General features: G+C 75.2%; 206 protein-coding genes, 1 other RNA gene and 5 pseudogenes (2 of these 212 only partly in view). 105 read left to right on the top strand and 107 right to left on the bottom strand.

All coding sequences use genetic code 11. From position 1 onward, the window contains the following. A protein-coding gene (locus ANAEK_RS15560; protein WP_012527090.1) for a response regulator crosses the window boundary here: on the top strand, positions 1–250 show its 3' portion. Its footprint begins 167 nt before the window's first position; 250 of the gene's 417 nt are visible here — the last part of the coding sequence; the start codon falls outside the window, past its left edge; it ends in the stop codon at positions 248–250. A gap of 44 nt (positions 251–294) precedes the next feature. Here ANAEK_RS15560 and ANAEK_RS15555 read toward each other — a convergent pair whose 3' ends face one another. Continuing rightward, a complete protein-coding gene (locus tag ANAEK_RS15555; RefSeq protein ID WP_012527089.1) occupies positions 295–1,485 on the bottom strand; it encodes an alanine--glyoxylate aminotransferase family protein in 1,191 nt (396 codons plus the stop codon). 326 nt (positions 1,486–1,811) lie between these two features. On the opposite strand from ANAEK_RS15555, the gene ANAEK_RS15550 reads away from it, so the two are divergent. Beyond that, a complete protein-coding gene (locus tag ANAEK_RS15550) occupies positions 1,812–2,867 on the top strand; it encodes a class I SAM-dependent methyltransferase (protein WP_012527088.1) in 1,056 nt (351 codons plus the stop codon). Here the strand turns inward: ANAEK_RS15550 and ANAEK_RS15545 are convergent. After that, positions 2,839–3,597: a 16S rRNA (uracil(1498)-N(3))-methyltransferase gene (locus ANAEK_RS15545; RefSeq protein WP_012527087.1), complete on the bottom strand. Its 759-nt coding sequence runs from the start codon at positions 3,595–3,597 to the stop codon at positions 2,839–2,841. The genes ANAEK_RS15550 and ANAEK_RS15545 overlap by 29 nt on opposite strands. Before the next feature lie 112 nt (positions 3,598–3,709). Beyond that, positions 3,710–5,167 carry a hypothetical protein gene (locus tag ANAEK_RS15540; RefSeq protein WP_012527086.1) on the bottom strand — a complete coding sequence of 486 codons (1,458 nt, stop codon included), beginning with the start codon at positions 5,165–5,167 and terminating at the stop codon, positions 3,710–3,712. A 214-nt stretch (positions 5,168–5,381) separates the two neighbouring features. Between ANAEK_RS15540 and ANAEK_RS15535 the strand changes: the two genes are divergently transcribed. Beyond that, a complete protein-coding gene (locus tag ANAEK_RS15535) occupies positions 5,382–5,726 on the top strand; it encodes a hypothetical protein (RefSeq protein ID WP_012527085.1) in 345 nt (114 codons plus the stop codon). A gap of 155 nt (positions 5,727–5,881) precedes the next feature. After that, a complete protein-coding gene (locus tag ANAEK_RS23635) occupies positions 5,882–7,993 on the top strand; it encodes a GtrA family protein (RefSeq protein ID WP_012527084.1) in 2,112 nt (703 codons plus the stop codon). Positions 7,994–8,064: 71 nt separating this feature from the next. Here the strand turns inward: ANAEK_RS23635 and ANAEK_RS15525 are convergent, their stop codons facing one another. Together ANAEK_RS15525 and ANAEK_RS15520 are read right to left on the bottom strand one after the other, a co-directional pair. Further along, positions 8,065–8,634, bottom strand: coding sequence for a cytochrome c3 family protein (locus ANAEK_RS15525; RefSeq protein WP_012527083.1), 570 nt, complete (start codon positions 8,632–8,634; stop codon positions 8,065–8,067). 86 nt (positions 8,635–8,720) lie between these two features. Beyond that, positions 8,721–9,389, bottom strand: a complete 669-nt coding sequence (locus tag ANAEK_RS15520; RefSeq protein WP_012527082.1) for a trimeric intracellular cation channel family protein — start codon at positions 9,387–9,389, stop codon at positions 8,721–8,723. Positions 9,390–9,440: 51 nt separating this feature from the next. Between ANAEK_RS15520 and ANAEK_RS15515 the strand changes: the two genes are divergently transcribed. After that, the gene (locus ANAEK_RS15515; RefSeq protein WP_012527081.1) at positions 9,441–10,154 is read left to right on the top strand and encodes an RNA methyltransferase; all 714 of its coding nucleotides are present in this window, start codon (positions 9,441–9,443) and stop codon (positions 10,152–10,154) included. Between the two features lie 160 nt (positions 10,155–10,314). On the opposite strand, the gene ANAEK_RS15510 is transcribed toward ANAEK_RS15515, so the two are convergent. Next, positions 10,315–11,373 (bottom strand): trans-acting enoyl reductase family protein, encoded by a 1,059-nt coding sequence (locus tag ANAEK_RS15510; protein ID WP_012527080.1) that lies wholly within the window; start codon positions 11,371–11,373, stop codon positions 10,315–10,317. Between the two features lie 43 nt (positions 11,374–11,416). On the opposite strand from ANAEK_RS15510, the gene ANAEK_RS15505 reads away from it, so the two are divergent. Further along, entirely contained in the window at positions 11,417–11,767 is a 351-nt protein-coding gene (locus ANAEK_RS15505) for a hypothetical protein (RefSeq protein WP_012527079.1), read from the top strand. A 5-nt stretch (positions 11,768–11,772) separates the two neighbouring features. On the opposite strand, the gene ANAEK_RS15500 is transcribed toward ANAEK_RS15505, so the two are convergent. Genes ANAEK_RS15500 through ANAEK_RS15490 form a run of 3 tightly spaced genes read right to left on the bottom strand, consistent with a single transcriptional unit; the run spans position 11,773 to position 14,824 of the window. Further along, positions 11,773–12,627, bottom strand: coding sequence for a PfkB family carbohydrate kinase (locus ANAEK_RS15500; protein ID WP_012527078.1), 855 nt, complete (start codon positions 12,625–12,627; stop codon positions 11,773–11,775). Continuing rightward, positions 12,624–14,111, bottom strand: a complete 1,488-nt coding sequence (locus ANAEK_RS15495; RefSeq protein WP_012527077.1) for a M48 family metallopeptidase — start codon at positions 14,109–14,111, stop codon at positions 12,624–12,626. Before ANAEK_RS15495 ends, ANAEK_RS15500 begins: the two co-directional genes overlap by 4 nt. A 47-nt stretch (positions 14,112–14,158) precedes the next feature. Beyond that, positions 14,159–14,824 carry a methyltransferase gene (locus tag ANAEK_RS15490; RefSeq protein WP_012527076.1) on the bottom strand — a complete coding sequence of 222 codons (666 nt, stop codon included), beginning with the start codon at positions 14,822–14,824 and terminating at the stop codon, positions 14,159–14,161. 108 nt (positions 14,825–14,932) lie between these two features. On the opposite strand from ANAEK_RS15490, the gene ANAEK_RS15485 reads away from it, so the two are divergent. Next, positions 14,933–15,316, top strand: a complete 384-nt coding sequence (locus tag ANAEK_RS15485; protein WP_012527075.1) for a PilZ domain-containing protein — start codon at positions 14,933–14,935, stop codon at positions 15,314–15,316. 80 nt (positions 15,317–15,396) lie between these two features. Here the strand turns inward: ANAEK_RS15485 and ANAEK_RS23040 are convergent, their stop codons facing one another. Further along, the gene (locus ANAEK_RS23040; RefSeq protein WP_157376704.1) at positions 15,397–15,567 is read right to left on the bottom strand and encodes a hypothetical protein; all 171 of its coding nucleotides are present in this window, start codon (positions 15,565–15,567) and stop codon (positions 15,397–15,399) included. A gap of 91 nt (positions 15,568–15,658) precedes the next feature. Here ANAEK_RS23040 and ANAEK_RS23035 point away from each other — a divergent pair, with 91 nt between their 5' ends. The 3 genes from ANAEK_RS23035 to ANAEK_RS22650 are packed head-to-tail and all read left to right on the top strand — an operon-like array spanning position 15,659 to position 17,215. After that, positions 15,659–15,835, top strand: a complete 177-nt coding sequence (locus ANAEK_RS23035) for a hypothetical protein (RefSeq protein WP_157376703.1) — start codon at positions 15,659–15,661, stop codon at positions 15,833–15,835. A gap of 41 nt (positions 15,836–15,876) precedes the next feature. Next, positions 15,877–16,305: a hypothetical protein gene (locus ANAEK_RS15475; protein ID WP_012527074.1), complete on the top strand. Its 429-nt coding sequence runs from the start codon at positions 15,877–15,879 to the stop codon at positions 16,303–16,305. A gap of 10 nt (positions 16,306–16,315) precedes the next feature. Continuing rightward, complete coding sequence (locus ANAEK_RS22650) at positions 16,316–17,215, top strand: RHS repeat domain-containing protein (RefSeq protein ID WP_012527073.1); 900 nt, start codon at positions 16,316–16,318, stop codon at positions 17,213–17,215. 655 nt (positions 17,216–17,870) lie between these two features. On the opposite strand, the gene ANAEK_RS15465 is transcribed toward ANAEK_RS22650, so the two are convergent. From ANAEK_RS15465 to ANAEK_RS23380, 4 genes and pseudogenes are all read right to left on the bottom strand, one after another. Further along, on the bottom strand, positions 17,871–18,743 hold the full coding sequence (locus tag ANAEK_RS15465; RefSeq protein WP_012527072.1) for a hypothetical protein: 873 nt from the start codon (positions 18,741–18,743) through the stop codon (positions 17,871–17,873). Positions 18,744–18,756: 13 nt separating this feature from the next. Then, positions 18,757–19,332: a recombinase family protein gene (locus ANAEK_RS15460; RefSeq protein WP_012527071.1), complete on the bottom strand. Its 576-nt coding sequence runs from the start codon at positions 19,330–19,332 to the stop codon at positions 18,757–18,759. Between the two features lie 76 nt (positions 19,333–19,408). After that, positions 19,409–19,582 carry a hypothetical protein gene (locus ANAEK_RS23385; protein WP_012527070.1) on the bottom strand — a complete coding sequence of 58 codons (174 nt, stop codon included), beginning with the start codon at positions 19,580–19,582 and terminating at the stop codon, positions 19,409–19,411. A gap of 133 nt (positions 19,583–19,715) precedes the next feature. Beyond that, a pseudogene (locus ANAEK_RS23380) lies at positions 19,716–19,957 on the bottom strand (transposase); the annotation flags it as partial. Between the two features lie 62 nt (positions 19,958–20,019). Here ANAEK_RS23380 and ANAEK_RS23690 point away from each other — a divergent pair. The 3 genes and pseudogenes from ANAEK_RS23690 to ANAEK_RS15445 form a co-directional block, all read left to right on the top strand. Then, positions 20,020–20,145, top strand: a pseudogene (locus ANAEK_RS23690) (polymorphic toxin type 37 domain-containing protein); the annotation flags it as partial. A gap of 5 nt (positions 20,146–20,150) precedes the next feature. Then, complete coding sequence (locus tag ANAEK_RS23685; RefSeq protein WP_369734490.1) at positions 20,151–20,387, top strand: Imm32 family immunity protein; 237 nt, start codon at positions 20,151–20,153, stop codon at positions 20,385–20,387. A 4-nt stretch (positions 20,388–20,391) separates the two neighbouring features. Continuing rightward, positions 20,392–20,808, top strand: a complete 417-nt coding sequence (locus tag ANAEK_RS15445; RefSeq protein WP_198137437.1) for a hypothetical protein — start codon at positions 20,392–20,394, stop codon at positions 20,806–20,808. 505 nt (positions 20,809–21,313) lie between these two features. On the opposite strand, the gene ANAEK_RS15440 is transcribed toward ANAEK_RS15445, so the two are convergent. The 3 genes from ANAEK_RS15440 to ANAEK_RS15430 form a co-directional block, all read right to left on the bottom strand. Continuing rightward, positions 21,314–22,342 (bottom strand): ChaN family lipoprotein, encoded by a 1,029-nt coding sequence (locus ANAEK_RS15440; protein ID WP_012527068.1) that lies wholly within the window; start codon positions 22,340–22,342, stop codon positions 21,314–21,316. Positions 22,343–22,465: 123 nt separating this feature from the next. Then, positions 22,466–23,092 (bottom strand): tetratricopeptide repeat protein, encoded by a 627-nt coding sequence (locus tag ANAEK_RS15435; RefSeq protein ID WP_012527067.1) that lies wholly within the window; start codon positions 23,090–23,092, stop codon positions 22,466–22,468. A 63-nt stretch (positions 23,093–23,155) separates the two neighbouring features. Beyond that, positions 23,156–23,845, bottom strand: a complete 690-nt coding sequence (locus tag ANAEK_RS15430; protein WP_012527066.1) for a class I SAM-dependent methyltransferase — start codon at positions 23,843–23,845, stop codon at positions 23,156–23,158. A 122-nt stretch (positions 23,846–23,967) separates the two neighbouring features. Between ANAEK_RS15430 and ANAEK_RS15425 the strand changes: the two genes are divergently transcribed. Continuing rightward, entirely contained in the window at positions 23,968–25,110 is a 1,143-nt protein-coding gene (locus ANAEK_RS15425) for a triacylglycerol lipase (RefSeq protein ID WP_012527065.1), read from the top strand. A 14-nt stretch (positions 25,111–25,124) separates the two neighbouring features. Here the strand turns inward: ANAEK_RS15425 and ANAEK_RS15420 are convergent, their stop codons facing one another. From ANAEK_RS15420 to ANAEK_RS15390, 7 genes are all read right to left on the bottom strand, one after another. Next, the gene (locus ANAEK_RS15420; RefSeq protein ID WP_012527064.1) at positions 25,125–25,715 is read right to left on the bottom strand and encodes an LUD domain-containing protein; all 591 of its coding nucleotides are present in this window, start codon (positions 25,713–25,715) and stop codon (positions 25,125–25,127) included. Continuing rightward, a complete protein-coding gene (locus tag ANAEK_RS15415; protein WP_012527063.1) occupies positions 25,708–27,084 on the bottom strand; it encodes a lactate utilization protein B in 1,377 nt (458 codons plus the stop codon). The genes ANAEK_RS15420 and ANAEK_RS15415 overlap by 8 nt, the downstream gene beginning before the upstream one ends. Continuing rightward, a complete protein-coding gene (locus tag ANAEK_RS15410) occupies positions 27,081–27,842 on the bottom strand; it encodes a (Fe-S)-binding protein (protein WP_232288234.1) in 762 nt (253 codons plus the stop codon). Before ANAEK_RS15410 ends, ANAEK_RS15415 begins: the two co-directional genes overlap by 4 nt. Positions 27,843–27,891: 49 nt before the next feature. After that, complete coding sequence (locus ANAEK_RS15405) at positions 27,892–29,565, bottom strand: L-lactate permease (RefSeq protein ID WP_012527061.1); 1,674 nt, start codon at positions 29,563–29,565, stop codon at positions 27,892–27,894. Then, positions 29,562–32,465, bottom strand: a complete 2,904-nt coding sequence (locus ANAEK_RS15400; protein ID WP_012527060.1) for an FAD-binding and (Fe-S)-binding domain-containing protein — start codon at positions 32,463–32,465, stop codon at positions 29,562–29,564. Before ANAEK_RS15400 ends, ANAEK_RS15405 begins: the two co-directional genes overlap by 4 nt. Before the next feature lie 130 nt (positions 32,466–32,595). Continuing rightward, on the bottom strand, positions 32,596–33,312 hold the full coding sequence (gene btsR, locus ANAEK_RS15395) for a two-component system response regulator BtsR (RefSeq protein WP_232288233.1): 717 nt from the start codon (positions 33,310–33,312) through the stop codon (positions 32,596–32,598). Then, on the bottom strand, positions 33,312–34,994 hold the full coding sequence (locus ANAEK_RS15390; RefSeq protein ID WP_012527058.1) for a sensor histidine kinase: 1,683 nt from the start codon (positions 34,992–34,994) through the stop codon (positions 33,312–33,314). The genes btsR and ANAEK_RS15390 overlap by 1 nt, the downstream gene beginning before the upstream one ends. 278 nt (positions 34,995–35,272) lie before the next feature. Between ANAEK_RS15390 and ANAEK_RS15385 the strand changes: the two genes are divergently transcribed. Genes ANAEK_RS15385 through ANAEK_RS15370 form a run of 4 tightly spaced genes read left to right on the top strand, consistent with a single transcriptional unit; the run spans position 35,273 to position 39,883 of the window. Next, the gene (locus ANAEK_RS15385) at positions 35,273–36,565 is read left to right on the top strand and encodes an efflux RND transporter periplasmic adaptor subunit (RefSeq protein WP_049778398.1); all 1,293 of its coding nucleotides are present in this window, start codon (positions 35,273–35,275) and stop codon (positions 36,563–36,565) included. Positions 36,566–36,576: 11 nt separating this feature from the next. Beyond that, positions 36,577–37,338 carry an ABC transporter ATP-binding protein gene (locus tag ANAEK_RS15380; RefSeq protein WP_012527056.1) on the top strand — a complete coding sequence of 254 codons (762 nt, stop codon included), beginning with the start codon at positions 36,577–36,579 and terminating at the stop codon, positions 37,336–37,338. Then, positions 37,335–38,564 (top strand): ABC transporter permease, encoded by a 1,230-nt coding sequence (locus ANAEK_RS15375; protein WP_012527055.1) that lies wholly within the window; start codon positions 37,335–37,337, stop codon positions 38,562–38,564. Before ANAEK_RS15380 ends, ANAEK_RS15375 begins: the two co-directional genes overlap by 4 nt. Then, entirely contained in the window at positions 38,561–39,883 is a 1,323-nt protein-coding gene (locus ANAEK_RS15370; RefSeq protein ID WP_012527054.1) for a TolC family protein, read from the top strand. The genes ANAEK_RS15375 and ANAEK_RS15370 overlap by 4 nt, the downstream gene beginning before the upstream one ends. Positions 39,884–40,089: 206 nt before the next feature. On the opposite strand, the gene ANAEK_RS15365 is transcribed toward ANAEK_RS15370, so the two are convergent. The 4 genes from ANAEK_RS15365 to ANAEK_RS15350 all read right to left on the bottom strand — a co-directional run bounded on the left by ANAEK_RS15365 (position 40,090) and on the right by ANAEK_RS15350 (position 49,424). Next, positions 40,090–45,369, bottom strand: a complete 5,280-nt coding sequence (locus ANAEK_RS15365) for a carboxyl transferase domain-containing protein (RefSeq protein ID WP_012527053.1) — start codon at positions 45,367–45,369, stop codon at positions 40,090–40,092. A 267-nt stretch (positions 45,370–45,636) separates the two neighbouring features. Next, positions 45,637–46,200 (bottom strand): c-type cytochrome, encoded by a 564-nt coding sequence (locus ANAEK_RS15360; RefSeq protein ID WP_012527052.1) that lies wholly within the window; start codon positions 46,198–46,200, stop codon positions 45,637–45,639. After that, positions 46,197–47,297: a hypothetical protein gene (locus ANAEK_RS15355; protein WP_012527051.1), complete on the bottom strand. Its 1,101-nt coding sequence runs from the start codon at positions 47,295–47,297 to the stop codon at positions 46,197–46,199. Before ANAEK_RS15355 ends, ANAEK_RS15360 begins: the two co-directional genes overlap by 4 nt. Positions 47,298–47,429: 132 nt before the next feature. Beyond that, positions 47,430–49,424, bottom strand: a complete 1,995-nt coding sequence (locus ANAEK_RS15350; RefSeq protein ID WP_012527050.1) for a hypothetical protein — start codon at positions 49,422–49,424, stop codon at positions 47,430–47,432. 432 nt (positions 49,425–49,856) lie between these two features. Here ANAEK_RS15350 and ANAEK_RS15345 point away from each other — a divergent pair, with 432 nt between their 5' ends. Next, positions 49,857–50,813 (top strand): MBL fold metallo-hydrolase, encoded by a 957-nt coding sequence (locus ANAEK_RS15345; RefSeq protein ID WP_012527049.1) that lies wholly within the window; start codon positions 49,857–49,859, stop codon positions 50,811–50,813. A 182-nt stretch (positions 50,814–50,995) separates the two neighbouring features. After that, positions 50,996–52,948, top strand: coding sequence for a cytochrome c3 family protein (locus ANAEK_RS15340; protein ID WP_012527048.1), 1,953 nt, complete (start codon positions 50,996–50,998; stop codon positions 52,946–52,948). A gap of 83 nt (positions 52,949–53,031) precedes the next feature. Here ANAEK_RS15340 and ANAEK_RS15335 read toward each other — a convergent pair whose 3' ends face one another. The 3 genes from ANAEK_RS15335 to ANAEK_RS15325 form a co-directional block, all read right to left on the bottom strand. Beyond that, positions 53,032–55,638, bottom strand: a complete 2,607-nt coding sequence (locus tag ANAEK_RS15335; RefSeq protein ID WP_012527047.1) for a PEP/pyruvate-binding domain-containing protein — start codon at positions 55,636–55,638, stop codon at positions 53,032–53,034. Positions 55,639–55,761: 123 nt separating this feature from the next. Beyond that, complete coding sequence (locus ANAEK_RS15330) at positions 55,762–56,079, bottom strand: hypothetical protein (protein WP_012527046.1); 318 nt, start codon at positions 56,077–56,079, stop codon at positions 55,762–55,764. 174 nt (positions 56,080–56,253) lie between these two features. Beyond that, positions 56,254–57,453 carry a 3-phosphoglycerate dehydrogenase family protein gene (locus ANAEK_RS15325; protein WP_012527045.1) on the bottom strand — a complete coding sequence of 400 codons (1,200 nt, stop codon included), beginning with the start codon at positions 57,451–57,453 and terminating at the stop codon, positions 56,254–56,256. 170 nt (positions 57,454–57,623) lie between these two features. On the opposite strand from ANAEK_RS15325, the gene ANAEK_RS15320 reads away from it, so the two are divergent. Together ANAEK_RS15320 and ANAEK_RS15315 are read left to right on the top strand one after the other, a co-directional pair. Further along, positions 57,624–58,292, top strand: coding sequence for a hypothetical protein (locus tag ANAEK_RS15320; protein WP_012527044.1), 669 nt, complete (start codon positions 57,624–57,626; stop codon positions 58,290–58,292). A gap of 223 nt (positions 58,293–58,515) precedes the next feature. Beyond that, the gene (locus ANAEK_RS15315; protein WP_012527043.1) at positions 58,516–59,781 is read left to right on the top strand and encodes an OFA family MFS transporter; all 1,266 of its coding nucleotides are present in this window, start codon (positions 58,516–58,518) and stop codon (positions 59,779–59,781) included. A gap of 25 nt (positions 59,782–59,806) precedes the next feature. Here the strand turns inward: ANAEK_RS15315 and ANAEK_RS23160 are convergent, their stop codons facing one another. After that, positions 59,807–59,950, bottom strand: coding sequence for a hypothetical protein (locus ANAEK_RS23160; RefSeq protein WP_012527042.1), 144 nt, complete (start codon positions 59,948–59,950; stop codon positions 59,807–59,809). A gap of 149 nt (positions 59,951–60,099) precedes the next feature. Between ANAEK_RS23160 and ANAEK_RS15310 the strand changes: the two genes are divergently transcribed. Continuing rightward, the gene (locus tag ANAEK_RS15310) at positions 60,100–60,576 is read left to right on the top strand and encodes a hypothetical protein (protein ID WP_012527041.1); all 477 of its coding nucleotides are present in this window, start codon (positions 60,100–60,102) and stop codon (positions 60,574–60,576) included. Between the two features lie 209 nt (positions 60,577–60,785). Further along, positions 60,786–63,002 carry an ATP-binding protein gene (locus ANAEK_RS15305; protein WP_012527040.1) on the top strand — a complete coding sequence of 739 codons (2,217 nt, stop codon included), beginning with the start codon at positions 60,786–60,788 and terminating at the stop codon, positions 63,000–63,002. Here ANAEK_RS15305 and ANAEK_RS15300 read toward each other — a convergent pair. From ANAEK_RS15300 to ANAEK_RS15285, 4 genes are all read right to left on the bottom strand, one after another. After that, positions 62,999–64,459 (bottom strand): DEAD/DEAH box helicase, encoded by a 1,461-nt coding sequence (locus tag ANAEK_RS15300; protein WP_083779841.1) that lies wholly within the window; start codon positions 64,457–64,459, stop codon positions 62,999–63,001. The genes ANAEK_RS15305 and ANAEK_RS15300 overlap by 4 nt on opposite strands. 31 nt (positions 64,460–64,490) lie before the next feature. Continuing rightward, positions 64,491–65,585: a 3-deoxy-7-phosphoheptulonate synthase AroG gene (gene aroG, locus ANAEK_RS15295; RefSeq protein ID WP_012527038.1), complete on the bottom strand. Its 1,095-nt coding sequence runs from the start codon at positions 65,583–65,585 to the stop codon at positions 64,491–64,493. A 133-nt stretch (positions 65,586–65,718) separates the two neighbouring features. Continuing rightward, the gene (locus ANAEK_RS15290; protein WP_012527037.1) at positions 65,719–66,360 is read right to left on the bottom strand and encodes a hypothetical protein; all 642 of its coding nucleotides are present in this window, start codon (positions 66,358–66,360) and stop codon (positions 65,719–65,721) included. A gap of 82 nt (positions 66,361–66,442) precedes the next feature. Then, positions 66,443–67,519, bottom strand: a complete 1,077-nt coding sequence (locus ANAEK_RS15285; RefSeq protein ID WP_012527036.1) for a hotdog domain-containing protein — start codon at positions 67,517–67,519, stop codon at positions 66,443–66,445. Between the two features lie 115 nt (positions 67,520–67,634). On the opposite strand from ANAEK_RS15285, the gene ANAEK_RS15280 reads away from it, so the two are divergent. Further along, on the top strand, positions 67,635–68,768 hold the full coding sequence (locus tag ANAEK_RS15280; RefSeq protein ID WP_012527035.1) for a DNA topoisomerase IB: 1,134 nt from the start codon (positions 67,635–67,637) through the stop codon (positions 68,766–68,768). A gap of 15 nt (positions 68,769–68,783) precedes the next feature. Here ANAEK_RS15280 and ANAEK_RS15275 read toward each other — a convergent pair whose 3' ends face one another. Together ANAEK_RS15275 and ANAEK_RS15270 are read right to left on the bottom strand one after the other, a co-directional pair. Further along, the gene (locus ANAEK_RS15275; RefSeq protein WP_012527034.1) at positions 68,784–69,686 is read right to left on the bottom strand and encodes a glycoside hydrolase family 16 protein; all 903 of its coding nucleotides are present in this window, start codon (positions 69,684–69,686) and stop codon (positions 68,784–68,786) included. Further along, positions 69,674–70,450: a hypothetical protein gene (locus tag ANAEK_RS15270; protein ID WP_012527033.1), complete on the bottom strand. Its 777-nt coding sequence runs from the start codon at positions 70,448–70,450 to the stop codon at positions 69,674–69,676. The genes ANAEK_RS15275 and ANAEK_RS15270 overlap by 13 nt, the downstream gene beginning before the upstream one ends. 260 nt (positions 70,451–70,710) lie before the next feature. Here ANAEK_RS15270 and ANAEK_RS15265 point away from each other — a divergent pair, with 260 nt between their 5' ends. After that, positions 70,711–71,337: a hypothetical protein gene (locus ANAEK_RS15265; protein ID WP_012527032.1), complete on the top strand. Its 627-nt coding sequence runs from the start codon at positions 70,711–70,713 to the stop codon at positions 71,335–71,337. Positions 71,338–71,347: 10 nt separating this feature from the next. Here ANAEK_RS15265 and ANAEK_RS15260 read toward each other — a convergent pair whose 3' ends face one another. Then, positions 71,348–71,665, bottom strand: coding sequence for a hypothetical protein (locus ANAEK_RS15260; protein ID WP_012527031.1), 318 nt, complete (start codon positions 71,663–71,665; stop codon positions 71,348–71,350). 353 nt (positions 71,666–72,018) lie between these two features. Between ANAEK_RS15260 and ANAEK_RS15255 the strand changes: the two genes are divergently transcribed. After that, complete coding sequence (locus ANAEK_RS15255; protein WP_012527030.1) at positions 72,019–73,080, top strand: hypothetical protein; 1,062 nt, start codon at positions 72,019–72,021, stop codon at positions 73,078–73,080. 134 nt (positions 73,081–73,214) lie between these two features. Then, positions 73,215–73,763 carry an SRPBCC family protein gene (locus ANAEK_RS15250; protein WP_012527029.1) on the top strand — a complete coding sequence of 183 codons (549 nt, stop codon included), beginning with the start codon at positions 73,215–73,217 and terminating at the stop codon, positions 73,761–73,763. Positions 73,764–73,776: 13 nt separating this feature from the next. Here the strand turns inward: ANAEK_RS15250 and ANAEK_RS23545 are convergent, their stop codons facing one another. Further along, entirely contained in the window at positions 73,777–73,908 is a 132-nt protein-coding gene (locus tag ANAEK_RS23545) for a hypothetical protein (protein ID WP_255344360.1), read from the bottom strand. A gap of 68 nt (positions 73,909–73,976) precedes the next feature. Here ANAEK_RS23545 and ANAEK_RS15245 point away from each other — a divergent pair, with 68 nt between their 5' ends. The 3 genes from ANAEK_RS15245 (at position 73,977) to ANAEK_RS15235 (ending at position 77,450) form a co-directional block, all read left to right on the top strand. Next, complete coding sequence (locus ANAEK_RS15245) at positions 73,977–74,240, top strand: ATP-binding protein (protein ID WP_012527028.1); 264 nt, start codon at positions 73,977–73,979, stop codon at positions 74,238–74,240. A 181-nt stretch (positions 74,241–74,421) separates the two neighbouring features. Further along, positions 74,422–75,915: an ATPase domain-containing protein gene (locus tag ANAEK_RS15240; RefSeq protein ID WP_012527027.1), complete on the top strand. Its 1,494-nt coding sequence runs from the start codon at positions 74,422–74,424 to the stop codon at positions 75,913–75,915. Continuing rightward, a complete protein-coding gene (locus tag ANAEK_RS15235) occupies positions 75,912–77,450 on the top strand; it encodes a hybrid sensor histidine kinase/response regulator (RefSeq protein WP_012527026.1) in 1,539 nt (512 codons plus the stop codon). Before ANAEK_RS15240 ends, ANAEK_RS15235 begins: the two co-directional genes overlap by 4 nt. 181 nt (positions 77,451–77,631) lie before the next feature. Here the strand turns inward: ANAEK_RS15235 and ANAEK_RS15230 are convergent, their stop codons facing one another. The 4 genes from ANAEK_RS15230 to ANAEK_RS15215 all read right to left on the bottom strand — a co-directional run bounded on the left by ANAEK_RS15230 (position 77,632) and on the right by ANAEK_RS15215 (position 83,403). Continuing rightward, positions 77,632–79,740 (bottom strand): ATP-binding protein, encoded by a 2,109-nt coding sequence (locus tag ANAEK_RS15230; RefSeq protein ID WP_012527025.1) that lies wholly within the window; start codon positions 79,738–79,740, stop codon positions 77,632–77,634. Beyond that, entirely contained in the window at positions 79,733–80,593 is an 861-nt protein-coding gene (locus ANAEK_RS15225; protein ID WP_012527024.1) for a protein-glutamate O-methyltransferase CheR, read from the bottom strand. Before ANAEK_RS15225 ends, ANAEK_RS15230 begins: the two co-directional genes overlap by 8 nt. 203 nt (positions 80,594–80,796) lie before the next feature. Beyond that, positions 80,797–82,218 carry a hypothetical protein gene (locus ANAEK_RS15220; RefSeq protein WP_012527023.1) on the bottom strand — a complete coding sequence of 474 codons (1,422 nt, stop codon included), beginning with the start codon at positions 82,216–82,218 and terminating at the stop codon, positions 80,797–80,799. Between the two features lie 150 nt (positions 82,219–82,368). Further along, positions 82,369–83,403, bottom strand: coding sequence for an alpha/beta fold hydrolase (locus ANAEK_RS15215; protein WP_012527022.1), 1,035 nt, complete (start codon positions 83,401–83,403; stop codon positions 82,369–82,371). Positions 83,404–83,587: 184 nt separating this feature from the next. On the opposite strand from ANAEK_RS15215, the gene ANAEK_RS15210 reads away from it, so the two are divergent. Next, positions 83,588–84,268 (top strand): hypothetical protein, encoded by a 681-nt coding sequence (locus ANAEK_RS15210; protein WP_012527021.1) that lies wholly within the window; start codon positions 83,588–83,590, stop codon positions 84,266–84,268. Positions 84,269–84,539: 271 nt separating this feature from the next. Beyond that, positions 84,540–86,666 (top strand): M36 family metallopeptidase, encoded by a 2,127-nt coding sequence (locus ANAEK_RS15205; RefSeq protein WP_232288232.1) that lies wholly within the window; start codon positions 84,540–84,542, stop codon positions 86,664–86,666. A 63-nt stretch (positions 86,667–86,729) separates the two neighbouring features. Here ANAEK_RS15205 and ANAEK_RS15200 read toward each other — a convergent pair whose 3' ends face one another. Continuing rightward, complete coding sequence (locus ANAEK_RS15200; protein ID WP_012527019.1) at positions 86,730–87,041, bottom strand: TIGR04563 family protein; 312 nt, start codon at positions 87,039–87,041, stop codon at positions 86,730–86,732. Between the two features lie 246 nt (positions 87,042–87,287). Here ANAEK_RS15200 and ANAEK_RS15195 point away from each other — a divergent pair, with 246 nt between their 5' ends. The 8 genes from ANAEK_RS15195 to ANAEK_RS15160 all read left to right on the top strand — a co-directional run bounded on the left by ANAEK_RS15195 (position 87,288) and on the right by ANAEK_RS15160 (position 96,282). Continuing rightward, on the top strand, positions 87,288–89,129 hold the full coding sequence (locus ANAEK_RS15195) for a S41 family peptidase (RefSeq protein ID WP_012527018.1): 1,842 nt from the start codon (positions 87,288–87,290) through the stop codon (positions 89,127–89,129). Between the two features lie 214 nt (positions 89,130–89,343). Further along, entirely contained in the window at positions 89,344–90,009 is a 666-nt protein-coding gene (locus tag ANAEK_RS15190) for a succinate dehydrogenase cytochrome b subunit (protein WP_012527017.1), read from the top strand. A 10-nt stretch (positions 90,010–90,019) separates the two neighbouring features. Continuing rightward, positions 90,020–91,936 carry a fumarate reductase/succinate dehydrogenase flavoprotein subunit gene (locus ANAEK_RS15185; protein WP_012527016.1) on the top strand — a complete coding sequence of 639 codons (1,917 nt, stop codon included), beginning with the start codon at positions 90,020–90,022 and terminating at the stop codon, positions 91,934–91,936. Then, the gene (locus ANAEK_RS15180) at positions 91,936–92,745 is read left to right on the top strand and encodes a succinate dehydrogenase/fumarate reductase iron-sulfur subunit (protein WP_012527015.1); all 810 of its coding nucleotides are present in this window, start codon (positions 91,936–91,938) and stop codon (positions 92,743–92,745) included. Before ANAEK_RS15185 ends, ANAEK_RS15180 begins: the two co-directional genes overlap by 1 nt. An 85-nt stretch (positions 92,746–92,830) precedes the next feature. Next, complete coding sequence (locus ANAEK_RS15175; protein WP_012527014.1) at positions 92,831–93,724, top strand: ATP-binding protein; 894 nt, start codon at positions 92,831–92,833, stop codon at positions 93,722–93,724. A 125-nt stretch (positions 93,725–93,849) separates the two neighbouring features. Beyond that, positions 93,850–94,230, top strand: coding sequence for a hypothetical protein (locus ANAEK_RS15170; RefSeq protein ID WP_012527013.1), 381 nt, complete (start codon positions 93,850–93,852; stop codon positions 94,228–94,230). A gap of 34 nt (positions 94,231–94,264) precedes the next feature. After that, a complete protein-coding gene (locus tag ANAEK_RS15165) occupies positions 94,265–94,453 on the top strand; it encodes a hypothetical protein (protein WP_012527012.1) in 189 nt (62 codons plus the stop codon). Positions 94,454–94,476: 23 nt separating this feature from the next. After that, positions 94,477–96,282, top strand: a complete 1,806-nt coding sequence (locus tag ANAEK_RS15160) for a ThiF family adenylyltransferase (protein WP_232288231.1) — start codon at positions 94,477–94,479, stop codon at positions 96,280–96,282. 18 nt (positions 96,283–96,300) lie between these two features. On the opposite strand, the gene ANAEK_RS15155 is transcribed toward ANAEK_RS15160, so the two are convergent. Both ANAEK_RS15155 and ANAEK_RS15150 read right to left on the bottom strand, forming a co-directional pair. Continuing rightward, on the bottom strand, positions 96,301–97,644 hold the full coding sequence (locus tag ANAEK_RS15155; RefSeq protein WP_012527010.1) for a M48 family metalloprotease: 1,344 nt from the start codon (positions 97,642–97,644) through the stop codon (positions 96,301–96,303). A 169-nt stretch (positions 97,645–97,813) separates the two neighbouring features. Next, positions 97,814–99,763, bottom strand: a complete 1,950-nt coding sequence (locus tag ANAEK_RS15150; RefSeq protein ID WP_012527009.1) for a carboxypeptidase-like regulatory domain-containing protein — start codon at positions 99,761–99,763, stop codon at positions 97,814–97,816. Between the two features lie 418 nt (positions 99,764–100,181). On the opposite strand from ANAEK_RS15150, the gene pgaB reads away from it, so the two are divergent. The 3 genes from pgaB (at position 100,182) to pgaD (ending at position 104,100) form a co-directional block, all read left to right on the top strand. Continuing rightward, positions 100,182–102,161 (top strand): poly-beta-1,6-N-acetyl-D-glucosamine N-deacetylase PgaB, encoded by a 1,980-nt coding sequence (gene pgaB / locus ANAEK_RS15145; protein ID WP_012527008.1) that lies wholly within the window; start codon positions 100,182–100,184, stop codon positions 102,159–102,161. A gap of 9 nt (positions 102,162–102,170) precedes the next feature. Continuing rightward, positions 102,171–103,436 (top strand): poly-beta-1,6-N-acetyl-D-glucosamine synthase, encoded by a 1,266-nt coding sequence (gene pgaC / locus ANAEK_RS15140; protein WP_012527007.1) that lies wholly within the window; start codon positions 102,171–102,173, stop codon positions 103,434–103,436. 118 nt (positions 103,437–103,554) lie between these two features. Continuing rightward, positions 103,555–104,100 carry a poly-beta-1,6-N-acetyl-D-glucosamine biosynthesis protein PgaD gene (pgaD, locus tag ANAEK_RS15135; protein ID WP_012527006.1) on the top strand — a complete coding sequence of 182 codons (546 nt, stop codon included), beginning with the start codon at positions 103,555–103,557 and terminating at the stop codon, positions 104,098–104,100. On the opposite strand, the gene ANAEK_RS15130 is transcribed toward pgaD, so the two are convergent. The 11 genes from ANAEK_RS15130 to ANAEK_RS15085 all read right to left on the bottom strand — a co-directional run bounded on the left by ANAEK_RS15130 (position 104,097) and on the right by ANAEK_RS15085 (position 112,486). Then, complete coding sequence (locus ANAEK_RS15130) at positions 104,097–104,744, bottom strand: TetR/AcrR family transcriptional regulator (RefSeq protein ID WP_012527005.1); 648 nt, start codon at positions 104,742–104,744, stop codon at positions 104,097–104,099. The two genes, pgaD and ANAEK_RS15130, sit on opposite strands and share 4 nt — an antisense overlap. After that, on the bottom strand, positions 104,729–106,216 hold the full coding sequence (locus tag ANAEK_RS15125) for an amidase (RefSeq protein ID WP_012527004.1): 1,488 nt from the start codon (positions 106,214–106,216) through the stop codon (positions 104,729–104,731). The genes ANAEK_RS15130 and ANAEK_RS15125 overlap by 16 nt, the downstream gene beginning before the upstream one ends. A 73-nt stretch (positions 106,217–106,289) precedes the next feature. Next, positions 106,290–106,760, bottom strand: coding sequence for a hypothetical protein (locus ANAEK_RS15120; protein WP_157376701.1), 471 nt, complete (start codon positions 106,758–106,760; stop codon positions 106,290–106,292). A gap of 123 nt (positions 106,761–106,883) precedes the next feature. Further along, a complete protein-coding gene (locus tag ANAEK_RS23540) occupies positions 106,884–107,012 on the bottom strand; it encodes a hypothetical protein (protein WP_012527002.1) in 129 nt (42 codons plus the stop codon). After that, on the bottom strand, positions 107,009–108,235 hold the full coding sequence (locus ANAEK_RS15115) for an MFS transporter (RefSeq protein ID WP_012527001.1): 1,227 nt from the start codon (positions 108,233–108,235) through the stop codon (positions 107,009–107,011). Before ANAEK_RS15115 ends, ANAEK_RS23540 begins: the two co-directional genes overlap by 4 nt. Beyond that, complete coding sequence (locus ANAEK_RS15110) at positions 108,232–108,660, bottom strand: MarR family winged helix-turn-helix transcriptional regulator (RefSeq protein WP_012527000.1); 429 nt, start codon at positions 108,658–108,660, stop codon at positions 108,232–108,234. The genes ANAEK_RS15115 and ANAEK_RS15110 overlap by 4 nt, the downstream gene beginning before the upstream one ends. 82 nt (positions 108,661–108,742) lie before the next feature. Beyond that, positions 108,743–109,027: a hypothetical protein gene (locus ANAEK_RS15105; protein ID WP_012526999.1), complete on the bottom strand. Its 285-nt coding sequence runs from the start codon at positions 109,025–109,027 to the stop codon at positions 108,743–108,745. Between the two features lie 279 nt (positions 109,028–109,306). After that, on the bottom strand, positions 109,307–110,596 hold the full coding sequence (locus ANAEK_RS15100) for a HAMP domain-containing sensor histidine kinase (RefSeq protein ID WP_012526998.1): 1,290 nt from the start codon (positions 110,594–110,596) through the stop codon (positions 109,307–109,309). Next, positions 110,593–111,297 carry a response regulator transcription factor gene (locus ANAEK_RS15095; RefSeq protein ID WP_012526997.1) on the bottom strand — a complete coding sequence of 235 codons (705 nt, stop codon included), beginning with the start codon at positions 111,295–111,297 and terminating at the stop codon, positions 110,593–110,595. Before ANAEK_RS15095 ends, ANAEK_RS15100 begins: the two co-directional genes overlap by 4 nt. 57 nt (positions 111,298–111,354) lie before the next feature. Further along, on the bottom strand, positions 111,355–111,807 hold the full coding sequence (locus ANAEK_RS15090) for a Spy/CpxP family protein refolding chaperone (protein WP_012526996.1): 453 nt from the start codon (positions 111,805–111,807) through the stop codon (positions 111,355–111,357). Positions 111,808–111,958: 151 nt separating this feature from the next. Continuing rightward, positions 111,959–112,486: a murein L,D-transpeptidase family protein gene (locus ANAEK_RS15085; protein WP_012526995.1), complete on the bottom strand. Its 528-nt coding sequence runs from the start codon at positions 112,484–112,486 to the stop codon at positions 111,959–111,961. Between the two features lie 146 nt (positions 112,487–112,632). Here ANAEK_RS15085 and ANAEK_RS15080 point away from each other — a divergent pair, with 146 nt between their 5' ends. Beyond that, a complete protein-coding gene (locus ANAEK_RS15080) occupies positions 112,633–113,481 on the top strand; it encodes a L,D-transpeptidase family protein (RefSeq protein ID WP_012526994.1) in 849 nt (282 codons plus the stop codon). A 44-nt stretch (positions 113,482–113,525) separates the two neighbouring features. Here the strand turns inward: ANAEK_RS15080 and ANAEK_RS15075 are convergent, their stop codons facing one another. Beyond that, complete coding sequence (locus tag ANAEK_RS15075; protein ID WP_232288230.1) at positions 113,526–113,837, bottom strand: hypothetical protein; 312 nt, start codon at positions 113,835–113,837, stop codon at positions 113,526–113,528. 321 nt (positions 113,838–114,158) lie between these two features. Here ANAEK_RS15075 and ANAEK_RS15070 point away from each other — a divergent pair, with 321 nt between their 5' ends. From ANAEK_RS15070 to ANAEK_RS15050, 5 genes are all read left to right on the top strand, one after another. Then, positions 114,159–114,341: a hypothetical protein gene (locus tag ANAEK_RS15070; protein WP_012526992.1), complete on the top strand. Its 183-nt coding sequence runs from the start codon at positions 114,159–114,161 to the stop codon at positions 114,339–114,341. A 311-nt stretch (positions 114,342–114,652) separates the two neighbouring features. Further along, the gene (locus ANAEK_RS15065; protein WP_012526991.1) at positions 114,653–114,967 is read left to right on the top strand and encodes a hypothetical protein; all 315 of its coding nucleotides are present in this window, start codon (positions 114,653–114,655) and stop codon (positions 114,965–114,967) included. A gap of 70 nt (positions 114,968–115,037) precedes the next feature. Continuing rightward, positions 115,038–115,424 carry a DUF488 domain-containing protein gene (locus tag ANAEK_RS15060; protein ID WP_012526990.1) on the top strand — a complete coding sequence of 129 codons (387 nt, stop codon included), beginning with the start codon at positions 115,038–115,040 and terminating at the stop codon, positions 115,422–115,424. A gap of 560 nt (positions 115,425–115,984) precedes the next feature. Then, positions 115,985–118,330, top strand: coding sequence for a collagen-like protein (locus tag ANAEK_RS15055; protein WP_012526989.1), 2,346 nt, complete (start codon positions 115,985–115,987; stop codon positions 118,328–118,330). Positions 118,331–118,477: 147 nt separating this feature from the next. After that, the gene (locus tag ANAEK_RS15050; RefSeq protein WP_012526988.1) at positions 118,478–119,917 is read left to right on the top strand and encodes an alpha-amylase family glycosyl hydrolase; all 1,440 of its coding nucleotides are present in this window, start codon (positions 118,478–118,480) and stop codon (positions 119,915–119,917) included. Positions 119,918–119,924: 7 nt separating this feature from the next. Here the strand turns inward: ANAEK_RS15050 and ANAEK_RS15045 are convergent, their stop codons facing one another. Beyond that, positions 119,925–120,683 carry a phosphatase PAP2 family protein gene (locus ANAEK_RS15045; protein WP_232288229.1) on the bottom strand — a complete coding sequence of 253 codons (759 nt, stop codon included), beginning with the start codon at positions 120,681–120,683 and terminating at the stop codon, positions 119,925–119,927. A 90-nt stretch (positions 120,684–120,773) separates the two neighbouring features. Here ANAEK_RS15045 and ANAEK_RS15040 point away from each other — a divergent pair, with 90 nt between their 5' ends. From ANAEK_RS15040 to ANAEK_RS15030, 3 genes are all read left to right on the top strand, one after another. Then, positions 120,774–122,480, top strand: a complete 1,707-nt coding sequence (locus ANAEK_RS15040) for a class I adenylate-forming enzyme family protein (RefSeq protein WP_012526986.1) — start codon at positions 120,774–120,776, stop codon at positions 122,478–122,480. Positions 122,481–122,638: 158 nt separating this feature from the next. Further along, the gene (gene nrfH / locus ANAEK_RS15035; protein ID WP_012526985.1) at positions 122,639–123,094 is read left to right on the top strand and encodes a cytochrome c nitrite reductase small subunit; all 456 of its coding nucleotides are present in this window, start codon (positions 122,639–122,641) and stop codon (positions 123,092–123,094) included. A 40-nt stretch (positions 123,095–123,134) separates the two neighbouring features. Next, positions 123,135–124,808 (top strand): ammonia-forming cytochrome c nitrite reductase subunit c552, encoded by a 1,674-nt coding sequence (locus tag ANAEK_RS15030; protein ID WP_012526984.1) that lies wholly within the window; start codon positions 123,135–123,137, stop codon positions 124,806–124,808. Between the two features lie 77 nt (positions 124,809–124,885). On the opposite strand, the gene ANAEK_RS15025 is transcribed toward ANAEK_RS15030, so the two are convergent. Continuing rightward, positions 124,886–125,422 carry a cupin domain-containing protein gene (locus tag ANAEK_RS15025; protein ID WP_012526983.1) on the bottom strand — a complete coding sequence of 179 codons (537 nt, stop codon included), beginning with the start codon at positions 125,420–125,422 and terminating at the stop codon, positions 124,886–124,888. A 193-nt stretch (positions 125,423–125,615) separates the two neighbouring features. On the opposite strand from ANAEK_RS15025, the gene ANAEK_RS15020 reads away from it, so the two are divergent. Continuing rightward, positions 125,616–127,727: a PD40 domain-containing protein gene (locus ANAEK_RS15020; protein WP_012526982.1), complete on the top strand. Its 2,112-nt coding sequence runs from the start codon at positions 125,616–125,618 to the stop codon at positions 127,725–127,727. Between the two features lie 20 nt (positions 127,728–127,747). On the opposite strand, the gene ANAEK_RS15015 is transcribed toward ANAEK_RS15020, so the two are convergent. Continuing rightward, the gene (locus ANAEK_RS15015; protein WP_012526981.1) at positions 127,748–128,416 is read right to left on the bottom strand and encodes an NAD(P)H-binding protein; all 669 of its coding nucleotides are present in this window, start codon (positions 128,414–128,416) and stop codon (positions 127,748–127,750) included. 241 nt (positions 128,417–128,657) lie between these two features. On the opposite strand from ANAEK_RS15015, the gene ANAEK_RS15010 reads away from it, so the two are divergent. The 8 genes and pseudogenes from ANAEK_RS15010 to ANAEK_RS14980 all read left to right on the top strand — a co-directional run bounded on the left by ANAEK_RS15010 (position 128,658) and on the right by ANAEK_RS14980 (position 137,161). After that, positions 128,658–129,935 (top strand): acetate/propionate family kinase, encoded by a 1,278-nt coding sequence (locus tag ANAEK_RS15010; protein WP_012526980.1) that lies wholly within the window; start codon positions 128,658–128,660, stop codon positions 129,933–129,935. 19 nt (positions 129,936–129,954) lie between these two features. After that, positions 129,955–132,099, top strand: a complete 2,145-nt coding sequence (pta, locus tag ANAEK_RS15005) for a phosphate acetyltransferase (protein ID WP_012526979.1) — start codon at positions 129,955–129,957, stop codon at positions 132,097–132,099. Between the two features lie 139 nt (positions 132,100–132,238). Next, a complete protein-coding gene (locus ANAEK_RS15000; protein WP_012526978.1) occupies positions 132,239–132,718 on the top strand; it encodes a cupin domain-containing protein in 480 nt (159 codons plus the stop codon). Positions 132,719–132,923: 205 nt separating this feature from the next. Beyond that, positions 132,924–133,541 (top strand): histidine phosphatase family protein, encoded by a 618-nt coding sequence (locus ANAEK_RS14995; protein WP_012526977.1) that lies wholly within the window; start codon positions 132,924–132,926, stop codon positions 133,539–133,541. A gap of 241 nt (positions 133,542–133,782) precedes the next feature. Beyond that, positions 133,783–134,706, top strand: a pseudogene (locus ANAEK_RS22815) (TRAP transporter substrate-binding protein); the annotation flags it as partial. A 92-nt stretch (positions 134,707–134,798) separates the two neighbouring features. Next, positions 134,799–134,987 (top strand): annotated as a pseudogene (locus ANAEK_RS23375) (TRAP transporter small permease subunit); the annotation flags it as partial. A gap of 111 nt (positions 134,988–135,098) precedes the next feature. Next, a complete protein-coding gene (locus ANAEK_RS23370; RefSeq protein ID WP_232288472.1) occupies positions 135,099–135,245 on the top strand; it encodes a hypothetical protein in 147 nt (48 codons plus the stop codon). Then, on the top strand, positions 135,242–137,161 hold the full coding sequence (locus ANAEK_RS14980; protein WP_012526975.1) for a TRAP transporter large permease subunit: 1,920 nt from the start codon (positions 135,242–135,244) through the stop codon (positions 137,159–137,161). The genes ANAEK_RS23370 and ANAEK_RS14980 overlap by 4 nt, the downstream gene beginning before the upstream one ends. 51 nt (positions 137,162–137,212) lie before the next feature. On the opposite strand, the gene ANAEK_RS14975 is transcribed toward ANAEK_RS14980, so the two are convergent. Then, positions 137,213–137,800, bottom strand: coding sequence for a zf-HC2 domain-containing protein (locus ANAEK_RS14975; protein ID WP_012526974.1), 588 nt, complete (start codon positions 137,798–137,800; stop codon positions 137,213–137,215). Continuing rightward, on the bottom strand, positions 137,797–138,366 hold the full coding sequence (locus ANAEK_RS14970) for an RNA polymerase sigma factor (RefSeq protein WP_012526973.1): 570 nt from the start codon (positions 138,364–138,366) through the stop codon (positions 137,797–137,799). The genes ANAEK_RS14975 and ANAEK_RS14970 overlap by 4 nt, the downstream gene beginning before the upstream one ends. Positions 138,367–138,504: 138 nt before the next feature. On the opposite strand from ANAEK_RS14970, the gene ANAEK_RS14965 reads away from it, so the two are divergent. Next, the gene (locus tag ANAEK_RS14965) at positions 138,505–139,263 is read left to right on the top strand and encodes an MBL fold metallo-hydrolase (protein ID WP_012526972.1); all 759 of its coding nucleotides are present in this window, start codon (positions 138,505–138,507) and stop codon (positions 139,261–139,263) included. 116 nt (positions 139,264–139,379) lie between these two features. Here the strand turns inward: ANAEK_RS14965 and ANAEK_RS14960 are convergent, their stop codons facing one another. Next, positions 139,380–139,805, bottom strand: a complete 426-nt coding sequence (locus tag ANAEK_RS14960) for a VOC family protein (protein WP_012526971.1) — start codon at positions 139,803–139,805, stop codon at positions 139,380–139,382. A gap of 228 nt (positions 139,806–140,033) precedes the next feature. Between ANAEK_RS14960 and ANAEK_RS14955 the strand changes: the two genes are divergently transcribed. Beyond that, entirely contained in the window at positions 140,034–141,185 is a 1,152-nt protein-coding gene (locus tag ANAEK_RS14955; RefSeq protein ID WP_012526970.1) for an NAD(P)/FAD-dependent oxidoreductase, read from the top strand. Positions 141,186–141,354: 169 nt separating this feature from the next. After that, entirely contained in the window at positions 141,355–142,020 is a 666-nt protein-coding gene (locus tag ANAEK_RS14950; protein ID WP_012526969.1) for a class I SAM-dependent methyltransferase, read from the top strand. Here ANAEK_RS14950 and ANAEK_RS14945 read toward each other — a convergent pair. Beyond that, positions 142,013–143,194, bottom strand: a complete 1,182-nt coding sequence (locus ANAEK_RS14945; protein WP_232288228.1) for an alpha/beta fold hydrolase — start codon at positions 143,192–143,194, stop codon at positions 142,013–142,015. The genes ANAEK_RS14950 and ANAEK_RS14945 overlap by 8 nt on opposite strands. 99 nt (positions 143,195–143,293) lie before the next feature. Further along, positions 143,294–143,704 (bottom strand): RidA family protein, encoded by a 411-nt coding sequence (locus ANAEK_RS14940; protein ID WP_012526967.1) that lies wholly within the window; start codon positions 143,702–143,704, stop codon positions 143,294–143,296. A gap of 117 nt (positions 143,705–143,821) precedes the next feature. Here ANAEK_RS14940 and ANAEK_RS14935 point away from each other — a divergent pair, with 117 nt between their 5' ends. After that, positions 143,822–144,448 (top strand): TetR/AcrR family transcriptional regulator, encoded by a 627-nt coding sequence (locus ANAEK_RS14935; RefSeq protein ID WP_012526966.1) that lies wholly within the window; start codon positions 143,822–143,824, stop codon positions 144,446–144,448. 71 nt (positions 144,449–144,519) lie between these two features. After that, a pseudogene (locus tag ANAEK_RS22810) lies at positions 144,520–144,645 on the top strand (neutral zinc metallopeptidase); the annotation flags it as partial. A 65-nt stretch (positions 144,646–144,710) separates the two neighbouring features. Here ANAEK_RS22810 and infA read toward each other — a convergent pair. The 5 genes from infA to ANAEK_RS14910 form a co-directional block, all read right to left on the bottom strand. Then, the gene (gene infA, locus ANAEK_RS14930; RefSeq protein ID WP_012526965.1) at positions 144,711–144,929 is read right to left on the bottom strand and encodes a translation initiation factor IF-1; all 219 of its coding nucleotides are present in this window, start codon (positions 144,927–144,929) and stop codon (positions 144,711–144,713) included. Between the two features lie 338 nt (positions 144,930–145,267). Next, positions 145,268–145,546, bottom strand: a complete 279-nt coding sequence (locus ANAEK_RS14925) for a hypothetical protein (RefSeq protein ID WP_012526964.1) — start codon at positions 145,544–145,546, stop codon at positions 145,268–145,270. A gap of 115 nt (positions 145,547–145,661) precedes the next feature. Further along, the gene (locus tag ANAEK_RS14920; protein ID WP_012526963.1) at positions 145,662–146,267 is read right to left on the bottom strand and encodes a hypothetical protein; all 606 of its coding nucleotides are present in this window, start codon (positions 146,265–146,267) and stop codon (positions 145,662–145,664) included. A gap of 95 nt (positions 146,268–146,362) precedes the next feature. Next, on the bottom strand, positions 146,363–146,770 hold the full coding sequence (locus ANAEK_RS14915) for a hypothetical protein (RefSeq protein ID WP_012526962.1): 408 nt from the start codon (positions 146,768–146,770) through the stop codon (positions 146,363–146,365). A 171-nt stretch (positions 146,771–146,941) separates the two neighbouring features. Further along, positions 146,942–147,457, bottom strand: a complete 516-nt coding sequence (locus tag ANAEK_RS14910) for a hypothetical protein (protein WP_012526961.1) — start codon at positions 147,455–147,457, stop codon at positions 146,942–146,944. Positions 147,458–147,657: 200 nt separating this feature from the next. Between ANAEK_RS14910 and ANAEK_RS14905 the strand changes: the two genes are divergently transcribed. Together ANAEK_RS14905 and ANAEK_RS14900 are read left to right on the top strand one after the other, a co-directional pair. Further along, complete coding sequence (locus ANAEK_RS14905; RefSeq protein ID WP_012526960.1) at positions 147,658–148,347, top strand: TetR/AcrR family transcriptional regulator; 690 nt, start codon at positions 147,658–147,660, stop codon at positions 148,345–148,347. Beyond that, a complete protein-coding gene (locus ANAEK_RS14900) occupies positions 148,325–148,984 on the top strand; it encodes a YdeI family protein (RefSeq protein ID WP_012526959.1) in 660 nt (219 codons plus the stop codon). The genes ANAEK_RS14905 and ANAEK_RS14900 overlap by 23 nt, the downstream gene beginning before the upstream one ends. Positions 148,985–149,029: 45 nt before the next feature. On the opposite strand, the gene ANAEK_RS14895 is transcribed toward ANAEK_RS14900, so the two are convergent. Beyond that, positions 149,030–149,287, bottom strand: a complete 258-nt coding sequence (locus ANAEK_RS14895) for a hypothetical protein (protein ID WP_157376700.1) — start codon at positions 149,285–149,287, stop codon at positions 149,030–149,032. 342 nt (positions 149,288–149,629) lie between these two features. Between ANAEK_RS14895 and ANAEK_RS14890 the strand changes: the two genes are divergently transcribed. Next, the gene (locus ANAEK_RS14890; protein WP_232288227.1) at positions 149,630–150,904 is read left to right on the top strand and encodes a medium chain dehydrogenase/reductase family protein; all 1,275 of its coding nucleotides are present in this window, start codon (positions 149,630–149,632) and stop codon (positions 150,902–150,904) included. A 181-nt stretch (positions 150,905–151,085) separates the two neighbouring features. Here the strand turns inward: ANAEK_RS14890 and ANAEK_RS14885 are convergent, their stop codons facing one another. Then, positions 151,086–151,688 (bottom strand): TetR/AcrR family transcriptional regulator, encoded by a 603-nt coding sequence (locus ANAEK_RS14885; protein ID WP_012526957.1) that lies wholly within the window; start codon positions 151,686–151,688, stop codon positions 151,086–151,088. An 83-nt stretch (positions 151,689–151,771) separates the two neighbouring features. On the opposite strand from ANAEK_RS14885, the gene ANAEK_RS14880 reads away from it, so the two are divergent. Further along, positions 151,772–152,488, top strand: a complete 717-nt coding sequence (locus ANAEK_RS14880; protein WP_012526956.1) for an SDR family oxidoreductase — start codon at positions 151,772–151,774, stop codon at positions 152,486–152,488. Between the two features lie 88 nt (positions 152,489–152,576). On the opposite strand, the gene ANAEK_RS14875 is transcribed toward ANAEK_RS14880, so the two are convergent. The 4 genes from ANAEK_RS14875 to ANAEK_RS14870 all read right to left on the bottom strand — a co-directional run bounded on the left by ANAEK_RS14875 (position 152,577) and on the right by ANAEK_RS14870 (position 154,683). After that, positions 152,577–153,224 (bottom strand): tetratricopeptide repeat protein, encoded by a 648-nt coding sequence (locus tag ANAEK_RS14875; protein WP_012526955.1) that lies wholly within the window; start codon positions 153,222–153,224, stop codon positions 152,577–152,579. 83 nt (positions 153,225–153,307) lie between these two features. Beyond that, positions 153,308–153,658, bottom strand: a transfer-messenger RNA (tmRNA) gene (gene ssrA, locus ANAEK_RS22805). Between the two features lie 106 nt (positions 153,659–153,764). Further along, complete coding sequence (locus ANAEK_RS23155; RefSeq protein ID WP_012526954.1) at positions 153,765–153,926, bottom strand: hypothetical protein; 162 nt, start codon at positions 153,924–153,926, stop codon at positions 153,765–153,767. Between the two features lie 163 nt (positions 153,927–154,089). Further along, positions 154,090–154,683, bottom strand: a complete 594-nt coding sequence (locus ANAEK_RS14870; protein WP_012634110.1) for a TIGR02265 family protein — start codon at positions 154,681–154,683, stop codon at positions 154,090–154,092. A gap of 207 nt (positions 154,684–154,890) precedes the next feature. On the opposite strand from ANAEK_RS14870, the gene ANAEK_RS14865 reads away from it, so the two are divergent. From ANAEK_RS14865 to ANAEK_RS14850, 4 genes are read left to right on the top strand one after another with little or no spacing between them, the layout of a single operon-like run. Further along, positions 154,891–156,357: an FAD-linked oxidase C-terminal domain-containing protein gene (locus tag ANAEK_RS14865; protein ID WP_012526952.1), complete on the top strand. Its 1,467-nt coding sequence runs from the start codon at positions 154,891–154,893 to the stop codon at positions 156,355–156,357. Beyond that, on the top strand, positions 156,354–157,583 hold the full coding sequence (locus ANAEK_RS14860; protein WP_012526951.1) for an FAD-binding oxidoreductase: 1,230 nt from the start codon (positions 156,354–156,356) through the stop codon (positions 157,581–157,583). The genes ANAEK_RS14865 and ANAEK_RS14860 overlap by 4 nt, the downstream gene beginning before the upstream one ends. Beyond that, entirely contained in the window at positions 157,584–158,900 is a 1,317-nt protein-coding gene (locus ANAEK_RS14855; RefSeq protein WP_012526950.1) for a (Fe-S)-binding protein, read from the top strand. 34 nt (positions 158,901–158,934) lie between these two features. Continuing rightward, complete coding sequence (locus ANAEK_RS14850) at positions 158,935–159,636, top strand: YkgJ family cysteine cluster protein (protein ID WP_012526949.1); 702 nt, start codon at positions 158,935–158,937, stop codon at positions 159,634–159,636. Positions 159,637–159,871: 235 nt separating this feature from the next. Here the strand turns inward: ANAEK_RS14850 and ANAEK_RS14845 are convergent, their stop codons facing one another. From ANAEK_RS14845 to ANAEK_RS14810, 8 genes are all read right to left on the bottom strand, one after another. Further along, positions 159,872–160,312, bottom strand: a complete 441-nt coding sequence (locus ANAEK_RS14845) for a hydrogenase maturation protease (RefSeq protein ID WP_012526948.1) — start codon at positions 160,310–160,312, stop codon at positions 159,872–159,874. Between the two features lie 163 nt (positions 160,313–160,475). Further along, positions 160,476–161,750, bottom strand: coding sequence for a dicarboxylate/amino acid:cation symporter (locus ANAEK_RS14840; protein WP_012526947.1), 1,275 nt, complete (start codon positions 161,748–161,750; stop codon positions 160,476–160,478). A 92-nt stretch (positions 161,751–161,842) separates the two neighbouring features. Beyond that, complete coding sequence (locus tag ANAEK_RS14835) at positions 161,843–163,513, bottom strand: hypothetical protein (RefSeq protein ID WP_012526946.1); 1,671 nt, start codon at positions 163,511–163,513, stop codon at positions 161,843–161,845. Continuing rightward, entirely contained in the window at positions 163,510–164,565 is a 1,056-nt protein-coding gene (locus ANAEK_RS14830) for a hypothetical protein (RefSeq protein WP_012526945.1), read from the bottom strand. Before ANAEK_RS14830 ends, ANAEK_RS14835 begins: the two co-directional genes overlap by 4 nt. Before the next feature lie 7 nt (positions 164,566–164,572). Beyond that, a complete protein-coding gene (locus tag ANAEK_RS14825) occupies positions 164,573–165,118 on the bottom strand; it encodes an archaemetzincin (RefSeq protein ID WP_012526944.1) in 546 nt (181 codons plus the stop codon). Continuing rightward, positions 165,115–166,329, bottom strand: coding sequence for a CarD family transcriptional regulator (locus ANAEK_RS14820; RefSeq protein WP_012526943.1), 1,215 nt, complete (start codon positions 166,327–166,329; stop codon positions 165,115–165,117). The genes ANAEK_RS14825 and ANAEK_RS14820 overlap by 4 nt, the downstream gene beginning before the upstream one ends. Positions 166,330–166,434: 105 nt before the next feature. Further along, the gene (locus ANAEK_RS14815; RefSeq protein WP_232288226.1) at positions 166,435–167,280 is read right to left on the bottom strand and encodes a CDP-alcohol phosphatidyltransferase family protein; all 846 of its coding nucleotides are present in this window, start codon (positions 167,278–167,280) and stop codon (positions 166,435–166,437) included. Positions 167,281–167,382: 102 nt separating this feature from the next. Next, positions 167,383–168,243, bottom strand: coding sequence for a site-specific DNA-methyltransferase (locus ANAEK_RS14810; RefSeq protein ID WP_012526941.1), 861 nt, complete (start codon positions 168,241–168,243; stop codon positions 167,383–167,385). Positions 168,244–168,375: 132 nt separating this feature from the next. Here ANAEK_RS14810 and ANAEK_RS14805 point away from each other — a divergent pair, with 132 nt between their 5' ends. The 4 genes from ANAEK_RS14805 to ANAEK_RS14790 are packed head-to-tail and all read left to right on the top strand — an operon-like array spanning position 168,376 to position 172,225. After that, positions 168,376–169,314 carry a hypothetical protein gene (locus tag ANAEK_RS14805; protein ID WP_012526940.1) on the top strand — a complete coding sequence of 313 codons (939 nt, stop codon included), beginning with the start codon at positions 168,376–168,378 and terminating at the stop codon, positions 169,312–169,314. A 7-nt stretch (positions 169,315–169,321) separates the two neighbouring features. Then, complete coding sequence (gene queG / locus ANAEK_RS14800) at positions 169,322–170,353, top strand: tRNA epoxyqueuosine(34) reductase QueG (protein ID WP_012526939.1); 1,032 nt, start codon at positions 169,322–169,324, stop codon at positions 170,351–170,353. 46 nt (positions 170,354–170,399) lie between these two features. Next, positions 170,400–171,260 (top strand): DMT family transporter, encoded by an 861-nt coding sequence (locus ANAEK_RS14795; protein ID WP_012526938.1) that lies wholly within the window; start codon positions 170,400–170,402, stop codon positions 171,258–171,260. 50 nt (positions 171,261–171,310) lie between these two features. Further along, a complete protein-coding gene (locus ANAEK_RS14790) occupies positions 171,311–172,225 on the top strand; it encodes a folate-binding protein YgfZ (RefSeq protein WP_012526937.1) in 915 nt (304 codons plus the stop codon). A gap of 441 nt (positions 172,226–172,666) precedes the next feature. On the opposite strand, the gene ANAEK_RS14785 is transcribed toward ANAEK_RS14790, so the two are convergent. From ANAEK_RS14785 to ANAEK_RS14770, 4 genes are all read right to left on the bottom strand, one after another. Then, positions 172,667–173,950 carry an IS1182-like element ISAnsp1 family transposase gene (locus tag ANAEK_RS14785; protein WP_012525171.1) on the bottom strand — a complete coding sequence of 428 codons (1,284 nt, stop codon included), beginning with the start codon at positions 173,948–173,950 and terminating at the stop codon, positions 172,667–172,669. A gap of 65 nt (positions 173,951–174,015) precedes the next feature. Next, entirely contained in the window at positions 174,016–174,234 is a 219-nt protein-coding gene (locus ANAEK_RS14780) for a hypothetical protein (RefSeq protein WP_012526936.1), read from the bottom strand. A gap of 2 nt (positions 174,235–174,236) precedes the next feature. Continuing rightward, on the bottom strand, positions 174,237–174,734 hold the full coding sequence (locus ANAEK_RS14775; protein WP_012526935.1) for a peroxiredoxin: 498 nt from the start codon (positions 174,732–174,734) through the stop codon (positions 174,237–174,239). 64 nt (positions 174,735–174,798) lie between these two features. After that, positions 174,799–175,212 (bottom strand): hypothetical protein, encoded by a 414-nt coding sequence (locus tag ANAEK_RS14770; RefSeq protein WP_012526934.1) that lies wholly within the window; start codon positions 175,210–175,212, stop codon positions 174,799–174,801. Between the two features lie 117 nt (positions 175,213–175,329). Between ANAEK_RS14770 and ANAEK_RS14765 the strand changes: the two genes are divergently transcribed. From ANAEK_RS14765 to ANAEK_RS14755, 3 genes are read left to right on the top strand one after another with little or no spacing between them, the layout of a single operon-like run. Beyond that, on the top strand, positions 175,330–175,755 hold the full coding sequence (locus ANAEK_RS14765) for a hypothetical protein (protein ID WP_012526933.1): 426 nt from the start codon (positions 175,330–175,332) through the stop codon (positions 175,753–175,755). Positions 175,756–175,775: 20 nt separating this feature from the next. Further along, entirely contained in the window at positions 175,776–176,804 is a 1,029-nt protein-coding gene (locus ANAEK_RS14760; protein ID WP_012526932.1) for a zinc-binding dehydrogenase, read from the top strand. Positions 176,805–176,818: 14 nt separating this feature from the next. Further along, complete coding sequence (locus ANAEK_RS14755) at positions 176,819–177,235, top strand: hypothetical protein (protein WP_012526931.1); 417 nt, start codon at positions 176,819–176,821, stop codon at positions 177,233–177,235. Between the two features lie 3 nt (positions 177,236–177,238). On the opposite strand, the gene ANAEK_RS14750 is transcribed toward ANAEK_RS14755, so the two are convergent. Next, positions 177,239–178,162 (bottom strand): zinc metalloprotease HtpX, encoded by a 924-nt coding sequence (locus tag ANAEK_RS14750; RefSeq protein ID WP_012526930.1) that lies wholly within the window; start codon positions 178,160–178,162, stop codon positions 177,239–177,241. A gap of 184 nt (positions 178,163–178,346) precedes the next feature. Between ANAEK_RS14750 and ANAEK_RS14745 the strand changes: the two genes are divergently transcribed. The 3 genes from ANAEK_RS14745 (at position 178,347) to ANAEK_RS23535 (ending at position 181,761) form a co-directional block, all read left to right on the top strand. Further along, on the top strand, positions 178,347–180,416 hold the full coding sequence (locus ANAEK_RS14745) for a DNA topoisomerase VI subunit B (RefSeq protein ID WP_012526929.1): 2,070 nt from the start codon (positions 178,347–178,349) through the stop codon (positions 180,414–180,416). A 3-nt stretch (positions 180,417–180,419) separates the two neighbouring features. After that, positions 180,420–181,523, top strand: coding sequence for a DNA topoisomerase IV subunit A (locus ANAEK_RS14740; protein WP_012526928.1), 1,104 nt, complete (start codon positions 180,420–180,422; stop codon positions 181,521–181,523). Positions 181,524–181,629: 106 nt separating this feature from the next. Next, positions 181,630–181,761, top strand: coding sequence for a hypothetical protein (locus ANAEK_RS23535; RefSeq protein WP_012634086.1), 132 nt, complete (start codon positions 181,630–181,632; stop codon positions 181,759–181,761). Positions 181,762–181,845: 84 nt separating this feature from the next. On the opposite strand, the gene ANAEK_RS14730 is transcribed toward ANAEK_RS23535, so the two are convergent. Next, complete coding sequence (locus tag ANAEK_RS14730; RefSeq protein ID WP_012526926.1) at positions 181,846–182,661, bottom strand: 3'-5' exonuclease; 816 nt, start codon at positions 182,659–182,661, stop codon at positions 181,846–181,848. A 201-nt stretch (positions 182,662–182,862) separates the two neighbouring features. On the opposite strand from ANAEK_RS14730, the gene ANAEK_RS14725 reads away from it, so the two are divergent. After that, positions 182,863–183,318: a hypothetical protein gene (locus tag ANAEK_RS14725; protein ID WP_012526925.1), complete on the top strand. Its 456-nt coding sequence runs from the start codon at positions 182,863–182,865 to the stop codon at positions 183,316–183,318. Positions 183,319–183,324: 6 nt separating this feature from the next. Here the strand turns inward: ANAEK_RS14725 and ANAEK_RS14720 are convergent, their stop codons facing one another. Beyond that, positions 183,325–186,426 (bottom strand): hypothetical protein, encoded by a 3,102-nt coding sequence (locus tag ANAEK_RS14720; protein ID WP_012526924.1) that lies wholly within the window; start codon positions 186,424–186,426, stop codon positions 183,325–183,327. Beyond that, on the bottom strand, positions 186,416–187,594 hold the full coding sequence (locus ANAEK_RS14715) for a hypothetical protein (RefSeq protein WP_012526923.1): 1,179 nt from the start codon (positions 187,592–187,594) through the stop codon (positions 186,416–186,418). The genes ANAEK_RS14720 and ANAEK_RS14715 overlap by 11 nt, the downstream gene beginning before the upstream one ends. A gap of 224 nt (positions 187,595–187,818) precedes the next feature. On the opposite strand from ANAEK_RS14715, the gene ANAEK_RS14710 reads away from it, so the two are divergent. Continuing rightward, positions 187,819–188,046 (top strand): DUF6132 family protein, encoded by a 228-nt coding sequence (locus ANAEK_RS14710; protein ID WP_041454079.1) that lies wholly within the window; start codon positions 187,819–187,821, stop codon positions 188,044–188,046. Between the two features lie 36 nt (positions 188,047–188,082). Here ANAEK_RS14710 and ANAEK_RS14705 read toward each other — a convergent pair whose 3' ends face one another. After that, entirely contained in the window at positions 188,083–189,234 is a 1,152-nt protein-coding gene (locus ANAEK_RS14705) for an acyltransferase (RefSeq protein WP_012526921.1), read from the bottom strand. A gap of 96 nt (positions 189,235–189,330) precedes the next feature. Continuing rightward, on the bottom strand, positions 189,331–189,948 hold the full coding sequence (locus ANAEK_RS14700; RefSeq protein WP_012526920.1) for an isoprenylcysteine carboxylmethyltransferase family protein: 618 nt from the start codon (positions 189,946–189,948) through the stop codon (positions 189,331–189,333). 411 nt (positions 189,949–190,359) lie between these two features. On the opposite strand from ANAEK_RS14700, the gene ANAEK_RS14695 reads away from it, so the two are divergent. The 12 genes from ANAEK_RS14695 (at position 190,360) to ANAEK_RS14640 (ending at position 200,526) form a co-directional block, all read left to right on the top strand. Continuing rightward, on the top strand, positions 190,360–190,539 hold the full coding sequence (locus ANAEK_RS14695; protein ID WP_012526919.1) for a Flp family type IVb pilin: 180 nt from the start codon (positions 190,360–190,362) through the stop codon (positions 190,537–190,539). 70 nt (positions 190,540–190,609) lie between these two features. Then, positions 190,610–191,122, top strand: coding sequence for a prepilin peptidase (locus ANAEK_RS14690; RefSeq protein ID WP_012526918.1), 513 nt, complete (start codon positions 190,610–190,612; stop codon positions 191,120–191,122). 1 nt (position 191,123) lies between these two features. Further along, positions 191,124–191,534: a TadE/TadG family type IV pilus assembly protein gene (locus ANAEK_RS14685; protein ID WP_012526917.1), complete on the top strand. Its 411-nt coding sequence runs from the start codon at positions 191,124–191,126 to the stop codon at positions 191,532–191,534. 21 nt (positions 191,535–191,555) lie between these two features. Next, positions 191,556–192,479: a Flp pilus assembly protein CpaB gene (gene cpaB / locus ANAEK_RS14680; RefSeq protein ID WP_012526916.1), complete on the top strand. Its 924-nt coding sequence runs from the start codon at positions 191,556–191,558 to the stop codon at positions 192,477–192,479. Beyond that, a complete protein-coding gene (locus tag ANAEK_RS14675) occupies positions 192,476–193,930 on the top strand; it encodes a type II and III secretion system protein family protein (RefSeq protein ID WP_012526915.1) in 1,455 nt (484 codons plus the stop codon). The genes cpaB and ANAEK_RS14675 overlap by 4 nt, the downstream gene beginning before the upstream one ends. Positions 193,931–193,963: 33 nt before the next feature. Next, positions 193,964–195,097 carry an AAA family ATPase gene (locus ANAEK_RS14670; protein WP_012526914.1) on the top strand — a complete coding sequence of 378 codons (1,134 nt, stop codon included), beginning with the start codon at positions 193,964–193,966 and terminating at the stop codon, positions 195,095–195,097. Between the two features lie 2 nt (positions 195,098–195,099). Beyond that, positions 195,100–196,458 carry a CpaF family protein gene (locus ANAEK_RS14665; RefSeq protein ID WP_012526913.1) on the top strand — a complete coding sequence of 453 codons (1,359 nt, stop codon included), beginning with the start codon at positions 195,100–195,102 and terminating at the stop codon, positions 196,456–196,458. Further along, positions 196,451–197,413, top strand: coding sequence for a type II secretion system F family protein (locus ANAEK_RS14660; protein ID WP_012526912.1), 963 nt, complete (start codon positions 196,451–196,453; stop codon positions 197,411–197,413). The genes ANAEK_RS14665 and ANAEK_RS14660 overlap by 8 nt, the downstream gene beginning before the upstream one ends. Positions 197,414–197,424: 11 nt before the next feature. Next, positions 197,425–198,345 (top strand): type II secretion system F family protein, encoded by a 921-nt coding sequence (locus ANAEK_RS14655; RefSeq protein WP_012526911.1) that lies wholly within the window; start codon positions 197,425–197,427, stop codon positions 198,343–198,345. Then, complete coding sequence (locus ANAEK_RS14650; protein WP_012526910.1) at positions 198,342–199,115, top strand: tetratricopeptide repeat protein; 774 nt, start codon at positions 198,342–198,344, stop codon at positions 199,113–199,115. Before ANAEK_RS14655 ends, ANAEK_RS14650 begins: the two co-directional genes overlap by 4 nt. Position 199,116: 1 nt before the next feature. Then, complete coding sequence (locus ANAEK_RS14645) at positions 199,117–199,431, top strand: hypothetical protein (protein ID WP_012526909.1); 315 nt, start codon at positions 199,117–199,119, stop codon at positions 199,429–199,431. Positions 199,432–199,440: 9 nt separating this feature from the next. Continuing rightward, positions 199,441–200,526, top strand: coding sequence for a pilus assembly protein TadG-related protein (locus ANAEK_RS14640; RefSeq protein WP_012526908.1), 1,086 nt, complete (start codon positions 199,441–199,443; stop codon positions 200,524–200,526). Between the two features lie 22 nt (positions 200,527–200,548). Here ANAEK_RS14640 and ANAEK_RS14635 read toward each other — a convergent pair whose 3' ends face one another. From ANAEK_RS14635 to ANAEK_RS14615, 5 genes are all read right to left on the bottom strand, one after another. After that, the gene (locus ANAEK_RS14635) at positions 200,549–201,970 is read right to left on the bottom strand and encodes a hypothetical protein (protein WP_232288225.1); all 1,422 of its coding nucleotides are present in this window, start codon (positions 201,968–201,970) and stop codon (positions 200,549–200,551) included. 198 nt (positions 201,971–202,168) lie between these two features. After that, positions 202,169–203,056: a glucose 1-dehydrogenase gene (locus ANAEK_RS14630; RefSeq protein WP_012526906.1), complete on the bottom strand. Its 888-nt coding sequence runs from the start codon at positions 203,054–203,056 to the stop codon at positions 202,169–202,171. Positions 203,057–203,116: 60 nt separating this feature from the next. Further along, positions 203,117–203,878: an NYN domain-containing protein gene (locus tag ANAEK_RS14625; protein WP_012526905.1), complete on the bottom strand. Its 762-nt coding sequence runs from the start codon at positions 203,876–203,878 to the stop codon at positions 203,117–203,119. A gap of 148 nt (positions 203,879–204,026) precedes the next feature. Further along, positions 204,027–205,994 carry a CxxxxCH/CxxCH domain-containing protein gene (locus ANAEK_RS14620; protein WP_012526904.1) on the bottom strand — a complete coding sequence of 656 codons (1,968 nt, stop codon included), beginning with the start codon at positions 205,992–205,994 and terminating at the stop codon, positions 204,027–204,029. A gap of 182 nt (positions 205,995–206,176) precedes the next feature. Then, complete coding sequence (locus tag ANAEK_RS14615; RefSeq protein ID WP_012526903.1) at positions 206,177–207,544, bottom strand: CxxxxCH/CxxCH domain-containing protein; 1,368 nt, start codon at positions 207,542–207,544, stop codon at positions 206,177–206,179. Positions 207,545–207,902: 358 nt separating this feature from the next. Between ANAEK_RS14615 and ANAEK_RS14610 the strand changes: the two genes are divergently transcribed. Together ANAEK_RS14610 and ANAEK_RS14605 are read left to right on the top strand one after the other, a co-directional pair. Next, complete coding sequence (locus ANAEK_RS14610; protein WP_012526902.1) at positions 207,903–208,124, top strand: hypothetical protein; 222 nt, start codon at positions 207,903–207,905, stop codon at positions 208,122–208,124. A 259-nt stretch (positions 208,125–208,383) separates the two neighbouring features. Beyond that, positions 208,384–209,598, top strand: a complete 1,215-nt coding sequence (locus tag ANAEK_RS14605; RefSeq protein ID WP_012526901.1) for a DUF1015 domain-containing protein — start codon at positions 208,384–208,386, stop codon at positions 209,596–209,598. Between the two features lie 13 nt (positions 209,599–209,611). On the opposite strand, the gene ANAEK_RS14600 is transcribed toward ANAEK_RS14605, so the two are convergent. The 3 genes from ANAEK_RS14600 to ANAEK_RS14590 form a co-directional block, all read right to left on the bottom strand. Next, positions 209,612–212,821 carry an ATP-binding protein gene (locus ANAEK_RS14600; protein WP_012526900.1) on the bottom strand — a complete coding sequence of 1,070 codons (3,210 nt, stop codon included), beginning with the start codon at positions 212,819–212,821 and terminating at the stop codon, positions 209,612–209,614. Then, positions 212,814–213,059: a hypothetical protein gene (locus tag ANAEK_RS14595; protein ID WP_012526899.1), complete on the bottom strand. Its 246-nt coding sequence runs from the start codon at positions 213,057–213,059 to the stop codon at positions 212,814–212,816. The genes ANAEK_RS14600 and ANAEK_RS14595 overlap by 8 nt, the downstream gene beginning before the upstream one ends. Positions 213,060–213,153: 94 nt before the next feature. Continuing rightward, positions 213,154–213,513, bottom strand: coding sequence for a response regulator (locus tag ANAEK_RS14590; protein ID WP_012526898.1), 360 nt, complete (start codon positions 213,511–213,513; stop codon positions 213,154–213,156). A 121-nt stretch (positions 213,514–213,634) separates the two neighbouring features. Between ANAEK_RS14590 and ANAEK_RS14585 the strand changes: the two genes are divergently transcribed. The 3 genes from ANAEK_RS14585 to ANAEK_RS14575 all read left to right on the top strand — a co-directional run bounded on the left by ANAEK_RS14585 (position 213,635) and on the right by ANAEK_RS14575 (position 217,248). Next, positions 213,635–213,844: a hypothetical protein gene (locus ANAEK_RS14585; RefSeq protein ID WP_012526897.1), complete on the top strand. Its 210-nt coding sequence runs from the start codon at positions 213,635–213,637 to the stop codon at positions 213,842–213,844. A 183-nt stretch (positions 213,845–214,027) separates the two neighbouring features. Then, positions 214,028–215,518 carry an ATP-binding cassette domain-containing protein gene (locus ANAEK_RS14580; protein ID WP_012526896.1) on the top strand — a complete coding sequence of 497 codons (1,491 nt, stop codon included), beginning with the start codon at positions 214,028–214,030 and terminating at the stop codon, positions 215,516–215,518. A gap of 140 nt (positions 215,519–215,658) precedes the next feature. Beyond that, entirely contained in the window at positions 215,659–217,248 is a 1,590-nt protein-coding gene (locus ANAEK_RS14575; protein ID WP_012526895.1) for an aromatic amino acid hydroxylase, read from the top strand. A gap of 7 nt (positions 217,249–217,255) precedes the next feature. On the opposite strand, the gene ANAEK_RS14570 is transcribed toward ANAEK_RS14575, so the two are convergent. Then, positions 217,256–217,783, bottom strand: coding sequence for a hypothetical protein (locus tag ANAEK_RS14570; protein WP_012526894.1), 528 nt, complete (start codon positions 217,781–217,783; stop codon positions 217,256–217,258). Between the two features lie 218 nt (positions 217,784–218,001). Between ANAEK_RS14570 and ANAEK_RS14565 the strand changes: the two genes are divergently transcribed. Beyond that, positions 218,002–218,412, top strand: coding sequence for a VOC family protein (locus ANAEK_RS14565; protein ID WP_012526893.1), 411 nt, complete (start codon positions 218,002–218,004; stop codon positions 218,410–218,412). 16 nt (positions 218,413–218,428) lie between these two features. Here the strand turns inward: ANAEK_RS14565 and ANAEK_RS14560 are convergent, their stop codons facing one another. After that, positions 218,429–219,382, bottom strand: a complete 954-nt coding sequence (locus ANAEK_RS14560; protein WP_012526892.1) for a zinc-dependent alcohol dehydrogenase family protein — start codon at positions 219,380–219,382, stop codon at positions 218,429–218,431. 244 nt (positions 219,383–219,626) lie between these two features. Continuing rightward, positions 219,627–221,509: the 3' portion of a serine/threonine-protein kinase gene (locus ANAEK_RS14555; protein ID WP_012526891.1), read on the bottom strand. Its footprint extends 1,075 nt past the window's final position; only the last 1,883 of its 2,958 coding nucleotides appear in the window; the start codon falls outside the window, past its right edge; it ends in the stop codon at positions 219,627–219,629.

Below are 221,509 nucleotides of genomic sequence, written 5' to 3'. Positions count from 1 at the left end.
GGACGAGGTGATGCCCGGCATGAAGGGCAGCGACCTCGTCCGCGTGCTCCGCGCCTCGCCCGATCCGCGGCTGCGCGGCATGCCCATCGTCGGGCTCTCCGGGGTGGCCGGCGGCGACCGCGCGCTCCTCGAGGCCGGCGCGGACGTCGCCATCCGCAAGCCGTTCGCGGAGGCGCCGCTCCTCGAGCTGGTGCGCAGGTTGCTGGCGCGCGTGCCGGTGCCGGCGCTGACCCTCGTGCAGCCTGCGTAGCGCCGCGGGATGTACCTCCCGGCACACCCCGCGGCGACGTCCGCCTACGACCTCGCGTAGGACTCGAGCGCGGCGGCGAGCGACGCGCCGGCGCGGGCCAGCTTGCCCTGCTTCGCGAGCGCCTGCTCGATCGCGGCGAGCACCGCGAGCACGTTCTCCTGCCGGGCCGACTCGCCCATGAGCCCGATGCGCCACACCTTGCCCGCCAGCGGGCCGAGGCCGCCGCCGATCTCGATGGAGTGATCGGCGAGCAGGCCCTTGCGCGCGGCCGCCTCGTCGACGCCGGCCGGCACCTTGATGCAGTTCAGCGACGGGAGGCGGTGGCCCTCCTGCGCCTGCGGCTCGAACCCGAGCGCGGCGACGCCGGCCATGAGCGCGGCGGAGTGGCGGCGGTGCCGCGCGAAGCGCGCCTCGAGCCCCTCCTCGAGCACCAGGCGGAGCGACTCGCGCAGCGCGTACACCATCGAGATGGGCGCGGTGTGGTGGTACACGCGCTTCCCCTCGGCCCAGTAGTCCGCCACCATGCCGGCGTCGAGGTACCAGCTCTGCACCTTGGTCTTGCGCGCCTTCACCGCCTCGAGCGCGCGCGGCGAGAGCGTCAGCGGGGCCAGCCCGGGCGGGCAGGACAGGCACTTCTGCGTGCCGGAGTAGCACGCGTCCACGCCCCAGGCGTCCACCTCGACCGGCACGCCGCCGAGCGAGGTGACGGTGTCCGCGACGAGCAGCGCGCCGTGCGCGTGGCACAGGGCGCCCAGCCCCTCGAGCGGCTGGTGCGCGCCGGTGGAGGTCTCGGCGTGCACGAGCGCCACCACCTTCACCTTGCCCTCCCGCTTCAGCGCCTCCTCGATGCGGGCCGGATCGCACACCTCGCCCCAGGGCACGTCGATCTTCACCAGCCGGGCGCCGCAGCGGCCCACGATGTCCGCCATGCGCCCGCCGAACACGCCCGCCACCACCACCACGGCGGTGTCGCCCGGCTCGAGCAGGTTGACGAGCGCCGCCTCCATGCCGGCCGAGCCCGTCCCCGACACCGCGATGGTGAACGGGTTCTCGGTGCGGAACACGGCGCGGAGCTGCGCCTGCACCTCGTTCATGATCTCGAGGAACTTCGGATCCAGGTGGCCGAGCAGCGGCGTGGACATCGCGCGCAGCACGCGCGGGTGGACCATGCTGGGACCGGGGCCGAGGAGCAGGCGCAGGGGAGGCGCCAGCTCGGAGACGACGGGGGTGCTCATGGGGACCTCGTGGGCGCCGGCGCGGGGCCGGCCTGGGGAGAGGAGGTCGACGAGCTTACGCGATCGCCGGTGGCCCGCGCGACCCCGGGAGGGGATTCGCGCGGCCGCGCAGCCCCGCGCGGCGACCCTCGTCCGCGCGGGACCGTCGCCGCGCTCACCCGCCCGGCAGCTTCCATGCGCAGGGCGCAAGGGTCGTCTTTCACCCCGCCTTCCCGTGGTCCCCGTGCGGCGCGCCGGTGAGGTTGGCGGGCACCGCCGGCCCGCGTCTCCGCTCCTCGATCGCACTCCGCCGGGCGCGTCGCCCAGGCGGACACGCGGAGGATCCGATGCAGCTGAACGAGGACAAGCTGAACCAGTTCATGGGCAAGGTGCTCGGCGAGATGGGCGCCGCGATGAACGCGGCGCTGGTCATCGTCGGGGAGCAGCTGGGGCTGTACAAGGCGATGGCGTCGTCCGGTCCCATGACGCCGGCGGCGCTCGCGGAGAAGACCCACACCGACGCGCGCTACGTGCGCGAGTGGCTGTGCGCGCAGGCGGCGGGCGGCTTCGTGGAGTACGACGCGGGCGCGGGCACGTTCACGCTCCCCGACGAGCAGGCGTTCGCGCTCGCGATGGAGGACAGCCCGGCGTACATCCCCGGCGCGTTCCAGATCATCAGCTCGGTGGTGAAGGACACGCCCAAGCTGGTGGAGGCGTTCCGCACCGGCGACGGGGTGGGCTGGGACGAGCACGACGCCTCGCTGTTCGAGGGCACCGAGCGCTTCTTCCGGCCGAACTACGCCGCGCACCTGGTGGGCGAGTGGCTGCCGGCGCTGGAAGGGATCGAGGCGAAGCTGCGCGCGGGGGCGCGGGTCGCCGACGTCGGGTGCGGCCACGGCGCCTCCACCGTGCTGATGGCGGAGGCGTTCCCGCGCTCGACGTTCGTGGGGTTCGACTACCACGGCCCGTCGATCGGGACGGCGCGCCGCGCGGCCACCCGGCGCAAGCTCGCGAACGCGAGCTTCCAGGTCGCGACCGCGAAGGACTTCCACGGCGAGCCCTACGACCTGGTGGCCTGCTTCGACTGCCTGCACGACATGGGGGATCCCGCCGGCGCGGCGGCCCACGTGAAGGAGATGCTGAAGCCGGACGGGAGCTGGATGATCGTCGAGCCGTTCGCGAACGACCAGGTCGAGAAGAACCTGAACCCGGTGGGCCGGGTCTTCTACTGCGCGTCGACCATGATCTGCACCCCGGCGTCGCGCGCGCAGGAGGTCGGCGCGTGCCTGGGCGCCCAGGCGGGCGAGGCGCGCACCCGGGCGGTGGTGGCCGAGGCCGGCTTCCGCACCTTCCGGCGCGCCACCGAGACCCCGTTCAACGTGGTGTACGAGGCGCGAGCCTAGCGGACGACCGCAGCCAGAGCTCGGCCTGGCCGACGGCGTACGGCACCGCCGCGTCCACGCGCAGCACGCGCGGGCCCAGCGTGAACGGGGCGAACCCGCGGTCGCGCAGCGCGGCGGCCTCGTACGGCGTCCACCCGCCCTCCGGGCCGATCGCGAGCGCGGCCCGCGCGCCCGCCGGCGCGAGCGCCTCCAGCGGCGCCGCGCCGGCCGGGTGCGCGAGGAGCCGGTCGCGCTCCGGGAAGCGCGCGTCGAGCAGGTCCTCCACGAACGGCTTGAAGAACCGGTGCAGCTCCACCTCGGGCAGGATCGTGTCGCGCCCCTGCTCCAGCCCGAGCAGGAGCTGCTCGCGGATCGCGTCCGGCGCGAGCAGCGGCGACGCGAAGTAGCTCTTCTCCACGCGGTAGCTGCCGAGGAGCACCAGCCGCTTCACGCCCATGGAGGCGGCGGCCTGCAGCACCTTGCGCAGGATCTTCGGGCGGGGCAGGGCGAGCAGGAGCGCCACCGGCGAGGGCGGCGGCGGCTCGCGATCGGGCGAGGCCGCGATCACCACCTCGTCCGGCGTCGCGGTGAGGATCTCCGCCTCGCCCATGCGCCCGCCGATCACCCCGGCCTGGATCCGGTCGCCGGCGCCGGCGCGCAGCACCTCCAGCACGTGCCGCGCGCGCCGCCCGGCCAGCCGGGCGGTGCCGCCGGCGGAGAGCTCTCCGGGCTCGAGCAGCAGGAGGTTCACGCGCGCGGACGGTGGCCGAGCGGAGATCGGATGTCAACCGGACGTGGCCGCGCCCCGGTCCCGCGGGCGCGGCTGCGCCGTGCGGGGAACGGGGCTGCGACCCGCCGCAGCATCAGGACGCCAGCCGGCCGCCCTCGGGCACGGGCACCGCGACCGGCGCCGACGGGGCGGTGTCGGAGCGCGGCGGCTCGGTGCGGCGGACGTCCGCGCCGGCGCGGCGGCGCCGCGGGGCGATGAGGTCGGTGGCGCCGCGGGCGGCGGCCTGGCGCAGGAACTCGTAGCGGTCGAGCTCGAGCGCGCTCACCAGGCTCTGCGCCACGCGCGACAGCTCGGCGCGGCGCCGGCGGAGCGGCTCCGCCGCGAGCCGATCGGCGGCGGCGGCGCGCGCGCCGATGGTCCGCAGGCGGCGCCGGGCGGCCTCGCGCTCGCGCTCGAGGTCGTGCTCCTCGGCCTCCGCCCAGTCCAGCTCCTCGAGGCGGCGCGCGCGATCCGCGAGCGACCGGGCCCGCGTGCGATCCCACTCCAGCGCGTCGGCGAGCTCGAGCCCGCGGCGGGTGGCCAGCGAGCGCGCGGCGCGGAGCGCCAGCGCGGCACCCACCGGCACCGAGGCGAGCAGCAGCGCGGACACGGCCGGCGGCAGCCCGCCGATCCCGCCGGGCAGCGCGGCCACCGCGGCGGCGAGGCCGATGGACAGCAGCGCGGCGCAGGCGGCGCCCGCGGCGGAGTAGCGGCGGCGCGCCAGGTCCTGCTCGCCCGAGGCGAGCACGGAGGCCGCGTCGAAGCCCGCCCAGGCCAGCGCCAGGAGCGCGCCGGCGATGCCCAGCGCGAACGCGAACGCGAACGTGGTCTCCGCGGGGTTGCGCGCCGCGGAGGCGCCCAGCGTGGCCGGGTCCACCCCGGCGGCGCGCAGCAGCGGCAGCGCGATCTGCCAGGTCTCGGCGGCGATGGACGCGGTGGCGAAGGCGCGCAGGCCGGCCTGCGGCGCGGCGCTCGACACCGGCGGCCGCCCGAGCTGCTCGGCGGTGGCCTCCACCTGCGGCGGCGCGCACACGGTGCCCGCCGCCACGTCGGCGGCGAGGCGGCGCGACAGCTCCTCGGCGCGCCGGCGCGCGCCGTCCGCCTCCACCTCGATCGAGGCGAGGCGGATCTCCAGCTCCGCCACCTCCTGGCGCACGGCGGGTCCCTCCACGTGCACCAGCGCGGCGAGCCAGGCGTCGCCGTCCGCCGGCGGCTCCGCCGGGCGGCGCTCCGGGGCGGCCTCGCCGACCAGGATCTCCCCGTCCTCGACCTCCACCGAGAGCGGGAGCTGCGCGCGCGGCACCGGCAGCGCCGCGGAGTAGCGCGCCAGGCGTGAGCGCAGGTAGTCGTCGAGCGGGACGCCGGCGCGGACCGAGACGCGCGCCTGCCAGTAGGCGGCGGCCCAGCTCCGGCGGACGGTGTCGAGGCGGGCCGGCCGCGCCGAGCGGAGGGGCGGTTCCTCGGACAGGCCGAACCAGCCGCGCAGGCGCCGGGGCAGCGCGCCGGGCGTCAGCGGCTCGGCAGCGGTGCGGTGCGGACGATCCTCGATCACGGTCAGGTCCCTCCCTATGCCCGGTGGGTAAGCATGCTGGCGGGCGCTGGCTCCTCCCTGCGTGGGCCTGGCGCCTCCCAGCGCCCCACCTCGGCGCCGGTTTCCACTCCCCCATGCAATACCTCCCGGCGCGCTGCGCGCATCCCGCGTACGTACGTCGCTCGCACATGGCTCGCGCGGGCGCGCGCAGGCCCGCTCGGTTACAATCGTTCGGATGGCCTCCGAGGCGCCCCCGCCGCGCTGGACCCTGATCTCGGTCCTTTTCTCCTCGATCCCGCTCTCGCCCTCGCTCGCCGCGACGCTGCACGAGGGCGCGCTCGATCTCTACCGGCGCGACGCGGCGACCGGCCCCGTCGCGGGCGACCTGGCCACCGGCCGCATCGTGAACCTCAAGAAGACGCTCCAGCTCGGTGCCATCACCGGGCCGGCGTTCGAGGCGAAGCTCGACACCGAGCGCGGGAGCGGGACCGTGCGGTACCTGCTCACGCGGCAAGGCCTGGAGCTCGCCGGCGCCGAGGCGCCGCCCGCGGCCGCGGCGCGCCCGCGCTACCTGAACTGAGCGTCAACGCCCCGCGCGGCGCCCGCGCGCCATGTGCGTCGTGCCCGCGCGAGGCGTACGGCCGCCCGTGCAACCTCCGTTGGGCCGTTCCTCCCGAGGCGGGATGCCCCCGCCGGCACGGCTTCGCAGCGTGAGTGCCGAGAGGGGAACGCCCGATGAGGTTCGGCTCGAGGATCGAGGACGGGAGGGGTGCGCCCGGCGCGGGCCGCCTGGCGCGCTTCGCGGCCGTCGGCGGCAGCGGCGTGGTGGTGAACCTGGCCGTCCTGCACGCGCTGGCGCAGTGGCTCGGGGTGCCCGAGGTGGCCGCGTCCGCGCTCGCCATCGAGGCGAGCGTGCTCTCCAACTTCCTCCTCCACGACGCATTCACCTTCCGCGATCGCCGCGGGCGGCATGGGCGCCTGGCGCGGCTCGGCCGCTACCACGCCGTGAGCCTGGTCGGCGTGGCGATCCAGCTCGGCACGTTCGCGGTGCTGGCGCTCCTCGCCCGCCACGCGCTCGGGTGGCCGTCGCTCGGGTCGCTGCGCCTGCCGGCCCAGGCCGCGGGCATCGCGCTCGCGTTCGCCTGGAGCTGGGCGGGCAGCGCGCGATGGGCCTGGGCCGGCGCGGGCGTGGCGCGCAAGCCCGCCGCCGGCAGCCGCGGGCGGGGCCTGCTCCCGGTGGCCCTGTTCGCCGCGCTCGTCGCGCTGCACGTGCTGCCCATCTGGCTGGTCCGCTACTTCCCCACCCAGGACGGGCCGCTGCACGTCGAGAACGTGCTCGCGCTGCTCGGCCACGGCGCGTCGCCGCTCCTCCGCGGCTACTACGAGGCGAACTGGGGCGCGCAGCCGAACTGGCTCACCCAGGCGTTGCTCGCGCCGCTGCTCGCGATCGCCTCGCCGATCACCGCGGAGAAGCTGGTGCTCAGCGGGTACACCGTGCTGATGCCGATCTCGTTCCGCGCGGTCCTCCCGCGCGGCCCGCGCGGCTGGTGGGCGGCGCTGGCGGTGTTCCCGTTCGTGCACGCCTACCCGTTCCACATGGGCTTCTGGAACTTCTGCTACGGCGTCGCGCTCGCGTTCCTGGCGGCGGGGTTCTGGCTGCGCACCCGCGGTCGGCTCGGGCCTGGGCGCTTCGCGGCGCTGGCGGTCCTCTCGCTGCTGCTCTACCTCGCGCACTCGGTGGCGTTCGCCGCGGCGCTGCTCGTGGCGGGCGCGGTGCTCGGCGTCCGGGCAGCCCGCTCGCTCGCGCGCGCGCGCCGCCACCCCGCCCGCCGCCGCCGGGTGGCGGCGGCGTACGCGCGGCGCGCCGCGGTGGGGCTCGCCGCCGCGGCGCCGGGCCTGCTGCTCCTCGGGGCCTGGCTCCTCGCGCACCGCGACCGCGTCGCCGCGCGCATCCCGCTCGTGGAGCTCGCGGCGAAGCTCGCCGCCGGGTACTCGCTCGTCTCCATCGACCGGCGCGAGCTGCCGCTCGCCATGGCGGTGATGCTGGTGCTGGCGGTCGCCGCGGTGCACGCCGCGCTCGTCCGCGCCGGACGCGGGCCGCGCCTCCGCGCGCACGACGGCTGGCTCGTCGCCGCGGCCGCGTTCGCGTCCCTGTACTTCGCCGTGCCGGACGTGGTGGCCGCCGGCGCGCACGTGTCGGATCGGATGGCGCTGCTCGCGCTGCTCTGCGTCGCGGCCTGGATCGGCGCCGCCCCGGCGGGCCCGGCCGCCCCGGCGCGGCGGGCCGCCGTCGCGCTCGCCGCCATCGCGGTGGTGGCGCTCGGGGTCCGGCTCGACAAGCAGCGCCAGCTCTCGGCCTACCTCGAGGAGTACGCCTCGGCCTCGGCGGCGGTGGAGGAGGGGCGGGTGCTGCTGCCGCTGGCGCTCTCGCCCTACGGGCCGCGCGACGTGCACGGGCGGCGGATGGGCTACCGGATCAAGGCGTTCCTGCACGCGACCGGCTGGATCGTGGCGGCGCGCGGCGGGGTGGACCTCAAGAACAGCCAGGCCAACACCGACCACTGCCCGGTGCGCTTCCCCGCCGGCCGGAACCCGTTCCGCGTCATCGCGGGATCGCTGGGGAGGATGGAGGGCGTCCCCCCCTGCGTCGACCTGCGGGGCGCGCGGCGGCTCGGGCGGATCGACTACGTGCTGGTGTGGGGCGCGACGCGCGCGCTGCTGGAGACGCCCTGCGGCGCCGCGCTCGCGGCCGACCTCGCGGCGCGCTACGAGCCGGTGTGGCTCTCGGCGCCGAGCGGCATGCTCGAGATCTGGCGACCCCGCGCCGCGCTGGCCGCCGCGCGCTGAGCTCCGCCTGCGCCGAAGACGGCACCGCCGCCCGCGGCGCCAGGCCACGGGCGGCGGCGAGCCTCGGTCCGCTACTTCTTCGCGGGCGCCGGGGCGGGCGCGGCGGCGCGCTTCGCGCCGGACTCGTCCATCGAGGTGAAGAGCGCCGCCTGCTTCACGGTGGCGGCGTCGGCCTTGCCCGGGTGGCACACGCCGCAGAACGCGTCCATCTGCTGGCCCTTGGCGGTGTCGACGCGGAGGTACTTGTAGTTCGGGTTGGACGGGTGCGGATCGTGGCAGCCGATGCACTCGAAGCGGCCGTCGCGCAGCAGCTCGCCCGGAACCTTCGCGACCTTCGGGTTCACGCTGGAGACGCCGTACGGGTGGCTCATGTGGCCGGACACCGGCGCGTAGCCCTGGCCGCCGTCCTTCGAGTCGGCGTGGCAGGCGAGGCAGAGCGCGGTCGTGCCGGAGTACGGCTGCTTGGTCTTGGGATCGAGCGCCTTCGTGTTCGGCGTGACCGCGAAGATGATCTTGCCCTTCGCGGTGTGGATGGAGTGGCAGCCGCCGCAGCCCACGCTGTCGTGACCGCCCGCGGCGCGGGCGGTGAACGGGACGGCGAGGGCGAGGGCGGCGACGAGCAGGCTGCGGACGAGCGACATGGGAGCTCCTGTGCGCGGGAAAGATTCCTGGAGGGCGCACCTTAAGGGAACCCCTGCCGGGTCGGCATTGACCCGCGGCAAGTGAACTAGCGCTCGCCTGTCCCGTCCTCGCCCGACAGCGCCTCCGTCCGCCACCCCAGCCACACCGACAGGATCCGGACCGCGAACGCGGCGCCGATCGCGATCAGCGCCGACAGCGTGCCCGGCAGCCCGGCGCCGCGGGTGAGGCCGAGGAACACCAGCTCTCCCGCCATGGCGGCGAGCGCGTAGAACTCGCCCGGCTTGAAGACGAGCGGCACCTCGCGCACCAGCACGTCGCGCAGCATGCCGCCGCCCACCGCGTTCACGGCGCCCACCAGCAGCGCGGTGACCAGCGGCAGCCCGGCGGCGAGGGACTTGTTGGCGCCCACCACCCCGTACGTCCCGAGCGCCACGGCGTCGGCGAGCAGGAACGGGATGCGGAACCGGTGCAGCCGCCGGCCGAAGAAGATGCCGGTGGCCGCCCCGAGCGCCACCGCCACCAGGTAGCGGCCGTCGGTGACGACGGCGGGCGGGCCGAACTGCAGGAACAGTCCGTCGCGGAGCAGCGCGCCGCCGAGGCCGGTGACGAACGCGAGCACCAGCACGCCCACCAGGTCGTACCGCTTGGCGATCGCGGCCAGCGCGCCCGTCACCGCGAACAGGTACGTCGCGGCGAGGTCGAACGTGACGTGGAGCTGGAACGGGTTCTCGAGGAACCGCGCGGCGTGGGGCACGCGCCTCCTTTAGCACGGCCGGGCCGGGCCGGCGCGGTACCATGCGCCCCGATGCGCCTCCCCATCCGCCTGGTGCTGCTGCGCCCCCGCAACCCCGAGAACCTCGGCGCGGTGGCGCGCGCCATGAAGAACTTCGGCGCGGACGACTGGGCCATCGCCGAGCTGGGGACGCACGACTTCGCGGCCATGCGCCGCGTCGCGGTGCACGCCGAGGAGCTGCTCGATCGCCCGCGGCTGGTGCGCACGCTCGACGAGGCGGTGGCCGACTGCGCCTGGGTGGTCGGGACCAGCTCTCGCACGGTGAAGGGCAAGCGCCGGCTCCCGCCGGCGGAGGTGGCCCGGGAGGCGCTGGAGCGCGCCGCCGCCGGCCGGACCGCGATCGTGTTCGGCGACGAGCGCAGCGGGCTCACGAACGACGAGGTGCACCGCTGCCACGACCTGTCCGCCATCCCCGCCGGCGAGGCGCAGCCCTCGCTGAACCTGGCGCAGGCGGCGCTCGTCTACCTCTACGAGCTGCGCAAGGCGGCGCTCGCCGCCGCCGCGCCACCGCCGCGCGCGGCCGAGGCCGGGGCGACCGACGCCGAGCTCACCGCGGTGGAGGACGCGCTCCGCGCGGCGCTGCGGGGCGGGGGCTTCCTGGCCGGGCCGGAGCGCCACGCGGTGCGCGATCTCACCGCCGCGCTGCGCCGGGCGCGGCTGGGCCGGCGCGAGGCGCGCCTGTGGCTCGCGGCGCTGCGGACGCTGGGGCGAGGCCGGGAGGGCTAGGAGCACGTGAACCCATCCCCTCCCGTCGCCGCGGCGGCCGATCCGCGTCGCATCGCGTCGTTGCTCCTCCCTCACATGCCTCGGGGCATGCTCGGTCGTCGCGCCTCGCGCTGCTCGCGTCTCGACCGCCTGGCTCGGTCCGGGGATGGATTCACGCGCTCTAGGGGCTCGCGGGACGCGCGAGGGGCAGGTCCTCGAGCGTCACCCCGGGGAGCGCGGTCACGAGGTCGGGGCCGTAGGCGGACGCCGGGGTGTGCCAGCCCGGCGGTGCGTAGCCGGCGAGCGCGCGCGCGGCGATCTCCACCGCCGCGTGCGCGGTGAACGCGTAGCCCTCGGGCAGCGCCAGGCGCGACGCCGCCCGTGCGCTGGCCGCGTCCACCGCCTCGGCGTACACGCGGCTGCGGCCGCGCGCGCGGGCCTCGGCGTCCGGGCCCGCGGCGCCGCCGGTGAGGAGGCGCACCGCGAGCGCGCGCGCGCCCGGGAGCGCCAGCAGCGGCGCCACGGCCGGGACGGCGCGGAGCAGGAGGCGCCGCGCCTGCGAGGCGCACAGGTACACCGCCACGTCCTCGACGCCGGTCGAGCGCGGTACCGCCACGCGCTCGGGCCACGGCACCTGCACCGCCTCGAGGCGGCCGGACCCGAGGTCGAACCTCCGGGCGGCGGGCTGGTGCGGGTTCAGCTCCCGGGCGTCGGCGTCGCCCGCGTGCGCCATCACGGTGCGCGCCGTGCCGCGGGAGAGGTGGCCGAGCGCGTCGATCGCGATCGCGATGCGGACCGCGCCGGGGAGGCGCCGGGCCACGTGCGCGGCGAGGCAGTCGGTGGGCACCACGTCGAACCCGGCGCCGGAGAGCAGCATCACGCCGGCCCGCTCGGCGTGGAGCCCCATGACGGCGAGCGCGCGGTACACCGCGGCCTCGCCGGCGAGATCGAGGTAGTGCACGCGGAGCTCGAGGCACGCCTCGGCCATGGGCCGCCAGGTGTCCACGTAGGGGCCGGCGCAGTGCAGCACCGCGCCCGCGTCCTGCAGCCCGGCCCGGAGCGCCTCGGGGTCGGTGAGCGGGAACGCGCGCCACGGGCGGCCGAGCGCGCGGCCGAGGCGGGCGAGGCGCTCCGAGTCCCGGCCCGCGAGCACCACCGGCAGGCCGCGGGCGGCCGCCTCGCGCGCGACCAGCTCGCCGGTGTACCCGTAGGCGCCGTAGATGACGAGGGAGGGAGCCATGGCGCGGAGCCTAGCAGCGATCTCCCGGGTAGAATGCGGAATCATGGCGCCTCTCCGGTGGATCCCCCGCGACGGCGGGCTGTGGCTCGATCTCTCCTCCGGCGGCGAGGGGGAGGGGACCTGGCTGGCGGTCCTCCCGCACGCCGAGCCGGGCTACTGGCGGCCGGTGTGCGTCCTCGTGCCGGGCGAGGAGGAGCGCGAGATCGGCGACGGCGTGTCCGGCCGGGAGCTGGCGCAGGACACGGTGGTGAAGTACGCGATCCAGGTGATCGCGGCGCTGCACGGCGTCTCGCCCGCGCACCGCGAGCCGGAGGAGGACGCGCCCTGGCCGCGGCGGACGCTGGGCCGGCTCTGGGCGCTGCTGGAGGCGACGGCGAGGGGCGAGGGCGGGTAGCGCGCTCACGCGCCGTCGAGCACCGGCACCGCCGCGGCGCGCGCGTGGGCCTCGCCCATGCGATGGAGCGCGCCGCCGCCGCGGGCCTCGACCGCGATCGCGCCGGCAGCCGCGCCGAGGCGGGCGGCGTCCACCGGGGCGTCGCCGCGCGCGAGCCCGAACAGGAACCCGGCCGCGAACGCGTCGCCGGCCCCGGTCGGATCCACCTCCCGCGCCGGCGAGACGCCGACCCGCCGCGCCCGCCCGCGCGCGATGACCTCGCACCCCCGCGCGCCGCGCGTCAGCACCACGATCGGCACCGCCCGGGCCAGCCGCGCCACGAGGTCGCCCTGGCCGCGCAGGTCGTCCTCGCCGACGAAGACCGCGTCCACGCCGGCGAGCGCCCCCGGCGCCGGCTCCCAGCGCGGCTGCGCCACCTCGCCGCCGGGGAGCACCGCGCGCACCAGGCCCTGCACGCCCAGCCCGACCACGCGCGCCCGGACCGCGGCGGTGAACGCGGGCACGTCGATCTCACCGAGCACCGGCGCCAGGTGCAGCACGTCGGCGTCGCGCCAGCCGCCGGGGAGCGCGCCCGGGTCGAGCGGCGGCGCCGCGGCCTCCACGCGCTGGGCGCGGACGCCGCCGGGGCCGTAGCGGTTCTCGAAGGCGGTGGTGCGCGGCGCGGGGAGGACCACGGCCTCGAGCCCGGCGAGCGCCGCCGCCGGCAGCTCCGGGCCGGCCGCGGTGAGCACCCGCACGCGCGCGCCCAGGCCGCGCCAGGTGTGGCCGGCGTACCAGGCGGAGCCGCCGGGCACCTGCACTTCGCCGGCCCGGTCGAGCGTGACGTGCCCGCAGGCGAGGACCCGCGGCGCCGCGCTCACGTCGAGTCCTGGGGCGTCTCCACCGCCCGCCGCACCACCTCGGCGAGCCGCGAGCGGTCGGCGAGCGCCTCCTCCGCGACGTGCAGCGGCGCCACCACCGCGCGGCCCACGGCGACCTCCACCGGCCGGCCGATCTCGCTGCGCCAGGCGCCGCCGCGCTCGACCAGCGACAGCGCGACCAGGGCGCCGAGCGCGTGCGAGACGATCCGCTCCACCTGGCGCGTGCGGTCGTCCACCGGGACCGAGGCGAGCGAGGGGTCGAGCACCAGCGCCGCGGCCTCGTCGTGCCGCCGCTCCAGCGTGGGCACCAGCGCGGCCAGCGCCCCCTGGCCGGTCGCCGGCGCGCCGAACTCGGCGGCCACGCGGGCCGCGTAGGTGCGGCCGGCCCGCTCCACGCGCGGGCCGTACACGCGCGCGCCCACCTCGGCCCACGGCACCACCGCGAGCGGCCGCTCCCCGGCGCGCTCCGCCGCCACGCGCGCGCCGAGCTCGCGCTCCAGCCGCTCGGCGTTGAGCAGGAGGCTGCGCGCGGGCCGCGCGTCGCGCGGGCGGCCGGCGTCCGGGAACGCGCGCGCGAACGCGAGGCGCGCGGCGAGCGGAGGGTGCAGGCCCTCCGGCTCGGCGGGCGTGCGGGCCAGCTCGCGATCCAGCGCACCGGCGCGGCCCTGCTCGCTCAGCTCGGCCTCGTACGCGCGGAAGCCGTCGTAGAGGTTCTCCGGCTGGTGCCCCTCGGCCACGAGCGGCTCGACCTCGTCGGCCAGGAACGCGGTGAACAGCACCGCGCCGCGCGCCGCGCGCTCCAGCGCGGCGAGGTGCGCGGCGGGCCCGGCCACCTGGATGGCGGCCCGGTCCGCCTGCAGCTCCTGGGCGCGCGCCAGGTGCAGCGTGGCGCGCAGGTACGCGGCGCACAGCCGGCGGAACGGCGCCCCGAGCGCGCCGCCGCGGCCGGGCGCCGACGCGCGCGTCAGCACCGCGCGCGCCCGGTGCAGCAGGCCGCCGGCGCGCCCGCCCGCGCGCCGGTGCCCGAGCTCGTGGGCCAGCGCCGCCTCCAGCTCCGACACGCCCAGCAGCGCGATCAGCCCCAGCCCGATCCCGAGCACCGGGTGCGCGCCGAGGCCGAGGACGCCGCCCTCCTCGATGGCCATCACCTCCACCCCGGCCACCAGGCACACGCGGCGCGGCGCGGGCGCGCCCACCCGCTGGGCGACGGTCCTCGCCAGGGCGACCAGCGCCGGCTGCTCGGAGGCGCGCACGTCGATGCCGGTGAGGCGCACCGGCGCGACGCGGAGCAGGAGGAGCCAGCGGATGACGAGCGCGGCCGCGGCCGCGGAGACCGCGCCGAGCGCCCAGTGCCCGGCGGGGACGGCGAGGACCGCCCCCGCGGCGAGCCCGCCGGCGAGCAGCAAGGCGACGATCAGCCCCGCGGCGAGCAGGCCCAGCGCCAGGACGGCACGTGCGACGACGAGCGGGGCGCGGGCGGGCAAGCGGGCGGGACCTCCCCAGCGACGGATCGTAACACGCGGCCCGGCGCTCACCCCATGATCTGGAGCACCCGCGCGCCGCGCACCGCCGCGTCCTCGATCTCGACCGTGGTGGGCACCTGGAATTCCGCCACGACCGTGAACCCCTCCCGTGGCGCGTAGGTGCGGCCCGCGTCGCCGGCGAGCACCGTCACGCCCCGCCCGGCGAGCGCGCGGAACCAGGCGAGCGCGCGGGCGGCGAGCGGACCCTCGTAGAACACGTCGCCAGCGAGCAGCACCTCCACGCCCGGCAGCGGCGCGCCGATGGGGTCGCCGGACCGGAACGGGAGCGCGAGCCCGTTCAGCGCCGCGTTCGCGCGCACCGCCGCCTCGCAGAACGGGTCGACGTCCCAGGCCTCCACCTCGGCCGCCCCGGCGCGGACCGCGGCCAGGCCCACCAGCCCGCTGCCGGTGGCGAAGTCCACCACGCGGCGCCCACGCACGCGCTCGGGCCGGTCGAGCAGGTGCCGCGCCAGCGCCTGGCCACCGGCCCACGGGAACGCCCAGAACGGCGAGTCGTCCCACCCCGCCAGGTCGCCGGCGGTGGCGTGCCAGAGCGGGGTGAACTCGCTGGCCTGGTGGAGCACGAGCTCCGGCACGAGCGGCACCGGCGCGGGCGCGGTCCGCGCGCGGACGAACGCGATCAGCTCGTCGAGGGGGCGCGCCGGGGCGGGCATGACCCGGCACGGTCGGTCCCGGCGGCCCCGGGGTCAAGCCCCGCGATGCCTCCGCGCTTGCGCCGGGCGAGCGGGTGGCGGGACAATCCGCGGAAGGGGGGAGTGTCCATGGCCAGCGTGCAAGGGCAGCCCGAGCGCCGCCGGTTCTCGCGCATCGCGTTCCACCGGCCGGGCGAGCTGCGCGCCGGGGCAGCGCGGGTCGGCTGCGGCGTCCAGGACGTCTCGCTGAAGGGCGCGCGGGTGGAGGTCCCGGCCGCGTTCCCCGGCGCGGCCGGCGAGCCTTGCGCGCTCGTGATCCAGCTCGACCAGGGCGACACGCTCATCCGCATGGACGGCGTGATCGCGCACCGCGACGGCGAGGACGTGGGCATCCGGTGCACCGGGATCGACCTCGACAGCATCGCCCACCTGCGGCGGCTGGTGGAGGTGAACCTCGGCGACGAGGCGTTGCTCTACCGCGAGCTGGCCGCGCTGGTGGGCGGGGACGACTGAAGGGCGCGGGCCGGTCGATGCATCGACGGCTCTGCGCGGCCACCCGGTCGCGCGCTCGCTGCACGCGCATCTCATTTTCACTACGGCTTCGCCAGGCCGTGGGCTGACGGTGCCGCCTCGTACCTCGCTTGGGCCTCTTCGAGCTCGACCGCGAGCCCCCGAACGATCTCGACGGCGTCCTTCGCTTGGCCGGCTTCGATCGCCGACATCGCCTCCTGGACCGTCTCGACGAGAGCGTTCGAGGAATCCACTTGCACGAGGATTCCTGGGAACTTCCGCCCAGGCAGGCGAAGGACCGCGTTGTTTCCGTGATCCGTGAGGAGCTCGACTTCGATCGTGGTGATGGCTTCGGTGCTCGAACGTGATGTCGCGCACATGCGTTCAGAGGCGCCGCCCGTGCTCGATCGACGGCACCGCCGACCGGCGCGGCGCACCGGCCCGTTCCTGACTTACCGTGAATCCCCGGCATTCACGCCAGCCTGCGCGCAACCCGCCGGGCCGTCGAACGTGGACAATTGACACACGCACTCCGAGTGTCCCAGACTACTTCACTGAGCGCGATGTCGCTGGTGGTCGAAGCCATCCTTCCCTACTCGGTCACGACGAGCTTGGACGGTTTGGGCCGGGAGATGTCGTCGCTCGATTCGGAGGGCGTGCAAACGAACACCCGGTACGACTCGATGGGTCGCCCCTGGTTCAAGTCCTACCCGTTCGACGTGGCGTCTGGAGAGGTGGGCGAGAGGCAAGAGTTCGACAGCCTCGGCCGGATCTTTCGATCGACAAGGGGCTATCGGCCCGACGTGAACGCCTGCGACGCCCCGGGCGCATGCGTCGTCGACCTGTACTTCACCGGGAACTGCACGCGGGTCGAGGTTCAGCGCGGGCCATCCGATGTCACCGTGAAATGGTCCTGCCATACGTCATTCGGCAATCCCGACGAGCAGCGGCTCACGCAGATAGGTGATGAGTGGGGTAGAGACCCTTCCTGATGGAACGAGGTTGCGCGAGTACTTCTACCTAGGCAACCAGCTCGTGGCAGCGCAGGGGTGCCTGAGCTCCAGCGCACCGCCGTGCAACGAGCGAGAGTGGTATCACACCGATACCCTTGGAAGCGTGCTTGCGCGGACGAACGCTGGGGGCGCCGTCGTCGCGCGGATCGACTACGAGCCATGGGGTGAGGAGCTCTCGCACTCTGGCGCGATGGGCGACCGCCAGTACAACGGCCGGGTCTACGACCCCGGGACCGGGTTCCACGACTACGGCGCGCGGATGTACTGGCCGCAGATCGGGAGATTCGTCTCTCCTGATCCTGCCGGCATTCACCCGGAGAACCCGCAGAGCTGGAACCGCTACGCATACGTGTGGAACAACCCGTACAAGTACGTCGACCCCTCGGTCAAAGAAGTAGACCTGCAATGGCACAGCGTCACAAAGGAGTCATTCCACACGTCCATTCGGATAACTCCCGAGAACCAAGATGCGTACCGCAATGACAGCCGGTTCAAGGAAGTGGATGGGAAGCTGACCATGACTCTCGGAGCCGGGCCTGACCTCGCAATGAGGCTAAAGAATGCGCCCAACCGAGAGAAAGACGCCACACCACATCCGGACACGCATAGCCAAATCGCCGTACCTCCGCAGTACAAGAGCGACGATCAGTTCATCTCGGCTCTGTTGTCTCTCGACTCGGCGTACAAGGGGGATGCTTCCTACTTCTTCTTCCCTGGTCGCGAGTCATACAACAGCAACTCCTATGTGAGCGGTCTCCTCAACGCGGCCGGGGCACAAGTCGCACCGCCCCCGGTCTCTGCTCCTGGATGGGATCGGCCGTTGCCGGCCTCCTACTTCGGCGTTCAGAAGGCGGATGATTCCGCCTGGCGTCCGGCGCCGAGCAAGTAGGACCCACACGGAAGGCGGTGCACTCGTGCTGAGAGCCTGGAGCGGCGACCCACTGGCAGGCGTCATCGGAGTGATCTACCTGGTGTCGGTCATCGGTGTGGCTGTGGCATCGGCGATACTGCGTGATCGAAGCCGGTGGGCACCTCTAGCTGTCCTGTGCGCAACGATTCTCGCACTCACGATCGGAGGTGCAATCGCCGGGTGGAGCGGGTTCTCATGGAACGCTTCTTCGCGAGCCATGAAGCTCGTCGGGCTCGCCTTCGGGCTGGGCCTACCCAGCTTCGGGGCGTTTGTTGGGGTTCTTGCTTCGCGGAGAAGGGGTATCGGAGGTCGGATCGCCGCTGGCGTGATCGTGGGAGGAGTCGCGGCCCTAGTCGCACCCCTTGCATGGACGGCTGCCGTCTGCGTCCTGACGGGTGACTGCCTATAGATCCCGACGCGGACCGGTAGCCCTCACGGACGCGGCCGCTGCGGCGCATGGGGGCTTCGTCGTTCGGTTCGACTCGGGCGCGACGCTCGAGGCGTTCGATACGAGTGACCTTACGAATCGAGGGCAAGGAGCGACGGGTCGTGTAGGCGCGCTCGGACTTCGCAAACCCGCCCAGGCCAAAAGGGTCCGGATTCGGGCAGGCGTCGTGCTCGCCGCACGTAGGCGCTACCCCTTCGGCTTTCCAGCATCCCGAGGGGGAGGGGTTTCGGGCAGGCGTGATTCCGTCGTCTCCTGCGCCTTGGTCCCGGCGACGAAGCGCCGGTGCGCCTCGTCGTTCAGCACGACCCGGAACCGGACCGGCAGCGTGGGATCGCGGTCCTTGACCGAGATCTCGGCGATCGCGAGCTGCGGGAACGTGAACGTGTGCATGACGCCAAGGGCGATGAGCTCCTCCACGAACGTGAGGAGATTCTCGCTGAACACCGTCAACGCACTCCGCACGTCGGTGCCATCGAAGAAGCGAGGCCGAGAGACCTCGCCTCCCTTCGGCGAGACGTCGACGTCGTAGTTCCTGACGAACGGACCCTTGCGAGAGGGGTGCTCCTCCTCGTTGCGAAGGTCGATGATGTGCTTGATCCACTTCTGGTCATCCTCGAGCAGCCGCGTGAGGGGCGCATCAGGACCGAGGTCCGCACGAGCCCACTCGAGGACCTTGTGGTAGTGCGCGGCGTCGAACCGCTTTCCCCAGAACAGCTCGACGAGCTCCATCGCCCGCGCGAGCACCTTCTTCGCGCGCACGATGAAGTCGGAGACCTTGTCGAGCTTGAGCGCGCTCGGCACCTCGATGGCCCCTGACTGCACAGAGATCCCTTCGCGCTGGATCCCGGCCTCGATCTCGTCGAACTCCTGGATGACCTCGTGCGCGAGCCGCTGGGCGGGGACGAGGACCTGCATGACGTCCCAGGCACACGAACAGACCTTGTCGCGGTTCTCCTCGGAGAGCCTCGAGAACTTCACCAGGTCGTGGACGCCGGGGCCGAGGCGGGCGACCGCGGGGGTACCGGCACCGTAGTCCGAGAGCCTCGTGACCTTGAACATGCCGGGGGCCAGCCTACCGGCGGCGGAGGAAGCGCTGCAACGTCGAACGCGCGACCCCCTTCCGGCGCGCTGCTTCTGCGACCGAGACGCCCGCGGCAACGAGGTCGCCCGCCGCGTGGAGCAGAACGGAAGATGCGGGCGGTCGCCCAACGCGCTTGCCTGCTCGTCGGGCGCGTTCGAGCCCCGCCTTGGTGCGCTCGATGAGCCTCGTCCGCTCCTGCTCCGCGACCCAGCCGAAGATGGCGACGAGGAGGGGTCGGACGGGACTGTCGGTGTCGAGCCAGGGCTCGCGGACGGACACGACCCGGACGTTCAGCCGGTCGAGCTCGAGGACGACCTGGATAGCGCCGATCATCGAGCGGTGGAGACGATCCAGCGCCCACACCGCCACGGCGGCGAGCCGGCCGGCGCGGGCGTCGGCCAGGAGGCGATCGAGCACCGGCCTCGCCTTGGCGGCGCTCTCGACCTCCTCGTAGACGATCGGCTCGTAGCCACGGGCGCGGACGAGCCGGTCCAGGTCGGCGCGCTGGTTGTCGACCGTTTGACGGTCCGTGCTGACGCGCAAGTACACGCCCGCGCTCACGTTCATGGTGATCTCCTCGGGTGACGAGCGCGGGGGAGTCCACGCTCATCGCCTTATCCCGAGGAGGCGCGAGGCTTGGCCGTCAGGGATCGTCGGGCCGGATGAGCTCCTCGTCGAACTCGGTCATCGCGGCGGCCAGGTCGAGGCGGGGACCCCACAGGCGCTCCCGGTCCCCGTCGGGGCGCTTCCAGAACGAGTCCTTCCTGGCGTCGGTGAGCTCCGGCCAGAGGGTCGTGTTCTCGACGAGGCGCGCCATGCAGTACCTCGCCAGGAGCTGCGCCTCGGCTGCCCGCCGGTAGCCGCGGATCCGCGCCTACTTCGGGGGGAGCGGCGGGAGAAGCTCGTCCGGCGGGTGGAAGTGCTCGGCGTTGCTCCGCATCATGTACTGCCTTCAGCGCCTGGATGTCCAGCGCCTGGTCCGCGACCATCGTCTTGAGGCGGCGGTTCTCGTCCTCGAGCTGGCGGAGCCGCTTCGCGTCGCTCACCTGCAGACCCGAGAACTTCGCCTTCCACCGGTAGAAGGTGACTTGCTGATGCCGAGCCGCCGGCAAACGTCCTCAACCTTCGCGCCGGCGTCGGCCTCCTGCAGCGCCCCGATGATCTGCTCCTCGGAGTACTTCTTGACCTTCATGCGACCTCCACTGACAGCGTAGAGGTTGCAGCGGGAGTGGCCTAGTTTTCGGGGGTCAGGTCAATCCCAAGACCGGTCGCTCGTATCACATCGACGAGGCAAACAGCTTCGGCGAGCCGCCGCACGTGGATGTGAATCGCCCCAAGGACTACTCAGGACCTTTCGACAAGAAGAAGTTCGACATGTGAGGGGGATGATGTTGCTCACAGTGGAGTTGCGAGATGGAGACAAACCCGGCCGCGCAGGGGTGGCTCTCTGTCTCGACGACGAGGGTCTCGAGGTGCTGGTTCGGAGGCTCGAGCGGCTGCGGGGGCGAAGGGAGCACGAGCACCTGATGACTCCGGCCTGGGCCGGTTCCGAGCTCACCGATAGCAAGCAAGGTGGCCCCGAGTTCGAGTTGGTGAATCACCTCCGCATCGTGAAGTTCTGAGGAGATGCTGGAGCGATTCACTCTCGGAGCTAGAACCTTGGCGATCGTTGCGCCAGAGGCGCTGGCTGAAGTCGGACCGGAGGTATCAGGTCCGTGTGCCGCGATGCTGCCGGCAATTGAGGACGCCGATGCTCTCCGCGCGCCGTCGTTGGCGGGCGAGCTCGTTCGCATGGGGAGCGCAGAGATCTGCTGCGTCGGACCCCATGCTGAGACCGTTCACGACTTGGTCGATGAAGTGGTCGAAGATCTCGACGCGCTGTCCGTCGTGACCACTTGGCACGTGGAGATGAGCGAAGGGTGCGAGTACTTCATCTCCACAGCAGGCGCCCGTCCTGCCTTGCTGGTCGCGATAGTGGCGGAGCGGAACGACTTGGCCAACCTACTCCGGTCGATGGTCCTGGCGAAAATGAGGGAACGTTGAAGGCCCCGACCCAGAGCAATAGGCCGGGCGCGTCACTGCGATCGCGGTCTGGTCACCGCTTCCGGTTTGATGCGAGCTACAGCGCATCCCGGAAGTGGACCAACACCGGGACGAATCGCGCAGTGATGGGCAGGGAACGCTGTGAGTCTGGCATCCGAAGCCGGCCTGGACGCACCGGGCCCGCGGCCAGCCGTCGCAAACGCGCGAGTCCAGAGTCCCGGCGGTGGTCAGGACACCGCATGCTAAGGAGCCGCCGCGCACGCGACGTCGTGCCCGGCGCGCATCCAATACGTTCCCGCCGGGAAGACGGCATCGCGCAAGCCTGCCTTCCAGGCGCGCAAGGCCGTTCGGTACTCGTTCATCCTTCACCTTTTGTGTTCAGTGACAAGCAAGTGTTCGACCCGAACACGGACTTCGACGCGATCCTTCCGAAGGGAATCGTCGGGCGCGCGACGCTCTTCAACGACCTTCGCCGCGAGCGGCGGCGAGCGCGCCCGGGCTTCGGTCACGGCGTGGCGGGCGGCGGAGTCGGCGCGGCCGGCTTCGCGGCAGGCTTCGCCTTCAGGTGGGCGCGGAGCTCGGCGCAGGGATCGGGCCGCTTCTCACCTGGCGTGAATACCACCCAGTCGAAGGGGAGGCGCCCCGCGTAGTCGGCGCCGTAGGCGGCCGGTTCGTCGCGGCCGGGCACCACCTCGCGGAACAGCACGCTCGCGACCTTCGCGCCGGGATCGAGGTACGACGCCACCCCGCGGTCGGTCCGCGCGTGGCCCGAGCCCGTGATGAGCACCGCACCGGCGGCCCCGATCCGCGCCAGCGACTCGGCCATCTGCGCGTCGCGGGCCCGCTGGCCGATCACCAGCGGGTCGAGCATCGACTCGGGCAGCGCGCCGCAGTGCGACTCCGCCATCTCCTTGCGCATCTCGTGCGCGACCGCCTCGGGGAGCGGCCCCTGCCGCTCGATGCGCGCCCGGACCGGCGCCGGGAGGGTCTGGACGCCGCCGCGGGCCGCGGCCTGGATCTTCGCGCGCGGGAGGTTCGCGCCCTCGATGCGCAGGCCGGCGTCGAGCGCCGCCGCGAACACCGGCCGGTACGTCTCGAACGGCGGCCAGCCGCTCTCGTCCCAGCGCACCGCGCGCGACACGTCGTCGGGCGTCGCCCCCGGTCGCGCCAGCGCCGCGTCGATGGCGGGCTGCTGCTCGGTGGCGAGCATCTCGAACGCGATCGCCGGCCGCCTGCCGGCGGCGGTGAGCGCGCGCACGAGGCGCGCCTGGAGCACGTGGTGATCGGGGTTGTCGTGCGTCTCGCCGAGCAGCACGAACGACGCGCCGGCGAGCCCGGCCTCGAGCGTCGCCTCGTCGGCGAAGCGCCCGGCGCGGACGTCCCAGATGCGCCCGACCAGCGGGTGACCGCGATCGACGGCGCTGATCCAGGCGCGCCCGGGCGCGAGCGGCTGGGCGACGAGGGTGGACGCGGACGGCCGCGGGTGGCAACCGGCGGCGAGCAGGGCGGCGACGAGCAGGAGGGCGCGGTGCATGCCCCCGGAGCATAAGCCACCTCGCGGCGCTGCCCAGCCCCGCGCGGCTGGACGCCGCGCTGCCCGCCCCCGCGCGGCCGGACGCCGCGGTCGCGGCGCCCCGGCCGGTGCGGCGGGCTCCCGCTACTTCTTCCTCGGCGGCGGCGGGTTCGCCTTGAGCTGCGTCAGCGCCTGCTGCGCCTGCTGCGCCTGCGGGCTCGTCGGCGCGGCCGAGATCACCTGGTTCCAGGCCTTGGCGGCCTTGTCCGCGTCCTGGAGATCGTGCAGGTAGACCACGCCGAGGTTGAACAGGCTCTGCACGTGCTTCGGATCGACCTCGTTCGCCTTCTTGAAGTTGGCGATCGCCTTGTCGAAGTTGCCGAGGTCCCGGTACATCACGCCCTGGTCGGTGAGGACGTCGGGGGTGTTGGGCTCGAGCTCGAGCGCACGCCCGTAGGCCTCGACCGCCTTCTGCGCCTGGCGCGAGTCGAAGTAGTCGTTGCCGAGCTGGATCCAGGCGCGGACGTTCCTGGGGTCCTTCGCGACGATCTGCTCGGCGGCGGTGATCCGGGCCTGCAGGTCCATGCTGGCGCCGGGCGAGGGCATCGGCGCGGGCAGCCCGCCCATCCCGCCGGGCGGCATCGCCGGCGTGCCGGCGGGCGCGGCGACCACGGGGACGGATGTCACCTGATCCCGCCTCGAGGCCAGCTGGCCGATCAGGAACCCGACCACGAGCCCCACGACGAGGGCGATGACGGTGTTGCGGTTCACGCGGACCTCCTTGGAAAGGGCGCTGATGTAAGCATCACTCACCCCCTCCGCGCCAGCAGAAGATCACCCGTCCGTGACCGGACGCCGGCCGGAGAAGACGGCGAAGTGGTGCCACTTGTACGCGCAGTCCACCTCGGCGAGGCCGAGCCCCCGGAGCCAGCCGAGCTGGAGCCCGAGCGGCGCGAGCACGTCCACCCGCGTCCGCTCCAGCGCCGCCTCGAGGTCCGCCTCGGCCAGCCCGCTCGCGCGGATGGCGCGGATCCAGAGCGCCCGGTCGCGCGCGGCCACCGCCGGGTCCTCGGCGAGCACGTTGTCGGCGTTCACCAGGACGCCGCCCGGGGCGAGCGCCGCGGCGGCGCGCGCGTAGAGCGCCCGCTTGTCGCCGTCGGAGAGGTGGTGGATGGACAGCGCCGACACGATCGCGTCCCAGGGGCCGCCGAGCGGATCGCGCAGGTAGTCGCCGGTGCGGAACGTCACCCGGGCAGACCGGCCGGCGAAGCGCGCGCGGGCGCGGTCCAGCATCTCGTCCGAGAAGTCGAGCAGCGTCACCTCGGCGGCCGGGAAGCGCGCGAGCACCTGCTCCGCCAGCAGCCCGGTCCCGGCGCCCACGTCGAGGACCCCCACCGGCCGGCCCTCCTCGAACGGCAGCAGGTCCACCGCCGCGCCGTAGAACCCGTCGAAGCACGGGATGAGCTGCCGGCGGAGCGCGTCGTAGCGCGCCGCCGCACCGTCGAACACCTGCTTCACGTCCATCGCTCGCCTCCGGGCGCGCATCATACGGCGCGGCAGCCGGGCGCGGACACGGGCGCGCACGCGCTCGGCGCACCCGCGGAAGTCCTGGCCCGCGGGCGGCGGACCGAGCGTAGACTCGGCCCGTGGCCCCGCGTCACCACGTCCTGCTCGTCCCGGGGTTCTTCGGGTTCGCCAACCTGGGCGACTTCACCTACTTCGGCCACGTGCGCGATCTGCTCGCCGAGATCGGCCCGGCGCACGGCCTGGACGGCGAGATCCGGGTGGTGCGCACCGCGCCCACGGCGACGCTGCGGAAGCGCGCCGCCCTGCTGGCCGAGGACGTCGCGCGCGTGCTGGACGGGCCCGGCGGCGAGGTGAGCGTGGTGGGCCACTCGAGCGGCGGGCTGGACGTGCGCCTCCTGCTCAGCCCGGAGGTGTCGCTCCCCACCGACGCCGACGTGGAGCGGTGCGCGCGCGCGGTGCGGTCGGTGGTGACGGTGTCCGCGCCGCACTACGGCACGCCGGTGGCGCACTTCTTCAACAACCTGCTCGGCCAGCAGGTCCTCAAGATCCTCTCCCTCGCCACCATGTACACGCTCCGCGCCGGGCGGCTGCCCGCGGGCGCCGCGCTCCGGCTGGCGGCGTTCCTGCGCCGGCCGGCGGCGCCGCCCAGCGGCGTGGTGGAGCAGCTCTTCTCGGAGCTGCTGGCGGACTTCTCCGGCGAGCGCCGGCGCGAGATCGAGGACTTCTTCTCGAGCCTCGGCGACGACCAGGACCTGGTCACGCAGATCGGCCCGGCCGCCATGGACGTGTTCAACGCCACCACCGAGGACCGGCCCGGGGTGCGCTACGGCTGCGTGATCACGCGGGCGCGGCCGCCCGGCCTGCGCTCGGTGCTGGCGGCGGGCCTGGGCCCGTACGCGCAGGCCACCCACGCCATGTACGTCGGGCTCTACCGCATCGCCTCCGGCACGCCGCTGGACCGCGAGCCGCCGCTCTCGATCGTCCAGGCGCGGCCGCTGCGGCTCGCCTACGGGCGCATCCCCGACGCGCGCGCGAACGACGGCATGGTCCCGACGCGCAGCCAGGTCTGGGGCGACGTGATCCGCGCGGTCTGGGCCGATCACCTCGACGTCATCGGCCACTTCGGCCAGCCGCGCCACGTGCCGCCGCACTTCGACTGGCTGGCCTCCGGGACCGGCTTCACCCGCGGCCAGTTCGAGGAGACCTGGCGCGCGGTGGCGGCGTACCTGGGCGGCGGAGCGCGGCGGGCGCGCGGCCGCTGACCGGGACGCGGCGCTCAGCCGACCAGGAACACCGTGCACGAGCGCGCGCCGTGGGCGCCGATCACGAGCGCCTGCTCGATGTCGGCGGTCTTGGACGGCCCGGCCACGAACAGCCCGAAGCCCGGGCCGTCGAAGCGGATGCGCGCGTAGGCCTCGTGCAGGTCGTTCACGATCTCCGCGGCTGGGACCACCAGCGCGAGGTGCTGGGCGATCACGAACACCGCCCGGTGGCCGAGGTCCTCGCCGGCCACCCACACCGCGCCGTTCTCGGCCACCGCGAACCGGCCCGGGAGCACCGCCAGGTCCATGCCCTCGAGCTGGTGCGGATCGGCGACCTCCGCCAGGCCCGGCGTGCCCGCGCCCGCCTCCGGGACCCGCGACACCACGCGGCGGGCCTCGAGCCGCGCGGCGAGCGCCGCCACGGCCTCGCGCAGCGCGGCCGCGTCCGGCACCCGCTGGAAGGCGCCGCCCACCGCCACCACCGCCTCGCCGAGCTGGCGCGCGAGGTCCGCGTACGGCGTGCCGCGCACCGGCTCGGAGGGGAGCCCGGGGTCGGGCGGCGCGGCGCGGCGGAGCGCGGCCAGGATCTCCTCGCGGCTACCCACGGCCGCCTCCCCGGGTGCGGCGCCAGGCATCGCGGAAGCTCTCGGCGGGCGCCGCCGGCAGCTCGCGCTGCCGCCCCCACGCGTTCCAGCGGCCGTAGAGCCAGGCGCGCGGGAGGCGCCGGAGCGCGAGGCGCGCCAGGCGCCCGGCCAGCTCGTACAGGGCGCGGTGCCCGAGGATCCACCCGCCGAGGCGCATCGCCAGCCGCTTCGCGAGCGGCTGGCCGACGGCGCGCACCACCTCGCGGCGCCGGGCCAGGAGCTGGTCGTGGAGCGGGATCTTCACCGGGCAGACCGCGTCGCAGGAGCCGCACAGGCTGGACGCGAACGGCAGCGAGCCGTGCGCGGCCGGATCGCGCCCGGGGGCGAGCACCGAGCCGATGGGGCCGGGGATGGTCCAGGCGTAGCTGTAGCCGCCGCTGCGGCGGAACACCGGGCAGGTGTTCATGCACGCGCCGCAGCGGATGCAGGCCAGCGCGCCGCGGAACTCCTCCTCGGCGAGCAGGCGCGAGCGGCCGTTGTCCACGATCACGACGTGCAGCTCGCCGCCCGGGCGCGGCGCGTGGAAGTGGGTGGTGTAGGTGGTCACCGGCTGGCCGGTGGCGGAGCGCGCCAGCAGGCGCAGGAAGACCGAGAGGTCCGCGAGCCGCGGGACGATCTTCTCCACGCCCATGCAGGCGACGTGGAGCGGGGGCAGGTGCGTGCCCATGTCCGCGTTCCCCTCGTTCGTGCACACCACGATCCCGCCGGTCTCGGCGATCGCGAAGTTCACGCCGGTGAGGCCGGCCTGCGCGGCCAGGAACTTCTCGCGCAGGTGCGCGCGCGCGGCCTGCGTGAGGTAGGTGGGATCCGAGGCGCCGGGCGCGGTGCCGAGGGTGCGGTGGAACAGCTCGCCGATCTCCTCCTTCTTCTTGTGGATGGCGGGCAGCACGATGTGCGAGGGCGGCTCGCCGGCGAGCTGGACGATCCGCTCGCCCAGGTCGGTGTCCACCACCTCGATGCCGCGCGCCTGCAGGTACGGGTTGAGGTGGCACTCCTCGGTCAGCATCGACTTCGACTTCACCACCCGGGTGACGCCGCGCTCGGAGAGGATCCGGTGCACGACCGCGTTGTGCTCGTCGGCGTCGCGGGCCCAGTGCACCCGGATCCCGCGCCGGGTGGCCTCGCGCTCGAACTGCTCCAGGTAGTCGGCCAGCCGGGCCCGGGCGTGCGCCTTCACGCCGGCGGCGCGCTCGCGCAGCGCCTCCCACTCCGGCACCGCCGCCGCCATGCGGTCGCGCTTCAGGCGCACGAACCAGAGCGCCTGGTCGTGCCAGTGCGCGCGCGGCTCGTCGGCCGCGAAGCGCGCGGCGCGCTCGGCGTGCCCGGTCACGCGGTCGCCTCCGCCAGGATCTCCGCCACGTGCCGGAACCGGAGCGGCAGCCGCGTCCGGCGCGCCAGGCCGTCGAGGTGCATGAGGCAGGAGACGTCGGTCCCGGTCACCACCTCCGCCCCGGCCGCCAGGTGGTCGGCGATCCGGTCGCGCCCCATCAGGCAGGAGACGGCCTCCTCCGCCACCGCGAACGTGCCGCCGAACCCGCAGCACTCGTCCGGACGTGAGAGCGAGACCAGCTCGATGCCCTGCAGCCGCGAGAGGAGCAGCCCGACCTTGCTGAAGCGCGGCTCCATCCGCTCGCTGGGGCTGCCGAGCCCGAGCTCGCGCAGCCCGTGGCAGCTCTGGTGCAGCCCGACCTTGTGCGGGTAGCGGCCCGGGAGCTCGCCCACCTTCAGCACGTCGGTGAGGAACTCGCACAGCTCGAACGTCCCGCGCCGGAGCCGATCGAAGCCCGGGGCGCCGGACAGGAACGCGTCGTAGTGGTTGCGGACCATCGAGACGCAGCTCCCGGAGGGCGCCACCACGTGCTCGTAGCCCCCGAACACCTCCAGGAAGTGGCGCGCGAGCGGCGCGGCGTCGCCGCCGAAGCCGGCGTTCGCCATGGGCTGGCCGCAGCAGGTCTGCTCCTCGGGGAACACGACCTCCACGCCGAGCCGCTCCAGCACCCGCACCGTCGCGTGGGCGACCTGCGGGTGGAGCTGGTCCACGTAGCACGGCACGAACAGCGCGACCTTCACCGGGACCTCCGGAGCCACTGTGCCCGGATCCCGCCCGGCGGTGAAGCGGGATCCAGGAGGGCGTGGGCTAGTGAGGAATGGGGACCATCCCGGTGAACACGTAGGCCTGGAGGAACACCACCACGCCGACCAGGCAGGCGAGCACGAGCGAGTGCCAGAACACGTAGCGGAGGATGATCCCCTCGTGGCCGTGCTGGCCGGTCGCGACCGACGCGACCACGATGCTCTGCGCGTCGATCATCTTGCCCATCACGCCGCCCGAGCTGTTGGAGGCCGCCGCGAGGATCGGGTTCATGCCGATCTGCTGCGCGCTCACCACCTGCAGGTTGCCGAACAGCACGTTCGACGACGTGTCGGACCCGGTGAGCGCCACGCCCAGCCAGCCGAGCAGCGGCGAGAAGAACGGGAACAGGTGGCCGGTGGAGGCGAACGCGAGCCCCATGGTCGAGTCCGACCCCGAGAAGCGGGTGGTGAACCCGAGCGCCAGCATGGCCGCGATGGTGACGAGCGAGAAGCGCACCCGCTTCAGCGTGCCGAGGTAGGTGCGGAGCAAGGCGCCCGGGCCGAGCTTCAGGACGAGGCCGGAGACCACGCCGGACAGCAGCAGGCCGGTGCCGGTGGCGGAGAGCAGGTTCAGGCTGTACTTCGCCGCCTCGGGCGCGAGCGCCTTCGACACCGGGGGCGCCTTGTGCACCAGGTTGTGCAGGAACGGCACCTCCCAGGTCGGGTTGAAGATGCCGTTCATCCAGGCCTTCACCGACGGCAGGCCCCACGCGAACACGAACACCGAGAGGATGATCCAGGGGAGCCACGCCACCAGGCCCTCCGCCGCGGTGGGCGCCCGGTGCGTGGCGGCGGCGCCGACCGACTTCCGGGCCGCCAGGGCCGCGTCGGCGTCGCGCTCGTCGTGGAAGCGCCACACGGTCCGGGGCTGCCAGACCTTCAGCAGCAGGTACATGGCGAGGAGCGACACCGCCGCGGCCACGATGTCCACCAGCGAGGGGCCGTAGAAGTTGGACACCACGAACTGCGGGACCGCGAAGAACAGGCCGGCCACCAGGCAGGCCGGCCAGACCTCGACCATGCCGCGGAAGCCGGACATGGCCCACACCAGCCAGAACGGCACGATCAGCGAGAACAGCGGGAGCTGGCGCCCGGTCATGGCGGACAGCGCGAGCTCGTTCAGGCCGGTCACCTTGGCGAGCGTGATGATGGGGGTGCCGAGGGCGCCGTACGCGACCGGGGCGGTGTTGCCGATGAGCGCCAGGCCGGCCGCCGGGAGCGGCTTGAAGCCGAGGCCGATGAGCATGGCGGCGCTGATGGCGACCGGCGTCCCGAACCCGGCGGCGCCCTCGATGAACGCGCCGAACGAGAACCCGATGAGCAGCACCTGGATGCGCCGGTCGGAGGCGAGGCCGGCGATGGTCTCCTTCACCACCTCGAACTTCCCGGTCCGCACGGTGATGTCGTAGACGAAGATCGCGTTCAGCACGATCCAGCCGATGGGCAGCAGGCCGAACGCGGCGCCGTTCAGCGCGGCCGCGCCGGCCATCGACGCGGGCATGCCGTAGACGCCGATCGCGATGCCGAGCGCCAGCACCAGGCCGATCAGCGCGGCCCAGTGGGCCTTCACGTGGAAGAAGGCGAGCGCGCCGAGCAGCGCGACCACCGGGATGGCGGCGATCAGGGCCGAGACGATCAGGCTCCCGGCCACGGGGGTGTACGTCTGGGTCCAGCTCATCGGGCGATCTCCTTCACGGTGGGTGCGTCCGGTGATGCGTGTGGGTCCTGGCCCCGGGCGGCGCGGGGCGAGGCGCAGCGATCCACCAACCAGGCCAGGGGGCGGTAGGGCACGCCCGCGTGCAGCGACAGGCCGATCTCGCAGGTCCGGCTGGAGGAGAACCCCGCGGCGCAGCCGGCCGGCAGCGCCGCCGCGAGCGGGGCCAGCGCGGAGGCGTTCAGCTCGGGGTGGGTGAACCCGCGATCGCCCGCGAAGCCGCAGCAGCCGACCTCGCGCGGGATCACCACCTGCTCCGCGCAGGCCTCGGCCACCGCGCGGAACGCCGGGGCGAGCCCGAGCTTCACCGCGCTGCAGGGCACGTGCACCGCCACCGGCCCGGGCACGCGGGTGAGCGACACGCGCGGCAGCACGAGGCGCTGGATGAACTCGACTGGATCGTGGATCGCGAGCCGCCCGCCGGCCGCCTTGCGCATCCGATACACGCAGGGGCTGGTGTCGAAGACCACCGGGTGACGGCCGCCCTCGCTCGCCTCGAGGAGCGCCGCCTCCAACTCGCGGCTCTTGCGGTCCGCCTGCGCGGGCCAGCCCTTCGACTCGAAGGGCATCCCGCAGCACAGCCCCTCCAGGCCGGGCGGGAACACCGCGTCGAAGCCGGCCTTGCCGAGCAGCGAGAGCATGGCGGCGTGGACCTCCACGCCCTCCGCGTCGCCGCGGGCCGGGCCCATGGTGCGCGAGACGCAGCTCGGGAAGTACACCACCCGGTCGCCCCCGCGGCGCGTCCCGTCCAGCCGCGGCGCGCGGGCGGCGCGCGGCGTGGCCTCGTTCCAGACCGGCAGCCGGCCGGCGCTGAGCCGGTGCAGGCCGCGGGTGAGGCCGGCGAGCGCGCCGGTGCCGAGCACGGCGTGCGCCGCGGACGCGAGCCGCAGCCCGGCGCGCGCGCCGGCGGCCACCGTCGCGAACCGTCCGGCGGCGAGGTCCGCGGCCGCGCCGCCGTCGGCGTGGGCCTGCGCGCGCAGCCACTTCGTGTGCTCGCCGGTGTCGATGCCCACCGGGCAGGCGGTGGCGCACAGGCCGTCCACCGCGCAGGTCTGCTCGCCCAGGTAGACGTAGTCGTGCTCCAGCCGCTCGAGCGCGGCCGGGTCCTCGCCGGTGACGCGCAGCCGGGCGATCTCGCGCTGGGCGACGATCCGCTGGCGCGGGGTGAGGGTGAGGTCGCGCGACGGGCAGCGCGGCTCGCAGAAGCCGCACTCGATGCAGCGGTCGAGGATCGGGTGCGCGTGCGGGAGCGCCTTCAGGGCGCGCAGGTGCGCGCGCGGGTCGTCGTTCAGCACGACGCCCGGGTTGAGCAGCCCGCCGGGATCCAGCAGCCGCTTCACCCGCCGCATCAGCCCGGTGGCCTTCGCGCCCCACTCCAGCTCCACGAACGGCGCCACGTTGCGGCCGGTGCCGTGCTCGCCCTTCAGCGAGCCGTCGTACCTGCGCGCCACCATGGTGCAGACGTCGTCCATGAACCGCGCGTACCGCTCCACCTCGCCCTCGGCGCCGAAGTCCGGCGTGAAGACGAAGTGCAGGTTCCCGTCGAGCGCGTGGCCGAAGATGATCCCGTCGTAGCCGTGCGCGGCGAGCAGCCCCTGCAGCTCCACCGTGGCGTCGGCGAGGTGGCGGATGGGGAACGCCACGTCCTCGATCACCACGGTGGTGCCGATGGGCCGGGCCGCGCCCACCGCCGGGAACAGCCCGCGGCGCACGTCCCAGAGCCGCTCGTACTCGGCCTTCACCGCGGTGAAGCGGACCGGCGCGAGCGCGGGCACCGGCGCCATGCGCGCGAGCAGGGCCTCGACCTGGGGGCCGAGCTCGGCGGGCGTGGCGGCGCGGGTCTCGATGAGCAGGGCCGCCGCGCCGTCGGGCAGCCCGGCCAGCTCCGGCGGCATGCCGGGCTTCACCTCGACCGAGCGCAGCGAGGCCCGGTCCATCAGCTCGACCGCCGCGACCGGGCCGCCCTGCAGGAGCATGGTGGCCCGCGCGGCGTCCCCCACGCCGCCGAACAGCGCCAGCGCGCTCGCCTTGTGCGGGTGCTCCGGGACGGTGTGGTAGGTGATCTCCGCGATGAAGCCGAGCGTCCCCTCCGACCCGATCATCAGGTGGAGCAGGACGTCGAGCGGGTCCTCGAAGTCCACGAACGCGTTCAGCGCGTAGCCGGTGGTGTTCTTGATCCGGAACTTCTCGACGATCCGGCGGCGCAGCGCGGGGTCCGCCTCGATCTCGGCGCGGAGGGCGCGCAGCCCCTCCACGATCTCCGGGCGCGCCGCGCGGAACGCCTCGCGAGACGCCGGATCGGCGGTGTCGAGCACCGTGCCGTCCGCCAGCACCAGGCGCATCGACGCCACGGTCCGGTAGCTGTTCTGGGCGGTGCCGCAGCACATCCCGGACGCGTTGTTCGCGGCGATCCCGCCCACCATGCAGGCGCCGATGGAGGCCGGGTCGGGGCCGAGCTTGCGCCCGAGCGGCGCCAGCACCGCGTTCGCGTCCGCGCCGACGACGCCGGGCTCGAGCGCGATGCGCGCGCCGCCGTCGAGCACGCGCATCGCGCGCCAGCCTCCGGTGACCCGCACCAGCACCGAGTCGGTGACCGCCTGGCCCGACAGGCTGGTGCCCGCGGCGCGGAACGTCACCGGCGTGCCGAGGCGCGCCGCCTCGGCGAGCACGCGGCGCACCTCGTCCACCGTCCGGACCTCGACCACGAGGCGCGGGGTGAGGCGGTAGAAGCTCGCGTCGGTGCCGAGCGCGAGCCGGCGGAGCGGGTCGGTGACGAGCCGCTCGCCGGGGAGGTGTCGCGCCAGCGCCTCGTGGAGGCGGAGGTAGGGCTCGGGGAGCGCGCGCACGTCGTCTCGGTGGGCCATGGCGGGCGGACGCGCATCGCACCACGTCCGCGCGGGGCGGCGCGGGCGTTCCCGCGACCGGCGTCGGGCGCGCGGCGACCGGTCGCCCGGCGGGGGCGACCGGAGGGGTCCGAGGCCCGGCGGGGGCGGATCAGATCCCGAGGCGCTCGCGCACCTGCGCCAGGTGGCGCCGGCTCACCGGCACGTCGTGCCCGCCGCGGGTGCGGATCACGGCCGCGCCGGGGTCCGACGCGTCGCCGGGGCGGATCTCGTCCACGCGATCCGCGTTCACGAGGTGCTGCTTGTGACAGCGGAGCAGCCCCCCGCGCTCCTCCAGCACCTTCAGGGTGAGCTCGGTGAACAGCTCGCCCTGCGCGGTGACCACGTGCACGCCGGCGGGGCCGGAGCGGACGAGCTCGATCTCCGCGAGCGGGACCAGCTTCACGGCGCGGCCGGCGAGGCAGGGCACGCGCGTGAGCGGCGGCGCGAGCGGCGGGGCGGCGCGCGCGACGCCGGCGCGGGCGCGCAGCCGCTCCAGCGACCGGCGGAGCCGGTCGGGCGCCACCGGCTTCAGCAGGTAGTCGGCGGCGCTCTCCTCGAACGCGCGGAGCGCGAACGCGTCGTGCGCCGTGACGAACACCACCGCCGGCAGGTCGTCGGGGTCGAGCATGCCGAGCAGCTCGAACCCGTCCACCACCGGCATCTGGACGTCGAGGAACAGCACGTCCGGCCGCTCGCGCCGCACGGCCTGCAGCGCCTCGACCGCGTTGCCGCAGTCGGCCGCGACCTCCACCTCGCCGGTGGCCTGGAGCAGCGCGCGCAGCTCGGCCCGCGCGTTGGGCTCGTCGTCCACGATGACGGCGCGCATCACGCGGGACGCTCCTCGAACGGCACCCGCACCGACACGCGCGTGAGCGCGCTCGGCGTGCAGGAGACGGTGACCCCCCACTCCGCGCCCAGCAGGTTCTTGATGCGCCGGTCCACCAGGCTCATGCCCATCCCGTCGGCGCCGGCGCGCGGCGCGTAGGCGCCGGCGTCGTCCTCGATCTCGATCACCGCCGTGGCGCCCTGGCGGTAGGCGCGGATGCGTGCGGTGGCCTGCCCGAGCGTGGCGCCGAGGCCGTGCTTCACCGCGTTCTCGATGAGCGGCTGCAGCGTGAACGTGGGCAGCCGCAGCCGCAGCAGCGCCGGGTCCACCTCGGTGAGGACCGCCAGGCGGTCGCCGAAGCGGGCCTTCTCGATCTCCAGGTAGGCGCCGGCGTGCTCCAGTTCCTCCTCCAGCGTGGAGAGCGGGGCGGAGCGCTTCAGGTTCTTGCGGAACAGCGCGGAGAGGTGGCCGAGCAGCTCGCGGGCGCGCTCGGGGTCGGTGCGGGTGACGGCGTGCACGGTGTTGAGCGCGTTGAACAGGAAGTGCGGGTCCACCTGCGCCTGCAGGAGCTTCAGCTCCGTGAGGACGAGCAGGCTCTTCTGCTCGTGGAAGCGGGCCCGCAGGAGCTGGTCGGAGAGCAGGTCGGCGATGCCCTCGCCCAGCGACCGGTTCAGCCGCCGGAACCGGGTGCGCGCGGTCTCGAGGAGCTGCACCGTCCCGATGGCCGCGCCGTCCACCACCAGCGGGATGACCACCGCCGAGTCGAGCGGGCAGGCCGCCGAGACCGCGCAGCGGTAGTGCTCGTGCTCGCCGTCGGCGAACACCACCTCGTGCCGCTCGATCGCGCCGCGGGTCAGCGGCGAGGCGATGGGCAGGCCGGGCCGGTGGTGGTCGGACCCGCGCCCCACGAACGCGAGCACCGTCTCGGTGTCGGTGATGGCCACGGCGCCCACCCCGGTCTCCTCCTGGATGATGGAGGCCAGCTCGCCGGCGACCGAGCGATCGAAGCCGCGCGCGAGGGGGCCCAGCGTCCGCTCGGCGATCCGGAGCGCCTTCGCGGAGGTGGCGGCGGCCAGGCGATCGTAGCGCTCGTGGCGGTCGCGCAGCAGCGTCATGAACAGCGCCGCGCCCACCGAGTTCGCCAGGATCATGGGCACCCCGATGCCCTCCACCACGCGGACCGACTCGTGGAACGGCCGGGACACGGCGAGCAGCAAGCCCATGTGGAGCGCCTCGCCCGCGGCGGTCACCGCGAAGGCGAGCTTCCAGGAGATGAGCCGGTCCGGCGCGGCCGAGGCGAGCCGCCGGTGCACCAGCCCGCCCATCAGCCCCTCCAGCGTGGTGGCGATGGCGCCGGCGCCGGCGGTGAAGCCGCCCAGGGTGAGGCGGTGCGCGCCCGAGAGCAGGCCCACCGCCACGCCCACCGCCGGGCCGCCCAGCATGCCCCCCAGGACCGCGCCCACGGCGCGGGTGTTGGCGATGGCGCCGCCCGCGAGCGGGAGGCCGAGGTAGGTGCCGAGGATCGCGATGCCGGTGAAGAACAGCAGCAGCGAGAGCTTGGCGCGGGGCCGCAGCCAGTCGGTGCGGGCGGGCCGGAAGGCGGGCGAGCGCGAGTAGAGGTGGAACAGGACGAAGAAGACCGCCATCGCCTCGAAGAGCGTGAGCAGCAGGCGGCCCATCATCGCGTCGCGGTCCTCCGGACCCCCGCGGCGGGCGGCGGGAGCGCGACGATAGCGCCGGCCCGGCGGGGCACGCAAACGACGCCCGGGACGGACCACCGCGAGCGTGGGAGCGTCCCGTTGCCGCGGCGCCCCCGCGTCGCCCCGATGCCGGTTAACCTTCCGGCGCTTCGGGGGTACTCCCCGAGGCGCGCGATGCCGGCCCGCGACGCACGCGGAGGGTCGCGCGCCGGCAACGACGACGCGGCGCGGCCTCCGGCCGCCCGGGAGACACGCACACCATGACGCGCCGGAGACTGATGTACGCCGGGGCGGCGATCGCCGCCCTCGCCGCGCTGCTGGGCCTGTGGCGCTGGCGGGCCGCCAGCAGCGCCGGCGAGGTCCACTACGAGACGGCCAGGGTCGATCGAGGCCGGGTCGTGGCCAAGGTGACGGCCACCGGGACGCTCTCCGCCCTGGTCACCGTCCAGGTCGGCAGCCAGGTGTCCGGGCGGATCTCGGAGCTGCGCGCGGACTTCAACTCTCGGGTGCGCAAGGGCGAGGTGATCGCCCGCATCGACCCGCAGCTGTTCCGGGCCGCGGTGGCCCAGGCGCAGGCGAACACCGTGGCGGCCGAGGGCAACCTGGCCAAGGCGCGCGCGCAGGCGGCGGACGCCGACCGGCAGCTGGGCCGGACCCGGCAGCTCGCCGAGCGCAACCTGGTCGCGGCGGCCGACCTCGACACCGCGCAGGCGAACGCGGACGGCGCGCGCGCCGCGGTGCAGGCGGCGCAGGGCTCGCTGGCCCAGGCCCGGGCCGCGCTCCAGCAGGCGCAGGTGAACCTGGGCTACACCGACATCGTGTCGCCCACCAACGGCGTGGTGATCTCGCGCAACGTGGACGTGGGCCAGACCGTGGCCGCCTCGCTCCAGGCGCCGGTCCTGTTCGTCATCGCGGAGGACCTCGCCAAGATGCAGGTGGACACCAGCGTGGCCGAGGCGGACGTCGGGCGGCTGCGCGCCGGCATGCCCGCCACGTTCACCGTGGACGCCCATCCGAACGAGGTGTTCTCCGGAGCCGTCCGCCAGGTGCGGAACGCCGCCACCACCGTGCAGAACGTGGTGACCTACGACGCGGTGGTGGACGTCGCGAACCCCGAGCTGAAGCTCAAGCCCGGCATGACCGCCACCGTGACGTTCGTGTACGCGCAGCGCGACGACGTGCTGCGCGTGCCCAACGCGGCGCTGCGCTTCCGCCCGCCGCCCGGCCTGAAGCGCCCGGCGCAGGGCGCGCAGGCGCAGGAGGCGGCCGCGCCGGCGGGGCAGGGGGCGCGGGGCTCCGCGCGGCCGGACCGGAGCGGCGGGGACGGCGCGCGCGCGCGGCCGGACGCCGGCCGGACGGTGTGGGTGCTGCGCGGCGAGGCGCGGGAGCCGGTCGCGGTCGCGGTGCAGACCGGGATCACGGACGGGAGCTCCACCGAGCTCGTCTCCGGCGACCTGCGGGAGGGCGACGCGGTCGTCACCGACGCGACCGGCGGCGCCGCGAGCGCGCGGCAGGGCGGCGGCGGCGGGGCCATGCGCCGCGGGCCGTTCTAGGGGGCGCGAACGTGGCCGAGACCCCGCTCATCCAGCTCGAGGACGTCTGGAAGACGTACGCCATGGGCGACGTCGAGCTGCACGCGCTGAAGGGCGTGTCGCTCGCCGTCGAGCGCGGCGAGTTCACCGCGATCATGGGCGCCTCCGGCTCGGGCAAGTCCACCCTCATGAACCTGCTCGGCTGCCTGGACCGGCCCACCCGCGGCCGCTACCTGCTGGAGGGGCACGACGTCTCCGGCCTGTCCGCCGACGCGCTGGCGGCCCTGCGCAACCGGACGCTCGGGTTCGTGTTCCAGAGCTTCAACCTCCTCTCCCGCACCAGCGCGCTCGAGAACGTGGAGCTGCCCATGATGTACTCGGGCACGCCGAGCGCCGAGCGCCACCGCCGCGCGCTCGAGGCACTCGCGCAGGTGGGCCTCTCCGGGCGCGCCGACCACCACCCCAGCCAGCTCTCCGGCGGCCAGCAGCAGCGCGTCGCCATCGCCCGGGCGCTGGTGAACCGCCCGCGGGTGCTGCTCGCCGACGAGCCCACCGGCAACCTCGACTCGCGCACCAGCGTGGAGGTGATGGCGATCCTCCAGGCGCTGGGCGCGACCGGGATCACCGTGGTGCTGGTGACGCACGAGAACGACATCGCCGCGTACGCCTCGCGCGTGCTGGTGATGCGCGACGGCAAGCTCCGCTCCGACACGCGGCAGGCGCCGGTGGCGGCGGTGCCGCCGCCCGCCGACGAGGCCGGCGGCGCGGACGGCCGGGAAGGAGGCGCGGCGTGAACCTGCTCCAGACCCTGCGCGTGGCGCTGCGCGCGCTGCGCCGCTCCAAGATGCGCTCGTTCCTCACCGCGCTCGGCATCGTCATCGGCGTGGCCGCGGTGATCGCCATGGTGGCGCTGGGCGACGGGGCCCGCGCGCAGGTGGCGAAGACGTTCGAGTCGATGGGCTCGAACCTCCTCATGGTGCTGCCCGGCAGCACCACCGCCGGCGGCGCCCGCGGCGGGTTCGGGAGCCTGCCCACGCTGACCTGGGACGACCTGCGCGCCATCCAGAACGAGGTCCCCTCGGTGCGCTACGCCGCGCCGCAGCTCCGCACCACCGCCTCGATCCAGTCGGAGGACCTGAACTGGACCACCTCGGTGACCGGCACCGGCGCCGAGTTCTTCGCCATCCGGAACTGGCCGGTGGCGCAGGGCGCGCTGTTCGGGCCCTCGGACGTGGACTCCGGCACCAAGGTGATCGTGCTCGGGAAGACGGTCGCCGACGAGCTGTTCGGCGCGGGCGCGAGCCCGGTCGGCCAGCAGGTCCGCGTGAAGAACGTGCCGTTCCAGGTGGTGGGCGTGCTCGCCGCCAAGGGCCAGTCGCCCATGGGCCAGGACCTCGACGACGCGGTGTTCGTGCCCTACTCGACGTACCTCGCGAAGGTCCAGGGCGGCCTGAAGAACCTCATCCCCGGGGTCATCGCGGTGAGCGCGGTGGACTCCGCCTCGACCGCGCGCGCCGAGCAGCAGGTGCGCGCGCTGCTGCGGGACCGCCACCGGCTGGCCGACGGCGCGGACGACGACTTCTCGATCCGCAACCTGGCCGAGTTCGCGAGCGCGCAGAAGGAGGGCACCGCCACGCTCACCACGCTGCTGCTCGCCATCGCGGCGGTGTCGCTCGGCGTGGGCGGCATCGGGATCATGAACATCATGCTGGTGTCGGTGACCGAGCGCACCCGCGAGATCGGCGTCCGCATGGCGGTGGGCGCCCGCGCGCGCGACGTCCTCCTGCAGTTCCTCGCCGAGGCGCTGGTGCTCTCGCTCGCCGGCGGCGTGGTGGGGGTGGCGCTCGGCCTCGGGATCTCCTTCTGGATGGCCCGGGCCTTCGGCTGGCCGGTCATGTTCCGCGCCGACGTGGTGGTGATCGCGGTCGGCTTCAGCGGGCTGGTGGGCGTGGCGTTCGGGCTCTACCCGGCCCGCCGCGCCTCCCGGCTCGATCCCATCCAGGCGCTGAGGTTCGAATGACGACCGTCCCGCGGCTCGCCGCCCTCCTCCTGCTCGCCCCGGCGCTGGCGCTCGGGCAGGCCGCCCCGCCGCCTCCGGATGCGCCGGCCACCGACCGGCCCGGGGCCCGGCGCGTCCTCTCGCTCGAGGAGGCGGTGCGCACCGCCCGGGCGCACCAGCCGCAGCTCCGCTCGGCGCGCGCCGCCACCGACGCGGCCCTCGCCCGCGCTGACCAGGCCCGGGCGCCGCTCCTGCCCCAGCTCACCGGCAGCGCCGGGCTGGGCCGCACCACCGACAACTTCGCCGGGAAGCCGGGCGGCGCGAGCTGGGGCACGAGCGGCACGTTCGACGCGCGCGCGGTGCTGAGCCAGACGCTCGTCGATCTCGGGCAGGTCGCCCGCTGGCGCGCGGCCGGCGCGAGCGCCGACGCGCAGCGCGCCACCGAGCGCGCCACCGAGCTGGACGTGGTGGCCGGCGCGCAGTCCGCGTTCTTCGTGGCGCGCGCCGCGCACGCGCTGGTGCGGGTGGCCCGCGAGACGCTCGACAACCAGGAGGCGCACCTGCGCCAGGTGGAGGCGTTCGTGCAGGTCGGCACGCGCCCCGCCATCGACCTCGCCCAGGCGCGCGCCGATCGCGCGACCGCGCAGGTCCAGCTGGTGCGCGTGGAGAACAGCTACGAGAACGCGCGGGCGCTCCTCGCCCAGGCCATCGGCCTGGACTGGCCCGCCGACATCGAGCCGTCCGACGAGGCCATCGCGCCGGTGCCCGGCGAGGACGGGCCGCTCGCGCCGCTGGTCGCGGAGGCGTCCGCGGCACGGCCGGAGCTGGCCTCGCTCGAGGCGCAGCGCCGCGCCGGGGCGCGCTCGCTCGACGCCGCGCGGGCCGAGTGGCTGCCCACGCTCTCGGCGCAGACCGCGGTCACCGACGCCGGCACGCGCCCGGACGCCGACGGCCTCAACTGGTCGGCCACGCTGAACCTGGGCTGGAACCTGCTCGAGGGCGGCGGCTCGCTGGCGCGGGCGCGCGAGGCGCGCGCCAACCTGGCGGGCGTGGACGCGCAGGAGGCGGCGCTCCGCATCCAGATCACCGTGGACGTGGACGCCGCGCGCCAGGGCGTGCAGACCGCGCGCGCCGCCGCCGGGGCGGCCGACGAGGCGCTGGTCAACGCGCGCGAGCGCCTGCGGCTGGCCGAGGGCCGCTACCAGGCCGGCGCCGGCAGCATCATCGAGCTGGGCGACGCGCAGGTGGCGGCCACCTCCGCCGGGGCGCAGGTGGTGCAGGCGGAGTACGATCTCGCCTCGGCGCGCGCGAGGCTGCTGCGCGCGCTGGGCCGCGGCTGAGAGCACGTGAACCCATCCCCTCCCGTCGCCGCGGCGGCCGATCCGCGTCGCATCGCGTCGTTGCTCCTCCCTCACATGCCTCGGGGCATGCTCGGTCGTCGCGCCTCGCGCTGCTCGCGTCTCGACCGCCTGGCTCGGTCCGGGGATGGATTCACGCGCTCTGAGCGCGGCCGCGGCGCCGCACCCGCCGTGCCGCGACGCCGCGGTCAGCCCGAGTGCCGCGCGATCCCTCGCGCCACCGCGTCCACCAGGTACGGCCGCAGGTCGGCGGGCGTGATGATCCGGTCGAGCGAGCCGACGCGCAGGGCGCGGTCCACGGTGTGGACCCCGTCGAACGCGTCCGCCACCTCGCCCACCTTCTCCGAGCGCACCGCCGCGACGATCTCGGCCAGCCGCCCCCGCGCGGCGCCGCCCGCGGCGGCGGCCTTCTCGGCCTCCATCACCCGCGGGTCCTTCCGGGTGCGGGTCTCCACGTCGCGGGAGAACACCACCGCCGCGGCGGGGGCGCCGCCGATCACCGAGGCGCGCGCGCCCTCCACCGCCACCACCTCGATGTCCTCGCGGAGCGCCTTCGAGAACACCACGAACGCGCCGCCGTGGTAGCGCGACACCACGCAGAACACGAACGGGCCGCGGAAGTTCACCACCGCGCGGCCGATCTCGGCCCCGTACTCGAGCTGCAGCCGCCGCATCGACTCCGGCGAGCCGTCGAAGCCGGACAGGTTCGCGAGCACCACCACCGGCCGGTTGCCGCTCGCGCCGTTGATGGCGCGCGCCAGCTTCTTCGAGGACTGCGGGAAGAGCGTCCCGGCGGACCAGAGCTCGGGTCCGTCGGCGGGCACGAACTCGAGGCGGGGCAGCGGGCGGGACTCGATCCCGAGCAGGCACACCGGCCAGCCGCCCAGGTGCGCGTCCCACACCACCGCGGTCTCGCCGCCGCGCAGGTCGCGCCACCGCTCCAGGGGCGGGTGGTCCTGATCCACCGCGGCCGCCATCACCCGCCGGATGTCGAACGGCTTCTTGCGATCCGGGTTGGTGGCGGGGTCGAACACGTCGCCGACCGTGTCGAACCCGGCGCCGCCGGCGGGGCCGTGCGGGAACGTCCGCACGTCGCGCGCGGCCGGGTCGGAGGTCGTGGCGCGCCGCGGGAAGCGCTCGCCGGGGGCCACGTAGGTGTGCTCGTAGTGACGCAGCAGGATCTGGATCGCCTCGCCCACGCTGGCGGCCTGGTACTGCGCCTGGCCGTTCGGGCCCATGATCCGGTCGTACCCGCCGATGCCCTGGTTGTCCTCGGCCGAGACGCTGCCGGAGTAGTCGAGCGCCTCCTTCCCGGTGAGGACCATGGCCGAGCCCGGCGTCATCACCAGGACCCCGCGGGTGTGCATGAGCATGGTGGCCTCGGCGTTCCAGTACGGCTGCGCGCCGACGTTGATGCCGCAGACCACCACGTTGATCTCGCCGCCACCCTGCGTGAACGTCACGATCCGGCGGAGGACGCGCGAGATCCAGTCCATGTTCTCGGTGCCGCTCTCCATGGAGATCTTCGCGCCCGCCGAGACGGCGAACCACTCCAGCGGCACGCGCAGCCGCTCCGCCAGGTCGAGCGCGGCCTCGATGCGCCGGCACTCGGGCTCGGCCAGCGCGCCCATGGAGCGGCTGGGATCCCCGAGCAGCACCACCCGCGCCATGCCCTCCGGGTGGCGCGGCGTGAACGTCCGGACCACGCCCACCACCACGTTGGCGCCGTTCTGGCCGGGCGGGCGCGACACCGGGGCGAGCGCCCCGGCCGCGTCCAGATCGTGCTCGACGAACTCGCCCGGCGGCACGCCGGCCTGCGAGTCGCGCGTCGGCGCGAGCATGCGCACCAGCTCGAACGGGTGGACGAGCCCGCGGCGCCGGAGCTGCACCACGCGCAGGTGGTACTCGGAGAGCGGCTCCAGCGGCCGGTCGGTGGGCGCGTCCCAGCGCACCGCCACGCTGCGCCCGTCGGTGGTGACGCGCACGAGCGCGTCCCTGAGCTCGCCGGTGTCCGGGTGGGGGACGCGGGCCGCGAGCAGGACCATCTCCAGCCCGAGCCCCTGGGTGGCCGGGCCGATCCGCTCGGCCACCCCGCGCACCTCGTCGCGCGAGAGCAGCAGCGGCGGCTCCACCGTGAGCAGCACCCGGTTCCACTCCAGCCGCTGGTGGGGCGCGCGCCGCGCCTGGAACCGGCGCATGCCGGCGAGCGCCTCGTGCAGCATGCGCTCGAGGTGCGGGAGCTGGACCACGCGGCCGCGGGCGTCGTGCAGCGGGGTGAGGTCGCGCACCTCGGCCACCGCGAACAGCCGCTCGTCGCGCGGGTTGTCGCGCGCGACGCCGCGGTACAGGTAGACGTCCTCGGGCGAGGGCAGCCGGGTCAGCTCGAACTTGGAGAGCCGCGCGAGCTGCATGCGCCGGAAGATCATGGGGTGCACGCCGCGGTAGCGCGGCTCCTCCACGAACTCGGCCGGCCCGCCGCGGAACGTGAAGTGGAGCTGGCTGGCCTGCCGCCCCAGCCCGCGGGCCGGGTACGCCACCAGGACCGAGGCGCGGCGCAGCGGCCGGCGGAAGCCGGCCTGCGAGAGCGCGGCGCGCAGCTCGGCCGCGATCGCGTCGGGATCGCCGCCCGCCCCGTCGCGCCAGAGGTACAGGTCCACCGAGGTCTGGGCGCCCTCCGGCGTGCGCTCGGCGAGCCTGGCCGCGGCGGCGGCCGCGCGGGCCAGCTCGGCGGCCGGCGCGAACGCCGCCACGAGCTGGATGCGCCGCGACTCCGCCGCGTACTCGGTCAGCGTGCAGGCGACCCCGTCCACCTCCTCGACGGTCGCCGGCGCGGTGGCGCGGTGGCGGTAGTAGCGGCGCGTGAGCGTCTGGGCCAGCAGCCGGCGGAACTCGGGCTTCGCCCGCGCCATCCTCGCCAGCATGAGCGTGCTGAGCGGCTGGGGGCAGGCGATGAGCCGCGACACCAGCGTCTCGCGCGCGGTCCCCTCGGCGCGCGCCAGCTCGGCCAGGTCGGCCTCGGCCTGCGCGTACACCGCCGCCCGGACCTGGTCCAGCTCCGGCTTCTCGAAGCGGCGGTAGCGCAGCTCGCGGGCGAGGTCGCCCAGCGCGGGGAAGCGCTCCTGGCCCACCGCGGCCAGCCGGTCGAGCAGCTCGCGCGCGCCCGCGTCCTCCAGGCCGGGCGGCACGCCGTCGCCGGCCAGGCGCCGCTCCAGGATGCCCAGCACCGCGGCGAGCGGCGCCTCGGCGCGGTCGTGCGCCTTCTGGATCCGCAGCAGCGCCAGCTCGAGCTCGCGCCCGGGGGCGTCGAGCGAGACGGCGTAGTGCGCGAGCGCGCGGCGGAGCTGCGCCAGGAAGCCGGGGGTGAGCCCCTCGCCGCGAGCCTCCGGCTCGTGGAGGTAGCGCCAGAGCTCCTCCAGCGGCGGCGGCGCGTCGGCGGCGGCGGCCGGGGCGCGGCCGCGCGAGAACAGCGCCTGCACGTCGCCGAACGCGGCGAGCGCGCGCTCCTCCTCTCGCAGCGCGCCCGGGTCCTCCGGGGCGACGCCGGCGGCGCGGTCGCGCCAGCCGGTGGCGAGCGCCCGCGCGTCGGCGTCGGAGAGGTCGAACCCGAGCAGCAGGCGGTTCAGCTCGCGGAGGCCGGCCAGGTACCGCTCGTGCGCGGTGGACGGCTCCGGCGGCGGCTCGCCGCCCAGCGCGAGCGGTGCGCCGAACGCCGCGGGCGGGCCCTCGCCCTCGGGATCGAGGCGCAGCAGCGGCGCGCCCGCGTCCACCTGGCCGTTCGGCACCGCCAGCACCTCGCGCACCACGCCGGCCGCCGGCGCGGGCACCGCCAGCTCGACCTTCATCGACTCGACGCGGGCGACCGGCTCGCCCGCGGCGACGCGCTGGCCGGGCACCACCGGCAGCGCCACCACCATGCCGGGCAGGGGGGAGGTGATCACGCCGCCCGGATCCCGGGTGACGAGGTGCGGCACCCCGTCCACGTCCACCAGGTGACGGGTGCCGTCCACCGCCGAGAGCACGCGCGCGCGCCGGCCGCCCCAGGCCAGGCGGCGCTCGCCGCGGGCCAGGCGATCGACCTTCACGTCCACCGGCGCGCCGCCCGCGGGCGAGACGCGGTAGGCGTCCGGACCGGTCTGGCGCACCACCAGGCGGTGTCGCTCGCCCGCGTGGAGCAGCTCCACCGCGCGGCCGGACGAGGGACCGACCCGCGGCCGCCCGCGGCGCGCCTCCGCCAGGAACCGCGCGCGCTCCAGGTCCAGCTCCAGCTCGTAGGACTCCAGCGCCGCGGCGAGCAGCGCCACCTCGGGGCTGGGCGCGACCAGCCGCTCGCGGGCGGCGGCGAGGCGAGGGAGGAAGCCCACCCCGGCGGTCCCGGCGCGCACCTCGGTGCGGGCCAGGAGCGCCAGCAGCCAGGCCTTGCTGGAGCCGCTCCCGCGGGCCAGCGCGTCGGTGTCGGAGAGCGCCTGGGCGAGGCGCCCCAGGGCGCGGCCGCGGTCGGTGCCGAGCGCGACGATGGTGGCCATGGGCTCGGCGCCGCCGCGCGCCTCGTCCCCCTCCTCGACGGCCGCCTCGGCGTGCACGTCCGGGTCCGACGGCAGCCGCAGCCGCTCCAGGCGTCCGGGCGCGGTCGCCGGCTGCGGAGCCTCCGGGTCCCGCGCCAGCAGCCGGGCCGCGACCGCGAAGCCGCGCGCCGCCGGCAGCGGGCGCAGCGCCGCGCCCGCCGCGAGCCGGACCGCCTGCCGCACCAGGTCCACGCCGGCGGCGGCCTCGATCGCGGCGGCCGAGCGCGGGAAGGCGTCCACCCCGGCGAGCACCAGCCGGCGGGTGGCCGGGTCGAACAGCAGCTCCACGCTCGCGATGCCCACCCAGCGGGCCGCCGCCGCGATCGCCAGCCCGAGCATGCGGGCGCGCGCGTCCTCCTGCGCGCCGAGCGCCGGCGAGGGCGACTCGGCCAGCACCGCCACGTCCGCGAGCCGCAGCGAGGCGTCGCCGACCCCGACCGCCTGCGCCTCGCCGGACCGGTCGCGCGCCACCACCACCTCGAGCAGCCGCGCGGCGGGATCGGCCGCGCCGGCGGCGGCCAGCGGCACGCCCACCTCGGCCGCGATCGCGGCGAGCCCCTCCGGCGCGCGCACGCGCTCGAGCACCGACGAGGACGGGCCGAGGAACAGCACGCCGAGCTGCTCGCAGGCCTCCGCGAACGCGGCCCGCTCCGCCAGCGGGGCGGGGCCGAGCCAGGCCGCCTCCGCGCCGGCCACGTGCAGGGCCAGCTCCGGCGAGCCCTCCACCTCGACCGAGGCGTCGGCCTCGCGGACGAACGGCAGGCGCCGGTCGCGCGGCGCGTGGACCGCCACGGCCAGCGCCGACTTCCCCTCGCGCGCCAGCTCGCGGACCGCGCGCACCGCGCGCCGGCCCGCCTCGCTCCGATCCAGCACCGCCACCCGACCCAGCGACACCGCCTCCGGCATGCTCCGCTCCTCGCGCCGCCCGGTGGGCCGGGCGCGGCAACGGGCGGGACGCGACGGCGCGGCCCGCCCCGGACCTCCGCCGCGGGAAGGATCGCCGATTCCGGCCCTCCGGAGGGGAAGAAGCGTGCGCGGCCGCCGGACCGGGTGGGACGCCGGGCGGCCCCCCGCGGGCGTGCGGTCGTGCGCACGCCCCGGCCGCCGCCGCGGCGAGCGCGGGGGACGACCGGGGTCGATGCGGCGGGGCGGCCTGGTGTCGCGCGCCGCCGCCTACCTGGCGGCGGCCTGCGCGGGCGGGATGGGCGCCGGGACGCGGTTCTTGATGGGCGGGATCGACCGGAGGAACGCGAACATGGCGGACAGGTCGGCGTCGGTGAGGTGGGTCGCGTTCGGCCACGGCATGGGCGGGAGGATCTGGCGGCCGCGACCGCGGTGGCGCCCGGTGCGGAGCGTGTCCTTGAACTCCTGCTCGGTCCACTCACCGATGCCGGTCTCCCGGTCCGGCGTCAGGTTCGCCGAGAACGTCGTGCCCCACGGGCCGGACGCGGCGGTCATGGTCAGCGAGAACACCGCGCCCCAGGGCCCCTCCGGCAGCGCGGGGGCGGGCGGCATCCGGAGCTGCTCCGGGTGGCCGGAGAGCATCCGGCTCATGTCCGGCTCGGCGCCGTTCGGCCCCATCTTGAACGGCGTGTGGCAGTCGTTGCAGCCGGCGATGGTGACGAGGTACTTGCCGCGCGCGATCGCGGCGTCCTTGCCGGCGGCCTGCGGGGCGGTGGCGGCCGCGAGCAGCCCGAGGGCGGCGGCGGCGAGTGCTGCGGTGGCGATGCGCTTCATCGGTTCTTCTCCTGGTGAACGGGTGCTGCCGGGTGGGTCGTCGCCGGTCCGAGGTCATCCCGGACGAAGGCGGCGACGAGGTCGAGGGCCTGCGCGTCGGCGAGCTTCGTGCCGAACGGCGGCATCTGCAGGAGCGGGTCGCGGGAGCCCATGCGCCGGACGAGCACGCTCGCCCCCGGATCGCCGGCCGCGATGCGCAGCGGGGCGTCGCCCATGCCGGGCGGGCGCGCGCGGCTGGGCTGGCCGACGGCGGTGGCGAGCGGCGCGCGCGCGTCGCCGCCGCGCACGCGCTGGGCGAGGTCGAGCCCGAGCGAGGCGAGCGCGCCGCGGGCGTCGTGGCAGCTCGCGCAGTTCGCGTGCAGGTAGCCGAGCGCGGCGCGGGCGCGCGGAGACGGCGCCGCGATCCGCGGCGGCCGCGCGAGCAGGTCCGCCGGGAGCCCGCGCAGCCGGCCGGTCCGCGCCAGCGCGGGCAGGTCCACGTCGCCCGGGGCGGGCGGCTCGGCGTGCGGCGCCAGCGGGTCGCGATCCGGGGAGAGCTGGAGCGCGGAGAAGCCCAGCACCGGCGTCGGGCCGCCCTCGTGGCAGGCGCGGCAGTCGCCTGCGGCGGGCAGGTCGTGGCGCACGCCCGGCGCCACCTCCGCCACGCCGCGCAGCCCGCGCTCCGGCGCGCGCTCGGCGTCGCTCCCGTCGGGCAGCCAGCGGTAGGTCGCGTACGTCCAGGCGCCGTCGCGCCCGAGGACCATGTAGCGCGTCTCGACGCGGCGGCCGCCGAACGAGAACTCCTTCCAGAGCCGGGTGCCGGGCGGGAACCGCCAGGCGTCCGGGTCCGACGCGTCGATCGCCTTGCCGGCCGGGAGCCGGATCCAGCGCGCCTTGGCGGCGCCGTCGCTCCAGAGCGGGTACTGCGGCGTGTAGCGGAGGACGCCCGGCGCGACGACGCCGTGCGCGGCGTCGGTGAACAGGCCGGTGCCGGAGAGCCGCTCCGGCGCGGCGCCCGCCGCCTGCGCGCCCCCCGGCGCCACCCACAGGGCGGCCGCGGCGGCGCCCGCGAGCGCCGCCGCGACCTTCCCCATCCGCTGCCACTTCCCCCCCGCCATGATGCCCCTCGGTCCGTCTCGAAGACGGGCGGAGGATGCCCGAGGGCGCGGGGCGGGGTTCCTAAAACATCGCTCGGCCGTTCCTAAGAACTGCCTAAGCCCCGCGGTGCCCGCCTGGGGCGCCGGCGCGGCTCACGGGGTCGCGTACAGGAACGTCGTGTCCGGGAAGCGCCGCCAGCGCTCGGTGATCACGCGGCGGAGCTCGGCGTTCTTCCCGCTGGCCGCGTCCACGTGCGCCTGCACCAGCGCCTCCGCCGCGGGCCGGTCCCCGCGCGCCTTGATGCCGAGCGCGAGCGCCTCGAGCCGCTCCACCGACGCGCCCAGCCGCGGCCGGTCCAGCTCGAGGCAGCCCTCGTCCTCGCCGTTCGCGGCCTTCGCCTCCGGGCGCCACACCAGCGCGCCGTCGTCGGCGAGCGCCGCGAGCTGGATCGCGGCGAGCGCCGAGTACGGCCGCAGCCGGCCGTCCGAGGTGCGGACGCCGACGCTCACCTGGCCGAACGCCCAGACCACGTTCTCGAGGAGCGCGCGGTCCGCCTGCGCGGGCGAGATCACGCCGCGCTCCGCCAGCCAGCCGGCGAGGTACAGCGCGCTCTGCTGCGCCTTCAGCTCCTCCAGCATGGCGGCGAGGTTCCCGCCGAAGATCTGCGTCGCGGTCCGGCCCTCCACCGCGTACTCGTGCGACGGGCCGAGGTTGTGCGCGGCCTCGTGCAGCACGAAGCCCATCCGCTCGGCGTCGGGATCCGGCGTGCGCCGCGCCATGGTGTCGGCGCAGAGGACCGAGGCCGCGCGCCGGCGCCGGATCTCCAGGCTCTCCGGGTCGGTGTAGAAGTTCGTCATCGCCACGGTCCGTCCGCGCCCCTCGTTCGCCACCTTCCCCCAGTTCGGCAGCGACTGGCCCACCGTGGCGCCGCGCGGCGCGCGCGCGTCCCCGGCGTTCAGCGCGATGGCGATGAAGTCGGGCAGGTGGAACGCCACCGGGCGCGCCGCGTAGGGCGGCCCGGCGAGCCGGGCCAGCGCCGCCTCCATGTCCTGCTTCACCGGCTCGAGCCGCCGCTGCCAGGCGAGCGAGCCCGGATCGATGCGCGCGAGCGCGAGCTCGAAGCCGGCCTTCAGCGCGCACGGATCCGAGTACGTCTCGTCGGGCGCCACCCGCAGGAACCAGCGGGAGTTCTCGGCGTTCATGCTGGCCCAGGCCTCGTCGGCCCGCTCCCAGCCGCCGTCGCGGAACGCGCGCGCCGCCGCCAGCAGGTAGGCGTGGAGCGCCCGCTCGTCGGTGCCGCGGATGGCGGCGGCGGCCCGCTCCAGCGCGCGGGCGACCGCCTCCATGTCCTCCGGCCAGGCCTTCGGGTACGGCACCGCCGCGAGGCCGCCGCGCGCGTCGCGCACCACCGCGGTGAACGGGCTGGTGAGCGCGGCCGCGTCCGGCCCGCGCGCCAGCCCGGCGCAGAAGCCCGGGTCGGCCTGCAGGTCGGCCGGGTACAGGCCGGAGCGGCGCGGCGGCACCGGCGAGAGCGCGCCGCAGCTCGGATCGCCCTCGGTGGCGGGCGCGGTGCACCACGGCCCCTTGTTCACCAGGAACGCGAGCCGCGAGGCGCCGTCGCCCGGCGGGATGCGCTCCGCCATGCCCAGGATCCCGAGCTGGCGCGCGTTCAGGCGCTCGATGATCCGGGCCGCGTCCACCAGGTGGCGGAGCATCTCGCGCTCGGGCGGGCGCAGGCCGGAGCGGTCCGTCTCCACCACCGCGAACAGCCGCTGCGAGAGCTCCCGCGCCAGGGCGGCGCGGCGTGCGGCGTCGGCCCCGGCCGGCGCCGGCTGCGGCGCGGACGCCCGCGACTCGACGCTCGCCCAGGCGGCCCGGAACGCCGGGGTGAACCGGCCGCGGCGGATCCAGTGGTCTCGCGGCTGCTCGTCGAGGCCGAACACGAGCGCGAGCTCCGGCGGGTCGATGGCGCCGTTCGCGTTCGCGTCGGCGCGCCAGTGCAGCGGGAGGCCGAGCTCGAGCGCGGCGCGGTTGAGCCGCGCCCGGGCGTCGCCGCCCGGGGCGCCGGCCGGCGAGGCGGCGCGCGCCGGCTGCGGGGCGACGGCGAGGAGGGCGAGCGCCGCGGCGAGGCGGGCGAAGGTCTTCATGGCGGGAAGCTCCGGAGCTGGGCGGGCAGAGAGGCCCGCCAAGGGAGGCGCCGGGCGGCCGGCCGTGACCCGCACGCGCGGGCGCAGCGCGAGGGGAATCCCGGAAAGCCGAAGGGGCCCACTGTCCCGGGCCCCTTCGATCCACCTTGCTGGTAGCTCGTCATCGCGAGCGTGCGGCCGGCTCACCCGGCCTCGACTGCATTCGATGTGTCCTGCAGTTGCTCCGCTGCTATGCGACCTCCTTGGAAGGTGCTGCGTGCTTCACCTCGCATCGTGGCGATCCCGCGGGCCGGGCTCAACGCCCATTCGGGGGCTGGAGACCTTTCGTGAAATCGCAGGTCTGCGCCTGGTGTGGGCGCCGGGTGCGCGCCGCCGCGCAGCGGCATCCCGATGCGCTACGCTGGACGGCCAACCTCCCCGGAGCCCGCATCCATGACCCTCGAGCCCGCCCGCGAGATCGCCCCCGGCGTCCACCTCATCGACACCGGCTACGTCCGGCCGCGCCTCGCGGCCGCGTACCTGGTGCGCGGCCGTGACGCGGCCGCGGTGGTGGAGACCGGGACCGCCGGCTCCGTCCCGCGCGTCCTCGACGCCGTCGCCGCGGCCGGCCTGCGGCCGGACGACGTCTCGCACGTGGTGGTGACGCACGTGCACCTCGATCACGCCGCCGGCGCCGGCGCGCTCCTGCGCGCGCTGCCGCGCGCACGCCTCGTCGTCCACCCGCGCGGCGCGCGCCACATGATCGATCCGTCGAAGCTGATGGCCGGCGCCTCCGAGGTGTACGGCGCGGAGCGCGTGCGCGCGCTCTACGGAGAGGTCGTGCCCGCGCCCGCGGAGCGCGTGATCGAGGCGCCGGACGGCTTCACGCTCGACCTGGGCGACCGGCCGCTGCGCGCGCTGGACGCGCCCGGGCACGCGAAGCACCACCTGGTGCTGCACGATCCCCGCTCGCGCGGCTTCTTCACCGGCGACGCGTTCGGCATCTCCTACCGCGAGACCGACTCCGCCGGCGGTCCGTTCCTGTTCCCCACCACCACGCCGGTGCAGCTCGACCCGCCCGCGCTGAAGGCGACGCTCGCGCGCATGCTGGCCGAGGCGCCCGAGCGCGTCTACCTCACCCACTACGGCATGCTCGAGGGCGACATCGCCCGACACGCGGCGGCGCTCGGTCACGGCCTCGACGAGCACGTGCGCCTGGCGCGCGCGGCGCCCCCCGGGCCGGGCCGCCACGCCGCGCTGCGCGAGGCGCTCGCGGGGCAGCTCCTCGCCGGGCTGGCGGCGCACGGCGCGCCGCTCGATCCGGCCGCCGCGCTGGAGCTGTTCGGGGTGGACCTCGACCTGAACGCGCAGGGGCTCGAGGTGTGGCTGGACGCGCAGGCCGCCGCGTAGCGGCGAGCCGCCGCGGACCGCGGCCCGGCGTAGACGGTAGGTGAACACGGCCCGCCGCGCGCGGCCGCGCCGCATCCACCGGCGGGTCGAGACGATTTGCCCACGCCTCTCGCGCGTGTCCCGAAGCTAGGGTCGCGCCGGTTCGGATCGTTTGAATTCCACCGAACGAGAGGGAGCTGGGCATGCGATCCACGTGGATGTCGAGGGCGGGCGTCGCGGCGGCGGCGCTCGCGTTGGCGGCGCCGGCGTCCGCGGCGGAGAAGGAGGCGGCGCCGGCCGCCCCCGGCTCGCCGCGCACGCTCCAGGGCTACGTCGAGCAGGAGAAGGCGTTCTACGACCACCTGAAGAAGAACCACCCCATCTTCAAGTACGAGAAGGACGGACGGCTGGTCGGCAAGTACACCATCAGCGACCGCGAGGAGGAGTTCGTCGAGTTCGGCGGCGGCAAGGCCTACGCCGAGAAGACCGGCGACCACGCCTCGATCACCTATCGACTCGGGCAGGAGTCGATCCTCGACCTGCCCAACAAGTTCGTCGGGTCGAAGAAGTGCGGCGAGTGCCACCCGGCGCAGTACGAGAAGTGGAAGCGCTCCCGCCACAACCTGGTGGTCCGGTTCCCCGACGAGATGGTCGAGACGAAGGACCTGACCAAGCCGCAGTTCGGCGAGGCGCCCATCCTGCCCCCGGGCATCACGCCGGACGCGGTCTACGCGATCATCGGCACGCCGCGCACCAAGTACGGCTTCCTGGACGCGTGGCTGGTCCGCGGCACCTACCACGTCGAGGGCGGGCTGCTCCGCGACGGCACCGGCACGCTGGTGGCCGGCGGCAACCAGCACTCCCGGACCTGGGCCGAGTCGCTCACGCCCGAGGTGGCGAAGCAGATCGCGACCTGGGTCCCGGGCTTCCCGACCAAGCTCGAGGAGTTCGGCGACAACGGCAGCAAGACCTGGGGCCTCACCTCCTACGGCTCGAAGAACCGCAAGAGCATGATGTTCCAGCCGGCCACCGCGTACTGCGAGGTGTGCCACTCGTTCAAGTTCGACTTCAAGAGCCAGGAGGAGCTGATCCAGGCGCTGGGCAAGCCGGAGGAGCTGCGCAAGCACACGATCAACAAGGGCATCAGCTGCGAGGAGTGCCACGGCGCCGGCGCGCACCTCATGGGCGCGCGCGCCTCGGCGTCCTCCAACTGCGAGCGCTGCCACCAGCGGTTCGTCTGGAACGCGGACGAGGCGGCCAAGGATCCGCGCCAGGCGTTCAACGCCTACTTCAAGAGCCGCTGCCCCTCGTGCGGCACCGAGGGCTCGCAGGCCTACTACACCGCGCACTGGGAGTCGGGCATGACCTGCTCCACGTGCCACGATCCGCACGAGGTGACCGCGAACGACTGGCGCGAGCGGGTCACGGTGCCCGGCCTGAAGAAGGAGTGCCAGGACTGCCACCAGGCGCAGGCCTCCATGTTCGTCCACAACGACGTCCACGGCGCGAACAAGTGCTCGAGCTGCCACATGCCGAGCATGATGAGCTGCGAGAACTTCGGGACGATCCAGTACACGGACGTCGCCGGCTTCGACACGCAGCGCACCTCGCACATCTTCAAGATCCTCGTGGACCCGAAGGCGAAGACGCTCGACCCGCCGCCGGGGAAGGATCGCAGCTGGAAGGAGGGCGCGTGGCGGCTCGCGAAGAAGGACGGCAAGCCGTTCGTGGACCTGATGTGGGCCTGCGGCCGGACGAGCTGGGGCGACGACGACCTGGAGAGCGCCGGCGGCTGCCACAGCGGCGTCCGGTCGCAGCTCTCGAAGGACCTCCACTTCACCAGCCAGCAGCAGGTCTACGACCGGCTGATGGGGTGGCAGAACCCGGTGAAGCAGGGCGTCGCCGAGGCGAAGCGGCTGCTCGAGGCGGCGCGCCCGGCCATCGCCAGGGCGAAGCTGCCGCCGGCGAAGCTCGGCCAGGCCACGCTCATGGCGAACCAGGCGCAGAGCATCCTCGACACGGTCGCGGCCGACGGGTCGTCGGGCGTGCACGCGCCGAGGTACACGATCGAGAAGGTGAAGGAGGCGCAGACGCTGGCGCAGGGCGCGCTCGACGTGGTGGGCGCGAAGGCGCCGAGGAAGGTGTCGATGCGGTAGCGGACCGCGGCGGTCGGTCGTGATCGCCCGCGCGCCGGACGTGGGGCCCCCGGGGGCTCCCGTCCGGCGCGTCCCGTTCGTCCCTACGCCGGGCGGGGCGGCGGGGGAGGGCCGGTGACGGCGGGCTCGTCGGCGAGGTAGCCCAGCACCTCCTGCGTGACGCAGCTCGCGTAGAGCCAGAGCCGCGGTCCGCCGGGCGCCGCCGGGAAGTCGAGCACCCGCACCACGCCGGCCAGCCGCGCGTCGTCCGGGAGCAGCTCGGGCAGCCGGTTCGGCTGCGCGCGCAGCCGCTCCGCCTCGAGCGCGTGGCCGGGGTAGCCCGGATAGAGCGCGAGGTAGAGCATGTCCGCCTCGACCAGCTCGTTGAAGAAGTGCGAGCCGAGCGACACGTCGGGGATGACGTTGCCCATCCCGATGATCTCGCCCAGCGCCGCGACCCGGTGGATCTCGGCGAAGCTGACCGGCACGCCCAGGGCCGGCGTGGTGGTGCCCCAGCGCCCGGGGCCGAGCAGCAGGATCCGCCCGCCCTCGGCCGGCGTCGGGAGCCGCGCGGCGCGGCCGACCACGCGGGCCACCTCGTACCGATCCTGGGTGGACAGCGTCGAGTAGACGTCCGGGTCCACGAGCACCAGCCGGTCCACGGGCGCGTGGGTGCCCTGGCCCACCACCGGCCCGCGGCTCGCGAGCAGCACCGCGTCGGTCCGCACCTGCGGCGGGGGCGGCAGCATCCCGCCCTCCTTCACCTGCAGCGGCCGGCACTGCACCAGGTTGACGCGCAGCTCCCCGTCGGCGAGCTGGTTCGCGGTGAACTCGACGTCCACCGGGTAGCGATAGGCGTCGCGGAGGATCGCGAGCATGGCCCGCATCTCGGCCACGAACGAGGTCGCCCACAGCAGCTTCTCGAACGTGAGCACCCAGCCGCCGCCCTCGCGCCGCTGCACGGCGAACAGGTCCACCGGCAGGTCCGGGCTGCCCCGCACCACCGCGTCGATGCGCTCGGCGGCGAAGCGGTTCGCCTCCAGGTCGATGACGTCCACGCGGCGCTGCGCGTACTCGGTGACCTCGTCGAGGCTCGTCTCGGGGCGGAGCTTCGGCGCGTTGAGCGCGACGACGCGGGTGTAGTCGTCGTCGGAGCGGTCCACCGCCCGCGTCCCCATGCCGAACACCAGCCGCAGCACGCCGGCCTGCGGGTCGATGAGGTGGCTCCAGACGTACGGGTTGTAGGAGAGCGCCACCCCCGCGCACTGCGGGTAGAAGTACTTGCCGTGGACGCCGCCGGAGACGCGCTGCACCAGGATCGCCATCTGCTCGTCGCGATCGAGCAGGCCCCGGCGCTCCCGGTAGTGCAGCGCCTCCTCGCTCATGGCGCTCGCGTACACCGTCTTCACCGCGGCGAGCAGCGCCTCGAGCCGCTCCTCCGGCGAGCCCTGGTTCGGGCAGAACACGCTCTCGTACTTGCCGGTGAACGCGTTGCCGAAGCCGTCCTCCAGCAGGCTGCTGGAGCGGACGATGATGGGCGATTGCCCGTACGACTCCAGCATGAGCACGAACTGCCGGAGCGCGAAGTCCGGGAAGGTGCCCGCCAGGATCCGCGCCTGCGCCTCGGCCGCGCCCTCCAGGAACGCGCCGCGGGAGCGCTGGCCGCGCCGCGCCCGCCACAGGCCGTTCCGCACCAGGTACGTGTAGAAGACGTCGGAGCCGACGAACCAGGAGTCGTGCGGCTCCAGGCGCCGCCTCCAGCCGGGCTCGGTGCGCTCCAGCACCGCCCGCGCCACCAGCATGCCCGCGGCCTTCCCGCCCACCAGCCCGGTGCCGACCATGCGCCGCCGGATCGCGAACAGGTCGTCGAGGTCGAGGTAGCGCGCCGCCAGCTCGGTGAAGCGCTCGTCGCGCGTCAGCATCATCCGCAGCAGCGTCCGGAACGCCTCCTGCCCGTCCTCCCAGGGCCGGCGGCCGGCCACCACGTCGTCCGCCACCGCGCGCGCCTGCAGGAAGCGCCGCTCCCACACGTCGATGCGCGAGAACGGGTCGTGCCGGCGCTCGGTCGCGTCGGCGAGCGCCTCGGCGACCACCGCGCTCTCGGTGAGCGGCCGGAGCGCGTCGCCCTCCCAGCGGTGCGGCAGGTACATGGTGGGCGAGTGGCGCCCCTGCACCTTGAGCGGGTGGACGTGCAGCGCCGCCTGGTGCCGGAACACGTCCACCAGGAGCTGCGTCGTGCTGCGGATCGCGTCCACCGCGTCGTGCGAGTGCCCGTCGCGCAGCAGCGCGAAGTAGGTCACGGTCTCCAGCTCGTAGAGGTACGGGCAGGTGACCATGAAGAAGTTGCCGAGCATGAGGTCGCTGTACCAGTCGGCGGCCAGCCCGGAGAGGCAGTCGAAGACGTAGTAGGCGCCCTTGCCCTGGGCCTCGATCACGCGGTGGATGCTGGCGGTGAAGCTCTCGAACCCGAGCGCGGGGCTGAGCCGGTGGACCTGCGCGCCGGACGCGTCCGGCACGAGCTGGGCGTGGCGGGCGAACCGGAAGTAGACGAGCTTGCGCCCCTCGGCCAGCGCGCGGGCCACGAACGGCGCGACCAGCGGCGCGTAGTCCTCCACCGACTCCACCTGCCAGACCACGTTGTCGCCGGGGCGGAGCCCCTGGACCACGGCGTCGAGGGCGGCGAGGCCGGTGCTGGCGGGCGGGGAGGGCATGGTCGGGGCCGGCGCCCCGACTCTCGCATCAAGGCGCCGGGGTGTCGACCCGGACCTGCCGCGGGCACGGCGCGGCCCGCGCGGCCGGCGGGCCGCGAGCAGCCGGCGCGTCCGTCCTCGCGCTCAGCCCGCGCGCGAGCCGACCAGGTCGGCGCGGCCCGGGATCACCGCCAGCGCGAACACCAGCGCCGCCACCAGCCCGTTGTTGAGGCGGGCCAGGCCGGACAGGTCCGGCATGAGCAGCGCGGCGCCCCCGAGCACCAGGGCCACCACCGCCAGGGCGAGCCGCAGCCTGGGCAGGCCGCGCGAGGCGAACGCGAGCACCGCGATGGCGAGCGCCGCGACGCAGGTCAGGAAGATGGACGGGCCGCTGTGGGAGAGCGCGAAGGCGGTGACGAGCAGCCAGGCGGCGAAGAACAGGTTCCAGCCGATGAAGCGCATGAGGCCTCCTCCCGGCCGGCGCGACGCCGCGGACGCGGACCCGCTCCCGGGCGCGCCGGGACCCGGCCAGCGTCCCGGACGTGCGCGCGCGCGTCAACCCGCCGCCGCGGGGACCCCGCCGTGGGGGGAGGCGCCGGACGTCCCGCCGGACCGCCCGGCGCCCCGCCGGCCGGATCAGAGGTCGAAGCAGCCGACGAACAGGATCTCGTCGACGCGGGCGCGGATGCGCTCCACGACGGCCTCCGGCGGCCGCTCGTCGAGGTCGATGGCGCAGCTCGCCGCCACCGCCTCGTCGAACACGGTGTTCCGGATCTCCTGGGCGTTGATGCCCGCCTCGCGGATGAGCGCCATCACGTTCGCGATCACGCCGACGCGGTCCACGTGCCGCACCACCAGCCGCGCGCGCGCCGGGGTCTTGCGGGCCACGTTCACGCAGTTCGGCACCTGGCCGCTGCGCACGAACGCCTCGACGATCCGCACCGTCTCGCGCGCGATGGCGTCCTGCGCCTGGGCGGTGGAGGCGCCGATGTGGTGCGTGCCGTACACGCCGGGCAGCTTCGCGAGCGGGCTGTCGAACTCGGCCTGCCCCTTCTCCGGCTCGCCCGCGAACACGTCGGCGCCGACCCGGAGGCGGCCCGCGGTCGCGAGCTCGAGCAGCGCGTCCTGATCGACCAGCTCGGCGCGCGCGGTGTTCACCAGCAGCGCGCCGGGGCGGAGCGCCTCCAGCACGTCCCGCGAGATCACGCCGCGCGTCTCGCGCGCGAGCGGCAGGTGCAGCGAGAGCGCGTCGCTGGCCCGCGCAAGCGCGAGGAGGTCCGGCGCGCGCTCCACCCCGAGCGCCCGCGCCCGCGCGTCGTCGAGCGAGCGCGACCACGCCACCACCCGCATCCCGAGCGCGCGGGCCCGGGTCGCCACCTCGCGCCCGATGGCGCCCACGCCCGCGATCCCGAGCGTGCGGCCGAAGAGCCCCTCCGCCTCGGAGAAGCGCTTCTTGTCCCAGCGGCCGGCGCGCAGCGCGGCCACGTTGTCCGGGATGCGCCGGTCCAGCGCGACGAGCAGCCCGATGGCGAGCTCGGCCACGGCGATGGAGTTCTGGCCGGGGCAGTTCGTGACGTACACGCCGCGCCGGGAGGCGGCCGCGACGTCGATCGTGTTCACCCCCGCGCCGGCGCGGACCACGAGCGACAGCCCCGGCGCGCGCTCGAACACCTCCGCGCTCACCTGCTTCGACCGCACCACGAGGATGGACGCGCCGGCGACGGCGGCGGGCAGGTCCTTCGCCGGCACGTCGGCGCGCAGCTCCACCTCGAGCCCGAGCGCGGCGAGGTCCTTCAGCCGGTCGGCGGGGAAGGCATCGGCGACGAGGATCTTCACGGGTGGCCTCCGGTTCCGGGCGCGGGCGCGCGCCCTGCGTGGGCGCCTCATTACCGCGGCGGCGCCCCGGCGCGTGCGCGCCTGCCGGGGCGTGCCCCGGAAGCCGCCGGGCGCCCGGCCGCCCGCCGGCGGCCCGTTGTGCCCCGCCCGGCCCCCGGCTACCCTGCCGCATGCTCCGCGCCGCCCCCGCCGTCGCCCTGATCCTCGCGCTGTCCGGAACGCTGAGCCCCGGGGTCGCGCGCGCAGAGGGCACCGGCGGCTGCCACTGCTTCCGGGACCGCACGTTCGAGCCGGACCGGCCCGCCGCCGCCGACCCGTACATCCTCGCCACCGCCCGGAGCTCCCTCCTGTCGGCCGCGTACGGGCCGCCGAAGCGCGAGCTGGTCGCGGCGGTGATGGGCGGGCGCCCGGCCGAGGACCTGTGGATCGCGCACGGCGCCGCCGCGCGCACCGGGGCCGACGCCGCCGACCTGCTCGACCTCCGCGATCGGCAGGGCGGCTGGAAGGTGGCGCTGGCCGGCAAGCCGGGGCTGGGCAAGGATCTCGAGGCGGCGCTCGCGCGCGGGGCGTCGGACGCCGACCTGGCCGCGGTGATCGTGGACGCGACGCTGGTGAAGCGGCTGCGCGCCGATCCGGCGCGCCTCCGCGAGGCGAGGGCCGCGGGCGCCCGGAGCGAGGAGCTGATCGTCCTCACGCTGCTCTCGGCGCGGACCGGCCGGTCCGAGCTGACGCGGCTGGTGCAGGTGCAGGCCGGGAAGGCCACCTGGGGCGCCGTGCTGCACGAGGCCGGCATCGCCCCCGGCGACCTCGACGCGCTGGTGCGGCAGTCCGTCCGCTGATCGCCGGGCGTTCGGGGGAGCGCGCTGGATCCGCGTCAGGCCGCGCCGCGGCATGCGGTCGCAGGCGCGCCCGCGCGCGCCCGCGCGCGTGACATCGCGATCGAGATGATGCTCAGATCGCGGCCAATCGACGATCAATCTCGCGGTCAATCGGGGTCAGCGGGCCGCCCCGGCCGCGCCGTCCACCACGCCGGCGCGGCCATGGCCCGCCGGAGGCCGGACCATGCACCGACGCGGCTGGGTGGTCACGCTGGCTGGCATGGGGCTGAACCTCGCCCTGGGCATCCTGTACGCCTGGAGCGTGTTCTCGAAGCAGCTGGTCGAGCCGGTCGCGCGCGGCGGCTACGGCTGGACGAAGACCCAGGCCACGCTCCCGTATACCCTCGCCATCGCGTGCTTCGCGCTGATGATGGTGCCGGCCGGCCGGCTGCAGGATCGCCTCGGGCCGCGGATGGTGGCGAGCGCCGGCGGCATCCTCACCGGCCTCGGCCTCATCGTGGCGAGCTTCGCGTCGCCGGGCGCGCTCGCCCCGGCGCTGATCGGCTTCGGCCTGCTCGCAGGCACCGGCTTCGGGCTCGGCTACGCGGCCGCCACCCCGGCCGCGGTGAAGTGGTTCCCGCCGGAGAAGAAGGGGCTCATCACCGGCCTGGTGGTGGCGGGCTTCGGCATCGCGCCGGTGTACATCGCGCCGCTCTCGAAGCACCTGCTCGCCACCTACGGCGTCAGCAACGCGTTCCGGATCCTCGGCGTCGCCTTCCTCGTGACGGCGACCGCGTTCTCGCAGCTCATCCGCAACCCGCCCCCGGGCCACGTGAAGCCGAGGGCGGCCGCGGCCGGGCCGGCGCCGGCGGCGCACGCGGACGTGGGCTGGCGCGACGCGGTCCGCACGCCGATGTTCTGGACCCTGTACGCACAGTACGCCTGCGCCGCCACCGCCGGCCTCATGATCATCGGGCACATGGCCAAGATCGTGGCGGTCCAGTCCGGGAACGCCATCCAGGCCGGCTCGGTGTTCGTGGCGCTGCTCGCCAGCTTCAACGCGGGCGGCCGCGTGGTGGCGGGCGTGATCTCCGACTACATCGGCCGCGCGGTCACCATCGCGCTCGTCTGCGTGCTCCAGGCGCTCGCCATGTTCTTCTTCGCCGACCTCGGCACCACCGGCGGGTTCGTGGTTGGCTCGGCCGTGGTGGGCTTCAGCTACGGCGCCTGCCTGGCGCTGTTCCCCGCCACCGCGGCCGACTGCTGGGGCACGAAGAACATGGGCGTGAACTACGGCCTGCTGTTCACGGCCTGGGGCGTGGGCGGGGTGATCGGGCCGACGCTGGCCGGCCGCATCGCCGACTCGACCGGCTCCTACGCGGGCGCGTACCACGTCGCGGGCCTGCTGCTGACGTTCGCGTTCGTGCTCGCGATGTTCAGCTACATCCAGGTGTCGGTGAACCTGCCCGGCCGCGAGCTGACGATCCGCCTGGGCAAGCGCGCCGCCTGAGCGGGGGAGGCGCGGCCGGCGGGCCTCAGCGCTCCCGCTCGCCGCGCTCGTCCTTCCGGCGCAGCCACCCCCAGCCCCACTTCTCGCTCCACAGCCCGGGGCCGGTGGCGAGCACGCCCAGCGCGGCCAGCAGGAGCGCGCCGACGATGGCCTTGGGGTCGATCTCCATCACGCCTCCGGGTGGGAAGTTCGGGTGCCAACGATAACGGGGCGGCCGCCGCGCCGCACGGGGGACCCGCCGGTCGTCGAATTCGGGTTTCGCGAAGGGCGGCGCGGGAGTAGATTCCGCCCCCGCACCCGAAGGAGAACGCTCGCACGATGTCCAGCTCGCTCGTACGCACCCCCACCGTCCTCGCCGTCCTCTTCACGCTCGCCGCCTGCGCCCGCGGATCCGCCGGCGGCTCCCTCGAAGCCAAGCTGCCGGTCTCCCCCGGCGCCCCGTGGGACGACGCCCGCGGCCAGCTCGAGAAGCTCGATCCCAACGCCCGCCTGATGGAGGGCCTGGGCGGCCGCACCGCGGTCGCCCACACCCAGCTCGAGATCGCCGGCTACCGCTTCGAGGAGCTGTCGATCGCGGGCGCGGTGGCGCGTCCCAGCGTCCGCACGGTCACCCTGACCGCCCCGTCGCCCGCGGCCGGCTGCGACCGCGCCCGGGACGACCTGCTGAAGGCGCTCGGGTCCGACTGGACCGCGGGCGACCTGCGGCTCGGCGCGGTCACCGCGACCAAGGGCACCACGCGCTCCGCCCGGATCGTCTGCACCGGGGCCGAGCTGTCCGTGTCCATCGTCGGCTGAGCCCGCCGGCCCGGCGCACGCCACCCGGACGCTCCGCTCGCCCCCGCGGCGAGGGTGGGGCGTGCGCGCGCCGGAGTTGACGATCGGTGAAGCCCCGCCTGAGCGTGGGAGGCGGGGGCCCGGCGCCCTATCGGTCACGGGTGCGGTCTCTTCGCCCCAGGGCGCTCCGGCGCCGCCCTGCCCGGGTCATCCGCTTCAGGTGGCGCCTCGTGGGTCTCACCGCCGGCGCGCTGCTGCCGGTGGCGCTGTTCTCCGCCGCGATGCTGAGCCGGCTCGCGGCGGGCGAGCGCGAGGCCAACCGGCAGCGCCTGGTCGCCGACGCGCGCACGCTGGCCGAGGGCGTGGACCGCGAGACCACCGCCACCTTCCGGGCGCTGCAGGCGCTCGGCGGGTCCGAACGCCTGGAGCGCGGCGACCTGGACGGCTTCCGCGAGGACGCGGTGCGCGTGCTCCGGACGCAGCCCACCTGGCACGCGGTGGTCCTGGCGAGGCCGGACGGGCTGCGGCTGCTCGACACGCGGAGGACCTCGGTCCCGGCCACGTCGCCGCCGCGCGACCCTCGCAGCCTGGCGGAGGCGGTCGGGACCGGCGAGCCGGTGCTGGGGGACGTCTTCACCGGCCCCGACGGCGCGCTCCTGGTCGCCGCGCGGCTCCCGCTGATGCACCGGGGACGGGTGCGGCACGTGCTGAGCGCGCTCATCCCGGCGGAGGCGCTGCGCGATCTGGTGCGGGTGCCCGGGACCGGCGAGAACCCCTGGATCCGCACGCTGGTGGACCGGTCCGGCACGGTGGTGGCGCGGAGCCGGTCGCCGGAGCGCTTCGTGGGACAGCCCGCGTCGCCGCGCTTCCTGGAGGCCGCCCGCGCGGGCGGCGAGGGCGTGTACCGCGACACCGACCTCGACGGCGGACGCTCGTACGTCGCGTTCGGCCACTCGGCCCGCGCCGGCTGGACCGCGGCGGTGGTGGCGCCGGTGGACATGCTGGACGGCGCCACCCGGCGCTCGGTGCTCACCATCGCGGCGCTGGGCGCGGCGGTGCTGCTCGTGAGCGCGGGCGGCGCGTTCCTGGCGGCGGGCCGGTTCAACCGCGCCATCGCCTCCGCGGCCGCGTCCGCCGAGGCGCTCGCCCGCGGCGCCCGCCCGCAGGTCGAGGCGGAGGGCATCGCGGAGGTGGCGCGGCTGGGCGAGGCGCTCGAGCGCTCCGCAGACCTGCTCGCCGCGCGCGAGCGGGAGCGCGACCAGCACCTCGCGGTCGCCGAGGCCGCCCGCGCCGAGGCCGAGGCGGCCAGCCGGACCAAGGACGAGTTCCTGGCCATGCTCGGCCACGAGCTGCGCAACCCGCTGTCACCGATCGTGACCGCGCTGGAGCTGCAGGAGCTCGGCGGGAGCGGCGGCACGCGCGAGCACGCGGTCATCCGCCGGCAGGTGGATCACCTGGTGCGGCTGGTGGACGACCTGCTCGACGTCTCGCGGATCACCCGCGGCAAGGTCGAGCTGCAGCCGGAGCGCATCGAGGTCCGGTCGTTCGTCGCGCGCGCGGTGGAGATGGCGACCCCCCTCGTCGAGGAGCGCTCGCACCGGCTCACGGTGGACGTGCCGGAGGGCCTCGCCGTGGTCGGCGACCCGCACCGGCTCGCGCAGGTGGTCGCGAACCTGCTCACCAACGCGGCCCGGTACACGCCGCCCCGCGGCCACATCGAGGTCCGGGCGGCGCTGCGGGGCGCCGAGGTGGAGCTGGCGGTCCGGGACGACGGCCGCGGGCTCGCGCCCGAGCTCCGCTCCCGCATCTTCGAGCCGTTCGTGCAGGCGCCGCAGGGCCAGGACCGCCCGCAGGGCGGGCTCGGCATCGGCCTCGCGCTGGTGCGGAGCCTGGTGGAGCTGCACGGCGGCCGGGTGGAGGCGTGCAGCGACGGCCCGGGCAAGGGGAGCACGTTCGTGGTGGAGCTGCCCGCCGCCCCGCGGGCCCCGGCGGCCTCGCCCCCGGCGCCCCGCCCCGCCGCCGCGGCCGCCGCCGCCGCCGCCGCCGCGCCCCTGCGCATCCTGGTGGTGGACGACAACGAGGACGCGGCGGAGCTGCTCGCCGACGTGCTGGCGCACGCCGGGCACGAGGTGCGGGTGGCGGGCGACGGCGGGCGCGGGCTCGAGCTGGCCGCGCGCTTCCGGCCCGACGTCGCCATCCTCGACATCGGGCTTCCGGTGCTCGACGGCTACGAGCTGGCGATCCAGCTCCGGCGGCGCCTGGGTGAGGCGGCCCCGGTGGTGATCGGCGTCAGCGGCTACGGTCAGCCGAACGACCGCGCGCGCAGCGCCGCCGCCGGGTTCCGGCACCACTTCGTCAAGCCGGCCGACCTGGAGGCGCTGCTCGCCGCGGTGGCGGCGGCGGGGCGGGAGCGCGGGCGCGCGCCGGCGATGGAGGAGCGCGCCTAGCGGCGCTTCTTCGGGCCCCACGAGCCGACGCGGCGCGGCTTCGAGCCCGCGCCGGCGGCGGCGGGCGCGCTCCGCCGCGGGGCGGACGCCGCGGGCTGCGCGCGCGGTGCCCGCTCGCCCGCGGTGGCGGCGCCCTCCGCGCCCTTGCCGCCCGCCAGCCGGTCGCGGTGCGCGGCGGCGCGGCGGCGGTTGCGGTTCATGCCGGCCGGCCGCGCGCCCGGGCCCGGGTTCGCCTGCGCCGCATCGGCGCGCTGGAGCTCCGCCTGGAACGTGGCGTGCTCGCGCGGCACCTCGGCGCGCGGGATGGGGGCGCGGGTGAGGCGCTCGATGTCGCGGAGGAGGTCCAGCTCCTCCGGCGAGGCGAACGCGGAGGCGCGGCCGCTCGCGGCCATGCGCGCGGTCCGCCCGACCCGGTGCACGTAGTCCTCCGGGACGTGCGGCAGGTCGAAGTTCACGACGTGGCCGATCTCCGCCACGTCGATGCCGCGCGCCGCGATGTCGGTGGCGACGAGCACGCGGTACTGGCCGTCGCGGAAGCCTTCCAGCGCCATCCGGCGCTGCGCCTGCGAGCGGTCCGCGTGGATGCGCGCCACCTTGTGCCCGGCCCGCTGCAGCGCCTTCGCCACCTTGTCGGCGCGCCGCTTGGTGCGGGTGAACACCAGCGTGGACAGGTCGTCCTCCTCCAGCAGCGCCAGCAGGAGCGGCAGCTTCTCCCGCTGCTCGGGCAGGAACACCCGCTGCTCGGCGCGCTCGGCGAGCGTGCCGCTCCGCGCCACCTCGACCCGCACCGGATCGCGCAGGTGCGCGCGCGCGAAGTCGGCCACCTCGCCGGCCATGGTCGCCGAGAACAGCAGCGTCTGGCGGACCTTGGGGACGCGGGCGAGGATCCGCTTCAGCTGGGGCGCGAAGCCCATGTCCAGCATCCGGTCGGCCTCGTCGAGCACCAGGACCTCCAGGCCGTCCAGGCGCGCGGTGCCCTGCTGCAGGTGGTCCACCAGGCGCCCCGGCGTGGCCACGATCACCTCGTGGTCGCGGAGCGCGGCGCTCTGCGCGCCCATGCCCACGCCGCCGATCACCAGCGCGCCGCGGACGTGGCGCCCGCGGCCGAACCGCTCCAGCTCGCCGGCGATCTGGACCGCCAGCTCGCGCGTCGGCGCGAGCACCAGCGCGCGCGGTCCGGGCTTGCCGTGCGCGGCCGCCGGGCGATCCTTCGGCGCCCCCCCGGCCAGCCGCTCGATGATGGGGAGCAGGAACGCGGCGGTCTTGCCGGTGCCGGTCGCGGCGGCGCCGATCACGTCGCGGCCGCCCAGCGCGGGCGGGATGGCCTGCGCCTGGATGGGCGTGGGGTGCTCGAAGCCGGCGCGCTCCAGCGCCTGGAGCGTCTTCTCGGAGAGGTTCAGGTCTGCAAAGGTCGGGCTCAAGCGCGGCACCATAGCCTTTCGGCCGGCGCCGCGCATGGAGGATCGCGCGCCTCCGCCGCGCGGGGGATCAGGCGGGCGCGACCTCGGCGCCGCCGTTGAAGCCCGCCTCCTTCACCCGGCGCTCGCGCACCGCGGCCGCGAGGCCGTCCAGCACGCCCACCGTGTCCTCCCAGCCCAGGCAGCCGTCGGTGACGCTCTGCCCGTACGTGAGCGGCTTGCCGACCTTCAGGTCCTGCCGCCCCGCCACGAGGTGGCTCTCGATCATGACGCCCACCACGCGGACCTCCCCGCCGGCCACCTGCGCCGCCACGTTCGCGCAGACCGGGACCTGGTTCTCCGGCTTCTTCTGGCTGTTCGCGTGGCTCGCGTCGATCATGAGCCGCTGCGCCAGGCCGGCCTTGCCGATCTCCCGGCAGGCGGCGTCCACGCTGGCGGCGTCGTAGTTCGGGGTGCGGCCGCCGCGCAGGATGATGTGGCAGTCCTCGTTCCCGTTCGTGGAGACGATGGCCGAGTGGCCGCCCTTCGTCACCGACAGGAAGTGGTGCGGCTGCTGCGCCGCCTTGATGGCGTCGATCGCGATGGCGACGTTGCCGTCGGTGCCGTTCTTGAAGCCGACCGGGCAGGAGAGGCCGGAGGCGAGCTCGCGGTGCACCTGGCTCTCGGTGGTGCGCGCGCCGATCGCGCCCCAGGACACCAGGTCGGCGATGTACTGCGGGGTGATCATGTCGAGGTACTCGCAGCCGGCCGGCACGCCGATCTCGGCCACGTCCAGCAGGAGCTCGCGCGCGACGCGCAGGCCGAGGTTGATGTCGTAGGTCTTGTCGAGGCCGGGGTCGTTGATGAGCCCCTTCCACCCCACGGTGGTGCGCGGCTTCTCGAAGTAGACGCGCATCACGACCTCGAGGTCCTCCGCGTGGCGCACGCGCTCGTCCAGGAGCCGCGCGGCGTACTCCTTCGCCGCCTTCGTGTCGTGGATCGAGCAGGGGCCCACCACCACGACCAGGCGATCGTCCATCCCGTGGAGGATCCGGTGGATGGCCTGGCGCGCGCCGTGGACGACGGCCGACGCCTTCTCGGTGCAGGGGAACTCGCGGATCAGGTGCGACGGCGGGGCGAGCTCCTTGATCCCGCGGATGCGGAGGTCGTCCGTTCTGTAGGGCATGCGTTCCTCGGTGGCCGGAACGCACATCCTAGCGCAGCCCGGGCGGGTGTGCCGCCCGGGCTGCGCCCGCCCGTCCGCGCGGCGTCAGCCACGCCCGCGGGCACCTCCGCGCCCATGGGCGCGGAGCGCTCCGTCAGAAGTCGATCCCGACGCGACCGGTCGCGCCGAACGTCACGCCGCCGAGCTCGTACTCGGCGCTCGTGTCCGGGCCGCCCTCGGACGGGCGGACGGTCACCGGGACGTTCTTGCTCGTCACGTCCCACCGCGCGAAGCCCCAGACGCCGATGAGGAACCCGAGGCCGCCGCCCAGCTCGGCGCGGTACGCGATGCCCGGGCGCACGCCCACGTAGGCGAGCCACTCGGCGTTGGACCCGCGGGTGATCACCGCCGGATCCTTCAGGAAGTCGCCGTACCGCCGGCCGCCGGCCTCGCCGAGCGCCTCCAGGCGGATCGCGCCGACGTCGAAGCCGAGGCCGGCCAGCCCGCCGACCGCGGTGATGCTGGGCCCGTCCTTCTTCCAGGTCCGGTCCGCCACCGCGCCCAGCTCGAGGACGCCGAGCTTGAGCGTGGCGAGCCCGCCCACGATCTGGGCGGAGTTCTTGAGGCGCGCCGTGTCGGACAGCGCGGCGTCGAGGCCGTGCTTCAGGCTGGTGGCGTCGGCGCGCTCGACGCCGTAGTGGAGCTCGAGCGAGAAGAACGCCCGGGCGGGCGCCGGGGCGGCGAGCAGGGCGGCGGCTGCCGCGAAGGGTGCGAACGCTGCGAGGGTGCGGTGCATGTAAGTTCCTCCCGGACGACGGTGCGCCCCGGCCGGCGCGCGCGCCAGCCCCCGTCCTGCCCGGGGACGGCGGCGCGCCCGCTCAGTCCCGCTGCGCGCCGGCCAGGTAGGAGAGCAGCCAGCCCTTCGCGCTGCGCTCCTCCAGGCCGCGCAGGTCGCGCCGCGCAGCCAGGTAGCGTGCGTCCTCGGCGTAGTCGGACGGGTGCAGCGTGGGCACCGGGACCGGCCGCAGGTCGCGGTCGATGTTCACGAACGTGAAGCGGCAGGAGTTGGAGAGCGCGCGGGCGCTGCGGTCGCGGCTGATCCGCTCGATGCCGGTCTCGATGCAGACCATGGCGCCGTCGGTGTAGACCACGCGGCTGGTGAGGTGGAGCTTGTCGCCGATCTGGACCGGGTGGAAGAAGTTCACCCGGTTCACGGCCGCCATCACCGGGCGGTCGAGCGCCACGCGCTCGGCGCAGATCGACGCCAGCTCGTACGCGCGGCGCATGATGTAGCCGCCGAAGATCACCGCCGAGAGGTTCTCCTGCTCGGGGTAGGTGCGCTCCCAGGTCTCGGTGACCACGTCGCGTGCCCGGACGCCGGCGAAGCCGGGCTCCTCCTGCTCGCGGTGCAGCGCGGACAGCAGCAGGAACTCGTCGCGCGAGGGCGGCTCCACCAGGCTGTCCTGCTCGCGGCGGTACGCGGCCCGGCGTGCGGCGGCGCGGGCGGCGCGCACCCGCTCGACGTCGTCGCCGAGCTCGAGCGGCGGGACCGCGACGCTGCGGGCGCCCGGGCCGTCGCCGTCGCGCGCCACCATGGTGAAGTAGCACGAGGCGAGGTGGGCCCGGTCCGGCGCGGACTCCACCCGGATCCCGACCTCCATGGAGGACCGGCCCACGTGGTTGATGCGGGCCAGGCAGCGCACGTCGCGCGTCACGTCCGCCACGCGCCGGACCACGATCTCGTCCAGCGCGGCGGTCACCACCCTCGCGCCGGGCTGGAAGCGCTGGGCGTACGCCATGGCGGTGTCGGCGGCCAGCCGGTCGAGCACCTCCAGCAGCACGCCGAAGCGGAAGTTCCCGGGGATGGGATCCTTCAGCACCATGAAGCGGCGCCGCAGCGCGGGGTCGCTGGAGAGGGGGAGGACGTGCTCGCAGGTGGTGTCGGTGGGGCGCATGGGGCTCCGGGCCCGGGCGCAGCGTCCGGGCTCCTCGATCCGGATACCCCAGGGCGCCGGGAGCGTCCAGCGCCGGGCGTGCCGCGTGGGCCTGAGGTGCGCATCAGTGGAGGGGATGCGCGCCATCGAGAGGCTCCAGGAGATCGGGCTGCGCCGCGCCGGCACGCCGCGCACCGGGTTCCGCTGGGTCCGCCCGGACGGCCGCCCGGCGGCCGCGGAGGACGCCGAGCGCGCGCGGCGGCTCGCGCTGCCGCCGGCGTGGACGGACGTGCGCGTCAGCCCGGTGGCCGGCGCCAAGCTGCAGGCCATCGGCCGGGATCGCGCCGGGCGCTGGCAGTACCGCTATCACCCGGAGTTCATGCGCCGCCGCTCCGGGGCGAAGTACCGGCGGCTGCTCCGCTTCGCCGCCGCGCTCCCGCGGATCCGCGCGCGCGTGACCCGCGACCTGCGCCGCCGCGGCCTGGGGCGGGAGCGGGTGCTCGCGGCCATGGTGCGGATCCTCGCCACCTGCCCGATGCGGCCGGGCAGCGAGGCGTACGCGCGCGAGCACGGGAGCTACGGGCTCACCACGGTCCGGCCCCGGCACGTGCGCGTGCAGGGCGACCGGCTCGTGTTCGACTACCGGGGCAAGTCCGGCAAGCGGCAGGTGCGCGAGCTGGAGGACGCGCCGGTGGCGCGGCTGGTGCGCACGCTGCTGCGAGTGCCGGGGCGCGACGTGTTCAAGTTCGAGGAGGAGGGCGAGGTGGTGGACGTGCGGCGCCGCCACCTGAACGCGTACCTGCGCGAGGCGGCGGGGGCGCCGTTCACCGCGAAGGACTTCCGGACCTGGGCCGGCACGGTGCTCTGCGCGAGCGAGCTGGCGCGGCGGGAGCGGGAGATCGTCCCGGGCCGGACCAGCCGCCGGCAGCTCGAGGTCGCCGCGGTGAAGGCGGTCGCGGGCAGGCTCGGCAACACGCCGTCGGTGGCGCGCGCCTCGTACGTGAGCCCGGCCGTGCTGCAGGCGTTCGGGCAGGGCAGGGTGATCGGCTGCTGCTACACGCCCGACGAGGTCGGCGTGGCCGTGACGCGCGGGTTGCACCGCGTCGAGGCGGCGCTGGTCCGCCTCCTGCGCGAGGCGGCGCCGGCCCCGAGGGCCGGGGCGGCGCCGGCGTCCCGCGGCGGGGGCGCGCCCGTCGCCCGCCCGGCCGGGAGGCACGGCTTCGGCGCGCGGGATCGGATCCGCGCGGCGGCGCGGGCGCCGGCCCCGTGAGCCGAGGGCGCGCGGTCAGGGCGCGGGCTGCCACGCGCGCACCCAGTCCACCTCCATGAAGTCGTCGCTCGTCGCCGCGGGCCCGTAGCCGCCCGCCGGGATCGTCCCGGCCCAGCTCCGCTGCTTCACCTCGCAGGTGAGGTAGATGGGCTGCGACCGGTGCGACACCGCCGCCGAGGTGCTCCAGAGCGGCTGCTGGTCCACGTAGAACGTGTAGCCCGCGGGCGTCCACAGGACCGAGAACGTGCGCCACGCGCCCCACACCGGCCCGCCGTCGGGCGGCGGCTGGGTCCGGTGCACCTTCTTCCAGTCGGCGCCGAAGCCGTCCCAGTTGATGCCCGACATCACCAGGTCGCGCACGTTCCAGCCGCCGCCGTCCACCACCCGGTGCTCCACGACGTCGATCTCCACGCCGGCGGTGCCGGGGTCGCCGATGGGCTGGCCGTAGGTCTGCGGGTAGAGCCAGAACGCGCACCAGGTGCCGGGCACCTCGTGGAAGCGGATGCGCGCCTCCAGGTAGCCGTAGGTCAGCTCGAACAGGCCGACGGTCTCGAGGTATCCGGTGTGGTGGACGCCGGCCTCGTCGGTGAAGGTCGTGATCCGAAGCAGGCCATCCTGCACGGTGACCGCCGCCGGGTCGTTGAGCGCGTCGCGCCAGTGGCGGGCCTCCACGTTCCAGCGCGCCGGGTCCACCGCCGTCCCGTCGAACTCGTCGTGCCACGCGAGCGCGTAGCCGGGGAGCGGCGCCTCCGGCGCCACGCCGGCGGGCGGCGGCGGCGCCGGGATGGGGGCGTCCGGCGGCGTCCACCCGGGCACCGGCGCGGTGGGGGCGGCGGGCGGCTCGCCCGGCGAGAGCAGGCCGCACCCGCACAGCACGGCGAGCGCGGCGGCGATCGCGGGCCGGATCAGCGGGTCCACACCGCCCCCGCCATGAGCGCCCCGCGCCCCTGCCGATCCTTCACGCCGGGCGTGCGCAACCGGTCGAGCGCGAGCTCGTCACGGTACGTGACGAACAGCGCGCCCGCCCGGCCGCTCCACCGGCCCAGCGACCAGCCGAGCCGCCACGCCGGCGCCGGCGCCGCGTCCCGGGCGCGGTCGAGCACCCCGGGCACCGTCCGGCCGAAGGCGCCCATCACGTACCAGCTCCCCCACAGCGTGAGCGCCGCGCGGGCGCCGGCGTACGGACCGCCGTCGAACGGCACGGTGGCGTAGACGGCGGGGGCGACGCAGAGCGGGCCCAGGCACCCCGCCGGAAGCTTGTACCCGGCGCTGGCCTCGGCGTGACGGAGCGTGAACCGTTCGCCGGGCCGCACCGGGCCCCAGTCGTGCACGTGCACGAACGCGGTCCCGGGCCGGGCGGACTCGAGCCCGGCGCCCCACAGCAGGCGCACGCCGCCGTCCTGGGACCACGGGGTGAGCTCTCCCCCGGCCCGGAGGAACACCGCGCGCCAGGGCGCGACCGTGAGCACCGCCCCCGTGGACTGGCCGTCGCGCCCGCGGTAGCCCATGAACGCGGCGCCCGCCAGGCGCGCGCCGTCCGCGGGGAGCGGCGCCACCACCGGCCCGCCGAACGCGCCGGTGACGGCGCCGGCCGCCCCGCCGTCGGCCGCCCCCGCGCGCGGCGTCACGCCCGCGAGCGCGGCGGCCGCCGCGAGGCCGAGCGCCATCCGCCCTGCGTGCACCCCTGGCCTCCCCTCCGGGCGCGCCTCCTCGCGCGCCCGCCCTCCGAAGCTTCGTGCCTGCGCGTGCCGCCGGCACCTCCCCCGCACAGCGAGCGGATCCGCATGGCAGGCGGCGGGCGCCCGCTCCGCAGCCGGACGGGCGGGCGCCGGCGGGGGACGAGGGCGGGCGATCGCGCGGGCAGGTGGCGCGTCGCCGGCGCCGGCCCCAACGTCCAGGCAGGCGCGGCACACGCGGAGGCCGTGCCCCGGAGCGCACCGCCATGATGGCCGCAGCCCTCGTCGCCCTGCTGCTCGCCGCCGAGCCCGCGCCCGCGGTGCCCGCGCCGCCTCCGCAGGTGGAGCGGGCGGCGCCGGAGCGCGTCGCGCCGGCGGGCCTGATCGTCGAGCTGCACAGCGACTTCGGCCTGCGCCGGTTCATCGCGCTCGAGTACACGAGCGGCCGGCGCTTCGGCCTGGCGCTCCAGGACGGGATCTCCGCCGCGGTCGGCGCGAGCGTGCTCCGCCTCGCCGGCGGCCGGCTCTCCACGCGCGTGACCGCCGGGTTCAAGCTCCAGCTCGTCCGGGCGTCGAACGGCTCCGCCACGTTCACGGCCTTCCCGGTGGAGCTGGCCGAGAGCCTGGAGCTCGGCCCGCTGCGGCTCGGCGCGGGCGCCTCGGTGCTGCTCGCGCCGACGCTGCGCGGCCGCGGCTTCCTGGAGGGCGCCCGGATCGACTTCGATCCCGCGCCCGGCGCGGTGCTCGACGCCGAGTGGCTGGTGTCGCGACGCTCGCGGACCGGCATCGGCCTGCGCGCGAGCTGGCACCACTACCAGGGCGGCGGCGTGCGCCGGGGCGCGCCGGCCATCGGGCTGGTGGTGCGGTCCGAGCTGGGGACGGGAGGCCGCTGAGCGCGCGCGATCAGCCGGCGCGCTGCACGGTCTTCCAGGGCGCGGCGTGGCCGTTCTCGTCCACGCGCACGCGCTCGTGTCCGGGCCCGCGCCAGACGCTGCCCGCGATCACGCGCGCCGGGACCCAGGGGTAGCGCTGGCGGCTCTCGGCGGAGACGAACACCACCGGCGAGACCGGCGGCGCATCCGGGATGGCCGCGGGCGTGCCCTCGTCGGTGAGGGGGATGTGCGGGTGCGGGGAGCGGGGGCCGTGCGCCATCCGGCGGCCGCCGCCGCCCTTGCGGCGGCGCCGGCCGTTGGCGCGGTTGTCGTGGCGGGAGGTGTCCAACGGTGCTCCTGTCTCGGATTCGCCGGCGCCGTCGTGGGCGCGGCTGCTCGGAAGATGCGTCCGGTGCTGGCCGGCGCTCGCGCCGGGGGTCGCGGCTGCCGCGCCGCGGATCGGGTCCAGGATCGCTTGCAGGCGATCGGCCGCTCCGCGGACCTCGCGCGCGGCCTCGGGCCCGGGGCGCCCGCGCGAGGCGGTCTACCCTGGGCGGAGGCATTACTAGCGGCCGCGCGCGGCCCGGTCAAGCCGCGGCGCGCCCCGCGTGCGTCGCGCCGGCGGGGGCTGTGGTCGCCCGACGCACGCCGGATCCGCAACGTTCCTGGCGGCCCGCCGGTGGGCGGGAGGGGGAGGGGGCGATGAGGAACGTGATCCTGGTGCTGGGGGCGCTCGCGTCCGCGTGCACGACCACGCGGGTGCTGCAGCGCGACGGGTGCTTCGTCCGGCGCACCGAGCGCGCGGGCAGCGCGAGGGAGGAGATCGGGCCGTGCGCGCGCCCGCCGCCGCAGTGGTCGTCGGACCGCGCCACGCGCCTCGCGCAGGAGTGCATGGCGTCGGAGGAGAGCCGCTGGATGAGCCGCGCGGTGGTCGCGTGGGGACGCGGGGAGCCGCTGCCGGCCCGGGCCACCGAGGCCGAGCTGATGCGCTCGTGCGTGCTCGAGCCGGCGCGGCTGGCCGACCAGAGCGAGGCCGCGAAGGCGCGCGCCGAGGCCGAGCGCGACCGGGCCAGGCTGGAGCGGGAGGCGGCCGAGGCGGCGCTGCGCGGCGAGTCGGCCGCGCTGAAGGCGCGCCTCGACACGCAGGGCGAGGCGATGCGGGAGCGGCTCGCCGAGCTCGCCGCCGACCGCGACGCGCTCCGCGCGCGCGCCGACGACGACCGCAAGCACATCAACGGCTCCGCCGACCGGCTCGCGACGTTCCTGGGCGACACGGCCACGCGCTCGGCCGAGTCGCTGGGCCAGGCGGCGCGGAGCGCGTCGGAGTCGCTCGGCGAGGCCGCGCGCAAGCCGGCCGCCCCGGCGCTGGCGTTCGCCGCCTCGACGAGCGACAGCGACGGCCGCGCCGGGAGCGAGCACCGGTCGAGCCGCGACGAGGCCGCCCCGCAGCCGCTCGCCCCGGCCGCGCTCCTCGGCCTGGGCGCGCCCGCCTGCACCGCCCCGCTCGCCGCCTGCGCCGCCCCGGCCGCCCCGGCCACATCGGCGGCCCCACCCCGGCGGGCGCCCGCAGCGCGGACGCCGGCGCGCCTCCCGCGCAAGCCGGTGCGCTCGTCGGCCAGCGCGTGCGAGACCTGCGCGCCCCCCGCCGACGCGGCCCACCCGCACCCGGGCTCCGGGGCCAGCGGCACCGTGGAGGCCGAGGCCGCCGCGGCGCCGGTCGCGGCGCCTGCGCCCGAGGGTCCCCGCCCGGCCGTCGCGCGCTGACCGGGCCCGCCCCGCGCCGCTGCGCGGTTCGGCCGCGCACCGGCGGGCGCGCGGGCGCGCCCGCCTCGGCTATCCTCCGGTACGGGGCCGGGTGCGGCCGGGTCGTCGCCGCCCGCCCCGCCGCGGAGGAGCCGATGGCGCTCCGGATCGACGAGCGGTACGAGGTCGGGGCGCCGGTCGCGGCCGCGTGGGACCTCCTCGTGGACCCGCGCCGGGTGGTGGCCTGCGTGCCCGGCGGCGCGCTCGACGCGGTGGTGGACGCGCGCACCTACGACGGCCACGTGCGGGTGCGCCTCGCCGGGATCACGTTCGCCTACCGCGGCCGCGTGCGGCTCGCGGAGGTGGACGTGCCGGGGCGGCGCGTGCGCATCGTGGGCGAGGCGCGCGCGCGCCTCGGCGACGGCACGGCGCGCCTGTCGCTGGAGAGCTGGCTGGTGCCGCGCCCCGGCGGGCGCACGGAGGTGGTGGCGGAGGCCTCGGTGAACGTGGGCGGCGCGCTGGTGGCGCTGGGGCGCGGCTTCCTCGAGGCGCTCGGGCACGAGGTGTTCCGCCTGTTCGCGGCGCGGGTGCGCGCGGCGCTGGAGGGCGAGGTCCCGCCGGCGGACGAGCCGCTGCGCGCGCTCCCGCTGCTGGCCGGCGCGGCGCGCGCGTGGCTCTCCGGCGACGGCGGGACGCGGCGCTGAGCGGCCCCGCGGGTCAGGGCGCTCCCGGAGCGGCGCCCATCGCCTCCGGGAACGCCGCTGCCAGCGCCAGCAGCGCCCGCCGCGAGGCGCAGCGCAGCCGGGCGCGCGCGCTCGCGAGGTGGAGGGAGACGGTGGCGCGGGTCACCGCGCGCAGCGCGCCGACCTGCGGCGTCCCGAGCTCGCCGAGCCGCGGGCGCGCCGGCCCGTGCGCGCATGCGAACCCTCGCGCCGACCGGGGTGCCGCCGCTCCGCCGGGCGCGGCTGGACCCCGCGGGCGTGGTGCGGCAGTCGGTGGAGCGCCTCGGGCACCGGCACCCGGGTCGCGTCGTCCGGCTCGAGCTCGGCCCCGACCTGCCCGAGGTCGAGGCGGACGCGGTGCTGCTGCGCCGCGCGCTCGACAACCTGCTCGATAACGCGCGCAAGTACTCGGCGCCGGCTTCGCCGATCCTCACGCTGACCATCCCGGGCGTTCGCTAGGGCGGCCGCGCCGTCGCGGCTCCGCAGAGCGCGTCCGGGCGCCACACAGCCCGGATGGGACGGCACGGATCGACGCCGCGGCGGGGCGGGCCGGCGCTCGCTGCCCGATCGGGCACCGTGCGTCGGGTAGACTCCGGGAGCAGCGTACCGGACGCGAGAGGCCCACCCACCGGGAGGACGCATGCCGACGGCCGACGGACCCCTCACCCCACGCGCCGCCACCGGCATCCCCGGCCTGGACGACGTGCTCGGCGGCGGCTTCCCGCGGCGCCGCGTCCACCTGCTCCAGGGAACGCCGGGCGCCGGCAAGACCACGCTCTCGCTCCAGTTCCTGATGGAGGGCGTGCGCGAGGGCGAGTCCTGCCTCTACATCGCCATGTCGGAGTCGCGCGAGGAGGTGGAGAGCGTGGCCGCCTCGCACGGCTGGGATCTGGCCGGCGTCACGGTGTTCGAGGCGTCGGAGCTGGAGCCGGAGGAGGAGAACACCATCCTCGAGCCCGCCGAGGTGGAGCTGGGCGAGCGGATGGCCGCCATCCTCGCGGAGGTGGAGCGCGTCCAGCCGAACCGGGTGGTGCTCGACTCGTGCACCGAGCTGCGCCTGCTCGCGCAGACGCCCATCCGCTACCGCCGCCAGCTGCTCGCGCTGAAGCGACAGCTCGTCGAGAAGGATCGGACGGTGCTGCTGCTCGACAACCCGTCGCCCGAGTCGCCCGACGTCCTGGTCCAGAGCCTGGCACACGGGGTGCTCGTGCTCGAGCAGCTGAACCCGGAGTACGGCGCCGAGCGGCGGCGGCTGCGCGTGCTGAAGATGCGCGCCGCCGCCTACCGCGGCGGCCACCACGACTTCGCGATCCGCACCGGGGGGGTCACGGTGTTCCCGCGGCTGGTCGCGGCCGAGCACCGCGCCGTCCCCGCCCTGCCGGAGCGCTGCCCGAGCGGCCTCGAGGCGCTCGATCGCATGCTGGGCGGCGGGCTCGACCGCGGCACCAGCACGCTCGTGGTCGGCCCCGCCGGCGCAGGCAAGTCCACGCTCGCCACCCAGCTCGTCCATGCAGCCGCGCGGCGGGAGGAGCGCGCGGCGGTGTTCGCGTTCGACGAGCCGCGCGCCACCCTGTTCGCGCGGGCGCGTTCGACGGGGCTGGACCTGCTGCCGTTCGTGCAATCGGGGACGGTGCAGGTCACGCAGGTGGATCCGGCCGAGATCTCCGCCGGCGAGCTGGTCCACCTGGTCCGCAGCGCGGTCGAGGGCGGCGCGCAGATGGTGCTGATCGACAGCTTGAACGGGCTGCTCCAGGCGATGCCGAGCGAGGGCTCGATGGTGCTGCAGGTGCACGAGATGCTCAGCTTCCTCGCCGAGAAGCACGTCACCACCGTGCTGACGATGGCGCAGCACGGGATCCTCGGCGAGATGCTCGCCCCCGCGGACGTGACGTACCTCGCCGACACGGTCGTGCTCCTGCGCTACTTCGAGGCCGGCGGCGGCGTGCGGAAGGCGATCTCCGTCGTGAAGAAGCGCCTCGGGGCCCACGAGACCACCATCCGCGAGTACCTGCCCACGGCCACCGGCCTGCAGCTCGGCGGTCCGCTGGCGGACTTCCGCGGCGTCCTCACCGGCGTGCCCGACTTCGATCCGGGCGCCACCGGGGCGCAGCTGCTGCCCGTCCCGTTCCCATGAGCCGCCTGCACCGGTCCGAGCGCGTCCTGGTGCTCGCGCCCATCGGGCGCGACGCGGAGATCGCCTCGGCCGTGCTGCGGGCCGCGGGGCTGTCCGCGGTGGTGTGCCGCGACGTCGCGGCGGCGCTCGAGGAGCTGCGCGCCGGCGCGGCGGTGCTGGTGATCGCGCAGGAGGCGCTGGGCGACGGCGCGCGCGACGGGATCGGGGAGTGGATCGCGCACCAGCCGCCCTGGTCCGACCTGCCGGTGTTCGTCGTCACCGGCGGCGCGCCCCGCGTCGATCACGCGCGCGCGCTGCACCAGTTCTCCTGGCTCGGGAACGTGCTGCTGCTGGATCGGCCGCTGCGCCGCGCCACCCTCGTCAGCGTGGTGCGCTCCGCCATCCGCGCGCGGCAGCGCCAGTACGCTGCCCGCGAGGTGCTCGCCGCGCGGGAGGCGGACGTGACCGCCCGCGACCAGTTCCTGGCGATGCTGGGTCACGAGCTCCGCAACCCGCTCGGCGCCATCATCCTCGCGCTGGACGTGATCGACCGGCGCGGCGCGGCCGAGCCGCGGCAGCTCGACGTGGTCCGCCGGCAGTCGCGGCAGCTCTCGCGCCTGGTGGACGATCTGCTCGACGTCTCGCGCGTCACCTCGGGGAAGATCGCGCTCCACAACCACCGGGTGGAGCTGGCCGGCCTGGTGAGCCGCGCGGTGGAGGCCATGCAGCCGTCGGCCGCGGCCGCGGGGATCTCGCTGCGCGCGGAGGTCGCGCCCGGCGAGGTGCCGCTGGCCGGCGATCCGGTCCGGCTGGAGCAGGTGGTCGCGAACCTGGTGGGCAACGCCGTCAAGTACAACCGGCCCGGCGGCCACGTGGTGGTCGCGCTGGAGACGTCGGGCGACGAGGCGGTGCTCCGCGTGCACGACGACGGGATCGGCCTCGCCGAGCCCGACCTGGAGCGCGTGTTCGACACGTTCGTGCAGGTGGACACCGGGCTGGACCGCGCCCGCGGCGGTCTCGGGCTCGGGCTGACGCTGGTGAAGACGCTGGTGACCATGCACGGGGGCCAGGTGCGCGCGGACAGCGCCGGCCCGGGCAAGGGCAGCACGTTCACGATCCGGCTGCCGCTCGCGGCGCCGTCCGACCGGTCCGCCGGCGCGGATCGCGACGGCGCGGTCTCCGGGGCGCGATCGCGGCGCGTGCTGGTCATCGACGACAGCCCCGACATCCGCGAGGTGGCCCAGTCCGCGCTCGAGATGCTCGGGCACGTGGTGAGCGTGGCGGGGGACGGGCCGAGCGGGATCGAGCAGGCGATCCGCGGCGATCCCGACGTGGTGGTGATCGACATCGGCCTGCCGGGGCTGGACGGCTACGAGGTGGCGCGCCGGCTGCGGGCCGCGCGCGGCCGGGGCATGACCCTCATCGCGCTGACCGGCTACGGCCAGCCGGACGACCGGCGGCGCGCGCTGGAGGCCGGGTTCGACGTGCACCTCACCAAGCCGGTGGAGATCGAGGCGCTCCGCCGGGCCGTCGAGCGGCCCGCGCCGGACGCGTGAGCGGCCCTGCGGCGCCGCACAGAGCGCGTGAATCCATCCCCGGACCGAGCCAGGCGGTCGAGACGCGAGCAGCGCGAGGCGCGACGACCGAGCATGCCCGTCGGCATGTGAGGGAGGAGCAACGACGCGATGCGACGCGGATCGCCGCCGCGGCGACGGGAGGGGATTGTTTCACGTGCTCTCAGCCGCGCTGCCGGCGCGCCCCGGCCAGCAGCGCCTCGATGGCCTCGAAGCGGGCGGGCTTGGCGAGGTGCGCGTCGAAGCCGGCCTGCGCCGAGCGGGCCAGGTCGTCGGGCAGGGCGTAGCCGGAGAGGGCGACGAGCAGCACGGACGACAGCTCCGGATCGGCGCGCAGCGTGCGCGCCAGCTCGTAGCCGTCCATGTCCGGCAGCCCCAGGTCGCACACGATGGCGTCCGGGCGCGCCGTGCGGCAGCGCTCCAGCGCCTGCCGCCCGTCGAGCGCGATGTCGGCGTGGTGGCCCGCCAGCTCGAGCAGGTCGCGCAGCGTCTCGGCGGAGTCCGGGTTGTCCTCGACCACGAGCACCCGGCGCGGCGCGGCGGGGCGCGGCGCCGCCGTGTCCGCGGCGCGGACCGGCACGCCGTCGAGCGGCAGCTCCACCGTGAAGGTCGCCCCGCGTCCTGCGCCGGCGCTCGCGGCGTCCACCGTGCCGCCGTGCAGCTCGACCAGCCCCTTCACCAGCGCGAGCCCCAGCCCCAGGCCGCCGCGCGTCCGCGCCAGGGTCCCCTCCGCCTGCACGAACGGCTGGAACAGCCGCTGCAGCACGTCCGGCGGCATCCCGATGCCGTCGTCGCGCACCCGGACCCGGGCTCGCCCCGCCGGCGTGGCGTCCACCGCGACCGTCACGGTCCCGCCGCCGTCGGTGAACTTGGCCGCGTTCTGCACCAGGTTGCCCACGACCTGCGCGATGCGCGCCGCGTCGGCGTGGACCCACAGCTCGCGCTCGGGCACGTCCAGCGCCAGGCGGAGGCCGCGCGCCTCGAGCAGCGAGCCGAGGTCCTCGGCGGCCTGCCGCACGGCCGTGCCCAGCTCCAGGTGCGTCCGGCGCAGCTGGATCTTCCCCTGCGTGATGCGGGCGACGTCGAGCAGATCGTCCACCAGCCGCGCCAGGTGCGCCACCTGGCGCGCGATGACCTGGCGCGCGTGACGGCCCTGCGCGCCCGAGGGATCGCCGCGCTCGAGGACGGTGAGCGCGTTCAGCACCGGCGCCAGCGGGTTCCGCAGCTCGTGCGACAGCACCGCCAGGAACTCGTTCTTGCGGCGGTCGGCCTGCGACAGCGCCTCCACCAGGTGCGAGAGGCGCGCGTCGCTGGCCCGGAGCGCCTCGCCCTGCGACTGGAGCTCCTCGTTCTGGGCCTGCAGCTCCTCGTGCTGCACCTGGAGCTCCTCGTTCTGACCGTGGAGCTCCTCCTCCTTCGACTGGAGCTCCTCGTTCTGGGCCTGCAGCTCCTCGTTCTGCGCCGCGAGCCGCTCCTCGCGATCGCGCAGCTCCGCCGCCATCGCCGCGAACGCCCGCGCCAGCTCGGTCAGCTCGCCGCGCGGCCCGCCGTCCGCGGCCTGCGCCTCCAGCCCGGCCGCGGCCGAGTAGTCCCCGGCGGCGAGCCGGCGGGCCGCGTCCACCAGCCGCTTCGCCGGGCGGCGCACCTCGGTGACGACCACCCAGGCGGTCGCCGCCAGGAGCAGGGCCACGGCGGCGAACGCGAGCACCAGCGTGCGGACGGTGTCGCGCTGGTACGCGAGGATGGTGTGGCTCGCGCCCGCGTCGTGCCGCTGCTGGATCGCGGAGAAGCCCCGGAGCAGCTCCAGCAGCTCCTCGCGCATCGGCGGCAGGGTCGCCTCGCGCGCGCGGATCGCGGCGTCGTCGCCGCCGGTCGCCACGACCGTGCCGAGCGCCACCGCCGCCTTCTCGAAGGGCGGGACCGCCGCGAGGATCCGGTCGGCCAGGGCGGCCCCCTCGCCCTGCTTCGGCACCGCCCCGAAGCGCGCCGCGGCCCCCTCCAGCCGGCGCAGCGCCCCCTGCAGCGCGTCCATCCGCGCGGGCTCGGGCATGAGCGCGTACGCCCGCGCGGTCAGGCTCAGGTGCAGCACCGCGCTCTCGAGCGACGCCGCCGCGGCGGCGCGCGGGCCGATGACGTCGAGCTGCGCGTCGGCGCTGGCCGCGATCCGCCCCTGGAGCGTGACCGCCAGCGCCACGAGGCCGGCCAGGAGCGCGCCGGCGAGCGCGAACCCGAGCGACACCCACGTCCCGATGGAGAGGTCCGGCCTACGCATCGGCGCTCCCACGGATCGCGCGGAACAGGCGGGCGCGGCGGTCGAGGATCTCCAGCCGCCCGCCGCCCAGCGCCGCGGGCCACTCCGCCGGGCCCAGCCAGAGGAGCCCGCCCGGCGCGAGCGCATCGAGCAGCAGCTCCAGCGCGCGCCGCTGCAGCGCGGGCTGGAAGTAGATGAGCGTGTTGCGGCACGCGACCAGGTCGAACCGGCGCGGGTCGGGGGGAGCGCGCGCCGCGGAGAGATCGTGGCGGAGCGCCCGCACCCGCGCCCGGATGGCCGGGTGGACGCGGAACGCGGCGCCGGCTGTCCCGAGCGCCGGCGTCAGGTAGCGATCCCGGTAGGTCGGGGGCAGCTCGCCGAGCGCCGTGGCGGGGTAGGTCGCCGCCTCCGCCGCGGCGAGCGCGTCCGGCGCCACGTCGGTCGCGACCACGTGCGGCCCGGCGGGCGCGCCCAGGTCGTCGAGGAGCATGGCGAGCGAGTACGGCTCCTCGCCGCGGGCGCAGCCGGCGCTCCAGACGGCCAGCGGTCCCGGCGCGGCCGCCAGGCGCGCGGCCAGCGCCTCGCGCACGCGCTCCACGGCCGCCGCGTCCCGGTAGAAGCGGCTCACCTTCACGGTCAGGCGCGCGAGCAGGTCGCCGGCCAGCCGCCGATCCGCCCGGAGGCGGTCCAGGTACGCCGCGCTCGAGCTCGCACCGGCGGCGATCATGGCGGTGCGCACGCGGCGCTCGACGGTGCCGCGCCGGTAGCCGGTCAGGTCGAGGCCGTAGCGCGTGCGGACGACGGCGAGGATCTCCGCCAGGTGGACGTTCGGGAGCCGATCCGCCGGTGCGCTGGAGCGCGCGAGATTCGTCATGTCTCCTCGGGAAACCGCGGCGTGCCGCCGGAGCGTGCGGCGGCGCGGCCGGGAGGGCGAGCATACCCGAGCCATCGGGCCGCGCGACCGCCCGGCTCGTTCCCTCGTCGGGGCCGTCCGCCGGGGCTGAACGCGCCGCCCTGGCGCGGCGCCCGCACGGACCGCTGGGGCCCGCAGAGGGCCCACCCGGCCGCCCGGTGGCGTCAGAGCGCCCGCAGGAACGCGACCAGGTCGCCCTTCTCGCCCTCGGTGAGGCGCAGGCCGAAGCGCGCGTCGTAGAAGCCGACGACGCTCGCCAGGTCGGGGGCCGACCCATTGTGGAAGTACGGTGCGCGCCCGGCCAGCCCGCGCAGCGTCGGGCCCTTGAAGCGCCCGATGTCCTTCCACCGGCCCGTGACGAGCGCGCGGCCTGGGTCGGTCGTCCGCGTCAGCTCGCCCGTCGCCCGGTCGCGCAGCGTGTACACGGGCAGGCCGGACGCGTCCAGCCCGCCCGGCGGCTCCGGCAGGTCGGTGCCCACGCGCAGCGGCGCCGGGACGGAGTGGCTGCCCGCGTGCGGGGTGTCGTGGCAGGTCGTGCAGGTGCCCTGGACGACGGGCAGGCCCAGCTCGTCGTTCAGCCCGGAGACGCCGGTGATCGCGATCGGCAGGTGGTCGAACAGCTCCTGGCCGCGCGCGATCGCCGCCCGCGCCTCGCGCCGCGACCCCTGCCAGGCGGTGAACTCGTCGAACACCGCCGGGTCGAACGGGCCGCCGTCGAACGGGTCGTTCACCCCGAACGTGAACGGCTGCGCCGAGAGCACGCGCGGCCCGCCGCTGGCGCCGCCCGACGTGAGCCGGCCGGCGCCGTCGTCGCTCGCCTGCGCCGTGTACAGCTGCAGCTCGAACGCCACGATGGCCTGCCGCTGGGCGTCGCCGAGCGGCGCGGCCGCCTGCGCGTGCCCGAGCGTGGCGACGTTCGCCTGATCCGCGAGCTCCAGCGCGAGCGGCGCGTACCCACCCGGCTGGCTCGCGTCGGGGAAGGTCTCGCGCCCGTCCCACATCACGGTCGAGAGGAACCGGAGGTTGGTGGCGGGCAGCGGGCGCCGGAACAGCGAGAGCTCGGCGGCGCTCGCGTGGCCGTACGGATCCTGCACGTCGACGAGCTCGAACTCCGCGTCCGGCGGGACCCCGAGGCCGATGCGGATCAGCCCCCGCGACAGGAGCAGCGCATACGCGCTCCGGCGCGCCTCCACCGTGGACACGTCCGCGTCCGGCGAGGTCGCCCCGTCCACCGGGCGGAAGATCGGATCGGTTCCGCCGGTCGCGTCGAAGCGGTCCCGGAGCCTCGCCGGGGTGATCGTCATGTTGTCGCGCACGTCGTGGCAGGTCGCGCAGGCGCGGCCGTTCGTGCCGAGCGCCTGGAAGAACGGGTTGCCGGGGTCGATCACCCGCCCGCCGGAGGCGTTGATCGTCTGCGCCGCCCCTGCCGCGTTCGGCGCCGTGAAGACGCTGCCGGCGCGGTCGGCCGCCAGCGCCTCGCGCGCGGCCGCGTCCACCGGCGCTCCCGCGTCCGCGGCGGGCTGCCCCTGGCAGGCGAGCGCGCACAGCGCGAGGGACGCGGTGAACGACGCGATCGATGCCCGCATGTGCAGCTCCCGAGCCCGCGCCGCCACGCGGCGAGCGTTCCCCGCAGGATGCGCACGCGGGGCCAGTGCGCGCACGTCAACGGGCGCTTCACCTCGGCCGTGGTGGGGACGCTCGTGGGAGGGGGCGCGCCGGGAGCCGGCCGCGGCCCGCTACCGCAGGAACTCGAGGAGCGCCTTCTCGAACGCCGGGAATGCCTCGACCTGGGGGACGTGGCCGATGCCGGGGAGCTCCACCAGGTCGGCGCCGGGGATCCGCCGCTGCGCCGCCTTCCCGAGGCGCGTGTAGTCGCCCATGGTCTCGCGCACGGCGGCGGGCGCCAGCGGCCGGCCGATGGCGGTCCGATCCCGGAGGCCGATCACCAGGCGCGTGGGCACCGCCAGGCGCTCCAGCTCGTGCACCACCGGCTGCGTGACGATCATGTCGTAGGTGAGCGCGCTGTCCCATGCGACCCGCGGCCAGCCGGGGTGCAGCGTCCACCCTGCGAGCAGCCGGGTGTGGGCCTCGTACTCCGGCTTCCAGGCGCCGTCGTAGTACGCCTTGCGCTGGTACTCGCGGACCGAGGCCGGCGTCTGCTTCAGCTCCTGCGCGTACCACTGGTCCACCGTGCGCGGCGGCAGGAACGCGGCGTAGTCCTCGAGGCCGATCGGGTTCACGAGCAGGAGGCGCTCGGTGGCCTCCGGGTACTCGAGCGCGTAGCGCACCGCGAGCATCCCGCCCATCGAGTGCCCCACCACGGCGGTGCGCGCGACGCCGAGCGATGCGAGCAGCGCCCGGGTGTTGGCGGCGAGCTGCACGAACGAGAACTGGTAGCGCTCGGGCTTGCTGGACTTGCCGAAGCCGAGCTGGTCGGGCGCGATCACGCGGAAGCCGGCGCGGTTCAGCGCGGCGATGGTGTCGGCCCAGGTGCCGGCGTGGAAGTTCTTGCCGTGGAGGAGCAGCACGGTCCGGCCGTTCGGCGCGGCGGCAGGCGCGTCGATGTAGGCCATGCGCAGCCGCTGGCGCTGGCTGTCGAGCTCGAAGAAGGAGACCGGGAGCGGGTACTCGAACCCCGTCGCCTCCGGGTCGATGGCGCCCGCCGGGACCTGCGCGGCGGGCGCGCGAGCCGCCGCCCCGGCGCAGGCGAGCGCGAGCGCGGCGAGCGGCGCCAGCAGGGAGGGGAGGGCGGTGCGGCGTGGCGAGGGCATGGGGGCGGGCTCCGGGGTGGGGCGCCGCGGCCCGCGGCGCGGGCAGGGGTGTAAGGGCGCGGCCGCGGTCGCGCACGGGGACCGCCCGCGGACGCGGGACTTGCCCTCGCCGCGCGGCCGGGCACAATCACCCTCCGTGAGTGCCCGCCGCGCGATCCGCCGGCGCGCCCCGGAGACCGACTCAATGACCACGCCATGCCGCCGCACGCTCCGCCTCGCGCCCCTGCTCGCCCTCGCGCCGCTGCTGCTGGGCGGCTGCGCCACCCTCTTCACCGGCACGCACGACACGCTCACGTTCGACGCGAACGCGCCCGGCGTGCGGCTCACCATCGACGGCCAGTACCGCGGCGAGCTGCCGCTCACGATCGACATGTCGCGCAACTTCATGGGCGGCCGCCAGTTCGTGGCCCGGTTCGAGGCCCCCGGCTACGCGACCCAGGAGTTCGCGCTGGAGCGCGCGTTCAACCCGGTCGCGATCCTGGACGTGAGCAGCACCCTGGTGTCGGGCGGCGTGGACGTGCTCACCGGGTCGCTCATGAAGTTCTCGCCGCGCGAGTACCACGTGCAGATGGTCCCGGAGGGCCAGGCGGCCGACGCGCCCGCGGCGCGGCGCAGCGCCGAGCTGCACCGGTTCGCGCTGAACGGGTTCCGCGACCTGCAGAAGGACCTCGCGCGCGGGGGCGGCGAGTCGCTCTCTACGTTCGCGGCCATGGTCGGCGGGGACGACGCGACCGCCCGGCGCGTCGTGGAGGCGTCGGTGCGCGGCGCCCCCGGGCTCCTGGCCGCGCCCACCGCGCCCGTGTTCGTGCACCGCTTCGACGCGCTGCTGGCCGCGAGCCCGGAGCTCGCGGGCTGCCGCCTCTAGCGACGCCGGCGTCGACGCGCTGCGCCAGCGGGGCATCCGGCCACGCCGCACCCCACCGCGGCACGAGCGGCGTCACCTCTCCGGGCCCGGACCAGCCCGGGACCATTCCCCCGCCGCCCTCGCACGGCTATTGGCAGGGTTCCGGGTCGCGGCGCGCCCGCGGAGGACGCGGCCGCCCCGGGCTCGATCCAGCGGGGGTTTCGCCATGCGTGATGCAGTCGGTCCAGGTCGTCGGGTCCGCGCCGCCGTCGGTTGCGCGCTGCTCCTCCTCGTGGCCGCGCCGGTCGGCGCCGCCGCCGCGCCCGGCGCGCGCGTGTACCGCGGCGGGCCCGGCGGGGCGCTCACCCCGCCCTCGCGGGCGCCGGCGACGGACGTGGTGGCGGGGTTCCTGCGGTCCCACGGGGCGACCCGCGCCGCGGTGGACGGCCTCGCCGTCGCGGCGGAGTCGCGGGGCCGGGGCGGGATCACCCACCTCCGGCTCGAGCAGCGCGCCGGCGGGCTGCGGGTGGCGGGCGCCTACGCGCGCGCCGCGGTGGACGCCTCTGGGCGGCTGATCCACCTCGTGGACGTTCTCGCGCCCGTGGCCGGGGGCGGCGTCGCGCCGGCGCGCGTCACGGCGGCGCAGGCGCTCGAGGCCGCGCTGCGGCGGCTGGGGTACCTGCCCGCCACCGCGCCCGCGGCGACCGGGCGCGACGGCGAGCTCACGGTCTTCGCGCGCGACGCGGCGCGGTTCCACGCCGCGCCCACGGTGGAGCGCGTGGCCATCCCCGAGGCGGGCGGCGCGCTGCGCGCCGGCTTCCTGGTCGAGACCTGGAGCGAGCGGGGCAACCTCCTGCACCACACGCTCGTCGCGGGCGACGGGGCGATCCGCTCGGTCGAGCTGCGCACCGCGAACGACAGCTACGCCGTGTTCGTGGAGGATCCCTCCAAGACGCCGCAGGCGGTCGTCTCCGGGCCGGCGCCCGGCGGCGCGGAGTCGCCCGTCGGGTGGCTCTACCCCGGCACCCAGTCCACCATCGACATCGCCGGCAACAACGTGAACGCCTACCTCGACGCGGACGCGAACAACCGGCCCGACCGCGGCGGCACGGCGGTCACCGACGGGAACTTCCTCACCGCGGCCGACCTGACCGCGCAGCCCTCCACGTCGGGGAACCGCGCGGTGGCGGTCCAGAACCTGTTCTACCTGAACAACGTGATCCACGACGTCCTGTACGTCCACGGCTTCGACGAGGCGGCCGGGAACTTCCAGGACTCCAACTTCGGGCGCGGCGGGAAGGAGCGGGACTCGGTGAACGCGGAGGCCCAGGACGGCGGCGGCACCGACAACGCGAACTTCGCGACGCCCACCGACGGGCGCTCCCCGCGCATGCAGATGTACCTGTGGAACGGCCCGGTCCCGCCGCTCGAGGTGGTGGTGAACGCGCCCGCCGGGATCGCCGGGAGCTACGACGCGGCCGGCGCCGAGTTCGGCCCGTCGCTCACCACCGCCGGCGTCACCGGGGACGTGCTGCTGGTGGACGACGGCACCGGCACGGCCACCGACGGCTGCGAGGCCGTCCAGAACGCGGTCTCCGGGCGCATCGCGCTGGTGGATCGCGGCGGCTGCAACTTCACCGTGAAGGTGCTGAACGCGCAGGCGGCGGGCGCGGTGGCGGTGATCGTGGCGAACAACCAGGGCGGCGACGCGATCTTCACCATGGGCGGGACCGAGCGGAAGATCCGGATCCCGGCGGTGATGATCTCGCAGAACGACGGCGCGACGCTGAAGGGCGCGACCGGCGTGAACGCCACCGCGCGGCGGAAGGACCCGGCGCCGCTGATGGTGGACGGCGATCTCGACTCCGACGTCGTCTTCCACGAGTACGGGCACGGCCTCACCTGGCGCATGATCGGCGGCATGAGCGGCCCGCTGGCCGGCGCGGTCGGCGAGGGCATGAGCGACGTGCTCGCGGTGGTGATGAACGAGGACGACCGGGTCGGCGAGTACGCGGCGAGCAACCCGCTCGGCATCCGGACCGCGCCGTACACCGGCTACCCGCGCACCTACGGCGACGTGGCCGGCACCGAGGTCCACCTCGACGGCGAGGTGTACGGGGCCATCGGCTGGCGCCTGTTCCAGTCGTTCCAGACTGCCGGGCTGGGCAAGTCGCTGCTGCTCGACTACCTGGTGGACGGGATGAACTACACGCCGTCCACGCCCGCGTTCGAGGACATGCGCGACGGCATCCTCCAGGCGGTGTCCGCGGCGGCGAGCCCGGACGCGGCGGCGCACGCGTGCCTGGTGTGGGACGCGTTCGCCGCGTATGGCGTCGGCGTCGGCGCGCTCGGCACCGTGGACGCCTCGGGGGCGGTGACCGTGACGGAGTCGTTCGCGAAGCCGGCCGGGTGCCCGTAGCCGGTTCGTGCGGGGCGGGGGCCGCGCGCGAACCGCGCGCGCCCGCCCGCGCGTCGCGCACGTTCAGCCCGCGAGCTCGCGGTCGAACTTGCCCTTCAGGAACTCCCGCACCTGCTCGGAGGGCTCGCGCCGCTCCATCGTCGCCGGGAGCGGCGCGCTGCGCTCGCGAGGGGCGTGCGCCGGGGCCGGGCCGCGCGCGATCTCACCGCTCGCGTTCACCGACGGGAAGCGCTTCAGCTCGTTCCGGGCGAGGCGCCATGCCTGCTGCACCGTCCACGAGAGCGAACGATCGAGGCGCACCGCCTCGCTCATGATCTCGCGGAGGGTCTCCTCCGGGAAGTAGAGCGACTGCTTCTGCTTGTCCGTTGCGGCCATTCCTGCGTCCTCCCACAGTGGGCCCCATGGTACGCACGCCGGCAGTTTCCGCAAATTTGGCGCGACCTTGACATCCGCGTGCCCATCTGCCGGGGCGAGGGAGCGCGCGGAGACGAGGTGCGGAGGACGCGCACATCGCGCGACACCGCGCGCGTTGGAGGTGCGTCCAGCGGAATGTCTCGCGCCTGGTGAGGCGTTCGAGGGGAGCGCGCGGGGCCCTCGCCCCGGCGCGCCCCTCCCGCACCGATGCGTCCCGTCCTGCTCCTCCCGCTCGCCGCGCTCCTCGCGCTGGCCTCCCCGCTGCCCGCGGCGAACGCCTCGGCCGCGGCGCCCGCGCCCGGATCGGCCGCCTGCGAGGCCGCGCCGGCGCCCGCGCCCGCGGCCTGCGACGGCGAGGGTCCGCTCTGCCCCGCGGCCGAGCGCGCCCGGATCGCCTGCGAGCTCCGGCAGGCCATCGAGGCGCGGTACGTCTTCCTCACCACCAAGCCGTACACGCTCGCCGCCGCCGGCCGCCCGGCGTTCGATCCACGCGCCCACCTCGAGGCGTGCGTCGAGGGCGAGCGAGCCGTCGCGGTCGAGCGCGATCCGCTCCGGTTCTACGACCGGATGCGCCGCTGCGTGGCCGGGTTCGAGGACGGGCACCTGCTGCTGCGGGTGCCCTCCGGCGCGCCCCAGGTCGCGCTCGGCGTCGGCCTGCGCCTCGCCTCCGACGGCCGGGTCTACGTGGCGAGCCGCTCGCCGGCGCTGGGCCAGGCGCTGGCGAGCGCCGGGTTCGACGACCCGGGTGCGCTGCTCGCGCCCGGCACCCGCGTCGTCGCGATCGACGGCCGCCCGGTGCGCGAGGCGATCGACGTGCTCGCCGCGCACCTGCCGGGCAGCTCGGCCGCGGCCCGCGACGAGCGCGCCGTGGACGCGCTCACCCGCCGCGACTTCCTGCACCCCGACCGCGCCACCGCCGCGCTGACCGTGATCGCCCGCGGCGCCCGCCGGACGGTGCGCCTGCCGTGGTGGGCCTCGCCGGGCGCGGAGCGCGGCGCGCTGGGCCGTGCGCTCCTGGCCCGCACCGGGATCCGGACGGCCGGCCTGGGCGAGGCCGCGGCCGCGCTGGTGGACGGCGGCGACCCGGCCGGCGGAGCGCGCCGGACCGACTCGATCTTCGCGCCGGAGGAGGCGGCCGCGCTCCGGACGTACACCGGCGACGGCGGCGGGCCGGCGGCGCGCCTCGGCGAGGTGCCGGGGCCGGCGGGGCAGCCGGTGTGCTACGCGCAGCTCCTCTCGCTCCACACCGAGGCGCTCTCCGCGGACGGCGAGCGCCGCCCGTTCACCGAGGTGCTGGGCGAGTTCCTGCGCGCCTGCGACGCCCGGGGCGCCGATCTGGTGCTCGACCTGCGCCAGAACGGCGGCGGGTACCTGTCGCACTCGACCGCACTGGCGCGGATGCTCCTGCCCGCCGGCGCGTCCTCGCCGGGCGGCGCGCTGGTGCTGCGCGCCACCGAGTTCAACGAGGGCGTGTACCGCGAGCGCGCGCCGATGCTGGGCGGCGCGCCCGCGGTGGGGTTCCGGTCGCGCTCCGAGCCGGAGCGGGTGCTCGAGTCGATCCGCGGCGCGCGGAAGGCGGGCGACGACTTCACCCCGGCGCTGCTGGAGCCGCCGCTCCGGCCGGACCCGGCCGAGGGCGGGTTCGGCGGCCGCGTGGTGGCGCTCACCTCGCCCTCGTGCATGAGCGCGTGCGAGCGGCTCGCCGGGCTCCTCCGCGGCGGCGGGCGCGCGGTGCTGGTGGGCGGCCCGACCGAGGGCGCCGGCGGGAGCCAGCAGGAGGCGAAGGGGCTCGCCGCGCGCTGGACCGACTCGCGCGGGCGGCTCTCGGTGTCCATCCCGAACGCGGCCATGGGCGTCCAGCCGCCCGGCGGCGCCGGCGAGCAGGCCTCCGCCGACGACTTCTTCGCGGCGCTGGCGCTGGAGAACCGCCCGGTGGAGCCGGATCGACGGTACGCGACCACGCGCGCCGATCTGGTGGAGCACGGCCGCGGGTGGCGCGAGCAGGCCTGGGCGGCGCTGGAGCACGAACGTCCGCTCGGGCGCCCCTGACGGGCGCCTGCTCGATCCGATCGCTGGCGCTGTAGCACCCTGCCGGGATCGCAGGCAGGGGATCGCCCAACCTTGCGACAAAACCGACTTCTCCCGTCCTTGACGTGCCCCAAGGGGTCGCAGCTATGGTGCCATTCCGCGCACTCCTGTTCAGGGCGCGAGGCGACACCGTCTCGGCGGCGGAAGCTCATCCACGAAGAAGGGATACGGCTCAATGCGACTGTTCTCGGACTCGATTGGCAGGAAGATCGTGATGGCCGTGACCGGCCTCATCATGGTCCTGTTCGTCGTCGGTCACCTGCTCGGAAACCTCTCGATCTTCAACGGGCCGGACGGCATCAACGCCTACGCGGAGAAGCTCCACCAGCTGGCGCCGCTGGTGTGGGGCACGCGGGTGGTCGTGGGGCTCTCGGTGGTGCTGCACGCGGTCCTCGCGGTGCAGATCACGCTGGAGAACAGCGCCGCCAACCCGACGCGCTACGCGGTCCAGCGCAGCCTGAAGGCCACGTTCTCGGGCAAGACGATGATCTGGACTGGCCTCATCCTGGGCGCGTTCATCGTCTACCACCTGCTCCAGTTCACGCTGCGCGTGACCCCGGGCCTCGTGCTCGGCCAGGACGGGCTCGGCCGCTTCGACGTGTTCGGCATGGTGGTCCAGCAGTTCCGGCTCGTGCCCATCGCCGCGATCTACGTGGTCGGGATGATCGCGCTGTTCCTCCACCTGAAGCACGGCATCCAGAGCACCTTCCAGACCCTCGGCCTGAGCAACAACACGCTGCTGCCGCGGTGGGGCGTGCTCGGCAAGACGCTGGCCGGGATCCTGCTGGTCGGCTTCGGCGCCATTCCGCTGCTCATCCTCGCCGGCATCGCCGGGAACTAAGGGAGACACCGTGATCCTCGACGGAAAGGCACCTACCGGCCGCATCGAAGAGTCGTGGGACAAGTACCGCTTCGACCTGAAGCTGGTGAACCCCGCGAACAAGCGGAAGTTCAAGATCCTGGTGGTCGGCACCGGCCTGGCCGGCGCCTCGGCGGCCGCCACGCTCGGTGAGCTCGGCTACAACGTGGAGACGTTCTGCTACCAGGACTCTCCGCGGCGCGCGCACTCCATCGCGGCGCAGGGCGGCATCAACGCCGCGAAGAACTACCCGAACGACGGCGACAGCATCTACCGGCTGTTCTACGACACCATCAAGGGCGGCGACTTCCGCGCCCGCGAGGCCGACGTGTGGCGCCTCGCGCAGGTCAGCAACAACATCATCGACCAGTGCGTCGCGCAGGGCGTGCCGTTCGCGCGCGACTACGCCGGCTACCTGGACAACCGCTCCTTCGGCGGCGCGCAGGTGTCCCGCACCTTCTACGCGCGCGGCCAGACCGGCCAGCAGCTCCTGCTCGGCGCGTACTCGGCGCTGTCCCGGCAGATCAAGGCCGGGACGGTGAAGCTGTTCCCCCGCACCGAGATGCTGGACCTGGTGGTGGTGGACGGCGAGGCGAAGGGCATCACGGTCCGCGACCTGGTCACCGGGGAGATCCGCACGCACGTCGGCGACGCGGTGGTGCTCGCCACCGGCGGCTACGTGAACGTGTTCTACCTGTCCACGAACGCGATGGGCTGCAGCGTCACCGCGATCTGGAAGGCGCACAAGAAGGGGGCGTACCTCGCGAACCCCTGCTTCACGCAGATCCACCCCACGTGCATCCCGCAGGCCGGTGACTACCAGTCGAAGCTGACGCTCATGTCCGAGTCGCTCCGCAACGACGGCCGGATCTGGGTGCCGAAGAAGAAGGAGGACTGCAACAAGCCGCCGAACGAGATCCCCGAGGAGGATCGCGACTACTACCTCGAGCGGAAGTACCCGACGTTCGGCAACCTCGCCCCGCGCGACATCGCGTCCCGCGCCGCCAAGGAGCAGTGCGACGAGGGCCGCGGCGTCGGCCCCGGCGGCCGCGGCGTCTACCTCGACTTCGCCGCCTCCATCAAGCGGCTGGGCGAGAACGTGGTCCGCGAGCGCTACGGCAACCTGTTCGAGATGTACGAGCGGATCACCGACGAGAACGCGTACAAGCAGCCGATGCGCATCTACCCGGCCCCGCACTACTCGATGGGCGGCCTCTGGGTGGACTACAACCTGATGAGCAACGTCCCCGGCCTGTTCGTGCTCGGCGAGGCGAACTTCTCGGTCCACGGCGCGAACCGCCTGGGCGCGAGCGCGCTGATGCAGGGCCTGGCGGACGGCTACTTCGTCATCCCGAACACCATCGCCGGCTACCTCGCGACGACCAAGCCCGGGAAGGTGAAGGCCGACCACCCCGAGTTCAAGAAGTCGGTGGAGGAGGTGCAGGGCGCCTCGAAGAAGCTGCTCGGCATCAACGGCAAGAAGACCGTCACCGAGTTCATCCGAGAGCTCGGCACGACGATGTGGGAGGACGTCGGCATGGCCCGCAGCAAGGAGTCGCTCACCAAGGCGCTCCAGAAGATCCCGGCCATCCGCAAGGAGTTCTGGGAGAACGTGAAGGTCTCGGGCAAGGGTGAAGAGCTCAACCAGCAGCTCGAGAACGCCGGCCGCACCGCCGACTTCCTCGAGTTCGCCGAGCTGCTCGCGCGCGACGCCCTGAACCGCGAGGAGTCCTGCGGCGGTCACTTCCGCGTCGAGCACCAGTACCCGGACGGCGAGGCGAAGCGCGACGACGCGAACTTCTGCTACACGGCCGCCTGGGAGTTCAAGGGAATCGGCAAGGAGCCGGAGCTCCACAAGGAGCCGCTCAAGTTCGAGAACGTCCACCTCGCGGTGAGGAGCTACAAGTAATGAGCGCGCACGCTTCCGAGCACGGGACGATGAACCTGAAGCTCATCGTCTGGCGGCAGGCCGGTCCCAACGAGCCTGGACGCTTCGAGACCTACGACGCGAAGGGCATCACGCCGCATCACTCCTTCCTGGAGATGCTGGACGTGGTGAACGAGGACCTGATCAAGCAGGGCAAGGACCCGATCGTCTTCGACCACGACTGCCGCGAGGGCATCTGCGGCGCCTGCTCGGCCGTGGTCAACGGCGTCCCGCACGGCGGCTACAAGCGCACCACGCTCTGCCAGCTGCACATGCGGAAGTTCAAGGATGGCGACGCGATCTACCTCGAGCCCTGGCGCGCCCGCGCGTTCCCCATCATCAAGGACCTGATGGTGGACCGCGGCGCCCTCGACCGCCTCATCCAGGCGGCCGGCTGGACGTCGGCCCACACCGGCGGCGTCCCCGACGGCAACTCGACGCCCATCCCGAAGCGCGCCGCCGACTACGCCATGGACGCGGCCGAGTGCATCGGCTGCGGCGCCTGCGTGGCGGCCTGCCCGAACGGCGCGGCGATGCTGTTCGCCGGCGCCAAGGTGTCCCAGCTCGCCGAGCTGCCGCAGGGCCAGGTGGAGGCGCCGGAGCGCGTCGCCGCCATGATCCAGGCGATGGCCGACAACGGGTTCGGCAACTGCTCGAACCACTACGAGTGCGAGGCCGCCTGCCCGAAGGGCATCGACGTGAAGTTCATCGCCCGCCTGAACCGCGAGTTCCGCAAGGCGCTGGTGATGGACAAGGTCGGCGCGCTGAAGAAGTCCGAGAAGGCGGAGTAGCCGACGCGGACCGCTTGACGGCATGAGGCGGGGCAGGGGCGCGCGCGTCCCTGCCCCGCTGCGTTTCTGGCGCACGGAGGGCGGAATGAGCCTCGACCCCGAGCTGATCGAGCGGCTGAAGCGGGTGCTGGCGGCGGTGGAGCCGCTGCTCCCGCGGCCCGCGGTGCCCGTCGACTGGGCCGCCTGCCACGCCGCCAACTGGCACCGCAGCACCTTCGCCGGGACCCTGGAGCCGGTCCCCAGCATCGAGGGCATCCGCCTCGAGGACCTGCTCGGCATCGAGCCGCAGAAGAAGGCGCTGGAGGACAACACCCGTCAGTTCCTGGCCGGCCTGCCGGCCAACAACGCGCTGCTCTGGGGCGTGCGCGGCACCGGCAAGTCGTCGCTGGTGCGGGCGCTCCTGCACGCCTACGCGGACCGCGGCCTGCGCATCATCCAGGTGGACAAGGACGACCTGGTGAGCCTGCCCGCCATCGTGGACGCGGTGAAGGGCCAGCCGTACCGGTTCGTGCTGTTCTCCGACGACCTGTCCTTCGGGCCCGGCGACGCGAGCTACAAGGTGCTGAAGAGCGCGCTCGACGGCTCGGTGTACGCGCTGCCCGACAACGTCCTCATCTACGTCACCTCGAACCGCCGGCACCTCGTGCCGGAGTACGAGAGCGACAACCGCGGCGCCATGATGGTGGAGGGCGAGATCCACCACGGCGAGGCGGTGGAGGAGAAGATCTCGCTGTCCGGGCGCTTCGGCCTGTGGGTCGGCTTCCACACCTTCAGCCAGGACCTCTACGTGGACGTGGCGCGGCGCTGGGCGGGGAAGCTGTGCGAGCGCACCGGCGTGAACGTCCCCTGGACGCGCGAGGCGGAGACCGCGGCGGTGCTCTGGTCGCAGCGCAAGGGCGACCGCAGCGGCCGCATCGCCTACCAGTTCGCCTGCGACTGGGTGGGCCGCAGCGTCATGGAGCAGCAGCGGGGATCCTGAGGCCGGCGCGCTCGCGCCACCTCCCGCGCCCGGCGAGCCGCGCGCGCCCCGCGCCGCCCGCCCGCAGGGCCGCCTCTCCCCCCGGGGCGGTGCCCGCCGGGCCCGGCGAGGCGAACTCTTGGACGATGGGCCTCGCCTGCTTCGTCGACGGCTTCGGCCGGGTGCTCCGCGATCGGGCGCGGGCGGAGGGGAGCCTCCCGTCGAGCACCCGCTACCTCGCGGTGGAGGGGGTGAGCGGCTGGCTGTTCCCGATCGTCAGCGAGCTGGGCGATCCGTACCAGCTGTTCCTCTGGTTCGACGGGGCCGGCTACCAGGTGAAGCTGGTCGAGCCGCAGGTCCTGGGGCGCTTCGATCCGCACGCCTGCCACGTCTTCCCCGACGGGCGGCTGTGCCTCTCGAGCGAGGTTGGCGGCGGGATGGGGTCGCTGGAGGACGCGTACGCGCGCAGCGTCCTGTGGTGCAACGGCTTCAGCGTGTTCGCGCGCGAGGGGCGGTTCCCGTTCTAGCCCCCGCGCACGCGGGGCTCCGGAGGAGGCAGGCATGTCGCAGACGGTTCTCGAACGACTTCGCGAGGCGATGCGGGACGAGCGGCGCGACCCGGCCCCCCGGGCGCCGGAGGCGCGCGGCCGCGTGTGGGTGACGCCGGACGGCCGGGTGGTGATCGGCGTGGAGCAGGGCGACGCCGAGCAGCGCATGCTGTCGAGGGTGCACCCGGCGGTGTTCGCGTAACGGCAGGGCGGCGCGTGTGGTGCGTGGCCGACTGGGTCCTCCGCGCCCTCGACGCGGAGCTCGGCGGCCATCCGCCGGAGCGCGGCGGCGCGCTGCTCGGTCCGCCGGGGCGGCCGCTCCTCACGCGGTTCGAGCCGGATCCGGCGGCGCACGCCAGCGCCAGCCGGTGGGCACCGTCGGCGGGGCTGGGGGAGCGGGTCACCGCGCTCGAGCGCGGCGAGGGGCTGGAGCTGAAGGGGCTGGTGCACTCGCACCCCGGCTCCCTCGACCAGCCCTCGGCCCAGGACGCGCGCGAGCTCGCCGCCGGGCTCGCGCTCAACCCGCACCTCGCCTGCTACCTGGGCCCGATCGTCTCGCTCGAGCCGCCCGCCGGCCTGGGCGCGCACGAGGTGGCGCTGGCGCGCGGGAAGCTCTCGCTGTTCGCCGCGCGCCGGAGCCGGGGCGGCGGCGCCGAGGTCGCCCCGGAGCCGCTCCGCGCCATCCCGCTGCTCCGCGACCTGGAGCGCGCCGCGAAGGCGCTCGGCGGCGGGCGCGCCGAGGCGTTCGTCACCGACGCCGGCGAGGGGCCGCTGCTCGCCGGTCGCCTGCGCCTCGACGGCGGCGGCGAGCTGCTGGTGCTCGCCGGCGAGCACTACCCGGCGCTGCCGCCGGTGGCGCTCGCCGCCGGCGAGGGCGAGGGCAGCGGCCAGCTCGCGCTCCCGTGGCCGCTCGCGCTCGCCGAGGACGAGCGGCTCGCCGCCGCGCTCGCGGCGGTGCTGGAGGGGCACGGCCCGCGCCGGCGCGCGTACGGGCCGCCCGGCGGCCCGGCGCTGACGCGCGACCCGGGACGAGCACGGCTGGCGGGCTGGACCGCGCGGCTCGCGGACGGCGGGCCGGAGGCGCGCGAGGCGGCGCGGCGCGGCGGGCTGCGCGCGCGGAGCGCGGCGCGGCTGCCCGAGGCGCTGCGCGAGCGCGCCGTGCTGGTGGCCGGGTGCGGGTCGGTGGGCTCGTACCTGGCCGAGCTGCTGGCGCGGGCCGGCGTGGGGCGGCTCGCGCTCCTCGACCCGGAGGTGGTGGAGCCCGCGAACCTCTCGCGCACCGTGTACGCCGCCGAGGACGTGGGCCGGTCGAAGCCGGAGGCGCTGGCCCGGCGGCTGCTCGCGGTGGAGCCGTCGATCGCGCTGGCGCTCGAGCCGCGCGCGGTGGACGGGCTCCCGCCGGCGGCGCTGGACGCGCGGGTGCGCGAGGCGGACCTCGTGCTCGCCGCCACCGACGATCCCGCGGCGCAGCGCGCCCTCGACCGCTTCGCCTACGCGCGCGGGCGCCCGGCGCTGTTCGTGGGCCTGTACGCGGGCGCGCAGGGCGGCGAGGTGATCCTCACGGTCCCGGGCCGGACCGCGTGCTACCTGTGCGCGACCCGGAGCCGCCACGGGCTGGAGCGCGCCGGCGGCCGGGTGGCGCGCGAGCTGGACTACGGCACCGGGCGGCTGCGGGGCGAGGTCGCGCTCGCCGCCGACGTGCAGCACGTGGCGAGCGCCGCGGCGAAGCTGGCGCTGGCGCTGCTGGCGCCGGAGGGCGACGCCGGGCCGGGGCCGTTCGCGGAGCAGGTGATCGCGTCCGGCGCCACCTACCTCACGCTCTCGACCGTGCCCGGCTACTGGTTCTACCCGCAGGTGTTCGGCGACACGCCGGGGCAGGGCGCGTACCAGTCGGTGTGGCTCACGCCGGCGCGCGCCCCGGACTGCCCCGTGTGCGGGCCGCCCGAGGCGCGCTGCGATCCGCTCGAGGTGCCGCGCCGGACGCCCGACGCCGCGGCCATCGCCCGCGCGCTGCGCGACGCCGGCGCCTGAGGCCCCGGGCGCCGCCGGCTAGAACACGTCCTCCGGCGACACGCGCACCGGGACGCCCGCCGCGTCTCCCTCGCCGAAGACCGGCTGGCGCGCCAGCTTCGGCTGGAAGCGGCACGGCGAGCCGGGCGCGATGAGGTTGCCCTCGCCGTCCTCCAGCGGCTCCCACACCATCCAGGCGGCGTAGACCCCGTCGCCGTCGGCGTCGCTCTCGGCGCACGCCGCGAACGCCTGGCGGCCGTCCTGCGTCCGGCCCACGCCCACCGTGTACACGTGGTGCCCGCCCGCCGGGGGCTGCCACCCGAGCTCGCGCGCGGCGGCCAGCTCCGCGTCCGCGAACGCGGCCGGCGTGCGGGTGGCGGCCTCGCCGAGCTGCAGCTCGCGGAAGCTGCCGTCCTTCTCGTGCGCGGCCACCTCGGCGCGGTACAGGGCCTCGAGGGCGGCCTGCGCCCCGGCGTCCTTCGCCTTGAGCTGGTAGCGCACGAAGTTCGGGATGGCGATGGCGGCCAGCGTGCCCACGATCGCCACCACCATCACCGGCGCCGCGCCCGCGCCGCCGCCGAGCGCGCCCAGCGCCGGCGCGAAGATCCAGCCCGCCACGCTGCGGCGCACCGGGCGCGCGGACCCGGGGGCGCTCAGCTCGTGCAGCGCGGCCACGCGCTTCGAGAGGAACGGGTGGTAGGAGGTGAGCTCGAGCACGGTGGGCCAGAACGCGCCCGCGTCGTCGCGCTGCGAGGCGAACGCCGCCAGGTCCACCCGCGCCGCGATCCGTCCGCCGGCCGACAGCACCACCAGGCCGCGCATCGACTGCTCGAGGTCGCCCGCCGCGGCGAGGCCGCAGCGATCGCAGGTGTACTCGCGGGCCCGGGCGTAGGCGGCGCCCAGCCAGGGCACGAGCGCGTAGGGGAGCAGGAACGCGTTCCACTTCAGGTGCCCGGCCGCGAAGTGGCCGAGCTCGTGGCCCACCACGAAGTCCACCTGGCGCGGATCCTCGCAGTGGTCCACCAGGTCCGAGAGCAGGATCACGTAGCGCCGCGAGAGCAGCTTGGTGGCGAACGCGTTGAGCAGGCCGCCGCCGTTCATCACGTAGACCGCCGGGACGTCCTCCAGGCCGAGGCGGGCCGCGGCGGCCTTCACGCGCGCGTGGAGGTCGGGGAGCTGCCGCTCGTCCACGCGCACGGCGTTCGTGCGCACGTGGGCGAGGAACAGCGCGTGCGCGCCGAGGACGAACAGGGCGCCGAGCAGCGCGTACAGGAGGCCGACGACGGAGACGACGGCGACCAGCCAGACGAGGCCGGAGAAGATCGCGCCGGCGACGAAGAGCGGCTTCTCCTTGGGGGAAACGAGACGCGGGTCGAGGGCCATGTGCACTCCAGGTGTTGGAGCGCGCACGATAGCAGACGGACCGTGAAGCGCGAGCGTCGCCGGTGTGCGGCGCGCGCGGCGGGTGGGCGCGGATGTGCGAGCCGGCGCCGCCCCCGGCGCCGCAGGCAGCGGCACCGGGGACGGCCGGTCCTTCACGCGGCCCGCGACGTCACGGACCGTTGTGGCAGTGGAAGCAGCCCACCGGCGTGCCGGCGGTCAGCGTCCGGCCCATCAGCGTGCGCGTCGCGAACATGCGCGAGAGCACGGTGCCGCGGTAGTCGGTCCCGTGGCACGCCTGGCACGCGGTCAGGTCGGCCTCCGCCACCGCGCTGTGGGCCCGCACCCAGGCGTCGCCCACCGGGTGCATGCCGTGCGGGCCGCCCAGGCCCATGGTCGGCGGCGACAGGTGGCAGGTGCTGCACTCGCCCACCGTGCCGGAGTGGCCCTGGAGCTGGGTGGCGGCCACGTCGTCGTTCGCGTTGCCGGACCAGATCGCGTGCGTGCTGCCGTGGCACGCCTCGCAGGCGAGCCCGCCGTGGCCCTTGCTGTGCCGGTACAGCTTGCCCGGCTCCTCGGCGAAGCGCCGGTTCGAGGCCAGGATGGGCGACGCGGAGGGATCGCCCGCCCGGAACGCCTCGTTGAAGCGCAGCCCGTCGTCTGCGAGCGGCGGCGCGCTCGCCAGCGTGGTCTTCGAGACCGCGTCGTTCGCGTGGCAGCTCTGGCAGCGCGGCTCGTCCCTCCACGGGCGGCGCGGCGCGCCGTCCCCGGTCCCGTCGACGCTGCCGCCCGCGAGGAGCGGGACCGCGCCGCCCACGGCCGCCATGTCGCCGTGGCAGTTCTGGCAGGCGAGCTTCGAGCTCATGGCGCCGCGCAGGCACTGCGTCTGCGCGCCGGGGTGGCACTGGTAGCAGGCCTGCTGCGCCGCGGGCGGGATGGTGCCGCCCACCGGGACCGGCGCGTCCCACAGCCCGGCCACCTTGTCGGCGTGGAAGCCGTGCATCACGCTCGACATGGTCGGGTGCAGCGCCTGCTGCGGCGAGGGCCCGGTGCCGGCGAGGTCGAGCGCCGGCGAGTAGTGGCACGAGGCGCAGAGCACCGGCGCCTGCTGCCGGAGCGCGGTGCCGTGCTCCGCGTCGTGGAGCGCGAGCACGTTCTGGCGCGCCTGCGCCTCCAGGTCGGGGTCCGCGGACCAGGCGATCCCCGGCTCCGCCGCGGCCACCTTGCCGGTCGCGTGGCAGTTCTGGCACGAGGTCTCGTCGGAGACCGGCAGCACCACGTCGGTGGCGGCGAGCGCGGTGCCGGCCTTGTCGTACGCGGAGAAGCGCAGGAGCGGGTAGGGGTTGGTCCGCCCGGCGTCGTCGATCGGCAGGATGGGGATGCCCGGCGCGTGGAACAGGCCCAGGCCGGCGTCCCAGGACAGCGTGGTGCCGCTCGCGTCCGGCGCGTCGGCCGGCATCCACAGGCCCATCAGGCCGGCGCCCTCCGGCAGGGCGGCGCCGTACAGCGTGGCCGCGTACGTCCAGAAGTCGGTCTTGCCCTTGCTGGTCGAGTTGATGGAGCCGGTCGCGTCCGCGATCGCCGCGTAGCGCAGGTCCACCTGCGAGGCGTCGAGGAGCACCGGCTTGCCGCTCGCCTGGAGCGCGACCACCTGTGCGTTCACCACGTTGTACGGGGGCAGGATCGAGAACACCGCGAAGCTCCGGTCCACGCAGTGCATCCCGAGATCGTTGTTCGCGAACACGCGGTACGCGCCGCCCGACGGCGGCGGCGGCGCGGTGGGCGCGAGCGCCCAGTCCAACTGCACGGCGCCGCGCTTCGGGACGCCGACCGTCTGCGTCGCGCTGGCGTAGCCCGCCCTGGAGGCGGTCAGCGTGACGGTGCCCGCGCGCTCGGCGAGCGCGTAGGCGCCGTCGGTTCCGCTCGTGGCGGAGCGCTGGCCGTCGCTCACCACGGCGCCGGCGATCGGCGCGCCGGCGGTGTCGCGGACCGTCCCGGTGACGCCGGTGGCCGCGCTCCTGGCTGCGTCGGCGGCGCGGGCCGCATCCGACCCCGAGCCACCGCCGCAGGCGGACGCGAACGCGCCCGCCGCGACCGCGGCCAAGATGATGCCTCGTCTCATGGAACCTCGCCCTTCACCCCTCGTGTGGATGCCGGGCGCCCCGCCGGCAGAGGAGATGGTGCGCGGTTCCCGCGAACCGGTTCGTACGTTCGTCGTATGTTCGCGGGACAAAGATGGGGCCGCGATATCGGGCGATGGGTGGAGCCCGCACATTCGCCGCCGCGCACCCACCTCGCCCGCGGCCCGCGTGGGCGCGCGCCGGAGCGCCGGACGCGCCGTTGAATGGCCCGGCGGGCTCCTGCGTCAGGTGGCCAGCGCGCACCGAGCGGGCCAGCGGCTGCCCGGCCGTCCGGGCGCGTCCTTGACGCCTTCCGACCAACCTGCTGATCATGCCGGCCCGCGGGTGGCCTCCTCCCGCCAAGGGGCGAGCGCCGTACGCCGCCCGGAATTCCTCGTCCCCGCCGACGTTCCCGACCCGATGACCCTGCGACCCGTGTCACTCCCCGCCGCGGCGCTGCTGCTCGCCGCCGCCGCGCTGCCCGCCTCGCGGACCCTCGCGGCGACCGAGGAGGAGCTGACCATCCTCAGCTACCACGAGGTGGCGGATCGCGCGGAGGCGCTGGTCCCGCAGTACGCCGTCTCGCCGACCGCCTTCCTGCGGCAGATGGACTGGCTCCGCAACCACGGCTACCGCTTCGTCTCGGTGGACGACCTGCTGGCGGCGCGCGAGGGGCGCCGGCCGCTGCCGCCGAAGGCGGTGCTCGTCACCTTCGACGACGCGTACCAGTCGGTCTACCGGAACGCCTGGCCGGTCCTGAAGATGTTCCGCATCCCGGCGGTCATCAACGTGGTGGCCGGGTGGCTCGAGGAGAAGGGGACCGTCGACTTCGACGGCAAGAAGCTGCCGCGGGAGCGGCTCCTCTCCTGGAGCGAGCTGCGCGAGCTCGCCGCCAGCGGCCTGGTCGAGGTGGGCAGCCACAGCTTCGACCTGCACAAGGGCATCCTGGGCAATCCGCAGGGCAACCTGGAGCCGGCCGGCACCACGCGACGCTACGACGCGGGCGCGCGGCGCTACGAGGACGAGGCCACCTATCGCCGGCGCGTCCAGGCGGACCTGGAGCGCAGCGTGGCGCTCATCCGGCGCAACACCGGCCGGGCGCCGCGCGTCGTCGCCTGGCCCTACGGGCGCTACAACGCGACCACGCGGGAGACCGCCGAGCGGCTCGGGATGCGCGTCGGCCTGACGCTGGACGACGGCGCGAACACCCGCGACACGCCGCTGTGGGGCCTGCGCCGCATCCTGGTCGAGGGCGGGATGGCGCTCTGGGACGTCGAGCGCGAGATCGCCATCCGCAACGCGGACCTCTCGGACAACGACCGCCCGCAGAAGGTCATGCACGTGGACCTGGACTACGTGTACGACCCGGATCCGGCGCAGCAGGAGCGCAACCTCGGTCACCTGCTCGACCGCATCGCCGCCATGGGCGTGAACGCGGTCTACCTGCAGGCGTTCTCGGATCCGGACGGCAACGGCTCGGCGGACGCGGTGTACTTCCCGTCCCGCCGCATGCCGATGCGCGCCGACCTGTTCAACCGGGTGGCCTGGCAGATCCGGACGCGCACGCCGGTGAAGCGGCTGTACGCGTGGATGCCGCTGCTGGCATGGGAGCTGCCGAAGGGCGACCCGGCCGCGCAGGACCAGGTGGTGACGCTGGCCGGCGACCGCACCGACCGCGTGAACATGGGCTACCACCGGCTCTCGCCGTTCTCGGCGCGGGCGCGCGAGGCGATCCGCGAGCTGTACCAGGACCTGGCGCGCTCGGCCCCGTTCGACGGACTGCTCTTCCACGACGACGCCACGCTCTCCGACTACGAGGACGCCAGCCCCGCGGCGCTGGCGCAGTACCGGGCCTGGAGCCTGCCCGGGAGCATCGAGGAGATCCGCCGGAGCGACGACCTGCTGGGCCGGTGGACCATCCTCAAGATCAACGCCATCGACGACCTCGCCATGGACGCCGCCGCGGCGGTGCGCGCGCAGCAGCCCGCGCTGGTGGTGGCGCGCAACCTCTACGCGCGGGTGGCGCTCAACCCCAGGGCGGAGGTCTGGTACTCGCAGGCGCTCGACAACTCCATCGCCCGCTACGACTTCACCGCCATCATGGCCATGCCCTACATGGAGAAGGCCGCCGACCACGCCGCCTTCTTCCACGAGCTGGTGCGGGCGGTCGAGTACCGCGACGCGATGAAGAAGGTGGTGTTCGAGCTGCAGGCGGTGGACTGGCGCGACGGCAACAAGCCCATCCCCAGCCGCGAGCTCGCCGAGACCATCCGCTCGCTCTACGCGATGGGCGTCATGCACGTCGGCTACTACCCCGACGCGCTGTTCGCCGGGCAGCCCGATCCGCGGGTCCTGAAGCCGGTGCTCGACTCGAAGCCGAACGCTCCCGCGGTTCGCTGAGGCCGCCGCGTGACCGCCACCCTCGACAGCGCGTGGCAGGGCCTGCTGGCCTTCGTGTTCTATTACCCGCTGTTCATGTCCTTCCTCTGGATGACCGGCGCGGCGCTGTTCTACTGGCGCTTCGAGCGGGCGGAGCGCACCCTCGACCGGCCCCCGCCGCTCCCGCACTGGCCGCCGGTGACCGTCCTCATCCCCTCGTACAACGAGGGGGAGAACGCCGAGGAGACGGTGAGCCACGCGCTCGCGCTCGACTACCCGGAGTTCGAGGTGGTCGCGATCAACGACGGCAGCAGCGACGACACCGGGGCGGTGCTGGAGCGGCTGGCGGCGCGCGACCCGCGCCTGCGGGTGGTGCACCTGGCGGAGAACCAGGGCAAGGCGATGGGGCTGCAGGCCGGCGCGCTGCTGGCGCGGCACGAGATCCTCGTCTGCATCGACGGCGACGCCCTGCTCGACCCGAAGGCGGCGCACTGGCTGGTCCGCCACTTCGTCGAGTCCCCCGACGTCGCGGCGGTGACCGGCAACCCGCGGATCCGCAACCGCTCCACGCTGCTCGGGCGCGTGCAGGTCGGCGAGTTCTCGTCCATCGTCGGCATCATCAAGCGGGCGCAGCGGGTGTTCGGCCGGATCTTCACGGTCAGCGGCGTGATCACCGCGTTCCGCAAGTCGGCGGTGCACCAGGTGGGCTACTGGAGCGCCGACATGTTGACCGAGGACATCGACATCACCTGGAAGCTGCAGCGCGCCGGGTGGGACGTCCGGTTCGAGCCGCGGGCGCTCACCTGGATCCTCATGCCCGAGACGCTGCGCGGCCTGTGGAAGCAGCGGCTGCGCTGGGCCATGGGCGGCGCCCAGGTGCTCCTCAAGAACATCGACGCGGCGCTCGAGCCGGCGCAGCGGTCGCTGTGGCCGCTGCTCGTCGAGATGGTGGTCAGCGTGGCCTGGTCGTACGCCATGGTGCTGGTCACGGCGACCTGGCTGGTCGGCCTGGCGCTGCCGGGGGGCGTCCTCCCGGCGGTCGGATCACCCATGGGGTTGCAGGGGAGCGGCGTGATCCTGGGCGCCGCCTGCCTGGCCCAGTTCGCGTTCAGCACCTGGCTCGACAGCCGGTACGACCGCGGGCTGTTCCGCAACCTCTTCTGGATGATCTGGTATCCCTTCGTATTCTGGGTGATAAATTGCGCGGCCACGGTGGTCGCCTACCCGAAGGTCGTGGCGCGGCGCCGCGGCTCGCGGGCGCGCTGGGTCAGCCCGGACCGAGGGTTCCGCCCTTGAATAGACCGGGGTGCCGCCACGTCCCCTTGCGGCCCCCGGGCCGGCGCAGCGGCCGGCCCGGCGGATGGAGACGGCAGGCGGAGCAGGTGGCGCGCCGCAGCGAAGGCGAAGGATGGACATGAGCGGATCACTCATCATCAACGCGCGTCACCGGCTGGCCTGGTACCAGCGGCTGCTCTCCGACGCCTCCACCGCCGTCATGTGGGGCGCCTGGCTCTGGCTGTGGGTCCCCATCCTTCGCGCCGTCGCCGAGCTCGGGATGCGCTCCTCGCCGGTGCTGGTGAAGCTGGTGGCGAACGGGACGGCCGCGGACCTCCCCGGCTCCGTGATGGCGCTGGTGGGGACCTCCGGCACGCTGCTGGTGTGGAAGGGCCTGCCGGCTCGCAAGGCCCTGGCCGACGACGAGGCGCTCTCGCTCCGCGACTACGCGCGCCACTTCGCGCTGCCCGAGTCCTCGCTCCAGGCCGGCCGCCGCGCCGCCGTGTGCGTCGTCCACCACGACGACGAGGGCCGGATCGTCCGCCTCGAGTGCCGCGGGCCGGTGGCGACTCCCGCCCCCGCCGAGCGCCGCAGCCCGCCCGTGGTCGAGCCGCTCGAGCCCGCCGGCTGCGGCGCGGCCCTCGCCTGCGAGCCGGTCGCCCGCGGCCAGGCGGTCGCGGCCTAGCGTCGCGCGCGCCCGCCGGCGCCGCGCACCGGGCGCGGTGGCGCGAGCAGCGCCTGCAGCCCGGCGAGCTGATACCGCCAGAACGCGCCGAACGCCGCCGAGATCTCCTCCGGCGTCTCGTGCGCGGCCAGCACGTCCACGATCATCCCCAGCGTGCCCTCGAAGATCCGCTCCAGCACGAAGCGGACCTCGCGCGGCACCGGCCGCTCCGAGTGGTCGCGCAGGTAGCGCGCCGCGGCGCGCGTCAGCTCGCCGGCGACCAGCGGGCGGACGTGGGCGACCGGCGAGCCCTCCGCCCGCCCCAGCAGCACCACCACCTCGCGCCGGTGCGCGATCCAGAACGCGAGCAGGGCGGCCGCGCGGTCCGAGCCGGCCGCGTCGCCCAGGCGCCAGTCGCCCATGGCCCCGAGGGCGCGCACCCGGGCCCGGAGCAGCCGCACCAGCTCGGTGCCGAGCTCCGGCGGCACCGCGGCCCGGAGCAGCGCCTCCTTGTCCGGGAAGTACCGGTACACGTTCCCGATGGACGCGCCCGCCGCGACGGCGATGTCCACCAGCCGCGCCCCGCGCCAGCCCCGCCGGACGAACTCGGACAGCGCCGCGTCCACCAGGCGCGCGCGCACGTCCTCCTTCAGGCGCTGCGCCACGGGCCCTCCCCGGCGGCGACCGCCACGGCGGAGCGCGGCGGCCACCGATCCTTCCAGGGCGCCGCCGCCTCCAGCCCATAGGCGAGCTGCAGCAGCAGGGCCTCGTCCCCGGGGCGCGCCGCGAGCTGCATCCCCACCGGCAGGCCGCCCGCGGTCCAGTGCAGGGGGACGGACATCGCGGGCGCGCCGGTGATCGAGTGGATGGCCGTGTAGCCGGCGAGGTCCTCGGTGAAGGCGAGGTTCCGATCGGCGGGGTGGCGCGGCGAGAGCGTGCCGAGCGGGAACGGGAGCACGGCGGTGGTGGGGCTGAGCGCGGCGTCGAGCCCGTCGAGGAAGGCCAGGCCCTCGCGCGCGGCGACGTCGAGCGCGCCCCGCGCCGCCGCGAGCGCCGCCGGCCCGGCGGCCTCGGCGCGCTCCACCAGCTCGAGCGTGAACGGCTCGAGCAGGCCGGGGAGCGCGGCCTCCCCCGCGGCGCCCCGGACCTGCGCCACCAGCGGGCCGAGCGCGGCGCCGAACAGGAGGAAGATCGCGTCGCGGGTGGCGGCCGCGTCGAAGCGTGGCCCGGCGATCTCGACCGTCTCGTGGCCGAGCCCCTCGCACAGCCGGCGCGCCGCCTCCAGCCCGGCGCGGATCTCGGGGTCGGGCGCGCGGTCGAAGGCGGTCCGCGCGTACACGCCGATCCGGAGCCGCCGCGGGCGCGCCGAGGGAGAGAGCGCCTCGGGGCCGAGCGGGGGCCACGGCGCGGTGGCGTCGCGCCGCTGCGTCAGCCCGAGCAGCGCCGCGCTGTCCCGGACGGAGCGGCTCACGCAGTGATCCACGACGAGCGCGGCGAGCGGCGTGTCGAGCGGCATGCCGACGTCGCGCTGCCGCCCGCGGCTGGGCTTCAGCCCCACCACGCCGCACACCGAGGCCGGGATGCGGATCGAGCCGCCGCCGTCGGACGCGTGCGCCACCGGGACGATGCCCGCCGCCACCGCGGCGGCCGAGCCGCCGGACGACCCCGCCGGCGAGCGCGCCGGATCCCAGGGGTTGAGGGTGGCGCCGCACGCCAGCGTCTCGGTGGTGCCGAGCAGGCCGAGCTCGGAGGTGGTGCTCTTGCCCAGCACGACCAGCCCCGCCTCGTCGAACGCGCGCGCCAGGTCCGGCGCCGGCGGCGACGCCTGGCCGGCCAGCAGGCGCGAGCCGCAGCCGAGCGGCAGGCCGGGGTAGGGGAGCAGGTCCTTCAGCAGGAACGGCACGCCGGCGAGCGGCGCGCCGCGGCGGACCTCGCGGGCGGCCCGCCGGGCGCGCTCCGGATCGACCGAGGCGGCGACGTTGAGGTCGCCGAGGCGGTCGAGGCGGGCGAGCGCCGCGTCCACCAGCTCCTGCGGCGTGGCGTCGCCCTCGCGCACCAGCGCGGCCTGGGCGGTGGCGTCGAGCGCGGCGAAGGGATCGGTCGTCGCGGGGGGAGGGGAGGTCGGATCGCCGGCCAAGGACGGGCTCCTGGGGCAGGGTGGTGAAACGCGAATACCGTATTCGCGTTTCAGCCGCCGCGCAACCGCCGGCTCAGCGCCGCTCGGGCACGCCCAGCGCCGCCAGCCGCGCCCGGACCCGCGCGGCGAGGGCCGGGACGCGGCCCGCCGCGCGCAGCACGACCGCGAGCGAGACCTCGCAGCGGCCGGGCGCCCGCCGGGCCGGGTACTCCGCCGGGAGGAACTCGCCCACCACCGTGTGCACCGGGGGATCGACGCCGGGGCCGATCGCCGCCGCGATGCGCCGGAGGTCGCGCGCGACCGCCTCCATCGCCGCGGCCTCCGGCCGACCGCATCGGTGCGGCGGGAGCAGGCACCAGAGGCGAAGGGCAACCGTGGTCGGCTCGTCGCTGCCGGGCCTCGCGAGCGCCTGCGCGACCAGCTCCGCCGAGGCGCCTCGATCGGCGGCGACGGCCTCGATCGGCGCCTCGTCCCCTGGTCGTCCCGCTCCGTTCGGCATGCGCTTCACCCGGCGCGCGTGGGCGCGCACCGGGGAGGGGAGCATCGGCCGTGCCACCGGGGCGCGCCGCCGGGAGGACGCGGAATCGCGCCAGATCCGGCGCGCCGCCCCGCGCGGTGTCGGGATCGTGGCCAGCGGCCGCGATCCCGCGCAGACAGCGCCCCGGCGTCAGTTGCAGCGGAGCAGCGCGGCCATCCGCTCCCCGGAGAACGCCGGCTGCAGGTACGAGACGAAGGCCCACAGCGCGATCAGCGCCGCGAGCGAGACGAGCGCGGCCCGGAGCACGGTGCGCGTCACGCGGCCGGCTCCGGCGCCGCCGCCGCGCGCGCCACCGGCGCCTCGCGGACCGGCACGTTCACCAGCGCCGCCAGCAGCGCGAGCGCGATCGAGATCCACCACACCAGCTCGTAGCTGCCCGTCGCGACGTAGAGCCGCCCGCCCAGCCAGCCGCCCAGGAACGCGCCGACCTGGTGGAAGAAGAAGGCCACTCCCCCCAGCATGGCCAGGTGCCGGGTCCCGAAGAGCGTCGCGATGGTGCCGTTGGTGAGCGGCACCGTCGAGAGCCACAGGAACCCCATGGCCGCGCCGAACGCATAGGCCGAGCCCTCGGTCACCGGCGCGAGGACGAACGCCGCGATGACCGCGGCGCGGAGCAGGTAGAGGCCCACCAGCAGCCCGGGCTTGCTCGTGCGCCCGCCGAGCAGCCCGGCGCAGTAGGAGCCGCCGATGTTGAACAGGCCCACCAGCGCGAGCACCGCGGCGCCCGCCCGCGGCCCGAGCCCCCGGTCCGCGAGGAACGCGGGCAGGTGGGTGGCGATGAAGACCACGTGGAACCCGCACACGAAGAAGCCGAAGGAGAGCAGCCAGAACCCGGGGTGGCGGAGCGCCTCCGCCAGCGCCTCGCGCGCGCCGCCGCCCGTGGCCACGCCGGCCGTCGAGGGGCGCTCGCGCAGGGCCGCCGAGAGCGGGGCCATGGTGGCGCCGAGCGCGGCCAGCGCCACCAGCGCCCCCGCCCAGCCGATCGCGTCGATGGCCGCGAGCGCGCCGGGCAGCATCGCGAACTGGCCGAGCGAGCCCACCGCCATGGCGATGCCGGTGGCGAGGCTGCGCCGCTCCGGCGCGGTGCACCGCGAGATGGCGCCGAAGACGATGGGGTAGGAGGTGCCCGACAGGCCCAGGCCCACCAGCACGCCGGCCGAGAGCGCCAGGGCGGACGCGCCGTGCGCGGTCGCCATCAGCAGCAGGCCCGCGACGTACAGGACGCTGCCGCCCAGCACCGCCCGCGCCGCGCCGCGGCGATCCGCGAGCCGGCCGGCGAAGGGCTGGGCGGCGCCCCACACCAGGTTCTGCAGCGCGATGGCGAACGCGAACACCTCGCGCGTCCAGCCGTTGTCCCGGCTCATGGGCTCGAGGAACAGCCCGAACGCGTGGCGGATCCCGAGCGACACGGTCAGCGTGAGCGCGCCGGCGGCCAGCACCACGGCCGGCCCGCGCCAGCCCTGGGGCCCGGCGCGGCTCACGCCGCCTCCGAGTCGCCCGGGAGCGCGGCGAGGCGGCGGGCGAGCTCGGTGAGCTGCTCGGCGTTCGCCCCGAGCACGCGCTCCACCGCCCGCTGCGCCGCGGCCCAGGCCGGCGCTGCCGCCCGGAGCCGCGCGCGGCCCTCCTCGGTGAGGGCGGCGACGCGATCCCGCTGGTCCTCGCCGGGCCCGAGCGCGACGAGCCCCATGCCCTCCAGCACCCGCAGGTTGCGCCCGAGCGTGCTGCGGTCGAGCCCGGTCGCAGCGGCCAGCGCGGTGAGGTTCGGCCGCCCGTGCCGCTTCACCGCGTGAAGGAGCGAGTACTGCGTGACCTTGAGTCCGTGCGGCGCGAGCGCCGCGTCGTAGAGCGAGGTCAGCGCGAGCGCGGCGCGCCGGACGTTCGCGGCGTAGCATGGGACCGGGTCCATTGCGGGCATCTACCCGCGTCGTCCCGGCGGCGCAACGCGACCTCCGCGCTCGGAAGGGGCGGGCGCCGTGACGTGCCCCGCCTCAGCGCTCCCGCGGCTCCTGCCAGACGAACTGGTGCCAGTAGACCGGGAACACCGCCCAGTTCCCGGTGAGGAGCACCAGCGCCCAGCCGCGGCGCAGGCCGCGGGTGAGCTGGTCGTTCCCGGCGAGGTGGCGCAGGTAGATCCCCAGCAGCACGGCGACCACCGCGACCTGCGCGGCCACCGCCCAGGCAGGCAGGTCGCCGTGGCGGTAGACCGCCACGGCCATGAAGCCGATGGGCCCCAGGTTCACGATTCCGAGCAGCAGCTTGCCGATCCGGCCCATGCTCCGCGTCCTCCAGCGGACTCCGAGCCCCCGTGTCTGGAACGCCCGGCGCGCGCGACGTGACCGCGGGCGGCGCGCCGGCGAGGTGAGCGCTACAGGCCGCCGCGACCGGAGCACGGGCCGATGGGATCGTCCGGAACGAAGGGCGCGCGCCGCGCGGGCGCCGGAGGTCGCGCATGGGCACATCCAAGGGGTGGCGCCGAGGGCGGATCGCCGTGCTGCACCGATCGCGTGCGGCAGGCGCGCGCGGCGGTGCACCGCGCCGCGGAGCGCCCGTGGTCAGGCCGGGGCCGACGGGATCCGCACGCGGAACGTGGAGCCTTGCCCCGGCGCGCTCTCGACCGAGATGGACCCGCCGTGCGCCTCCGCGACCCGCCGTGCCAGCACCAGGCCGAGGCCGGTGCCGCCGGTGCCGCGCTCGCGGCTCCGGTCGGTGCGGAAGAACGGCGTGAACAGGCGCGGCAGGTCCTCCGCGGCGATGCCGATCCCGCGGTCGGACACCTCCAGGATCGCCGCGCCGGGCTCGGCCCGGACCGAGAGCCGGACCGGCGACGGAGCCTCCGAGTACTTCGCTGCGTTGTCGAGCAGGTTGTCGAGCATGCGCCGGAGGAGCGCCGCGTCGCCGTGGACCCGGGCCGGCCCGGGCCCCACCTCCAGCTCGAGGGCGCGCCCCTCGTGCCCGCCGCGGAAGCGCGAGGCCGCCGCGCGCGCCACGTCCGCGAGCTCCAGCGGCCCGGCGTCGAGCCGGAGCGCCGCCGCGCCCCGGGCCTCCAGGCGCGCGGCGTCGAGCACGTCCTGCACCAGCGCGTCCAGCTCCGCGAGGTCCTGCCCGATCTCGCCGAGGTAGCGGCGGGCGCGCGCGGCGTCGCCCTCGGCGGCCAGCTCCAGCGCGACCCGGATCCGCGCCAGCGGCGTGCGCAGCTCGTGCGAGACGTTCGCGAGCAGCTCGCGCTCGCCGCGCACCAGCGCCTCGAGCCGCGCGGCCATCTCGTCGAACGAGCGGCCCAGCTCGCCCAGCTCCCCGTGCGCGCGGACGTTGGCTCGCGCGGCGAGGTCGCCGGCGCCGAGCGCGCGGGCGGTCGCGGTGAGCCGCTCCACCGGCGCGACGATCGCGCGGGTGAGCGGGTAGGAGGCGACCGCGAGCGCCGCCAGGACCGCCCCGATGAACAGCAGCCCGCGCGCCGGATCGTGCGGCCGGGAGTGGACCACCAGCGTCCCGCCGTCCCGGAGCGGCACCGTCCACCCGCGCCGCCGCGCGTCGGGGCGCGCCGCGGCGGCGGGGTCGCGCGCGCTCGTGGCGACGAGCCCGCCGCCGGGCCCGTACACCGACGCCTCGACCCCGAACGCCTCGCGCACGCGCGCGAGCTCCGCGGAGAGGCGCGGCGGATCCCCGACCAGCTCGCCCACGCGCTCCGCGGCGTAGCGGCCGGCCCCGCGCTCCGACCACCAGCCGCTCCCGCGGCGCAGCGCGAAGCCCACAACGCCGACCGCGATCGCCACCACCAGCAGCAGGAGCACGCCGTGCAGGTAGACGCGCCAGAACAGCGGCCCGTGGGCGCGGCGGCTCATCCCGGTTCCCCGGCGAGCAGGTACCCGGCGCCGCGGACCGTCTTGATGAGGCGGGGCCGCCGGGGATCGTCGCCGAGCTTCTGCCGCAGCCGCGAGACGTGCACGTCCACCGAGCGGTCGAACGCCTCCTCCGCGCTGCCGCCGGCCAGCTCCATGAGCTGCTCCCGGGCGAGCACCCGGCCCGCGCGGCGCGCCAGCGCGTGCAGCAGCGCGAACTCGTACCCGGTGAGCGCCACCTCGCGCCCGTCCAGCGTCACCCGGCGCGCCGCCGGGTCCACCACCAGCCCGCCGACGCGCACCACCTCGCGCGGCGGCCCGGCGCGTCCGGTGGCGCGCCGGACCACGGCGCGGATCCGGGCGAGCAGCTCGCGCGGCGAGAACGGCTTCGCCAGGTAGTCGTCGGCGCCGAGCTCGAGGCCCATCACGCGGTCCGCCTCCTCGCCGCGCGCGGTGAGGACGATGACGGGGACGTCGGAGCGCGACCGGAGCTCGCGGCAGACCTCCAGGCCGTCCTTGCCCGGCAGCATGAGGTCGAGCAGCACCACGTCGAAGCGGCCCCCGAGCGCCTCGTCGAGGCCGCGGCGCCCGTCGCTCGCGTGGACCACCGCCACGCCGTGCCCCTCGAGATACTCGCGGGTGAACGCGGCCAGGCGGAGGTCGTCCTCGACGAGCAGCGCCAGGAGCGGGGTGGCGGCGGTCATCTCGGCATCATAGCGTGGGGCTCGCGCCGTCACCGCGGGTCCGCTCCGGGGCACGGGCTAGCGATGCAGGCGCTCGATCTTGCGCGTGAGCTTCTCGCGCTGCGCCGGGGTGAGCGCGTCGTGGACGTCGACGCCCGCGTCCACCGCCTCGTGCGCGACCTTCCGGAACGCCTCCGCGCGGGCGTCCACCAGCGCGTGCAGCCGGGCACGGTCCGGCGCGTCGGCCTTCCACTCCGCGAGCAGCGCCTGGTGGGCCTCGGCCTGCCCGGCGCGCACCTCGCCCGCCGCCGCCAGCATGCGGTCCTTCACCGCGTGGATGCGGGTGCGCTGCTCCGGGGTCGCGTCCACGTCGTCGAGCAGGTCGTCCACCCGATCCGTCACGAACGCCGCCATCCGCGCCGGGTCGTGCCCGTGCCCGCGCCAGCCGCATCCGCCGTGGAACCCGGTGAGCGCCACGAACCCCACCGCCAGCACTCCGAGCGCCGCGATGGCGCCGATGATCCGCTTCATGTCCTCGTCTCCCGTTCGACAAGCTCACCGTGAGCTTCCGGCCCCGCCCACCGCGGGCGGGCACGGTGGGAGGATGCGGGGCGGAGGTGTCCGGAGCCTGTGCGGCTCGTGAAGAAGCGTGAAGCCGCGCCGGGGAGGGCGCCCCGCCCGCTCAGCGGATGACGAGCCGCGGCCGCCGCGCGCGCACGAACGCGGCGATGGCGTCCACGTCCTCGTCGGTGCCGGTCGCGATGCAGCCCTGCGTCCAGTCCACCTCGGTGACCGGGTACCCGGCCCCCTCGGTCCCGCGCGGCGGCCCGTGGATCCCGACCGCCGCGCCGGTGAAGCCGCGGGCGGCCTGCGCCGGGGTCGGGTACGCGATGGGGATGAACGTGCCGTACTGCGTGGACGGGCGCGGGTCGCCGAGCGGATACGTCCCGAGCGGCGTGCGCCCGTCGCCGTGGCGGCGCTTGCCCACGCCGCTGCGCCCGAGCGCCACCGCGAACTGCGCCGCCGGGGTCCCGCCGCGGCACAGCCACAGCTCCCGGCGGTCGGTCACCACCACGACCGCGTCGCGCGAGCGAGGGCACGGGGACGGCTCGAGCGCGCCCGCGCCGGCCGGCGCGAGCGCCGGCAGCAACGCGAGCACGCACGCGGCGAGCCGCCGGCCGTCTCCGCTGGAGCGCGCGCCCCTCCCCATCGAACCGACATCCTATGCGCGCCGGAGCGCAGCGGCCAGCGGGCGGCCGCGCGCACCCTCCCGGCGCAGTCCGCCAGGGCGGTCGCGGCGAGGCGTTGCTCGCGCGATGGTGGGACCGCGGAGTCCGCCCGCACGCGGGTGCCGACATGGGGTCGCCGGTCCTCGTCCTGCTGCTCTCGCTGACGCCCGCCGCCGGGCCGGACGGCGGCGAGGTGGTCGGCGCCATCGGCGCCCACCGCGTCGAGCGGGGCGAGTCGCTCATCGAGATCGCGCGCCGGTACGACCTCGGGTTCGGCGAGATCGCGGCCGCGAACCCGCGCCTGGACGCGTTCGTCCCGCCGCCGGGCGCCGTCGCGATCGTGCCGACCGCCTGGATCCTCCCGGCCGCCGCCGAGGTTGGGACCGTGGTCGTGAACCTGTCGGAGATGCGGCTCTACTACCTGCCGCCGGGGCCGGGGGCGCTGCTCAGCTTCCCGATCGGCGTGGCGGTGGAGGCGGGCGCGACGCCGCTCGGCGTGCTCACCGTGGAGCAGAAGCTGGTCTCGCCGACGTGGTACCCGACGCCCGCGATCCGGCGCGAGGATCCCGAGCTGCCCGCCGCGGTGCCGCCGGGACCCGAGAACCCGCTCGGCAGCCACGCGCTCCGGCTCTCCGTGCCGACCCTCCTCATCCACGGCACCCACCGGCCGTTCGGCGTGGGGCGGCGCGTGTCGCACGGCTGCATCCGGCTCTACCCCGAGGACATCCCGCTGCTCTACCGCGCGGTGCGCGTCGGCACCCCGGTCGCGATCGTGCGGGAGCCGGTCAAGGTGGGCGTCCGGGACGGACGCGTGCTGGTCGAGGTGCACCGCGACGACGCGGCCGCGGCGGGCGCGGCCGAGCTGGCGGAGCGGCTGCTGCGGGAGCGCGGCGTGCTGGAGCGGGTGGATCCGCGGAAGCTCGAGCGAGCGCTCGCGGCGCGGAGCGGGATGCCCGTGGACGTGAGCGCCGAGTGACGGGGCGCGGCGGCCGGCAGCCGCCGCGCCCCCGGCGTGCGCCGCTACATCTTGCCCTTCACCTGCGTCAGCTCGAACGCCTTCGCGGACTTCTGGGCGGCGAGCTCGGCCCGCTGCGCCGCATCCTGCGCCGCCTTGACGGCCTCCTGCGCCCGCGCCGAGGTGGCCGCGGAGTCCGCCACGTCCTTGCGCAGCGCCTGGAGCTCGGCCGTCTGCGCGTCGAGCTTGGCGTTCATCGCCGCCTGCTGCTGCTCCACCGCGGTGATCCGGTCGGCGAGCGGGTCGATCTGCTGCTTCACGGAGCCGTTCGTCGCGCAGCCGGCGGCGAGCAACCCGAGCACCAACAGTCCTGCCATCCGCATCATGGCGCCTCCTCCGAGTCGGGGTTCGGGATCCACTTTTCACGCTCCGGCCGAACTCGCGGAAGGGCGCTTGGGGATGGACCTCGTGGTGCGACCGAGCGTGCCGGCGCTGGGCGGCGGCGGCCGTGCCTCGCGCGGCTTGCCCTTCACCGACGGTGCGCAATCGCGCCCCGCGCGGAGCCGATGCTGCCGACGTCGGGGGGCTCGAGGCAGGGATCGGACCGCAAAATGGGCCCAAAGGGGACGGTGCGGCTCATGGCTGGTCGCGTCATGGACGTTTTGACGCACCGCACGACCACGCCAGGAGAGCCCGCCATGCAATCGCCGACCACCGAATCCTCCTCCAGCCCGCACCCGCTCCACGACGACGTCGACGGCCGCTGCGACTTCTGCGGCTGCGCCGTGAACCGCGAGACCGCCGTCCAGCGCGTCGAGCGGCGCGACGAGGGCCCGGAGGTCGTCGTCCTCTGCGCCGACTGCGCCTTCGGGCACGACTAGCGGACGCGCCGCCCCTCGCCGGCCGGAGGCCACCGGCCGGTCGGCGATGGGGACAAGTCGCGTCATCATTCGCTTACCGCTCGCCCGCGCCGGACGCCGCGCCTGCAACCGCGCGGCGCCATGGCAGCAATCCCGCGCCGCGGCCTCGCCCCTCGCCGGAGTGCGGCGGCGGGGACAACGCGCGAGCGGCGGCGGCGGCGTGCCTGCCGCACCCGGGCGGCCGCCTTGCTCCGGGCGCGCGTCGATCGACCGCGCAGGAGCCCTGCACTCCCAGTGGTAATCCAGGATCGAACCGTCTCCGGGGGGAGACCATGCAGATCGATGCGATCCGGGATGCGCTGGACGTCCGCGTGGGCAGGACGTTCGGCGCGAACGACGTGCGGCGGCTGCAGGAGACGATCGAGGTGCTCGGTCCGTTCGCGCGCCTCAGCGTCGACTTCGGCGCCGTGCGGCAGTGCGACGACGCGGCGCTGGCGCGCTTCGCGAGCCTGCTGGCGTGGGTGCCGGGCGCGCAGATCTCCGTGCGCGGGCTCACGCTCCACCAGTGGCGCCTGCTCACGTACCTGGGGGTCCACCCCGGAGACGCGGAGGGCGCCGCCGCGACCGCCGGCGCCTTCGGGCCCTGAGTCGCCGCGCACCGCGACGCGACCTCTCCGGTCGCTGCACGGCGCCGGCGCGTCCCGGTAGGCTGGCGCCATGGCGATCCGCATCGTCCGGCTCGGCAGCCCCCGCGCGCGCGGGGAGGGGCTTCGCATCGGCACGGTGCGCCGCCCGCCCCGGGGCGTCCCCGCGTCGCGCTTCGCCGCCGACGACTGGTACGACGTCTGGTTCCCGAACCTGGCGCCGACCGTCCCGACCATGAAGCTCGCGCAGGCGGCGCGGAGCGAGCGCGAGTGGGCGGCGTTCCGGCGGCGCTTCCGCGCGGAGATGGCGGAGCCGGCGGCGCGACGGACGCTCGACCTGCTCGCGGCGCTCTCGCACGGCGCGGACTTCGCCGTCGGCTGCTACTGCGAGGACGAGGCGCGCTGCCACCGGTCGGTGCTGCGCGAGCTCCTCGCCGAGCGCGGGGCGCGGCTGGCCTGAGAGCACGTGAAACCATCCCCTCCCGTCGCCGCGGCGGCCGATCCGCGTCGCATCGCGTCGTTGCTCCTCCCTCACATGCCTCGGGGCATGCTCGGTCGTCGCGCCTCGCGCTGCTCGCGTCTCGACCGCCTGGCTCGGTCCGGGGATTGATTCACGCGCTCTGAGGGCGCGCGCTCCGGTGCACGGTGGGTCCACCGGACGTTCACGGTGGGTCCACCCGGCGTTCACCGTGGGTTCGCCGAACGTTCACGGTGGGTCCACATGCCGCGCGGCGTCCGGCCGCGCGCCGCACGGCCGCGGGCTCGGCGCGGCGGGCGTCCCGGGGCCGGCGCGGCGGCGGCAGGTCCCGTGCGCGGGGCCGTCGAACCTACATCTCGGCACGCGCGCAATGATCCCGGTCAAGCGGAATTGGGCCATATGGCGCAAAGGCCAATAAAAGACCTGGGCATGTTGTCGCACGCGCCCTGCCGCACGGGGAACTCCTGCGACGTTTTGGTAGGGTCCCGCGCCGAGGTCAGCCAAACGGGCCTAGGCCCGACAACGTGGAGAGGTTCAACACAATGCACAAGTGGACGATGCGGACGACCGGCGCGCTGCTCTTCGCCGGCGTGCTCGCGATTGCGGGGTGCTCTGGCGAGGACGGCAAGACCGGCCCTCAGGGTCCCGCCGGTCAGGACGGTCAGCCGGGCGCGCCCGGCCAGCCCGGGCAGGACGGCCAGGATCTGGTGGCGAGCGCCAAGCCGGAGTCGTGCGCCGTGTGCCACGGCAACGCCGGGGCGCAGCACCAGGGCATCTACAACCAGTACACCGACGCGAGCCAGCTGAGCGTCGTCATCAACGGCGTCTCGACGGTCGCCAACGCGGGCGGCACGAACTACACGTCGACGATGACGTTCACGGTCACCAAGAACGGTGCGCCGTACGTGGACGCCGGCCTCGCGGGCCTGGACCAGAAGCGCTTCTACGCGACCACCTACGACAGCGCGACCCGCAAGTTCGTGACCGCGTTCTCCTACGGGAACATCACGAGCCAGGGCAACGGCGTGTACACCGCGTCGTACGCGACGGCCACCTTCCAGCCCGAGCTGTCGAACGCCCAGGCCTATGCGTACGTCGCCGACGGGCCGCTCTCGACCGAGGGCATGCAGCTGTACACCGACGTGTCGAACACGGGCATCGCGTACGGCGACGCGAGCACCTACGCGTCCTCGGCCAACGTCGCGGGCTGCGAGAAGTGCCACGGTTCGCCGTACCTGAAGCACGGCTACCGCGCCGCGGCCGTCGCCGGCCTGCCGGACTTCGCGGCCTGCAAGGCCTGCCACACCGACGAGTCCGCCGGTGGCCACGAGGGCTGGCAGCTCCTCGCCGACGACCCGGCCGCGTACGCGGCGCAGGGCGGCACCCCGACGGCCGACCAGAAGACGAAGTACGCGTACAAGAAGACCGTGATGAACGACGTGCACATGTCGCACGCGATGGAGTTCGCGTACCCGCAGTCGATGGCGAACTGCGTGACCTGCCACGCCGGCAAGCTCGACCGCGTCCTCACCGCCGCGAACTTCACGCTCGCGACCTGCAAGAGCTGCCACCCGGTGACCGGCGTGAACGGCGACCCGAAGCGCGCCCCCGCGCTGAAGGACGTCGTCCCGGCGGCGCCGTACCACCCGACCGACCTCTACACGACCACCGTCGCCTGCAACGGCTGCCACAAGCCGCAGGCCGAGGGCGGCATCGCGCCGGAGTTCGCCGCGGTGCACGGCGGCTTCAACCAGCAGATCTACGCGAACGCGACCACCAAGTACTCGAGCACCTTCACCTCGAAGGTGGACTCGGCGACGTTCGACAGCACCACCAACACGCTGACCGTCAAGTTCAGCGTGGTGGGCGCGGCCGCCGGCGCCATCGTGAAGCCCACCGTCGTGGTCGGCCTGTACGGCTACGGCACGAAGGACATGCTGGTCAGCGGCCACAACTCGCAGGCGGACGGCACCGCCAACCTCGAGTACACCGAGGGCGCCACCCAGCGCAGTGATCCGACCAAGTCGTCGAACAGCGATCGCCTGAAGCTCGCGCCCGCCGCGGCGGCCGCCGGCGTCACGCAGTGGACCGCCACCGCCGACCTCACGCTCTGGTCCGACCTGATCGCCCAGGGCGCGGTGAAGCAGGCCGAGGTCGCGTTCCTGCCCACGGTCGGCGCCAACCAGGCGGCGGCGGTGAGCGCCACCAACCCGGCCATCGCGGTCGCCGGCACCACGGCCACTGTGGACCTCGTCAACGGCACGCAGGTCGCCGACGCGGACGTGTACGGCAAGAAGCTCGTCAGCGCCGACAAGTGCAACAAGTGCCACGAGGCGCTCGGGACCACGTTCCACAACCCGAACTACGGCAGCGCCGGCGTCGTCGCCTGCCGCATCTGCCACACGCCCCGTGACGGCGGCTACCACCTCGAGATGCAGTCGCGGTCGATCGACTCCTACGTCCACGCGATCCACTCGATGCAGCCGTTCGACCTGTTCAACATCGACTTCTCGAACCCGGTGGCCAAGCTGCGCTACGGCCACCACGTCGAGTCGACCTACCCGAACTTCACCATCCTGAACTGCGAGTCCTGCCACGAGGCGGGCACGTACGAGGTTCCGGATCAGTCGAAGTCGCTGCCGGGCGTCCTCTCGGCCGCCGCGACGCCCAAGAACCGGGATCGCAACATCGGCAGCGTCCCGTCCGTGGTCACCGGCGCGGGCGCCCGCGCCTGCGGCTCCTGCCACCGTGCGGAGCTGATCAACGAGGACGACGCCGGCCGCCTGGCCGCGTTCGACCAGCACACCGCGACGTTCGGCTTCGAGGTGCAGAACGCCTCGGGCGTGTTCGACGCGGCCGTCGCGAAGATCATGGCGCTGTTCAAGTAGTCGTGGCGGGCGGGGCGGGCTCCGGCCCGTTCCGCCTGCCATGAGGCAACCGGGCGAGGCGAGCGCATCCTGCTCGCCTCGCCCTTCTCGTCTCCGCCTCCCGCGCTCCCCTGGAACACCGCCGCGCCGCGCGGCGTTGCTCAGGCGATGCGCGCCCGCCCGCTCCACCCTCCCTCCCGCGGTTCCAAGGGCTCGAAGCGAGCGCCCGCCGGGAGGGCGCGCGCCGCCCTGGCCGCCCTGCTGGCGCTCCTCTGCGCAGGGCCGCTGCGCGCCGGCGGCGACGTCCGGCCGGATCCGGAGTGGTACCGCGGCGCGGTGGTCTACGGCGTCGTCCCGCCGCGGTTCGGCCCCGAGCCCCTGAAGGCGGTGACCGCGCGGCTCGACGCCTTCCGCGACCTCGGCGTGGACGCGCTCTGGCTCGCGCCGCTCAACCCCACCGACGATCCCGGCGACGTCAGCTACGCCATCACCGACTACTTCGGCCTGCGCGCCGACTTCGGCACGCCCGAGGACCTCCGCACCCTGGTCCGCGAGGCGCACGCCCGCGGCCTGCGCGTGCTCCTCGACTTCGTCCCGAACCACACCTCGGTCGGCCACCCGCACCACCTCGACGCCGCGGCGCGAGGCCGGGCCTCGCCGTGGTGGGGCTGGTACGATCGCGATCCGGCCGGCCGCGAGACGCACTACTTCGACTGGAAGCACCTGCCGAACCTCGACTACGGCAACCCGCTCGTCCGGCAGATGATGCTGGACGCGTTCGCGTACTGGGTCCGCGAGTACGACGTGGACGGGTTCCGGGTGGACGCGGCCTGGGGGATCCGGCGGCGCGCCCCGGCGTTCTGGGGCGCGCTGCGGCGGCGGCTCGACGCGGTGAAGCCGGGGGTGTTCCTGCTCGCCGAGGCGAGCGCGCGCGATCCGTTCTACGTGCGGAACGGCTTCGACGCGGCGTACGACTGGACCGGCGAGCTGGGCCACTGGGCCTGGGAGAAGGTCTTCGACGATCCGTCGCGCGTCGGGCCGGCGCTCGACGCCGCGCTCGCCTCCCGCGCGACGCCGATGCACCGGGTGGCGCGCTTCCTCAACAACAACGACACCGGCGAGCGGTTCGTCACCCGCCACGGCCTCGCCATGACGCGCGTCGCGGCCGTGCTCCTCCACGCGCTGCCCGGCATCGCGGTGGTCTACACCGGCGACGAGGTCGGCGCCGAGTTCCAGCCGTACGAGGAGGGGCCGCCGGTGTCCTGGGTGGACGTCCACGGCCTCCGACCGCTGTACCGGCGCCTCGCGGCGCTCCGCGAGGACCTGCCGGCGCTCCGCCGCGGCGCGTACCGGAGGGTCGCGGTCCCCGGGCACCCGGCGGCGTTCGCGTTCCTGCGCGACGCGGGGCCGGCGGGCCGCGCGCTGGTGGTGCTCAACTTCGGGGGCCCGGCGCGGCTCCGCCTGCAGGGCCCGGCGGGCCCGCTGCCGGACTGGGACGCGATCTCGGAGCGGCCGGTCGCGGTGCGGCGCGCGGGCGCCGGCACCCTGGAGCTCGAGCTGGGCGCGCAGGAGGCCGTGATCCTGGTGGACCGCGCCGGCCGGCGCTGACCGCGGCCTACGCCTGCTCCGACCCCGGGCCGCTCCCCTCGGGCGGCGTGCCGCGCGCGCGGCGCCGGTCGAGGAGGTCCGCCGCCAGCCAGCAGGCGACGGCCCAGCTCCCGCCGACGGCCCACCCGGCGATCACGTCGGTGGGCCAGTGCACCCCCAGGTACACGCGGCTCGCGCCGGTGAGCGCGGTGGCCCCGAGCGCGCAGGCCATGACGAGGAGCTTCATGCGGCGGCGCGGCAGCACGCGCGCGAGGAGCGCGCCCAGCGTCAGGTAGACCACCGCCGACATCATCGAGTGGCCGCTCGGGAAGCTCGCGGTGTACACGTACGATCCGTGCGGCACGAGGTCCGGCCGCGGCCGCGCGTAGCCGTGCTTCAGGAGCAGGCTCAGCACCTGTCCCCCGGCGATCGCGACCGCCAGGAGCAGCATCGAGCGCGGGCGGCGCGCCATCCACAGGAACAGCGCGGCCGCGAGCGAGACCAGCGTGAGCACGGCGGTCCCGCCCAGCGCGGTGAGGTCGCGCCCCATCTCCTCCACCCAGCGCGGGCCGAGCGGCTCGGACGGATCGGCGGGATCCCGCAGCGCGAGGAGCACCGCCCGGTCGAGCGAGCGGACCTCGTCGTGGCGGATCGCCTCCGCCAGCTCGAGGAAGAGCCAGAGCCCGCCCGCCGCCACCGCCACCAGCGCCACGGTGACGAGCTCTCGGGCGCGGAGCAGGCGCCGGAGCGGCGATCCGGGTGGCCCGTCCGGGCGCGCGCCTCGCATGCGCGGCATCTTCGCCCCGGTCCGCCGCGAAGTCGATCTCGCGCCCGCCGCGCTCGCCCGGCCGGGCGGTTTGCGCTAGAACGCCCCGCCATGAAGACCGCCGCCCAGGACCAGGCCTGCCGCGATCGCGCGGCGCGGCTCCCCGAGAACATCGCCGATCGCGTCGCAGAGCACGCGCGCCGCGCCCCCGGGGCCATCGCGCTGCTCGAGCACAACACCGGCGAGACCGTCACCTGGAAGCAGCTCGACACCGCCGCCGACGCGTTCGCGGCGCGGCTGATCGCCGCGGGCTACCGCAAGGGCGACGTCGTCGCCACCAGCCTGCCGCTGCTCAAGGAGCACGTCTTCCTGCTCGTGGCCTGCTACCGCGTCGGCGTGATCCTGGCGCCGCTCGACCTGCGGCTGCGCGCGGGGGAGATCCGGACCGCGTTCGAGAAGCTCCGTCCCAGGGGCTACTTCTTCGTCGGCGCGCCCGCGCTCATGCCGGTGCTCGAGGAGGTGGTCGGCAAGTTCCCGGGGGTCCGCCACTGGGTGCAGTTCCAGAAGGACCCGGAGGGCATCCTCCCCGGCGCCACCTGGGTGAAGGACTTCACCCGCCGGATCAAGCTCGACTACCTGAAGGCGAAGCTCCTCGGCACGGTGCGGCGCGCCCGCGCCCGCGTCGGCAGGCGCGACGGCTGCCTCATCATCTTCACCACCGGCTCGACCGGCTCGCCCAAGCCGGCGCTCCTCTGCCACGAGAGCATCCTCGTCCAGAACGTCGGGCTCACGGTCGGGTTCGACCTCCGCCCGGACGACCGGCTGCTCGTGAACCTCCCGCCCTCGCACGTGGGCTGCACCACCGAGCTGCTCGGCACCGCGCTGTACGAGGGCATCACCTCGGTGCTCCTGCACGTCTTCGACGCGCTGAAGAGCCTCGAGGCGATCGCCGAGCACCGCGTCAGCGTGGTCGGGCAGATCCCCGCGCTGTTCAACGCGGAGTGGAGCCACCGCCGCTACGCCGAGCTCGACCTCTCCAGCCTGCGCGCCGCCATCTACGGGGGGCAGGGCGTGCCGCGCGCGTTCCTCGACCGGCTCCGCGCCATGGCCCCGGAGATCGGCACCGGCCTCGGGCTCACCGAGACGTCCGGCTTCTGCACCTACACCGCCGTGGGCGCGAGCGCCGACGACCTCGCGGACGGCATCGGCTTCGACTCGCCGCTCTGCCCCGTCTCGATCCGCGGGCCGATGACCGCGGACGGGCACGCCGGCCCCGAGCTGCCCGCGGGGACGGTGGGGGAGATCTGCTTCTCGGGCCCGCAGGTGTTCCTCGGATACCTGAACGACCCGGCCGCCACCGCGCAGGCGGTCACGAAGGACGGCGTCTGCTACACCGGCGACCTCGGCAGCTACGACCCGGCGCGCGGGCTCCGGCTCGCCGGCCGCGCCAAGCTCGTCATCAAGCCGAAGGGCTTCCAGGTGTTCCCGGGCGACGTGGAGAACCACGTCGTGTCCGCGCTGCCGGGCAAGGTGGCCGCGGCGGCCTGCGTCGGTGTCGAGCACGCTCGCTGGTCGGAGGCGATCGTGCTGTTCGTGGAGGAGGCGCCCGACGCCACCGTCACGCCCGAGGACGTCCACGCCGCGTGCCAGGGGATCGCCTCGTACGCCCGCCCCAGCCACGTGGAGGTGGTGTCCACCGGGACGCTCCCGCTCAACCGCGTCGCGAAGGTGGACTACGTCGTGCTGCGCGAGCGCGCCCGCGAGCTGGTCGAGGGGCTCCGGCGCGAGGGGAAGTGGGACGCGCGCGCCATCCGGTGAGCGCCAGGGCCGCCCGGCGGCCGGCCGGCCACCCCGCCGGGGAGCCCCTGCGTCCCTTTTGCGCATCCCCGATTGAAGTACCCAGCTCCGGGCGCAATCCGCGCTAACGTGCGCCAATCGCGAATGTGCGCGTCGCCGGAGGCGACCTTCGAGGGTCCATGCGAACGAGCCGCGGAGTGTCCGTGTTCCCGCTGTCGCTCGTGCTGGCGGCCACCGCCGGGCTGGCGCTCGGGCTCGGCGCCTTCGCGTTCGACTACGCGAAGGGCTCCTCGTACCTCGGGAACGACCCGAGGACCTGCGCCAACTGCCACGTGATGGAAGGCCACTACGCCGGGTGGCTGGCGGGCACGCACCACGCGGTCGCGACCTGCAACGACTGCCACACGCCCGCCGCGTTCCTCCCGAAGTACTGGGTGAAGGCCACCAACGGCTATCACCACTCCATGGCGTTCACGATGGGTGGCTACCCCGACGCCATCAAGGCGCGCCCCGAGAGCGCCAAGGTGGTGGAAGACAACTGCCGCCGCTGCCACGCCGCCGTGGTCGAGGACATCGCGCACGGGGGCGACGTCTCCTGCGTGCGGTGCCACCGCAACGTGGGCCACCTCCGCTGATCCGCCCGTCCGCCCCGCAGCACCGGAGAAGGAGCACGCAATGCCCGCCGAGACCCAGCCCACCAAGAACCGCGCGCTGCTCATCGCGCTCGTGGCCGGGGTGTTCGCCCTGGTCGCGGTGGGCGTCGCGATGCTGCTGGTGAACATCAGCGAGAAGAAGTCGGAGGCGCGCTTCTCGTACGTGAGGGTGGTCGAGGTCGGCGAGGACGACACCGACCCGGCCAAGTGGGGCAAGAACTGGCCGCGCGAGTTCGACGACTACAAGCGCACCGCCGAGCGGACGAGCACGAAGTACGGCGGCGCGATCGGCACCGCCGAGGGCGAGATGGCGCCGCAGAAGGCGGAGCGCGACCCCTGGCTGAAGCGCGTCTTCGCCGGCTACCTGTTCGCGGTGGACTACCGCGACCGCCGCGGCCACGCCTTCATGCTGAAGGACCAGGAGATCACGAAGCGCAACGTCCCGGGCGAGGGGAAGCAGTCCGGCAACTGCCTCCACTGCCACGGCTCGATCATGCCGCTCTACCGCAAGCTCGGGAAGGAGGCGGCGCCGCAGGGATCGCCCGCCGAGCAGCTCCAGGCCGGCCTCGCGAAGGTGGCGGAGATGGGCTACTGGGACGCGCACAAGGCGCTCGAGGACATGGGCGGCGGCAAGGCGCACCCGGTCTCGTGCGTGGACTGCCACGACCCGGCGTCCATGGAGGTGCGGGTCAGCCGCCCCGGCTTCATCGCCGGGATCCAGAAGCTCGCGGCGGGCTCGGCGGAGGTGCCGCACCTGCCGTCGATCGACCGGTGGCGCAAGGGCGACCGGTCGAAGCCCTACGATCCGAACCTCGACTCCACGCGCCAGGAGCGCCGTGCCTACGTGTGCGGGCAGTGCCACGTCGAGTACTTCTGCGGGAAGGGCATGACGCTGCTGTTCCCTTGGGCCGAGGGGCTCAAGGTCGAGAACGCCGAGCACCTCTACGACAACCTGCAGGTCAAGGGGCAGCGCTTCAAGGACTGGGTGCACGCCGAGACCGGGTTCGAGGTGCTGAAGGCGCAGCACCCCGAGTTCGAGGTGTGGAGCCAGGGCATCCACGCCCGGAGCGGCGTCACCTGCGCCGACTGCCACATGCCGTACAAGCGCGAGGGCGCGCAGAAGTACTCCGACCACTGGGTGCGCAGCCCGCTGCTCCAGCCGAACCGCGCCTGCGCCACCTGTCACCCGCTGACCGACGACGAGCTGAAGGCCCGCGTGCTCGGCATCCAGGACCGGCACTTCGCGCTGCTGACCCGCGCCGGCAACGCCGCGGTGGCGATGATCGACGCCATCGTGGCGGTGCGGAAGCCGTACGACGAGCGGAACCTCGCCGCGGCCACGGCCAAGGCGAAGGAGACGCTCGGGAAGCAGGACGCGTTCCAGAAGGCGCCGAAGGAGGAGCAGGACAAGAAGCTGGCGGCCGAGGTGAAGGCGAACCTGCTCGCCTCCTGGCGCGAGGTGATCTCGAAGACGCCGGCGCTGCAGGAGCTGGAGAAGCTGCAGCGCGCCGCGCAGTGGCGCCTCGACTTCGTGGCGGCCGAGAACTCGATGGGCTTCCACGCGCCGCAGGAGCTGGCCCGCATCCTGGGCGAGTCGATCGACCTCTCGCGCGAGGCGGAGGTGAAGGCCACGCGCCTCGCCGCCGGGACCACGGCGTCCGCCGCGGCCGTCCCCGCGTCGCAGCCGGGCAGGTAGGGACCGGCGCGCCGGCGCCGCTCACGGGTCGCGGTGCGCGAGCCCGGGGGCGAACGCCGGCGCGCGCGCGTCGCCGTTCAGAGGATCGGGCAGCCCGGCGGCGCGTTCGCGTCCCCGCGGCGCCGGTTGCGCTCGCTCGCGGGCACGAGCTGGACCGCGACCGTGGCCGCCTTCTCGGCCGTGCTCTCGTTGCGCAGCACGTGCACGTGGTCGCCGCCCTGATCGACGAAGACCTGGCCGGCCGAGTAGGTCCGCGGCGTGCAGTCCGCGTCGTACGCGGTGATCGTCCCCTGCGTGACGATGATGAGACTGTGGCCGGGGTGCGTGTGCCACCCGGTGGTCCCGCCGGGCTCCCAGGTGTTCGTCTGGACGAACAGGACCGACGGCCCGCGTGTCTTCTGGAGCGACAGCCAGAGGTTCGCCTGGGCGCTGCCCGCGACCCCCTCCGGGAGGATGATCCGGTTCAGGACGTCCACGTCGTCCTCGAGCAGCCCGCTCGCATAGGTACTCCCGGTGAATCCCGCCTGCCCGGTAGCGCCCGCGCTCCCGACGAACAGCAGCGCCCCCATGGCCAGCCAGCCGATCACCCGCATCCACTTCCAGCTCGTTCGCATGTGTGCCCTCGCTCGCGGCCCGGAGGAGCCGCTCGAGCGAGGTGGTTGGCGCGCGGAGCGCGCGCAAAGCGCGAAGCGCGGCACCGGGGCGAACGCCGCAGAGCACCGCGCGATGCAGTCGATTGCGGCCTCCACCGGCCCGCGACTAGATACGGGTCGCCGGACGCTTCATCCGTCACGCGCGGGAGCGCTCATGCCCGACTCGCCTCCCACAGGGTCCTCCGGCGCGGCGCGGCCCGCGTCGGACCGGCTCGAGTCCTGGAAGGAGATCGCGACCTACCTCCGGCGCGACGTCACCACCGTGCAGCGCTGGGAGCGGCGCGAGGGCATGCCGGTGCACCGGCACGTCCACGACAAGCTCGGGTCGGTGTACGCGTTCCGGTCCGACCTGGACGCCTGGGCGCGCCGCCGGAGCGCCGGGGTGGCGGGCGGCGCGTCGGGCGAGGGGACGCTCGCGGGCGGTGGCCAGGAGAGGGACCCCGCGGGCGGCGCGGGGGAGGTGGCCCCGCTCGAGCCGGTCGGTCGCGAGCGGGCGGCGAGCGGCCTGGCGCGGAGCCCGCGCCCGGCGGTGCGGCTCGCGGCGGCGATCGGCGTGGCCGCCGCGATCGGCGCGGGCGCCACCTGGCTCCTGCAGCGGCGCGCCGCCTCCGCGGACGATCCGCTCTCGGGCGCGCGCTTCGCGCCGCTGACCGACTTCGGCGGCGTCGAGCAGGCGGCCGCGATCTCGGCCGACGGCCGCTTCGTGGCGTTCCTGTCGGACCGCGCCGGGCGGGTGGACGTCTGGCTCACGCAGGTCGGCTCCGGGCAGTTCCAGGACCTGACGCGCGGGAGCGCGCCGGAGCTGGTGAACCCGTCGATCCGGACGCTCGGCTTCTCGCCGGACGGCGCGCTGGTGACGTTCTGGGCGCGCGGCCGCACCGGCTCGAGCCCGCCGGACATCGGGATCTGGGCGGTGCCGCTGCTGGGCGGTCCGCCGCGGCCGTACCTGGAGGGCGCCGCGGAGTACGCCTGGACGCGCGACGGCACGCGCCTCGTCCACCACACGCCGGGGCCCGGCGATCCGATGTACGTGAGCGAGGCCGGGCGGCCGCACGAGGCCCGCCGGATCTTCTCGGCGCCATCGGGGCTGCACGCGCACTTCCAGGTGTGGTCGCCGGACCAGGCGTTCATCTACTTCGTGCAGGGGGCGCTCCCGGACCGCCTCGACCTGTGGCGCATCCGGCCGGACGGCAGCGCGCCGGAGCGCCTGACCCACCACGACGGCCTGGTCAGCCATCCGGTGTTCGCCGACGAACGGACCCTGCTGTACCTCGCGACCGACCCCGACGGCTCCGGCCCCTGGCTGCACGCGCTGGACGTCGAGGGCAGGGCGACGCGGCGCGTGGCCCCCGGCGCCGGGCGGTACACCTCGCTCGCGGCGAGCGCCGACGGCCGGCGCCTGGTCCTCACGCAGGCGAGCCCGAAGCGCACGCTCTGGCGCGTGCCGCTCGGTCCGGACCGCGCCGACCTCGCCGCGGCGAGCCCCATCCCGCTGACCACCGGCAACGGGTGGTCTCCGCGGCTCGGCCCCGGATACCTGGTCTACCTGTCGGCGAAGGGCGCCGGCGACGGCCTGTGGAAGCTGCAGGACGGCGCCAGCACCGAGCTCTGGAGCCAGCCCGGCGCGCGGATCGCCGGGGCGCCCGCCGTCCGGCGGGATGGCCGGACGATCGCGTTCTGGACGCGAGAGGGTGGGCGGACGCGGCTCCGCGTGGTGGACGCGGACGGCACCGGGGCGCGCGTCGTCACCGACGCGCTCCAGCTCTCCGGCGCGCCGGCCTGGATGCCGGATGGCCGATCGATCGCCGTCGGCGCGATCGTGGAGGGTGCGCCGCGGCTGTTCCGGGTGCCGCTCGACGGCGGCGAGCCCGCGGCGCTGGTGGCCGAGCCCTCGGCGGATCCGGCCTGGGCGCCGGCGGGCGATCTCCTCGCGTTCACCGGCGCGGACGTCGGCACCACCTTCCCGCTGCGGGCGGTGAACGCCGACGGCAGCGCGCGCCGCATGCCTCCGCTCACGCTGACGCGGGGAGCGCGGCACGTCGCGTTCCTTCCGGACGGGCGGTCCATCGCGGTGCTCCGCGGCGAGATCCGCCGCAAGCACCTCGCGGCGGTGGACCTCGCGTCGGGCGCCTCACGCCCGCTGGTCGTGCTGCCGCCCGACTTCGACGTCGGCGACTTCGACGTGTCGCCGGACGGCCGCGAGCTGGTGCTGGAGCAGGTGCAGGAGCGCTCGGACCTGGTGCTCGTGGAGCGTCCGGGGCGGTGAGCCGGCGGCGGCGTCGGGCGTCAGCGCCCGAGCGCGTGCAGCGCCTCGCTCTCCACGATGCGCACCGGCTCCGCGGCCCCGTCGAGCGCGAGGCGCACGAGCGCGCGGGCGACGGCGTCGGCCGGCACGGGCGCGTGGCGGCGCTCCCTGCCGAGCAGCGCGAACGCGGCGCGGGCGAGCGGGAGCGCGAGCCGCTCGCCGAGCCGGGGCTCCTTCCGCGCGCCGCCATCGTCGATGAACGACGGGCGGAGCACCGTGAGCTGCGGGTAGCCGAGGCGCGCCAGCGCCTCCTCGGCCTCGCCCTTGGTCCGCAGGTAGAAGCTCCTCGAGCGCGGGCTCGCGCCGAGCGAGCTCACCAGCACGAAGCGGCGGGCGCCGCTCGCGCGCGCGGCCTCGCCGAACGCGACCACCGCCTCGAGGTCCACCGCCCGGAATGCCTCCCGCGATCCGGCCTGCTTCATGGTCGTGCCGAGGCAGCAGACCGCCACGTCCACCGGCTCCGGCAGCGCCCGCTGGATGGCCGCCGGATCGCGGAGGTCCGCGATGCGCGAGGAGAGCCGGGCGTGCTCGACCGGGAGCGCGCGGCGGCCGACCGCGATCACGCGGGCGACGTCGTCGCGGGCGAGCAGGTGGCGCAGCGCGAGGGAGCCGACGAGGCCGGAGCCGCCGGCGATGGCGAGGGTCCGCATGGCATGGGATTAACCCGGCGCGCCGCGCGCCGCGATGCGTCAGCGAACGCGTGACCACGATCAAGACGCGCGTCGGTGCGCGGAATTGCCGCGAGTGGCTCTTGCGCACCCTGCGCCCCACATGAGAGCGTGACCGTTCCGAGGCCATCGCGTCCGCGAGGCTTACGGCCCCAGCCCAAGTCCCGTCCAGACTCCGTGCCCGTCGGCGCGACGGAGCCCTCATCTCCTGGAGGTAGGTGGCGTGATCGTTCTGGTGCTGAACTGCGGAAGCTCGTCGGCGAAGTTCGCGGTGATCGACGCCGTGACCGGCCGGGAGCTGGTCTCCGGCGTGGCGCAGCGGGTCGGCTCGGCGCAGGCGACCCTCGACTTCAAGGTGGAGGGCAGGAAGGAGTCGCGCCTCCTGCACGGCGCCGGGCACGAGCGGGCGCTGCGCGCGGTGGTCGAGCTCCTGGACGAGCTCGGGGTGGCCCACGAGATCGCCGGCGTCGGGCACCGCGTCGTGCACGGCGGCGCGAAGTTCTCCGGATCGATGCCCATCACCCCCGCGGTGGTGGCGAAGATCGAGGAGTGCATCCCGCTCGGCCCGCTCCACAACCCGGCCAACCTGCTCGGCATCCGCATCGCCCAGGAGCTGTTCCCGGCGCTGCCGCAGGTCGCGGTGTTCGACACCGCCTTCCACCAGACCATGCCGTCGCGCGCGTACCTGTACGCCGTGCCGTACGAGTGGTTCGCGAAGCACGAGGTGCGGCGGTACGGCTTCCACGGCACCAGCCACCGCTACGTGTCCCAGCAGGCGGTGAAGCAGCTCGGCCTGGATCCGGAGGATCACGCGGTGGTCACGGCGCACCTCGGGAACGGCTGCTCGCTCGCCGCGGTCCGCAACGGCGCCAGCATGGACACGACCATGGGGCTCACCCCGGTGGACGGGGTGGTGATGGGCACGCGCAGCGGCAACATCGACCCGTCGATCATCGCGCACATGAAGAAGGCGCTGCACTGCACCGCCGACCACGTCATGGACGAGCTGAACCGGAACTCCGGCCTGCTCGGCATCTCCGGCCTGTCGAACGACATGCGCACGCTGCAGGAGGCGGCCGCCGCCGGGCACGAGCGGGCCCAGCTGGCCATCGACAAGTTCTGCTACTCCGTCGCGAAGGCCGCCGCGGGCATGTTCGTGTCGCTGGGGCGGGTGGACGCGCTCGTGTTCACCGGCGGGATCGGGGAGAACGCGGTGGACGTCCGGGCCCGCATCGTGGAGCTGCTCGGGTTCGCGGGCTTCGCGCTCGACGCCCACGCGAACGCGTTCCACGGCAAGGCGCTCCGGGGCCGGATCACCCGCACGACCAGCCCGATGGCGGCGGTGATCGCCACGAACGAGGAGCTGATGATCGCGATGGACACCGCCGAGATCGCGTCGGCGCACGGGCACGTCGAGGCCCATGGCCAGGCGGGCGCCGCCCCCGCGGAGGCCGCCGCGGACGGGGAGCGGACCGCCGCCGAGCGGCGCGCGTTCGCCTAGGGCCGGGGAGCGCACGCACATGGCCCATGTCCTCCTGCTCGCGCCGGCCGGCCGCCAGGTCGGCCTCACCACCGCCTGCCTCGGCCTGGTCCGCGCCCTCGATCGCCAGGGCGTCCGGGTGGCGTTCGCGAAGCCCATCGCCGCGCGCGGCGAGGACCGCGTCTCCGCGCTGGTCCGGCTCGGCTCCAGCCTGCGGCCGCCCGACCCGATCCCGCGCGCCGAGGCGGACGCGCTGCTCGCCTCCGGGGACGACCAGACGCTGATGGAGCGGGTGGTGGCGCTCTGCGCCGGCGCGGCCGAGGGCGCGGACGTCCTGGTGGTCGCCGGGATGTGGCCCGAGCCGGGGATGGTGCACTCGGCGCGGGTCAACGCGCTCATGCTGAAGGCGCTCGACGCGGAGCTGGTCCTGGTGGGCTCGCCGCGCGGCGAGACGCCGGCGGAGCTGGCGGACGCGATGGCGATCGCGGCGCGCGGGCTCGGCGGGTTCTCCGACGGCGAGCCGGTGAGCTGCTTCCTGAACCGCGTCGCGCCCAGGACGCCGGCCGCACGCGTCGGCGAGTCCCGGCCCATCTGGCTGGAGGCGGGGGAGGAGGCCGAGCTCCCGCCGGGGGAGATCGAGGCGTACCGCACGGCGCTGGAGGCGGAGCGGCTCCGGCCGATCGCGGTGGTTCCGTCTCGCGGCGACCTCGCCGCGCCGCGCGTGAAGGACCTCGCCGAGGCCATCGGGGCGCGGGTCCTCCGCGCGGGCGACCTCGAGGGCCGGCGCATCCGGCACGTGGCGCTGTGCGCCATGGCGGTGCCGGGCTCCATCAAGACGTTCCGGCCCGGCACGCTCGTCATCACCCCGGGCGACCGGAGCGACATCCTGCTGGCCGCCGCGCTGGCCGTGCTGAACGGCGTGCCGCTCGCGGGCGTGCTGCTCACCGGCGGCGTCGAGCCCGAGCCCCACGTGTTCGAGATGTGCGACTCCGCGCTCCGGGCCGGGCTGCCGGTGCTCGCGGTGGATCAGGGCAGCTACGCCGCCGCGACCGCGGTGGCGGGCATGAACCTCCAGGTGCCGCCCGACGACCCCGCGCGCGTGGAGCGCGTGATGACGGCGGTGGCCGACCTCATCGACCCCGCCTGGCTGCGGTCCCGCGCCGCGACCAGCCGCGTGCGGCGCCTCTCGCCGCCCGCCTTCCGGCAGCGGCTGGTGGAGGCGGCGCGCGCCGCGAACAAGCGGATCGTCCTGCCGGAGGGCGCCGAGCCGCGCACGGTGGCCGCGGCGGCCATCGCCCAGGAGCGCGGGATCGCGCGCTGCGTCCTGCTCGCCGACGCGGACGAGGTCCACGAGGTCGCGCGCCGGCAGGGGATCGCGCTGCCGCCGTCGATCGAGATCGTCGACCCGGTGCGGGTCGCGCCCTGGTACGTGGCGCCGCTGGTGGAGCGGCGCGCGGCCAAGGGGATGACCGCGGCCCAGGCCGCGCAGGAGCTGGGCGACGCCGTCATGGTCGGCACCATGATGATGGCGCTCGACGAGGCGGACGGGCTCGTCTCCGGCGCGCTCCACACCACCGCCCACACCATCCGGCCCGCCCTGCAGATCGTGAAGACGGTGCCCGGCTGCAACCTGGTGTCGAGCGTGTTCTTCATGTGCCTCCCGGAGCAGGTGCTGGTGTTCGGCGACTGCGCCGTGAACCCGACGCCCAGCCCCGAGCAGCTCGCCGACATCGCGATCCAGAGTGCCGACTCGGCCGCTGCGTTCGGGATCGAGCCGCGCGTGGCGATGCTGTCCTACTCGACCGGCACGAGCGGCGCGGGCGAGGAGGTCGAGAAGGTGAAGCGCGCGACCGAGCTCGCGCGCGCGGCGAGGCCGGACCTCGCCATCGACGGGCCGCTGCAGTACGACGCGGCGGTCATGCCCGACGTGGCGCGCCAGAAGGCGCCGAGGTCGAGCGTGGCCGGCCGCGCGACGGTGCTCGTGTTCCCGGACCTCAACACCGGGAACGTCACCTACAAGGCCGTCCAGCGGAGCGCGAACGTGGTCAGCATCGGCCCGATGCTGCAGGGGCTCGCCCGGCCGGTGAACGACCTGAGCCGCGGGTGCCTGGTCGAGGACATCGTGTTCACCATCGCGCTCACGGCCATCCAGGCGCAGCAGCTCGCGGCGCGCCGGGCGCGCTGAGGCGCCGGGGCGGGTCCGAGCGCGGGACGGCCCGGGCGTCCCGCCGAGGGCTGCTCGCGGCGGTGGCGGACGAATCCGAGGCGGCCGGCGCCGCCGGCGCTATGCTCCGCGCCCACCGTCCGCCACGGAGGAGCACCGCATGAGCCCGCCCGCGCCCCCCATCGCCATCGAGGCCGCCACCGCCCCCTCGCGCAAGGGCGCCCAGCTCGTCCCCGAGCCGTTCGCGACGCGCCTCGCGCACCGGGTCAAGCACGCCCTCGGGGATCCCTTCGGCCTGAGGGCGTTCGGGGTGAACCTCATGCGCCTGCCCGCCGGCGACACCTCGGCCATCCACCACCGCCACACCGTGCAGGACGAGTTCGTCTACGTCCTCGAGGGCCACCCGACGCTCGTCACCGACGACGGCGACGTGCAGCTCGCCCCCGGGATGTGCGCCGGCTTCCCCGCGAGCGGGCGAGCGCACCACCTCGAGAACCGCACCCGCGAGGACGTGGTCGTGCTGGAGGTGGGCGACCGCGCCACGGGCGATCAGGTGATCTACCCGATGGACGACCTCATGCTCGTGCCCGGGCCGGACGGCCGGCGGCGCTTCGTGCACAAGGACGGGACGCCGTACTGAGAGCACGTGAAACAATCCCCTCCCGTCGCCGCGGCGGCCGATCCGCGTCGCATCGCGTCGTTGCTCCTCCCTCACATGCCGACGGGCATGCTCGGTCGTCGCGCCTCGCGCTGCTCGCGTCTCGACCGCCTGGCTCGGTCCGGGGATTCACGCGCTCAGAGCGCCGCGCTTGGCGGGCCGGGCCGGCGAGGGTAGGTTCGGGCGGATGCCGCCGCCCGAGCGCCACCTGCTCCTCGTCCGCCACGGCGAGACCGACTGGAACGCGGCCGGGCGCCTGCAGGGCCAGACCGACGTGCCGCTCAACGCGACCGGGCGGGCGCAGGCGCTCGCCCTCGCGGCCCGCCTCCGCGCCGAGGGCATCCGCGCCATCGCCTCGAGCGACCTCTCCCGCGCGCGCGGCACCGCGGAGATCGTGGGCGCGGCGCTCGGCCTGGAGATCGCGCTCCTCGACCCGGACCTGCGCGAGCGCGGCTACGGCGCATGGGAGGGGCTGACCCGCGGCGAGTGCGAGGTGCGCCACCCCGACGCGTGGGCGCGCCACCTCGCCGACCCGCGCACGCCGCCGCCCGGCGGCGAGACCCACGACGCGCTCCTCGCGCGCGTGATGCCGGCCGTCCACCGGGTCGCCGAGCGCCTCGCCTCGCCCGCGCTGCTCGTGACGCACGGTGGAGTCATCCGGGCGTTCCTCTCCGCCGTCCTCGATGCCGGCCCCGGCGGCCGGGTGGTCGCGCCCCGCCTCGTCCCGAACGGCGGCGTGTGGCGCGTGCGCCTCGTGGACGGCCGCGTGATCGGCGCCGCCGCGCTCGACGGCATCGAGCCCTGAGCGCCAGCCCCGACCCCACCGGCACACCCCGCGCCGGTGGGTGACGCGCCGAGGGTGCCACGCCCGCGGCGCCCGCTGCGGGGGCCGCGGCGCGACCTCGCTCGCCCCGGGCGGTGCCGGATTGACGGATCGTCAATCGGCGCCGCGCCGAATTCCGCGCGCTGTACCCGGACGAAGGATTGCCGGTGCCCCGGACAGCACAAAGAACCGCTGACCACCCCGATTTCCGGGAGGAGCGCGCATGAAGAAGACCACGAGCAGGTCCCAGCCGGACACCGCCCCGAAGGCTTCCCGCCGTTCGTTCCTGAAGAAGGCCGCCCTGGGCGCGGCGGGCGTCGCGGCAGGGGCGGCGGCGCCGGCCATCCACGTCGCGCAGGCGCCCATCACGCTGCGCTTCCAGAGCACCTGGCCGCAGAAGGACATCTTCCACGAGTTCGCGCAGGACTACGCGAAGAAGGTGAACGAGATGTCGGGCGGGCGCCTCAAGATCGAGGTGCTCGCGGCAGGCTCGGTGGTGAAGGCGTTCGACCTCCTCGACGCGGTCTCGAAGGGCACGCTCGACGGCGGCCACGGCGTGGTCGCCTACTGGTACGGCAAGAACACCGCGCTGGCGCTGTGGGGCTCCGGCCCCGCGTTCGGGATGGATCCGAACATGGTGCTCGCCTGGCACCACTACGGCGGCGGCCGGCAGCTCCTCGAGGAGATCTACAGGTCGCTCAACCTGGACGTCGTCTCGCTCATGTACGGGCCCATGCCGACCCAGCCGCTGGGCTGGTTCAAGCAGAAGCCGGTCGCGAAGCCGGAGGACATGAAGGGGCTCAAGTTCCGCACCGTCGGCCTCTCCATCGACATCTTCAACGGCCTGGGCGCGGCGGTGAACGCGCTGCCCGGCGCCGAGATCGTGCCGGCGATGGACCGGGGCCTGCTCGACGCCGCGGAGTTCAACAACGCCTCGTCCGACCGCGTGCTCGGGTTCCCGGACGTCGCCAAGATCTGCATGCTGCAGAGCTTCCACCAGTGCTCGGAGCAGTTCGAGATCCTGTTCAACGGCAAGCGCTTCCAGGCGCTGCCGACCGACCTCAAGTCCATCATCTCGACCGCGGCGCAGGCCGCCTCGGCGGACATGAGCTGGAAGGCCATCGACCGCTACTCCACCGACTACTTCGAGATGCGGGACAAGCAGGGCGTGAAGTTCTACTCGACGCGCCCGGAGGTCCTGAAGCGGCAGCTCGAGATCTGGGACGGGGTCACGGCGACGTGCTCTACGGCTTCTTCCCGCCGCGCGTGCAGGCCGGGCTCGACCTCGTCCTGTACCTCGCGTTCTTCGTCCCGGGCGTGCTGGCGATGGTGTACGCCGGGTGGACGTACGCCGCGGAGTCGTTCGCGATCCGAGAGCACTCCACCATCACGGTGGACGGGCCGCCCATCTATCCGTTCAAGGCGGCCATCCCGCTCGCGGGCGGGCTGCTCCTGCTGCAGGGCGCGGTCGAGATCGTCCGCTGCCTCGCCTGCCTCCGGGCGGGCGAGTGGCCGTCGCGCACCCAGGACGTGGAGGAGGTGGACGTCGACAAGCTGAAGGAGCTCGTCCACGTGAAGGACGAGGACCTCGCCGCCCTCGACGCGCTCGTGGTCCGGCGCGAGGGCGGCGCCGCGGGGCCGGGCGACGAGCCGCCCGAGGCGGGCCGGAAGGACACGCGGCCATGAGGAAGGAGCTCTGGTTCGGCCTCGGCATGATGGCGGTGATCGTCGCGATCACCGCGTGGATCATGCCCGCCCCCGCGCAGATGACCGGCGGCCACCTCGGGCTGCTCATGCTGTCGCTCGTGGTGGTCGCGATCATGCTGGGCTTCCCGACCGCGTTCACGCTCATGGGCATGGGCGTGCTCTTCGCGTGGCTGGCGTACCGCTTCGACAACCCCGCCATCGCCACGCAGCAGACGCTCGACCTCATGGTCCAGCGGACCTACGCGGTGATGACGAACGACGTCCTCATCTCGATCCCGCTGTTCGTGTTCATGGGGTACCTCGTCGAGCGCGCCAACCTCATCGAGCGGCTGTTCAAGAGCCTCCACCTCGCCATGGCCTTCGTGCCGGGGTCGCTCGCGGTCGCCACGCTCGCCACCTGCGCGCTGTTCGCCACCGCGACCGGCATCGTCGGCGCGGTGGTGACGCTCATGGGGCTGCTCGCCTTCCCGGCGATGCTCCGCTCCGGCTACGACATCAAGCTCTCCGCGGGGGCGATCACCGCGGGCGGCTGCCTCGGCATCCTCATCCCGCCCTCGGTGATGCTCATCCTGTACGGCGCGACCGCCGGCGTCTCGGTGGTCCAGCTGTACGCGGGCGCGTTCTTCCCCGGCCTGCTGCTCGCCGGCCTGTACATCGCGTACGTGGTGCTGATCGCGCGGCTGCGGCCGTCGCTCGCCCCGCCGGCCACGCTCGCGGAGCGGACGGTCACGCTGCCGGAGCCCTCGCGGATCCTGGCGGGCGGGCGGCGCCGGCTGGCCGTCCCGGCGCTGCTCGGGGCGCTGGCGCGCCCGCGTCCCGGCGTCGGGCGCCGCTGGGCGGGGCGCCAGCTCGCCGCCGCGCTCCTGCCGGCGGCCGCGCTGGCCGCCGGGATCGCCGTCGTGCACGGCGTCGTCACCGCCGAGCGGGTGGTGGACACCGGTGGCCTCGTCGAGGTGGGCGACGGCGACGCGGCGGCCGAGGAGGCGTACCAGGGCGCGGAGCTCGCGCCGCTCGAGGACGACGGCGCGCCGGCGGAGGCCGGGGCCGAGCCGGTGCCGACCGCAGGGGGCGGCGCGGAGGTGGAGGAGGTCCGCGAGGCCGGCGCGGAGGCGCCGGTACCCGCGGCGCCGGCGGACCGCAAGCCCGCCCCGGCGGCGTTCTGGATCGCGGTCGCGGCCGCGCTGGCCGCGCTCGCCGTGCACTACGGCATCTTCACGCTGGAGCGGCTCGAGATCCTGAAGATGCTGCTCACCAGCTTCTTCCCCCTGACCACGCTCATCCTCGCCGTGCTCGGGTCGATCGTGTTCGGGTGGGCCACGCCGACCGAGGCGGCCGCGCTCGGCGCCGCCGGCGCGATGGTCCTCACCGGCGCCTACCGGCAGTTCAGGTGGTCGGTGCTGAAGGAGTCGGTGTTCCTGACCGCGAAGACCACGGCCATGGTGTGCTGGCTGTTCGTGGGCTCGTCGATCTTCTCGGCGGCGTTCGCGCTGCTCGGGGGCCAGGGGCTCATCGAGCGCTGGGTGCTCGGGCTCGACCTCACGCCCATCCAGTTCATGGTGCTGGCGCAGGCGATCATCTTCCTGCTCGGCTGGCCCCTGGAGTGGACCGAGATCATCGTCATCTTCATGCCCATCTTCATCCCGCTGCTCGGGCACTTCCAGATCGATCCGCTCTTCTTCGGCCTCCTGGTGGCGCTCAACCTCCAGACCGCGTTCCTCTCGCCCCCGGTGGCGATGGCGGCGTTCTACCTGAAGGGCGTCGCGCCGCGGCACGTGACCCTGAACCAGATCTTCGCCGGGATGATGCCGTTCATGGCGATCCAGCTCCTGGCGCTGGTGCTGCTCTACGTGTTCCCGCAGATCGGGCTCTGGCTGCCGCGCGTTCTCTATCGGTGAACACGCCAGGGCGAGGTGCGCCGCCGCACCGCCGGGGCGGACCTGCGCCGTTCAGCGCGGCGAGGAGGGGCCGGTCCAGGGCTCGTGGGCGAGCCCGTACTCGCCCACCACCGCCTCGCCCTCCGCGGACACGCGGATCAGCCGGAACGACACGCGCGTGGCGGAGCGCCGCCGCTCGAGCGCCGCCACCGAGAGCCAGACGAGCGTGCCGCTGGTGCGGTCGAGCGGCACGTCCTCGACCCGGATCGGCGGGTCGTCGCCGGCGCGGGCCAGCACGTCGAACCGCGCCCCCTCGGCACCGGCGAGGGCGCGCACGTCCAGCACGGCCGCCATGACCTCGTCGTCCGGCCAGACGGCGCAGGGGACCACCTGGCCCGCGGCGATGGGGTACCGGTGCACGCGCAGCCCGTCGCGCTCGAGCCGGTCGAGCACCGCCGCGGTGGTGGGCCCCGGCACGGCGCCGGCCCGCGCCAGCGCCGCGACGCCGCCCGCCAGGTCCGCGAGCCGTTCCGCCCGGGCGGCGCACGCCGCGCAGCCGAGCAGGTGTTCCTCGATCGCGTCCCGGTCCGCGGGCGCGAGGTCGCCGGCCCACCAGTCCGCGAGGTCGTCCCAGCTCGGGCAGCGAGGTCCAGGGCTCATCCGGCGGCCTCCTCCAGGCCGAGGCAGGTGCGCAGGCGGCGGAGCGCGCGGTGGCGCAGGACGCGGACGTGGCCGGCGCTGAGCGCGTGGTCGCGCGAGATCGCCTCGGCGGGCTGCTCCGCGTAGAACGTCGCGACCACGACGGCCCGCTCCCGGGCGGCGAGCGCCTCGAGGCAGCGCGCGAGGCGATCGCGCGGGAGCGGGTCGGCCGGCGGATCGTGCGGCGCGGGGAGGGGCTCGGCGGCGAGGAGCGCCTCGCGGCGGCGCTCGCTCCGGACGGCGCCCCCGGCGAGCTGGCGGCAGGTCGAGAGCACGAACGACGCGAGGCGGTCCGGCTCGCGCACCGCGCCGGCGCGGAGGCGCGCGATCACCGCCAGGAGCACGTCCTGCGCCAGGTCGGCGGCGGCGGCGTCGTCGCGCAGGTGACGGAGGCCATACAGGCGGATCCGCGGGCGGTACCGCCGGCACAGCGCCTCCTCGGCCGCACGATCGCCGGAGGCGGCGCGCCGCGCCAGCGCTCCGTCCGCCGCGTCGCCCGGCGCCTCCACCGTCCCTGCCCAGCGCATGGAGCAGCGCATAACCGCGGGGTGCCCGGTACGCCCCCGCCGCCCCTTCAGAGGCGGCGTAACGGCGGACGCGGCCGCGCCACCTCCGAGAGGTGAAGGCGCCCGGCTCGCGCGGGCGCATCGAGAGAGGGACCCCACATGATCACGAACACCGGCTCCGGAACGCGCGTCGACGAGGTCGCCGCCGGCATCTTCCGCATCTCCACCCCGATCCCGCCGGCCGCCATGCCGGGCGGCTTCAGCTTCAACCAGTACCTCGTGGTCGACGACCAGCCGCTCCTGTTCCACACCGGGCCGAGGCGGCTGTTCCCGCTGGTGCGCGAGGCGGTCGCCGCGGTGGCGCCGGTCGAGGGGCTCCGCTGGATCGGCTTCTCGCACTACGAGGCGGACGAGTGCGGGTCGCTGAACGAGTGGCTGGCGGCCGCGCCGCAGGCCGCGCCGCAGGCCGCGCCGCTGTGCGGGCAGATCGCCGCCATGGTGTCCATCGCCGACGTCGCCGATCGGCCGCCCCGGCCGCTCGCCGACGGCGAGGCGCTCCGGCTCGGGAGCCACGAGGTGACCTGGATCGACACGCCGCACCTCCCGCACGGCTGGGAGTGCGGGTACCTGTTCGAGCGGAGCACCGGGACGCTCCTGTGCGGGGACCTCTTCACGCAGCCCGGCTGCGCCGACGGACCCGCCGTGACCACCGGCGACATCCTCGCGCCGAGCGAGGCGCTCAGGCGCGGGCTCGACTACTTCAGCGGGACGCGCCACCTCGCGCCGCTCATCGAGAAGCTCGCAGCGCGCCGGCCCACGAGGCTCGCGTGCATGCACGGGCAGGCGTGGGAGGGCGACGGCGCGGCGCTGCTCCGGGCGCTCGGCGACGCGCTGGGCTCCTCGGCCGCCTCGCCCTGACGGCCGGCGGCCGCGCTGGGTGCACCCGCGACCGCGTCGCTCGCCGCCGCCTCGCGCCGCCGCTCCCGCTCGGCGTCGCGGGTCGAGGCCGTCGCGGCGCGGACGAGGTCGTCACGTCAGGGCCGGGCGCCTGCCGGCGACCGGGCGGGCTCGAAGAGCTCGATGGGATTTCCGTCCGGGTCCTCGATCTGGACCTGTCGGCCGCCGGGGCCCGTCTCCACCTCGTTGCGGAAGCGAACTCCCGCGTGCTTCAGCTCGACGATGAGCCCGGGGAGATCGTGGACCCTCAGCACCACGCGGTTCCAGCCGCCCGGCTCCTGCCGTCGCCCATCGGGCATGGGCCGCGACCCGGATGCCCCCGGGCCGCTGAGCAGGATGCTCACCTCGCCGAGCGAGACGTTGGCGAACGCGGGGAGCTGCTGGTGCTGCAGCTCGAACCCGAGCTGTCGCGTGTAGAACGCCACCGAGCGAGCGACGTCGCTCACCTGGTAGCGAACGCCGTGAACGCCCTGCACGTACGGGGTCGTGGCGGTCTGGGCCATGCGCGCCTCCTTGCTCGCCCGGATGTCTGATGCGGCCGCCCGGCTCGCGCAACGCGAAGCGACCTGCGGGCCGCCCCGCTGGACGACCGGCGGACCGACCGCCGATCCGGCCCGCGCGCCACCATGAGCTCGCGCGCGGGGCCGCGCCCTCGCGGCACGGGAGGGGCGGAGCCAAGGACCGCTTGCGGCCCGGGAGCGCGCCCGGCATCTCAGCGCGCGGAGGTCGTCATGAACGAACGCGTCCTCGTCCTGGGCGGCGGCGTCGGCGGCAACGTCGTCGCCACCGAGCTGCGCCGGCTGCTCCCACCGGACCATCGGATCACCGTGGTCGAGCGCTCGGATACCTTCGTGCTCGGGGCCTCGCTCCTGCGGCTCATCGTCGGCGAGGCCCGCCCCGAGGACGTCACGCGATCCATCGCCGGGCTGTCGCGCCAGGGCATCGAGGTGGTGACCGGCGAGGTGGAGCGGATCGACCCCGAGGCGCGGCGCGTGACCGTCGGAGCGCGGCAGCTCGAGGCCGACCACCTCGTCGTCGCGCTCGGCGCCGACCTGGACGCGGCGGCGATCGCCGGGCTGGTGGAGGCGGGGCACTCGTTCTACGCGCTCGAGGGCGCGATCGCGCTGCGGGACGCGCTCGCCCGCTTCGACGGGGGCCGGATCGTCGTCCTCACCGCCGCCCCGGCCTACAAGTGCCCGGCCGCGCCCTACGAGGCGGCGATGCTGATCGAGGGGAGCCTCCGGCGCAGGGGCGTCCGCGGCCGGTCCAGCATCGACCTGTACGCCGCGGAGCCGGCGCCGATGGGGGTGGCCGGTCCGGCGGTGTCGGCCGCGGTGCGCGGGCTGCTCGAAGCCAAGGGCATCGCCTACCACCCGGAGCACCAGGTCGTACGCGCGGACGCCGCGGCGCGCCGCCTGCACTTCTCGAGCGGAGCGTCGGCCGGGTACGACCTGCTCGCGTTCGTCGCGCCGCACCGCGCCCCTCGCGCCGTGCGGGAGGCGGGCCTCACCGGCGAGAGCGGATGGATCCCGGTCGATCGCGCGACGCTCCGCACCCGCTTCGAGCGCGTGTGGGCCATCGGGGACGTCACCGGGATCCCGCTGAAGCTGGGGAAGCCGCTCCCGAAGGCCGCGACGTTCGCTCGCGGGGAGGCGGAGGTCGTGGCCCGCGCGATCGCGTCCGAGGTGACCGGCGGCGAGCCCGCCGGCGCCTACGCGGCCGTGGGCGAGTGCTGGGTCGAGACCGGCGACGGCCTGGCCGCGTTCGGCCACGGTGACTTCTTCGCCGAGCCGACGCCGGCCGTCTCGCTGGAGCCGCCGGGTGCCGAGGCCCACCGCGCGAAGGAGGCGTGGGAGCGGGAGTGGCTGGGGCGGTGGGGGTGATCCCCGCCCCCGGCCGCCTCGCCGCGACTGCCCGCGCTCGCGGGGAGGGCGGCGAGGAGGCGGCCTCCCCTCGCGCCCCGGCGCGAGATCAGGGTTCGGTCAGGACGTGACCGGGACCGCCCCGTACCTTCTCGCGCGTGACGCCGACGTGCGCACGAGGAGGACGGCCATGTACCCGTACCTGACGGACACGACGAGCGCGGGAGAGGTCCTCGACCACCCGGTCCGCGCCCGGATGAACGCGTGGATCTTCCGCGCGCTGGATGGCTACGCGCATCGCAAGTACCAGCGCGTGAAGCGCGAGCTGTTCGGAGGGCTGCCGCGAACGATCGTCGAGATCGGGGCGGGCAGCGGCGCCAACTTCCGCTACCTGGCGCCGGGGACGCACGTGATCGCGATCGAGCCCAACGTGCACGTGCACGCGAGCCTGCGCGCGGCAGCCGCCCGGTGCCAGCTCACGGTGGACGTGCGCGCGACCGCGGCGGAGCGCCTGCCCCTGCCGGACCGGAGCGTCGACGCGGTGATCTCGAGCCTGGTGCTCTGCACGGTCCCCGACCCGGCGCGCGCGCTGGCGGAGATCCGGCGAGTGCTCCGTGCCGACGGCCGCTTCTGGTGCCTCGAGCACGTCGCGGCGCCGGTGGGGAGCCGGGTCGCGCGCCTGCAGCAGCTCGTGCAGCGGCCGTGGAGGTGGCTGTTCGAGGGCTGCGACACCCGCCGCGACGTCGCCGGGTTCCTGCATGCAGCCGGGTTCGCCGCCGTCGAGATCACGCCGTTCACGCTGCGCACGGCGTTCCTGCCGATCCGCTCGCAGATCGCGGCGGTCGCGGTCAGGTGAGCGCGGGCCGGGGCCGGGCGGCCGCCCGCTCGACGAGCGCCAGGAGCTCGCGCTCGAGGATCGACCGGCCGCCGAACAGGAACGCGTGGTCCTCGCCGGGGACCTCGACGAGGCGCGCGCCGGGGATCTCCGCGGCGAGCGCGCGCCCGTTCCCGACGCGGACGACGCGGTCGCCGGTCGCGTGCAGCACGACGGCGGGCGCTCGCACCCGCGCCAGCAGCGGCCGGACGTCGATCCCGAGGTTCATCTCCAGGAGCTCGAGCGCCGCGCCGGGGCTCGCGCCCTCCTGCTCGGCCCGGGCGGCCCAGGCGCGGAGCGGCGCCGAGAGGTGGCGGGCGGGGACGATCGCCTGCAGCGTCGCGCCGGCGCCCCAGCCGCGCGCGATGTACGCGCGCAGCGACGCGATCTCGGCCCCGCTCCAGCCGGCAGGGTGGTCCGGCGCGGCCGACATGCGGGCGAAGGCGCCGACGAGGGCGAGGCCGCGCACGCGGAGCGGACGGGTCACGGCGAACGTGAGCGCCAGCGGGCCACCCTCGGAGAACCCGACGAGCACGGCGCCCGGCGACCGCACCGCGTCGAGGACCGCCTCCAGATCCTCGACCCGCTGCGGCAGCTCCGGCAACGCCTTCACGCGATCGCTCGCACCCGTCCCGCGCTTGTCGAACAGGATCACGCGGGCGCGCGCGGAGAGCGCCCGGACGAGCTCGGACGCTCCCCGCAGCTCGAGGGCGGCGCGCATGCCGAGCGACCACCCGAGCACCAGGACCACGTCGAGCGGACCGTGCCCGGCGGTGCGGTACGCCACGTGGACGTCGCCGGAGCGGACGTAGGCCGGGCGCGCCTCCGCCGCCGTGTCGGCCGGGTCGGGCTCGGTCTCCGCGACCTCGCCCACGAACCGGTATCCCTGCCGCGCGTGCGTGCGGAGCAGGCCGCGATCCGCCGGACGGAGCGCGCGGCGCGCGAGGCTCACCGCGCGCTGCAGCGACGCGTCGGTGACGATCGCGTCCGGCCAGAGCTCCCGCAGCAGCTCCTCCTTCACCACCAGGCGATGCCGGTTCCGGACGAGGTAGACGAGCACCTCGAAGACCTGCGGCTGGAGCGCCCTCGGCTCGCCGGCGACGCGCAGCTCGCGCCGCGCCGGGTCGAGCTCGTACGCTCCGAACCGCCAGGTCATGCGCCCCATGTAGCTCGCGAAGCGCGCTCGCCGCCCGGGCAGGACCCGCCAGGGCGGCGAACGGGCGGGCGATCGGCGGCAGCCGATCGAGCCGGGGACTCAGGTCGGCAGCCGGACCGTCAGCTCCAGCTCGACCTGCAGGTCGGGTCCGGCCAGCGCCGCCACGCCGACCCCGGTGATGCACGGCCGGGCGCCGTCGAACAGCTCGAGCAGGGGCGGGAACACGGCGTGGAGCCGGTCGGGCGTGAGGTCGGTCACGAAGCAGCGCGCCATGACGATGTCGTGCGGGGTCGCGCCCAGCGCGTCGAGCGCGGCGCGGGCGTTCGCGGCCACGATGCGGGTCTGCTCGACGAGGTCGGCGGGCGGGGCCTCGCCCCCCGGACGCCACGCCACCTGACCCGAGACGTACGCCATGCGGCTGCCGGGCTCGACCACGGAGATCTGCGAGTAGCCTGCAGCCCCGGCGTCGGGCAGGGAGGGCGGGTTCAGGCGAGCGATGGGAGCGGTCATGAGATCACGAATCCTGTAGAGTAGTGGAAGGCGCTGCGGAGTAGTTAGGCGAACTCTACATACGTAGAGGATCACCGCCTGTCAACGCATCCGGGCGATCGAACCCGAGGGAGGCCCATGAGCTCGGCCGACAGGAAGAAGCCCCGCGCGACCCATGCGCCGAAGGACGCCGCCTCGGCGGACCGGTCCGACCGGCGCATCGTGATCCTGGAGGCGGTGCTGGAGCTGCTCGCGACGCGCGGGCTCGAGGGCGTGACCCACCGCGCGGCGGACGACGCCGCCGGGCTGCCCCAGGGCTCGACGACCTACTACTTCCCGAAGAAGACCGCGCTGCTCGTCGCGGCCGCCGACCACCTCGCCGCGCTGCTGGAGAAGGAGTGCGACGAGCTGCAGGTCGGGTTTGCCGAGCGCGCCGCGCGGCAGGGCCTGGACGCCGCCATCGCGTACGTGGCCGACGAGCTCGCGGCGTACGCCGACGACACGCGCCACCTGTTCCTGGCCCGCGTCGAGCTGACCATGGCCGCGGCGAGGCGCGAGGACCTGGCCGGCGTCGGCGAGCGCCTCACCGCCGCGGCGCGCCGGCCCATCGCGTTCTTCGTGAAGCTCATCTCGCACGGGCGGGCCGACGCGCCCATCGAGACCTGCGCCGGGCTCATCGACGGCATCACGCTGATGTACGCCATCGGCCAGGGGCCGAGGCCCACGACCGAGCAGGTCTCGGCCGTGCTGCGCGCCGTGCTGTAGAAGGCGACCCGCTTCGGAGGCCGTCCCGTCGTATTGCGAGCACGTCGGGACGCTCCTGACAGAAGGCGGCCACCGGCCGCGTGAGCCCGGAGAGCTTCACTCATGGGCCGGCGGAGCAGCGCGCCACCTGGTTCCGGCGCGGGCTCGAGGCCGGCAGCCTGGAGGCGTGCGATACGTTCGGGTCCGCTTCACCCTGAGCGCACGATCGGCGGCGCGCTCGCTGCCGGGAGGCAGCGCGCGAGCAGGACCATGCGCCGCGGATCTACTTGTCCCGGTAGGTGATGCGCCCGCGCGTCAGGTCATACGGCGACAGCTCCACCTTCACGCGATCGCCCGTGATGATGCGGATGTGGAACCGCTTCATCTTCCCGGAGGGATAGGCCAGGACGATCGGGCCCTGGTCGAGCTTCACGCGATACATGCCGCCGCTCGACTCCTCGACCCGGCCCTGAACCTCGATGCCAGCTTCCTTCTCGCTCAAACGCTCTCCAGTTCGGTGAACCCGTAAAAGAATCCCGCCTCGCGGCGGGAGCTTCCGGGGGTGTGGCGGCGCCGGGGCCCGAACCGGGCGCCTGGCGCTGAGTGGGCATTCATATAGCGCAACCTGCAACAGGATGGCCACTCGCGATCGACCGTGCGAGCCACCGCTGCGTCTCCCGCTCCCGGGGACGGGGCCGCGGCGTTGACTACGCGAGCCTACATGCCGCCCGTCCGCGAGGGCAGCCTGGCCGTTCCCGACGGAATGCCTGAAGCCCTGCCTCGGCGCGGGGGAAGGCGGCTCCTCGTGCCACCGGCGCCCCAGCGCGCGCCACGGCGAAGCTACTTCTCGTCCGGGACGATCTCGAACCAGAACTTCTTGTGCGTGAGCTCCGGCGTCTCCCGGGTGACCTCGTTCGAGTCGTTCTTCATTCCCTTGAGCACCGCGTGAAGCTGCTCGGTCGGAAGGTGCTCCTGCAGGAAGATGAGGGCCTGCTTCTCGTCTCGCCACCCGTGGTCCCGCGGGTAGTGCTCCATCAGAAACTCTCGCAGATCCACCACCTTCAGCTTGCGGCGCTCGACGGTGGTCCACTCCTTCGTGAGTCCGAGCTGGATCTTCATGCTTCGCTCCTATCGTTGGACGGGCGCGACTTCCAGCGCCTCGAGCTGCGAGGGGAACAGGCGGAGCCATTGTGCCACGAGGGGGCCCGGCCGCAAGGCGCGCCATGCCGCGCGGCTAGCGGGAGCGCGGCGGTGCCAGCTTCGCCTTCTCCGAGGCGGGCACGGCAGCCAGGCAGGCGCTGCCCGCGGCCTTGACCCGGGCCTCCGTGGGCGCCGCCGCCGACGCCGCCAGCTCGCCGGCGAGGCACTCGCACATCGTCGCGGTGACCTGCAGCGCCCGGCGCCGGACGGTCTCGGCATGCACCCAGCTCTCCATGCACTGACCGTACGTGGTGAGCCAGGTCGACCTGCTCTTCGCGCCCGGCGGCACGTAGTCCTCGGGGTTGGCGCGCCGGCCGGCGTTGATGGTCGACACGAACAGCGCGCACTGCGCCTCGGAGCGGAAGAAGAGGTGCACGCCGCCCTCGCCACAGTCCACGGCGAACCCGACCGATGCCTCGGGGCCGCTCCGGAGCACGGTGCAGGCCTTCCCGCGGCCCTGGCTCGCCCGCGCCCACCCGGCGCTCACATGGGCGAGGACGTCGTCCAGGCTGTCCTCGGCCTGCTGGCACCCACCGTAGCGGGTGTCCGACACCTGGCGGGCGTACCAGTGGGCGCGCGGGTCCGATGGCTTGCCGGAGAGGAGGAGCGCGGTGGCGAGGGCGACGGTCAGAGCGTGCACGCGAGGTGCTCCACGGTGGGTGAGGGGGAGGTCGTTCGCAGCGGGCTATCTTGCCCCACGCGGAGTGGCTGGACGATCTCCTCGGCCGCTCCGGGTCAGGAACCCGGACTGGCGAGCGGGTCCTCGCCGGCCGACCAAGACGGCAGGACCCGGTCGACGAGCTGGAACTCGGGTCCGTCGTGGCGGGTCAGCACGACGTAGACCTGGTCCTTCGGGATGCCGAACCAGCGCTCCAGCTCCTCGATGAACGCGAGGCAGAGTCGGCGTTCCTGATCCTGGGTGCGGCCGACGCGGATGTCGGCGCTCGCGAGCGCGACGCCCCGCGCCGGATCGCTGGCCAGGCCCAGCGTGAGGCTGCCCTGCGAGTGCGCGCGGACCAGCACCGCGACGTGGTCGGTGCCGGTGTCCATGATCTCGCCGAACCGCCGGGCGACCGCGGCGCCGAACCGGGCGCGGTCGTCGTCGGGAGGGGAGACGCTGAGGTCGAAGAGGAGGTGAGGCATGCGGCCTCCGGTGCGTCGCGGGACGGAACTCGCTGCCCGGGATGCTAGCGAAAGGGCGGCGCGCTGCAACTCACCCCGACACCCGCAGGAGCTCGCGGACCGGGTTGGTCGCCAGCGGCCCGCCGTTGGCAGCGCGTGCGGCGAAGGCGCGAGCAACCCCGTCGCAGCCCCTCAGGTGTGCGCCAGGTAGCCGTCTTCCCGGGCGACACGTTCGCTCCGAGATTGCAGCAGCACCCGGAAGGCCAGGACGTGCGTGACCAGCAGGAGCGGCACGCCGAGCGTCGGGAGGAAGTACGCCGCCCCCAGCTGCCCCGGCACGAGCCCGGCGTGAGCGGCCTGGTAGAAGGCGTTCACGAGATCGGCCAGGCCCCAGACATTGAAGACCCACGCGATCACGACGCCTGGCGCGCGTGGCAGCAGTGCCAGGGACAGCATGGCGAGCGCCGCCGCCACGAGGTCCCCGTAGGCGGCGGGATGCGCGAAGGCGGCCGGCAGGTCGGGCGAGACGACGCCGGGGACGAGAAAGGCCATCCCGACGAAGCGGAAACCGTGCAGGGCGAGCAGCGGTCGCAACGCCTCGGCCCGCGACCGGTGCCGAAGCGCCGGCCAGATGCATCGGATGCTGACGATGCTCCATGCGACGATGCTGGACGCGATGCTCGCGAAGAAGGCGATTCGTGACACCATGAGCGTCTCCTCAGGTCGATTCCAGATCCCGGACTCGAGCGCGAGTCGTGGCTTCGATGCGCCGGGCAGCTCGGATATGGTACCGGTCGGTACCAGCGTCAAGGGCGGCGCAGGTCCCGGTTGTGGTACCGCTTGGTACCGCTTGCCGCGGAGGGACGGGACGGTGGTACTCTTCGGTACCGTCAGAAGAGAGGCGCGCAATGCGAGGGAAGCCCGCGCGAGACGACAGGCAGGAGAAGGCGGACGAGCCAGCGCTCCGCCGGCGAATCCTCGAGGCGGCGTTCGCTGCGTTCGCCGAGCTCGGCTACTCCGGGACCAGCACGAGCGAGATCGCGACGCGCGCGCACGTCTCGAAGCGGGACCTCTACACGCACGTGGGCAACAAGCTCCAGCTGCTCACCGAGTGCATCCGCGATCGGTCGGCGCGATTCCCGGTTGCCACCGAGCTTCCCGACTCGACGGACCGGGAGATGCTCCAGGCCGCGCTCACGAGATTCGGCCAGCGGTTCCTCGCGGAGGTGACGGACGCGAACGTCGTCGAGACGTTCCGGCTGGCCATCGCCGAGGCGAACGGCGCACCCGAGATCGCCCGGGCCCTCGAGGAGTTCGGGCGAGAGAAGGTTCGCTCCGCCCTCCGCGGCGCGCTCACGAACGCGCGTGACAGCGCACTCGTCGAGGGCGAGCCCGAGGAGATGATCCGGGAGTTCCTCGCGCTCCTCTGGGCAGACCTCGCGATGAGCCTGCTTCTCCGAACCGTGAAGACGCCCGGCGAACGCGAGATCGCCAGGCGCAGCGCCGCCGCCGCGAGGGCGCTGCTCGCGCTCCATCCGAGCCCGGTCCGCGGGCGCGCGCGTCGAGGAGGACGACATGCGAAGAACGAAGCGTCCTAGAGCGGGTTCCGCCTCGCCCGGGTCCAGGGAAAGCGATCCGATCCTCGAGCTGCGAAGCGCGGCGGCATGGGATGCATGGCTCCGGGCAAACCACGATCGGTCTGCCGGCGTCCTCCTCCGCATCCCGAAGAAAGGGGCGAGCGACGGTACGCTCACGTACACGTCAGCGCTCGAGGCCGCCCTGGCCTGGGGGTGGATCGATGGCCAGAAGCGAGCGCTGGACGACGCGGCGTGGCTGCAGCGCTTCACGCGGCGCACCCAGCGGAGCCCGTGGTCCAAGGTCAACCGCGCCCGGGCCGAGGCGCTGATCGCGAGCGGCCGGATGCAGGAGCCTGGGCTCGCCGAGGTCGACCGCGCCAGGCGCGACGGGCGATGGGAGCGCGCCTACGACGGCGCGAGGACATCGACCGTCCCCGCCGACCTCGCCGAGGCGCTCGATCGCAATCCTCGTGCTCGGGCATTCTTCGAGATCCTCGATGCCGCGAATCGCTACGCGATCCTCTACCGGGTCACGACAGCCAGGCGCCCCGAGACCCGTGCGAGCCGGATCGCGACCTTCGTCGCGATGTGCGCGGCGCACCGGACGTTGCACCCCGCCGGGGAGAAGAGGGGGAAGGCGAAGCCCAGGTCCGGATGAGGGCGGTCTTCTTCGCCCCAGCCGGCGAGGCAGCGCGGCCCGCCATCAGGGTCGTGCCAGCCCGCAGTTGACGCAACGGCGCGCCGAGAACTGGTGCTTCCGGATGCCGGGAAGCGCCAGCTCGTACCGACGCACCATGAACCGCTCTCCGCAGGACGGGCACCGGAACGACGCGAATCGGGCGTCCGCCCACCACGATGCCGCGAACCAGCCGGCTCCGGCGATCACGAAACCGAGCGGTGATCCGACGAACCCAACGAGCGCGGCGCCCAGCAGCGCGACGCCAGGGATGTACCCCAGCAAGAGCCCGATCATCACCCGGCGTCGCCGATGGAAGTCCTGCCAGATGGGCGGAAGTGGTGAGCGGGGCATGACTCATCGTACCGCACGGAAAGTTACTGCATCCAGCATGGCCGCGCCGGCCAAGACGTCGCCCGGCGTTCACCCTCCCGCCCGTCGGATGCGCCCGACCGTCGGCTCACTCGGCTGACGGCGCGAGGCCTCGTGACGAACGGGCGCGATGCCGACCTGCGACGTTCGGGGTGACCCAACGGCGCTTCGTTTGCTCCGTTCCGGCGTGTGGCAACTCGGCGCAGAGTCCGTCACGAAGGGAGGCCCGGTTGGAGCCCGTCGATGTTCAGGGCCGTGCGCATCCTCCTGCATCACGAGGCGGGCGACGACGAGGCGCCGCCTCGGGATCCATGGCAGCGCCTCGCTCGAGCTGAACGCGCGCCCGGGACGGTGGCCTTCCGAGGGTTGGCGCGGAGCCGCTCCATCACGGTCCCGCGGAACCGGTCGGTAGAGGAGGGCAGCTCAATGACACCACCGAGCCACGTCGCAGTGTCGTCGGAAGCCGCGAGCCACCTCCGCGTCGTCGTCACGCATTACGGCGGGCTCGACGCGCTCGAGGTGGTCGAGGAACCGCGCCCCGAGCCGAAGGCTGGTGAGGCGCGGGTGAGAGTGCTGGCCGCAGGCGTCTCGTTGCCGGACATCATGGCGCGCGAGGGAATTCATCCCGAGACGCCCGCGGTGCCGTTCACTCCCGGCTGGGACCTGGTCGGCGTGGTGGATCGGCTCGGCGCCGGCGTCGCCGGCATCGAGCCAGGCCAGGTCGTCGCCGCGATGCCGATCCACGGTGCGTACGCAGGATGGGTTTGCCTGCGGCAGGAGGAGCTCGTTCCCGTGCCACCGGGCGTGGACGCCGCCGAGGCCGTCTGCCTGGTGCTGAACTACGTCACCGCGTACCAGATGATGCATCGCTCCGCGAAGGTCGGGCGGGGAGAGCGTGCGTTGATTCACGGCGCGGCAGGCGGGGTCGGCACGGCGCTCTTGCAGCTCGGGCGCCTCGCCGGGCTGGAGATGTACGGGACCTGCTCGTCGCGAGGGGCGTCGGTCGTCACCGCGCTCGGCGGCACCCCCATCGACTATCAGCATCAGGACTTCGTGGAGGAGATCCACCGCCTCGCGGGCGACGGCGTGGACGTCGTGTTCGACCACATCGGCGGCGCTCACCTCTGGCATTCGCGCAAGGCGCTCCGACCCGGCGGGAAGGTGGTGGGCTATGGCCTCATCAGCTCGATTCGCGGGGAGGGGGCGCTGACCTCCAGTCGTCCAGGTCGTCGCCGGCGCTTTCGCGGAGCCGCGAGATTCGCGCTGTACATCGCCGCCGGCTCGCTTCTCCCGGGCCTAAGGCGGGTGGTCCCGTACAGCATCCAGACGCTGAAGCGGCTGAAGCCGGCATGGTTCCGGCACGACCTGATCACGCTGCTCGACCTCCTGCAGCAGCGGAAGGTCGAGCCGATCATCGCGCAGCGGTTCCCTCTGGCCGACGCACGTCGGGCGCAGGAGCTCCTCGCCAACGGCGGCGTGACCGGCAAGATCGTGCTCGTCGGCGAAGGGGTTCGCTCGGGACCGTCGTGACGGCTCGCGATGGCCCATGAGCGCACCATCGCGAGCCCACGATGGGCACCGCTCTCGGCCGATCAGGCGCTGCGGATCGAAGAGAAGGACGGGCGCTCCGAGGCGACGGCGCGCAGGAGCAGCGTGACGACCGCGCGCGGCATCCGCGCCGACGCAGCGGGGCGGCGCGTGCGCAGTGGGCTCACCCCGCCACCCGCGCCACCGCCCGGGCCAGGCCGCGGGCGAAGGCGCGGTCGAGCGGGGCGTGCCCTGCGAGGAGCCGGTACCAGAGCCCGCCGAAGAGGACGTCCACGAGCAGCTCAGGGTCGGTAGACCGGCCCAGCTCGCCGCGGCGTCGCGCCCGGTCCAGCAGCCGCCGGGCGGCGTCGCGCCGACGCTCGATGAAGCGTGCGCGGAAGGCGCGGGCGAACCCCGGGTCGCGCTGCGCCTCGGCCATGAGCCCACGCAGCACCGGCGCGAGCCGCTGGTGCTCGATCGCGTCGAAGCTCGCCTCGAGGAACGCGCGGAGGTCGGCCTCCAGGCTCCCCAGGTCGGGCTCCAGGATCTCGGTCTCGGCCAGATCCGCGAGCGCCTCCAGCAGCACCTCCGCCTTGCCCGTCCACCAGCGGTAAATGGTCTGCTTGCCGACGCCGGCCTGGGCGGCGATGGCCCCGACCGACACGTCCGCCGGCGGCCGGGTGCGCGCGAGCTCCAGCGCCGCCGTCAGGATGGCCTGTCGGGCCGCGTCGCTGCGCGGGCGGCCACGGCGGGGCGCCACGGTGGCGGGGCGGGGTGGGCGCGACATCGCAGCGAGCATATCGCTTGACGAGACGGAGTGTCTCGTTATTGCTGTTCCGGACCGCGTCGTCTCGTAATGGAGGATGGACCATGGACCTGAAGGGCAGACGGGCGCTGGTGGTGGGAGGGAGCTCGGGGATCGGGCTCGCCACGGCGCGGCTCCTGGCGGCCCGCGGGGCGCGGGTGACTGCGGCGGGCCGGGACCGGACGAAGATCGCGGCGTTGGGAGACGGGGTCGAGGGCGCCGTGCTCGACGCCGCCTCGCCGGCCTCGCTCCAGGAGTACTTCATCGGCGCGCCCAGCATCGACCTGCTGGTGCTGGCACTCTCCGGCGGCAAGGGCGCGGGCCCCTTCCGCTCGCTCGACCTCGAGGATCTGGCCGAGGGGCTCCAGGCGAAGCTCCTGCCCCAGCTCCGCACCGCCCAGGCGGCGCTGCCGAAGCTCGCGCCGGAGGCGTCGATCACCTTCGTGTCCGCCGCTTCGGCGGGCGCGGCCATCCCCGGGACCGCGGGCCTCGCCGCGATCAACGCGGCGCTGGAGGCAGTGGTCCCGGTGCTGGCCGTAGAGCTCGCGCCCATCCGCGTGAACGCAGTTTCGCCGGGCCTGGTGGACACGCCGTGGTGGGACGCGATCCCACGTGAGGTGAAGGCGGGCGTGTTCGAGCAGGCCCGCAAGCGGTTCCCGGCCCGGCGCGTGGGGAGGCCGGAGGACGTGGCGGAGGTGATCGTCACGGTCGCGGCCAACCCGTACATGACGGGGACGGTCGTGACCTGCGACGGCGGCGGCCGGTGGGTCTCGGGCGCGTGAGCGGTGCTACGCGGGCGGGCACCGGGCTCGTTCACCCTGCCGCGGTGCCTGAAGAGGTCTCGCATATCGGGAAATGCACGCTACGCTGCTATCCGATGGCGAGTCGGCGCAGCCGCTTCTCGATTTCCCGAGGGACGCAACGTACGAGCCCGAGCGTCCGGTGGTATCGGAACCCGGACTCAGATGCCGCAGCGGCAGCGAGCGCCGCCGACGCCTCAGTTCGCGCGACCTCCGTGTTCTGTTCTGCGTCCGCGAGCAGCGCCTGAACGGCATGCCAGCGGAACTGCTGCACCGGAAACGGCCTGGGCTCCGACGCATGTGCGAAACAGACGCGCGACACTTCGTCGAAGAGCACCCTGTCATTCCTCGTCACCACCTCGAACGCGAGCGAGAGGTACGCGTCGCTGCGAACAGACGGGAACGTCGTTTCGGCGGCCAAGGCCGCACGGAAAGCCTCTGCTGCCGCTGGCCACTCTCCTAATGCGAGAAGGCACTTGGCACGGTCCGTAAGGGCAAGCGCAGCCTGCAAGTCCTTCGGGTACTCCGTGACGACGCGGTCGAGCAGAGTGAGCGCGGCACGAAGCAGTTCAGGCATTCTGGTCTGGAGAAGGTGAACGGCCTGGATGCGGAGGTACTGAGCCCTGCTCGTCGGCCGTGAACGAGCGAGTCGACGCTCGAACTCGGCTTGGTCCTCTCTCGACCAAGTCTCGCGGCGAAACCAGTCGTCCTTCGGCATGGGACTATCCTGCCCGACTTCGACTCAGAGTGGGCGGCGACCAAACGCCAGAAACGACGAAGCCCCCGAGTTCCGGGGGCTTCAAGTGGAGGCGCCGGGAATCGAACCCGGGTCCGAAAGACTTCCAGTGAAGGGCCCTACGCGCGTAGCTCGGAGTGGATACGTGAGCGGCAACCTCCGAGCCTGCAACCGCTCACGTCCTCGCCCTTTGATCTCGACCTCGGCAAGGCGGTTCGCTTCCCGCCAAGGTCCAGCCGGAGCTGACGTTCACACCCGGTACCCGGCGCTTCCGGGGGAACGCACGGCCTTTAGTTAGGCCGCGAGAGCCATGGGCTCGTTCGCGTTTCTGCTTGGTCCCGTTTTTACGTGGCCTCGTGACCAACCACGGCGCGCACCCGTCTCCTTCCGTCCTCCGTCGAAACCAGTTCGCCCCCAAGTCTGCGAACTGACGGTCCTTTCATAAGACCGCCGCCGCCTGAGTCAAGCGGCGCGGCCATCGTACCACGGGGTGCGGCAGACGGGGGGGCTGCAGCCGACGGCTCAGCTCCGCTCGCGCTCGCGCCGCTCGTCCTCCTCGAGGATGCCCTGCCACGTCTCGTGCTCGCGCTCGATCGGCGGAGCGGCCGCCCGCTCGCGCTGTCGCTCGCGGTCGTCCGGCCTCGGCTCGGTCCTGGCTTCCCGGGTGCGGTCCTCGCGATCCATGTCGCTCCTCCTCTCTCCACCGGATAGTGGATCGCGGAGGTCTACGATGCCTGGCTTCAGCCGTGCCCAGCGCCGGCGCGGGCGGGCGCTCGCCCTGCCGGGCGAGGCGATGCCGCACGAGGATGCCCTCGGGGAGAAGGCGTGAGCGGCTGACGGTGCGAGCCTACGCCCACTCGCAGCGGTACTCGCACGAGGCGGCGCCGCGCGCGCGGCAGTGGGTCTCCACCACCTGCACGGCCTTCCCGCCGGAGAGCTCGATGGCGCGGCCGAGCCAGCCCACCGCGGTGAGGCAGTCGTCGGCGGTGACCTCGTCGCCGCCGTGCGTGCGGATCACCGCGGCGCGGGGGCCGCTGGGCTCGTAGGTGCGCGAGCCGCTGGTGTGGCTGGCGGCGTAGAGCGCGGGGACGCTGCGCAGCAGGTGGTGCGGCTCGCCCTCGCGCAGGTAGGCGCGCTGGATGCCGGCGGGGGCGAGGTTGGTCTCGGCGGTGTGGCGACCCATGGCGAGGAACATCGCGGAGCGATCGCCGCGGGCGAGCAGCGCGGCGATGGTCAGCTCGACGCGGATGAGCAGGTCGGCGGGGTACCACGTCGCGGGATCGAGCGTGCCGCGCAGCAGCGCCTGGTCCGCCACCGTCAGCCGGCGGAGCACGCGCTCGGCGCTCTCCGGCCCCTGGGCCCGCAGGTAGTTCATCCGGGAGAGGAGCAGCGTCCCCTTCACCTTTCCGATGGCCCGCGTCGCGGAGGCGGTCGTCGTCATGGCCCGCCAGCGTACCGGGCGAGATCCCTGTGCGCCAGCGCACAGCCGAGGGACTTGGACGGGCGGGCGTGGGTGCGTGTGCGCTCGCGGGTCGGCCGTCCCCCGGAACGTCCCCGCGCGCCCCCGATCGATGCACCCCGTCGAAGGTTGACCGGACCGAGCCGTCCCGGAACATTCAACCACCACCTCGCAACCGAAGGAGCCCGCGTGACCCGAGCTCCCGCCGTGAGCAGTGCCCTCGCCCGACGCCTCGCCGCCGCGCTGGGCCCGGCGCACGTGATCGCGGACCCGGCGGAGCTGCGCGTCTACGCGTGCGACGGGATCACCCACGGTCGAACCACGCCGGCGCTGGTGGCGCTGCCGGGCTCGACCGACGAGGTGGTCGAGGTGGTGAACGCGGCCCGGGAGGCGGGCGTGCCGCTGGTGCCGCGCGGCGCGGGCACGGGGCTCTCGGGCGGCGCGCGCCCGTCGCCGGGCTCGATCGTCGTCTCGCTCGCGCGCATGCGGCGCATCCTCGAGCTGGACCTCGAGAACGGCTGGGCGCGCGTGGAGCCGGGCGTCATCAACCTGGACGTCTCGCGCGCGGTGGCGGCGGCGGGCTGGTACTACGCGCCGGACCCGTCGTCGCAGGGCGTGTGCTCGATCGGCGGCAACGTGGCCGAGAACTCGGGCGGCGCGCACTGCCTGAAGTACGGGTTCACCACGAACCACGTGCTCGCGGCGCGGGTGGTCCTCTCGGACGGCAGCGTGGTGGACCTGGGCGGCCCGGCCGCCGACGCGCCCGGCTACGACCTGCTGGCGGCGATGGTGGGCAGCGAGGGGCTGCTGGGCATCGCCACCGAGGCGACCCTGCGGCTGCTGCGCAAGCCCGAGGTGACGCGGACCTTCTTCGCCACGTTCCCGTCCACCGACGAGGCGGGCGCGGCGGTCTCGGGCATCATCGCCGCCGGCATCCTGCCCGCCGCGATCGAGATGATGGACCGGCTCGCCATCGTGGCCGCGAAGGCGGCGACGGGCCTGGATTGGCCGGACGTGGGCGCGGCGCTGCTCATGGACGCGGACGGCTGCCGGGCCGAGGTGGAGCACGTCGCGGCGCGCGCCATCGAGATCGCCCGCGCGGCCGGCGCGCTGGAGATCCGGGTGCCGCGCGACGAGGCCGAGCGCCAGCTCATGTGGAAGGGGCGCAAGAGCGCCTTCGCGGCGGTGGGCCGCATCAGCCCGAACTACCTGGTGGAGGACGGCGTCATCCCGCGCTCGGAGATCGCGCGCGTGCTGCGCGAGATCGAGCGCATGGCCGCCGAGGCCGGCCTGCGCGTGGCGAACGTATTCCACGCCGGCGACGGCAACCTCCACCCGCTGGTGCTCTACGACGCGCGCAACCCCGGCGAGGAGGCGCGCGCCGCGGCGCTGGGAGGCGAGATCCTGCGGCTGTGCATCCGCAGCGGCGGCTCGATCACCGGCGAGCACGGGGTCGGGGCGGAGAAGGCGGCGTACATGGCGGAGCAGTTCGCCCCGGAGGACCTCGAGACGATGCAGCGCGTCCGCTGCGCCTTCGACGGCGCGGCCCTCATGAACCCGGGCAAGGTGTTCCCGACGCCGCGGCTGTGCGGCGAGCGGCCCGGCCCCTACCGCCCCCACCCCGCCGAGGTGGCCGGGCTCGCGGAGCGCTGGTGAGCGCCGCCGCCCGTCCCGCGAGCGCCGCCGACGCGGTGGCGGGCGCCGTGCCGCGCCTGGCGATCGAGCCGGCGACGCTCGACGAGGCCGCCGAGGCGATGCGCGCGCTCGCCGCCGATCGCCTCGCGGTCGCGTTCGTGGGCGGGGGCACCGACCTCGGGCTGGGGGCACCGCCCGCCCGTCTCGACGCGGTGCTGCACACGCGCCGGCTCGACCGCGTCCGCGAGCACGCGCCCTCCGACCAGATCGTCGCGGTGGAGGCCGGGATGACGCTCGCCGCGCTGCAGGACCACCTCGCGCCGCACGGGCAGCGGCTCGCCCTCGACCCGCCGCTCGCGGACCGCGCCACCGTGGGCGGCATCGTGGCGGCGAATGCGTTCGGCCCGCGGCGCGCCCGCTTCGGCGCGGTGCGGGACCTCGTCATCGGCATGACCGTCGTCCGCGCCGATGGTGTCGTCGCGCGGGGCGGCGGCAAGGTGGTGAAGAACGTGGCCGGCTTCGACCTGCCGCGGCTGTTCTGCGGCTCGCTGGGCACGCTGGGGCTCGTCGCCGAGGTGGTGTTCCGGCTGCACCCGCTCCCCGAGGCTTCGGCCACGGTGGCGGTGCCGGGGCTGGGCGCGCCGGCGTGCCGGGCGCTCACGCAGGCGGTGCTCGACGCGCGCCTCGAGCCGGTCGCGGTGGTGGCGCGGCGCGACGGCGGCCCCTACCGGCTGGGGCTCCGCTTCGAGGGCTTCGGCCCGGGCGTGCGGGACCAGTCGGAGCGCGCGCTCGCGCTCGCGGCGGCGCAGGGGACGCCGGGGGAGCGGCTGGGCGGGGCGGACGAGGCGGCGCTCTGGGCGCGCCAGGACGCGGTCCGCACGGCCGGCGACGTGCGGATCCGGGCGGCGTTCGCGCCCGCGGCGCTGGCGATCGCCGCCGGCGCGCTGGAGCGGGTGGCCGGCGCGCTCGCAGGCGGCGGCCTGATCCTGCACCCGACGCTCGGGATCGGCCTCGTCTCGGGCTCGCTGGAGGACCCGGCCCTCGTGGCGGTGGCCGTCGAGGCGGCGCGCGGCGCGGTGGCGGCCGGCCACGGCTCGGTGGTGATCGCCGACGCGCCGGCGGCGCTCCGCGCCCCGCTGGACCCGTGGGGTGCTGCGCCGGCCGGGCTCGAGCTGATGCGGCGCCTGAAGCGGGAGCTCGACCCGGAGCACCGGCTCGCGCCGGGCCGCCTGCCAGGAGGGATCTGAATGGGCGCGGGAGCGGACAGGGCGCAGCCCGCGGCGTCCCCGGCGCGGGGCGCGGCGCGCACGCCGGCGGACGAGTGCGTGCACTGCGGCTTCTGCCTGCCGGTCTGCCCGACGTGGCAGAGCTGGCAGGAGGAGATGGACTCGCCGCGCGGCCGCATCGACCTCTTCCGCGGGCTGCAGGAGGGCGAGCTGGCCATGTCGGACGCGGTGGCGGCGCACTTCGACCGCTGCCTGGGCTGCATGGCGTGCCTGGGCGCCTGCCCGTCCGGCGTCCGGTACGACCACGTCATCGACGCGGCCCGCGCGCGGGTGGAGCGGGAGCACCGGCGCCCCGCGCTCGACCGGCTGCACCGCGCGCTCGTGTTCTCGCTGTTCCCGCACCCGGGGCGGCTGCGCGTCGCGGCGCTGCTGCTGTGGGTGTGGCGGGTGAGCGGGCTGCGCTGGCTGTTCCGCCGGACCGGGCTGCTGCGCCTCTCCCGGCGCCTCGAGCAGCTCGAGGCGCTCGCGCCCCCGCTCGCGCTGCGCGACGTCCTCGCGACCATCCCGCCCGCCACCGGCGCGCACGGCGAGCGCCGCCTGCGCGTGGGCCTGGTGACCGGCTGCGTGCAGAAGGTGTTCTTCCCCGGCGTGAACGCGGCCACCGTGCGCGTGCTCGCCGCCGAGGGCGTGGAGGTGCTCGCGCCCGCCGGCCAGGGCTGCTGCGGCGCGCTGTCGGTCCACGCGGGCCGGCTCGAGGAGGCGCGGCGGCTGGCGCGGGCGCTGGTGGAGCGCTTCGAGGGGCTGCCCCTCGACGCGATCGTGGTGAACGCGGCCGGCTGCGGCTCGCACCTGAAGGACCTCGCGCACCTGTTCGAGGACGACCCGGAGTTCGCGCCGAGGGCGGCCGCGTTCTCGGCCCGGGTGCGCGACGCGTCGGAGCTGCTCGCCGGGCTGTCGCCCCGGGCGCCGCGCGCCCCGCTGGCGGCGCGGGTGGCCTACCACTCGCCCTGCCACCTCCAGCACGCGCAGGGCGTGGGCGGCGCGCCGCGGGCCCTGCTCGCCACCATCCCCGGCCTCGAGCTCGTCGAGATCGCCGACGGCGACCAGTGCTGCGGCTCGGCGGGCATCTACAACCTGGTCCAGCCGGAGAGCGCGTCGGAAATCGGGCGGCGCAAGGCCGAGGCGGTGATGGCGACCGGCGCGACCGTGCTCGCGAGCGCGAACCCGGGCTGCACGCTGCACGTGCGCAGGCTGCTGGAGGAGCGAGGGGCGGGCGTCGAGCCCGCGCACCCGCTCGAGCTGCTGGACCGCGCCATCCGGGCGGCGCGGCGCGGGTGAGGCGAGCCCGGCCCTGCGCCGGGGAGGAGGCGCGGTGCTCGACGAGGCGGTGGCGCGTTGCCGGGCGGAGGTCGAGGCGCTGGCGGTCCGCGGCCTGGCCGGCGCGGACGAGGCGGCGCTGGCGGCGCTGCTCGAGGGCGTGGAGCGTACGGTGGCCGCGTCGCTCGAGCGGGCCCGGCCGTCCGGCACGCCGCCGCCGGCGTGCGGCCCGGGCTGCTCGAGCTGCTGCGTGCTGAACGTGGGCACGCTGGCGGTCGAGGGGGCGGTCGCGGCGGTGCAGCTGCGGGCCGGGCTGGAGCCGGGCGCGGCGGCGGCGCTCGGCACGCGGCTGCTCGCGTTCCACGATCGCGTGCGCTGGCTGGAGGACCGCGAGCGGATCGCCGGGAGCGTGGCGTGCCCGTTGCTCGACGGCGCGGGCCGGTGCGCCATCCACCCGGCGCGGCCGCTCGCGTGCCGGAGCGTGAGCGCGGTGGACCGCGGCGACTGCCGGGAGGCGCTGGCCCTGGCGGCCGGCGACGGGGGCGACGACGACGAGGACGGCCGCGCGCCGGTGGTGCGCATGGACGTGGCGCAGCGCGCGCTCTACCTCGTGGCGCTCGACGCGCTCGCGGGCGCGCTCGCCCGTCGAGGCCTGGACGCGCGGCGGCGCGACGTGTCGGGGATGGTCGGGCACTTCCTGGCGCGCCCGGGCGCGCTCGCGGCCTGGCTCTCCGGCGCGCGGGTGCCGCTCGACTGACGGCGCGTCCGGAGAAGACACGGGCGGCCGCCCCGGGGGGCGTCCGCCCGCCGCGTGCGCGCCGTGCCGGGGGGGAAGGGCCGGCGCGCGCCGCGTATCACGTTCCGTCGATCTGCTTCCGCACGATGGAGCGTGGGCCGGGGAAGGGGATGGGTCAAGCGGAGGCCGGGGGTCCGCCGCGGGCGCGAGGGCAGCGGGGTGCGAAGCCGGGTCGCGGCCGGAGGGAGGGCGCGGGCTACAGCCGGAAGCCCGCCACCATCTCCCGCGCGCGCTCGCGCGCCAGGGGCAGCGCCGCCTCCACCTCGGGGGAGAGCGCGTCGCCGAACGCGAAGTCGCGGCCGGCCACGGTGACCAGGGCGGCGGGTGGCACGCGGCCGAACAGCGCACGCGCCAGCCCCAGCACCTCCTCCGGCATGAGCGTGTGGATCACCGCGGCGCGCGCCGGGCGGGGCGAGAGCCGGGTGGCGCAGACCTCTCCCGGCGCGCCGGCCACCGACGCGTCCAGGAACAGCACCCCGTCGGCGGCGGCGACCACCTCCGCGTGATCGGGGACGAGCTCGGGGATCTCGACCACCTCGAGGCCCGGGACCAGCGCCTCGAGGCCGCGCGCCACCGCCAGCCCGGCCGCGTCGTCTCCGCGCAGCGAGGTCCCGAGGGCCAGGGCGACGATCTTCATGAAGGCTCCGGCGCCGCGAAGCCCGGTCCGGGCGGCGCGCGGCGGAGGATCATCCTACCAGGGGCACCCCCGCCGCCGGGAGGGGCGAGTTGTGCGAATCGCGGGGCGCGAGCGGCGTCCTCCCCCATCGCGAGCGGCCCGGAGGCGCCGCGCGCCGGGGACGCTACGGCGCGGGTGGCACCCCGGCGGCCGGCTCGGTCGCCTCGGCGGGCTCGCCGCGGGCGACGAACACGGCGGCGGCGAGGTCGCCGGTGACGTTCACCGTGGTCCGGCACATGTCGAGGAAGCGATCCACGCCGAGCACCAGGCCGATGCCCTCCACCGGGATCCCGAGGATGCCGAGGATCATGGCGATGAACGGCATGGAGGCGGCCGGCACGCCGGCCGTGCCGATGCCGGCCAGGACGGCGATCCCCACCGCGATGGCCTGCTGGCCGAGCGAGAGCTCGACGCCGTAGACCTGCGCCAGGAACAGCACCGTGACGCCCTCGAACAGCGCCGAGCCGTTCTGGTTCATGGCGGAGCCGGCGGTGAGCACGAACCGCGCCACGTGTCGCGGCAGGCGCAGGTTCTCCTCGGCCACGCGGAGCGCGGTCGGGAGGGTGGCGGAAGAGGAGGCGGTGGAGAACGCCGTCACCATGGCGAGCCGCACGCCGGAGAAGAACGCGCGCGGGCTCATGCCGCCGAAGAGCTTCACGGACAGCGAATAGACCACGAACTGGTGCAGCGCGAGCCCGAGCACCACCACGCCCACGTAGGCGGCGATGGGCCGGACCACCGCCGCGCCGAGGCGGGCCGCCATGACGAAGAGCAGCGCGCCGACGCCGAGCGGCGCGAGCCGCAGCACGCCCTCGATGAGCTTCATGGAGACGTCGTAGAGGCCCTGCAGCGCCGCCTTCAGCGTGCGCGCGCCCGGCGTGTCGGTCACGGCGAGCGCCACGCCGAACAGCAGCGCGAACACGATGAGGCCCATGAGGTCGCCGGTGGCTGCCGCCTTCACCGGGTTGTCCGGGACGAGCGCGAGGACGAACCCGGCCACCGAGTCGCCGCCGGGGAGCGGGGCTGGCTTGATGGTGGCGGCCCCCCGCGCGGCCTCGCGCACGGCGTCGGGCAGCCCGCGACCGGGCCCGAGCACGTTCACGAGCGTCACGCCGATGAGCACCGCGATGGACGACACCGCGGCGGTGTAGCCGAGCATCCGCGCGCCCAGGCGGCCCAGGTGGCGGAGCTCGAGGTCCGCGACGCCCAGCACCAGCGCCGAGAACAGGAGCGGCACCACCAGCATGAACAGGAGCCGGATGAAGAGCTGCCCGATGGGCTGGGCCACGTCGCGCACCGCGACGTCGAGCCAGGGCGCGCCGCCGCCCAGCGCGTTCGCGAGCGCGCCGAGGACGGCGCCGGCCACCACGGCGATGAGCATCCTGCGGTGCGAGGGCATTCCGGTCCGTGTACCCCGCCCCGCGGTGGGGCGGCAAGGCGGGCGGCGGACCTCCCGGGGCGTCCACCATCGCCGCTGGGTGAATCGAAGGGTCAGCGCCAGGCGCCGGGGCGCGCGTACACGAGGACCAGCGGCACCTCGTCGAGGAACGCCCCGGCCACCGGGCGCGCGTCGCGGAACGCCGCCCAGGTGCGGTACTCGGCGTCGCGGGCCGCGCCGTCCACCGTCACCACCGCCAGGTCCGCGTCCTCCGGCGCCTCGGCGCGGCGCAGGTCGGCCCGGAGCCGGCCGTCGCGGGCGTAGACCTCGACCGCCGCCCCGGCGGTGCGCGCCCAGTAGACCCGCGCGCCGGGGCGCGCCCGCTCCGCGAGCGCGTCCAGCATCGCCGCGGCCGCCTCGCCGCCGTCCTGGCGCGGGAGCCCGCGCGACGCGGCGCCGGGCGCGCCGCCGCCGAGGGCGCTCCAGGAGGACGACGCCGCGGGCCAGGTGTGCGCCGCCTGGCGGGCGGCGGGGTACAGCACCAGGAGCGCGAGCGCGGCGGCGAGCGACGAGCCGCGCGCCGGCCAGGCGAGGCGCGCCGCGTGGAGGAGCGCCCGGGTGCCGAGCAGCGCCAGGAACGGGAACGCCGGCAGCCAGCCGCGCACGCCGGGGACTGCCGGGGACAGCCCGGACGCCGCCGCGGCGAGCGGCGCCGCGGCGCCGAGGAGCAGCAGGACCTCGTCGGACAGCGCGAACCCGCTCCCTCGCCGGAGCGCCCGGGCCGCGCGCGCGAGCGCCTGCAGCGCGCCGCCGCCGGCCGCGAGGAGCGGCGCGGCCGGCACCGCGAACACGGTCACCGCGAGGGGCACGAGCGCTCGCGGCAGCCCGGCGGCGAGCGCCTCGCCCGCGCCGGCGCGCGCGGCCTGGGACGCCAGCAGGGCGCGGCGGAGCGGATCGGCCCAGAGCCAGGGCCACAGCGCCACCAGGGTGAGCGGGCCGAGCACCGCCATGGAGGCGATGGCGACCGGCACCCCGCGCAGGCGCGCCTCGATCCCGACCGGTGGCGCCTCCGGCTCGGGGGTTGCGGCCCGCGGCCGGAGCACGCGCACCAGGAGCGCGTGCAGCGCGAGCGTGGGCAGGATCACCCAGGCGTCGAGCCGGGCCGCGAGCGCCGCGCCGAAGGCGAGCCCGGCGAGCGCGGCGGCGCGCAGCCGGAGCAGCCGGTCCGGCGCCGCGGCGGCGCGGCGGTAGGCCCAGAACGCGGCCAGCCAGAGCAGCGCGGCGAGGCCGTCCGCGAGCGCGACCGCGCCGGAGAGGAGCGTCCTCGGCGCGAGCCAGTACATCGCCGGCGCGAGCGCCGCGCCGGCGGGGCCGGCGAGCGCGTGGCCCGCCAGCGCGAGCAGCGCCGAGAGCAGCGCGCCCGCGAAGGCGGCGCCGAGCCGGTAGGCACGCTGGTGCGAGAGCCCCGCGGTGCGCCCGGCGGCGTGGCCCGCGGCGGCGACGGCCGGTCCGAGCGGCGGCAGCGGGCGTCCGCCGGAGCGGGCCCGGGCGGCCTCGAGGCCGGTGAGCGCCGCGAGCGGGTGGCCGGCGGCGGTGCGCCAGCCCTCGGCGACGCGCCCGGCGGCGGCGACGACGTCCGCCTCGTCCCGCGAGATGCCGGGGCCGCCGGCGAGCGCCACGAGCGCCACGAGCGTGGCGGCGGCCCAGGCGAGCGCGATCCGCCGGCGCCCGCTGCGGAGCCCGGCGGCCACGCGGGCGGGGAGCCGGCGCAGCGCGGGGGTCACGGGAGCGCCTCCGCGTCCAGGCAGAGCGCGCCGGCCTCGGCGGGCGCGGTGAGCGTGAGCTCCACCTCGCGCGCGCTCCCTGCGAACCGGGCGGTGTCGAGCCGGAACGCGCGCCAGCCCGCGAGCGGCAGCTCGACCGTGCCGGCCTCCTGCTCGTCCACGCGCAGCGCCACGCGGGCGGGGAGGGCGCCGGTGGCCGGAGAGGGCGGATCGCCCGCGCGTCCCAGGTGGCCCGCGAGCGCGCTGCCGAGCGGGACGGACGGGAAGGAGATCACGAGCGGCGCGTCCGCGGGCGCCGCCACCAGGCACGGCCGCGGCAGCGCCTCGACCTGCCGCACCGACCGTCGCAGCGACGGGCCGGGCTCGCCGGGGCACGCCGGCGCGCCGTCCGCGCCCGCGGGGCAGGGCTGGTCGCCTCGACGGACCTCGGCGCGGGCGAGGAGATCGGGCAGGAACGCGAGCGGAACGCGCGGCCCGGCCAGCTCGAAGCGCTGCACCTCCAGCCGCCCCAGCGCCATCCGCTCGGCCGGGCGCGCGGCGCGCGCGATGAGATCCAGCTCGGCGTCCAGCCAGGACGCGCGGCCGGGCGCGCCGGGCAGCGCCACCAGCCACACGCGCCGGACGCCGGTCAGCTCGGCGCGATCGAAGCGCGCCTGCGCCAGCACCGGCACCCTCGCCGGCGCGGCGAGCCGGGCGCGCTCCGCCCAGGCGGGCGCGACGGCCACCGCGTCGCCCGGGCGCGCGTCGCGCTCGAGCAGCGCGGACAGCGCGGCCCAGTCCAGCGCGGACGGGAGCCGCCCGGGCAGCCGCGCCTGCCAGAGGATGCCGCCCGCGCCCGCGGCGACGAGCGCGGCGACGAACGCGATCGCGATCCCGCGGCGCGGGGACGGGCGCGCGGCCCAGGCGCGCCGGGCGGCGTCGCGCGCGCCGGCGGCGCGGGTGCGCAGGTCCTCGGCGGCGGCGTCGCGGGCGCGCCGGAGCACCCGGCGGGCGATGCCGGGCGCTGCCTTCGGCGCGGGGTCCGGGCCGGGCGTGGGGGAATCCGCGCTCACGGGACCGCTAGGTCTTGGCGAGCCGGATCTTCCGCTCGCTCTTCTCGCGGCAGAAGGTGCAGAGGTCCGAGTCCGGGTTCGCGGCGAGCGACTGCGACCACGAGGGGTGCATCGCGCAGCGCGCGTCCACGCAGTGGTGGAGATCCCACAGGTGCCCGATGGCGTGGATCGCCTCGCGTGCCAGCCGGCGCCGGTAGGTCTCGATCGACGCCTCGCTGACGCCGCGCGCCGGCAGCTTCGCGGTGGTGATCACCGCGCGCTCCTTGCCGTAGTCGGCGAAGCCCCAGCACGGCGGCTCGCCGAGCGGTCCGGGCGGCAGCGAGAGCGGCGCGCCCGCGATGTACAGGACCTTGTCGTCGGCGAAGGTGCGGACCGGCTCCACCTCGCGCAGCAGCGTGATGGCGTCGAGCCGCCCGTCCTTGCCCTCCGCCTCGGACGGCACCGGCTTCTCGCCGGCGAACTCGGTCCCGAGGCCGAACGCCTGGTACAGCGTCCGGATGAGGGCCGCCATGTCGGTCGGGTCGACCGTGTCGAGGGTCACGACGCGGATCACTTCTTCTTCCCTCCGCGCTTGGGGGCCGGCTTCTCGGCGGCGGGCTTCTTCGTGGCAGCCTTCCTGGCCGCGGGGGGCTTCTTCGCGGCGGCCTTCTTCGCCGGCACCGCCTTCTCGGCCGCGGCCTTGCGCGCGGCCGGCTTCTCGGCGTGCTTCTCGGCCCGGGCCGGCTTCTCCGGCTCGGCCTTCTTCGCCTTCGGGGCGCGCGCCGCCTTCTTCTCGGTCGCCTTCTCCGCCTTCTCGGGCTTCTCGACCCTGGCCGGCTTCTCGGCGACGCGGGCGGGCTTCGCGGGACGCGCCGCGCGGGCGGGCGGCTCCTCCGCCTCGTCTTCCTCGGCGACGGGCTCCTCGATCTCCGGGAGCTCCTCGGGCGCTGCCTCCTCGGCCCCGGGGACCGGCTCGCCCGCCTCGGCGCCGGCGGCCTCGCCCTCGCCGGCTTCGGCGCCCTCGGCCTCGCCCTCCGCCTCGGCCCCGGGCACCTCCGCGCCCTCGAGCGCGCCCTCGAGGTCGATGCCCAGGTCGCCCAGGCCCAGGTCGCCGAGCCCGAGATCGCCCTCCTCCGCCTCCTCGACCACGCGCCGCTTCTTCGGGCGGGAGGGCAGGGGGACGGGCGCGGGCGGCGGCTTCAGGTCGAACTTCACGCCGGCCGGCGGCATGAGCGCGTAGTCGATGTAGTCCTCGGCCAGCCCGGGCGGCACGCCCAGCGAGACCGACACCTCGTGCACCAGCAGGTGGCGCGCGTTGTCGTACTGCTCGCGCTCCTTGGTGGGCAGCGGGCGCAGGCGCGAGAGCGAGTGCAGCCCCTTCACCACCTCGGCGACGCCCAGCACGCCCCCGGCGATGAGCCGGTCGGCGTTGTCGCGGTGGCGGACCTTCCAGTCGAGCTCGGGGTCGTCGTAGACCGCGCCGAGGTAGTGGAAGACGCCCTCCATCTGCGCGCCGGTGGCGACGCGGCGCAGGCCGATGGACGGCACCTTGCCCTTCGGCACCATCACCGCCGCGCCGTCCTCCTCGCGCGTCATGCGGACCAGCTCGAGCTTCTGGCCGGCGATGTCCTTCACCTCCCAGCCGACCACGGCGCAGACACCCTGGTTCGGGTAGACCACGCGGTCGCCGGGCTTCAGCTCGTCGGCGGCGCCGATGATGCCTTCCGGCGCGGGCAGCTGCTCGCGGGCGTCGTCGTTCGGGTGGCGGGCGGGCGGACCTCTCACGGCTCCCCCTCCTACCATGCGTCCAGGGGGTCGGCAATCGTCCCTCGACTCCGCCCCGCCGCTGGCGGGCCTACGCTCGGGATGAGCGCGGTCACTCCAGCCGCCTCAGCGCGCCGCCTTGCGCCGCCGCGTGGCGTCGAGGCGGAACACGTCGGCGAGCCGGAACGGCGGCCGGGCGGCCACGGCCGGGTCGGCGCGCCGCAGGGCACGATAGATCACGAACGTCCGCCGCGCCGCGGTGGCCGTCGCCAGGGCCGCCAGCGCGGCGAGCGCGCTGCCCACGACCGCCCGGCCGGCGCCGGCACCCCAGGCCGCGTCGGCGAGCGGCGAGAGCGCGCACGCCACCCCGGTGACCACGATCCGCTCGGGCCGCTGCATCCCGCCCACCCGCGCGGCCTCGTCCGCCCCGAGCGCCTCGCCGCGCGCCCGCGCGTACGAGACGAGCAGCGACGCCCCGGCGGCGGCGAGCGCCGCGAACAGCACCACCGAGCCGCGGAAGGTCACCGCGAGGCCGCCGAAGACGAGCAGCTCGCCGACCCGGTCGAGCGTGGAGTCGAGGAACGCGCCGGCGCGGGTGACGCGGCCGGTGGCGCGCGCCACGCGCCCGTCGATGAAGTCGAAGCTAGCGCCGGCCAGGAACACCCAGCCGCCCAGCGACAGCCAGCCGAACCCGAGCAGCACCGCCGCGCCGGCGGCGACCAGCGTGCTCGCGAGCGTGATGGCGTCCGGCGAGATCCCGAGCCGCACGCACAGCCGCTCCACCGGGCCCCACAGCCAGATCCACCACTCCTGGAAGAACTTCGCCAGGATGGTGTGCTGGCGCTTCTCGATGTCCGGCGTGTGCGGCCGCCCGAACAGCGCCGCGCGCGCGCCGAACGCGAGCAGGGTCCCGAGGAGGAAGGCGACGAGGCCGACCAGCGGGAGCAGCGCCGCGAGCGCGCGAGGGGTCACGCCGACGAATGTACGCACCTCGCCCGGAACAAGGCAGTCGCCGGACGGGCGCACGCGTGCGCGGCTGCTCGCGCGCCGCCCGGGCTGCTCACACCGGGTGCGTCACTCCGGATCGATCGTGGTGGCGCGGAGGCGGCGGGCGGCGAGGTCCACGTACCCTGGATCGCGCTCCAGCCCGAGGAAGCGGCAGCCCGCACGGAGCGCGGCGACGCCGGTGGTCGCGGAGCCCGAGAACGGGTCCAGCACCAGGTCGCCGGGCGCGGCGCTGGCGGCGAGCACGCGCTCGAGCAGCGCGAGCGGCTTCTGCGTGGGGTGGCGGCCGTGCACCTTCTCGCGCGGCCCGGGCGTGGGCACCGACCACACCACCTGGTCGCCGCCGGGCGCCGGGCGGTCGGCGATCTCCCACAGGTCGCGCATCTGCTTGCCGCCGTTGGCGGTCTTCATCGCGCGGTAGTTGAACCGGTGCGCCAGCGGGCGCGCCTTCATCGGGCTCGCCCAGAGCAGGATCTCGGTCGAGTGCGTGAAGAAGCGGCAGGCCAGGTTGGGCGAGGCGTTGGGCTTGTACCAGGTGACGGTGTTGAGCAGGTGGAAGCCCAGTTCCTGCATCGCGTAGCCGATGGAGAAGATGACGTGCTGCGTGCCCGAGACCCACAGCGTGCCGGACGGCTTCAGCACCTTGCGCACCGCCTGCAGCCAGCGCGCCTGGAACGCGTGGTCCGCGGCGAAGCCGCCCGAGGCGTCCCAGCTCCCCTTGTTCACCGAGGTGCGGCGCCCGCCCTGGCAGGTGCTGCCGCCGTTCGAGAGCATGTAGGGCGGGTCGGCGAAGGCGACGTCCACCGAGTGCGGGGGGAGGCGCTCCAGCGCCTCGACGCAGTCGCCCTGGACGAGCGCCCAGCCGCGCCCTCGCTCGGCCACGCCGGGCAGGTCGTTCCACTCGTGAAGGAGATCGAGCCGAGTCGCCATATCGCGGCATCGTAGAGGGGCCGATCGATATCGCCAGTTTTCGGCTCCACTGCCAGGCGACGTCAGGTCGACCCGGCGGCGGGACGCGCCCGGTGCTAAGACCAGCCGCCGGAGCCCCCGCGGAGACCCCCGATGACCGAACCCCGACCGCCGTCGCCCCTCACCCTCTGGCTCGAGGAGGCGCTCACCGGCTGGATCCTCCCGGTGGCCGGCCTCGCGGTCCTCGCGGCGGCGGGAGGCCTGTACGCCGCCGGCTGGCTCCCCGAGGGCGCCGCCGCGGCGGCGGTCTCGGCGGTGGTCGGCCTGCTCGCGGTGACGTTCACGCTCCGTCCGGCGCTCTCGCCGGCGGCGGACCGCGCCGGGCGCGGGCTCGCGGTGGCCGCGGCGGCGGGCGCGCTGTTCCTGTCGGTGGTGCCGGCGGTCGCCGCGGTGGTGCCCGGGCGGCCGCTCGCGCAGGGCGCGCTGGCGGCGCGCGGCGACGTCATGCCGGTGCCCGCGGACGTCCCGCACCACGTCCGGCTGCTCGTGGCCGCGCCGCTGCCGTCCTCGGGCTCGCCGGCGGTGCGGTTCACCATCGGTGGCCTCCGGCCGCCGGTGGAGGGGCACCTGGAGCGGACGTACACCTACGCGCGCGTGGGCCGGGGCGGGCGCGCGCCGGTCGCGCACGACCGCACCGAGGTGTGGCTGGAGGGCGACCTCGGCGACGGGCACGCGCTCACCCTGGACCGCCTGGGCGGCGACGCGACCGGCCCGCTCCGGGTGACGGTGTTCCGCGACCTCACCCCCACCGCGCTCCAGGCCGGCCTCGCGGTCGCGGTGCTCGCGCTGGCGGCCGCGGCCGAGGCGCGCCTGCGCCGGGGGAACGTGGCCGTGGTGGTGGGGATGGCCCTCGGCTACGGGATCCTGGTGGCCGAGAACGCCACCCCGGCGTCGGCGGCCGGCGTGGCGGTCGGGGCGATCCTGCTGGGCGGGTTCGCCGGCGCCGCGGCGGGGGGCCTCGCCGCGGCCATCGCGAAGCGGCTCGTGCCGGCGCCGCCCGAGGTCGCGGCGCGCGCCGGGCGGCGCGGCTGAGGGGCGCGTGGCGGGGCTCGACGCCGACCGGGTGAAGGCGGCCGCGGCGCGGGCCGGCTTCTCGAGGTGCGGGATCGCCCGGGCCGAGCCGCTCGACCCGGGCCCGCTCGATCGCGTGCTGGCGGGCGGCCTCGAGGCGGACATGGCGTGGCTGCGCACGCAGCGGGACGAGCGGCTCGACCCGGCGCGGCTCCTGCCCGGCGTCCGGAGCGTGGTGGCCCTCGCGCTCTCGTACCACGCGGGCGAGCCGGCGCCGCCACCGCCCGGCGCCGCCGCGGTGGCGCGGTACGCGCGCGGCCGCGACTACCACACCGTGGTGAAGCGCAAGCTCGCCGCCCTGCTCGCGGACCTCCGCGAGGCCGACCCGGGGCTGGGCGCGTACGCGTCGTGCGACATCGCGCCGGTGATGGAGAAGGCGTGGGCGGAGCGGGCCGGCGTGGGCTGGGTGGGGAAGAACGGCTGCCTCATCACGCCGGAGCACGGGAGCTGGGTGGTGCTCGCGACGCTGCTGCTCGACCGCGAGCTCGCGCCCGACGCGCCGCACCCGGACCGCTGCGGCACCTGCGAGGCGTGCCTGCCGGCGTGCCCCACCGGCGCCATCCCGGCGCCCGGCGTGGTGGACGCGCGCCGCTGCATCTCGTTCTGGACCATCGAGCGGCGCGGGCCCATCCCGGACGAGCTGGCGGGGAGGCTGGGCGGGTGGGCGTTCGGCTGCGACGACTGCCAGACGGTGTGCCCCTGGAACCGCGGCGTGCCGGCCGACGCCGACCTCGAGCTCGTGCCGCGCCCGGGCCAGCTCGCGCTGTGGCTCGACGAGCTGCTCGCGCTCGACGCCGACGGATACGGGCGGCGCTTCCACGGCACCTCGCTGGCGCGGGCGCGCCACGACGGCCTGGTCCGGAACGCGCTGCTCCTCGCCGGCTCCTCGGGCGACCGGCGCTACCTGCCGGCGATCCGCGCGCACCTCGCGAGCCCGCTCGGCGACGGCGTCCGCGCCGCGGCGCGCTGGGCGCTGGAGCAGATGGGCGAGGCGCCCTAGGTCCCGGCGGCGCGCGCGGCCGGATCGGCTACATTCCCGCGCCACCATGGTCCACCTGGTGATGTTCCTGCATTCGGCCATCTCGGCCGGCACCTACCTCGCCGCGAAGCGCGCGCTGGGGGAGCTGTCGCCGTTCGAGGTGGCGCTGGTGCGCTTCGGCCTGTCCTCGCTCGCGTTCGGGCTGCTGCTGTGGCGACGGCCGGTGCGGGTGGCGCGGCGCGATCTCCTCGCGCTGCTGGGGCTCGGCGTCATCGCCATCCCGGTGAACCAGGGCCTGTTCCTCGCCGGCATGGCCTGGACCACGCCCGGGCACGCGGCGCTGCTCTACGCGCTCACCCCGGTGTTCGTGTTCCTCATCGCGCGCGTGCGCCTGGGCGAGCGGGCCGGCCCGGCGAAGCTGGCCGGGATCGCGCTCGCGTTCGCCGGCGTGGTGGTGGTGCTGCTCGGCCGCGGCGTGGTGGGGCTGCACGGCTCCTCGCGCCAGCTCGCCGGGGACCTGCTCATCCTGCTCGCGGTGGTGGCGTGGTCGGTGTTCGCCGTGGCGGGGAAGCCGTACGCGCAGCGCTACGGCGCGGTCGGCTCGACCGGCGTGGCCCTCGTGCTCGGGACGCTGGTGTACCTGCCGGTGGGCCTGGTCGCGACCGACTGGTCGCGGCTCGGCGCGCTCTCGGCGACGGGCTGGGCCAGCCTCGGGTACCTGGTGCTCCTCACCAGCGTGGTCGCCTACATCCTCTACTACTGGGCGCTCTCCCGGGCCGAGGCGAGCCGCGTGGCGATCTGGTCCAACCTGCAGCCGGTGCTCACCGCGCTGCTCGCCTGGGCGATCGCCGGCGAGCGGCTCACCGCGCCGTTCGTGGCGGGCGGGGCCATGGTGATCGCGGGCGTGATCCTGACCGAGCGCGGGTAGCCCGCGCGCGCGCCTTGAGCCGGCGCCGCGCCCGCGTTATCCACGGGGGCGTGAGCCTCCACGAACGACTCCGCGCCGCGCGCGAGGGCTGGGCCGTCGGCCCGGTGCTCGAGCGCGCCTTCCTGCGCGTCACCGGCAAGGACGCCCAGGACTACCTGCACCGCATGTCCACGCAGGACCTCGCCCGCCTGAAGCCCGGCGAGTCCGCCTACGCCGCGTTCCTGAACGCGAAGGGGCACCTGCTCGGCGAGGGACACGTGCTGGCGCGCGAGGGCGAGATCCTCGTCGAGCTCGACCCGGCCGCCGCGCCGGAGACGCGCGCGCTGCTGGAGAAGCTCGTCATCATGGACGACGTGACGTTCGAGGACCTGTCGGCGACGCTGCGCGCGCTGCCGGTGCTCGGGCCGGATGGGCCGGCGAGGCTGGGCGGGCGCGCGGGCTCGGCGCCGGTGGTCCCCACCGCGCGCCGCGGCGCGCCCTGCGTGGACGTGTGGGCGCCGGCGGCCGAGGCGGAGGCGCTGCGGGCCGCGCTGGTCGCGGACGGGGCAGCGCCGCTCGACCTCGCCGAGCTGGAGTCGCTGCGGATCCTGGCGGGCGTGGCGCGCTTCGGCGCCGACATGGACGCGAGCCGGCTGCCGATGGAGGCCGGGCTCACCCGCGCCGCCATCTCCTTCAGCAAGGGCTGCTACATCGGGCAGGAGGTGGTGCTCCGGGCCACCGCGCGCGGCCACCTGCAGCGCGGCCTGGTGCAGCTCGAGCTGCCGCCCGGCGCCGGCCCCGGCACGCCGCTCGTCGCCGGCGGCCAGGAGGTCGGCGCCGTCACCAGCGTCGCCGAGACGCCGGAGGGTCGCCTCGGCCTCGGCTACCTGCGGCGCGCCCACTGGAAGCCCGGCGAGCGCGTGCGGGCGGGCGAGGGCGAGGCGGTGGTGCGGGCCGTGATCGTGGAGGACGGCGTCGTCGCGTAGGGGGCCCTTCGTCCCTCGACTCCCGCCTTGCGGCCGCGCTCCGCTCGGGATGAGCGGCCGGACTCCGCTCCGGGTGAGCCCGTCGAGCCACGAGCTGCCGCCTCAGAGCGCGTGAATCCATCCCCGGACCGAGCCAGGCGGTCGAGACGCGAGCAGCGCGAGGCGCGACGACCGAGCATGCCCGTCGGCATGTGAGGGAGGAGCAACGACGCGATGCGACGCGGATCGGCCGCCGCGGCGACGGGAGGGGATGGTTTCACGTGCTCTCAGGGACCGTGAAGTAATCCGTTCGCGTCGAGCGTGGCGGCGCCGGAGGCGCCGCGGAGTCGAGACGCGCCCGAGTCCGGGGGGGCAGCGGCGGCGGTTCGGCCGGCCGAAGTCCGATGCTGCCCGGTCAGGACCCTGGTTCGGGCGCCCGAAGTGGGCGCCCGGAGACGCCGGTCAGGCCGAGAGCCCGCTCGCGATGAGCCGCATCACGTTGAAGCTGATGGCGGCCAGCAGCACCACGGTTTTCACCTTCACGAGCCCACGGACGTTCAGCCGGTCGAGACCTCGGTGCGCCCGGAGATCCGCGTTCGTCCGCTCAGCGAGCACGCCGCGCTGGATGTAGACGCGCTTCGCATCCTCGGTGCCCATCCGTATGCGCCACGCACCGACCGCGGGCGGGTCGTTCCGCTTCGGAGCGTGAGGGTCGACGTCCTTGCTCTTCGACTTCGGCAGCGGCGCGTAGGCGGTCGCGCCGCGCTCCGCGATCGCCTCGATGTTGTCGAGGGTCACGAAGCCGCCGTCGACCAGGTACTCGCGTGGCGCCTCGCCGGTGCGGCGCTGGATCTCGTCGAGCATCGGCACGACGTGTGGCTGGTCGGTGCCGTTGTTCGTCACGTCCGCGCCGACGATGAAGCCGCTCTCGTCCGTCGCGAGCTGCACGTTGTACGCGGGGCGAAAGCCGCCGTCGGCCATCTTCATCACGCGGCTCTCGGCGTCCGTCGTGCTCACGCGGATCTCACCGCGGCGTCTCGCGTCTGACGGCTTCTTCTCGTCGCGCTCGGCACGCTCCTCCTCGACCTCACCAATCTCCGCAAGCGCAGCGTCGATGGCGTCGAGCCGCGCCTTCGCCGCGCGCTCCTTCGCGGCTGTCACTCGCTTCGTCGATGCGGACGGATCTTCGCTGATCTCGCGGCGGAGCTTGCGGACCTGCTCCTCGGCCTCGTTGCGGCACCGCTCGAGCGATTGCCGACGCCGGAAGCTCGCCGCCCCGGCGCTCGCGCGGACCTTCATTCCGTCCTGCGCCACGCGCTTCAGCTGCACTACGCCTTCCTTCATCAGCGCGGCGAGCACCTGCGTCATGAGCCGGTCGAGCTTCTTGCCGTGAATCACGCGGAAGTCGGCGAGCGTGTGGTGGTTCACCGGCACTCCGCCGCAGATCCAGCGGTACGGCGCATCCCGCTCGCAAAGCCGCTCCAGCAGCCGGGCGCTCCCCACGCCCTCGGAGTTCGCGAACAGCCACAGCGCCAGCAGCACCGCCGGGTCGGTCGCCGGTCGCCCCGCGTTGCTGCCCCTCGACGCGATCTCGTCGTAGAACGCCGAGAGATCTAGCCGCTCAACGAGCCCCCAGATGGCGCGAACCGGATGCTCGTCCGCGACCAATGCCTCAAGGTCGGTCGGCTGCAACGACAGCTGGTTCCGGACCGGCCTCACCACCCGCGGCGCGTCGTGCTCGCTCACGCCCCGAGAAGATCACGGCCGGCCGTCCTAGGTCCATGGGCGCCGGCCGATTTCTTCACGCTCTCTCAGGCCTCCGCGACCGGGATCTCCGGCCCCTTGGCCCGGTCCTGCCGCGACGGGAGCGTGTCGAGGTCGCGGCGCACGGCGGCGATCTCCTCCTTCAGCTCGGCGCGGAGCGCGCGGATCTCGCCGCGCACGTCCTCGAACGTGTAGCGGATCTCCTCCGCCGAGATCCCGAGGAGCCGCCGCCGCAGCCCGGCCACGAACCCGTCCACCACGCGCATGGCTATCCCTTCTTCCCCTTGTGCAGCGGGCAGGAGGTGATCGCGCCCGCCGGATCGATCGCGGCGCTGCCGGTCACGATCTCCTTGATGGTGCCGTCCTGCTCGAGCACGTAGGTGGCCCGGTTCGCGAGCCCCACCACCGGGATGGTGCCGCCGTACAGCTTCGCCACCTTGCCGCCCTGATCCGAGAGCAGCCGGTACGGCACCTTCAGCTCGTCCTTGAACTTCCGCTGCGTCTCCACGGAGTCGGTGCTGATGCCCACCACCTGCGCGCCCTTGTTCGCCACGTCGGCATACCGGTCCCGGTACGCTGAGAGCTCGCGCGTTCAACCAGGGGTGAACGCCTTCGTGTAGAAGGCCAGGATCACCGGACCGGACTCGAGCAGGCTCGCCAGCGACACCGGCTTGCCGTCGCTGTCGGGGAGCGTGAAGTCCGGCGCCTTGTCGCCCACCTTCAGGGGGGCGGCGCCGAGCAGCATGGCGAGGAGGGGAAGGGTCATGGCGCGGTCCTAGCCAGCGCGACCGCCACGGGCAAGCGGTCCGCCGGGGCGCGGCTCCGGGGCCTCACGCCCGCAGGCGCTCGTAGCGGGCCGCCAGCACCTCGATGACGTCGCGGTGGTAGAAGCCGACCTGGTCGGGCAGCTCCGCGAGCGTGCGCGCCGCGAACCCGGTCACCGGCGCGCCGGGCGCCGGCTCGCCGCCGGCCACGGCGCCGGCGAACACCAGCGCGAGGTGCGGCACCCCGCCCACCTGCTCGGCGCGGCAGCCCACCACCACCAGGCCCTCCAGCTCGAGCCCGAGCTGCTCGCGCGCGATGGCCGCGGCGCGCTCGGAGGGCTGCTCGCCGTCGGCGAGCACGCCGGAGGGCAGCCACCACCGGCCGAGCTGGGCCTGCCCGTGGAACCCGCCGATGACCTCGGCGATGACGACCCGCCGCAGCTCGAGCGCGAGCGGGAGCACGTCGACGCGGACGACCATCCGTTCACCCCACGTGGATCGAGGCCGGGCGGCGCGACCCTCCCCGGCCGGGAGGTGGTCTTATCCCGCCCCAGCGAGCCCCTGGCAAGGGGCCGCACCCGGCGATAACGTGCGCTCGTGACCGCCGCCCGAACGCTCGCCGTCCTCGCCGTCCTCGCCATCGCCGCGTGCGGCAAGAGCAAGGAGGAGAAGGCGTACGACGAGCTGGGGCGGCAGTGCAACGCGCTGGCCGCGAGCGGGGCGACGCTCGATCAGGCCAGCCAGCTGTTCCGGTACCGCGACTGGTTCACCGGCGAGCGGTGCGGCCTGCCGCTCACCTCCACCGGCGCCGCGGACCAGTGCGGGCCGGCCTCGGACACGAACGTCCTCTGCATCATGGACTGGTCGTACTACCCGAACGACTCCAACATCTGCGGCCCGACCGGCTGCTGGCTGGGGTGCGAGGTCCGGGTGAGGCAGCCCGACCTCGAGGCGCACGGGGGCGCCGCGGTGATCTGCGCGGCGCGCTGGTTCGACCAGAACCCCACGCCGCAGTCGTTCTAGCTGGGGGCGGAGGCACGCACGTGAAGGCGGTCCTGATCCGCGGCCACGGCGGCCCCGAGCGCGTCGAGGTCGGCGAGCTTCCGCTGCCGGAGCCCGGCCCGGGCGAGGTCCGGGTGCGGGTGCGGGCAGCGGCGCTCAACCACCTCGACCTGTGGGTCCGCAAGGGCTGGAGCGGCCTGATGCTGTCGTTCCCGCACGTGCTCGGATCGGACGTGGCCGGCGTGGTGGACGCGGTGGGGCCCGGGGTGGCCGAGCCGAAGGTGGGGGCGGAGGTGGTGGTCGCGCCGGGGCTCTCGTGCGGGCGCTGCGTGCGCTGCCGCTCCGGCGAGGAGAACCTGTGCCGCGGCTACGCCATCCTGGGCGAGCACGTCTCCGGCGGGCAGGCCGAGGCGGTGGTGGTCCCGGCCCGCAACGCGCTGCCGCGCCCGCCGAACCTGTCGTTCGAGGAGGCCGCGGCGGTGCCGCTCACGTTCCTCACCGCCTGGCACGCCCTGGTGGCGCGCGCGCGCGTGCGGCCCGGCGAGACCGTGCTGGTGCACGCGGCCGGCTCGGGCGTCGGCGTCGCGGCGGTGCAGATCGCGAAGCTGCACGGGGCGCGCGTCATCGCGACCGCCGGCTCGGACGCCAAGCTGGAGCGGGCGCGGGCGCTCGGCGCGGACGAGGTCGTGAATTACGAGGCGAAGGACTTCGTCCAGGAGGTGAAGCGGCTCACGCAGCGCCGCGGCGTGGAGGTGGTGTTCGAGCACGTGGGCAGGAAGACGTGGGAGGGCTCGATCCTGGCCTGCGCGCCCGGCGGCCGCATCGTCACGGTGGGCGCGACCACCGGGTACGATCCCCCGACCGACCTGCGGCACGTGTTCTACCGCCAGCTCTCCATCCTCGGCTCGACCATGGGCACCTCCGGCGAGCTGCTCGAGGTGCTCCGCTTCGTGGGCGAGGGGAGGCTGCGGCCGGTGGTGGACCGGGTGCTCCCGCTCGCCCGGGTGCGCGAGGCGCAGGCGCTGCTTGCCGATCGCGCGCAGTTCGGGAAGATCGTCCTCACGCCCTGACGCAGGAGCCCATCATGAAGACGCGCAACGCCCTCTCCGCCGCCGCCCTCGCCGCCGCCGCGCTCCTCGCGGCCGGCTGCGGCAACGACACCTGCCCCACGGAGACGCCGCAGGTCTCGCAGATCCAGAGCTGCACCGCGTCGCCGGGGGCGACGGTGCCGGTCCGGCTGAAGGCGTGCCCCACCTGCAACCAGAACATCACCCGCTGCGAGGTGGACGTGCAGGGCGGCTACATCCAGCTCGATCCGCTGGCGGAGGCGTGCGACAGCTCCACCAGCTGCCCGCCCGGCTGCGCCACCGGCGACGTGATCTGCAACGTCACCGCGCCGTCCACCCCCGGCTCGTACACGCTCATCGTCTCGAACGGCCAGGGCGGCACGCTGCAGGGGCAGCTCGACGTGGGCACCGGCGCGGTCGCCTGCGCCTACTGACGCCTACGCGTAGCGCACGCCGCGCCGCATCTCGCGGAGCCGGCGCACGCGCTCCTCGATGGGCGGGTGGGTCGAGAACAGGCTCATCATCTTCGCGCCCGCCCCGTGGAACGGGTTCACGATGAACAGGTGCGCGGTGGCGGGGCCGCCGTACTGGTACGGGATGGCCTCGTTGCCGCGCTCCAGCGCGAGCAGCGCCTCGGCGAGCGGCTCCGGGTCGCCCACCAGCTCGGCGCCGGACGCGTCCGCGCCGTACTCGCGCGAGCGGGAGACCGCGAGCTGGATCACGAGCGCCACGAGCGGCGCCAGGATGGCCCAGGCCAGCAGCTCGAGCGGCGAGCCGCCGCGGTCGTCCTCGCGACGCATGCCGCCGAGCAGCGCGCCCCAGCGGACGACGTAGCCGAGCGTGGAGATGAGGCCTGCCACGGCCGCGGCGACGGTGGAGATGAGGATGTCGCGGTTGCGCACGTGGGCGAGCTCGTGCGCCAGCACGCCCTCGAGCTGGCGCCGGTCGAGGATGCGGAGGATCCCCTCGGTGACGGCGACCGCCGCGTGCGACGGGTTCCTGCCCGTGGCGAAGGCGTTCGGCGTCTCGGAGGGAATGACGTAGACGCGCGGCATGGGCATGCCGGCGCGGCGGGTGAGGCGCTCGACGATCTCGTAGACCTGCGGCAGCTCCTCGCGCGTCACCGGCCGCGCGCGGTGCGCCATGAGCGCCAGCCGGTCGGAGAACCAGTAGGAGAGGAAGTTGAAGACGAGGCCGAGCCCGCCGAAGAGGAGCATCCCCTGCGCGCCGCCCACCACGTTGCCGCCGATCGCGAGCAGCGCGATGAGCACCGCCATCAGCATGGCGGTCTTGGCGTAGTTCCGGCCCACGCCGGCCTTCGGGGACATGCCGCGCGGCTGGGCCGCCTCGCTCCAGGACATGGTGCTTGAGTAACCATCGGAGGGGCCGCGTCAATCCGCCGGCCGCCCGCCCGGCTGCGCGCCGGCGCGCACGGGGCGCCGCGATCTCGCGCGGGATCCCCCGCCGTGCTATTGGGGCGAGGCAGGCGATATCGCGGGGTTGCGAGGTCAGCGCGTCCATATGGCGGCTCGGAAGGCGGCGGCGGTGAGGGCGAAGGGGAAGGCCACGGGGCGGGACCGGGAGCGCGACCAGCTCGAGCTGGCGGTGGTCGGGGGACCCGCCCCGCGCCGCGCGAAGGGCGCCGCGACGCCGCCCTCCCGGGCGCCCGCACGCAAGCCCGCCGGCAGGGCCCGCCCCGCGCCGGTCGAGGAGCCCGAGCTGCTGCCGCCCGCGCCGGAGGCCGAGCCCGAGGCGGCGCCGGCGGCGCGCTCCCCGAAGCGCCGCGCCACCGCCGAGCAGATGGCGCAGCAGCAGCGCGAGATCTCCATCTCCGAGTTCTTCACCAAGAACCGGCACCTGCTCGGCTTCGACAACGCCTCGAAGGCGCTGCTCACCACCATCAAGGAGGCGGTGGACAACTCGCTCGACGCCTGCGAGGAGGCGGGCATCCTCCCCGAGATCACCATCGAGGTCCGCGACCTCGGGCTGGACGACAAGGGCGAGGGCGAGCTGACGAAGGGCGAGGGCCGCTTCGTGGTGGTGGTGGAGGACAACGGCCCGGGCATCGTGAAGGCGCAGGCGCCGAAGATCTTCGGCAAGCTCCTCTACGGCTCCAAGTTCCACCGCCTGAAGCAGAGCCGCGGCCAGCAGGGCATCGGCATCAGCGCGGCCGCCATGTACGGCCAGCTCACCACCGGCCAGCCGATCCGGATGATCTCGCGGACCGGCAAGGGCAAGCCGGCGTTCGGGCTCGAGATCCAGATCGACACCCGCAAGAACAACCCGGTGGTCACCGCGGAGCGGCAGCTCGACGACTGGCACGAGCACGGCACGCGCGTGGAGCTGGAGATCGTCGCGAACTGGCAGCAGGGGCAGCGGTTCGTGAACCGCTACGTGGAGCACACCGCGCTCTCCAACCCGCACGCCGCCTTCCACTACCTGCGCCCGCGCCAGCCGCCGCTCTCCTTCCCGCGCGCCACCGACGAGCTGCCCAAGGAGGCGCAGGAGATCAAGCCGCACCCGCACGGCGTGGAGCTGGGCGCGCTGATGCGGATGGCGGCGGACTCGAAGAGCCACGACGTGCGCGGGTTCCTGCAGGCCGCGTTCTCGCGCGTCTCCTCGACGGTCGCCGACGAGATCGTGAAGAAGGCCGGCTTCAAGGCCCGGGTGCGTCCCCGCGACGTCGCCGCGGACCGCGAGGTCGCGCGCAGGCTCCACCAGGCCATCGGCGCCACGAAGATCATGGCGCCGCCGACGCAGATCCTCTCGCCCATCGGCGACACGCTCATGCGCAAGGGCCTGGTGTCCTTCCTGAACGTGATCGAGACGGAGGGGCCGGAGGAGGAGGAGCAGCTCGACCTCGACGCGGCCCGGAAGAAGAAGGCCACCAAGAAGGGCAAGGCCGCCAAGGCCGAGGCGCCCGAGGTGCCGGACGCGCCGCCGGAGGAGGGCGTCGAGAAGATCAAGGGCCACAACTACTTCATCGCGACGGTGACGCGGCCGCCCAAGGTGTACCGCGGCAACCCGTTCCAGGTGGAGGTGGGGCTCGCGTACGGCGGGAGCTGGCCGGCCGACAAGCCCATCGAGCTGTTCCGCTTCGCGAACCGCGTGCCGCTGCTGTTCCAGCGCGGCGCGTGCGGGATGACCGAGGCCATCGTCAAGACCGACTGGCGCAACTACCTGCTCAGCCAGCCGCGCGGCTCGCTGCCGGTCGGGCCCATGGCGCTGCTCGTGCACATCGCCTCGGTGTGGGTGCCGTTCACCAGCGAGGCGAAGGAGGCGGTGGCCCACTACCCGGAGATCACGCGCGAGATCCAGCTCGCGGCCCAGGAGTGCGGCCGCAAGCTCGCGGCGCACATCCGCAAGCGCAAGCACGCCGACTACCAGGCGCAGCGCCGCAGCCTGTTCGAGCTGTACATCCAGGAGGTGGCGCAGGCGATCGGCAAGATCGTGAAGCGCAGCCCCGATCCCATCAAGCGCGAGTTCCTGCGGCTCGCCGATCAGGTGACCGAGCAGGAGGGCGCCGGCGACGGGCTCGACGACGCCGCGCTGGAGGAGCAGTCGAGGAAGATCACGCGGCGGCCGCGCAGGGCCGAGGAAGAGGAGCAGGAGTAGGCCATGGCCAGGCTCGACGCCACCGACAAGAAGACCGTCCAGAAGATCGAGAAGCTCGCCGAGACGGTGCTGCGCTCGGTGAAGGGCGGCAAGAACCCGTTCCTCGAGATCCCGGTCCGCTCGCTCGCGAACGTGCAGTTCAACCCGCGCAAGCGGCTCATCGAGCTGAAGGACCAGAAGCAGCGGCGCTACTTCTTCAACGTCTCCATGGCGAAGAAGTTCATGCAGACGTTCCTGGTCTCGGACGCGTGCAAGGAGCTCATCGACGCCGGCAAGACGACGAGCATCCGCGACCTGTACTACATGACGAAGCACGCGCTCGGCGAGACGCGGCAGAACACCTTCGAGGAGCAGGAGGAGTCCGACCCGATCATCGAGGACCTGGAGGTCGCGATCGACGCGCTCCGCGAGGAGCTGCACCTGTTCGCGAGCGGCCGCGGCTCGATGGTGGGCCCGCTCTCGATCCGCGACGCGGGCGACGCCATCGACCTGCGCCGCATGGGCTCGGGCGGCTGGTCGGTGCCGTCCATCGTGGAGGAGCACGTCGTCCAGTTCGGCAAGAGCGAGGCGAAGTACGTCCTGCTCATCGAGAAGGACGCCGTCTGGAAGCGCTTCAACGAGGACAAGTTCTGGGCCCGCGAGAAGTGCATCATCGTCACCGGCCTGGGCCAGCCGCCGCGCGGCGTGCGCCGCATCGTGCAGCGGCTCCACTCGGAGCTGGGACTGCCGGTGTACGTGCTCGTGGACAACGATCCCTGGGGCTTCTACATCTACTCGGTGCTGAAGCAGGGCTCGATCAACCTCGCCTACGAGTCGATGCGGATGGCGGTGCCGAAGGCGCGCTTCATCGGGCTGTCCTCCTTCGACAAGGCCAAGTTCAAGCTGCCCGGCAACGTGTCGATCCGCATGAACGACCAGGACGACGCGCGCGCGAAGCAGATGCTGGCCTACCCCTGGTTCAAGGATCCGAAGTGGCAGCGCGAGATCCAGGAGATGGTCCGCTCCGGCGAGAAGTACGAGCTCGAGGCGCTCTCGCGCCGCGGGATCAGCTTCATCACCGAGGAGTACCTGCCGAGGAAGCTGCGCGATCGCGACTGGCTGGAGTAGCGCCGGCGCCGCCCTCCCGGCCCGGGGCCGGCGGGCGGGCTTGACCGAACACCCCCGGAGCGGCGAGACTCCGCCGCCTTTCACGACGGACACCAAGGAGAATCACATGCCCGCCAAGCTCGGGAACCGCTCGAAGCGGAAGATCTCGAACCGCTCGAAGACCAAGCGCGCCCAGGCGACGCGCAAGCGCGTGCTCAGCGTCAAGCGCAAGCGCCGCGCGAAGCGGTCGCCGCGGTAGCCCCGCGCGGCGCCCCTCCATCCCGCGAGGCCTTCGACGGCCCGGCTGCGCGAGCGGCCGGGCCGCGCCGTTCCGGGCTGCGTGCTACAGGGCCTGCGCCCGCAGCGCCGGCTCGCGGCCCTCGAAGAACGGCGCGCAGCGATCGAGGAAGCCGTCCAGCGCGGTCCGCTCGCCGGGGCGGAGCCGCCGCGCGAACAGCCGCGGCAGCGCCTCGCGCGCGAGCGCAGCGCTCTCCGCGTAGCCGTCCGGCGTGAGCGATCCCTCGACCAGCCGGACGCGCAGGAACAGCAGGAACGTCTGCACCACGTCGGTCATGCAGTAGCCGGCGATCCGGTCGAGGGCGCCCTCGGCGTACAGCGCCTGCACGTCGGCGCCGGCCACGTCCTCCTTGCCCGGCAGCCCCACCAGCTTCGCGTACAGGTCGAGCGGGGCCGCGGTGGCCTGGCCCGCCAGCAGCTCCTTCACGTCGAGGTGCTCGGTCCCGCCGGTGCCGCGGGCGGCCCCGAACCAGGCCGGGGTGGGGATGGCGTGCTTCAGCGAGCGCAGCTCCAGCACCGGCAGGTCGAACCCCTTGCCGTGGAAGGTCACCAGCGAGGCCCCTTCCAGCCGCTGCCACATGGTCTCGAGGAACGCGGCCTCGGGCCCGCGCCGGTCGGTCCAGGCGACCGCGTCGGTGACCCGGACGATGCCGCCGTCCTCCTCCGCCTCCAGCAGGCACGCCGCCACCGGCCGGTGGTACGGCAGGGGGAGGAAGTCGCTGCGACCGCCCGTCCGGGCCCGGCGCTCGGCGAGGACCCGGCGGAGCTGCTCCGGGTAGGGGCGGGAGGGCTCCCCGTCCACGGCCGAGACCAGCGCCTCGTCGGGCACGGTCTCGAGGTCCAGGGTCACGAAGCGCCGCACGGGACGACTGTCGCAGCCGGGTCTGACAGCGCGCGCGTGTCACCCTGGATCGGTCCAGGGCGGGGGAGGGGCCCCCTCGGCGGCGGCCCCTCCTGGATGCGCCGCGTCAGGGAACCCAGGGTCTACGCTCGGGACGGCACGGAAATCCCTTTTCACACCGGCGCGGGACGGGCGGTCCGGGCCCGCGGAGGAGGTGCGGTCATGAAGGCGTCCACTGCACGGAAGGTGAACGGAGGGGCAGACGTCCGGCGCAATCCGATCGCCGCGGTCCAGGGGCGGATCGACGCGCTGGAGAGCGAGGCGCGCGGGCGGCTGCTGCGCGCGCTCGGGGCGGGCAACGAGGCGCTGCACGACCTGGACCTCGCGCTGGAGCGGCTCTCGCGCGAGGACTGGTCGGCGCGCGGCGTGCGGCGCCACATGGACGTGCTCCGGGCGCGCGCCGAGAACCTGCGCGCCAGCGCGATGCGGCGCGTGGCGGACATGCCGGGCGAGGCGGTGAGCCGGCTCGCCACCGGCAGCCGCGGGCCGGTGCAGAACCTGGCGCGCGGGCTCGAGCGGATCGCGAAGCGGCTCGAGGAGCGGGCGCCGGCGATCTCGGTGGTGGTCGATCGCGAGGAGCGCGACCCGCCCGAGGTGCCGGTGGAGCACCTGGAGTAACGGGGCTCAGGGGGCGGTCGCGCTCACCGTCACCGTGCGCACGCTGACGGCGGGCGCCGGGCCCCCGTTCACGTCCGCGGCGGTGACGGTCGCGCCGAGCGTGTAGCTCCGCGCCTGCGACGGCGTGCAGGTCCACGTGAACGTCGCGCTGCCGCCGCCACCCGGCAGGTCCACCGGGACCGGCGGCGCCACCGACGTGCAGGTCGCGAGCCCCGCGGGCGAGGCGCTCGGCGCCACCGCGGTGATCCGCGCGCTTGCCTCGCCAGCGTTCGCGAGCACGAGCGTGAGGTCCGCGGGCGTGTTCACGGGGACGCTCGGCGACGCTGGCGTGAGCGTCGCGGTGAGCCGAGGCGCGGTCTGCACCGTCACGGCGGCTCCGGTGACGGCGGGGCTCGCGTCGGCCCCGCTGCCGGAGTCCTCGGCCGTCACGGCGGCCGCGAGCGCGACGGTCCCTGCGGCCGTGCCGGTGCAGGTCCAGCCGAACGTCAGGCTGCCCCCGCCGGTGATGCTCTGCGGCGGCGCTGGCGCGGCGGCGGTGCAGGTGGCCCCGCCGGTGTCCGAGGTGCGCGACGCGCTCGTCTGGAACGCGGTGACGCTGGCGGTGCCCTGGCCGTCGTCGACGAGCAGCAGGCTCACCGGGATGGCCTGGCCCACGCTGATCTGCGCGCGGCTCGCCTGCACCGTCGCGGGCGCGAGGTGGCCTGGCGTCTGGACCGTGACCGGCGCCGGGGTGGGCTGCGCGTCGAGCGCGGGCGTGGAGGTCACCGCGGCCTCGAGCGCGTAGGCGCCGACCTCTCCGGCGGTGCAGCTCCAGGTGAACGCCTGGTTCGCGCCGGCGGGGATCGGCCGAGGCAGGCCCGGGGCCGGGGCGGTGCAGCTCCCCGGCGTCGCGCCGGTCATGGAGGCCACGATCCCGGTGACCTGCGTGGTGACGGCCGACACGTTCGCGATCGTGAGCGTGACGCCGAAGGGCTGCCCGGGGCTCGCCACCAGCGGCGAGGCGATGAACCCGGCGACCGTGGGCACGCCGCCCGCATCCACCGCCACGGTGGTGCTCGCGGTGGCGCGGAGCCGGGCGCCGGTGTTCACGTCGGTGGCGTCGGCCGTGGCGCCGAGGAGGGCGGATCCCGCGTCGGTGGGCGTGCAGGACCACTGGAACGTGGCGCGGCCGCCGCCCGGGACGGTGACCGGGGTCGCCGGCGCGACCGCGCCGCACACCGCCGAGGCCGGCGCGGTCGGCGCGATCGAGGTCACCTCGGCCGCCGCGCCGCCGGGGTTCGAGACCTCGAGCGTGAGCGCCGTGGGCTGGCCGGCGGTCGTCCGGGTCGGCACGGCGGCGATGGCGGCGGTGAGCGCCGCCGGCACCTGGACCAGCACCTCGGCGGGCGAGGCGGTCGCGCCGACGGCTCCACCGGACACCGCGTCGGTGCCGCTCGCGGTGCCGCCCAGGATCAGGGGGCCGGCGGCGCTCGCGCTGCACGTCCAGGTGAAGGTGGCGGACGCACCCGCGGCGAGGCGGCCCGGGCCCGGCGCCGGCGCGGTGCAGGTCGACGTCGCGGCCGGGTCTCGCGTGGCCACGACCGAGGTGACGTCGGCGGCGGCGGTGCCGCCGTTGAAGAGCGTGAACGTGACGTGCACCGCCTGGGCGACGTCCGCGATGGTGCGGTCCACCGAGAGCGTCGCGGTCAGCGCGGCCGGCCGCAGCACGTGCAGGCTGGCGCCGGGCGCCGACGCCTGCAGCGCCGCGCCGCTGTTCGCGTCCGTCCCGGCGACGCTCGCGCCGAGCGCCACGTCCACGGCCGCGAGCGGCGTGCAGGTCCAGGCGAAGGTGCGGGCGCCCAGCCCGGCGACGAGCTGCGGCGGCGAGGGCGTGGGCGCACCGCACGCGACCGCGGCGGCGGGCGTGGCGGTCGGCTCGACGCGCGTCACGGTGGCGCCGGCCTGCCCCGTGTCCCGGACCGTGAGCGACATCGCGAGCGACTGGCCGATGAGCGCCTCGGCCGGATTGCCGTCCACCGCGAGCGCGACGTCGAGCGCGGCGGGGGTCTGGACCAGCACGGACGCGGGCGACGCGGAGGTGGCGGACACGGGATCGCCGGTCGTGGCGTCGGTGCCGCCGACGGTGGCGCTCAGGGACATCGTGCCCGGCGTGCCGGCGGTGCAGGTCCACCGGAAGGTGGCGGACGCACCGGCGGCGAGCGGTCCCGGGGCCGGCGTGACGGAGCCGCAGGTCGCGGTGGCCGTCCCGCCGTGAGCCGGGACGGCGGAGGTCAGGTTGGCGGTGGCGTGGCCGCCGTTCAGCACCGTGAGCGTCACCGAGACCGCCTGGCCCACGTTCGCCGTGGCGGGCTCCGCGGCGATGGCGGCGGTGAGCGCCGCCGGGGCCTGCACGGTGACGCGTGCCGGCGCCGGCGGGGCGGCGGAGAGCTCGGCGCCGGAGGACGCATCCTGCCCGGCGGCGGCGGCGGTCAGCTCGAGCGCGCCCGCCGCCGACGCGCTGCAGCTCCAGGCGAGCACGGCCGAGCCGCCCGCCGGGACGATGATCGGCGCCGCCGGCGCCGGCGCGCTGCAGGATGCCGCAGGGCCGGCCGAGGCCGGCGAGACCTCGGTGACCTGGGCGGGCGAGCCGCCGCCGTTGGAGAGCGTCAGCGTCACCCCGATCGCCTGGCCCACCGCGGCGCTGGTCCGGTCCGCCTGGATCTCCGCGGCGAGCGCGGCCGGCTCCGCGCCGACGACCTCGAACGCGTCCTCGAGCGCGCCCTGCCGGCCGAGCGCGTTCTCCACCACCAGCCGCTTCGAGCCCGGCGCGAGGCCGGCCGGCACCGTGGCCTGCAGCGTGCGGACGTCCACCCAGGTGACCTGCTCCAGCTCCACGTCGCCGAGCCAGGCGCGGTGCCGCACGTCCACCGCCGCGCCGCCGCCGGACAGCCTGGTGGAGGGGCGCGCCAGGAAGCCGTCGCCACGGATGGTGACGCGGGTGGCCTGGGCCGAGGACGCGGAGGCGGGCTCGACCGAGGCCGGGCGGGGCGACTCGCCGTCCGGCCCGCTGGAGCACGAGAGCGTCGCGAGCGCGGCGACCGCGGCGAGGATGCCGAGCCTAGTACGCATCGAGGCGCACCCCCGCCGACAGCAGCACCGGCCAGCCCGCGCCGCGCACCGTGTCGAGCCCCGGATCGCCGAGCCAGTACCCGCGCAGCTCGGCGAACGGCGCGCCGATCCGCGTGCGGAACGCGAGCTCCAGGGCGGCCGATGCCGCGGGCGTCCAGGCGGCCTGGCCGAGCTCGGGCTGGCCCGCCAACCGCGTGCGGCTCGACACGCGCGCCGCGCCACCGCCCAGCGACAGCGTGGCCGTCCCGCGCGCGCCGAGCCCGGCGCGCGCCGCCAGCGACACGGTGAGCGGGATCGTGGTGCGGTCCACGCGAAGGTCCAGCGCGGCGCGCGGCGCCCAGGCCACGCCGTCCTCGCGGACCCCCCACCAGGCGACCGCGGCGACGACACCGAGAGCGAGCCGGCCTGCCCCGCGCCACGCCGCCGCGTCCGCGCCGAGCGCCAGCGCCGGACCGCCGCCGCCCAGGATGACGCCCGCCCGAGGCGACACGGTGAGCACCGCCGGGACCGCGCGCAGCGGCAGCGGGCGGGAGACCGAGGCCGGGCCCGCCGACGCGCGCAGGACGTCCTCGCCGGCCCAGGCGCTGCGCGGTGACCGGTACTCGGCCAGCCAGCGGCCCGTGCCGAGCGGCACCGGCTCCCCGATCCCGCCGCGGGCCGCGGCGAGCCGCGGCTCGTCCGCCACCGGGTTGCCGTGCGCGTCGGTCACCGCGATCCAGATCGGATGCCGCCCGCCGTCGGCGCCGAGGCCCTCGGGGACCTCCAGCGCGATGGCGCGTGCGGGCCCGGGCCGGAGCGGAAGGGCCGCGGATGCGGCGGCGCCCGCGGCGGTCGCGACCACCACCATGGAGGTGCGCGTGCCCAGCGTGGTCGGGGCGGTGATGCGGCAGGTGTAGACACCCAGCGAGACGCGGAGCGGGCCGTTCGCAGCGCCGGCGTCCACCTCGACGGTGACCGCGGCGTCCCGGCCGCGGCCGTCGGCGCCACGCAGGCGGGCCGTGAGCAGCACCTCGTCACCTGGGCGCGCCTCCCGTGGCTCGAACGACAGCTCGAGCTCGAGCGGCGCGGCGCCGGCGCCCGGCTCCCGCACCGGCGCCTGCTCCTGCGCCGGCACGCCGGAGGCCGCGAGCGCGAGCGCGACGATCGGCCAGCCCGAGACGATGCGCACGCGTGCTCCCCCCAGGAGCGGCAGCAAAGCAGGGAGACCGCTGGAAGGTAAATCACCCGGGGGCAGGAGCGCGGGGGCGCGCCGCGCGGGGGAGCTGGTGTGTCCAGCGCGGGCGGTACAGGGCAATGTCGACCCTGGAATCCTCCGCGTCCGCGCGGGCTCTCACCGGACGGGGCCGCGCCGTGCGGCGGCCCCGGAACCCGCAGCACCGCGAGGCAGGCAACGTGAACATCCCTCCCCGGCTCCGCGCGCACTGGCGCACCCTCGCTGGCGCGGCGGTGGGCGCCGTCCTCGGCGCCGCCTACGCGCACTTCATCGGCTGCCGCACCGGCACCTGCCCGCTGACCGGCAACGTGTGGACCGCCGCAGGGTTCTTCGGCTTCACCGGCGCGATCGTCGGGCTGCCCGGGCCGCGGAAGCCGGGCGGGCAGCCGGAGCACCCGGCCTCCTGATCCGGGAGGCCGCGGCGTCCGGACCCGCGCCCGGCGTCACGGCGCGGGCGGGCGCGCGGCGGCGAACGGCGCCGGGCCCAGGGCCGCCCGCAGCGCGCGGCGTGCAGGCCGCTCGAGCCAGCGCGACACGCCGAGCGAAATGGCGACCGCGGCCGCCGAGAACCCGAGCACGAACGCCGGCGACGCCGGCGTCCCCGGCGTGCGCAGCAGCAGCTCCGCCCAGCGCCACAGCGGGTCCTGCAGCGCGTAGAGCGCGAAGCTCGCGTCGCCGAGCGACTGGAGCGGCCGCGCCGACAGCGCGCGCCCCAGCGCGCCGCCCTTCGCCGCCACGCCCGCGAGCCCCGCCACGAGCAGCGCCCAGAGCGGCACGAGCAGCCCGTTGTGCACGAGCACGTACGGGAAGCCGCCCCAGGCCAGCGCCGCGATGGCCGCTGCGAGCGCGAGCGCCGCGGCGAAGCCGGCCAGGCGGCGCGGCAGCGCGGCGCCACGGCGGAGCAGCAGCCCCAGCGCCACGCCGGCCAGGAACTCCCCCAGGCGCGCCACCGGGTGGAACTTGAGCGCCTCGAGCCAGCGCGGCTCGTGGCGAAGGAGCTCGGCGCCGGGCCCGTCCGGGCGCAGCGCGAGGTACGCGAGCGGGAGCGCGAGCGAGGCCGCCCATGCGGCGCAGAGCGCCAGCGCGAGCCCGCGCCGCGAGAGGCGGGCGAGGCGCGCGGTCGCGAACGGGAAGAGCGCGTAGAACGTCGCGATCGCCGACGTGGACCAGCCCGGCGCGTTCCACAGCCGCGAGATGGGAGGGAGCCACGCGTGCACCAGCAGCAGGGAGGCGCCTGCCACCACGGCCGCCTTCGCCAGCCCGCCCGCGCCGTCACCCGACCAGCGCGAGAGGGCGAACGGCGCCGAGAGCGCGAACGCGAGCAGGTACGCCGGGTAGAGCCGCGCGAGGCGCGCCGTCAGGAACGCGCGCCGCTCGGCGCGGTCCATCGGGTGCGGGTTGGCCCAGGCGAGGACGAACCCGGACAGCACGTAGAACAGGCTCACCCAGGCGTGGCCGCCGGTCTGCAGCGTGCGCACCCACGGCGGGGCGCCCGCGACCAGCGGGCCACCGTAGTGGAAGAGCAGGATCCCGAGCGCGGCCGCGAAGCGGATGCCGGTGAGCGGCGCCAGGCGGTCGTCGCGAGCGGACGGCACCCCAGCAACATGCGGGCGGGGAGGCGGGAAGGGTACGGGCCGCCCCCGGGAGGCGTCGGGGGAACGCGCGGGCCTTCCGAACCGGAAGGGCCGGCCTCAGTAGACGAACGGGAGCAGGCGCCAGCGGGTCGAGCGGGCGTACGCCTGGTAGTCAGGATCGCGGAGCAGGAGGATCTCCTCCTGGCGGATGCGCACGAGCTGGGCCGCGACCCCGGCGACCCACACGGCTGCGTTCGCGATCGACCCGTTGCTCACCAGGTAGCCGGCATTGGCGATGGCGTAGGCCGCGTACAGCGGGTGGCGCACGAAGCGGTACGCGCCGGACCGCTGGACGCCGCGGTTCGCCGGGAGCAGGCCGATGCTCCGGTTCAGCGAGGCGAGCCCGTAGAACGCGAACGCCATGGCGGAGAGCTGCACCGCCTGCGCGAGTGGCACGTCGTGCGCGCCGGGCACGGGCCGGAACAGCAGGGGCCCGAAGGTGCCGGCGAGCATGGCGGCCCAGGACAGGGCATCGCGTGAGACCGCCACGGCGGACCGTCGCACCAGGAACATCGCCGCGAACACCGTCTCGAACGCGACGATCGCGAAGACGCTCACGCGCGGTGAGTCGAGGAACGCGCGCGCGTGCACCAGCGCGAACGCGACGTACACGGCGCCCACGCCCACGTCCATCCCCGCCGTCAGGAGCCCGCTGCGCGTGATGCGTGCGCCCATCGATGTCCCCTCGCTGGCGGCGACGGTAGCACGCGGCAGGTGCGGGCCATGTCACCGGGGCGTGGTCCGCTTGCGCGAGGCGTGGCAGGCCTCGGGCGCGCTGCGTCCCGGGCTCGGCCGGCGTCCGTCCCGCCACGCTGGAAGCGGCACGCGCCGCAGGCGTCCTCTGGGCAGGGGACACCCCTTGGGCCTAAGAGATCCCCGTAGGTTCCCAAACGGTTCACGAACAGTGGATCACGGAAAATGCCCGGCACTCCGCGCGACTGCACTCGTGGTCGCAGTGCGTCCGCTGTCGCGCGATTCCCCGTCGCAGCGTCGTGTGACGTGGGTGGGGTGAAACCACCCAGTATCCATCGCGTCAGGAAGTGACGACGGGGCCATGCCGGCCCGCGTGCGACAGGGGGATTCGAGATGCTGCAGACGCTGAAGAGGCTGTGGAAGGACGAGGAAGCGCCGACGGCGGTGGAGTACGCGATCATGGTCGCGGTGATCGGGCTCGTGATCATCATCGGCGCGGCGGCGCTCGGCACGAACGTCAACACGACGTTCGGCAACGCCGCTTCCCGCGTTCCCGGCGGGGCGGCGCCGTAGCACGGCACGCGAGCGGTGCTGGCTCGGAGGACCAGGCCGGGCCAGCACCGTCGCCCTCGGGCCCACGCCCATGATGGCCTCACCGCTCGCCTTCGGAACCTTCGGGTTCCTGCTCGCCGTCGCCGCGGCCTCGGACGCTGCGGGGCGCAGGATCTCGAACCGCATCACCGTGCCGCTCGCGGTGGGCGGCATCGCGCTCCAGGCCGTTGCGGGGGGCCTCGCGGGCGCGGCCGGCGCGCTGGTCGCGACCGCCGCCGTGGGCGCGCTGCTCTGGGTGCCCTGGTCGCGAGGCTGGCTGGGCGGCGGAGACTGGAAGCTGGCGGTGGCGGCGGCGCCGTGGGTGGGGCTGGGCTCGCTCGCGAGCTACCTCACGACCTCCGCGGTGGCGGCGGGCGGGCTGGCGACGGTGGCGTGGCTGGCGAGCGGCGGCGCGGCCCGGCGCGACATCGGGGCGAACCTGCGCGCGGCCGCGGCGGGACGGCCGGTGTCCATCCCGGCGCGCGCCGCCGGCGATCGGGTCAGCGTCCCGGCCGGCGCGGCGTTCGCCGTCGGCGCGCTCACCACGGTGGTGCTGGGGGGATGACATGCGGTCCAGACGGCACACGGAGCGCGGCGTCGCGGCGGTGGAGTTCGCGCTCGTCCTTCCGTTCCTGCTCGCCATCGTGCTGGGCGGGCTGGAGTGGGGCTTCTACTTCTTCCGCGAGCAGGTGGTCGTGAACGCGGCGCGCGAGGGAGCGCGGGCAGGCAGCGTGGCCACGGTGGCCCCGCTCGCCGTGGCGGAGAGCGCCGCGCGGGCGGCGCTGGTCGCCGGCTCGGTGGATCCGACCACGGTGGGCGCGAACGTGGTGGCGAGCTCGCGCACGACGGTCGATCCGGTCAGCGGCGCGACGGTCGAGTCGGTGGTGGTCACGGTGTCCTTCCCGTTCGTTCCGCTGACGGGGTTCGGGATCCCCGTGCCGGACACGGTGTGGGCGCGGGCCGAGATGCGTCGCTGAGGTCCACTGGGGGGGGGAGAGATGTCGAACGGTTCGGACGGGATGGGCGTGCTGAAGCGCGCCGCGGAGCGCAGTCCGCGACGCACCGGGCTGAGGGTGGTGCTGTTCCTGGTCATCGCGGCCGGGGCGGCGGCGCTCGCCGTGCTGCTGGTCACCCGGTACGTCGAGACGCGCACGGCGGCCGCGCGGGTCTCGACGACGCCGGTGGTGGTGGCGACCATCGACCTGCCAGAGGCGACCACGCTCCGCGCCGACGTCCTGAGCGTGGTGCAGTGGCCCAGCGCGAACGTGCCGGAAGGCGCGGCGTCGGATCCCGCGAAGCTCGTGGATCGCGTGGTTCGCGCGCGCGTCATCAAGGGCGAGCCGGTGGTGGAGTCGCGGCTCGCCGCCGCGGACGCGGGGCACGGGCTCGCCGCCATCCTCCCGCCTGGAATGCGCGCAGCGGCGGTCCCGGTGAACGACGTCGTGGGCGTCGCCGGGTTCATCCACCCCGGCGACTCGGTGGACGTCATCGTGGTGATGCGACCGGAGACGAACGGCAACTCCAACCCTGCCTTCTTCTCCAAGATCATCCTGCAGAACGTCCAGGTGCTGGCCGTCGGCAAGGAGCTGGGGCGGAACGAGCGCAGCCTGGAGAAGTCGCTGCCCGCCACGGTGGCCACGCTGATGGTGGACAGCGAGCAGTCCGAGAAGCTCGCCCTGGCGCAGACCAAGGGCAGCATCCTGCTCACGCTTCGGAGCGGGATCGACCGCGAGCTGGTGGACACGACCGGCGTGAACCCGGCGGGCCTCGTCAACGCCCATGTCGAGCCGCCGGTGAACGCGAAGCCGCCGCCGCCCGTGCGCCGCGTGGCGCGCGCGCCGGAGGCGCCGAAGCAGGTGGTCGAGATCCTTCGCGGCGACATGTACGAGCGGCGCGACTTCGGGAAGGGAGGTGCCAAGTGAGCCGGCAGGCGGTGTGGGTGGCGCTGATGCTCGTCGGGGGAGGCGCGGCCGCGGCGCAGGACGTGGTCCCGACCATGCGCATCGATCGCGAGGTGGGCGCCGCGCGCAGCATGAGCCTCGAGGCGGGCCAGAACCGCCTGCTGGTCGTGTCCGACCAGATCGGGCGGATCGCGGTGGCCAACCCGGACGTGGCGGACCTGAAGGTCGTCACCCCGTACCAGGTGCTGCTCACCGCCAAGGGGATCGGCTCCACCGACCTCACGCTGTGGGACCGCGACAACCATCCGCTGGTGGTCGCGCTGCAGGTGACCCGCAACCTGGAGGGGCTCCGCAAGCAGCTCAAGGAGCTCTTCGCAGGCGAGAAGATCGACGTCTCCTCAGCCGGCGACCTGGTGGTGATCTCCGGCCAGGTGAGCGACGTCCGCATCCCCGAGCGCGTGGCGGAGGTGGCCCGTCTCCACGCCTCCAAGGTGGCGAACCTGGTGCAGGTGTCCGGGCAGCAGCAGGTGCAGCTCGAGGTCCGCTTCGCCGAGGTGGGGCGAACCGGCCTCCGCGAGATGGGCGTCAACTTCTTCCACAAGTCCGACGACGGCAAGCGGGTGGGCGGCATGACCGGCAACCGCACCTACCCCGGCGACTTCCTCAACACGCAGTCCAACCCGGCCATCCCCGGCACCGGCCCCCGCGGTCTGTGGGGCCCGGGTCTTCCACCGGACGTGCCGAACGCGGCCTTCAACAACGCGTTCAGCTTCTTCCTGTCCCAGGGCGGGCAGTTCCCGTTCTCGGTGATGCTCAACCTGCTCGAGCAGAGCAACCTCGCGAAGACGCTGGCCGAGCCGACGCTGGTGGCCATGAGCGGCCAGGAGGCGGCGTTCCTTGCGGGCGGCGAGCTGCCCATCCCGCTCGCGTCCACCTTCGGCCAGACGGCGGTGGAGTGGAAGAAGTTCGGCATCCAGCTCCGCTTCACGCCCACGGTGATCGGCGACGCCATCCACCTCCGGCTGAAGGCGGAGGTGAGCGATCTCGACCCGACCACCGCGGTGACCGTCGGTGGGACCACCATCCCGGGCCTGGTCTCGCGCCAGAGCGAGACCACCATCCGCCTGGGCGACGGTCAGAGCTTCGCGGTGGCCGGGCTCATCTCCGACAAGGTGCGCTCGCAGAGCGCGCGCGTCCCGGTGCTCGGGTCGATCCCGATCCTCGGAGCGCTCTTCCGCTCGCAGGCCTACCAGCGCGACGAGACCGAGCTGCTCGTCGTGGTGACCGCGCGGCTCGCCAAGCCGGTGGCGCCGCACGAGCTCCCGCCGCTCCCGACCGACTTCGAGAACAACGACCCGTCCGACGCGGCGCTCTTCCTGCTCGGGAGCGACGGCTCGGCGGTGAAACAGCCGAAGGGCGCGGGCGCGACGGCTGCGCGCGGCGCCGCCGGTGAGCGCGGGTACAGCAGGTAGGCGGGGCGCGGCGACGCAGTCCAGGGGGAAGCCATGGAACAGAAGGGCATCTACGTGACCGGTCTGGCGCCCGCCGCGGAGGCGGAGCTGCTGTCGTCGCTGAGGGACCTCCGCCTCGCGCGCGTGGACGAGGCGCCGGCGAGGGCGGACGACGCCGCCCGGACGCCGCTGGCGGTGGTGGGGCTGAACGGGAACCCCGACGGCGCGTTCGCGACCGTCGCGCGGCTCTCCGCCTCTGGAACGCGCGTCGCGGTGGTCGGGCCGGCGAAGGACCCCGATCTCATCCTGCGCGCGATGCGCGCCGGCGCGCGCGAGTATGCGGTGGCCGGCGACGCGGCGAGGCTGCAGCTGGCGGTGCGCAGCCTGGCGCGGCCGGACGGCGCGGCCGCCGCCGGGCAGGTGCTCGCGATCTTCCCGGCGAAGGGCGGGATGGGCGCGACCACGCTGGCGGCGAACCTCGCCGCCGACCTCGTGCGGGGCGGCGACCGCACCTGCCTGGTGGATCTCGACCTGCAGCTCGGGGACGTGAACGCGTTCCTCGACGTGCACGGCGGCTACACCATCACCGACGTGGTCGCGAACATGCGGCGGCTCGACCGCGAGCTGCTCGACGCATCGGTGATCGCGCACCGGTCCGGCGTGCACGTGCTCGCCCAGGAGGAGCGGCTCGAGGAGGCCGAGCACCTGGACGCGCCGGCGGTGGAGAAGCTGATCGCGTTCCTGCGCGAGCACTACCAGCACCTGGTGCTCGACGGGCTGCGCGGGTTCGACGAGCGCTCGCTCGCGGCGCTCGACGCCGCCGACCGGGTCGTGCTGGTCGTGACGCAGGAGGTGCCCGCGGTGCGGAACGCCCAGCGGTGCGTGGAGCTCTTCCGCAAGCTCGGCTACCCCGACGCGAAGCTCGCGATCGTGGTGAACCGTTGCCTCCGGTCCTCGAACATCACGCCGGAGGTGATCGCCGAGACGCTGGGGGTGCCCGTCACGGCCACCGTCGCCAACGACTTCGCCTCCGCGAGCCGGGCCGTGCAGCGGGGCTCGACCATCCTGGAGGAGGCGCCCCGCTCGGCGCTGGCACGCGACCTCTCGACCCTCGCCCGGCAGCTCTCCGGTGGTGACCAGCATCGACGCCGTCCGGGCATGCTGCGCCGGATGTTCGCGCGGAGGTAGCCGTGGGCCTCGCCGATCGCCTCAAGCAGCGCGCGAACGAGCCGGCCGCCGCCCATGCGATGGTGGCGGAGACGGCGCCGCAGGACTTCCACGATCTGAAGGGCGAGCTCCACCGCCGCATCGTGGACGCGCTCGACCTGCAGGCCTTCGAGAAGCTCGCCCCGGAGCGGCGGCGCGAAGAGCTGCGCAACGTGCTCGCGGCGGAGATCGCGCGGCGCGATCTCCCGCTCAACCAGATCGAGCGCGAGCGGATGGTGCAGGAGCTGCTCGACGAGCTCACCGGCCTCGGGCCGCTGGAGCCGCTGCTGGCGGACCCCACCATCTCCGACATCCTGGTGAACACCTACGCGACCGTCTACATCGAGCGCGCCGGCCGGCTCGAGCTCACCCCGGTGCGCTTCGCCGACAACCAGCACCTGATGCAGATCATCAACCGGATCGTGTCGCGGATCGGCCGCCGGGTGGACGAGACGTCGCCCATGGTGGACGCGCGCCTCCCCGACGGCTCGCGCGTGAACGCGATCATCCCGCCGCTCGCCCTGGACGGTCCCATCGTCTCCATCCGGCGCTTCGGCGTGACCCCCCTCCGGATGCGGGACCTGCTCGCTGGCGGCGCGCTGAGCGCCGAGGCGGCCGGGTTCCTGGGGGCGTGCGTCGAGGCGAAGCTCAACATCCTCATCAGCGGCGGCACCGGCGCGGGCAAGACCACGCTGCTCAACGCGCTCTCCGCGTTCATCCCGGACAGCCAGCGCATCGTCACCATCGAGGATTCCGCCGAGCTGCAGCTCCAGCAGCGCCACGTGGTCCGGCTCGAAACCCGCCCACCCAACATCGAGGGCAAGGGCGAGATCATCGCGCGCGACCTGGTCAAGAACGCGCTCCGCATGCGCCCCGACCGCATCGTGGTGGGCGAGGTCCGCGGCGGTGAGGTCCTCGACATGCTCCAGGCCATGAACACCGGCCACGAGGGCTCGATGACCACCGTCCACGCGAACACGCCGCGCGACGCGCTGGCGCGCCTGGAGGCGATGATCGGCATGAGCGGCGTCCCGCTCTCCGAGGGGGCCACGCGGGCCACCATCTCGCGCGGCCTGAACGTGATCGTCCAGCTCAACCGCGGCACCGACGGCCGCCGCCGCATCACCAGCATCGCCGAGATCACCGGGACCGAGGGCGCGGCGATCACGATGCAGGACGTCTTCCGGTTCGAGCAGCACGGCGTGGACCCGACCGGCAAGATCCAGGGCGACTTCAGGCCCACCGGCATCCGGCCGCGCGCCCTCACACGCATCGCCCAGTTCGGCGTCGATCCGGGCCGCATCATCGAGCGGCTCCAGGGAACGGGACCGGCCCATGCGTGAGGTGATGATCGCCGCGGCCGCCGTGGCCATCTTCGCGGGCCTCGAGGCGGCCTACCACCTCGCGCGCTATTTCGCGGACCGGCGCTCCGCGGAGCTGCGGCGGCGCTTGCACGCCATCGGCCGCGGCAGCGCGCTCGACGCGGACCTGCTGCGGCGCGGGCGGCTCGCGAAGGCCCCGGCCCTGCAGCAGGTGCTCGAGCAGGTGCCCGGCGCGCGGAGGCTCGAGCGGCTCCTGGAGCAGGCGGACTCGAGCTGGACCGTGGCGAGGCTCGGGGCGCTCACGCTGGCGGGTGGTCTGGTCGCCGCGCTGATCGGCGTCAGCCTGCGGTCCGGCGCGGTCGGCATCGGGGGCCTGGCCGCGGGTGGCGCCGCGCTGCCGATCGTGGGGGTGCTCTCGGCACGGGCGAAGCGCAGCGCGAAGCTCTCGGAGCAGCTCCCGGAGGCCCTCGACATGATGGCGCGGTCGCTGCGCGCCGGCCACGCGGTCACCGCCGCCTTCCAGGTGGTGGCGAGCGAGATGCCGGAGCCCGTCAGCGTGGAGTTCGCCCGTGCGTACGAGGAGCAGCGGCTCGGCCTCACGCTGGAGCGGGCCGTGGTGCAGATGTCGGAGCGCTGCCCCGGGAACGGCGACATGAAGATCTTCGCCGTGTCCGCGGTGATCCAGCGCGAGACCGGCGGCAACCTCGCGGAGATCCTCGATCAGATCGGCGAGACGATTCGCCAGCGTTACCGCTTCTACGGCAAGCTCCGCGCGCTGACCGGCGAGGGGCGCGCCTCGGCGGTGATCCTCGGCGCGCTGCCCTTCGCGGTGGCGGTGGCCCTCTCGATCCTGAACCCCGAGTACCTGATGGTCCTCCCGGGCACGGCCAAGGGACAGATGATCATCCTGGGCGCGTCGGTGAGCTGGGTGGTCGGGCTCCTCTGGCTCTACCGCCTCACGCAGGTGGATCTCTAGGGGGCGGCGGCATGGGCGCGGAATCCGTGATGGCGTGGGGCATCGGGGGGCTGGCCGTGGTCATCGTCGGCGCGCTGGCCGGCGCGTGGATGGCGGTGCGCCGCGAGGCCGACCCGGTGGTCCGGCGCCTGCGGGCGACCGCCGCGGGCGCCGTCGACGGCGACCCGGCGCTCCAGCTCCAGCCCGGGCTCGCGGCGGTGGAGGGCGACTCCAGCGAGGGCGGCTCACGCCTCCGGCGCGAGCTGGTGTGGGCGGGCATCCGACGCGCGGGCGCCCCGCAAGGCTTCGTCGCGGCGAAGATGGCGCTCGCGACGGTGGCCCTGACGGGCTTCGCCGCCCTGAACGCGCTCCGGACCGAGCCAGTGCGGACCGGGCTGCCCATGGCCGCCCTGATCACCGGCATCGCGTTCTTCCTGCCCAACCTCTGGCTCCGTTCCCGCGTGCAGGCGCGCCAGACCCAGCTCGATCGGTCGCTGCCGGACGCGCTCGATCTCCTCGTGACCTGCGTCGAGGCCGGCCTCGGGCTGGACTCCGCCCTGCAGCGGGTCTCGGACGAGGTCGCCCTGGCGCACCCGCTGCTGTCGAAGGAGCTGCGCCTGGTGTTCCTGGAGGTGAAGGCAGGCATCCCGCGCATCGCCGCGTTTCGCCGCATGGCCGAGCGCACCGGGGCCCCCGAGCTGCGGTCCCTGTCCGCCACGCTGGCGCAGACCGAGCTGTTCGGGACCAGCGTGGGCGCGGCGCTCCGCATCCAGGCCGAGGGGATCCGGATCCGCCGGATGCACCGCGCCGAGGAGAAGGCCGCCTACGTGTCCGTGAAGATGTCGCTCCCGCTGGTGCTCTGCATCCTCCCCTGCGTGTTCGCGGTGGTGCTCGGGCCGGCGGTCGTCAACATGGCCGATCGGCTGTTCCCGCTCCTCGGAGGTGGCCGATGATCCGCCGCGCCGGCCTGGTCGCGCTGCTCGCGCTCTGCGCGTGCGCCGGCGCCGGGTCCCGGAGCCGGCCGCTGGACGAGGCGCGGCTGGCGGTGGCCAGGGCCATGGTCGAGCACCGCGCCTGGAACGACGCGCTGCTCGCGCTCGATCGCTACCACGCGAGCGCCGGCCCGTGCGCGGAGAGCCTGACCCTGCGCGGCGTCGCGCTGCGGGAGCGGGGCGTGCACGAGGAGGCGCGCGCCGACTTCGAGCACGCGCTCCGGCTGGACGGCCGCTGGGCCCCGGCGCACGCTGCGCTGGCCGTGCTGCACGACGTCGACGGAGCTTACGACGAGGGCGAGCGGCACCACCGCAAGGCGCTCGAGCTCGCGCCGCGCAACGCGTCCTACTGGAACGACTACGGGTTCGCGCTGTTCGCGCGCGGGCGCAACGACAAGGCGCTGCAGGCGCTGCGCAAGGCGGTGGAGCTCGAGCCCACGCTCCGGCGGGCCCGGACCAATCTCGGGTTCGCCTACGCGCGTGCCGGCGACTTCACGCGGGCGTCGCAGCAGTTCGACCTGGCCGAGCCTCCGGCGGAGGCGCGGAACAACCTCGGGGTGGCTTACGAGGCGGCGGGGTTGCTCGCGCCCGCCTACGACGCGTACCTGGCGGCGGTACGTGCGGACCCCGGCCTGGCGCGGGCCCGGGCGAACCTGGCGGACGTGGCCCGGAGCCTCGGCCGCGCGCTGCCTGCCGACGTGGCGACCGGGCCGGTCGCGGGAGGAGGGTGACATGAGCGTTGCGAAGATCACCGTGGTCTGCCTCGCCGTCGCGCTCGCCGGGTGCGGCGCGCGCAGGACCATCACGCCCACACACGGCGTCGCGTACCGGGCCGCGTTCGGCGGGCAGCGTGCTGCGCCCGCGCGTGGGCCGGTGGACCCGCCGCCGGGACTCGACTCGCAGGAGGCGGCCATCATCGCGGCCTCGTACCGCAACAGCCTGTCCCCCAAGGGCGAGCGGCCGGAGCAGGAGCCGCAGCTGCTGATCGTCGCTCCGCAGAAGCCCGGTGCGTCGGCCCGGCCGGGGCCGTCGGTCCCGGGCAACTAGGAGGCGCGCATGGCACGTCCGGACCCGCGGCGGAACGAGAGAGGCGTGACGGCGGTGCTGGTCGCCATCGTGGTGGTGGTGCTGGGCGCGTTCCTCGCGCTCGCGCTCAACGTGGGGCACAGCCGGGCGGTGCGAGGCCAGCTGCAGAGCGCAGTGGACGCGGGCGCGCTCGCCGGCGCCGCGGAGCTGGACGGAACCCTGGCGACCCTGCAGGCGGGGCGGCCGGGGGCGCTGGCGAGCGAGTTCACGCAGCGCCACATCACCGACCGCTCGATGCCGGTGGAGATCACCCCGACGAGCGATGTCATCCCGGGCCACTGGGACCCCTTCGCCACGGATCCCGCCACCGCGTTCACGCCCATCACGCCGATCCTCACGGAGCAGGATGCGCGCCGGGTGAATGCCGTGCGCGTCCTCGCGGGACGGGAGGGCAGCCGCGGCAACGCGGTGGGGGTCGACTTCTCCTCGTTCGTCTCGACCGAGAGCATGGACGTGGCGGCGGACGCCATCGCCGTCAACGGCGGCCCCTGCGAGGACTCGTGCCCGGATGCTCCCCTCGCGTTCTTCGCGTGCGGCATCGAGGACCCGGACACGTATCAGCTCGCCTGCGGCCGGACGCTGCGCATCCACTTCAGCCCGGACGGCACCGACACCGCCGGCCTCTCCTCGCTTTCGCTCGACTCCGCCAACACCCAGACCTACCGCAACATCATCTCGGGCGAGCTGTGCCGGGACCTGCAGGCGGGGGATCAGGTCAACATCAGCAACGGCCAGCAGGGGTCGACCACGCTCTGCGGCCCCGAGAACAACCAGCCGACGTTCGACCACTACTGCGTTGCCGACGCCGCGGGCACCTGCACCCAGCCGCGGGAGGTCCGCGCGCCAGTCGTGGATGGGGAGTGCCCGCCGCGGTTCAACCAGACGCACCAGGTGATCGGGTTCGCGACCTTCCGGTTCGTGCGGATGGTCTGCGGTGGCGCCAGCAACTCCTACATCGACGTCGAGTTCCTCTGCGACGAGGTGGACGACGAGGCCGGCGTGATCGGCTGCGGATGGTTCGGCACCGGGCCGCTGCGTCCCAAGCTGGTCCGGTAGGGCGGGCGCGCGCGCAGCCCGTTCACCGAGCCGCCCCCCGTCCCGCACCGGCATCCCGGAGGAAGAGCGCGGCGTTGGGCGTGCTCTCCACCTCGCGCCAGGCCGCGTCGGCGCGCAGGTACGCGTCGAGCCGGGAGCCACGCGCGGCCAGGGCGACGTGCAGGTCGTGCTCGGCCACCTGGCGCGCGTAGAAGGCGGGCGTCCCCTCGTACCACTCGCGCAGGAACGAGTCCCCGTAGAGCTCGCACCGGTCGTCGCCGAAGATGCGGACGCCCGGGACGTTGTAGGCGACGAACGCGCCCAGCACCATCTCGGTCAGCACCGGCGTGCCCGGCCCGAGCGCGCCCGCGGCGGCGTCGAGGCGGGGCACGAGCGCGTACGGCCACCGGGCACGCTGCGGGCCAGCCAGCGAAGGGCCGCCCACGGAATGATTCACCGCGACGAGCGCGAGCGCCGCGAGCGGGGCGAGCCACGCCGCGCGCGGCAAGACCGGAGCCGGTCGGGGCGGACCGGCGACCTCGACCCGTCGCCGCGCCAGCCAGGCGGCGGCCCCGCTGCGCGGGAGGAGCTCGGCGAGCGCGATCAGCGCCGCGATGGCGAAGAGGGGGGCGTGCCGGATGCGCTGGAGCGCCAGCACGAGCCAGACGAGCGGCAGGGCGCAGGTCGCCGTCCACCGGGCGCGCCCGCTCGATGCAGCCACTGCGACGTACCCGGCGGCGAGCGGAACCACATACCAGGCTCCGGTCCTCCAGAGCGAAGCGTGCTCCACGATGTACTCGGCGATGACGGGGGACCGTACGATCGCGAGCCACGTCCGGATCATGTCCACGCCATAGGGGTTCAGGAGCGTACCGGCGATCCCGGCGGCGAGGACGCCGCACAGGGCGAGCGCGTCGGCGGGCGCGCTCACCGGCGACTCGCGCCCGATCGCCCAGGCCGTGATCCAGACGGCGGCGGTGATCCCGAGCGTCGCCAGGCCGCCCAGCACGGCCCCGTGGCAGCTCGTCCACAGGACGAACAGCGGGACGAGCCACCACAGCCTGCGAAGGCCGGCGCGCCCGGCCTCCACGTCGGCGATCGCCGCGAACGTCCACGCGAAGAAGACCATGGAGAGCAGCATCGGGCGGATGTGGATGCTCCCGGCGCTGGTGAGGAGGCCGAGCGCCGAGATCAGCACCGCCCAGCGGAGCTGGACTCCGCCCGCGATCGACCGCGTGAACAGCCACGTGAACAGGAGCGCCAGCCCGCCGCTCGCCGCGACGAGCAGGGCGTCGAAGCCGCCAAGCCGGTGGAGCAGCGCCATCGCGCACTCCGCCAGCCACTGGTGCGCGATCCACGGCTTCCCCTGGAACGTGAACGTGAGCCAGTCCTCGTGCGGCAGGCCGTGGCTCAGGATCCGCTCGCCGGTGAGCACGTGCCAGAACGTGCCCGGGTCCTGGAACATCCGCGATGCGCCCGCGATCGCGAGCAAGGCCCAGGTGCCGGCGAAGAACGCAGCCGACGGCGCGGGCCGGAGGCGGGTCGTCCAGGTTCTGGAGGGGCCGGTCGCCATCGCGCACTGATGGCGACTGTCGCGCCGCCGGGGGGACGCCGCAAGCGCGCGCGCGTCCCACCCCGTCCCGTGTTCGCGGGGCGCACGCCCCTACGCCAGCGGCGACCCCCCGGTCACCCCCACGATCTCCCCGCTCACGTACCGCGCGTCGTCGGAGGCGAGGAACACGAACACCGGCGCGACCTCGGCCGGCTGGCCGGCGCGCTCCATGGGCGCGCTCTCGCCGTGCTTCTCCACCTTCTCGTCCGGGAACGACTGCGGGATGAGCGGCGTCCAGATCGGGCCGGGCGCGACCCCGTTCACCCGGATCCCCCGCGCGGCCAGCTCCTTCGAGAGGCCCTGCGTGAACGTGCGGATGGCACCCTTGGTGGCGGCGTAGTCCAGGATCTGCGGGTTGGGGTGGTACGCCTGGATCGAGGTGGTGTTGACGATCGCTGCGCCGGGCTTCAGGTGGGGCAGGGCGTGGCGGGTGAGGTTGAACATGGCGACGACGTTGACGCGAAAGGTGCGCTCCACCCGCTCGGCGTCGAGGTCCTCGAAGCGCTGCACGGCGCGCCCCTGGAACGCGGCGTTGTTCACGAGCACGTCCAGCCGCCCGAAGCGCTCGATCGCCGCCTGCACCACGCGCGCGCACTGCGCGTCCTCGGAGAGGTCGCCGGCCACCAGCACCGCGGTGCGCCCGGACGCCTCCACCACGCGCCGCGTCTCCTCGGCGTCCTCGTGCTCGGACAGGTACGAGATCACCACGTGCGCGCCCTCGCGCGCGAACGCGAGCGCCACGGCGCGGCCGATGCCGCTGTCACCGCCGGTCACGATGGCGACGCGATCCTGCAGCCGCCCGTGCCCGCGGTAGCTCTGCTCGCCGAAGTCCGGTCGCGGGCGCATCCCCGCCTCGCTGCCGGGCGTCTGCTGCTGCTGCTTCGGGTAGGGCGGCTTCGCGCCGGCCTGCCGCGGGTCGGGGTTCCGCTCCTTCGCCATGGCGCCTCCTGCCCGAGAAGCTAGGGCGGGGCGCGCCGGGGCGCGGCGGCGCGAGGGAGGCTAGGCCGCGGGGACCACGTACCACTGGCCCTTGGCGCCCTGCTCGCGGCGGAGCAGGCCCTCGGTCTCCATGGCCTCCAGCATCCGGTTGAAGGACGAGAACCCGTGCTCGCGCTCGTCGAAGTCGGGCTGGCGGCGCACGATGGCGGCCTTGATGGCGGACGGGTTCACGGGCCCGGCGGCCCGCCCCAGGATGGCGGCGGTGGCCTCGCGCGCGACCTCGGGGACGACCGCGGCGATCTTCTCCTTGGGCCGCTCGGCCTTCTCCTTGCCGCCGCCTTCCGCGCGGCGGCGGCTGCCCGGGCGCAGGTAGATGAACTCGTCGCACGCCTTCACGAACAGGGGGCTGGTCGCCTCCCGCACCGCCATCCCGATCACGGTGCGGTCGTTCTCGCGCAGCTTGTAGGCGAGGGGGCAGAAGTCGGAGTCGCCCGACGCGATGACGAACGTGTCGATGTGCTCGCGCAGGTAGGCCAGCTCGAGCGCGTCGATGACGAGGCGCATGTCGGCGCCGTTCTTCCCGGCGCGCGTCGAGGGCGGCACGTCCACCAGCTCGACGCCCTTCTCGTGGAGCCGCGGGGTGGCGGCGGAGAAGCGCGTCCAGTCGGCGTACGCCCGGCGGTACACGACCTTCCCCTTCTCGAGCAGGGTGTCGAGCGCGGGTTGCAGGTCGAACGTCTCGGCCGAGAGGCCGGTGCGGGTGACGAGGTTCTCGAAGTCGATGAAGAGCGCGATCCGCTGATCGCTGTGCTCGCGGCGCATGAAGGGGCCTCCGGGCAGGCCGGGCAGGGGCCCGCAGCGCCCGGAACCTGACAGGTGCGGGGCGCGGGCGCAAGGAAAAGGGCCGGAAAGGTCGAGGCCGGGGGGCGGACCCCCCGGCCTCGGGAACTTCACGCACCGTCAGCCCGGATCAGTACCAGGCGCGCTCCGGACCGTGGCAGGCGACGGTGCAGCCGTGGGTGCCCCGGTCGTAGTTGACGGCCGCGGCCACGTCGACCAGGCCGTTCACGTGCAGCGCCTTGTCCGCGGTGGGCGGCGTGGCGCCGGGCGCGTACCCGGCGGAGTGGCAGACGCCGCACGAGAGCTTGAACGTGCCGACGTGCGTCGCGTGCGCGTCGCTCAGGTCGGTGCCGGTCTGCGAAGCGTGGCAGCTGCCGCAGTCCACCGAGGTGGCGGTCCATGCCGGGGTGGCGGCCTTCCCGCCGCGGAACCCGCCGTGGCAGTAGGTGGACGCGCAGGTCCCGGCGCCGGCGTCGAACGTGCCGGCCGCGGCGCCGCCCGGCGTCTTGAGCGCCACCGCCACCGTGCCGTTCACGTGCGCGATGTCGGCGTAGGGCTGCCCGTCGTGGCACGCGCCGCAGGCGACGCCGTTGCTGATCGCGCCGGTGGGCTGCTTGCCGAACAGGTGCGTCTGGTGCGCGCCGACGCCGCGCTCCGACGGCGCCACGTGGCCCTGGCTGTCCACCGGCGGCGCCGCCGCGAGCTGCGCCCGGTTCGGCTCGCCGTGGCAGAAGGTGCAGCTCGTCTGCCACGCCTGCTGCCCGTTCGCGGCGTGGCAGGCGTTGCAGGACGCGCCGGCGCCGGGGCCGCCGTTCAGGTCGGCGCCGTGGCAGGTCCTGCAGTCGTCGAGACCGCGCGGGTACGCCGGGTCGTGGAAGTTCGCGGCCAGGCCGTGGGGCTGCTGCGTGCCCGCCGGCGCGAGCCAGCCGGCCGGGTGGACGTTCTGGTCCACCACGCCGTTCACGTGCAGGCCGTTCGCGACGAACATCGAACCGTCCGGGTTCACGGTGCCGGGGTGGCACTGCGAGCACTGCGGCAGCGAGCCGAGCGGCGCGCCGGTGCGATCGATCGACGGGTGCGGCGACGGGGGCACGAGCGCGTGGCAGCTCCCGCAGGTCGCGCCGGCGGTCCCCTGCGTCCAGGTCGGCGCGATGTTCAGGCCGCCGCCGCCGATGGGCGTGGTGCCGCCGCCGTGGCAGTAGACGCCGCTGCAGGTGCCGTTCGCGTAGCTCGGGGTCGCGTTCAGCGACGCGAGCGGGCCGAAGGTGACCACCGGCGCGCCGTTCGACGCGTGCGCGGAGTCGGTCGGGACCACGTGGCACTGGCTGCACGCGAACGCCTTGGCGAGCGGGCCGTCGCGCAGGTGCGCGAGGTGCGCGCCGACGCGGGCGCCGCTGACGTTGCCCTGCGTGTCCACCGGCGGCGCGGCGCGGACGAGCGGCGAGTCCTGCGTGCGGGCCGGGTCGCCGTGGCAGCCGGCGCAGGCGGTCAGGGCCACGATGTCCACGTGGCCGTCCACGTGCTTGCCGCCGGGCTTGATCTCCTGGTTCGCGTCCACCGAGTCGGAGTGGCACTGGAAGCAGTTGGTGGCGAGCGCGCTGTGGCTGGGCGGCGGGTTGCCGTGGCACGCCTGGCAGCGCTCCGCCGCGCTGGGCTTCGGCTGGTTCCAGGACGGGTTCGGCGTGGTGCCGCCCGCGAACAGCGTGCTGCCGTGGCAGTACGTGCTCGAGCAGGTGCCGCCGAGCGTCCCGGTGCCGGCGGCGTACGTCGGGGCCGCGCCGTTCAGCTTCGCGGCCTGCCCGAAGCGGACCTTGATGGTGTCGGGGCCGATGTGGTCCGGGTCGTCCACCGAGGACGGCACCTTGTGGCAGGTCTCGCAGGCGACGCCGGCGCCGAGGTGGGCGGTGTGCGCACCGACCTTCGGGCCGGTCAGGCTGCCGTGGGCGTCGCGCGGCGGTGCGCCGGTCAGGTTGTCCACGCCGCCGTGGCAGCGCGTGCAGCTGGTGCCCGCCTCGGCCGACTCCTCCACCTTGCGGGCCGAGCAGGCGGCGAGCAGTGCGAGGGTCAGGACGAGCGGGGTGATTCGAGCGGAGCGCATTCGGGAGGGTCCTCGGTCCGTGGCGGCGCCCGGATGGGCGGGCGCGCGGCGCCAGAATGCCCTCGTCGGCGGGCCGGCGGCTTGACCGTGCGCAAGGGACGCGTCACCCGACCGCAGGATGCGCGGCTCGGGCGCCGGGTGCCCTCGGGCGCGTCGCGTTCCTGCCGCTGCCGGCCGGTCCGCTACCAGGTCTCGCCGCCGTGGCACCCCGGCGCACAGCTCCGGGAGGCCGCGTTCCAGCCGACGATGGGCTGCAATTGCCGCGTCCCGTCCACGTGGGTGGCCGGCACGACGGCGCTCGCAGTGTACCCGGACCCGTGGCAGGTCGCGCAGGAGATCCCGCGGCTGGAGACGTGCAGGTAGTGTCGCCCGGAGTAAGCGGACGTTCCGCTCCCGCTCTGCGGCAGGTGGCAGGAGGCGCAGGTGGTGCCGGCCGTCGAGGTCCAGGTCGGCGCCGGCGCGGCGGCGCCCGCGATGGAGCCGTGGCAGTAGGTGGACGCGCAGGTGGTCCCGTTCCACGCCGGCGCGGCCCCGTTCCGGCGGGCGGCGACGCCGAACGTCACCTGCGCGGCGCCGTCGAGGTGGCCGAGATCGGCGGGGACGGCGTGGCACTCGGCGCACGCGAGCGGCGACGACACGGTGGCGAGGAGGTGCTTCTGGTGCGCACCGACCGCGCGGTCGGTGACGGCCGTCTCGCCCTGCGTGCCGAGCGGCGGCGCGGCCTTCGGCAGATCGGCGGCGGCGTATGCCGCGACCTTGGTGCCGTGGCAGAAGGTGCAGTTCGACTGCCAGGCGGTGCCGCCGTGGCAGGCGTTGCAGGACACGCCGGAGGTCCCGCCGCCGTAGTCGGCGCCGTGGCAGGCGGTGCAGCTCGAGAGATCGCGCTTCGCGGCGCGGCCGTGCTGCGCCGGATCCGACCAGCCGTCCGGGTGCGCGCCGTTCACGTCCACCACGCCGTTCAGGTGCAGCCCGCCGGCGAGGTTCAGCGTGCCGTCGGCGTTGACGGTGCCGGGGTGGCAGGTGGCGCAGGCGGTGGCGCCGGCGGCGTGCGACGGCGGCGGCGCGCCGTGGCAGCTCGCGCAGTCCAGCGGCCCGGCGCCGCCCCAGGCCGGCGCGGTGAGGCTCCCGCCGGAGAGCGTCGCGCCGTGGCAGTAGACGCCGGAGCAGGTGCCGCCCGCGAACGCCGGCGACGCGCCGCCGGCCCGGGCGAGCGCGCCGAAGGCGAGGTCCACCTGGCCGTTCGAGTGGAGCCGCTGCGCGGGCACGGCGTGGCACTCGGCGCAGGCGATCGGCCCGGACACCGCGGTCGCGTGCAGGTGGGCCTGGTGCGCGCCGACCGCCGGCCCGCTGGCGCTGCCGTGCGCGTCGCGCGGCGGGGCCGCCTGGAGCAGCGCGCTCGCCTCGGAGCGGGTCGCGTCGCCGTGGCAGGAGGTGCAGTCGCCCTCCGCGCCGGCGCCGGCCTCGCCGAGCGTCGGGCGGGCCTGGTCGCAGGCGGCGGTCGCGGTGAGGAGGGCGAGCGCGGCGAGCGCTGCACGGTGGGTCGAGGCCATGGTTCGTCTCCGGGCGGCGGCCCGGGGACCAGGGTCCGGCGCTGGAGCACCGGACCGTGGGCGGGCGGCGGCCATGGCGCCACGTTCGGGGGTGCCGGTCGAGCAACCCACGTGCCGGTTCGCCGCGGGAACCCGTACCGACAGCCAAGTGCGCGGAAACTCCTGAGGCGAACGGGTGGGGCAAGGTGCGAGCCCGTCGTGTCCCACGCGCAAGGGACGCGGCGGCCGCTCGGCCGACGCAAACGTTGCGCGAAGCGTCGGGACCTCTCCCGGCAGCGTTGCAGGTCGGCAGCGCGCGCGGCGCGGAGTTCCCCGATACACTCGCCGGACACCAGGAGCGGAACCGGGGAGGGCGCGCGTGACACAGTCCGAAAGGCTGGCCCGCCGTACCGAGCTGCGGGTCGAGATCGCGAAGCACGAGGCGGCGCTGGCCGCGCTCCGCGCCGACGAGGCCCGGTTGCTCGAGGACTGCGATCACACGTACGCCGACGGCCGTTCGGCCGGGGTGGGCGGCGCGGTCCGCGTCTGCGCCGTCTGCGGCCGCGTGCTGAAGCACCGCGACGAGAAGCTGTGGGGCTGAGAGCACGTGAAACCATCCCCTCCCGTCGCCGCGGCGGCCGATCCGCGTCGCATCGCGTCGTTGCTCCTCCCTCACATGCCGACGGGCATGCTCGGTCGTCGCGCCTCGCGCTGCTCGCGTCTCGACCGCCTGGCTCGGTCCCGGGATTGATTCACGCGCTCGGAGCGGGCGCCCCTGTTAAGACGAGGGGCCCCCGGCGCCTCCGCGCGCCGGACCCCCTTCCACTCGCCGGCGGCCGCCGCGCCGCCCCGGAGGTCCGATGGCCACGCTCCGCCCGTTCCGCGCCCTGCGCCCGCCCGCAGCCCTCGCCGCCCAGGTCGCCTCGCCGCCGTACGACGTCGTCTCCACGAAGGAGGCGCGCGCGCTCGCCGCCGGCAACGCCGACAGCTTCCTGCGCGTGTCGCGGCCGGAGATCGACCTGCCGGAGGGCGTGGACGAGCACTCCGACCCCGTCTACGCGAAGGGGCGCGAGAACCTCGACGAGCTGGTGCGGCGCGGCGTGCTGCGCGCCGACCCGGAGCCGCGCTTCTACGTGTACGCGCAGCGGATGGGCGAGCACCGGCAGACCGGCCTGGTGGCGTGCGCGTCGGTGGACGAGTACGACCGCGACGTGATCAAGAAGCACGAGAAGACGCGCGCAGACAAGGAGGACGACCGCGTCCGCCACATCGACACGCTGTCCGCGCACGACGAGCCGGTGTTCCTCACCTACCGTGCGGTGCCGGACATCGACGCGGCGATCGAGGAGGTGAAGCGCGCCGCACCGGAGTACGACCTCGTCACCCCCGACGGCGTCGCACACCAGCTCTGGGTGGTCCCGGCCGCGCTCGGCGCGCGCATCGAGCAGCTGTTCGGCGGCGTGCCCGCGCTCTACGTGGCCGACGGCCACCACCGGTCCGCCGCCGCCTCGCGCGTCCACGCGGCGCGCCGCGGCCAGCCCGGCGAGCACGACGGGTTCCTGGCGGTGGTGTTCCCGCACGACCAGATGCAGATCCTCGCCTACAACCGCCTGGTGCGCGATCCGCAGCGGCGCTCTCCCGACGCGCTGCTCGCGGCGCTGCGCCAGGTGCTCGACCTCGAGCCCGCGAAGGACCCGCGCCCCGATCACCCGCTCGCGTTCGGCGTGTACCTGGGCGGCCGCTGGTGGCACGCCCACGTCCGCAAGGGCAGCTTCGACGCCGCGGATCCGGTGAAGGCGCTCGACTGCTCCATCGCGCAGGACCAGCTCCTCGAGCCGCTGTTCGGCATCCGCGATCCGCGCACCTCGAAGGACGTGGACTTCGTCGGCGGCATCCGCGGTCACCAGGAGCTGGAGCGCCGGGTGAACGAGGAGGGGTGGTCGCTCGCGCTGCACCTGTTCCCCACGCGCATCGAGCAGCTCATCGCGGTGTCCGACGCCGGCAAGCTCATGCCGCCGAAGAGCACCTGGTTCGAGCCGAAGCTGCGCTCGGGGCTGTTCGTGCACGGGTTCTGAGGGACGGCCGCGCTCACGCGGTGGCGACGTTGCCGCGGGGCAGGGTGACGGTGAACGTGGTGCCGTGGCCGGGCTCGCTCTCGAGCGAGACCGAGCCGCCGTGCGCGCGGACGATCTCGCGGACCACGTACAGCCCGACGCCCAGGCCGCCGACGCCGCGGTGCGGGCAGGCGCGCTCGAACGCGCCGAACACGCGCTCCTGGTCGGCGGCCGGGATGCCGGGGCCCTCGTCGTGGACGCGGATGCGCGCGGACCCGGCGTCGGCCTCGACGCGGACGTCCACCGGCGCTCCGGGCGCGTACTTGAGCGCGTTGCCGACCAGGTTCTCGAGCACCTGGTCGATGCGCCGCCGGTCCCACGCCCCGAGCACCGAGGGCGGCGCGTCCACGCGCAGCGCCACGCCGGCGGCGGCGGCCTCGCCGGCGTGCTGCTCGACCACCTCCCGCACCGCCGCCGCGAGATCCATCGGGGCGACGTCGAGGCGGAAGCGCTTGGTGGAGAGCCGGGTGACGTCGAGCAGGTCGTCCACCAGGGAGGCCAGCCGGTGCACCTGGCCGCGCGCGCCGCCGAAGATCTGCACCAGCTTCTCGTGCGGCATGGCGCGCAGCTCGCCGCGGGCGATGAGCCGCTCCAGCATGGCGATGCGGAGCTGCAGCGGCCCGAGCGGTCCCTTCAGCTCGTGGGAGGCGATGGCGAGGAACTCGTCGCGCGCGCGCACGGCGCGCTCCGCCTCGCCGTAGAGGCGGGCGTTGTCGAGCGCGATCGCCAGCCGCCGCGCCAGCTCCTCGGCGAGCGCCAGCGCCTCCGGGGTGGCGAGCCGATCCTCGCGATCCCCGAACAGCGACAGCGTCCCGAGCGGCTCGCCCACCCCGGCGAGCGGCAGCGTCAGCTCGACCTGGCCGGGCAGGGCGGCGCGCAGCGCGTCGGGCCATCCGGCCTGGGCCGCGGGGCGGCTCACCACCGGTCGGCCGGTCTCGAGGGCGCGGGTGATCGACGCCGCGCGGTCGAGGGCGCTCCCCGGCCTCGCCAGCGCGGCGCGCCCCTCCTCCTCGCGGCGCGGATCGGCGTGGGCGAGCTGGACGCGCGGGCCGCCCTCCTGCCGGAGCACGAGCAGCACCGCGTCGGCGAGGTGCGGCACCGGGAGGCGCACCGCGGTCCGCGCGATCGCCTCTGCGTCCAGCGATCCCGCGAGCAGCGCGCTCACCCCCGCGAGGAAGCGCTGGTTCTCCGCGTCGCGCGAGAGCAGGCGCTCGCGGGCGCGGTGGTAGTCCACCCGTCGGCGCAGCTCGTGCGGCGACACGTGGAGCGCGGTGAGGATGTCGGCGTACGCAGTGGAGATCGCGCGCGCCTCCGCGGGCGTCACCAGCCCGGCGCGGCGTACCGCGGCGTGGGCGGCGGCCGCGCCGATCGCCCCGGCGAGCGCCACCTCGACCTGCGCCTGCAGCTCCGCGACCTGCAGCGCGGTCAGGCCCTGCTCCGGGCGCGCCCCGCAGCGCTCCAGGCAGGTGGCGGCCATCTCCTCCGCCTCGGCGGCGGGCACGTACGTGCTGAGGAGCTCCACGGCGGCCCGCCGCTTCGCCTCCACCGTGGTGAGCGCCGGCGCGTCCAGCGGCGCCCCGCCCGAAGGACCGGCCGCGAGCGCGCCGACGACCCGGTCGGCTCGCGCCGACTCCTCCGCGCCGGGCGGCAGGAGCAGGGAGCCCACCACGAAGGCGAGCCCGTTCGCGAGGAGCGTCCACACCACCGCGTGCGTGACCGGATCCGTGTGGACGTCGAACAGGCCCTCGGGGGCGAGCGCCTCGATCCCGAGCGGCCCTTGCAGGAGCAGCGACTCGGGGAGCCACCCGCTCCGCGCCAGCACCGGCACGACCAGCGTGTAGGCCCACATGGCGAAGCCCGCGACGATCCCGGCCATCGCCCCGGCCTTGCTGGCGCCGCGCCAGAACAGCCCGCCCAGCAGGGCGGGCGCGAGCTGGAGCACGGCGGTGAACGAGACCAGGCCCGTCGAGGCGAGCCCGAAGCGCTGCCCGAACGCCCGCTCGTACCCGAACGCGAGCGCGAGCACGATCAGCGCGGCCGCCCAGCGCGCTTGGAGCACGTGGCGCCGCAGCCACCGCAGCGGCGCGAACGCCTCCGCGGCCGGGATCGCCACGTGGTTCGAGAGCATGGTGGCGAGCGCGGTGGTCTCGACGATCACCATGCCGGTGCCGGCGGAGAAGCCGCCCAGGAACACCAGCCAGGCGAGCGCCGGGTGCCCGGTGTCGAGCGGCAGCGACAGCACGAAGACGTCGGCGCCGTCGGGCGGGCTCACCGCGATCGCGCCCAGCGCCAACGGCAGCACGAACACGTTGATGAGCAGCAGGTACGCCGGGAACAGCCACATCGCCGTGCGGACGTGGTCCTCGCTCGCGTTCTCGACGACCGCCACGTGGAACTGGCGGGGGAGGAGCAGCGCGGCCATCCCGGAGACGAGCAGGTGCGCGAGCCACGTCCCGACGCCGGTGTCGCCGAGGAACGCGGGCGCCGCGTCGCCGCCCGGCGCGGTGGAGAACACGTCGGCGAGGCCGCCGCGGAAGCCCCACACGAACCAGGCCCCCACCGCCAGGAACGCGGCGAGCTTCACGAGGCTCTCGACCGCCAGCGCCACCACCAGGCCGGGGTGACGCTCGGACGGCCGGGCGCGCCGCAGGCCGAAGATGATCGTGAAGCCGAGCAGGAACGCGAGCAGCGGGAGCCCGAGCCGCTTCCCCGCGCCCGGGTACGCGAGCGACGGCCCGCCCCCGGCGACCAGGCCGAGCGTGGCGATCATCGTCTTCAGCTGGAGCGCGATGTACGGCACCAGCCCGACCACCAGCAGCGCCGTCGCGGTCAGCGCGACGCCCTGCGATCGCTCGTAGCGGAGCGCGAGCACGTCGGGGATGCTCGTGACCTGATAGCGGTCCTTGATCCGGACGAGCTTGCGCACCACCCACCACCACACCGCCGCGCAGAGCGTCGGGCCGAGGTAGACGGTCAGGAACAGCAGCCCCCGCCGGGCGGCGAAGCCCACGCTGCCGTAGAAGGTCCAGGTGGTCGCGTAGACGCCCAGCGCGAGCGAGTAGACCAGCCGGTTCGACGCCACCGACCGCCCGCGCGCCTCGCGGCGCTCCGCCCACGCCGCGACGGCGAACAGCGCACCGACGTACGCGGTCACCACCAGCGCGGGGAGGGCGACCTCACGCATCGGGCGGTCCTGGCCCGCGGCGGGGGCGGAGCGCGCGCGCCATCGCGGCGAGCGCGCCGACGCCGCCGACCCAGGCGCCGAGCAGGTGGGCGTAGGCGGGCGCGAGCGGGAGGGGCGGGGTGCGGACGAACGGCCACGAGACCAGCAGGAGCCCGAGCACCAGGATCGTCACCGCCCAGGCGCGCGCCGGCTCCCGCCCGTCGGACGAGCGCTCCTCGCGCTGGGCCAGCGACGACACCGGCGCACCTCCTGGCTCGAGTCGCTACGGTGGCGCGGGCGCGCCGGTTTGCCAATGCGCCCGGTTCGTCTCCCGCGCAGGGCTGACCGGCGGCTCACGCTCCGACGCGCTTCAGCACGGCGAGCAGCTCGTCCACGCCGAACGGCTTCATCAGGACGGCGTCCACCGGGAGCTCGCGCACCCGCGACACCGAGTGGCCGGTGGTGATGACGAGGCGGATCCCCGCCCAGCGGGGGTCGGCGCGGATCGCCGCCGCGAGCGCCCCGCCGTCCATCCCCGGCATCATCAGGTCCAGGAGGATCACGGCCGGGAGGGGCGCCTTCTCGAGGAGGTCGAGCGCGGCGGCGCCGCCCCCTGCCAGATCGACGGCGTAGCCCTCGCCCTCGAGGCACTCCGCGACGTTCTCGCGGAGCGCGTCGTTGTCGTCGACCACGAGTACGCGGGGCCCGGTCATCGGACGCTCGAACGCTTCTTAAGCGGGAGCCCCCCGGCGGGGCAAGGGGTCTCGATCCGGGGCGCAAACCCGGACGTCTCGCCCCCCGAAATACCTGGAGGGATGGTGCGTAGGGATGGGCATGGCCGCCTTCCTGCTCTGGGTGCTCCTGCTGGTCGTCTGCTGGCCGCTCGCGCTGCTCGCGCTGGTGCTGTACCCGCTGGTCTGGCTGGTCCTGCTGCCCTTCCGGCTGCTCGGGGTGGCGGTGGACGGCGTCCTGGCCCTCCTGCGCGCCATCGTGTTCCTGCCGGCGCGCATCCTCGGCGGCGGCCCCCGCGCGGCCCGCGGCTGACGCGCGGGACCGGGCGCGGCACCGGGCCCGCTTGCGCTCCCCGTGCGTCCGCGCTAGACAGCCCGCGCACCGCAGCCGCGGTGCGGCGATGGAAACGATCTCCTAGCGAACCGGCAGCCTCACCCGCCCACGCCGCCCGGCGCGCCCCCCGCGCGCGCGGGCGCTCGCTCCAGGAGCATCGCCATGCCTTCCGTCCGCCTCGAGCGGCTCTCGTTCTCGCACGCCGACGCCGCGCCCATCCTCGACGCCGTCGATCTCGTCTTCCCCACCGGCTGGACCGCGCTCGTCGGCGAGAACGGCGCCGGCAAGACCACGCTCCTCGAGCTCGTCGCGGGCCTGCGCGCGCCCGACGCGGGCCGGATCCTGCTCGAGCCGGAGCGGGCGCGGGTGGTGCTGTGCCGGCAGGCGGTGGACGCGCCGGGCCCGGACGTGCCGGCGCTCGCCGCGCGCGACGACGGCGAGGCGCGCCGCCTGCGCGCGGCGCTCGCGCTCGACCCGGAGGCGCTCGCGCGCTGGACGACGCTGTCGCCGGGCGAGCGCAAGCGGTGGCAGGTGGGCGCGGCCCTGGCGGCCGAGCCGGACGTCCTGCTCCTCGACGAGCCGACCAACCACGCCGACGCCGAGGCGCGGGCGCTGCTCGCCGGCGCGCTCCGGCGCTTCCGCGGCGCGGGCGTGCTCGTGTCGCACGACCGCGCGCTGCTGGAGGCGCTGGCGGCGCGGACCGTGCGGCTCGGCCGCGGCGCGGCGCGCGCCTGGGCGCTGCCCTACGGCGCGGCGCGCGCGGCGTGGGAGGCCGAGTCGCGCGCGGCCTGGGACGCGCGGGCGGCCGCGCAGGAGGAGGGCCGCCGGGTGGAGCGGGCGCTCGCGGACGCGCGGCGCGCGCGCGACGCGGCGGACCGGGCGCGCAGCGGCCGGAGGCGCGATCCGAAGGACAGCGACGGCCGGACGCTGGGCGCGAAGACGCGCCGGGCCTGGGCCGAGGACCGCCTCGGCGCCGACGTCCGGCGCCTGCGCGCGGCGGCGGATCGCGCGCGGGAGGACGTGCCGGAGGCGCCGCCGGTCGCCGAGCTGGGCGGGTCGGTGTTCCTGGGCTGGGAGCGGGCGCCGCGGCCGGTGCTGCTCGCGCTCGAGGCGGACGAGGTCCGCGCCGGCGAGGTGCCGCTGCTCCGCGACGTGCACCTGCGGCTCGGGCGCGAGGATCGCGTGTGGCTCTCCGGGCCGAACGGCGCCGGGAAGTCCACGCTGCTCCGGGCGCTGCTCGCCGGCGCGGCGCTGCCGGCGGACCGGCTCCTGCACCTGCCCCAGGAGCTGCCGGACGGCGAGGGGCCGCGGCTGCTGCACGAGCTGGCCGGGCTCGAGCCGGCGGTGCGCGGCCGGGTCCTCTCGCTCGTGGCCGCGCTGGGCACCGACCCGGCGCGCCTGCTCGCCTCCGCGGCGCCGTCGCCGGGCGAGGCGCGGAAGCTGTTCCTGGCCATGGGCATGGGGCGGCACGCCTGGGCGCTGGTGCTGGACGAGCCCACCAACCACCTCGACCTGCCCACCGTGGAGCGGCTCGAGGCGGCGCTGGCGGCCTACCCGGGCGCGCTCCTGCTGGTCACGCACGACGAGGCGCTGGCGGCGCGCTGCACCGCGTCGCGCTGGCGCATCGCGTCGGGGAGGGTGGACGCCGCGTGAGGGGCGGTGCTTCCGCGGGGCCGGCGATTAGAGCACGGGCGCGCCGGGTGTCCGGGCCGGGGGGCCCGCGCCGGGCGGGCGTGGCCGGTCCGGAGCTTCCGGTCGCAGCGCGCCGTCGCAGATTTCCCGTGGAGGCGAGATTGGGTCCCACCGAGCGCGCCATCGCCGAGCTGCCGCCGCACCTCCGCCGCTTCGTGGTCGCGCAGGACCACGCCGCGTACACGCCGCGCGACCACGCGGTCTGGCGCCACGTCCTCCGCCGGCTCACCGCGCACCTGGCCACGCGCGCGCACCCCCGCTACCTGGCCGGCCTGGCCGCCACCGGCATCGAGGTGGAGCGGATCCCGAGCCTCGACGAGATGAACCGGAAGCTGGCGCGGGTGGGGTGGTCGGCGGTGGCGGTCCGCGGGTTCATCCCGCCGGCGGTGTTCACCGAGCTCCAGAGCCGGCGCGTGCTGGCGATCGCCGCGGACATCCGCACCCACGAGCACATCGAGTACACGCCCGCGCCCGACATCATCCACGAGAGCGCCGGCCACGCGCCGTTCATCGCCGACCCGACCTACGCCGAGTACCTGCAGCGCGCCGGCGAGGTGGGGTTCCGCGCCATCGCCTCGGCGGAGGACCAGGCGGTGTTCGAGGCCATCCGCAACCTGTCCGTCGTGAAGGAGGATCCGGAGGCGAGCGACGAGGAGGTGGCGCTGTCCGAGGCGCGGCTCCGGGCGGCGTCGGCCAGCGTCCGCTACGCGTCGGAGTCCACGCGCGCGAGCCGGCTCTACTGGTGGACCGCCGAGTACGGCCTGGTGGGCACGCTCGACGACCCCAGGATCTACGGCGCGGGCCTGCTCTCCTCCATCGGCGAGGCGGTGCACTGCCTCACCCCGGCCGTGCGCAAGCTGCCGCTCGATCCGACCTGCGCCGACGTGGCCTACGACATCACCCGCATGCAGCCGCAGCTGTTCGTGGCCCGCGACTTCGACCAGCTCTTCGAGGTGCTGGACGCGTTCACCGCCGGGCTCTCCTGGAGGCGCGGCGGCGACCACGGGCTGGAGGAGGCGCGCCGGTCACGCAGCGTGAACCATCTGGCCCTGTCCGGCGGGCGGGAGCTGACCGGCAAGGTCGCGGAGCGGATCCCGGCGGCGGCCGAGCTCGCGCCGGGCCTGTCGACCGCGCTGGTGCGCCTGGACGGGCCGGTGCTCGTCTCGCGGGAGGGGCGCGGCGAGGGGAAGCCGTGGCCGGGCGAGGTGGTGGTGGCGTTCGGTGACGCGGAGGTCCCCGATCGCGGGCCCTTCGACCTGGCGCTGCCCGGCGGGCTCGCGCTGCGCGGGTTCGCGGTGGGCGGTGGCGAGGTGGTGGACCTCCGCGCCTCGCGCGAGGGCCGGCCGCTCGAGCTGCCCACCTGGGCGCTCCTGTTCGTCTCGCGCGACCTGCGCTCGGTCGCGGGCGGGCCCGCCGACCCGGGCGCGTGGGATCGCTGGTTCGGCGAGCACGGCACGTTCACCGCGGGCGAGGGCGAGGCGCGGGCGCGCGCCCGGAAGGCGAAGGCGCTCCCGCCGGCGCTCGCCGCGCTGTACGACGAGGTCCGGCGCCTGCGCGAGGCCGGGCGCGGCACGCGCGAGCGCCTGCTCGCGATCCGCGAGGCGGCGGCGGCGTTCCCGGGGGACTGGCTGCTGCGCACCGAGGTGGACGAGCTGCTCGCGCCGGGCGCCGAGGCGCCGGCGCACGCGTGAGCCGGGCCTACCGGGCGTGGAGCGCCGCGACCACCCGGCGCAGCCGCGTGGCGTCGTCGTCGGTGAGCGCCGGGAGGAGCCGGGTGGCGCGGCCGGAGATGGCCTCGGCGATCGCCGGCCACTCCTCGTAGAACCAGCCGGACGACGACCGGCCGCCCTCGCCGTGCACCCGCTCCATCACCTGGAACAGGACGGCCCGCGCCGCCTCGCAGATCGCGTCGCCCGCGGCGGCGTCGAGCCCGGCGGCGCGCGCCGCGGCCGGGCCCGCGTTCGCCGCGAGCACCCGCGCCTCGAGGTAGCAGAGCGCGAGGGTGTCCGCGCCCGCGTACCAGGGATCGCCGCGGCCGCGCGCCTCCAGCTGCGCGGCCGCCTCGGCGGGCTCGAGCGGGCGCGCCCGCGCGCCCAGCGCCCCGCAGGCCGCCTCCACCGCCGCGGCCCGGTCGGCGCCGGGCCGGAGCTCGAGCAGGAAGTGGCGGCCGGAGGCGTCGGCGCGGCTCTCGCGCACGCCGGGGATCGCGTCGAGTCGCGCCAGCACGGGCGCGAGGGCGGTGCCTCAGCCGAGGCCCGCCACCGGTCCTCAACCGTAGCCAGGCGCGCGCAGGACCACCGGGTCGCTCATGCGCCGCAGGGTAGCACCGGTCCGACGGCCGCGGGCTCACGGCTGCCGGACGACGCGGCCGCCGGCTCGCGCCGCGCGCGGGGCGCTGCGGCGTGGCCCGCGTCGCGTTATCCGGCTGCGCCGGAGGCAACAGCATGGATCTGCTCGTGAACGTGGACGTGGACGACCTGGCGCGCGCGGTCGCGTTCTACACGCAGGCGTTCGGGCTGCGCGTCGGGCGCCGGTTCGGCGGCGCCGCCGCGGAGCTGCTCGGCGCGTCCTCGCCCATCTATCTCCTCGAGAACCGCGCCGGCAGCGCCCCGTACCCGGGGGCGGCGACGGCGCGCGAGTACGGACGGCACTGGACGCCGGTGCACCTCGATGTCGCCGTCCCGGCGCTCGAGCCGGCGCTGGCGCGGGCCGAGGCGGCCGGCGCGCGGCGCGAGGGCGACGTCGCCGAGCGCCCCTGGGGGCGGATGGCCCGGCTGGCCGATCCGTTCGGCCACGGCATCTGCCTGCTCGAGTTCCGCGGGCGCGGGTACGACGAGATCGCCGATCCGTCTTGAGCGACGCGGCCCGCGGTCAGCGCCCGACCTCGAGCACGATCTTCCCGCGCCCGTGGCCGCTGTCGAGTCGCCGGTGCGCCTCGGCGACCTGCTCGAGCGGGAGCACCGCGTCGACGAGCGGCTCGAGCTTGCCCTGATCGACGAGCCGGGCGAGCTCGCGCAGCCTCGCGCCCTCGCGCGCCAGGAAGACGCCGTGGAGCGTCAGGTTCCGGACGTACAGCGGCGTGAGGTCGCCCGACGCCTCCAGGATGGTCGCGAGCCGGCCGAAGGGGCGGGTGAGCGGGAGCGCGGCGAGGAGCGGCGCGCCGCCGACGGTCGAGAAGACCGCGTCCACCCCGGCGCCGCCGGTCTCCTCGCGGACGGCGTCGGCGACGTCGTCCCGGTCGTAGTCGAGGCACACGTCCGCGCCGAGCGCGCGCAGGGTGGCCTGGTTCGACTTGCCGGCCGTGGCGATCACCCGGGCCCCGCACGCCTTGCCGAGCTGGACCGCGAAGGAGCCCACGCCGCCCGCGCCGCCCTGGACCAGCAGCGACTCGCCGGGCCTCACCTGCAGCCGCCGCACCACCGCCTCGTACGCGGTGCCGCCGGCGAGCGGGATGGCCGCCGCCTGGGCGTGGGTGAGCCGGGCGGGCTTCCGCGCCACGATCCCGGCCGCCACGGTGTTCCGCTCGGCGTAGCTGCCGAGCGCGTTGCCGAAGATCTCCGGCGTGTAGAAGACCTCGTCGCCGGGTGCGAAGCCATTCACCCCTGGGCCGACCGCCTCGACCACGCCGGAGGCGTCGTAGCCGATCACCACCGGCGGCGTGAGCCCGGCCCAGCGCCCGTCGTGCCGGAGCTTCGCGTCCACCGGGTTCGTGCCGGAGGCGATCACCCGGACCCGCAGCTCGCCCGGCCCCGGGGATGGATCCGGGACGTCGCGGAGCTCGAAGACCTCGGGGCCGCCGAAGCGGGGAAGGACCATGGCGCGCATGGCCCAGTTCTCGCGCGCGGGCGCGCCGGGGTGCACGCGAATCTCGGGGCGGGGCGCTGCGGCGCACCGCCCAGGGCGGATCCGAGCGCGTGAATCCATCCCCGGACCGAGCCAGGCGGTCGAGACGCGAGCAGCGCGAGGCGCGACGACCGAGCATGCCCCGAGGCATGTGAGGGAGGAGCAACGACGCGATGCGACGCGGATCGGCCGCCGCGGCGACGGGAGGGGATGGGTTCACGTGCTCTCAGGGGCCGCGCGGGGCGGGCGTGCCGCTCCGCGGCGCGTCGCCGAGGCTGGCGCGCAGCGCGCGGGCCCGCCGGAGCAGCGGCAGGTCGCGATCCGCGCGCGTCCAGCGCGCGAGGAGCGCGTCCAGCTCGGCCCGGGCCTCGTCCCGCCGGCCCAGCCGGAGCAGCGCGCGCGCCGACTCCCACGCCGCCCGCGGCCGCAGGCTGGCGGACCAGGCAGGCGCGTAGAGCGGGTAGGCGCGCTCGACCACCGCGAACGCGTCCACCGCCTCCGCGTCGTGGCCCGCACCGGCGAGCGCGAGCCCCAGCAGGAAGGCGGTCGGGATGGCGGGATCCTGCGCGGCGAGCGGCCGCAGGATGGCGACGGCGTCGTCCGGGCGCGCCGCCGAGATCGCGGCGGCGGCGGCGTGGCGGCGCTCGGCGATGGACCCGGGCGCCAGCCGCGCGGCCCGCGCGGCGCCGGTGGCCGTGTCCCCGAGCAGCGCCCACAGCCAGGCGTCGGGATCCCCGTCCGCCTCGGCGCGCGGCGTCCCCGCTCGAAGCGCCGCGAGCGCCGCCGGCGGGTCGTCGCCCGCCAGCGCGAGGTGGGCCGCGAGCACCGCGTCGAACGCCGCGCACTCCACGCCGCAGGCCTGCTCGGACAGCCGCCGCCAGGCGCGGCGCGCAGCCCGCAGGCGCCCCTCGCCTGCGAGCAGCACCGGCAGGAACTCCGAGGCGATGCGCCGATCCCCCGGCTCGGCGTCCGGCTCGGTCCAGCGCCGCAGCTCGCGCGCGGCCTCCTCGCCCCGGCCGGCCCGGGCCAGGATCTCGGCGAGCGCGTAGGACGCCTCGAAGTGGGCGCCGCCGGCCATCGACGAGGCCCGCCGCGCGCTCGCCAGCGCGGCCCTGAGGTGCCCCCGCGCCGCCAGCGCGCGCGCCAGCATCGCGAAGGCGGCCGGACCCGGCCGCGCCTGCACCGCGCGCCGGGCCCGCGCCGTCGCCTCGTCCGGCGGGCCGAAGCGGTCGGTCCACTGGAACAGGTGGATGGCCGCGACCAGGAACGCGGGATCGAGGTCGAGCGCGCGCCGGAGCAGCCCGGCCGCCTCGCGCGGGCCCGAGGCGGTGCCGCCGTGCCACAGCGCCTCGCCGGCGAGGTAGAGGATGCCCTTGTCGAGCGGGTAGTCGTTCGCGAGGGCGCGGAACCGGACCTCCGCGCCCGCGCGGTCGCCGTCGACGAAGCTCCGGAACGCGAGGATGGTCCGGCGCTCCTTGTCCGGGAGGCGGTCGGCCTCGGCCGCCGCGGCGGCGATGCGGGCCGCGCCGTCCTCCCCCGGCACCTCGTGCCAGCTGGCGAGGACCGCGATCTCGAGGCTGGGCAGCGCGAAGCGCGGGTCGAGCGCGAGCGCGGTGCGGAACTCGGTGAGCGCGCGGGCGGCGTCGAAGTCCTGGTAGGACAGCTCGAGCCCGCGCACGTAGTGCCCGTAGGCCTCGAGGCTGGACGTGACGGCGTCCTGGAGCCGCACCCGGTGCGCCTCCACCTCGGCGTCGTCCTCGCGCAGCGCGCGGCGGGCCCGTGCCCCGAGCCGGTCCAGCAGCCCGGGCACGGCCGCGAGGCCGCGGGCGCGCTCCTCCACGGTGAACACCGGGTCGCGGCCGGGGAGGCTCAGCGCCCGCAGCGTCGCGACGTAGAGCTCGCCCTCGCGCCGGATCGACGGGACGAGCAGCGTGCGCACGCCGCCCCGCGCCCCCGCGTCGGCCCCGGTCGCCTCGTCGATGCGCGCTGCGCCGGGCCGTCCTCCCTGGCGGGCGAGGTCCAGCATGCGCGATCGGGGGAGCACGCCGATGCGCTGCGACTGCTCCAGCGAGGTGACGAGCAGCCCGGAGAGCGCGTCCAGCCCCGCGT

The sequence above is a fragment of the Anaeromyxobacter sp. K genome (assembly GCF_000020805.1).
In the GTDB taxonomy this organism is placed as follows: Bacteria; Myxococcota; Myxococcia; order Myxococcales; family Anaeromyxobacteraceae; genus Anaeromyxobacter; species Anaeromyxobacter dehalogenans.
Note: the sequence above shows the minus strand (reverse complement) of the source record. Positions and strands in the feature narration are given on the sequence as shown.

What these genes read in the sequence shown, in the direction of transcription:
- ANAEK_RS14700 (WP_012526920.1), bottom strand. Translation starts at nt 189,948, where the DNA reads ATGGGCGCACGCATCACGCGCAGCGGGCTCCTGACGGCGGGGATGGAC.
- ANAEK_RS14845 (WP_012526948.1), bottom strand. Translation starts at nt 160,312, where the DNA reads ATGAAGATCGTCGCCCTGGCCCTCGGGACCTCGCTGCGCGGAGACGAC.
- ANAEK_RS14975 (WP_012526974.1), bottom strand. Translation starts at nt 137,800, where the DNA reads ATGAGCCCTGGACCTCGCTGCCCGAGCTGGGACGACCTCGCGGACTGG.
- ANAEK_RS14635 (WP_232288225.1), bottom strand. Translation starts at nt 201,970, where the DNA reads ATGTTCCAGGACCCGGGCACGTTCTGGCACGTGCTCACCGGCGAGCGG.
- ANAEK_RS14655 (WP_012526911.1), top strand. Translation starts at nt 197,425, where the DNA reads ATGGGCGCGGAATCCGTGATGGCGTGGGGCATCGGGGGGCTGGCCGTG.
- ANAEK_RS15370 (WP_012527054.1), top strand. Translation starts at nt 38,561, where the DNA reads ATGACGACCGTCCCGCGGCTCGCCGCCCTCCTCCTGCTCGCCCCGGCG.
- ANAEK_RS15320 (WP_012527044.1), top strand. Translation starts at nt 57,624, where the DNA reads ATGCTCCGCGCCGCCCCCGCCGTCGCCCTGATCCTCGCGCTGTCCGGA.
- ANAEK_RS14855 (WP_012526950.1), top strand. Translation starts at nt 157,584, where the DNA reads ATGGGCGCGGGAGCGGACAGGGCGCAGCCCGCGGCGTCCCCGGCGCGG.
- ANAEK_RS15490 (WP_012527076.1), bottom strand. Translation starts at nt 14,824, where the DNA reads ATGCCCGCCCCGGCGCGCCCCCTCGACGAGCTGATCGCGTTCGTCCGC.
- ANAEK_RS14840 (WP_012526947.1), bottom strand. Translation starts at nt 161,750, where the DNA reads ATGCCCTCGCACCGCAGGATGCTCATCGCCGTGGTGGCCGGCGCCGTC.
- ANAEK_RS15230 (WP_012527025.1), bottom strand. Translation starts at nt 79,740, where the DNA reads ATGCGTAGGCCGGACCTCTCCATCGGGACGTGGGTGTCGCTCGGGTTC.
- ANAEK_RS15525 (WP_012527083.1), bottom strand. Translation starts at nt 8,634, where the DNA reads ATGTCGCTCGTCCGCAGCCTGCTCGTCGCCGCCCTCGCCCTCGCCGTC.
- ANAEK_RS15310 (WP_012527041.1), top strand. Translation starts at nt 60,100, where the DNA reads ATGTCCAGCTCGCTCGTACGCACCCCCACCGTCCTCGCCGTCCTCTTC.
- ANAEK_RS15535 (WP_012527085.1), top strand. Translation starts at nt 5,382, where the DNA reads ATGGCCTCCGAGGCGCCCCCGCCGCGCTGGACCCTGATCTCGGTCCTT.
- ANAEK_RS14900 (WP_012526959.1), top strand. Translation starts at nt 148,325, where the DNA reads ATGCGAAGAACGAAGCGTCCTAGAGCGGGTTCCGCCTCGCCCGGGTCC.
- ANAEK_RS15025 (WP_012526983.1), bottom strand. Translation starts at nt 125,422, where the DNA reads ATGCGAACGAGCTGGAAGTGGATGCGGGTGATCGGCTGGCTGGCCATG.
- ANAEK_RS14995 (WP_012526977.1), top strand. Translation starts at nt 132,924, where the DNA reads ATGCCGCCGCCCGAGCGCCACCTGCTCCTCGTCCGCCACGGCGAGACC.
- ANAEK_RS15245 (WP_012527028.1), top strand. Translation starts at nt 73,977, where the DNA reads ATGCGAACCCTCGCGCCGACCGGGGTGCCGCCGCTCCGCCGGGCGCGG.
- ANAEK_RS14805 (WP_012526940.1), top strand. Translation starts at nt 168,376, where the DNA reads ATGACCGAACCCCGACCGCCGTCGCCCCTCACCCTCTGGCTCGAGGAG.
- cpaB (WP_012526916.1), top strand. Translation starts at nt 191,556, where the DNA reads ATGTCGAACGGTTCGGACGGGATGGGCGTGCTGAAGCGCGCCGCGGAG.
- ANAEK_RS14770 (WP_012526934.1), bottom strand. Translation starts at nt 175,212, where the DNA reads ATGGTCGTCCGCGTCGACGTGCTCCCGCTCGCGCTCGAGCTGCGGCGG.
- ANAEK_RS15355 (WP_012527051.1), bottom strand. Translation starts at nt 47,297, where the DNA reads ATGGCGGGGGGGAAGTGGCAGCGGATGGGGAAGGTCGCGGCGGCGCTC.
- ANAEK_RS14565 (WP_012526893.1), top strand. Translation starts at nt 218,002, where the DNA reads ATGGATCTGCTCGTGAACGTGGACGTGGACGACCTGGCGCGCGCGGTC.
- ANAEK_RS15120 (WP_157376701.1), bottom strand. Translation starts at nt 106,760, where the DNA reads ATGCTCCCCTCCCCGGTGCGCGCCCACGCGCGCCGGGTGAAGCGCATG.
- ANAEK_RS15060 (WP_012526990.1), top strand. Translation starts at nt 115,038, where the DNA reads ATGGCGATCCGCATCGTCCGGCTCGGCAGCCCCCGCGCGCGCGGGGAG.
- ANAEK_RS15475 (WP_012527074.1), top strand. Translation starts at nt 15,877, where the DNA reads ATGTCGCTGGTGGTCGAAGCCATCCTTCCCTACTCGGTCACGACGAGC.
- ANAEK_RS14645 (WP_012526909.1), top strand. Translation starts at nt 199,117, where the DNA reads ATGAGCGTTGCGAAGATCACCGTGGTCTGCCTCGCCGTCGCGCTCGCC.
- ANAEK_RS15555 (WP_012527089.1), bottom strand. Translation starts at nt 1,485, where the DNA reads ATGAGCACCCCCGTCGTCTCCGAGCTGGCGCCTCCCCTGCGCCTGCTC.
- ANAEK_RS15215 (WP_012527022.1), bottom strand. Translation starts at nt 83,403, where the DNA reads ATGCCCTCGCCACGCCGCACCGCCCTCCCCTCCCTGCTGGCGCCGCTC.
- ANAEK_RS14625 (WP_012526905.1), bottom strand. Translation starts at nt 203,878, where the DNA reads ATGCGCCGCGAGCACAGCGATCAGCGGATCGCGCTCTTCATCGACTTC.
- ANAEK_RS15330 (WP_012527046.1), bottom strand. Translation starts at nt 56,079, where the DNA reads ATGCGCTTCATCGGCTGGAACCTGTTCTTCGCCGCCTGGCTGCTCGTC.
- nrfH (WP_012526985.1), top strand. Translation starts at nt 122,639, where the DNA reads ATGCGAACGAGCCGCGGAGTGTCCGTGTTCCCGCTGTCGCTCGTGCTG.
- ANAEK_RS15085 (WP_012526995.1), bottom strand. Translation starts at nt 112,486, where the DNA reads ATGGGGAGGGGCGCGCGCTCCAGCGGAGACGGCCGGCGGCTCGCCGCG.
- ANAEK_RS15340 (WP_012527048.1), top strand. Translation starts at nt 50,996, where the DNA reads ATGCGATCCACGTGGATGTCGAGGGCGGGCGTCGCGGCGGCGGCGCTC.
- ANAEK_RS14935 (WP_012526966.1), top strand. Translation starts at nt 143,822, where the DNA reads ATGAGCTCGGCCGACAGGAAGAAGCCCCGCGCGACCCATGCGCCGAAG.
- ANAEK_RS15020 (WP_012526982.1), top strand. Translation starts at nt 125,616, where the DNA reads ATGCCCGACTCGCCTCCCACAGGGTCCTCCGGCGCGGCGCGGCCCGCG.
- ANAEK_RS14795 (WP_012526938.1), top strand. Translation starts at nt 170,400, where the DNA reads ATGGTCCACCTGGTGATGTTCCTGCATTCGGCCATCTCGGCCGGCACC.
- ANAEK_RS14660 (WP_012526912.1), top strand. Translation starts at nt 196,451, where the DNA reads ATGCGTGAGGTGATGATCGCCGCGGCCGCCGTGGCCATCTTCGCGGGC.
- ANAEK_RS15000 (WP_012526978.1), top strand. Translation starts at nt 132,239, where the DNA reads ATGAGCCCGCCCGCGCCCCCCATCGCCATCGAGGCCGCCACCGCCCCC.
- ANAEK_RS15550 (WP_012527088.1), top strand. Translation starts at nt 1,812, where the DNA reads ATGCAGCTGAACGAGGACAAGCTGAACCAGTTCATGGGCAAGGTGCTC.
- ANAEK_RS15090 (WP_012526996.1), bottom strand. Translation starts at nt 111,807, where the DNA reads ATGAAGCGGATCATCGGCGCCATCGCGGCGCTCGGAGTGCTGGCGGTG.
- ANAEK_RS15345 (WP_012527049.1), top strand. Translation starts at nt 49,857, where the DNA reads ATGACCCTCGAGCCCGCCCGCGAGATCGCCCCCGGCGTCCACCTCATC.
- ANAEK_RS15040 (WP_012526986.1), top strand. Translation starts at nt 120,774, where the DNA reads ATGAAGACCGCCGCCCAGGACCAGGCCTGCCGCGATCGCGCGGCGCGG.
- ANAEK_RS14580 (WP_012526896.1), top strand. Translation starts at nt 214,028, where the DNA reads ATGCCTTCCGTCCGCCTCGAGCGGCTCTCGTTCTCGCACGCCGACGCC.
- ANAEK_RS14955 (WP_012526970.1), top strand. Translation starts at nt 140,034, where the DNA reads ATGAACGAACGCGTCCTCGTCCTGGGCGGCGGCGTCGGCGGCAACGTC.
- ANAEK_RS15165 (WP_012527012.1), top strand. Translation starts at nt 94,265, where the DNA reads ATGTCGCAGACGGTTCTCGAACGACTTCGCGAGGCGATGCGGGACGAG.
- ANAEK_RS14945 (WP_232288228.1), bottom strand. Translation starts at nt 143,194, where the DNA reads ATGACCTGGCGGTTCGGAGCGTACGAGCTCGACCCGGCGCGGCGCGAG.
- ANAEK_RS15365 (WP_012527053.1), bottom strand. Translation starts at nt 45,369, where the DNA reads ATGCCGGAGGCGGTGTCGCTGGGTCGGGTGGCGGTGCTGGATCGGAGC.
- ANAEK_RS15175 (WP_012527014.1), top strand. Translation starts at nt 92,831, where the DNA reads ATGAGCCTCGACCCCGAGCTGATCGAGCGGCTGAAGCGGGTGCTGGCG.
- ANAEK_RS15465 (WP_012527072.1), bottom strand. Translation starts at nt 18,743, where the DNA reads ATGTTCAAGGTCACGAGGCTCTCGGACTACGGTGCCGGTACCCCCGCG.
- ANAEK_RS15335 (WP_012527047.1), bottom strand. Translation starts at nt 55,638, where the DNA reads ATGCCCTCCCCGCCCGCCAGCACCGGCCTCGCCGCCCTCGACGCCGTG.
- ANAEK_RS15485 (WP_012527075.1), top strand. Translation starts at nt 14,933, where the DNA reads ATGGCCAGCGTGCAAGGGCAGCCCGAGCGCCGCCGGTTCTCGCGCATC.
- ANAEK_RS14950 (WP_012526969.1), top strand. Translation starts at nt 141,355, where the DNA reads ATGTACCCGTACCTGACGGACACGACGAGCGCGGGAGAGGTCCTCGAC.
- aroG (WP_012527038.1), bottom strand. Translation starts at nt 65,585, where the DNA reads ATGCCCTACAGAACGGACGACCTCCGCATCCGCGGGATCAAGGAGCTC.
- ANAEK_RS15265 (WP_012527032.1), top strand. Translation starts at nt 70,711, where the DNA reads ATGATGGCCGCAGCCCTCGTCGCCCTGCTGCTCGCCGCCGAGCCCGCG.
- ANAEK_RS15440 (WP_012527068.1), bottom strand. Translation starts at nt 22,342, where the DNA reads ATGCACCGCGCCCTCCTGCTCGTCGCCGCCCTGCTCGCCGCCGGTTGC.
- ANAEK_RS15155 (WP_012527010.1), bottom strand. Translation starts at nt 97,644, where the DNA reads ATGGCCCTCGACCCGCGTCTCGTTTCCCCCAAGGAGAAGCCGCTCTTC.
- ANAEK_RS14670 (WP_012526914.1), top strand. Translation starts at nt 193,964, where the DNA reads ATGGAACAGAAGGGCATCTACGTGACCGGTCTGGCGCCCGCCGCGGAG.
- ANAEK_RS15200 (WP_012527019.1), bottom strand. Translation starts at nt 87,041, where the DNA reads ATGGCCGCAACGGACAAGCAGAAGCAGTCGCTCTACTTCCCGGAGGAG.
- ANAEK_RS23535 (WP_012634086.1), top strand. Translation starts at nt 181,630, where the DNA reads ATGCCCGCCAAGCTCGGGAACCGCTCGAAGCGGAAGATCTCGAACCGC.
- btsR (WP_232288233.1), bottom strand. Translation starts at nt 33,312, where the DNA reads ATGCGCGCCGTCATCGTGGACGACGAGCCCAACGCGCGGGCCGAGCTG.
- ANAEK_RS14600 (WP_012526900.1), bottom strand. Translation starts at nt 212,821, where the DNA reads ATGCGTGAGGTCGCCCTCCCCGCGCTGGTGGTGACCGCGTACGTCGGT.
- ANAEK_RS14915 (WP_012526962.1), bottom strand. Translation starts at nt 146,770, where the DNA reads ATGCCTCACCTCCTCTTCGACCTCAGCGTCTCCCCTCCCGACGACGAC.
- ANAEK_RS15220 (WP_012527023.1), bottom strand. Translation starts at nt 82,218, where the DNA reads ATGCGGGCATCGATCGCGTCGTTCACCGCGTCCCTCGCGCTGTGCGCG.
- ANAEK_RS14905 (WP_012526960.1), top strand. Translation starts at nt 147,658, where the DNA reads ATGCGAGGGAAGCCCGCGCGAGACGACAGGCAGGAGAAGGCGGACGAG.
- ANAEK_RS15385 (WP_049778398.1), top strand. Translation starts at nt 35,273, where the DNA reads ATGACGCGCCGGAGACTGATGTACGCCGGGGCGGCGATCGCCGCCCTC.
- ANAEK_RS15065 (WP_012526991.1), top strand. Translation starts at nt 114,653, where the DNA reads ATGCAGATCGATGCGATCCGGGATGCGCTGGACGTCCGCGTGGGCAGG.
- ANAEK_RS15315 (WP_012527043.1), top strand. Translation starts at nt 58,516, where the DNA reads ATGCACCGACGCGGCTGGGTGGTCACGCTGGCTGGCATGGGGCTGAAC.
- pgaD (WP_012527006.1), top strand. Translation starts at nt 103,555, where the DNA reads ATGAGCGGATCACTCATCATCAACGCGCGTCACCGGCTGGCCTGGTAC.
- ANAEK_RS15255 (WP_012527030.1), top strand. Translation starts at nt 72,019, where the DNA reads ATGAGGAACGTGATCCTGGTGCTGGGGGCGCTCGCGTCCGCGTGCACG.
- ANAEK_RS14880 (WP_012526956.1), top strand. Translation starts at nt 151,772, where the DNA reads ATGGACCTGAAGGGCAGACGGGCGCTGGTGGTGGGAGGGAGCTCGGGG.
- ANAEK_RS14810 (WP_012526941.1), bottom strand. Translation starts at nt 168,243, where the DNA reads ATGGCGACTCGGCTCGATCTCCTTCACGAGTGGAACGACCTGCCCGGC.
- ANAEK_RS15080 (WP_012526994.1), top strand. Translation starts at nt 112,633, where the DNA reads ATGGGGTCGCCGGTCCTCGTCCTGCTGCTCTCGCTGACGCCCGCCGCC.
- ANAEK_RS15100 (WP_012526998.1), bottom strand. Translation starts at nt 110,596, where the DNA reads ATGAGCCGCCGCGCCCACGGGCCGCTGTTCTGGCGCGTCTACCTGCAC.
- ANAEK_RS14620 (WP_012526904.1), bottom strand. Translation starts at nt 205,994, where the DNA reads ATGCGCTCCGCTCGAATCACCCCGCTCGTCCTGACCCTCGCACTGCTC.
- ANAEK_RS14870 (WP_012634110.1), bottom strand. Translation starts at nt 154,683, where the DNA reads ATGACGACGACCGCCTCCGCGACGCGGGCCATCGGAAAGGTGAAGGGG.
- ANAEK_RS15190 (WP_012527017.1), top strand. Translation starts at nt 89,344, where the DNA reads ATGCGACTGTTCTCGGACTCGATTGGCAGGAAGATCGTGATGGCCGTG.
- ANAEK_RS14965 (WP_012526972.1), top strand. Translation starts at nt 138,505, where the DNA reads ATGATCACGAACACCGGCTCCGGAACGCGCGTCGACGAGGTCGCCGCC.
- ANAEK_RS15170 (WP_012527013.1), top strand. Translation starts at nt 93,850, where the DNA reads ATGGGCCTCGCCTGCTTCGTCGACGGCTTCGGCCGGGTGCTCCGCGAT.
- ANAEK_RS15250 (WP_012527029.1), top strand. Translation starts at nt 73,215, where the DNA reads ATGGCGCTCCGGATCGACGAGCGGTACGAGGTCGGGGCGCCGGTCGCG.
- ANAEK_RS14695 (WP_012526919.1), top strand. Translation starts at nt 190,360, where the DNA reads ATGCTGCAGACGCTGAAGAGGCTGTGGAAGGACGAGGAAGCGCCGACG.
- ANAEK_RS15515 (WP_012527081.1), top strand. Translation starts at nt 9,441, where the DNA reads ATGCGCCTCCCCATCCGCCTGGTGCTGCTGCGCCCCCGCAACCCCGAG.
- ANAEK_RS15285 (WP_012527036.1), bottom strand. Translation starts at nt 67,519, where the DNA reads ATGCGCCCCACCGACACCACCTGCGAGCACGTCCTCCCCCTCTCCAGC.
- ANAEK_RS14605 (WP_012526901.1), top strand. Translation starts at nt 208,384, where the DNA reads ATGGCCACGCTCCGCCCGTTCCGCGCCCTGCGCCCGCCCGCAGCCCTC.
- ANAEK_RS15510 (WP_012527080.1), bottom strand. Translation starts at nt 11,373, where the DNA reads ATGGCTCCCTCCCTCGTCATCTACGGCGCCTACGGGTACACCGGCGAG.
- ANAEK_RS15105 (WP_012526999.1), bottom strand. Translation starts at nt 109,027, where the DNA reads ATGGGCCGGATCGGCAAGCTGCTGCTCGGAATCGTGAACCTGGGGCCC.
- ANAEK_RS15390 (WP_012527058.1), bottom strand. Translation starts at nt 34,994, where the DNA reads ATGATGGGCCGCCTGCTGCTCACGCTCTTCGAGGCGATGGCGGTCTTC.
- ANAEK_RS14630 (WP_012526906.1), bottom strand. Translation starts at nt 203,056, where the DNA reads ATGGCGAAGGAGCGGAACCCCGACCCGCGGCAGGCCGGCGCGAAGCCG.
- ANAEK_RS14685 (WP_012526917.1), top strand. Translation starts at nt 191,124, where the DNA reads ATGCGGTCCAGACGGCACACGGAGCGCGGCGTCGCGGCGGTGGAGTTC.
- ANAEK_RS15405 (WP_012527061.1), bottom strand. Translation starts at nt 29,565, where the DNA reads ATGAGCTGGACCCAGACGTACACCCCCGTGGCCGGGAGCCTGATCGTC.
- ANAEK_RS14585 (WP_012526897.1), top strand. Translation starts at nt 213,635, where the DNA reads ATGGCCGCCTTCCTGCTCTGGGTGCTCCTGCTGGTCGTCTGCTGGCCG.
- ANAEK_RS14650 (WP_012526910.1), top strand. Translation starts at nt 198,342, where the DNA reads ATGATCCGCCGCGCCGGCCTGGTCGCGCTGCTCGCGCTCTGCGCGTGC.
- ANAEK_RS15055 (WP_012526989.1), top strand. Translation starts at nt 115,985, where the DNA reads ATGCACAAGTGGACGATGCGGACGACCGGCGCGCTGCTCTTCGCCGGC.
- ANAEK_RS15210 (WP_012527021.1), top strand. Translation starts at nt 83,588, where the DNA reads ATGACCACGCCATGCCGCCGCACGCTCCGCCTCGCGCCCCTGCTCGCC.
- ANAEK_RS15030 (WP_012526984.1), top strand. Translation starts at nt 123,135, where the DNA reads ATGCCCGCCGAGACCCAGCCCACCAAGAACCGCGCGCTGCTCATCGCG.
- ANAEK_RS15280 (WP_012527035.1), top strand. Translation starts at nt 67,635, where the DNA reads ATGCGCGCCATCGAGAGGCTCCAGGAGATCGGGCTGCGCCGCGCCGGC.
- ANAEK_RS15400 (WP_012527060.1), bottom strand. Translation starts at nt 32,465, where the DNA reads ATGGCCCACCGAGACGACGTGCGCGCGCTCCCCGAGCCCTACCTCCGC.
- ANAEK_RS15225 (WP_012527024.1), bottom strand. Translation starts at nt 80,593, where the DNA reads ATGACGAATCTCGCGCGCTCCAGCGCACCGGCGGATCGGCTCCCGAAC.
- ANAEK_RS15350 (WP_012527050.1), bottom strand. Translation starts at nt 49,424, where the DNA reads ATGAAGACCTTCGCCCGCCTCGCCGCGGCGCTCGCCCTCCTCGCCGTC.
- ANAEK_RS14970 (WP_012526973.1), bottom strand. Translation starts at nt 138,366, where the DNA reads ATGCGCTGGGCAGGGACGGTGGAGGCGCCGGGCGACGCGGCGGACGGA.
- ANAEK_RS15015 (WP_012526981.1), bottom strand. Translation starts at nt 128,416, where the DNA reads ATGCGGACCCTCGCCATCGCCGGCGGCTCCGGCCTCGTCGGCTCCCTC.
- ANAEK_RS15235 (WP_012527026.1), top strand. Translation starts at nt 75,912, where the DNA reads ATGAGCCGCCTGCACCGGTCCGAGCGCGTCCTGGTGCTCGCGCCCATC.
- ANAEK_RS14780 (WP_012526936.1), bottom strand. Translation starts at nt 174,234, where the DNA reads ATGCGCGTGGTGGACGGGTTCGTGGCCGGGCTGCGGCGGCGGCTCCTC.
- ANAEK_RS14750 (WP_012526930.1), bottom strand. Translation starts at nt 178,162, where the DNA reads ATGTCCTGGAGCGAGGCGGCCCAGCCGCGCGGCATGTCCCCGAAGGCC.
- ANAEK_RS14725 (WP_012526925.1), top strand. Translation starts at nt 182,863, where the DNA reads ATGAAGGCGTCCACTGCACGGAAGGTGAACGGAGGGGCAGACGTCCGG.
- ANAEK_RS15180 (WP_012527015.1), top strand. Translation starts at nt 91,936, where the DNA reads ATGAGCGCGCACGCTTCCGAGCACGGGACGATGAACCTGAAGCTCATC.
- ANAEK_RS14740 (WP_012526928.1), top strand. Translation starts at nt 180,420, where the DNA reads ATGGCCAGGCTCGACGCCACCGACAAGAAGACCGTCCAGAAGATCGAG.
- ANAEK_RS15075 (WP_232288230.1), bottom strand. Translation starts at nt 113,837, where the DNA reads ATGGCAGGACTGTTGGTGCTCGGGTTGCTCGCCGCCGGCTGCGCGACG.
- ANAEK_RS14925 (WP_012526964.1), bottom strand. Translation starts at nt 145,546, where the DNA reads ATGAAGATCCAGCTCGGACTCACGAAGGAGTGGACCACCGTCGAGCGC.
- ANAEK_RS14980 (WP_012526975.1), top strand. Translation starts at nt 135,242, where the DNA reads ATGAGGAAGGAGCTCTGGTTCGGCCTCGGCATGATGGCGGTGATCGTC.
- ANAEK_RS14875 (WP_012526955.1), bottom strand. Translation starts at nt 153,224, where the DNA reads ATGCCGAAGGACGACTGGTTTCGCCGCGAGACTTGGTCGAGAGAGGAC.
- ANAEK_RS14615 (WP_012526903.1), bottom strand. Translation starts at nt 207,544, where the DNA reads ATGGCCTCGACCCACCGTGCAGCGCTCGCCGCGCTCGCCCTCCTCACC.
- ANAEK_RS15290 (WP_012527037.1), bottom strand. Translation starts at nt 66,360, where the DNA reads ATGCACCGCACCCTCGCAGCGTTCGCACCCTTCGCGGCAGCCGCCGCC.
- ANAEK_RS14640 (WP_012526908.1), top strand. Translation starts at nt 199,441, where the DNA reads ATGGCACGTCCGGACCCGCGGCGGAACGAGAGAGGCGTGACGGCGGTG.
- ANAEK_RS15445 (WP_198137437.1), top strand. Translation starts at nt 20,392, where the DNA reads ATGCTGGAGCGATTCACTCTCGGAGCTAGAACCTTGGCGATCGTTGCG.
- ANAEK_RS15045 (WP_232288229.1), bottom strand. Translation starts at nt 120,683, where the DNA reads ATGCGAGGCGCGCGCCCGGACGGGCCACCCGGATCGCCGCTCCGGCGC.
- ANAEK_RS23035 (WP_157376703.1), top strand. Translation starts at nt 15,659, where the DNA reads ATGGCTTCGGTGCTCGAACGTGATGTCGCGCACATGCGTTCAGAGGCG.
- ANAEK_RS23385 (WP_012527070.1), bottom strand. Translation starts at nt 19,582, where the DNA reads ATGGCGCGCCTCGTCGAGAACACGACCCTCTGGCCGGAGCTCACCGAC.
- ANAEK_RS14885 (WP_012526957.1), bottom strand. Translation starts at nt 151,688, where the DNA reads ATGTCGCGCCCACCCCGCCCCGCCACCGTGGCGCCCCGCCGTGGCCGC.
- ANAEK_RS15095 (WP_012526997.1), bottom strand. Translation starts at nt 111,297, where the DNA reads ATGACCGCCGCCACCCCGCTCCTGGCGCTGCTCGTCGAGGACGACCTC.
- ANAEK_RS23635 (WP_012527084.1), top strand. Translation starts at nt 5,882, where the DNA reads ATGAGGTTCGGCTCGAGGATCGAGGACGGGAGGGGTGCGCCCGGCGCG.
- ANAEK_RS15430 (WP_012527066.1), bottom strand. Translation starts at nt 23,845, where the DNA reads ATGGACGTGAAGCAGGTGTTCGACGGTGCGGCGGCGCGCTACGACGCG.
- ANAEK_RS14940 (WP_012526967.1), bottom strand. Translation starts at nt 143,704, where the DNA reads ATGACCGCTCCCATCGCTCGCCTGAACCCGCCCTCCCTGCCCGACGCC.
- ANAEK_RS14960 (WP_012526971.1), bottom strand. Translation starts at nt 139,805, where the DNA reads ATGGCCCAGACCGCCACGACCCCGTACGTGCAGGGCGTTCACGGCGTT.
- ANAEK_RS15070 (WP_012526992.1), top strand. Translation starts at nt 114,159, where the DNA reads ATGCAATCGCCGACCACCGAATCCTCCTCCAGCCCGCACCCGCTCCAC.
- ANAEK_RS15110 (WP_012527000.1), bottom strand. Translation starts at nt 108,660, where the DNA reads ATGGACCCGGTCCCATGCTACGCCGCGAACGTCCGGCGCGCCGCGCTC.
- ANAEK_RS15150 (WP_012527009.1), bottom strand. Translation starts at nt 99,763, where the DNA reads ATGAGACGAGGCATCATCTTGGCCGCGGTCGCGGCGGGCGCGTTCGCG.
- ANAEK_RS15505 (WP_012527079.1), top strand. Translation starts at nt 11,417, where the DNA reads ATGGCGCCTCTCCGGTGGATCCCCCGCGACGGCGGGCTGTGGCTCGAT.
- pta (WP_012526979.1), top strand. Translation starts at nt 129,955, where the DNA reads ATGGCCCATGTCCTCCTGCTCGCGCCGGCCGGCCGCCAGGTCGGCCTC.
- ANAEK_RS15240 (WP_012527027.1), top strand. Translation starts at nt 74,422, where the DNA reads ATGCCGACGGCCGACGGACCCCTCACCCCACGCGCCGCCACCGGCATC.
- ANAEK_RS15360 (WP_012527052.1), bottom strand. Translation starts at nt 46,200, where the DNA reads ATGAAGCGCATCGCCACCGCAGCACTCGCCGCCGCCGCCCTCGGGCTG.
- ANAEK_RS15050 (WP_012526988.1), top strand. Translation starts at nt 118,478, where the DNA reads ATGCGCGCCCGCCCGCTCCACCCTCCCTCCCGCGGTTCCAAGGGCTCG.
- ANAEK_RS14560 (WP_012526892.1), bottom strand. Translation starts at nt 219,382, where the DNA reads ATGCGCGCCATGGTCCTTCCCCGCTTCGGCGGCCCCGAGGTCTTCGAG.
- pgaB (WP_012527008.1), top strand. Translation starts at nt 100,182, where the DNA reads ATGACCCTGCGACCCGTGTCACTCCCCGCCGCGGCGCTGCTGCTCGCC.
- ANAEK_RS14755 (WP_012526931.1), top strand. Translation starts at nt 176,819, where the DNA reads ATGAAGACGCGCAACGCCCTCTCCGCCGCCGCCCTCGCCGCCGCCGCG.
- ANAEK_RS15460 (WP_012527071.1), bottom strand. Translation starts at nt 19,332, where the DNA reads ATGAACGTGAGCGCGGGCGTGTACTTGCGCGTCAGCACGGACCGTCAA.
- ANAEK_RS23160 (WP_012527042.1), bottom strand. Translation starts at nt 59,950, where the DNA reads ATGGAGATCGACCCCAAGGCCATCGTCGGCGCGCTCCTGCTGGCCGCG.
- ANAEK_RS14690 (WP_012526918.1), top strand. Translation starts at nt 190,610, where the DNA reads ATGATGGCCTCACCGCTCGCCTTCGGAACCTTCGGGTTCCTGCTCGCC.
- ANAEK_RS14590 (WP_012526898.1), bottom strand. Translation starts at nt 213,513, where the DNA reads ATGACCGGGCCCCGCGTACTCGTGGTCGACGACAACGACGCGCTCCGC.
- ANAEK_RS14720 (WP_012526924.1), bottom strand. Translation starts at nt 186,426, where the DNA reads ATGCGTACTAGGCTCGGCATCCTCGCCGCGGTCGCCGCGCTCGCGACG.
- ANAEK_RS14910 (WP_012526961.1), bottom strand. Translation starts at nt 147,457, where the DNA reads ATGGTGTCACGAATCGCCTTCTTCGCGAGCATCGCGTCCAGCATCGTC.
- ANAEK_RS15195 (WP_012527018.1), top strand. Translation starts at nt 87,288, where the DNA reads ATGCGTCCCGTCCTGCTCCTCCCGCTCGCCGCGCTCCTCGCGCTGGCC.
- ANAEK_RS23685 (WP_369734490.1), top strand. Translation starts at nt 20,151, where the DNA reads ATGATGTTGCTCACAGTGGAGTTGCGAGATGGAGACAAACCCGGCCGC.
- ANAEK_RS15300 (WP_083779841.1), bottom strand. Translation starts at nt 64,459, where the DNA reads ATGCGCGGCGCCGGCCGAAAGGCTATGGTGCCGCGCTTGAGCCCGACC.
- ANAEK_RS23155 (WP_012526954.1), bottom strand. Translation starts at nt 153,926, where the DNA reads ATGGATCGCGAGGACCGCACCCGGGAAGCCAGGACCGAGCCGAGGCCG.